The organism is Octadecabacter ascidiaceicola, from assembly GCF_900185015.1.
GTDB classification, from domain to species: Bacteria; Pseudomonadota; Alphaproteobacteria; order Rhodobacterales; family Rhodobacteraceae; genus Octadecabacter; species Octadecabacter ascidiaceicola.
Genome location: NZ_FXYD01000001.1, coordinates 112,538 through 343,223, shown reverse-complemented (window position 1 = coordinate 343,223; position 230,686 = coordinate 112,538). Strand labels below are relative to the sequence as shown.

The following is a 230,686-nucleotide window of genomic DNA, read 5'->3' as shown; positions in this document are numbered from 1 at the left end:
AACCACGCGCTCAACTGTGTCGGTTCCCATTTCATCCATCAATAGACGAGCGCCCGCATATAGCGCGGATTTCGCGAGTTGGATGGCGCGGATATCACCTTGAGTCACTGTTATCAGCGGGCCTCCATCAGCCGTGCCATCGTGGATGACATAGGAATGCGTGCGCCCATCTGGGATGCAGCGCGGTGTTCCGGTTTGCTCGGGCGAGCCGATCAGCCCTTTAGGGTCCAATAGCCCCGCCATGCGCATTTCGGCGACGGCTTCGATGATGCCAGACCCGCAGATACCAGTGACGCCCGTGGTCGCGATCGCTGCGTCAAAGCCTTCATCGTTCGACCAAATGTCAGATCCGATCACTTGGAACCGGGGCTCTTTGGTTGTTGGGTCGATCTCGATCCGTTCAATCGCACCCGGCGCGGCACGTTGGCCGCTAGAAATCTGCGCACCTTCAAAGGCGGGGCCAGTTGGGGACGAACAGGCCAGCACTTGGGTTTTGTTTCCAAGAAGGATTTCGGCGTTGGTGCCCACGTCGACGACCAAGGTTAGCTCGTCCTGATCATAGGGCGCCTCTGACAGGGCAACGGCTGCGGCATCCGCGCCCACATGCCCCGCTATACACGGCAAAATGAACACACGCGCGGCGGGGTTCATGCTGGTGAGATCAAGATCACCCACATGCAGAGACAGGGATTTGGAGGTTGCAAGGGCGAATGGCGCTTGGCCAAGTTCGACCGGATCAATGCCAAGCAACAGGTGGTGCATGACGGGGTTACACACGAAAACGGCTTCCATAATCTGGCTTGGCTGGATCTCAGCTTCGGCAGACAGCGTATCGGTCAGCGCGTTAAGTGCAGTGCGCACCGCGTTAGTCATTTCTATATCACCGCCGGGGTTCATCATGACGTAGGACACGCGGCTCATCAGGTCTTCGCCGAACCGGATTTGCGGGTTCATGATGCCGCTTGATGCAACCACGGCACCATTGCGCAGGTCAGTGAGGTGCGCGGCGATGGTGGTGGACCCAAGGTCAATTGCGAGCCCATAAAGGCGCGTTTCATCAAAGCCCGGGTAGATGTCGAGGATGCGGTGCACCGTTTCCTGATGGCCTTTGTGCAAAACAACAGTACAGGTCCATTTCCCTTTGCGCAAAACTGGCTGAAGTTTGCGCAGCACCGACATGCCGGCTGTGATGTCCTCAATATCCCATTGTTCTTTCAATGCGATCCCAAGGCGTTCCAGATCACCTGTTGGGGTGTGCATATCGGGTTCTGCAACTTCGACGTAATAGGACCGCACCGCAGGGTCCATTATCATCGCGCGCGCACTGGCGGCCTTGCGAACAACCTGACGGTGGACTTGGCTTTCAGGCGGCACATCAATCACGATATCGCCTTGCACTGTGGCTTGGCACCCAAGGCGGCGACCATCGATCAACCCGCGTTTGTCTTTGTAGCGCTGCTCTACCGAGTTCCATTCAGACAAAGCGCCTTCTTTGGCGGTAACGCCGTGTTTGGAAAACTCGCCATAGCTTGGGGTGATTTGACACTTGGAGCAAATGCCACGGCCACCGCACACGGAATCCAGATCGACACCCAACTGTCGGGCCGCCGTGAGGATCGGCGTTCCTGCCGGAAAGTTTCCGCGTTTGCCAGAAGGGGTAAAGACGACGAGGGGATCGTTGCTCATGTTGGGTGGTCCTGCTTAGTTTTGACTATCTTACCCAGCGTGGCCAAAAGAAGCAGCCACTTCGCGCCACCTTAATGTTCAGGAACGTCATGAGGTGTGTTCACGCTCCGCGTTCATAATAGAGGAACCCACCATGCGAAGGAGTGCCCGTACCGGGTGCGATGGAGGGGCAAAAAGCGTCGATGTCGATGGTGATATAGACCTTAGCGCCTTTTGGAATGCGGGTGATAGTTTTGGCCGCGACCAATTCGCGTTGCTGGCGCACAGAAAGAATATCATCCCCCATCTTACGAGCATCTTCATACCGTTCTTTGGCGGTGGAACTGACATTGCGGATGCCGACTTGGGTGAGGCCCGTAACATATGGCTTATCGGCTGCACGGCGCATGCGGTTGCCGTGACCGTTGCGCACACCGTGGCGTTCATCGACGAAGTCCAAATGCGCGTCGATTTTCAGGACGTGGATGTCGCCTTGGTCATCGAACGCATTGATGCAGGGGATGTTGATCAAATGATCGCCACCAATGGTGACGGGCAGGGCGCAGGATGCCAGAGCTGCCCGAACGCCTCGTTCGATATTGGCATGACTTTGCACAGTGTCGGTGTGCACGATATCCGCGTCTCCCATGTCTACGATGCGTATGTCGCCCCTAGATAGGTCGCGTCATCTTCGTGATCGTAAGCCCCTGTATGGTCAAAAGAGAAAAGGGTAGATGCCTCGCGGACAGAGCGCGGCCCGAACCGCGCACCAGAGCGATATTGCGTTCCCGCATCAAAGGGCGCGCCAAGGACCGCGAGCCAGCTTCGATCGTTGACCAGTCGGCCACGTAAGGCCGTTTACCAAAGGTTGCGATACCTACGAAGGGTAAATCTAATCTGCCGCTGTCATATCGCCGCTATCATATCCATGTGCCATAGGGTGAGATTGGTCGTATTGTAACGCTCTTTCAAGCGCAGAAACGCCAGTTGCCCCTTTCCCCCAAGACGTATCCATGCGAAAGGACCATGCCTAACGACGCCATTGCTTTGGAGAGTATGATGGAGATTCGCGAGGCCCTCACGTTTGATGATGTATTGCTGGTTCCGGGGGCGAGTTCTGTCCTGCCGAGCACCGCTGATACGCGCACGCGCGTCACTCAAGCGATAGATTTGAACATCCCACTGTTGTCCTCTGCGATGGACACAGTCACCGAAAGCCGTATGGCGATTGCAATGGCGCAGGCGGGCGGCATGGGGGTTATTCACAAAAACCTCAACGTTGAAGAACAGGCGCGTGAAGTGCGCCGCGTGAAGCGTTTTGAATCGGGCATCGTTTACAACCCCGTAACTCTGCGCCCTGATCAGACGCTAGCCGAAGCCAAAGCGCTGGTTGAACGTTATAACTTCACCGGTTTCCCTGTTGTCGATGACGCAGGGCGTGTGATGGGCATCGTCACGAACCGTGACATGCGGTTTGCCACCTCTGATGACCAACCAATTTCAACGATGATGACGTTTGAAGATCTTGCCGTGCTGCGAGAACCTGCTGACCGCGACGAGGCTATTTCATTGATGAAGTCCCGTCGTATCGAAAAGCTATTGGTTACCGATGACAGTGGTGTATTGACCGGTTTGTTGACCTTGAAAGACACCGAACAAGCCGTGCTGAACCCAACCGCTTGTAAGGATGACCTGGGCCGCCTGCGCGTGGCTGCAGCCACGTCTGTCGGCGATTCAGGGTTTGAACGGACCGAAGCGCTGATTGCCGCTGGCGTTGATATTGTTGTTATTGACACCGCCCACGGGCATTCCGAAGGCGTGATCGAGGCCGTGAAACGCGCCAAGGCGCTGTCGACTGGCGTTCAGATCATTGCAGGTAATGTAGCAACAGGTGAAGCAACGAAAGCGCTTATTGATGCAGGCGCGGATGCCGTAAAGGTTGGTATTGGACCGGGTTCCATTTGTACGACACGTATGGTTGCCGGTGTTGGCGTTCCCCAACTCACCGCGATTTCTGATTGTGCCAAAGCCGCAGGCGATGTGCCGATTATCGCGGACGGTGGCATCAAGTTCTCGGGCGATTTTGCCAAGGCAATCGCAGCCGGCGCATCCTGTGCGATGGTCGGCTCTATGATTGCTGGTACTGATGAATCTCCGGGTGAAGTCATTTTGTATCAAGGCCGTAGTTTCAAAAGCTACCGTGGTATGGGTTCTCTTGGCGCGATGGCGCAGGGGTCAGCTGATCGCTATTTCCAGAAAGACGCAGCAAGCGACAAGTTGGTGCCAGAAGGCATTGAGGGGCAGGTTGCCTACAAGGGGTCCGCGGCCGCAGTTGTTCATCAAATGGTCGGCGGTTTACGTGCCGCGATGGGCTACACAGGCTGTGCGACAGTCGCTGAGATGCGCACCAACTGTAGCTTCGTTAAAATCACCGGCGCAGGGCTGAAAGAAAGCCATGTGCATGATGTTCAGATAACGCGCGAGTCGCCTAACTATCGGGCCATGTGATCCATGACACCCGCCGCAAGAGTTGCCGCCGCCATCGAAGTTCTCGATGAAATCTTTGACGGTGCGACACCCGAAAAGGCTCTTACTGGTTGGGGCCGTAGCCACCGTTTTGCCGGCTCGAAGGATCGTGCGGCCATTCGGGATCACGTGTTTCAGGCCTTGCGCTGTAAAACTTCCTACGGCTGGATCGGTGGTGCTGCTTCAGGGCGCGGTGTGATGCTTGGCGCGATGCGCGTCGCGGGGCAGGTGAATGAGATGTTCTCTGGCGTTGGCCACGCGCCGAACGAAGTCGAAGCGGGCGAAGAAGCGCGCTCAATTTCTGATGCTCCGCGCTGGATACAGTGCGATATGCCCGAATGGATGTTAACGCACTTTGATGCGGCATTGGGCGCGCAAACGGACAAGATTCTGGAAACGCTCAAATCCCGCGCAGGCGTTTTTTTGCGGGTAAACGCCGCCAGGAGCACGACCGCTGAGGTAATCGCGCTGCTCGCGGATGAGAACATCGTTACAGTTCCAGTTGAGGGCATGAACTACGCCCTTCAAGTGGTTGAAAACGAAAGACGTATCGCGTTGTCACGACCGTATGCGGACGGTCTCATTGAGCTTCAGGATACGTCTTCACAACATGCTATTTTGGCTTTGAACCTCACCAAGAGCCAGCGCGTTCTAGACCTGTGTGCCGGTGGTGGGGGGAAGGCCTTGGCGATGGCGGCTCAAGGTGGCGAGGTTACTGCTCATGACATTGACCCCAACCGGATGGTCGACATAGCGCCACGTGCAGATCGGGCTGGGGTGAAAATCAATACCGCGCAAACCAGTGAATTGGCTAAACTTCAACCGTTTGACGTCGTTTTTGTAGATGCACCTTGTTCAGGCAGTGGCACATGGCGCCGCAACCCTGCGGCGAAATGGGAATTGACTGAAGATCGGCTTAAGGAACTGACAACCATTCAGGACAAGGTCCTATTGCAAGGTGCGCAACGTGTGAGAACTGGCGGTACCCTCGTCTATGCTACGTGTTCAGTGTTTGATGTGGAAAATGGTGAGCGCGTTCAGTCATTTATGAAATCTGCGTGCGGATTTTCGCTTCTGAGTCAAACATCTACTGCACCGCATCTTTTAGGCGATGGTTTCTATTTTGCTGAATTCACCAAAGATGCTTAACAACCTTTGATTGCATTATCATTAAAACACCCTAATCTCGCGTTACTGACTTAAGCGGTGGTTAAGGATTTGATCGTTAACTGTTCTGACGAATCGATCCAAGAATGAGACGGGCGTGACAGAAGAGAGTTCCCATATAGAACGCGGGGGTGTTGGCGGACCCACTAAGCAGGTTTTGCTGCACGAAAGCCGTGCTCATTCTGTAACTGCGTTTGCGGTCTTGGGCTTCTGCGCAATGATCGCCTCCTTTCTCGTTATTCAGCCTGAATTGAAACTCGGGCTATTAGCATTTTCCGTTGCGCTTGCGGTATTTGCTGGCGCAGTTTCGTTGATCAAGTTCTTTCAAGCACGAAAGAAATCCTACGCGACGCAAGCTCTCGTTACGCTCGTCGAACATGACGCAACGCCCTGTTTCCTTGCAGATTTCGACGGGAATGTGGCCTACCGAAACGAAGTCGCAGACGACAAATTTCGCGACAGGGCAAGCGATGCACTCGTTCGTATTCTGGCAGAGCTGTTCGCGAACCCTGCGTCGGTCCTGTTTCGTTTGCAAAGCAAAGCACAGGCCTTGGGCAGTGCGCGTGAAGACATTGTAACCCGTAAAGGCCATATCCGGCTCGCAGTGAATGCCGTTGATTGCGATATGTTTATGTGGCGCCTCGAAGATCTGTCTGATCGGGGCGGGGGCGCACGTGCCGCTGATGCATTAAGCTTGCCCATGCTCACCGCCGGACCAACCGGTACGGTCCTCTATATGAATGAGGCTTTTCGTCGTTTGTTAGGTGGGCGGGCGAAGAATTTGAGTGGCGTTTTTTCGGATCTGCCGATTGTTTCTGGCCACGTACACAAGGTGCTTTCGGAATCCGGTGAAATTGACAGTCTCGTCGCTGAGGTTCCAAGCCACGGCGGACGACGGGAAATTTACCTTCTTCCGGGCGATGATTTACCCCAAGGGCCCGATGTCGGCGCAGATTGGGACGCCATTGAAGAGTTACCTGTACCTTTGCTTAAAATTTCAGCAACGGGCGACGTTCTCGCGTCTAACCACGAAGCACGGACATTGTTAGATTCCAGGATCCCAATGGGGTGCCGGGTGAGTGATCTTCTTGAGGGGCTTGGCCGACCTTTGACGGACTGGATTACTGAGACCGTTGAAGGAAAAGGAACCGGTGCGCCTCAGTTTTTGGAGGCTATTCACGAAACCAAGGAAATCCACGTTCAGGTTTCTCTAAATCCTGCTGGCTCAAGTGAAGACACGGCGCATGTTATAGCGGTTTTAAGCGACGTAACCGAGTTCAAGAACCTTGAGCAACAGTTTGTCCAAAGTCAGAAAATGCAGGCAATTGGTCAGTTGGCTGGTGGCGTCGCGCATGACTTTAACAACCTGCTCACAGCGATTTCCGGTCATTGTGACTTATTACTTTTGCGCCACGATCAAGAAGACGGCGACTTTGCAGACCTCGTGCAAATTCACGAGAATGCGAACCGTGCAGCCGCTCTTGTCGGCCAGTTGTTGGCCTATTCACGCAAGCAAAACTTGCAACCCGAAATTATCGATCTTCGAAACACATTGTCTGAAAGCACGCACTTGCTAAACCGTCTTGTTGGAGAGCGTTTAACTTTAACGTTGGATCATGATCCAGATCTCAGACCGATCCGAGCTGACAAGCGGCAACTCGAACAAGTCTTGATGAACCTTGTGGTGAATGCGCGTGACGCTATGCCAAACGGCGGCAATATTAGAATTGAAACCGAGAACTGTGTTCTCGCAGAGCCACTCCATAGAGACAGAGTGACAGTTCCGGCTGGTCATTACGTTGTACTGAGAGTCCATGATACAGGAACGGGCATTCCGGACGACAAACGAAACAAGATATTTGAACCGTTCTGGACAACTAAAAAATCGGGTGATGGAACTGGTCTTGGGCTATCGACAGCGTACGGTATTGTTAAGCAGACGGGCGGATACATCTTCGTGGATTCCGAAGTTGGGGTCGAGACAACCTTTAGCATAATGATCCCAAGCCATGACGCTCCGATCGAACACGTAGAGAAACCGACAACTGCGGGGAACTCGGCCTCTATAAATGGGGACGGGGTTGTGTTGTTGGTCGAAGATGAAGCGCCCGTTCGAGCATTTGCGTCACGCGCGCTGCAGTTGCGCGGGTTTACAGTGCTCGAAGCTGATTGTGCTGAGTCTGCGTTGGCATTGCTTTCCGATCCAACGTTAGAAGTTGACCTATTTCTAACCGATGTGATTATGCCCGGAAAAGACGGCCCCACATGGGTACGCGAAGCACTGGCAGAACGTCCTGATACCAAAGTGATCTTCGTTTCCGGATATGCAGAAGAGTCGTTTGGTGAGGATCAGAAAAGTATCCCTAATTCGGTATTTTTACCGAAACCTTTTTCACTTACCGAACTGACTAAGACTGTGCACGACCAGTTACACTAGATATCATTCAGGTGTTTAATGTGGGACGCAGCGCCCGCAAGGGCTGCAAAATCGTCTTCTATTAGTGAGATTGAAAACTTGGTCATGAAGGGTGCGAACCGGCCTTTGTCTTGAAATGCTTCAACAAACCCAAATTCGGATAGATACGGCGCCATCGCGCGTGAAACGCCGCCGACCAAATAGATGCCTCCAAATGGAAGATGGGTGAGTGATAGGTCACCGCAAACCGCACCAAGTGTGCGAACGAACAAATTGACGGCATCACGCGCACATTCGTCTTCACCGGTCTTGCAGGCACTCATGATGTCCTGTGCAGGTTTTTTGGCCGGGGTTCCCGTTTCTTCGCTCAGGAATGCGTAGACTCGCTCCAAACCACGCCCGGACAAAACATCTTCGACAGCTGGAAAGTCTTGCGAAGAGGACACAAACCGGCCCAAACGGAATTCTTGCTCGGTGCGGGTGGGTAGGCTTGCATGGCCGCTCTCAGAAGGTGGAACGAAACGTCCATTTTCGGTTTCAAAAACTGACACAGCGTTAAAGCCTGTTCCGACCCCAACGATGAGGCGAACCGCGTTTGGCGGTGCGGCGGGCCCTTCGACTATTGATTGAATCGATCCCACGTTTAGATGGCCTAATGCGTGGCCTTGCGCTTGAAGATCGTTCAGTATTGCTACGGTTTGTGCTTTCGTTGCGGCCATCAACGTGTCGCGGTCAATCGTCCAATCTAAGTTGGTCATGGTTGCCACGCCATCATGAACCGGGCCAGCAACAGCAACGCAAGCGGCCTGTGGAACCATATTGCCTTCATCCGCGAGATATCCGCGCAAAACGTCTGCTAACCCTGTGTACTGTGCGTTGGAGTATTTACGAATTGTCTTTGGCAAGACATGGCAACCATTGGCGAGGGCGCAACGCGTATTCGTGCCGCCGATATCCGCGACAAGCGAAAGGGTTTTAGCTGGGTTAGTCATGGTATTAGAGTTCCAAAGCAGACTTTAGTGCGTGATAGGATGCTTTAGGCGTACGCTGCAATGTTTCAAAGTCAACGTGAACCAATCCGAAGCGTTTTTCGTATCCGAGTGCCCATTCGAAGTTGTCCAAAAGGGACCAAACGAAAAAACCTTCTACGGGTACGCCATCAGCGATGGCGCGGCGGACTGCTTCAAAGTGCTGGTTCAAAAAATCAATGCGCTCAGGGTCGTTCACGGTTCCGTTTTGCAGAATGTCCGCGTTTGCCATTCCATTTTCGGTGATAAATAGTGGCAAGTCGCCCGTATATTCGTCTTTGGTTCGCATGAGGAATTTATAAATGCCGTCTGGATAAATCTCCCAGCCCATTTGGGTTTTCGGCAGTGGGCCATCTGGAAAGACATCATGAGATGGCCAGGCATCTGTGTTTGAGCGAACGATACGGCGCGTGTAATAGTTTATGCCGCACCAATCCAATGGTTCTTGAATGGTCGCAAAATCGTCTTGCCAGTTGTTTGGCATGTGGGGGGCGAAGGCGTTCATAATGTTGTCGGGGTACGCGCCTTTGAAAACGCCCCCCAGAAAGAAGCGGTTGTAGTACCCGTCTGAAACCGCCGCGGCGGTCACATCCGTTTCGCTATCTGTTTCAGGAGTTGCCCATTCAAGGTTAAACACGCCACCAAGGTTGGTCATGCCAAGTCCGCGCATCGTCTGGATGGCGGTGCCATGGGCGACAAGAATATGATGCATGGCACGCGCTGTGGCGCGGATGTCACGCAAGCCGGGTGGGTGTCCTCCAAGGAAATGCGACAACCATCCGACGCACCACGGTTCATTGATCGGCGCAACCGAGTGCATGCGATCGCCGATGCGTTCCATGATGCAATGGGTGAAATCACCAAACCATTTGGCGATATCGGGATTTTGCCAGCCACCTTTGTCTGCCAAGGAAGATGGTAGCTCCCAATGATACAAAGTCGCGCAGGGTTTAATCCCACGCTCCAGCATGCCGTCTGTTAGGCGATCGTAAAAATCGAGACCTTCGGGGTTGGGGGTTACGCCATCGGGCATAACACGCGCCCAGCTTGTCGAAAACCGATAGGCGTCAAAGCCTGCATTTTGGATCAGGTCGAGATCTTCTTCCCAGCGGTGGTAGTGGTCACAAGCAATCGCACCTGTTTCGGCACGAACAACATTCCCTGGCGTCTCTGCAAAGGTGTCCCAATGGGTCTGACCTGCGCCACCAAATTTGTGGCCTTCAATCTGATACGCCGATGTCGCGGCCCCAAATTGAAAGCCTTCAGGAAAATCTGAGCGTTTGAACTGCATTTTGAACCTTAGAATGTTTGAGAGTTGCGCGAAGCTACTTGGGGGAAGGGGCAGGGCCAGTGGATTGGCCGACCGTTAGTTCAGCTTCGAGTAATTTGCTCTGTGGGCCGGTTACGTCACCGTTAATTTGGTCAATCAGCATCTGCGATAACAGTTGCCCAGCCTCTCGGACCGAAGATCGCGTTGCGGTGAAGATTGGAACATCGACGCCGTTCGCCAAATACGACAAGCCATCGTCGTATGTGATGATGGATACGTCGCGCCCAACTTCCAGTCCATGGTCCTGCACTGCGCGGCGCACGCCGAACGCGGAGATGATTGAAGACGTTAGAATTGCGGTTGGCGGATTGGGCAAAGACAGAACATCTTGGGTCGCAGCATATCCGTTGCTATCGCTCATTTCTTCGCTACGCATGATCGCAGGATCCAACCTGATGTCTTGCGCTTGAAGCGCTTTTTCATATCCGAGGCGTCTGCGGTGGGCAAAATCCATTCCCTCAAATCCATTAAACAGGGCAATGCGTCGATGGCCTAAATCGATGAGGAACTCCGTCGCACGTTGGAACGCGCGCGTGTTGTTAACGTCCAGCCAGCTGTAGTCAGACGCAATGCCTGACGCGCGACCATGCACCACAAAGGGAAGGCCGAGTTCCTGAAGCAAGCCAATCCGAGTATCATTCATCTTTGGGCCGTGAAGCACGACCCCATCGACCGTGCCGCGCGTTTTTAAGGCCCGATAGGTTTTTTCTTCGTCGGCTTCTTTCACAATGGACAGCGCGATTTCGTAGTTTTCAGCGGAATACACTTCACCGGCACCTGCAATGAAATCTCCGAAAATCGGGTTGATCATCTGGTGTCGATCACCGGTCAGGATCACGTGGCCAATTGTGTTGGTTCGACCCGTTGCGAGGCTTTTGGCGCGTACGTTGGGGCTGTAATTATGCTCTGCTGCTACGGCGAGGATCTTCTTTCGAGTCTTTTCGCTAACCTCGGGGTAGCCGTTCAGAGCACGGCTAACCGTGGTCTGGGACATCCCTAAGATTTGCGACAGGCCTTTAAGATTCATATGAGCTTTCCAAAGCGCTTTGATTCGTGCATTTCAATGAGCTTTGACCCTCGGGCCCGAAAAAATCAACCTCTTTAGTGTCTAAATTATTGAGGGTTTGTTGAATTTTGGGTTTGGATCAGATGTCGTTGACTCTGTTTGTGTGTTGGCACATGGTAGCGCTATCCAAAGCGCTTTGAAAAGTTTGCGCGCGGAAACAAATTTGAGAAAACGGCGCGGCAAATGCGCTGTTAGGGAGGACTACCATGAAGAACTCAATGTACGCTGGTGTGGCGATTGCAGCGCTTGCAGCTGGCATGGCTAATGCGGACGGCCATCAGCCGTTTGCCGTGGGTGAAGGCGATTTCAGTTGGGATAGCTTGGAAGCATATGCAGCCGATGCACCCGATCTGAGCGGTCAGACGGTTACGATATTTGGCCCATGGCTGAGCCCTGAAGCAGAAATCTTCACATCCATGCTGACCTATTTTGAAGAAGCGACAGGTGCGGATGCGACATACACGGGTTCCGACAGCTTCGAGCAACAGATCGTTATTGATGCTGAGGCCGGTTCGCCGCCAAACATCGCGGTATTCCCGCAGCCGGGTCTGGCTGCGAACCTCGCAGAGCAGGGCTTGCTGGCACCACTTGGCGCGGATGCAGCTGCTTGGGTTGGCGAAAACTATGCGGCTGGGTCGTCTTGGGTTGATCTGGGCACATACGGCGACGCAGATGGCGCAGACCAGTTCTACGGCTTCTTCTTCAACGTGAATGTAAAGTCACTCGTTTGGTATGTTCCTGAGAATTTTGAGGACGCAGGCTACGACGTTCCTGAGACCATGGAAGACCTCATCGCGCTGTCCGAACAGATCATTGCAGACGGTGAAACACCTTGGTGCATTGGTCTGGGTTCCGGTGCGGCGACTGGTTGGCCTGCGACTGACTGGGTTGAGGACATGATGCTGCGTACGCAGACACCCGAAACCTATGATATGTGGGTCAGCAACGAAATTCCGTTCAACGATCCTAAGATCATCGAAGCCATCGAAATGTTCGGCACATTTGCCAAGAACGATGACATGGTTGCTGGTGGTGCCGGTGCCGTAGGTACAACTGACTTCCGTGACAGCCCGACTGGCATGTTCTCCAGCCCGCCACAATGCTACATGCACCGTCAGGCATCTTTCGCGCCTGCGTTCTTCCCAGAAGGCACTGAGCTTGGAACAGATGCGGACTTCTTCTACTTTCCATCTTTCGCTGGCAAGGATCTCGGTAATCCGGTTCTCGGTGGCGGCACATTGCTGGCTGTTACAGATGCCAACGATGCGACAATGGAGTTCATGAAGTTCCTGCAAACGCCGATCGCACATGAGATCATGATGGCGCAGACAGGCTTCCTGACACCACACACTGGTGTGAACCTTGCGACATACATGGACGACACGCTGCGCGGACAGGGTGAAATCCTGCAAAACGCAACAACGTTCCGCTTTGACGCATCAGACTTGATGCCTGGTGCAATAGGCGCGGGTACATTCTGGACGGGTATGGTTGACTATGTTGGTGGTGAATCCGCTGATGCAGTTGCGACCAGCATCCAAGACAGCTGGGATGCTTTGAAGTAATCTAAGCGACCTAAAGGCGGCTTTTCTAATTCGAAGGGCCGCCTTTCTCGCCTGTCATGCAGGCACGTATTCTCAGGGGGGACAGGGACCATGCATCCAGCACTGTTAGGTCTGATCACGATTACTGTCGGCGTGAGCGGCTGTATTGGATATTTTTATGGATCCAACCTCTTACTCGATAAAGTTCTGTTGCCGGCTTCTGGCCCAAACGCAGGGCGCAACATCAGTCGCCGCGAATTGATCCGCCCTTGGTTATTCCTCTTTCCCGCAATCCTCGCACTTGGTTTGTATCTGGCATATCCCGTCGTCGCGACGTTGATCCTAAGTTTTCAGGAACGCGGAGCAGGGGGCGTGCGCACCTTTGTCGGGTTTGAAAACTACACACAAATGTTTGCTGAGCCCAAGTTCGCAGAAGCCATGCGCAACAACGTGTTGTGGCTTGTGGTGGTTCCTGCCTCGGCGACCGGATTTGGCCTGTTAGCCGCGCAGCTGACCGATCGTTTGCGCTGGGGCAATATCGCGAAGTCCATCATTTTCATGCCAATGGCAATTTCGTTCGTCGGTGCCGCCGTGATTTTCAAGCTGATCTATGAAGCCCGCCCAGAAGACGTGGCGCAGATTGGTGTGTTGAACCATCTGTATCTGTTGTTTGGCGGCGCTGAGCCGCAACAGTGGCTGACAATTCCTTTCTGGAACAGTTTCTTCCTGATGGCCGTGTTGATCTGGATCCAGACCGGTTTCGCAATGGTTATTTTATCGGCCGCCTTGCGCGGTATCCCCGAAGAAACGATTGAGGCCGCGATCATTGATGGCGCGAATCCGCTACAGATTTTCTTTAAGATCAAAGTTCCGCAGATCATGGGGACGATTGTTGTGGTCTGGACCACAATCACGATTGCCACGCTCAAGGTGTTCGACATCGTGTTCGCGATGACGAATGGGCAGTGGGAAACGCAGGTTCTGGCCAATTACATGTATGACAAACTGTTCCGTGCGAACGACTGGGGTATGGGGTCCGCTGCGGCGATGATCATTATGCTGCTGGTTACGCCGATCCTTGTTTGGAACGTCTACAATGCCCGCAAGGAGATGCGCTGATGGATGGCTTGAGTGGTAAAAAGCCCGCAGTTGTTTGGTTGCTGAATATCTCCGTTGTGGTGCTGGTTGCGCTTTGGTTGTTTCCGACATTGGGGCTGTTTGTAAGCTCGTTTCGGACAAGCGAACAGATTACGTCGTCAGGTTGGTGGGCGTCCTTATTTCCGGCGGAGCAAACATTGCAATTGCGGGCGCTCGACCCAGATGACAACCGGATCGAAACCGGTGCGGGTATGTTCGTTGTCGAAGGCAACGTGCTTGAGGGAGACTACGCCGAGGTCAACATCGATCGCTGGGGAACGTCCTCGCGTGCGCCGAGTGCCTATACCATTGGCGACACCGCTGATCTGGGTGACGGCGAAAGTATGACGCTCAATGCCGATGGTACGTACATTTGGCAGGGTAATGACGACCAGATTTCAGGGCGAGGACAGCGCTTGTTCATCATCGCGACTGTTCCGCCTGAGTTTACGACGGACAACTATAAGAACGTGCTGTTCACCGAAGGCAATTCCGAGGACATGGCCAAGGCGTTCTTTAACACGCTGACTGTCGTGATCCCTGCAACGATCATTCCGATCCTGATTGCGGCGTTTGCGGCCTACGCGTTGGCGTGGATGGATTTCCCGGGGCGGGCGCTGTTGATCGCGACAGTTGTTGGGTTGTTGGTTGTACCACTACAGCTCGCCTTGATCCCGCTGTTGCAGTTCCACAATGCGATTGGGATCGGCAAGGGCTATTTGGGCGTGTGGATGGCGCATACGGGGTTTGGACTGCCGCTCGCAATATATCTCTTGCGAAATTACATGGTCGGTTTGCCGCGCGACATCATTGAGAACGCGCGTGTGGACGGGGCGACTGAGTTTCAGATATTCACTAAGATTATCCTTCCACTGAGCTTTCCAGCACTAGCGTCCTTTGCGATCTTCCAATTCTTGTGGACGTGGAATGACCTGTTGGTGGCACTGGTGTTCCTGATCGACAGCTCAGGTGAAACCACTGTGATGACAAAACAAATCGTAGAACTTTTGGGGACACGAGGCGGCGATTGGGAAATCCTCGCGACATCGGCGTTTATCTCAATCGCGGTGCCTTTACTGGTGTTCTTTATGATGCAGAAATATCTCGTGCGCGGCCTGTTGGCCGGCTCGGTTAAGTAGGACAAATGATGATGAGCAAAATGGAAACTGTATCCAGCAACGTGCACATGGATAAGGATAAAGATTGGTGGAAAGGGGCGGTTATCTATCAGATATATCCGCGCAGCTACCAAGACAGCGATGGTGATGGTGTCGGTGATCTGGCCGGAATTGTTCAACGCCTTCCATATATCGCGTCGCTTGGCGTGGATGCCGTTTGGATTTCACCGTTCTTCACCTCTCCGATGAAGGACTTCGGGTATGATGTGTCAAACTATTGCGACGTCGACCCGATGTTCGGTACATTGGCTGACTTTGATGCGTTGATTGCGACGGCCCACCAGAATGGGCTGAAAGTCATGATCGACCTCGTGTTGTCGCATACGTCTGACCAACATCCGTGGTTTCAAGAGAGCCGCAAGAATGCACAGAACGATAAGTCCAGTTGGTACGTCTGGGCCGACGCAAAAGAAGACGGAACGCCGCCAAACAACTGGCTGTCCATTTTCGGCGGGTCTGCTTGGCAATGGAGCGGCGAGCGCGAGCAGTATTTCTTGCACAACTTCCTAAGCTCGCAGCCTGACCTGAACTTCTGGGAGCCTGATGTTCAACAAGCGTTGTTAGATGTGGCGAAGTTCTGGCTTGAACGTGGAGTGGACGGGTTCCGCCTCGATACGATCAATTTCTATATGCACGACAAGCAGTTGCGCAGTAATCCACCACTACCACGGGATCAGCGTAATTCTACGATTGCCCCATCCGTGAACCCCTATAACCACCAAATCCATCTCTATTCCAAGAACCAGCCAGAGAACCTCGAGTTTCTGCGCAAGCTGCGCGCGGTAATGGAACCATACAATGCGGCGGCAGTTGGTGAAGTTGGTGACGCGCAACGCGGGCTTGAGATTTTGGGCGAATACACGGCGGGCGGCGATCTGATGCAGATGTGTTATGCGTTCGAATTCCTGACAAGCGCGCGCCCCGATGCCGCCGAGATCGCGCGTGTTATGGGTGAGGTCGATAAGCGCGCCGCAGACGGTTGGGCCTGTTGGGCGTTTTCAAACCACGACGTCATTCGACACGCGTCCCGTTGGGACACGTCAGATGCCGCTTTACGCGCGATGACAACGTTGATGATGTGTCTGCGTGGTTCGGCTTGCATTTATCAGGGAGAAGAGCTGGGCCTGCATGAAGCAGACGTAGCCTATGAAGACCTGCAAGACCCGTACGGCATCGAATTTTGGCCGGAATTCAAGGGGAGAGATGGGTGCCGGACTCCAATGGTTTGGGAACCTTCAAATTCCAATGGCGGGTTTAGTACAGCTGACAAACCTTGGCTTCCCGTCAGTTCGGCCCATACCCAGATGAGTGTTGCCGTTCAAGAAGACGACCCAGAAGCACTGATCCATCATTATCGCCGTGCCATTGCGTTGCGGAATGCCAATCCGGCTTTGGCGAAGGGCGAGCATGACGGTGTTAAGGCGGATGGCAGCGTTGTCTATTTCACCCGCAGCTTAGATGGAGAGCGTATTTTCTGTGCGTTCAACTTGGGGGAAGACGCTGCCGGAGTCGCGCTTCCAAGCGGCAGTTGGACTGCAATCGCGCAAGATCTCGGTGGCGCGGATGTGCCGGTGGGAGACACACTTACTCTTGGTCCGTGGCAGGTGTTTGTTGCCACCGCGCCGGCCAGTTGATCAACGGGAGGGACGGACATGGCTGATCTTAAACTGACGAATGTTGCCAAGACCTATGGCGGCAATGTTGACGTTCTCAAGGACATCAATCTCGACATTAAAACCGGCGAGTTGATTGTCTTTGTTGGCCCATCTGGTTGTGGCAAATCTACACTGCTTCGGATGATTGCTGGCCTTGAAAAGATCACAGGCGGCGAGCTTCAGATTGACGGGCAGGTGGTGAACGACGTGCCGCCCGCGCAACGTGGGATTGCGATGGTATTCCAATCTTATGCGCTCTATCCCCATATGACAGTGCGCGACAACATGAGCTTTGCGTTGAAACTGGCAAAGAAACCGAAGGCCGAAATTGACGCAGCGATTGAGAAAGCAGCGCGTATTCTGCAGTTGGATGACTACCTTGATCGCCTGCCCAAAGCCCTGTCGGGCGGTCAACGTCAGCGAGTTGCGATTGGCCGTTCTATTGTGCGTGACCCGAAGGTTTACCTATTTGATGAACCGCTTTCCAACCTTGATGCAGCGCTGCGTGTCGCGACGCGCATTGAGATCGCGCAGCTTAAGGAATCCATGCCGGACTCTACTATGATCTACGTGACCCACGATCAGGTGGAAGCCATGACACTTGCGACACGGATTGTTGTTCTGGCGAACAAAGGCATCGCGCAAGTTGGAACGCCTCTTGAATTGTATGAGCGCCCAGAGAACGAGTTTGTGGCCCAATTTATCGGTTCACCTGCGATGAACCTGTTGTCTGGTGAAATCGTTGAGACGGGCGCGCAGACCAAGGTCAAGTTGGATGGCGGTGGCGTTGTTACGTCCGCTGTGCCAACACAAACGGCTGATAAGGGCATGAAGGTTAACGTTGGGATTCGACCAGAAGATATGGTCGCAACCACCGGCGATGACTATGCCTTTGAAGGTAAGGTTCACATTACGGAGGCCTTGGGCGAGGTGACGTTGCTGTATTTCGACAAAGTCGGAAACAATGACGCGGTGATTGGTAAATTGCCCGGTATTCACGCTGAACTCCGTGGAAAACCTGTACGTATGGCGGCTGCACCAGACAAAGTTCAAATCTTTGCGAACGGGCGGTCCCTTTACTACCGCTAGGACGCGCGGTACTGGATGATATGGCAAAGAAACCCACATCCCGTACCGGCAAAAATGACAGTGGCCGTGGCCAGCGTGACCTGACTGTTAAGGTTAAGTCTGCACGTGGTCGCAAAATGTCGTCCACGTTGTGGCTGCAACGGCAATTGAACGATCCTTATGTCGCGCGCGCAAAGGCCGATGGCTACCGCGGTCGTGCAGCCTATAAGATTTTGGAATTGAACGAGAAATTCAACTTCTTAACGCCCGGGAAACGCATTGTAGATCTCGGTGCCGCACCCGGTGGTTGGGTTCAGGTTGCGGTGCCGCGCGTAAACGCGTTGGGTGAACGCAAGGGAAAGCCAGTTGGCACGATCCTTGGCGTAGATTTGCAAGAGATGGAACCGATCCCAGGGGCCGAGCTTCATGTACTCGATTTCATGGAGGATGATGCAGACATCAAAGTCAAAGACTGGCTAGGTGGCAAAGCGGACGTTGTGATGTCGGACATGGCGGCATCGGCGTCGGGCCACAAACAGACAGATCACAACCGCATCATGGCGCTGTGTGAAACGGCGGCCTATTTCGCCTTTGACGTGCTGGAAGAGGGTGGCACATTTGTCGCCAAGGTTCTGGCCGGTGGTGCAGAAGCTGACTTGCAGCGTATGCTGAAAAAGAATTTCAAGAAAGTACAATACGTTAAGCCGCCATCGTCGCGGTCTGACAGCTCCGAAAAATTTGTCGTCGCAACCGGATTTCGCGGGGGCGATCTAGGAGACAGCGACGCATGACCCATATCCTCGCGATCGATCAAGGCACGACATCCAGTCGTGCGATTTTGTTTGATGAAAACATGGGGGTAGCCCATGTAGCGCAGCAGGAATTCACGCAGATCTACCCGCAATCCGGTTGGGTTGAGCATGATGTGGAAGAGATTTGGGACAGCGTTGTTTCGGTTTGTAACGATGTCGTCGCCAAATCGGATGATATTGCCGCCATCGGCATCACCAACCAGCGCGAAACCACCATTGTCTGGAACCGCGAGACAGGTAAGCCGATCCACAACGCAATTGTTTGGCAGGACCGCCGCACGGCTGCATTCTGTGATGAACTGAAGGCGGAAGGGTTTGAGGCCGAAATCACCCAGCGAACAGGCCTTTTGGCAGACCCGTATTTTAGTGCGACGAAGGTGAGATACATCTTGCAAACCGTTGAAGGTGCGCAAGAAATGGCAGATGCGGGCAAACTAGCGTTTGGAACTGTCGACAGCTTTCTGATTTGGCGGATGAACGGCGGCAAACGCCATGTCACAGACGCCACCAACGCTGCACGAACAATGCTTTACAACATCCGTGATGGCGTTTGGGATGAAACGATTTGCAAGCGGTTCAATATCCCGATGTCCATGCTGCCCGAGGTTTTGGACTGCGCTGCGGACTTTGGCACGACGGATATGTTTGGTCCTGAATTGCCCATCCTCGGGGTTGCGGGGGATCAGCAAGCGGCGACCATTGGACAGGCCTGCTTTGAGCCGGGGATGTTGAAATCCACCTATGGCACGGGCTGTTTTGCGCTGCTGAACACGGGTGATGAGTTGGTAATGAGCAAGAACCGTTTGCTTGGCACGATTGCTTATCAGCTAGACGGTAAGGCGACCTACGCGCTTGAAGGGTCGATATTCATTGCGGGCGCGGTTGTGCAATGGCTTCGCGATGGTCTTGGGATTATTGATGACGCGAAAGATACCCATGCCTTAGCTGAAAAGGCCGATCTATCGGTTGAGCTATATCTTGTGCCGGCTTTCACAGGGCTTGGTGCGCCATATTGGGACGCCGAAGCACGAGGCGCCATTTTCGGGCTTACTCGAAATGCGGGGCCGGCCGAATTTGCACGTGCGGCGTTGGAAAGCGTCGGCTTTCAGACACGCGACTTGCTGGAAGCGATGCATGCGGATTGGTCTGGCGCTGCGAATGGAACATTGCGCGTTGATGGCGGTATGTCCGCATCTGACTGGGCAATGCAATTTCTGGCCGACATTATCGGCGCGCCTGTGGATCGCCCGAAGGTGCTTGAAACAACAGCACTTGGCGCGGCGTGGCTTGCTGGTATGCGGGCAGGGGTCTACCCAACGCAGGACGCGTTCGCAAAGACTTGGGCGCTTGAGCGTAAGTTCAGTCCAGTCATGTCGGCGGCCGATAAAGACCGCCGTTTTGCTGGTTGGAAAGACGCCATCAATCGCACAAAGACTTAAGCGTCTAGCGTACAGATTTCGACACCTTGGGGCAGGGTGGTCAAAACGGCGCCGCGTTTCGTATCGCGTACGTCATAGCCATACCCACGTAGCCGGAATTTCCATTCGCGGTCTGAAACGCAGTTCCACCTGACCAAAGGACTGGATCGCAACAACGAAGAGCGGGAGAACATCATCTTCGAACTTCGCCCTATTGAAGCAAGCTTTATTGACGATCTGATCGAAGATGACCTTTCCGTTGGACAGCTCAGCATTCACTCAAACAACTGCGCGAAAGGGCATTGAATGCGGCTAAGACAAAACCAAGAGATGCCAATCGATCTGTCACCTTGAATGAACGCTCGGTTGTTGTAAGGGATTCCCCATGATCAAAGAAGCGCACCATCATCGGGAATGATCCTCAACAATCGCAGCCAGCTGACGCGTGACCGCCAGCAGAAGCGTGCGGACCGCAATCAGATCAATCGCACACCCAGCCTTTCGGTCGGTGTTAAGCGCATGGGAAATCTGATTGAGGTTGTTCCCTGTGCGCCCAACAGCTGCCAGAAGCGTGGGGTCAACTTCGGGGGGATGCACCCGGCGTCGCATAGGTTCAGAGGACAAAACATGGCGGGTGTAATCCGAGAGGGAACGCTCTTCAGCACGAGCCTTGTCCGCCCAGCTTGCACGTTCTTCTTCGGTGCATCTTACGCGCAGTAGCACAGTGCGAACCGTGCGCGGTTTTGGATCACGTCTCGCCATGACAACCACCTTCAGCGCGCCCAACATTGCGGTTGTCGGCTCATGATCACGAGCGCTTGAAGGACATGGCCGATGGGATGGCGTTGGCTACATTCATTCGAGCCAAGGTGCTGGATGAACAATTGCCGCGCAGGAAACGCCGGTCATCTGCTTCGATTGCGGACAAACTGGAGATTGCGCAAATTCTTGGCCTGCTGGGGCAACGGCATCCTGTGTTCGGCCTGATAGACAGCCACCGCACAGTCACAGCGCGAACCAGCTTGCTTCGCTGCAAGATCCATTCGGCGCTGTTCAGCCTCATGCGCGCGTTGTTCTCGTTGGCTTCGCCATTGCACCGATTGGTTTACGTCCTGCGGCATTGATCATATTGAGGTCATCAGCACAGAACGGGTGCCGCTGCCCATCACTGAGACAGGATATAAGTCACATTTCCTCCACCGTGATCGGATTGCTGAAATTGGTACGGCTGTGGAGTTCGTCATTGCTTGGCTGGATCACGATGCAGAATCTACCGCATGGAAAAAGGCGGAATTTGAGTCACGTCAACTTAGTTTGTTTTGATCAATCTGCCTCGAAAAGCGTTCGGATTTCTTGTCGAAGCGTTTGATGCTTTTCAGGGTTGTTGGCCTTGAGTTTTTCGAGGTTTAACAGCTTCCATTTGACAGCGGGCAGGTTCGCTGCATCTGTATAACCGATTGCGTCAAAATCTGGCACGCCATCGTGGAGTGACAGAAGGAATGTCTTCGCACGCTCATCTAGACGAGCCCTTATGTCCGCAATGAGCTGTTCTCGTGTCGCAATCAAATCGACAAGTGGGACCGCCGTCGCAGTCATCCCCTCAAACTCCCGTGCGTATGGCAGATCAAGATCGATCAGGTTCGGATCTAGCAGTTCGTGCGGTGGACGGCCTGAACTCGCAACGTAGACAAGGAACGTGCGGAACAACGCGTCTGTCAGGCCCTCGTTTTCATACAGCAATTTGACGTCGTAAAGATCACGCGGGTGCTGCCTGTCTAGTGCTGCGTGCAACTTACCTCCGTACAGGTCTTCAAAGGAGACAACTTGCATCTCAGCAAAACCAAATCGGTCTTCGACGGCAGGGCTGACAGTCTTGATCTCAGGCTCATTCACAACGCCGCGCGACACGGGCGAGGTTTCGACCTTCACCTCGACGCCATTGCGCGTGACCAAAATTCGAGTTTCGCCGCCACCGCCACCCGCGATACGATGGGTGACCGCGCCTTCAACGCTGCCTGTAACGTCTGCGGCGATCCGGTCTAACGCGGCATCGATATCGGCGAGGCTTTCTGCACGATCTTTGACCGGCAAATAGGTCAAATCAATATCGACCGACAGACGCGGAAGATCGCGATAGAACAGGTTGATCGCGGTGCCGCCTTTTAGGGCGAAGACGTCTTCCTTTGCCACATAGGGCAAGATGCCAACGAGAAGTTCGACCTGAGCCGCATAGTCATGGGGTTTCATCGGTCGCTCCTTTGGTTTGTGGCATCAAGTCTTCAGGTATCGTGATGCGATATTTTGGATGCAACTTGCCGCCCATAACGAATGCGCGATCCCCAGATCCGAGGTTTATATCATTCTCATCAACGTGCTTTCGCCATGCATGATTGTGGCGATCCGCAAAGACGAAGAACAACCGTTTCACTTGAATGTTGGTGCAAGCTTGAAGCAGTTCAGTAAGGCGGCGGGGCCGTAGATTGACCAAGCCCTGAAACATGACGTCGATAGTATGAAACGTTTCTGTTTCCGGCAGTTCTTTGATGGCTTCAAGGATTGCGCGTTCTGGCGACGACATCTTCAGGGACCAACGCCACGGAGGATGGGCATGCGGCCCGTCTTGAGGCTTCGCACCGTCGTCGAGACCGATATCGGGAGCCGAGAATAGTTTGAGGTTGTTCAGTTCAAGCGTGGCGTTTGTCTGCACCGACTTGAGCCATCCTGGAAGGGAAACACCATATAGAAACACGCGATCATTTTGACCTATTGAGACGTAGTGGCCGTGGCCGCGCCGACGTAAGGCTGTTGAACCGCCCACATGTAGGCTGTAGCCCATCAGGTGCTGCATGGAGAGTAGGAGAACTTCCCAATCAGGTAGTTCGACCGCACTGTCTTCAACAGCTACTGTTGGGCGTCTATATAGACCGTGCCCCGCGCGTTCTAGCCAACCGCTTTTGAGGTACTTCGTTACAAGCTGGCGAGAGATCCCCTGCGCGGTGAGCCATTTTGAATCCACAAAGAAGCCGTTCGGGACGGTTTCCAAGAGTTTCTTTAAGTTTTGCTCTTTCTGTAACTTCATGGTTTGCAAAATAGCACGAACTCAAAGCTCAAGCAAATATTTACTTCAAAATATCTTAATTTTGCAAACCTAAGGTAGGCAAAGTGCGCATCAGATAAAGTCCAAGCTTGAGATCAGCGCCAAGCTTACATCAAAGCACGGACTTGGTCGCCACTTACAGGTTGTCGTCGCCTCTACTCTCGAACCGCCTTATCGCCCGCGTCAGCGTCCAAGGATGGCTTCGTTCTGTGCAACGACGGTAACAACCCGCTCACGGCAAATTGGTCCAAGAGCAAAACGGGCAAGAAACATCCTTATTATCTATGCTTCACCAAGGACTGTAAGAGCCACCGCAAGTCGATCCGCCGAGATGTGCTGGAAGAGGCGTTCAGCGGCTACTTACAAGCGCTACAACCGTCTGAGACCCTGCTGACGTTGACCAAAGCGATGTTCAAGAATGTTTGGGATCAACGGGCCGAGCAAGCCCAAGCTGGAATGGTGTCGCTAAAGCGCGATGTGACCAAGATCGAGAAGCAAATCGACGGACTGCTCGACCGCATTGTTGATACGACAATCCCGTCCGTGGCATCAGCCTATGAAAAGCGCCTCGCGCGACTTGAGCAAGACAAGCTCGTTGCACAGGAAAAACTGGGCAAATCCGCCCAACCAAGCCACAGCTTCGAGCAATTGTTCGAACTCGCTTGTGCGTTCCTCGCAAACCCTCGGAAACTATGGGAATCAGGTCAACTGACCCTCCAACGCACAGTGCTGAAACTAACCTTTGTGGAGCGGATTAGCTATTGCCAGAAAACAGGACTTCGAACCCCAAAAACCACCTTGCCGTTCAAGGTGTTAGAAGGATTCACAGGTCAAAATAGTGAAATGGCGGAGAGACAGGGATTCGAACCCTGGGACCCCGTGAAGGGTCAACGGTTTTCGAGACCGCCACGTTCGACCACTCCGCCACCTCTCCGTGTCGATTGATCGCTGATCTGATAGGCGCGAGGGCGTGATGGTGCAAGTGGTTTTGCTGACAATTGCGTGCGCTGATCAAACGGCCCTTGGAAATGACGCGCTGCGCACCTATTCCTATATCAAAGCAGTAAAGAGGCCCCCTATGTTCATGCGTTTCGCGTCACTGGCAACCGCCATCACTTTCGCCATGCCCGCAGTGGCACAACAAAGTGGGACGGATGAACTGTTCGAGCTTTTGATGTTGCCCGATATCATCGAGATCATGCGCGAAGAAGGTGTGAGCTATGGCGACACGATCGGGCAAGACCTGTTCGCGGGGCCACCGACGGCAGAATGGGCCGCGACTGTTGAACGCATTTATGACTATGAAGTTATGAAAGGAATGGTCCGCGCAGATTTTGAAACCGCGTTGGAAGGTGAAGACCTGACACCTATTCTTGAGTTTTTTGGTTCCGATCAGGGTCAGATGATCATCGGTCTTGAGGTCAGCGCACGCCGTGCGTTGTTGGATGATGCGGTTGAGGAGGCAGCTCAGGATGCGGCTATGATCGCGCTTGCCGATGAAGATCCACGGATGATGCATGTGGTTGCGTTTGTCGAAGCCAACAATTTGATCGAAACCAACGTTGAAGGGGCTCTTAATTCCAACTTGGCGTTCTTTATGGGGTTGCTTGATGGTGGCGCGTTTGCGGGTGCGTTGTCCGAGGAGCAAGTCCTTACGGATGTTTGGAGCCAAGAAGCAGAAATCCGTGACAGCACGACCGAGTGGATCAACTCATTTTTGTTCTTAGCATATCAGCCGCTCGAGGATGGGGACCTGCAGGCCTACATCGCATTTTCCGAAACCGATGCAGGGGCCGTGATTAACCGCACGATGTTTGATAGCTTTGATCGGTTGTTCAACGGGATCAGCCGATCATTGGGGCGCGCTGCAGCCAAAGAAATGACAATGCAGGAACTGTAAGGCCAATTGATTGCTCGGTCACTTTGGTTGACCCAACGTTCATTTGGAACAATGGCTTGTCCTTTCACAGCAAGATGTGTGACGCTACTTAATCCGCGTTTTGTGAAAGGCCAGCCATGACCGATTTCCTCCTCTTAGCCTTTGTATTCTTAATTGCAGGGGTGATTGCAGTTCCAATCGCTTCTCGTCTTGGGCTTGGGTCGGTGTTGGGCTATTTGATCGCCGGCATTGTGATTAGCCCAATCTTGGCGCTGCTCCACGTTGATGTCATTTCGATCCAGCATTTCGCGGAATTTGGCGTAGTAATGATGCTGTTCTTGGTCGGGCTTGAGCTTGAACCAAAACTGCTTTGGTCTATGCGGGCCAAACTATTGGGTCTCGGCGGCGGACAGGTTGGAATAACCGCTTTGGCTGTCATGGCTGTTGCGTTGATATTTGGCATTTCTTGGACTGTTGCGCTTGCGATTGGTCTTGTCATGGCGCTGTCATCGACTGCGATTGTTTTACAGACCTTGGGTGAAAAGGGCCTGATGAAAAGCGATGGCGGCCAGTCAAGTTTCTCTGTGCTGTTATTCCAAGACATCGCCGTTATTCCAATGCTTGCGCTTATCCCTTTGCTTGCTTTGCCCGAACTTACCGAGGCCCTTTCACATGGGCACAGCGACGATGGGCATGGGGCTTCGCTTAGCCTTGTGGATGGTCTTCCTGGTTGGGGCGCGGCCCTTGTTACACTTGGCGCGATTGCGGCGGTGATCGGGGCAGGGTCCTATTTAACTGGCCCAATTTTCCGCTTCATCGCTGCCGCGCAGCTGCGGGAACTGTTTGTTGCGACCGCGTTGATGATGGTGATTGGCATAGCGTTGCTGATGACGCTTGTGGGGCTGTCGCCCGCGCTCGGGACGTTCCTTGCGGGTGTTGTTCTCGCCAACAGTGAATACCGTCATGAGCTGGAAAGCGATATCGACCCGTTTAAGGGGCTGCTGTTGGGTCTGTTTTTCATGACGGTCGGGGCTGGGATTAACTTTGACCTTCTGTTTGAAATGCTTGGGACGATCGTTGGGCTGACACTTGGCCTTATGTTGCTAAAGGTCGCTGTCCTTTACGGTTTGGCCGTCGTGTTCAAAATCGGCGGCGCGGATCGTTGGCTGTTTTCACTTGGCTTGGCGCAGGCGGGTGAGTTTGGGTTTGTCCTGTTGTCCTTCACGGTCGCCAACGGCGTAATCCCAAGCGATCTTGCCGACCGCTTGTTGCTGATCGTTGCGCTTTCGATGTTGCTCACACCTGCTTTGTTCATCCTCTATGACCGTGTCATCGCACCGCGCTTTGTCGGACAAGACGATCGTGAAATGGATACGATTGAAGAACACAGCAAGATTATTGTCGCGGGTCATGGGCGGGTTGGTGGCATCGTAAGTCGCATTTTGACAGCGGGCGATCTGACGCCGACGGTCATTGATTTCTCCTCAAAGCAGTTAGAAATGCTGAAAGCCTTTGGTATCCACGCATATTACGGCGATGCGACACGCCCTGATCTCCTCAGCGCTGCGGGTATTGCAGAGGCGAAACTCTTTGTGATTGCGATTGATGACAAAGAACAGATCACTGAATTGGTGCATTACGTGCACCAAAACTATCCCGACGTGCATATCGTGGCGCGGGCCGTGGATAGAACGCATGTCTATGATCTTTGGCAGGCTGGTTGTCGGGACATCATTCGCGACACCTACGACAGCTCGTTGCGTATGGGGCGTTCCGCGATTGAGGCATTGGGTGTTTCACACGATCAGGCTGATCGCATGGTCAATGCGTTCAATGACATGGACCGCAAGGTCATGATAGCGACAGCGGAACATTACGACCCAAACATTCCGCTTCACGAGAACGACGCGTACATGGAGTCCTTCCGTGAAAGGCGTGACGAATGGGAGGTCGAACTAGCCTCGCAAATGGGCGCAATTATGTCTGAACCCAAAGCATGAGCGACACTAACGAGCAGGCCAAGTTTCTAACGGGCAGTCTAACCAAGCACATCATTTCGATGTCGCTGACGTCAGCAATCGGGTTCTTGGCGCTGTTTGTTGTGGATTTGGTGGATATGTTGTTCATCTCGATGCTCGGGATTGATGAACTCGCAGCAGCCGTGGGGTTTGCGGGCACGATCCTGTTTATGACCACATCGATTAGCATTGGCATGGCGATAGCCGGAGGGGCGATGGTCGCCCGTTCTCTGGGGGAAAACGACGCAGATCGCGCGGCGGAACTATTGACACACGTCCTCGTGGTGGGGGTCGCATTTGCAGTTGGCTTCGCGGGCCTCATCTACGTCAACCTACACACGCTCACTGGCTGGATCGGAGCGACGGGAACCACACAAGAGCTTGCAGTTTCCTACCTAAAGATCCTTATCCCAACGATGCCCATTCTTTTGATCGGTATCGTTGTGTCGGCTGCCTTGCGAAGTCACGGCGCGGCAAAGCTGTCAATGATGGTGACTTTGATCGCTGGCGTTGTGAACGCGGTCCTCGATCCAATCTTCATTTTTGCATTGGATATGGGTTTGGAAGGCGCGGCATGGGCGTCTGTTGCGTCACGTGTGTCTGTGGCGGGCACGGCGATCTATTTTATCGTTACGCGCTATGGCGGTTTCGTCGGGTTCACCATGTCCGCCGTTATCCGTGATTTTCGACCGATCGCAGCAATCGCGATCCCCGCCATGCTCGCCAATATCGCAGCACCAATTGGCGGGGCCTATGTGACACGCGCAGCGGCTGAGTTTGGGGACGCAGCGGTCGCGGGGATGGCAATCATTGGGCGCGTTACACCGATTGCCTTCGCGTTAATCTTTGCAATGTCGGGGAGCATTGGCCCTATCATTGGCCAGAACTTCGGCGCCAAGCAACATGACCGCGTACGCGAAGCCTTTAACAGCAGCATGATTTTGATCGTTGTCTACGTCATTCCGGTCGTCGCTGTTTTGTATTTCCTACGTGGCCCGATCGCAAACATGTTTAACGCGCACGGCGTTGCACGAGACCTCATCTTTCTGTTCTGCGGCCCGTTGTCGTTGGCGTGGATTTTTAACGGGATCATCTTTGTTGGAAATGCCGCGTACAACAATTTGGGCCATCCATTCTATTCGACATGGGTAAATTGGGGGCGCAATACGCTTGGCATTATCCCGTTTGTATATCTGGGGTCGTACTACTGGGGCGCACAGGGCGTTTTGATCGGGCAGATGGCAGGGGGCGTGTTTGTCGCCATTGCGTCGTTCATTCTGGCGGAACGTTTGATGAAAAAGGCCGCACAGGGCCAGATCGCAGAACCTCAGGACGAAAAGTTCTCAGAGCATCAACGATCATTTAACATTCAACACCGCCGGCGTTGATACGATCACTCAGACACGACCATTATCGCGACGATCAGCGCTTCGATATTGTTAGAGTAAAGCGCCAAATCGGATTGGAGTTGCAACGTATGCGGCGCCCGAACAGGTTTAGGGACATTCGCAATTTCAAACGCTTGGGTCAGCATTGGGCCACCGCCGCGCTGGATGTCAGCGACAAGGGCAGGGTGGTTGGATTTAACGAAGACTTCGACCTTCCCGCGTCGTTCATTGTAAACGGCATTCCCAATGCGCGTGCCGAGCGCGTTCAGGGGCATTAACAGCGGATTGCCCAGATGGTTCGCTTCATTGCTACAGGCCGCCACGAGCGTTAAGAAAACAAAGGTGAATTTGCGCATGTGGAACCTGTCCAATTGGGTTGACTTAATACGCAGTTGGACCGATAAGCCGCTATCCGAGCAAGCGATTTGTTCGGGTTAAGCAAAATCTCGCTCCAAGATGGGCGCGCTGTTTACGGGTTGCGAAAGCAATGAACGCCTTAGAAACATGATGTTTTCTTGGGGACCCCAGAGACGCGATTGAAAAGGAAAACGATATGTTTGCGGTTCTCAAAACCGGTGGCAAACAGTACCGAGTCGAATCTGGCGATGTACTGCGTGTCGAAAAAGTCGCTGCGGAAGCTGGCGAAACTGTTCAATTCAACGAAATTCTGATGGTTGGCAACAACGTGGGCGCGCCCCTCGTCAAAGACGCTGGCGTGCAGGCCGAAGTGATCGACCAGATCAAAGGCGAAAAGACGATTAACTTCGTTAAGCGCCGCCGGAAGCACTCTTCCAAGCGTACCAAGGGCCACCGTCAGCAACTGACACTGGTTCGCATCACTGACATCCTTGAAAAGGGTGCAGACAAGTCCGGCGTTAAAGCTGCGCTGAACGGTTCTGGCTTCATGTCTGCTGACATGATCGAACGTGCGGCGAACAAAGGCGCACCAGCGTCCAAGAAAGCCGAAGCCGCTGCTGCACGCGCTTCCCAGCCTAAGAAAGCCGCACCAAAGGCTGCTAAGCCTGCCGCTGAAAAAGCAGCGCCAAAGAAAGCCGCGCCTAAGAAGGCAGCTGCGAAAACTGACGGCGCAGACGACCTGACACGCATCAGCGGTGTTGGTCCGGTTATCGTGGGCAAACTTCACGACCTCGGCGTGACTACATTCGCTCAGATCGCAGCATGGACCCCAGCGGACATCGCTGATATGGACGACAAATTGAACTTCAAAGGTCGCATCGACCGCGATGAGTGGCTGAAGCAAGCCGCTGAATTCGCTAAAGGTTAAGGAGAGACACCAATGGCACATAAAAAAGCAGGCGGCTCATCCCGTAACGGTCGCGACTCAGCTGGTCGCCGCCTTGGCATCAAAAAGTACGGCGGCGAGTCCGTTATCCCAGGCAACATCATTGCACGTCAGCGTGGCAACAAGTGGTGGCCGGGTACTGGCGTTGGCGAAGGCAAAGATCACACAATCTTCGCAACCGTTGAAGGCAACGTGACGTTCCGCAAGGGCTTCAAAGGCCGCACCTTTATTTCTGTTGCACCGCTCGCCGAGGCAGCTGAGTAACCGAACCTTAGGTTTTTAAGAATTTGAAGGGGTCGGTGCAAACCGACCCCTTTTTCCGTTTAGTTTGCCCACTGAGAAGGAGGGTATGATGTATATCACTATCTTGCCCTTCTTGGGTTTTGCCGCATCACAAGTTGGAACACCTGGACCTGCTAACATGGTCCTTCTGGCAACGGGCGCACGGTTTGGGTTGCGTCGCGCGTTGCCATTTGTGGCTGGTGTCGCACTTGGAAAACAGCTGATCATCTGGCCGCTTGGCTTTGGTTTGATGGCGGTGCAGGACGACTACCCGTTGGTATTTGAAGCCTTAAAATGGGTGTCGATTGCCTATGTTTTATGGCTCGCGTACCGCGTGGCGAATTTGCGCCTGAAGGTTGGAGAAGCCGACGGAACACCCCCCGGTTTCTTTGCGGGCTTGATTGTTCACCCTTTGAATCCAAAGGCTTGGGCGATGATCACAACTGGGTTCACAACTTTCGTGATCGCCGGAACGCCCCCCTTGCAAGCCACAGCGACCATCGCCATCTGTTTGTTGGGACTGCAAATGATACTGCATCCGATATGGACCTATGCGGGACAGCGGATCGCGACAAGTTTGGCCGGAACGCCGGGGGAAAAATACCTGATGTGGACGCTTGCGGCACTTACTGTCGTTTCAGTGCTCTACGCACTATTTGCGGGAGAAGACCTATGAATTCCGAAAGTCGGATTTCAGACGATATCCAGACAAATCAGCCGGTGATCCATGCCGCACGCTTCGCATTGCGCCCTTTGGCGGCATCCGACGCGGGTTTGCTTGAACGTTATTTGTCGGACCAACGCGTCGCAACGATGACACGCGTAATCCCGCATCCTTTGCCACCTGAATACATTGCAAACATGCTGGTGCGTGCGAATGACGTCGAGCGCACAGAGGATTTCTGGGCGATTGACGGTTCCGCCAATGAGCATGCTGAGGTGATGGGAGTTATCAAACTGTCACGCCTTGATCGCAACCAATCCGAGCTACGGTATTGGGTGGCGCCGGCGTTTTGGAATACTGGCATTGCGACCGAAGCCGTTGAGGCAATCTTGTCCGCGAACCCGCAAGGGGCCAGTGATATCTATGCTGAGGTATTTCAAGACAACCCCAGTTCAGCCCGCATCCTGACAAACGCCGAATTTGCCTATCTTGGCGACGCCGAGACCTTCTCCGTGGCGCGCAATATGGTGACACCGACGTGGACCTATGCCCGTAAGATGGGCAAGCCTGCTTGAGCGTTGGCTGCGTTTCGCGTATCGCCCTGTTAACCTGTTAGAAAGCCTGAACCGATGAACTTCCTCGACCTGTGTAAAGTCTATATCCGCTCTGGTAGCGGCGGCGGCGGATGTATTTCGTTCCGGCGTGAGAAATACATCGAATACGGCGGTCCGAACGGTGGTGACGGCGGCAAGGGCGGCAGCGTTATCGTCGAGGCCGTTGATAACCTCAACACATTGATCGACTTTCGCTATCAACAGCATTTCTTTGCCAAAAATGGTGAGGCCGGAAAAGGCCAACAGCGTACTGGTGCGGATGGTGATGACATCATCCTAAAGGTTCCGACCGGAACCGAGATCATGGATGAGGACCAAGAAACTGTTATCGTTGATCTTGCGACTACGGGGCAGCGCGTTGTGTTGGCAAAGGGCGGCAATGGTGGTTGGGGTAACCTGCACTTTAAATCCGCGACGAACCAAGCCCCACGTCGCTCAAACCCCGGTCAAGACGGGATTGAGCGCACGATTTGGCTGCGTCTGAAACTTATCGCCGATGCAGGGCTTTTGGGCCTGCCGAACGCGGGAAAATCCACATTCCTTGCTGCGACGTCTAATGCGCGCCCAAAAATCGCGGATTATCCGTTTACAACGCTGGTTCCAAACCTTGGCGTTGTGGGCGTCGATAACAGCGAATTCGTGATCGCCGACATTCCGGGCCTGATTGAAGGCGCGAGTGACGGTAAAGGCCTAGGCCAGCTGTTCTTGGGCCATGTTGAGCGCAATTCAGTGCTGTTGCACTTGATTGACGGGACGTCCGGCGATCCGGTTGGTGATTACAAAACGATCATTTCCGAGCTTGACGCCTATGGGGGTAATCTTGCTGAAAAGCCACGCGTTACGGTTCTGAACAAGATAGATGCCTTGGATGAAGAAGAACGCCAGTTCATCGTCGGTGAAATCAAGGCTGGAACCGGCGTTGATGTAATGATGATGTCCGGTGCGACCGGCGAGGGGACCGTAGAGGTTCTTCGCGCCCTTAAGCTAGAAATTGACGCCGATAAGGAGCGCCAGAATGAACCTGAGGAGCAAGCTCCTTGGCGTCCCTAAACAATGTAAAACGGCTGGTTGTTAAGATCGGGTCTGCGCTACTTGTTGATCAAAAGACAGGGCTGCGGTCTGATTGGCTGCGATCATTAGCAACAGACGTCGCCGCTTTGCGTGCACGTGGAACGGATGTGATTTTGGTCTCGTCTGGGTCGATTGCATTGGGGCGCGGTGTTCTGGGATTGCCGCGTGCTGAGCTCGCGCTTGAGCAATCACAGGCTGCCGCGGCAGTCGGGCAAATTCAACTTGCACGCGCCTATGAAGAAGCCCTTGCGCCTCACGGCATAACGACAGCGCAGGTTCTGGTGACGTTGGAAGACAGCGAAGACCGCCGCCGCTATTTAAATTCCCGCGCTACGATGGAAACATTGCTGAAACTGGGCGTTACGCCGATTGTAAACGAGAACGATACCGTCGCGACAGATGAAATCCGCTATGGCGACAACGACAGGCTCGCGGCACAGGTTGCTGTGACGGCTGGTGCGGATTGTTTGGTACTGCTCAGCGATGTGGATGGGTTCTACTCTGATAATCCACACATTAACAAAAACGCGAAACACTATGATGTAATTGATAAAATTACTCCCGAAGTCGAACAGCAGGCGGGCGATGCTGGCTCTGGTCTTTCGAAGGGAGGGATGAAAACCAAACTGATGGCTGCGAAACTGGCAACTGATGCGGGGTGCCGCATGGTTATTACGTTAGGAACGCCACTCAACCCTTTGAAAACTCTCGACGATGGGGCAAAGAGCACTTGGTTCAATGCACAGACCAACCCACGTGCGGCGCGTAAAGGTTGGATCGCAGCGATGAAACCTCATGGCGAGGTTACGGTTGATACTGGCGCTGGCGCCGCGCTGAAGTCCGGAAAGTCGCTCCTGCCAATTGGCATCGTTTCAAGCAAAGGAAGCTATCAGCGGGGCGATCCAGTTGCGATTTTTTCCACCGATGGACAGCGTTTAGGACTTGGGCTATCGCGCTATTCCAGCGTTGAGGCTTCGGCCATTAAGGGGATGCAGAGCGAAGATATCGCTCAAGCACTCGGTTATGAAGGACGCGGTGTCTTTATCCATCGCGACGATATGGTGATCTAATGACAAACGACATGAACATTCCCACATTGATGGCTGACATCGGGGAGCGTGCGAAAGTTGCCGCTAGAATTCTTGCTAGCGCCACGCCCGAAGCGAAGACAAAGGCGTTAATGGAAGCGGCGGATGCGGTTTGGGCTGCACGTGCGGCTATTATCGATGCCAATGCTAAAGACATGGAATTCGGTCGCGAGAAGGGGCTAAGCCCCGCAATGCTGGACCGTTTGATGTTGGACGAAGACCGTATCGGCGGCATGGTTGAAGGGTTGCGCGCCGTTGCGGCGCAAGACGATCCTGTCGGTGCTGTCATGGAAGAATGGACCCAGCCTACGGGTCTGCACATTCGTCGTGTCCGGACGCCGCTAGGAGTTATTGGCGTCATCTATGAAAGCCGACCCAATGTGACGGCAGACGCTGGCGCGCTTTGCCTGAAGGCCGGGAATGCGGTTATTTTACGCGGAGGCTCCGAGAGCTTCCATAGCTCCGGCGCAATCCATGCAGCGCTGCAAAATGGACTGCGCTCAGCGGGATTGCCAGAGGACGCCGTGCAGCTTGTCCCTACGCGTGACCGCGCCGCGGTGCGCGAAATGCTTACCATGACGGATACAATTGACGTGATTGTACCACGCGGTGGCAAGGGGCTCGTTGGGCTCGTGCAAAAAGAAGCCCGCGTGCCCGTATTTGCACATCTCGAAGGCATTGTTCACGTTTACATCGACAAAGATGCGGATTCTGCAAAAGCACATGCTGTTGTGATGAATGCCAAAACACGTCGCACAGGTATTTGCGGCGCTGCGGAATGCCTATTGGTTCACAAAGATGCCACAGCCCTTGGGCAGGAGATCATTGATAAACTGATGGCTGCGGGCGTTGATGTGCACGCGAAAGGCCTGAATGGCACCAGTCAGGCTACGAACAATGATTGGGGAATGGAATTCCTCGATATGAAGATCGCTGCGAAAGTGGTTGATAATATTGATGAAGCCATTTCTCACATTCAGGATTTCGGGTCCAACCACACTGATTGTATCCTAACAGAGGATGATGAGGCGGCTGAAGAATTCTTTGGACGCCTCGATTCAGCGATCCTTATGCGCAATGCGTCGACCCAGTTTGCAGACGGTGGTGAATTTGGCATGGGTGCTGAGATTGGCATTGCGACGGGCAAGATGCACGCGCGTGGTCCGGTTGGGGCCGCGCAGCTTACGAGCTTTAAGTATCTGGTTGTCGGTGACGGAACGGTTCGCGCTTAGAACTTTATCGCGACCCAGTCGCTGCCATGTGAAAACGCAAGTTTACGGTCAGCCTGATCAGCCATCTGCGGCAAAAGGCCGAAATGAACCTGTGCAGGGGTCAAATTATCGGCGTGATCTCCTTTGCTAAGGGGCGCCCAAAGCGCGGGATCCAAGTTCAATCGGTCGTGTTTGGCGTGGATGGTCCAATCACCTTGATCTTGCGCGATGTAAATGTCGCCTCCTAATGGTAGAGCCGTCTCAACACACATCACGGCGAGGAGGGCGATCCGCACATCAAGGCGTGACTGATCATCAGGAACGGCCCATGAATATGTCACCCGACTGCCGTTTGAAATCGCCTCAAGTACCGAAATGATTTCGCCACGCTGTACCACTTGGTCCGCGTTTGCATCACCGAACGCCAGACGCATGAACCGCACCTTTGCCGATGCATTTTGTACGCTTTCTGTTACCAGTGCCATTTCTGGGCTATCAGCGACCCCCGATAGGCCAAGTAATTCTATGCCGTTGCCGATCGCGCCCAATGGGTTAATGAGGTCATGGCAGATGCGAGAGCCTAAAAGGGCGTTTAAGTTTGACAAAATGGAGCTCCGAGAGATGACAGGGCCGTCGTTATTTGAACCTGGTATGATCGTGAAACATCCGAACCAGCCGGAGTGGGGGTTAGGGCAAGTCCAATCTGCGGTAGGCGGAAAGGTAACCGTTAATTTTCAAGAGGCCGGCAAGGTGGTCGTTGATGAGGCACGCGTTGGGTTGGTGGTTGTGTCTTATGGTTAACGCGCACGCTAAAAGTGTAAATAGCAAAATTGCTGAACTAAATGACCAAATGGTTAATGCTGCGCCGCAATTTGTAACTCGTCTTGCAGAGTCCGCAGACGATATCCGTTGCGCACAGGCGCTACGGTACAAAATTTTCGTTCAGGAAATGGGCGCGGATGGGCCGCTGGTTGATCATGATCAAGGGCTTGAACGTGATGCGTTTGATAAACACGCGGAACAGTTGTTGTTGCTCGACCTTACGCGCGATCCTAGCGATCAAATCGTAGGTGTTTATCGGTTGCTAGATAGCAATGGGGCCCATGCGGCAGGTCAGTTCTATTCTGAAACGGAATTTGATTTATCATCCTTGGTACAATCTGGTCGCGCACTTATGGAGCTCGGACGGTCCTGTTTACACGCTGATTATCGCGGCGGAGCAGGGATGTCGCATCTGTGGCAAGGGCTCGCTGAAATTGTTCGTGAGCGTCAGATCGATGTTCTGTTCGGTGTCGCAAGCTTTCATGGCACGGATTTGGATGCCTTGGCACCGTCTCTGTCGTTGTTGCACGACAAGCACCTTGCCCCGAAAGATATTCGTGTAAGTTCCCGTTCAGATCCACAGATCAGTTATGGTTCAGTTGCCGATCGCGTGGCGGCCATGCGCAATGTGCCGGCGTTAATTAAGGCATATCTGCGATTGGGGGGCTTTATTGGGGATGGCGTGTTCGTTGATAAAGCCTTTAACACGACTGATGTGTGTCTGATCCTTGATTTGGCTCGGATGTCACCGAAGCAGGCTTCAATGTATGGCGGCTCACGATGACGTGGACATCAGATGATTTGCCGCCGACCCATAGAATTACGCCGATGGGCTGGCTGCGCATTCTTGTGCGCGGCACCGCGGTTGGGGTCGTAACCTTTGGTTGCCTATTGTTGTTGTTGCTCGTTCGGCTGGTTGAGCGGCCCTTGTTCGGGCAAGGCCGTCCTGTGACGCCCTACATTACCCAATTTGTTTGCCGTAGTGCGTTTGTTCTGATGGGAATGAAATACAGGCGTGTCGGGGCTCCGATGGTTGGCGCTGGTGCGGTTGTCGCCAACCATTCGTCTTGGCTGGATATCTTTGCGCTGAATGCAGCCAAACGCATCTATTTTGTCAGCAAAGCAGAAGTCGCCGCATGGCCCGGAATTGGCTGGTTGGCGCGGGCAACAGGTACCGTGTTTATCGCGCGGGACCGTTCGCAAGCCAGTGCGCAGGTGAACGTGTTTCGCACGCGCCTTGGGCTCGGTCATAAGCTGTTGTTTTTCCCCGAAGGCACATCGACGGACGGTCAATTGGTTTTGCCGTTTAAGCCCACGTTGTTCGCAGCGTTCTTCGACGATGCATTGCGCGCCACTCTGGCGATCCAACCTGTGTCTGTAATCTACCACGCGCCAAAAGGGGGCGATCCGCGCCACTACGGTTGGTGGGGCGATATGGATTTCGGCACGCATTTGTTGGCCACACTGGCGCAATCACCACAGGGTGGCGTGACTGTTGTCTATCATGATCCCGTTAGGATTTCCGATTTTGAAAACCGAAAAACACTTGCCGCGCACCTCGAAAACGTGGTGCGAACTGGTCATTCAGACCATAGCTGAGGCGAGGATCGCAAGCGTTTCGGCTGGGTTTTCGGTTTTCCAGACTTCATCACTAAGACCAAAGAAGTCTGTGTGTGGTGACAGCGTGCGGATAAGGTCCAGCGAAAGTGCACCTTCGGCAACGACGGGCACTTCGATCATTTCTGACCACCACTGGAAAAGCTCAAGTTCGGCCTTTTCGCTGTTGCCCAAAGCTGTGTCGCCGACGGGACCGAAGCTGATGTAATCCGCGCCGAGTTCGCAAGCGGTCATGCCGTTGTGGCGGGACGCATAGCAATTGGTGCCAATGATCGCGTCATCGCCAAGGTCTTTGCGAACAGTTTTGATTGTTCGGGCTGCATCATCGAGGTGAACTCCGTCCAACCCGTGAGGTTCGACAAGCATCACATGGCTGTCGATGACCAAGGCCACGTCCCGTGCATGGGTGACTTCGCGCAGGGCATCGGCGGCCTTTGCGATACGAAATTCGTCCTTAGAGCCAAGAGAGAGGCGCACACAGCCCACTTCGACCTTGTCCAGACAGGCTGCCAGAACGTCGGGGTAGGTTGAAAGTTCGAATTCAGACGGGGTGATCAGGTAGATCTGTGGCGTCTGTTTTTCTTCGATGATGTCGTCAGTCATACACGTGGCCTCTCATTGGTGGCCTCGCTATAGCGTCCACATTGCGTATTGAATAGGGGTGCGCTACCTCAGCGGCAAATTAGGAGAGACCCATGCCCACCGATACGCCACAACCGAGCTTTGTTTTGATCCGCCCGCAGATGGGCGAGAACATTGGCGCGGCGGCCCGTGCGATGTGGAATTTCGGGTTGGACCGCATGCGCATTGTCGCGCCGCGTGATGGCTGGCCGAACCCTGCGGCGGATGCGATGGCGTCGGGGGCGGGGCGGCTGTTGGACGAGGCTGAGGTGTCTGAAGATGTCGCGGGCGGGATTGCAGACCGAACCTATGTTTATGCCACAACCGCACGGCCACGCGAGCTGACAAAGCCCGTGTTTTCGCCCGAAGCGGCGATGAAGGACGCCGCCGAGCGCATTGCTCGCGGTGAGAAAGTGGCTGTCATGTTCGGGCCTGAACGGTCCGGCATGGAAAACGCCGACATTGCCCATGCCAATGCGATTATCACTGTTCCAGTGAACCCTGAGTTTCCGTCCCTTAACCTTGCGCAATGTGTGTTGTTGGTTGGCTATGAATGGCGACGTGCGGCTGGAGAGATTGAGGATGTGGTCGTGCAAGGGCAGACGACGCAGATTGCTGACCAACGCGACACCGAAGCGCTGGCGCGTCATTATGAGGAGCGCCTTGAGGAAGCAGGGTTCTTTTACCCAGAGCACAAGGCCGAGAACATGAAGGTGAACCTGCGCAACCTGTGGAGCCGGATGCCGATGACGCGGGCGGATGTGCAAATGCTACACGGGGTGTTGCGCCAGTTGTTGCGTGGGAAAAGCTGACGCTTTGGCGCCTGCCGCGGGCGGGGGCGCACCTGCGGTGCGCTAAAGGTGGGGGCCAGCCCCCATCGCTGCGCGATTCCCCCGGGATATTTGAGAAACAAAAGCAAACTGCGCGAATTCGAGGCCAGTCGCGGTGGCTTTGGGTTGCGACGCGCTATGGTGCGGCTTAGGTTTCGGACAAAGTAAGAATTGAGGTTCAAGATGGCCACCAAGCCGCGCAGTATTTTTGAAGAAGTCAGTGATGTGCAAAAACCCGTGGCGGCACCAGGTGGGATTGATGCCGGCGGGAAGGGCGCGCGCGGGCCGATCCGTGTCTGGCTGATGGTGTTGTTTGCGCTTGTCGTGGTGATGATCACCGTTGGCGGGCTGACACGGCTGACGGATTCAGGCTTGTCGATTACGGAATGGGCGCCGCTGTCAGGGTCGGTTCCGCCAATGAGTGTCGAGGCGTGGGAGGCCGAGTTTGAGGCCTATAAGCAGATCCCCGAGTATATCGAACAGAATACGGGTATGAGCCTGTCTGAATTCAAAGCGATTTACTGGTGGGAGTGGGGCCACCGCCAATTGGGTCGGTTTATCGGCATCGTTTGGGCGTTGGGGTTCTTTTACTTTTTGTTGCGAAAGCAAATTCCCGTCGGATGGACGGGGCGTTTGGTTCTAGTCGGCGCCCTTGGCGGGCTGCAGGGCGCGATTGGCTGGTGGATGGTGCATTCGGGCCTACAGGCGGGGATGCTTGATGTAGCGTCGTACCGATTGGCGATCCATCTGGGGCTCGCGTTTGTTATCCTTGGGTTCATCGCGTGGTATGTGTTCTTGCTGGGCCGTCGTGAGGCGGATTTGATGCAGGCGCGGCGCAATGGTGAAGCAAAGTTGTTTTCCATGTCCACTGGGTTGATGCATTTTGCGTTCCTGCAAATCCTGCTTGGAGCGTTGGTTGCGGGGATTGATGCAGGACGCGCGTTCCCGACGTGGCCGTTGATGGGCGATGGATTTTTCCCGCCCGATCCGTTCCAGCTCAGCCCAATTTGGCGCAACTTCTTTGAAGACGCGGGCTTGGTGCAGTTCATTCACCGCATGTCGGGGTATTTGCTGTTTGCCTTTGGCGTTGTCGTTTGGCTGCGCGGGCGAAAGTCGGCCAACGGGCATACTCGGTTCGGGTTTAATGCAGTGTTTGCGGTGCTCGAGTTGCAGATGGTGATTGGCATTTTCACGGCGCTTTACTCCGCACCTGTGCACATTGCGATCGTGCATCAATTCATGGCGGTCCTATTGTGGGTCGCGATCCTACGGGCGCGGTATTTGGCGCGCTATCCCCTGACACAATCCATTCGAGGAACCTAAGCCATGACTGCATATGATGATCTGATGGCGTTCCAGCGCGAAACCGAAGCGTTAGGCCAAGTGGCAGGGCGCTTGGGGTGGGATCAGGAAACCATGATGCCACGTGAGGCTGGCCCCCAACGGGGCGCAGAAATGGCCGCGATGGAAGGTGTGTTGCATGCGCGGCGTACGGATGCGCGGGTCGCAGAATGGTTGGAAGCAGCGGAACCTACCGGCGAAGTTGAAACCGCGCAGCTTCGTCACATCAAGCGTTCCTTTGAGCGGGCAAGCAAGGTGCCAGCGGCCCTCGCGTCCGAGATTGCACGGGTCACATCCGAGGCGCAGGGCAAGTGGGCCGAGGCGCGTGAGGCGGATGATTTCGCGGCCTTTGCGCCCGTGTTGAAAGAGGTTGTAAAGCTCAAGCGCGAAGAAGGTGCGGCGCTGTCGGCGGGTGGTGATGTCTATGACGCGATGCTGGATGACTATGAACCCGGAGCGACGGCGGCTGAGTTAAGCGCGATGTTTGACGCCTTGCGCCCGCGTTTGGTGGCCTTGCGAGAGGCGATACTGGAGGCGCCTGCGCCAGCGGCCTTGCAGGGTAAGTTTGACGAAGGCGCGCAGATGAAGCTGGCGCGTCAGATTGCCAAGACGTTTGGCTATGACATGACCAAAGGACGCGTGGATAAGGCCGTGCACCCGTTTTCAAGCGGTTCGGGACTGGATGTGCGTATCACCACACGAACGTCAGAAACCGACCCATTCAATTGCATCTACTCAACGATCCATGAGGTCGGGCATGCGTGTTATGAACAGAATATCGATCCGGATTATCTTCTGACGCCACTGGGGCAGGGTGTGTCCATGGGCGTGCATGAAAGCCAAAGCCGGATATATGAAAACCAGATCGGACGGGGGCGTGCCTTTACGGGATGGTTATACGGTCACATGCGCGATGCGTTTGGTGATTTTGGCATTGCGGACGAGGATGCGTTTTACGCTACCGTGAACCGCGTTGAGAATGGCTATATCCGCACAGAGGCCGATGAGGTGCAGTATAACCTGCATGTCCTTTTGCGGTTTGATCTGGAACGTGCGCTGGTGTCCGGTGATATCGAGGTTGATGACCTTGAGGCCGCTTGGAATGAACGGTTTGCAGCCGATTTCGGGTTCGCCGTAGACAAGGCGAGCAACGGGGTTTTGCAGGATGTGCATTGGTCTGTCGGTTTGTTCGGCTATTTCCCAACCTATTCATTGGGGAATGTCTATGCGGGCTGTTTGAACGAAGCGATGCGTAAGGGCGTTCCGGATGTGGATGCGGCGTTGGCACGCGGGGATACGTCCCATGCGACCCGTTGGTTGCGTGAGAACCTGCAAACCCACGGCGGGCTTTATGCGCCACGGGATGTGATTGCAAAGGCTTGCGAGTTTGAACCGTCAGAGGCGCCATTGCTGAGCTATCTGGAAGATAAATTCAACGGTATCTACGGGTTGTAAGCGCGAGGGGCGCTGCCCCGTCCTTCGGCCTCCCCGAGGTTTAAGAAACAAAAGAAGTTAGGACCAATCGGGATCGCGTTTTTCCAGGAACGCGTTGATGCCCTCATTGGTGTTTGCGTCCAGCATGTTTTCAACCATGCGCGCGCCTGTGTAGGCATAGGCGTCTGGGGTGTTCATCTGGGCCTGCGTGTAAAAGGCTTGCTTGCCGGTTTTGACGGCAACGGGCAATTTGTTGGCGATGGTTTCGGCCATTTCGCGGGTGGCTTGGGCCAGTTGTTCAGCGGGAACGGATTTGTTGATCAGTCCAAGGGTCTGGGCCTCAGTCGCGTCGATAAATCGGCCTGTAGTAAGCATTTCGAACGCTTGTTTATGCGGGATGTTGCGGGTGAGGGCGACCATTGGGGTTGAACAGAACAGCCCGATGTTCACTCCGTTCACGCCAAATTTGCAGGTATCGGCCGACACAGCCAGATCACAGGTTGCGACCAGCTGACACCCAGCAGCGGTGGCAATTCCGTGGGTTTGCGCGATGACGGGCTGGGGCAGTTTCTGGATCGTTTGCATCATTTTCGCACATCGATCGAACAAATCGCCAAGGGCGGCCACTCCGCCATCCTCCGCCTGACGCGCGGCCTGCATTTCGCGCAGATCATGGCCCGCACAGAATGCTTTTCCGGCCCCAGACAGGATAACCACGCGGGTTTCCGTGTCTTCCATCAACCCATCAAATTCCGCCTGAAGGGCCGCTAGCATTCCATCACTTAGGGCGTTCAAACGTTCTGGCGCGGTCATTTCAATATGGGCCACGCCATTATTGTCGGATCGAGTAAGATGGGGCAACTTGTGTCTCCGTAAAGTGTCAGGCAAGTCTATGGATAAAGGGGGCGTTTGGCTATGGAAATGAAGATGGATTCGGCCGCGTTGCAGGCTTTTTTGGATCGCGATTTCCCACAGGTCTCTAGCGATTTTGAGTTTGAAGAGGTTGCGCCGCCGTTCGTGACAATGGCGCTCGCCGCATCAGAGAAGCATTTACGGCCAGGTGGAACGGTATCTGGTCCAAGTATGTTCGCATTGGCCGATGTTTGCGCCTATTTCTGCATCTTGTCGGTCTTAGGGCCGGTTGGGTTGGCCGTGACGACCAATTGCTCCATTGATTTTATGCGCAAACCGCAACCGGGACGGCTGTTGTGCCGGATGGAATTGCTAAAACTGGGGAAGGCTCTGGCCGTGTGCGAAGGGCGGTTGTTTAGTGAAGGGGCGCCAGACAAACCCGTCGCGCGGGCCTCGCTCACTTATTCCATACCTCCATCTGCTTAGAATTCAGGCGAGGTGCTGGTGTTGGGTTTTTCCGGTTGTATGTCGAAGTTAGGGATATTTACTGGGGTATAATAATACCTAATTCATAATGCATTGTAATCATTAACTTAATACACGGTCGCACCGCTTGACCGAGATATTTAACCGCGTATAACGCCCCAATCGAATGACGGGCCGCTTGCGTGGTCTAAATACTTTAGGAATGACCGATGAAAACCTTCTCTGCTACTCCGGCGGATATTGAGAAGAAATGGATCCTCGTTGACGCTGAAGGCGTTGTACTTGGCCGTCTTGCTTCCATTATCGCCATGCGCTTGCGCGGCAAGCACAAAGCAACGTTCACACCGCACATGGATATGGGCGACAACGTTATTGTCATCAACGCGGACAAGATCCAGTTGACTGGCAACAAGCGTGACAAGCCAAACTACTGGCACACAGGCACCGTTGGCGGCATCAAATCCCGCACAACTGGCGAAATCCTCGAAGGCAAACACCCTGAGCGTGTTGTCATGCAAGCTGTTAAGCGCATGTTGCCTGGCAACCGTCTGTCTCGCGTTCAGATGACACACCTGCGTGTGTTCGCTGGTGCTGAGCACGGCATGGAAGCCCAAAAGCCTGAAGTTCTGGACGTTAAGTCCATGAACAAAAAGAACACGAGGACTGCATAATGGCCGATCAAGTGAACTCCCTCGAAGAGCTGGGCCAAGTTGCCGAAGGCGTAGCACCGGCTGAAGTCGTTGCAGAAGCCATCGCACGTGAGCCTGTAAAAGACGAACTCGGTCGCTCCTACGCGACTGGTAAGCGTAAAGACGCGATCGCGCGCGTTTGGATCAAGCCAGGTTCCGGTAAAGTCATCATCAACGGCCGTGAGCAGGAAACATACTTCGCACGTCCCGTTCTGCGCATGATCCTGCTGCAGCCTTTCGAAGTAACTGCCACCGTTGGTCAGTTCGACGTCATGGCGACAGTCAAGGGCGGCGGTCTGTCTGGTCAAGCTGGTGCGGTTAAGCACGGCATCTCCAAGGCGCTGCAATTGTTTGACCCAACACACCGCGCTGCTCTGAAAGCAGCTGGCTTCATCACACGCGACAGCCGTGTTGTTGAACGTAAGAAGTACGGTAAAGCAAAAGCCCGTAAGAGCTTCCAGTTCTCTAAGCGTTAAGCTTTACGGACATCGCAAAACGAAAAGGGCGCGCCATTCCGGTTGCGCCCTTTTTCATTTTCTTTGGCTCTTAAGTACTCTGGGGAGTCCGAAGGACGGGGCAAAGCCCCGCTGGATCGGATTTGCGAAGCAAATTCGACTACTCGTTGTCAGGGCGCACCAAACCAAGGCCGCGCAGATAAACCCCGATACCTGTTTCCAACAAATCCTCAGGCGGAAACGGCGATTTGGTTCCGGGGGATCCTCGCGCAAACAACTCCACGACCCCGTGGCTCATGGCCCAGATATGGGCACTAAACATCTGCGGGGGTGGGCGCTTTTCCTCTGGAATGTGCATGGACAGTTCTTCAGCGGCCTTTTCCAGCACGCCCATCGCGCGGGTTGCAACATCGTTCAATTTTGGCGTGCGTTGAATTGAAATGCCACTTTCAAACATCGCCACATAGTGACCTGGGTATTTTCGCGCGAAAGCAAGGTAGGCGCGCCCTGTCGCCTCAAACGATGCCAGCGCAGACGGCTGACCTTTGCCGTAAGCGTATTCCATAAGGTCAGCGAAAATCTCGTACCCTTGGCGCGCTGCTTCTGCGATGAGATCTTCGCGACCCTCAAAGTGACGATACACCGCAGCGGGGGTAACGCCTGCTTCGCGGGCTGCCTCGGACAGGGTAAATCCGGTAGGGCCTTTTTCCTCAATCAAACGCAACGCACCATCGACCAATGCGCGCTTAAGGTCACCGTGATGATACCCGCGTTTAGCCACCCAGATGCTCCGGTCCGCCGACGATCTTCGGGTCAACGTCTCCCAATGCCTTGGCGTCTTTTCCGGTGTAATCCAGCTGTTGAAGAACCGCGCGGATCGCACTCACCCGTGCGCGTCGCTTGTCAGCTGATCGCACCACCATCCATGGCGTATCGTCTGTGTGGGTCTTGGCCAGTGTTTCGGTGATTGCCGCGCTGTAGTCGTCCCATTTCTTTAGGCCCTCAACGTCAATCCAGCTGAGTTTCCATTGCTTGAGTGGGTCGCTCTCACGGTCCAGAAACCGCTGCAATTGCGCCGCACGATCAACCGTCAGCCAAATCTTGAAAACTTTGATACCTTCATCAACCAGCATCTGCTCAAACGGGTTTACTTGCTCAAACCATTTGTCGCGCTGTTTGTCGTCACAAAAGCCGAAAACCTTCTCAACGACACCGCGATTGTACCAAGACCGATCGAAAAAGACGATCTCACCCTCGGTGGGCAAGTGTTGGATGTAACGTTGGAAATACCATTGGCCGGCTTCGGCGTCCGTCGGTTTGCTAAGGGCCACAACACGTGCACCCCGTGGGTTCAAGTTTTCGCGGAAACGTTTAATCGTGCCACCTTTGCCTGCCGCATCGCGTCCTTCAAAAACAATCGCAATCCGCTGACCCGTTTCACGCGCCCATGCCTGCATTTTGACCAATTCGATCTGGATCGCGGCGAGGGCATCTTCGTACTCGCTACGCTTCCATTTCTTGTCGTAGGGAAAATCTGTGGCAAGGATTTCGCCCTTTTGCACGCCCTCGATCTCACCGCGCACCCCAGCAGGGGCGTCTTCGCGGAAATAGCGGCTGATTTCGCCGTCAAAGGGCAGGTCTGTCATCGGTTTGGCCTCATCGTTTCTCGTTCGCTTCACGGTTACAGAGGGTTAGCACACTCTGACCACTGCCGCGAAGGCTTATGTGTTAACCTTTAACATAGGTATCATGTGAAAGAACGCAATCGCGACGGCCTGTCGGTGCTTCATTCCGTTGCGTCTGTCGGAGCCCGTAAATCCGTGCTACTCAGCCCAATCTGTTCAATGTCATACGGGGTTGTCAGATAAATCTCGGAAATCCAGTTGCCATACAGCAAGTGCGCGTGACTACGCCATTTGTTCATCGGCGGCTGTGACGGATCGTCATTAGGGAAGTAATCCACCGGAAGTTGGATTTCTGACCCCTCAACCTGATTGCTTTCCAGATCGCGGATGTACTCTTGGTTCAGCGTGTCGCTGTCGTATTCGAAGTGGTTGAACACATAGATCGCACGGTGCGCCGGGTCTTCGACGAGCGCAGGGCCAACCTCATTGGAATCGAGCAATGTCGTCAAACCCGCAGCATCAATCTCGTCGCGCTTCATCTCTGTCCAGCGGCTAACAGGCATCGCCATTTCATCAGAAAATCCTCTGAGATAAGGGCTTTGCGGCGCGTAGTTTATGTGGCGATAGCAACCGAAAAGTTTGGTATCCAATAGGTGTTTCTTGACCCCGTGGAAGTGGTTGATCATGGCCATGCCCCCCCAACACACGCCAAAGGTGGAATGCACGTTGGTTTGGGTCCAGTCCATGATTTCGCACAGCTCATCCCAATAGGTTACGTCCTCGAACTCAAGATGTTCGATCGGTGCGCCTGTAATGATGAGCCCATCAAACTTCTGGTCCTTCACCTCTTGGAAGGTGCGGTAAAACTCTTTCATGTGGTCGGCCGCAGTATTTCGGGCCTCATGTTCGGACATGCGGATCAACGTCAGTTCGATCTGCAACGGTGTCGCGCCAATCAGTCTAGCGAACTGATTTTCCGTCTGAATTTTCTTCGGCATCAGATTGAGGATACCAATGCGCATGGGGCGAATATCTTGGGTGTCCGCCATAGCACGTCCCATCACCATCACACCCTCGCGCGAAAGCACATCGTAAGCGGGTAGGGAACGAGGAAGGCGAATGGGCATATTGGGGCATACTTCTTGAATTATTAACTTTTGTAGCATATTTGCGTCATAATCTTATAGCATGCTACCCTTTAACCTTAGCTTTCTTGGTTTTTTTTGGAGGCCACCAAATGCGTTATCGCACCTCGAAGGAATTCTTAGATGATGACGAAAAATCCGTCTTGGTCTTTGGAATGTCGGGCGTGGGGAAAAGTCACGTCGCTAACCTCCTTACTCAGGCAGGTGACTGGCTGACTCACTCAATCGATAAACGTATCGGAGATTTGCTTCAGAAGCATATTTTGGCTGACTATGCACCTAAAGATTGGGAGAACGTACTTGATTTGCTACGAAACGGCGATCTTTCTCCTATTGTGAAATACTTAGGAAAGCCAGGAAGCCAATCATTGGGTGGCCGGAGTTTTGCCAGTTACCGAAAACGTTTGAAGGTTCACGCGCAAGCCGAGAAGTTTGCCTTGGTCGAGTCACCTAGCGTTTTTGATGTGTTTCAATCAGCAAACCAAACGCAGAGGAACTTCCTGTGTGATACTGGAGGAAGTATCTGTGAAGTTCTTCACATTTTGAAAGACTCGAGTTTGTTAGCGGCGATGTCTCACAGGATGTTGTTTGTCTATATCGAAGCAGAAGAGCACTACGATGATATACTAGTTGACCGATTTGTTCGTGATCCAAAGCCAATGTTCTATAATGATGAATTTCTGGTAGAGAAGTGGAAGCAATATTTAAGCGAAAATGATGTTTCTTCCTCCAAGGTCGATCCGAACGAATTTGCCGTTTGGGGCTTTAATGAACTGGTTAAACATAGGCGCCCACTTTACGAGAGCATTGCTAAAAAGTGGGGCGTAACAGTTTCAGCTTCTGATATTTCTGAAGTCGAAAACTCCAATGACTTTCTTGAACTTGTTTCAAATGCTATCGCAACGAAGAGAAGCCACCCTTATTCAAAAGACTTACAAGTTGGTAGAGTTTTTGCTCAACGTAGGCGGGAGTTGCAAGTTACCAAGAAACGTCTTGCTGAAGTGATTGGAGTACCTGAGTCGGTAATCACAAAAATTGAGAACTCAAAGCTAATTCCAACAGACCGGCTTGAGCAAAGATTATATCAGATCCTGTATGTAAATTCTCTCAAGCCACGCCCTCCTATTTCCGGGAAAACTCGAAAGAGTGCTTCGATGCGGTTAGTTGAAGGGCTACTCGAGCAAAACTGACAATAAGGAAAAAAGCCCCGCCGGAAGGGGCGGGGCTCAATCAATTCACACTGTGAAGCGTCTTAGAAGCTGTAACCGATTTTCAGACCAAGCGCGATTGCATCATTGTCGTTGAAAGCGCCGCCAACTGGGGGATCTGTCACAGCATCGCCGATGTCTACGTAACGCACACCGCCCGATATGGCGACGCCATTGTCCATCGTATACTTTGCTCCAATTTGGTAGCTGATGAAGCCGTCTGTCGGTCCGAGGTTTCCTGTGGTTTCACCAGTGGAGTTTTCATAACCAATTGCAAAAGACGCAGAAAGCTGATCTGTAATCCGACGGCCGACACCGAGGGTATAGGTATAGACGTCATCATCGTATTCTACGATTGGAGTAGGTGTAAGCGGGCTGTCATCAATGAGTTTGAACCCGTCCCACGCGACATAGCGGACAGAACCAAACAACAACGTATCCGCAGCGATTCCTGTTTGGAAATCGACGTTTACAGATTCAGGAATCGTTGTGGTCAAAGCGGTACTACCAAAGCCGCTGCTTCCTAATTCCAGATCAATCTCACTGCTGTAGGTAACAGCAAGACGTAGGGCAATATCTTCACGCTCGTATGCACCACCGATTACGTAGCCAATGCCGCTGTCGCTGGAATAGTCGGACTGATAAGCCGGTACGATGCCAGGAATGGCAGCGCGATTGTACGTACCTTCAACTTGTACGTAACGAAGACCACCGTGGAAGCTGAAATTTGGGTTGATTTCGTAACGCCCTAAAACGGTTACACCATCGGATTCAACTTTTGCGCTCGTCGTAGTCAAAATATAAGTGCTGCCAGTATCATAATCGACTTGTGCACCAAACGGCTGGTCATAAATGATAGCAAGTGATGCCTGATCGGACAGCTGTGTTTTGTATGCCATGCCAAGTTGCATATAATTTGGTGTTACATTGCCCGTAGTGCCACCAATCCCGACACCAGACACGTCCGGCGAAACGGAGCCAAAGCTCAGCTCTGCGTAGTCGCCGTCTTCAAAGATTACGCCAATGCCTTGACCGGAACGGTCCAAACCACCTGCGGTGGCAATGCTTGTCGTCATAAGCAGGGCTGCGCCTGCTGTCATAAACTTTTTCATGTCTCTTTCCCTTATCCCTAGAGTGCATGTATTCTCCCAATTCATACCCTACGGAGGGTGCGGTATTTTGGTCAATTCTTATCCCACCGTTACGCTACGTCCAAAAGTAAGCATACCCAATTGGAGACATTTGCATCACGTTTTCACGTGTTGACCATAGGTAATGTTTAGATAATTCGCCGCAAAAATCACAACAGCCCCCACAAACACCCACGGATCCAGAGCCTCGTTGTACACTTGTGCCGCCACGATCGCGATGACCGGGAGTCGAATGAAGTCGATCGGAATGACGATATTTGCAGGGGCGAGAGAGAGGGCCGTTGTCAGGCAGAAATGCGCGATAAGGCCCGCAAAGCCGATCAGTATGATCCAAGGAAGGGATGAACCGCTTGGGAAGGCGATGTCTCCGTCGTAACCGGCGCAAACAATTCCAAAGATCGCTTGAAGGACTGTTAACCAGAACAGAATGCACGTGATGCTTTGATGACGGGTAAGTTTGCGGGTGAATATTGCCGTCAACGCGAACCCAACCGCAGCTGCGGCAGCGGCAATGGCGCCCGATGAGATCAAGGTGTGGCCCGGTTGGGTCACAATCATCACGCCGGTGAATCCAATTATCGCGGCTAGCATTCCGATCCACGTGATGCGTTCGTTTAACAGCAACGGCGAAAACAAGATGACCCAGATGGGTGTCGTAAATTCTAGCGCAAATACTTGAGCAAGCGGGATCACTGTAAGGGCAAAAAACCAAAGGTTCTGCCCCGTAAAGTGAGCGAGGTTTCGTAAGGTATGCAAACCCAATTGCTGGCGGTTTACTTGGTTCAATGTTCCAGCAAGCGAGCCCACGATCAAAACAATCACGATCCCCGTAAGACTTCGAAACATCATGATTTCAAAGGTATCAAGCTCAAGGCTTACCGCGCGTCCTGCGATTGCCATCGACGTGAAGGACACAATCGCACCAATCATCCAGATTCCGGCACGCGTTGTGTTTGTCATCGTTGTTAGCCCTGCAAGAACAGACAACAGCCTGTCAAAAGCACGGGCGTTTCACCGCGTTGCGTTAGAACACGTGCCGAATAGGGACCAGTTTCGCACGCTGCGGGCTCGACGATCAAAATCGCACTGTCACCGCGACCAATGAGCGTAAAGGCACGTGGCCAGTCAGCACCTTCGGCAGGTGTATCCAGCATGACCGTCATGTCAGACGTACCGCGATAGTCGAAATCTGCTTGGGTGTTGTCCATGGAAAGCGACCATTCCGGTTCATTGCCACTGCACGCAATCGGCGTCGTAACAATCACGGGTTGCTCTTGCGCATTCGCAAGGGAGACAAAACCGGCAAGAAAAACTGATATCAAGAACCGCATAGTGTCGACCCTAAACCGTAAACCTAGTGAAGCAAGCCAATTGGTTTGTTAGTTGAAGCCGAGAACACCAAAGCACGCGCAGCGTTGAACCAGATCGCAAGGCTTTCGCGGGCCAAGACCTCCCACGCGATTGCGTTGTGGGGCTGAAGGCGTCGCACATCTTCTGACATGACGAGGTAGAAATTCTTTGTATTCGGCACCCCCATTTCCCAGCGCGCCCAGTGGAATGAAACCCATGAACGGGGCAGGTGGAAGGCTTCGGTTACGACGATGAAATCTTGGGCGTTAGGCGCAAGTTCCAAGGTGAACAGGGCATTTTGCAAGGTTGAGTGGGCACGCCCTTCGATAATTGTGGCTTCAGCGGGAACACCAAGAGACTGCGCGTATCGTGCCATTTGTCTGCCAGCACTTGGCCCATCCGCGCGCGCGGTTCCGCCCGAAAACACAATCACTGGCGCAAGGTCTGCTTCATATAGCTGGACACATCGGTCGACCCGTGTGAGGGCGGCCAGATCAAGGGTTCCATCAGGTTCCATCCCAGCACCAAGGCAAGCGATCACATCTGCCTGCTTCATTCCGCGAACATCAGGTTCGGGCCAAAGGAAGGTCCACGCGATCATCGCCAATGTCATCAAAGTGAAAGCGGCAATGCCCAGTATGACCAGCCGCCCGAGGAACCGGGCGAAACCCATTATTCCCACTCGATGGTGCCTGGAGGTTTGGACGTGATGTCATAGGTGACGCGATTGATGCCCGCGACTTCGTTGATGATGCGCGTGGCTGTTTCGCCCAAGAATTCATGGCTGAATGGGTAATAGTCCGCCGTCATACCATCGACAGAGGTCACAGCGCGCAACGCACAGGCGAAATCATAAGTGCGCCCATCGCCCATCACGCCAACGGTGCGAACCGGAAGGATCGCGACAAAGGCCTGCCAGATATCGTCATACAGCCCGTGCTTGCGGATTTGATCGATATAAACGGCGTCCGCTTCACGCAGGATGTCCAGTTTTTCGCGGGTGATTTCACCAGGGCAACGGATTGCAAGGCCTGGGCCAGGGAATGGGTGGCGGCCGATAAAGCTGGCGGGCAGGCCAAGTTCATGGCCCAACACGCGCACTTCGTCTTTGAACAGCTCACGCAGAGGTTCGACAAGCTTCAGGCCCATTTTTTCGGGCAGACCACCAACATTGTGGTGGCTTTTGATTGTCACCGACGGGCCACCGGAAAAGGACACGGATTCGATGACATCAGGGTAGAGCGTACCCTGCGCGAGGAACTCGGCGCCCTCAATCTCATTAGCGTATTTCTGGAACACGTCGATGAACAGCTTGCCGATGATCTTACGTTTGGTTTCTGGGTCCGACTGACCTTCGAGTTCGCCCAAGAACAGGTCTGCTTCATCCGCGTGGATGACTTGCAGGTTCATGTTGTCGCGGAACATCGCGATCACGTCCGCGCCTTCGTCTTTGCGCAGCAAACCGTGATCAACAAACACACAGGTCAGCTGATCGCCAATCGCTTCGTGCAATAATGCAGCCGTAACGGATGAATCCACACCACCGGACAAACCACAGATGACCTTTTTGTCGCCGACCTGCTCACGAATTTTTTCAATCGCGATGTCTTTATAGGCGTCCATGGTCCAGTCGCCTTTAAAACCGGCCAGTTTGACGAAGTTTTCATAAAGCTTCGCACCGCGCGGCGTGTGGTGGACTTCTGGGTGGAATTGCACGCCGTAAAAATGGCGGCTTGTGTCGGCCAGCACGGCGTATGGAGCGTTGGGGGAGGTGCCAAAGACCTCAAAACCCGGTGCGATTTTGGACACGTGGTCACCGTGGGACATCCAGACTTGCTCGTCTCCGTCTGTGAACCAACCGTCCAACAGATCAAGCAACCCCTTTGGCGTTACCTTAGCGCGACCAAATTCAGCGGTGCCGCCGCCGCCGGAAATCTTTCCGCCTTCAACAAGACCACCCAATTGCGTCATCATGGTTTGCTGACCGTAGCAAATCCCCAGAACTGGAATGCCCATAGCCCAGAGGCTTTCAGGCGCGCGAGGGCTGCCGTCGCGGGTCACCGAATCCGGTCCGCCTGACAGGATCACTGCTTTGGGCGCGATATCTGCCAAGACTGTATCTGTGACGTTCTGATAGGGGTGAATTTCGCAATAGACATTCTGTTCCCGCAAACGTCGCGCAATCAGCTGCGTCACTTGGGAACCAAAGTCGATGATGAGCAGGGTGTCGTGTGTGATATTATCCATGACGCGTCGTAAATCGGACCGCGCGAGGGTGCAAGGGTGCGCAGTGTGTATGAATGTCGCTTTCGCCTCTTAATGGCCGCTTCTTTTCAAATCAGAGAAGACTGCGCGGTGTAGCTTCCTCAACAACAGGATTCTAATAGGGTGAAAACGATGTCGGACGCAGCACAAAAGGCACCAGCACGACGCGGACGCGGGGGCGGCGGTGCTGCACGGCGCGCAGAACGTTCTGCCGTTAGCTTTGAGACGGCAAAAACAATCGAACGCAAAATTCCAAACCTTGAGATGCTGTCTGAAGAGGCGCTTGATATCATCGAGGCAAATGCAGAAACCGTACTGGAAGAAATCGGCGTTGCCTTTGTCGACAATCCCGAGGCGCTGGAGCGTTGGAAATCCGTTGGCGCAGAGGTAACGGGTGAGCGGGTTCGCATCCCCAAAGGCCTTGCACGCAAGCTTTGTGCCACTGCACCTAGCACGTTTGTTCAGCACGCACGTAATCCAGAGCGCAATGTTACGATTGGTGGCGACAATCTGGTGCTGGCCCCTGTTTACGGACCACCCTTCGTGCGCGACGCAGAAGGTGGCCGCCGTTACGCAACGATCGCGGATTTTGAGAAGTTTGTGAAGCTGGCCTATATGTCCAAGTGGCTACACCATTCAGGCGGCACCGTGTGCGAGCCAACAGATGTGCCCGTTAACAAACGCCACCTTGATATGTTGATGGCGCACATGACCCTGTCGGACAAACCATTCATGGGGTCCGTGACCGAGCCAAGCCGTGCAAAAGACAGCATTGAGATGTGTGAGATCTTGTTCGGCAAGGAATTTGTCGCCGACAACACGGTCATGACGTCGCTGATCAACATAAACTCACCGTTAACCTTTGATCAGACAATGATGGGTGCGCTTGAGGTTTATGCCGCACATAATCAAGCGGCGATTATCTCGCCGTTTATCGTTGGCGGAGCCATGGCGCCTGTGTCTGTCATGGGCACGTTGACGCAAGTTCTGGCCGAAGTCTTGGCCGGCATCGCCTATAGCCAAATCATTCGCCCCGGTGCTCCTGTGATTATGGGCACCTTTGTGACCTCGATCGACATGAACTCTGGCGCGCCAACATTTGGCACACCGGAAGCTGCTCAAATCACCAATGGGGCAGGGCAGTTGGCCCGTCGCCTTGGGGTGCCGTACCGCTCTGCCGGGTCTTTCTGTGGTTCCAAATTGCCTGATGCGCAGGCGGCATATGAAACATCCAATAGCCTGAATATGGGGCTGTTGTCTGGCGTAAACTTCATGCTGCATTCTTGTGGTTGGCTCGAAGGCGGGCTTGTGGCTGACTTTGAAAAATTCGTCTTGGACGCAGACCAGTTAGGCACATTGCACCACATCGCCAAGGGCGTCGAAATCGATGAAAACGCCCAAGCGATGGATGCCATTCGCGAGGTTGGTCCGGGTGGTCACTACCTCGGCTGTGCTCATACGCAAGCGAACTTCAAAACCGCTTTCTGGCGCTCGGAAGTGTTTGATTACAAACCATTTGAGACCTGGGAAGAAGAGGGCGCACGCGATAGCCAAACACTCGCGTCAGGGCGCGTTGCAAAGCTAATCGAGACCTATGTTGCACCCCCTCTTGATCCGGAAATTCGTGCAAAACTCGAAGCGTATGTCGCTGAGAAAAAGGCCGCGGAACCCGACAGCTTTATGTAACGGCAAAGCTGGCGGGGTCGCGTCACTTGCGCCTTACACTTCCTGAAGAACCGCGTAGCCCCGCGCGGTTCTGGACGCTTGGGATGCCTTTAAGATGCGGGCTTCGCACATCAAAGCGACCAGTGCTTCGACATGCTTTGCGACTGAATACTCAGCGCGGTTGTTTAACCGCTGAATGTCCAATTCTCGTTCTACATCCATCAACCTGATGATTGCTTGTGCCGGACCAGGAACGGCTTCCGTTTTAAGTAGCCGGCGCAAGTGCTGAACACGTTTATAGTCTGCCAAACCATGACGCGCTGTGCGTACCAAAAGTGTAGGGCGTTTGAGCCGCGAGATCATTGTCAGAACGTCTTCCATGTCGAGTCTCCCTCATTCAACTTTCGCCAATGTGACACAACTTATAAGGGTGTTGCGTGTGGATATCTCTGAGCGTTCGGTGCGTTTACAATTGGTTACCAAATAGAAACAATCCTATGACCCTGTGAATAATATTAACTTTTCGGAAACAATTAACGGCAACGGTTGAGTTGCCTTTCGGTTTGTCGAACCGGAAAGCTGGGAATTGGGGACAGGAATGACTGAAGCGAAAACCGCCACGCGCGCGGTGCCGTCTTGGGTGCCTAATGAGGTGCGAAATTACGTGTTTCACACGGAGATGGGGCAACCCATTCGGGTGTTGGCACGATCACAATCCTGCCATGCCTCAACGATCATGCGACAGATCCGTAAGGTCGAGACACGGCGCGATGACCCTCTCGTTGATCGCGCAATCAAAGCCTTAGCGGAGGAAAACTCCACAAAGCCTGTTCCGAATGGTCTGGAGATGATGCAAGCCCTACGACATCTCGCGAAGCCAAACGCGATGTTGGCGATTGCTCTGGGGATGGATCAAGGCGTGATCATTCATGACACAGCCAAGGGCGATCCGGACCACGGCACCAAACTGCCTTCTGAAACTGCAATGACCCTTGCCTTGCGGGGCTGGATCGAAGGAGGCCAAACCGTCGGACGCGTCTTACGGTACCGTATAACGCAATCAGGTCGCGTGGCTTTGCGCGAATTGACGGCGGAGACGGAAAATCGTGCCCGTGCGATGGCCGAAGCACCAGCATCTTTTGAAGGTGCGCCGACAGGGACAGGCACGTGGCTTGGGGATAGCGCGGATAAGCCAAATATGGTGCGTCAGCCGTCACAAGAAAGCCCTGTGCAAGCGCTTGCGCGGCGCAAAGACCGAGACGGGAAGCCGTTTCTTACCCGCGTGATGGTACGTGCAGCTGAACGACTGCGTGAGGACTATGAACTCGCTCTTGTGAGCCAAAACCGAGCGAAACGTACCACGTTGGATTGGCGCGGTTTGCTTCATTCGATCGAATCCTATCAACCGGTCGATACAAGCGCGGATAACGCCGTTGGTCAAATGCAGGCTGCATTGGTATTTCTTGGGCCGGGGCTCTCGGAGGTTGCGCTGCGGTGTTGTTGTTTGCTTGAAGGCCTTGAAACCACTGAGAAGCGCATGGGGTGGGCTGCACGGTCGTGTAAGGTCGTGTTACGCATCGCACTGCAACGTCTTGTTTTACATTATGAAGAGCAGGGGAGCTTGGGGCCGCGCATTGGTTAGGCATTGGCGGCCATGCAACCGACGCAATCCCGCAAATCACCCAAGCAAGACACTTGGATCGTCAGGCGTTTTTCCTTAAGTACGACGCAAGAGGAGAAGCCTATGTCACCGCGCGATCTCAAGATTCCGGCCCAACGCCACCCTGAAAAGCAGCGTCGCCCTGATAATCCGCAACCGAAGAAACCGGACTGGATCCGCGTTAAAGCACCGGTTAGCGAAGGCTACAAGGAAACGCGCGACATCATGCGCGAGCACAAACTGACGACAGTGTGCGAAGAGGCTGGGTGCCCAAACGTAGGCGAATGTTGGTCCCAAGGCCATGCAACAATGATGATTATGGGCGAGGTCTGCACGCGGGCCTGTACCTTCTGCAACATCGCTACAGGTAAGCCACCCGAAGCATTGGACGTCTTTGAACCTGGTCGCGTTGCAGATGCGGTCAAGAAATTGGGGCTGAAACACGTGGTGATTACATCCGTGGATCGCGACGATATTGAAGATGGCGGTGCAGAACATTTCGCACAAACCATCCGCGCCATTCGCAAGCAGTCCCCAAGCACGACAATTGAAATCCTGACGCCTGACTTTATTCGATGCGACCCATCTGTGTTAGAGATCGTTGTCCAAGCAAAGCCTGATGTGTTCAACCACAACCTTGAAACGGTGCCGGGTCTATATCCAGAGGTTCGCCCAGGTGCGCGGTACTTCCATTCGCTGCGTCTACTTCAACGCGTTAAGGAACTCGACCCGACAATGTTCACCAAGTCAGGCATCATGGTTGGCCTTGGCGAAGACAAACAAAGCGTGACCCAGGTGATGGAAGACATGCGGGCAGCGGACATCGATTTCTTAACGATCGGCCAGTATCTGCAACCCACGCCGAAGCACCACAAAGTGGATCGGTTTGTGACACCGGAAGAATTCGCGTCCTATGAAAAGACGGCCTTCAACAAGGGCTTCCTGATGGTGTCTTCAACGCCTTTGACGCGGTCCAGCTATCACGCAGGCGATGATTTTGCGAAATTGCGAACCGCACGGATGGCGAAGTTCGGCGCGTGACGCATGCCGCGCCAGAAGGCGAACTCACACTTCAAACTGTTGCCTTTCCCAAAGACACCAATTCCGGTGGTGACATTTTTGGCGGCTGGGTGATCAGTCAGATGGATATCGCGGCGGGAACGACTGCCGCGCAACGCGCCAAAGGTCGGTGCAGCACCGTTGCGATCGAAGCCATGCGGTTTCATGCGCCTATCTTAGTCGGCGATCTGGTGTCTGTTTACACGCAGATCACCAAGACAGGCCGCACATCCATCACCATGCATGTGGAAACTTGGGTACGTCGCCAGCGTACAGGCGAAATCGCGATGGTGACTGAAGGTGATTTCACCTTTGTCGCGATCGAGAAATCAGGTGTTAAGCGGGAATTGCCACCAGAGTAGGCGACCAATCATTTAGGTAAAACGCACCTTGCCAATGAAGGGCAGGTTGCGGTTGCGTTGTGCGTAATCAATGCCGTAGCCGACAACAAATTCATCCGGAATTTCAAAGCCCGTCCAATCCGCCCGCATATCCACTTCGCGGCGCGATGGTTTATCGAGCAAGGCGATGGATCGCAATTTCCGCGGATGGCGCGTGTTCAGCATATCAATGACCTGATGCAGCGTGTGGCCCGTATCAACGATATCTTCAACCACCAGAACATCACGACCTTCGATCTGACCGCGCAAGTCTTTGAGAATGCGCACCTCACGTGAGGATTCCATACCGTCGCCGTAGGAGGACGCTTCAAGAAAATCGACCTCAACAGGCAAATCCAATTCACGCACCAAATCCGCAATGAACACGAAGGACCCGCGCAACAGGCCAACAACAACCAGTTTGTCAGTGTCTTTGAATTCCGTCTGAATGGTTTTGGCCAAGTCTTCGATGCGCGCCGCAATCGATTTGGCTGATATCATCTCGTCGATCACGTAGGGGGCGTGCGTCATTGGGTCCGGACCTTGTGCCAATTGCTTGAATTTCCCCGCGAACCATACGACATGGGGAGAGAGAGTCACGCGCGAAAGTTCGATATGCCCGCCCATTCCGAGACCAGACACCTGCCATACAGCGCTGAGCAAATGTATGCGTTGGTCGCTGACGTTGCGAACTACCCTAAGTTTTTACCTTGGACTGCGGCAGCACGCATTCGATCACGCGATGAAATGGTGGATCATACAGTGATGCTGGCGGATTTGGTTGTCAGTTTCAAAGTGTTTCGGGAAAAATTCGGCAGCCGCGTTGTGCTCTGGCCAGAGCTGCGTAAAATTGAAACAGAATACATCGATGGGCCCTTCAAATATCTGCAAAGCGTTTGGACGTTCACAGATGTTGATGGCGGTTGTGACGTGCATTTTGAGGTCGATTTCGAATTTAAGAACCGTATCCTACAAGGCGCAGCTGGCATGTTCTTCAATCAAGCCATGCAACAAATCGTCCACGCATTCGAGAAACGAGCCGCAACGCTGTACGGATAAGGTGGACGCCGCAACGAATGTCCCCTTTGTCCGCTAACCGGACAATAAACTGAAGCTCCGCATCAGCCGCACGAAAAAGGGCGCCGGTTAGGGCGCCCTTAAAAATACTTAGATTTCTGGCGACGAGTTAACTTGTCATGTCGTAGGCGCGCTCGCCGTGTGATGTAAGGTCGAGACCTGTGTATTCGTCTTCTTCGCCAACACGGATCGGGAAAACTGCTTTGACCACGACGACAATCACAACAGTTGTGACCACCGTCCAAATTCCGACCACAGCAAGGCCACCCAATTGGGCAGTCCAGCTCGCGTGGCCAAAGACCGCCAACATGATGATACCAAAGATACCACCAACACCGTGAACGGCGAACACATCCAATGTGTCGTCGATCTTGAGCTTGTTCTTCACGATCGAACACAGCTCTTGGCACATGATGCCAGCAACGCCACCAATGATCAGCGCTTCAACCGGGCCTACGGAACCGGATGCAGGCGTGATTGATGCGAGGCCCGCGATCGTACCGGTAACCAGACCAACGAGAGAGGATTTACCGTAACGAATACGTTCCCACAAAATCCAAGTGAGGGATGCAGTTGCCGCTGACAGATGCGTAACCGTGATTGCCATTGCCGCACCACCATTCGCCGCCAGTTCAGACCCGCCGTTAAAGCCGAACCAACCAACCCAAAGCATCGCAGCACCTATCATAACCATACCAGGGTTATGGGGCGGCTTGTGCTTGTCACGACGTGGGCCAAGAAAGAACGCTACGATCAGTGCCGCAAGACCCGCCGTTTGGTGCACAACGATACCACCGGCAAAGTCGTTCACGCCATCCGCGAACAGGGACCATTCTGCGCCAGCCAGCAAACCACCGCCCCAAATCCAGTGGGCGACAGGAGCGTAGCAAATCAACATCCAAAGGCCCGAGAACGTCATCACGAAGGCAAATCCGATACGTTCAACATAGGCCCCGACGATCAATGCGGGGGTGATGATGGCAAATGTCATCTGGAAGACGAAGAACAGGATTTCGGGGATCGTTTGTCCGTCAATCACAGAGTCTTCTGTGACACCGTTCAGGAACATCTTACCAAGGCCGCCCCAGTAGGCGTTGCCGTCACCGAATGCGATTGAATAGCCAAACGCGAGCCAAAGGACCGACATCAAACAGGCAATGCTGAAACATTGCATAAAGACGCTGAGCACGTTGCGAGCGCGCACAAGGCCGCCATAAAATAATGCCAACCCGGGGAGGGTCATAAACAACACAAGTGCTGTTGCGACGATAATCCAAGCGGTGTCCGCTCCGTTCATGAGGTGTTCCTTTTCTTAACTGGAAAACCTCAAAGCGCACTTTTTATGGGTTAAAAAGAAGCAAGCGGGCACAGAGCCGCATAAAATGCGAGCATTTTTTGGATGCTGTAAATTCAGGCGTGTGTGGCGCGGAACGCCCAAAAAAGAAGCTAAAGTGAATCGAGTGCGTCGGCGATCAAAGACAGGGCCATATCAACGCTACGCTGACGCACCTGCGCGCGTCCCAAGGGGCCAAACTCATGGGTAACAGTTGAAACGGTTTCGCCAATAGCCAGCCCGAAGCACACGCGACCTTCAGGTTTGTGTTCCGATCCTCCCGGTCCAGCGATGCCCGTGATAGACACTGCAATGTTCGAGCCTGCGGCGTTTGCAGCACCGCGTGCCATTTGCGCGGCGACCTCTTCGCTGACGGCTCCATGTGCCTCCAAGGTGTCGGCCTGAACGGACAACATTTCGACTTTTGCGGCATTGGAATAGGTCACGTACCCGTGCTCAAACATGGCCGAGCTACCAGCGATATCCGTGATCGCAGCGCTTACAAGACCGCCTGTGCAGCTTTCGGCGGTCGTTATAGTAACGTCCTTGGCGATGGCCGCAGTGACAATTTCACTGGCCAGTGTCACTGCATTACCCCGTGCCAAAGCCCGGCGAGAACCACGACCCAAAGTGCCGCAAACAGCCCTGCGATCACATCATCCAGCATCACGCCTGTCGCGTTGTTTTTGCGATCAGCCCAACCGACAGGTCCGGGTTTCATGATGTCGTACAGGCGGAACATCGCGAATGCGACGATCCAACCGGGCCAGAGCGATATTGACGGCATGCCAACATAGGACGCACCGATCATCACAGGCGCAAGAGCGATCCATTGACCGACGACTTCATCAATCACGATCTCGGACGGGTCATGGTTGTCTTTGCCTTCCGTCATGATCTTCGTAGCGATGTAGCCTTTGATATATGCCGCTGGAATTGCGATGACGAACAGCCAGAGGCCGCCAAACTCATACATCAACCACGCGAGGGGCAGGGCCATGAATGACCCCCAAGTCCCCGGTGCGGGCTTTAGATAACCAACGTAGAAATACGTTGCCGTGATCTCTGCCCAGCGGTTCTTCATGCTGTCATTCCTTTAACAAGGGTTACGGTCGCCAGAGCTGCAATGCCTTCGCCGCGCCCTGTGAACCCAAGACGCTCGGACGTTGTGGCCTTGACGCTGACGCGATCTATGTCGAGGCCCATGATCTCGGCCATGCGGGTGCGCATTGATTGTGCCACAGGGCCGATCTTTGGGAACTCGCAAATAAGTGTACAATCCATATGGGTGATTTCGAACCCCATCTCACGGGCTAAATCACAGGCATGTGTGAGGAAAACATGACTTTCAACACCTTTCCATTGCGGATCACTCGGCGGGAAGTGTTGACCGATATCGCCACGACACAACGCACCGTAAATGGCATCGGTAACCGTGTGCATTCCGACATCGGCATCCGAATGCCCTTGCAGGCCGCGGTCGTGCGGAACTTTTACGCCGCACAGTACTACATGGTCGCCGTTTCCGAAACGATGCACGTCAAATCCGTTGCCTGTTCTAATATCCAAAGGTGTCTCCAGTAATTTAGCGGCCCGCGCGAAATCCTCGGGCATGGTAATTTTGATGTTGCGTGCATCGCCTTGAACAATCGCAACATTAAGGCCTGCAAGCCGCGCCACTTCAACGTCGTCGGCGACCGGGTGGGTGTTGTTTTGATGTGCGTTCAGAATCTCTTCGCGATGAAATCCTTGTGGCGTCTGAGCTGCGTACAGCGCCGTTCTATCCTGAACACCGGTTACTTTGCCTTCCGCTCCGGTCCAAAGCGCGTCTGTCACGGGCATAGCAGGCGCCGCGCCTTGATGGTCATCCAGCGCATCGCAAACCCGAGAAATCACTTCACTTGGGCAGCAACATCGCGCCGCATCATGGATCAACACACGATCCGCTTTCGCTGCCATCACGCCGTTCTGCACAGAAATCGAGCGATCCGCGCCTCCGATGGCAATTTCGGCAACACGATCCAGGCCAAGCGCGCGCACCCGATCGTGATCATCCGCGGCAATAACAAGGACAATTTCGTTCACTTGCGGGTTTGCAACAAACAGGTCTAGCGTATGTTCTACAACGGTTTTACCGGCGATCTGTTGCCACTGTTTTGGAACTTCGCCACCCGCACGAAGACCACGTCCGGCTGCGACGATTATTGCGGCGACTGTTGGCTTTGTTTGCATGGGGCGGAAACGTCCTTGTTGGTCGCCCCGTTCTACCCAGCGCAGTGCTTGGGGGGAAGAGGATCAACGTCATTGCACAAATATTAGGCGCTTAATGTTTTGTGCCTTTTAAATAGACGTGATTTCTTGAGTGTATAGTAAAATCAAGTTACTCCAACCACATGCACAGCGAAATTCCACTACCTACGCCAAATAGCCCGGTGGCCCTCGCGCCGCTGGCGGGCATAACGGATTTACCGTTTCGCCAGCTGGTCGCGTCCTTTGGCGCGGGTTGGGTTGTTTCGGAGATGGTCGCCAGCCAAGAAATGGTGCAGGCGAAACCGGGTGTTCGCGAAAAAGCTGAACTTGGCTTCGATCAAGGCAATACAGCCGTGCAGCTGGCGGGGCGCGAAGCCCATTGGATGGCAGAAGCCGCGCGACATGTCGAAGCTAACGGCGCCGCGATGATCGACATCAACATGGGGTGCCCTGCGAAAAAGGTTACAAGTGGGTATTCTGGCTCTGCGTTGCTGCGTGATCTCGATCACGCGTTGACGCTGATCGATGCGGTTGTTTGTGCGGTAGGCATACCTGTAACGCTAAAAACCCGACTTGGTTGGGACGATGCGCTGTTGAATGCCGCTGAGCTGTCGAAACGCGCCGAGAACGCCGGAATTTCGCGGATCGTCATTCATGGTCGTACCCGTTGCCAGTTCTATAAAGGCCGCGCTGATTGGGACGCCATCGCTCCGATCAAGGAAGCGGTTTCAATTCCTGTGATCGCCAATGGCGACATTGTCAGCACCCATACTGCAAAGACAGCTTTAAAGGCGTCTGGCGCTGACGGCGTGATGATCGGGCGCGGTGCACAAGGACGGCCGTGGATATTGCGTGACGTGGCAATGGAACTTTCGGGGCAGGCGGCCCCAGCATCCCCAAAGGGAGCCGATTTTGTTGACATGGCATCAAGCCACTACGACGCGATGCTGTCTTTTTACGGCGACGAACTCGGCGGCAGGGTCGCGCGAAAACATCTGGGTTGGTACATGGATCAATCCCAACCAGACCCTTCCTTACGCAAAGCTGTTTTGACCGAACGATCAAGCACGAAGGTCTTCAAATTGCTTCAAGATGCGCTTGCAAGCGAGGCCCTCACATGAACGCCCTTTGGAATTCTTTGCCGGTCCCCGCATTACTACTGAACCGCGATGATACAATTGCGCAAAGCAACCCCGCTGCTGAGGCATTTCTAAACCTGTCTACCAAAGTATTGGTCGGGGCGAGCGTTTGGGAAAAGGTAATGATCGACGCGCCGCTTGAGGCCGCTTATGCGCGCGCAAGCGAACACCGCACATCCCTGTTTGTGAACGATGTCGACGTAAGCAGCGGTGAGCGCACACCCATGCAATGCAACATCCAATTCGCACCTCTGAACGACCCCGACGCAATGATTGGCGATCAGATGCTAATGATTATTGCGCCACGCGAGATGGCCACGCGGATGAACAACTCAGCGAAGTCCGTCCGCGCAGCAAGGTCTGCAATCGGGATGGCTGAAATGCTGGCCCATGAAATCAAGAACCCGCTGGCTGGCATCACGGGCGCGGCACAACTTTTGTCGATGACCCTATCTAACGAAGACCGCGAATTGACGGATTTAATCGTCGAAGAATCCCGCCGTGTTGTGAAACTGCTCGAACAGGTCGAGCAGTTCGGCAACATGCAGCCGCCCAATCGCCAACCTGTGAATATTCATGACGTATTGGACCGCGCACGGCAGTCGGCCTCTGTCGGATTTGGCGCACATATGATGTTTATTGAGGACTATGACCCATCCCTGCCGCCGACCTTCGCGGACCCTGACCAGTTGTTGCAGGTGTTGTTGAATCTGTTGAAAAACGCATCACAAGCGGGCTCTGCTGGCGGATCGATAAGACTCCATACATTTTATGAACCCTCTCTTCGGATGCAGCGCAAAGATGGGACAGCTGCACGTTTGCCTTTGCAGATTGAGATCATCGATGATGGCCCCGGATTGCCCGAAGACATCGCTGCAGATGTGTTTGAACCCTTTATTTCAGGGCGCGAGAACGGCACGGGCCTTGGCCTTGCCCTCGTGAGTAAATTGATTTCGGACGTTGGCGGCTGGATATCCGTCGACTCCGTTCCTGGGCGATGCGTGTTTCGAGTATCGCTGCCCGTTGTTCCCAAAGAATTTTCAGGAGAGGCATAAATGGATGGCACAGTTCTGGTCGCAGATGACGACCGCACAATCCGCACGGTTCTAACGCAAGCGCTGACGCGGGCAGGGTGCAAGGTTCATGCCACATCGTCGCTCGTGACGCTGATGCGTTGGGTCGCAGAAGGCAAAGGTGATCTGGTCATATCAGATGTGGTCATGCCGGACGGCAACGGATTGGATCAGCTCCCCAAGATTGCGGAATTGCGGCCCAATTTGCCCGTCATCGTCATCTCGGCGCAGAACACCATAATGACGGCTATCAAGGCGGCGGAGGCCGAAGCCTATGACTATCTTCCCAAACCGTTCGACTTACCCGACTTGATGAAACGCGCGGCCCGTGCGCTTGAGATGAAGCCACGCCGCGCAACAACTGCGGCAGATGACAGTCAGAGCGAAGACCTACCGCTCGTTGGCCGCACAGCGGCTATGCAGGCGCTCTATCGTCTGGTCGCGCGTGTTATGAACACATCGCTGTCGGTCCTTGTTACTGGTGAAAGTGGCACAGGCAAAAGCCTGATTGCACGCGCGATCCACGATTTTTCTGATCGACGCTCATTGCCGTTTGTTGTTGCTGCAGCGTCTGACCTTGAAGGAATGGACGGGCCGCAATCGCTATTGTCGCGCGTGAAAGCGGGCAGCCTTGTGTTTGATGAAGTGTCCGATTTGTCGATGGACGCACAGGCACGGATCGTTCGAATGCTGGACGCCTTGGGCGACACAGCGCCGCGCATTATGGCCACGTCGCGCACGGACCTATTGGACGCACTTGAAAAGGGCGCTTTGCGCGAAGATCTTTATTACCGATTGGCTGGCGTGACAGTTGCTGTGCCACCTTTGCGTGACCGCGTGGATGATATTCCCTTATTGGCTGAGCATTTCTTAACCCGCGCCGAACGCGAAGGCGCGCCTGCGCGAAGTTTGGCGAGTGATGCGATTGATATCGTTCGGGCTTACACTTGGCCCGGCAACGTGCGTCAGCTTGAAAACGTGATCCGTCGCCTCGTTGTGACGTCCAGCAATCCGGACATCCACCGCCCGGAAGTCGAACAAGTCCTCGGCTCACAACCGGCTATTGAGCCGCTCAACACTGGGCAGGCGGACAAACTGTCCGGATCTGTGGAACAACACTTGCGCCGCTACTTTGATTTGCATGGCGGTGCTTTACCACCAGCGGGACTTTACCAACGTATTTTACGAGAAGTTGAGGCGCCGTTGATTGAAATCGCCTTAGACGCGACGCTCGGCAACCAAGCTAAATGTGCCGATTTGCTTGGCATCAACCGCAATACCTTGAGAAAAAAGATCACGGAACTGGATATCCGCGTGACACGCCGCCGCAAAATGATGTAAAAGGGCAACAACCGTGGCCCTCTGGCCCCACCTCATCTCGTTTGGTGGAATCAGGGTAGGATCACATCAAACAGGCGGCGGGCATTGTGTGGTTTAACTACGGCACATAAGCCCTTGGTAAACGGGGAAATTCGCGTGCAGCGATCCCATTTGGGTAAAAACATGCTGGCGTTTTCGCGCTGGCGCAGGCGGCGCAGCGTCCAAAACGTGACGACGGCTGTTCTGGTTTTGCTCGGCCCGATCCTAATTATTTTAACGATTTCTGCACTGCGTCCACTGGACCAAACAGGCCGTACGGAAATCCTGCGGCTGATTTTGCTTGCTGACATCATCTATGTGTTGGTGATTGCGGCACTGGTGTCGTCACGCATCGTCAGCATGATCGCCGCACGGCGCGCAAAATCAGCCGGGTCGCGTCTACACCTGCGTCTCACTGGCGTTTTTGGTTTGCTGGCCCTGATCCCGACGGTCGCCGTCGCGGTGTTTGCCGTTTTAACGATTAACATCGGGCTTGAAGGGTGGTTTTCTGAACGTGTACGCGACGTGTTGGGCAACTCATTGTCCGCAGCGCAAGCCTATGAAGAAGAGCACAGAACCGAACTTCAACGCGATGGTAACGCGCTTGCGGGTTATCTGAACACCGAACGTTTGCAGACATTTTTCATGGAGCGAGGCGAAGTCCGCCAAGCCCTTGCGGCCGTCCAACCCCAGATCGAACGGGGCCTAACAGAGGCCTTTGTTCTGGACGGCGATGGTGAAATCTGGGCGCGCGGCGAACGGTCATATGAGTTCTATTTCGAACAGCCAACGCGCGAAGAGCTGGCGGAAGCCAGCGTCACTGGCCTCGTGATTATTGAGGATTGGGCGAACAACGAGTTTCGCGCTTTGATCCCACTGGTTGCGTTCAGAGAGAAGTATTTATACGTCACCCGTGAAGTTGATGGCGGCATCCTCGCGCTTTTAGACGAAACCCAAGAAACCGTTGCGCTGTATGGGCAGTTGGAGAACGAGCGCGGACGCGTGTTGTTTGAATTCGGCCTCATTTATCTTGGTTTTGCTTTGATTTTAATCCTTGCATCCGTCTGGGTTGGTCTTTGGTTTGCGGAACGCTTGTCGCGGCCTGTGGGACGTTTGGTGGGTGCATCTCAGCGTGTTGGAGCCGGTGATCTGAACGTGCGTGTGCGCGAAGAAGAAGGCGAAGATGAAATCGCGCAGCTTGGGCGGTACTTTAACCAGATGACGGCACAACTGCGGGACCAACGAGAAGAATTGCTCGACAACACACGCCAGATCGAACGCCGCCGTCGCCTGTTTGACTCTGTGCTGTCTTCAGTGCCGTCTGGGGTGGTCGGTTTGGACGAAGACGGGCGCGTGATGTTCGTTAACCGCTCTGCAAACCGTCTCCTCGAAGTTGATGGTGGGGAACATAGCGCCCTTGCGGTCGCAGTACCGGAGTTCGCCGCCCTGTTTGATGAGATGACAATGGGTGGGAAACCCGTTGTGCAAGGGCAGGTGAACCTTGTCCGTGGGGGACAGCAAGAAAGTCTATTGGTGCGCATGTCTCACCGCCGTCGTGAGGATGATACTCTTGAAGGCTACGTGGTTGCGTTTGAAGATGTGACCGATCTTGTTTCTGCCCAGCGAATGGCCGCGTGGGGTGATGTTGCCCGACGCATCGCACATGAGATCAAGAACCCTCTGACGCCGATCCAGCTGTCTGCGGAACGGATTAAGCGTAAGTTCAGCCGCGAAGTGGATATTCCTGCTGATCTGGAACAACTGACGGACGTTATTGTACGTCAAACCAATGACTTACGGCGCATTGTTGATGAGTTTTCTAAGTTCGCACGGATGCCGGAACCCGACAGACGCACGTATAACCTTGCCGAGATCCTGCGAGACGCTGTGACGCTACAGGAATCTGGCCAACCGGGTGTTTCATTTGATGTGAATATCCCAGAGGGCAAAGTGCTGTCTGATCTGGATAGCACGATGATGTCTCAAGCGTTTACAAACCTCATTAAGAACGCTGGCGAAGCCATTGAAAGTTTGCAGGAAAATGATCCTGACATCGACGTTAAGCCACAAATTCAAATTCGTCTATCAACAACTGACGAAGTAGCAACGCTAACGATTGCGGACAACGGCATTGGTCTTCCCGAAGACCGCGCGAAGCTGTTCGAACCCTACGTGACCACACGTGAGAAAGGCACCGGCCTTGGCCTGCCGATCGTGAAGAAAATTATCGATGAGCATGGCGGAACGCTGACCCTGACGGACGCGCCCGCTTTTGATGAAACAGGGCGCGTAGGCGCGATGGCTGTCATCACACTTCCAATTCAAGCAGCAACCGAGCTGCCCCAAATAGAAACAGCATGAGGTAACCAATGGGCGATATTCTGATCACCGACGACGAACGCGACATCCGCGAACTGATCTCTGATATCCTCAAGGATGAAGGGTTTTCGACACGACTGGCCGGCACATCTGACGAGTGCATGGCCCAGATCGAGAAGGAAACGCCTGCGTTGATGATCCTTGATATCTGGCTAAAGGACAGTCGAATGGACGGGATCGACATTCTGAAGCAAGTGAAACGCGACCACCCCGAAGTGCCTGTGGTCATCATTTCCGGCCATGGGAACGTCGAAATCGCGGTCGCTGCAATTAAGCAGGGCGCGTATGATTTCATTGAGAAACCGTTTAATATTGATCAGCTAATGGTCGTTATTCGCCGCGCAATGGAAACCAGCCGCCTACGCCGAGAGAACATCGATTTGAAGCGCACAGATGCGGGTCCAACGGAAATGCTTGGTGAAAGTGCGGCGTTCCGAACGCTGATCTCGCAACTCGACAAAGTCACCAAATCCAATGGTCGTGTGATGCTGACGGGCGAAGGTGGTTCTGGCAAGGAAACCGCTGCACGTTACATTCATGTGAATTCCGACCGCGTTGATATGCCGTTTGTCTCGGTCAATTGCGCCTCCATTGAACCGGAGCGCATGGAAGAGGTTCTTTTCGGGCGTGAGACCGAAGGCCGCGGTGTCGAGCGGGGCTTGCTGGAGGAAGCGGACGGGGGTGTCATCTATTTTGATGGTGTCGCTGACATGCCCCTAGGCACACAGTCAAAGCTGCTGCGCGTGCTGGTTGATCAGAAGTTCCAACGTGTTGGTGGCGTCGATAAAGTTCAAGTTGATGTTCGCGTTATTTCAAGCACAAACAAAGACTTAACGGCCGCTATTGAAGCAGAAACCTTTCGTCAGGAACTATACCACCGCCTGAACGTCGTGCCGATCCATGTGCCAAGCTTAGAAGAGCGGCGTGAAGATATTCCGCTCCTCGCAGCCTATTTCATTGAAGAACTGAATGCATCTCAAGGGCTTACGGCGCGTGAATTGTCCGATGAGGCCGGTGCTTTGCTGCAAACGATGCAATGGCCAGGCAATGCACGTCAGTTGAAGAATGTCATGGAACGCGTGCTGATCTTGGGTGATGCGACCGGTCCGATTGAGGCCAAGGAGCTTCCAAGCCAGTCTGAAGGGCCAGCCGACGAGGGGCGTGTGCTCCTGTCAGGTAGCCTTGCTACGCTTCCACTGCGCGAAGCACGCGAGCTGTTTGAACGCGAATATCTTCTGACGCAAATCAACCGTTTTGGCGGCAATATCAGCCGCACCGCAAGCTTTGTCGGCATGGAGCGATCAGCGCTTCACCGCAAGCTCAAGACGCTTGGTGTTGTGACGTCCAACAAGGCGGGCGCACGTGTTGCCCATGTCGAAGAAGACGCGGAAGAGTGAGCCTCGCATGTTGACCGGACTGCACCCATCTGTCACGACATTTGAACTCAAACCACTCAAGGTGCGTTCATGAAGGTCATTATTTGCGGGGCAGGTCAGGTCGGCTGGCAGATTGCCCGCCATCTCGCGTCCGAGCGAAACGATGTTACGGTTGTTGATAAGAACCCTGAACTTGTGCGGCGTGCGACGGATACTTTGGACGTGCAGGGTATTGTCGGCTTTGCGAGCTATCCAGATATTCTTGAGCGGGCAGGTGCCGCGGATGCGGACATGGTTATCGCCGCGACCCATTCAGACGAAGTAAACATGGTAACCTGTCAGGTTGCCCATTCCGTTTTTTCCGTCCAGCGCAAAATCGCGCGTTTGCGGGGCCAAAGCTATCTCAACGCGATTTATTCAGACCTTTATCGTCGGGATCACCTTCCGATCGATGTTGTTATTTCACCGGAAATGGAAGTGGCAGAGGCGGCCTTACAACGATTGGCGGCACCTGCTGCATTTGACACAGAGAGCTTTCTTGAAGGCAACGCCCAGCTTTTGGGTATTCAGATTGATGACGACTGCCCAGTTATCAACACACCGCTTCGTCAGCTGAGCGATTTGTTTTCAACCTTGAAGGCCGTTGTTATGGGGATCCGGCGCAAAGGCGCTTTGTTTGCGCCCAGTGCCGGTGATCAGATTTTCCCCGGTGACGAATGCTACGTCATGACAGAAACCACCGACGTGACGCGCACGCTAGAAATCTTCGGTAAAACCCAAGGCAAACTTGGGCGCGTTGTTGTGATTGGCGGCGGGAACGTTGGCCTTGCAGTCGCGCGTGCGCTTGAAACCCGAACCGAACGTGTGCGCGTGCGTGTCATTGAGCGGAACCGCGAAATCGCAGAGGCCGCAGCTGACCAGCTGGAGCGCACGATTGTTTTAAACGGCGACGGCCTCGATGCGTCGTTGCTCGAAGAGGCCAATATTTCCAACGCCGATGCGGTTTTGGCCGTGACCGATGATGACAAAACAAACCTTCTTGCTGCCGTGCGCGCCAAGGGTTTGGGGTGTCCGATGACGATCTGTCTGACCAACGATCCGACATTGGTTCCATTGATGGGACCGCTTGAGATTGACGCCTACATTAACCCGCGTGCAACAACTGTGAGTTCGATCTTGCGCCACATCCGCCACGGCCGCGTGCGGTCTGTGTACTCGATCGGTGATGCGGAGGCAGAAGTGATCGAAGCGCAGGTGCTCACGACAAGCCCAATGGCCGGTAAGTTGCTGCGCGACGTTGACTTCCCAGAAGGCGTCCTTGTCGGTGGGGTCATGACGGCTGGCAAGATGCACAAGCCTCACGGCAACATGCGTATCGAAGAGGGCGACGTTGTCGCGATCTTTGCGATGGCCAGTCAGGTCGCAGAAGTTGAGGCCTTGCTTCAAGTCTCCATCGACTTTTTCTGATGCATCGGCTGTCGCAACGCCCGTTTTTTGTCCTACTTATGGGGCTAAGCGCGTTGGCGATGGTTTTTCCTGCCATTCATGCATTTGTCGTTGATAACCACGCGGTATCGCGAGCTTTCTTCTATTCTGCGCTGCTTCTTTTTGTTCTGACGATATTTATCGGCTTGGCCACCGCGAGCTACAAAATCGCATTGTCTCGGGGGTACCTCGTTTCGCTGCTGGCGGCGTTTTTGGTTCTTCCTGTTGTGCTTGCAGTGCCGATGTATGAAGCGGTTCCGGCAATGACGTTTCTTGAGGCCTGGTTCGAAAGTGTGTCTTCGTTCACCACCACAGGCGCGACCCTGTTTGACAACACAAGCGACCTACCGAGATCCGTTCATCTATGGCGTGCATTAATGGGCTGGATGGGGGGCTTGCTGATCTGGGTCGCAGCCATTGCAATACTTGCTCCGCTCAATATCGGTGGATTTGAGGTTCGCGCCACTCACGGAGGCAGCGCGAGCGAAAAGACTTTTGCGCAAGTGGGGCGTGTTTCGGACCCATCTGAACGGCTATTTCGATTTGGTTCAAAACTGGTGCCGCTTTATTTCGCGCTTACGGCGCTGTTGTGGTTGGGGCTGACAGCCGCAGGCGAAAATTCGTTTGTGGCCATGTGCCATGCGATGTCCGTCATGGCGACGTCTGGAATTTCACCGATGGATGGGATTTCTCAGTCATCCGCTGGTTTTACGGGCGAATTGATCATTGTGATTTTCTTTGCCTTTGCGCTGTCGCGCGTGACGTTTTCGCGTGGCGTTTCCGGGCAAGAAATCAAACCTTTGCGAAAAGACAGCGAATTCAAACTTGCGCTGATGATGATTGGCGGGTTGGTCGCGGTATTGTTTCTACGCCATGGCATCGTTGCGTTTGAAGATTCCGCCAACAACGACATCGCATCCGCAGCGGCAGCGCTTTGGGGGGCACTGTTCACGATCACCAGTTTCTTGACCACGACGGGCTTTGAGTCCGCTGAATGGTCGTCCGTACGTGAATGGTCGGGGCTTGGCACTCCAGGGTTGATGCTGGTTGGGCTTTCGTTGATTGGCGGGGGCGTCGCCACGACGGCGGGCGGGATCAAGCTTTTACGGGTCTACGCACTTTGGAAACATGGCCAGCGCGAAATCGAGCGCCTCATTCATCCATCCTCAGTCGGCGGAGCAGGGGCAGAGGCCCGCCAGATCAGACGCCAAGGCGCTCAAATAGCGTGGATTTTCTTTATGTTGTTCACGATCTCAATCGCGGCCGTCATGGTGCTTTTGGCGTTCACAGGTGTTCAGTTTGAAACAGCGATGGTGCTGGCTGTGTCCGCGTTATCGACAACCGGCCCGCTGGCATCTGTTGCGGCGGAAACACCCATTTCCTACGCAGGTATTCCTGACTTCGGCAAAGTCGTCCTCGCGCTGGCGATGGTTGTTGGTCGCCTCGAGGCGCTTGCGATCATCGCGCTTCTAAATCCTGAGTTCTGGCGCCAATAAGTCACCCTTATTTTTGCTTTATGTACTCATTTGCTTTTGGGGTGGATATTGCATACCCGCCAAGACATAGTGAACTCTGGATGGATAGTAATTGGCCGCAACGTCGGTCACAATAAGAATAAGGACGGGGAACATGGCCTCAGACAAACAAAACCTTCAGGACGCTTTTCTTAATAACGTTCGTAAAGCCAAGGTTTCAGTAACAATTTTCCTGATCAACGGCGTGAAGCTTCAAGGTGTCATCACTTGGTTTGACAGCTTTTGCGTGCTGTTGCGTCGCGATGGCCAGAGCCAACTTGTCTACAAATCTGCAATCAGCACGATCATGCCAAGCACTCCGATTAGCCTGTACGACGGCGAAGCTGAGTAAATGGGGGAAGAACGGTCCGCCACGCGTGCCTTCGTCCTGCATCCTGAAATAAAGTCGAACCAAATGCGTAGGAACGCTGTTTCCGCGCTTGAGGAAGGCGTGTCTTTGGCGCGGGCTTTGCCCGAGCTTGAAGTTGTGGGCAGCCAGGTTGTAAGCCTGCCCAAAGTTCACGCTGGCAAACTGTTTGGCTCCGGCAAGATTGAGGAAATCGACGGCTGGCTAAAGAATGCCGAGGCGGGCCTCGTGTTGATCGACGGGCACGTCAGCCCCGTTCAGCAACGCAATCTTGAAAAAGAGTGGGGCGTTAAGCTGCTGGACCGCACGGGTCTGATCCTTGAGATTTTCAGCGACCGCGCACGCACCCGCGAAGGTGTATTGCAGGTCGAAATGGCCGCGCTGGCCTATCAACGCACCCGCCTTGTACGCGCATGGACGCACCTTGAACGCCAACGTGGCGGGCTAGGTTTTGTTGGTGGTCCCGGTGAAACGCAAATCGAGGCGGACCGCCGCGCCATTGATGCGCAGCTGAACAGTCTGAAAAAACAGCTGTCGAAAGTCGTCAAAACCCGCGAGCTACATCGCAAGGCCCGCGCGAAGGTTCCGTATCCAATTGTCGCATTGGTCGGTTATACAAACGCGGGCAAATCCACGTTGTTCAACCGTCTTACCGGTGCGGATGTGTTCGCCAAGGACATGTTGTTCGCCACGCTGGACCCGACCATGCGCCGCGTTGAATTGCCATCCGGTGATGATGTGATCATGTCCGATACCGTTGGATTTATCTCTGAGCTGCCAACGCAGCTGGTCGCGTCCTTTCGCGCGACCCTTGAAGAGGTGCTTGAGGCGGACATCATCCTGCACGTGCGCGATGTCAGCCATCCGCAGTCTGCTGAACAGAAGGCAGCCGTGCTCGACACGCTGCGCCAGCTTGATGTGAACCCAGACGTCCCGATGATCGAAGTTCTCAATAAAGTTGATCTGCTCAGCGATGAAGACGCGGGCTACCTAAAGGCGTTGAACAAGGACGATGAAAGCGTGTTCGCGATTTCCGCCGTTACGGGCGAGGGGTTAGACCGGCTTTTGCATACCGTCAGCGAAAACCTTAAGGGGAAGACCCGCGTGCTCACGCTTACGCTGGATTGGGCGCAAGGCGGCGCGCAAAGCTGGCTTACACGTGAGGGCGTAATTGAAAGCGAAGAACAGAGCGAAACCGGCTGGACCATTGACGTGCGCTGGAGCGCACAGCAGCAGGCGCAGTTTGAGAAGCAGTTCCCAGACGCGATACCCGCTGGCGCCGAACAGGTCGAGGAAAAGCCGGAAGAACCGAGTGGGGAATACCACCCGCTCGATTAAGGCTTATTGATGCGGTTCTAGAACAGTAATGCCAACGGCACCACCACGCGCCAGTGCGGGATCAAGTGACATCGGAATGTACTCACCACGACGCCATAGATCACCGAGATCGTCGTAGTAGCGCGACAAGAAGTGGCCTGATTGCCCTGTGGATGTGATGAATACCGAACTGTCAGGGTCCGCGAAGTCATAGACACCACGATAGGCCGCAGCATGGACGTTTAAGAACGGGTCATCGCCTGTGCCGGACGTACGCCCACGCATCAATGTGTTGTCTCCGCCTGATGTAGACTGACGGATGTTCACGAACCAACGTAGCACGGGGGCTTCGCCCAAAACAGGATGATCGTGTGTCGCTTCATGGGCATCGCCCCAGCGCAGGCTTTCAAGTGCTGTGCCGTGGTTGGCTGAAACCCAGATCAATGCGTCATCCAAAGCCATGCGAGCGATGTCTGAGCAGGTTTCTTCAGGGGCAGATTGCAGCACGTCGCACCATGCACCCGCACCGTCCGTGTCGCGGAACACGCGTTCAATAAACAGCGGCTCAACATGAGTGTATTCATGGGCCAACGGGCCAAGTTCATCGCGGATAAGGCGGTCTTGCAAGGCGCGCATCCATGCCGCGTAAAGCAGCGGTTCAGGCAGGTGCTCGTTCATTTCACCGTTCCATTCGGCCAACAATGACAGCGCGTCTTGGCGCAGTTTTTCGGGCGTTCCTTCTGGCGCAGCTTCGCCAGTAAACCAAAGATCCGCACCGATAAGGGGCAGGATCGAACGTGCGGTGTAACTCACCGTGTCACTTTGCGCTTCAATGAAGCTGTCACGGGTGTGGACTTCGCGGGCTTGCATCAGCAAGCGCCAACGGTTCACGCGCTGGCTGTCACCCCACATAAAGCTGATGTTTGCAGGGTAGGGTGCGTTGGTAACCTTGTTATTTGTATTCCCGACGATGCCGCCAACAGGATCGATCCATTCGGGGTTTTCAGCATAGTCACGCCAACCATCCCAGCGGTTTTGCAGTAAATAGCCGAAATGCGGCAGGCGCCCTTGCGTCACGTTTTCAGGGCTACGGTTCGGAACGCGCCCGATCAGCTTTAGCCCGACAGAATTACGATCCGCGAGGGTCAGCATCTGGGATGGCGCAACGTAGTCCTCAGCGGCGGCAATCCCAGCTTCGACGGTGCGGGCCCGCATCAGGTTCATCGCCGCCTGCATGGTTGTGTCTTCGTCCGAAAGCGCCGTCCAGCCCAGCACCGTCACATGCCCAGGAGGGCGGATCGTTGCGAGGTCATATTGATCAGGCGGCAGAACAGGACCGTTCACCGTCCACTGCAATTGTAACGTGATCGATGGTGCATCCTTGATGCGGATGATGCTTTCGCGGGTCTCGAAGTTGGCCCAGCCATTCGGCACGCGGTACTGGTTTGCGTTGGACGGGTTCACTTCTTCGATGTAGACATCTTGGTCGTCTAGATAGGACGAGGTGATGCCCCAACCGAGATCGGCAGACCGCCCAAGCATAACCACCGGAACACCGGGTATGGTGCCGCCGATCACGCCACCTGTCTCAAGTTCAAGCCGTGCGAGGTACCAGATAGACGGAGCCGTCAGGCCAAGGTGCGGATCGTTTGCCAAAAGCGTTGACCCCGTGGCGGACCGCGAAATACCAGCGGCCCACGCGTTGGACGCGCCCGCAAGGGTGCGCGGCACCACCGGCGAAATCGGGTCAAACACCATGCGGTTATTGGGGGCATAGCGCGGAACATTCGGCATAAGAGCGGCATAGCTAGGCAACGCTGCCAAACCTGCACCGGGCGCCTCTGGCAGAATGTCGTTCAGGCGGGTTTCGTCGCTTAGGATCAGGGATGTCCGCGCACGTAGAACCTCTTCTTCCAGATGGCTGGAAAGCTGCAACGACATCAGTTTGACAATCGACACGGAATCAGCAGGTTGCCACGGGGCGATCGCTTGATTGAACACCCACATCTCTGGCGCACCGCGCCCACGTGCGCCTTGGTTCACTTGGTCGATCCAAGCATTCACACCGCTTGAATAGGCCCGCAACGCCGATTGGGTCTCTTCGTCCATTGCCTGAACGGATTTTTGAGACAACGGGTACAGGTCGAGACGACGGATCAGGCTATCGATCGGAAGGGTGCGGGCGCCGAACAGTTCGGACAGGCGCCCTTGGGCCGTGCGGCGCAGCATGGTCATTTGCCACAGGCGATCCTGGGCATGGGCCATACCAAGGGCAAAAAAGACGTCTTCGTCTGTCTCACCGAAAATATGCGGAACATTGGCGTTGTCGCGCACGATTTCTACGGGCGCGGAAATTCCCGCAACCTCAAACGTGCCTTCATAATCTGGCAAGGAGCGGGACGCGAAATAATAGACGAGTGCAATCGTCGCGACAGTCAAAACAATCAGCGCGGAGGCTAGGCGGATTAGCCAGCGAAAAACGAGTGCCATAACAAGTCCCTTGTTGAACAACCCGCCTGAGTGGTTGACGTGCGGCGGGGGTCCGTTACCTATCTCGCAACAGCAATTGTGATGCAAGCGGGAGAAGCATGATGGCGAAGGTGGCATTTTTGGGTTTGGGGGTCATGGGCTACCCAATGGCAGGGCATCTGGTAAAGGCCGGCCATGACGTGACCGTCTATAACCGAACCGCATCCAAATCCGAGGCTTGGGTTGCCCAGTATGGTGGCACAATGGCGGCGACGCCTGCCTTGGCCTCTGATGGTGCAGATTTTGTTATGGCTTGCGTCGGGAACGACGACGATCTTCGTGCGGTTTGCACGGGTGTGGATGGTGCATTTGAAACCATGCCAAAGGGCGCGGTGTTTGTTGATCATACGACCGTTTCTGCATCCGTCACGCGTGAGCTTTACGCCGCGGCGGCTGAAGCTGGGCTGTCCTTTGTGGATGCCCCGATTTCCGGCGGGCAGGCGGGTGCTGAAAACGGAGTGCTGTCGGTCATGTGCGGCGGCGACGCGGATGTATACGCGCGCGCTGAGCCGATCATCGATGCTTACGCACGCGTTTGCCGCCGTATTGGAGACAGCGGTGCTGGCCAGATGACCAAGATGTGCAATCAGATCGCGATCGCGGGATTGGTACAGGGGCTGTCTGAGGCACTGCATTTCGCAGAGAAAGCGGGCCTGGATGGGCGTGCTGTGGTTGAGGTGATCAGCCAAGGCGCTGCAGGGTCTTGGCAAATGCAAAACCGTTACGAGACCATGATTGATGATCAGTTCGAACATGGTTTTGCAGTGGATTGGATGCGCAAAGACCTTGGAATTTGTTTGGATACTGCGAATGAGACAGGCGCGTCATTGCCTGTCACCGCGCTGGTCGATCAGTTTTATAAGGACGTTCAGAATTTGGGCGGCGGTCGTTGGGACACTTCTAGCCTCATCAAACGTTTGCGTGCTCTGGGGTGATGTAATCGAATTTGCTTCGCAAATCCGATCAGGTGGGGGCTAGCCCCCATCGCTACGCGATCCCCCCAGGATATTTGAAAAACAAAGGCAAACAATATGTTGGCGATTGGGGGCAGGGCCGTTTGCTGACCATATTCTTGCGGTTTTTATGGCTCTACGAGGCGGTCACAGCGTCCGGACGCAAAGTGCTCTACAGGAGCATCCTCAGAACCGGATGTTCCCGTTAGGTCGAGTCCACGGCCGCTGAAAATCGTTACTGTTCCGCTGACTTCTCCGCCGTCGCTTTCGAACATGTAACCATCTGGCAATTCCGTCAGAGTTGCACGCGGGTTGAAGCGCGGCAATTCCAAGCGCGGCAAGCTGTCCGCGTGACTTAGGTAGGCAACGAATGGGATCGGGTCCTCGCTGCAGGTCTCGCCTTCGCAGTATTTGGTGATTTGGCAGGCGAAATGCGGGAAATCAGGGTCGCCTTTGATGCCTGGATCATTCGAGCGCCCCGAAAGCATGACGATCAACGCAAGCAATACGATGGTGATCACAACCAAGACCGGCAACATTGTGGAACGTTTCATCAATCAAACCTTTTCGTAACGGTGCCGTAGGGCAAAATACATTAAACAGACAAACGAGCCGCGTGGGCGCCGCGTTCGCGGTAAGGGGTGGTGTCATAATGCGCGCGGTAGCATTTTGAGAAATGGCTTGGCGAGGCGAACCCGCACGCCAGCGCGACATTAATCACGGACATATCTGTTTGCATCAATAAGTTACGGGCCTTTTGCAAACGAAGTTCCATATAGTAGCGCTTTGGCGAACGGTTGAGGTAGCGGCGGAACAGGCGTTCAAGCTGGCGCGTGGACATACCGACATCTTTGGCCAATATGGATGGGCTGATCGGCTCTTCGATATTTTGCTCCATCGCTTGAATAACGCGGCTGAGCTTTGGGTGGCGCACTCCGATACGTGTCGGAATAGACAAACGCTGCGTGTCTTGGTCAGTGCGGATTGCGCTATAGATTTGCTGATCAGCTACTGCATTTGCGAGCTCTTCTCCGTAGTGATCCGCGATGATCTGCAAGAACAAGTCAATTGAAGATGTGCCGCCAGCGGTTGTCCAGCGGTTGCCATCTTTGACGAATACAGACTTCGTCAGTTCGACTTCGAGAAATTCCTCAGAAAAGCTGTCGTGGTTTTCCCAGTGGATCGTGGCGCGTTTGCCGTCCAACAACCCAGCTTTCGCCAGTGAAAACGCTGCAGTGCACAAACCACCCATTACCAATCCGCGGCGCGCTTCGCGGCGCAGCCAGTTCAAAACCTTCTTGGTTGTGGCCGCCTGAACATCACGCCCACCGCATAGCATGACCGTATCATCGCGATGCAATTCATCCAGATCGCCATCAAGCGTAAAAGTCGTCCCCGTTGAGCACGTGCAAGTTTCCCCACCTTCGCCAATGATACGCCAGCTATAGAGTTCTTGGCCCGCCATACGGTTGGCCAAGCGCAAACAATCAATTGCGGCAGCAAAGGACAGAAGCGTAAATTCGTTCAACAAAACGAAGACGAACCGGCGCGGTGAATTGCGGGAGGCTTCGATGTCGACAGTATTGTAGCGTTGCATGGCGTGTTCGCATCCATAAATTCGATACCAAGCCTCACCACCTTTCAGCGCGGCGATCAAGACAATTAAACACCGTTTGCGGTAAAATCAGTCGTCTTTTGCCATTGGACCTTATCCACAGGAAGGTTATATGCAGTGTTGATATCGCTAACGCGCCCATTTCGGGCGCCAAACTCGGAGCAAGAATATGACGGACTGGAAAAAATCTGACTGGCGCAGCAAGCCGCGGGTACAGATGCCGGACTATACCGACGCTGCGGCCTTAGCCGCTGTTGAGGAAAAGCTCAGCTCCTATCCACCGCTCGTGTTTGCGGGCGAAGCGCGCCGTTTGCGTGAACATCTGGCGGCAGTCAGCCGTGGTGAAGCGTTTCTGTTGCAGGGCGGCGATTGCGCCGAGAGCTTTGCGGCGTTCAATGCTGATCAAATCCGCGACACGTTCAAAGTGATGTTGCAGATGGCGATGGTGCTGACATACGGCGCTAAGGTTCCGGTTGTTAAGGTCGGTCGCATGGCGGGGCAGTTTGCCAAGCCACGGTCTGCAAACACGGAAACGGTCGATGGTGTTGAACTGCCAAGCTACCGTGGTGACATCATCAATGACCTGGATTTCACACCAGAAGCCCGCATCCCGAACCCAGAAAAGATGTTGCAAGCCTACACGCAGGCCGCTGGCACGCTGAACCTGCTGCGCGCGTTTTCCACGGGTGGTTATGCAGATGTGCATCAGGTGCACGGTTGGAACCTTGCGTTTACAGCCAAGCCTGAGGCGGAAAAGTATCGCGAAATGGCGGCACGCATTGGTGACACGCTTGACTTCATGAAAGCGGCGGGGCTGTCCACGGACACGAACCACGAGCTTCAGACGGTTGAGTTCTACACCTCCCACGAGGCTTTGCTGCTTGAGTATGAAGAAGCCCTCACACGTTTGGATTCCACATCCGGAAAATGGCTAGCTGGCTCTGGTCACATGGTTTGGATTGGTGACCGGACACGCGCACCTGACGGTGCCCATGTTGAGTTCTGCGCTGGCGTGCAAAACCCGATTGGTTTGAAGTGCGGCCCGACAATGACATCCGGCCACCTTAAGGCGTTGATGGCCAAGCTGAACCCGAACAACGAAGGGGGTCGTTTGTCCCTGATCGCGCGTTTTGGGGCTGGCACTGTGGGTGAACACCTGCCGCGTCTGATCAAAGCCGTGGAAGAAGAGGGTGCCAAGGTCACGTGGGTATGTGATCCAATGCACGGCAACACGATTAAGTCGTCCACGGGTTACAAAACCCGCCCGTTTGAGTCCGTTCTGCGCGAAGTGCGTGAATTCTTCGGCGTCCATAACGCCGAAGGCACGATCCCAGGTGGTGTCCACTTTGAGATGACAGGCGCTGACGTAACCGAATGTACCGGTGGTGTGCGTGCTGTGACCGATGAAGACCTGTCTGATCGTTACCACACAGCCTGTGACCCACGCTTGAACGCGTCCCAATCGCTTGAACTGGCGTTCTTGGTTGGCGAAGAGCTGTCTGCACGTCGCGACAATGTAAAGACTGCGCAGTCGGCCTAAGCCAACGCGCTTAGTCGTTTGAAACAACAAGGCGGAGGGCAGGTTTGTCCTCCGCTTTTTCGTGGAAGGGCACGCGAAACGTCGGACTCTGGGTTTCAGCCTTGCCAGCGGCAACAACGTGCAAACCAACAACTGCGTCGACTCGAACCGCCGTGTCAGGACAAATGCTAAACCGACGTCCGCCAAGCCCACGTCGGCCACTCATAACCAAGACACCCAGAATACGGCTCACGCGGCCATGATCATCGCGCAGGGGGAGCAACAGGATTTTACCGTGCAGTTTCGGCTGACCGACCGCGCGTGGCCCGACGAGGGGGAATTCAACGATGCTGGGGGTCATGAACGCCTGCTCGAGGTATTTTGCAATGTCCGCGCGAGCCTCCGGTAACATGACGGCTGTTAACGGAAGGCCGCGTGGCTCAAGCCCGATAAGTTTAGTGATATTGCGCCCCGCGACGCGAATTCGCGCGACACCCGGCGCGACACGTTCAAGGATAAAACTGTCCTCAAGTAATGAACCCATTGCAATTGGGTCAACATGTTTGCGATGGGGAACACCGTTGCTGCGGGGCAGGGTGGCCCAGTATTTCTCAAGCTCTTTCAAGGCAGTCGGGTTTGTCATGATAACGTCCTGCGCGTCAGAGATCGCATTAGCGGGCACTTTATAAGGGTCAAAAGTCATACTCATACGAAAGGTATCCAATATTTGTTTCCGCCATTTCGGGGCGGAACAGTGTTTTGTTGTTCAACCTTGGTTTGCCACATTGCCGCCACAAATTCTCTAAACAAAGTCTTAACAGGTTAACCGGTTAACGCAGTGGCAGCTGAAATTCGGAGCCGACCATAGGAGGGAGAACCCTTGCTCTGACAGCAAGTTTGGCTTTAGGTGCAACACCATAGCCAATGCGCCGAACTGGGGACGATATCTGTGATACGATCAATGACTGCCTTCGCAACTCAGCAAGGAAATTCCACAAGCGAAGCAGGGGATACCACCTGGGTCTGGGAGGTGCGCAGCGTTAATGGTCGTGGGCTAGATGTAAAAATTCGTTTGCCAGATGGAACACCGGGTCTGGAAACGGCTGTTCGCAAAGCCGCTGCTGAATACGTAAGCCGCGGCAATGTCACAATCGGACTTCGCTTGCAGCGCGCCCAAGCGGACGGAACCCTTGAAATAGACCCTGAGCGCCTGGACTTGATCCTGAAAGCCCTCGACACAGTGCAAGACCGTGCATTCGACATCGGTGTAACACTTGGCCAACCTACAGCAGCGGACGTTCTGGCGCAGCGCGGGGTCTTGGTGAACGGGCAGGTGGTAGATAGTGCTGATCTTCTGGAACCGCTCACTGCTGATCTACATGTGGCGCTTGGCGCCCTCAAAGTGATGCGCGAAGCTGAAGGCGCGGCACTGTTGAAGGTGTTGACTGAGCAAGTTGATCAAATCGAAAAGCTGACAGCGCAATCGGTGAATGCCGCCAAAAACCGTACTGAAGCCGTTAAAACCCAGCTTAAGGATGCGCTAACGCGTGTCATGGACGGCGCGACTGGCGCGGACCCTGATCGCGTCGCGCAAGAACTTGCGCTGCTTTCGGTAAAGTCCGACATCACCGAAGAAATCGACCGTCTTGGAGCGCATATCAAAGCCGCACGCGAATTACTGTCTCAGGGCGGTCCGGTGGGGCGTAAACTCGACTTCCTGACACAAGAATTCAACCGAGAAGCCAATACCCTGTGTTCTAAAGCGCAAGATGTCACGCTTACGCAGATCGGCCTTGCGCTGAAGGCAGTCATCGACCAGATGCGCGAACAAGTACAAAACGTGGAGTGATATGATGCAACGGCGTGGTCTATTGATTATTCTATCTTCGCCATCAGGCGCTGGAAAATCGACACATTCCAAACGGTTACGCGCATGGGATCCGACGATTGAGTTCTCTGTATCCGCCACAACGCGACAGCCTCGCGAAGGTGAAGTTGACGGGCAGGATTACCATTTCCGCACAGAGGACGAATTCCGTCACCTCGTCGCTGATGGCGAAATGCTGGAACACGCCCATGTTTTCGGCAACTTCTATGGCTCCCCAAAGGGACCGGTAAAGGCGTCAATCGATGCGGGATGTGATGTGTTGTTTGATGTGGATTGGCAGGGGGCCGAACAGATCAAGGATTCCTCTCTTGGCCAGCACGTCCTAAGCGTTTTCTTTCTGCCGCCGTCCATCACCGAACTACGCCGCCGTCTGGAATCCCGTGGGCAGGATGACAAAGAAACCATCGACAAACGCATGATGCAAAGCTGGGACGAGATCAGCCATTGGCGGTCATATGACTATGTTTTAATCAACGACGATCTGGACGAAACCGAAGCCCAGTTGCGCACAATCGTAGAAGGTGAACGTCAGCGCCGTGATCAACAGCCCAATTTGGCAGACCACGTAAGATTGTTACATGACGAGTTTACAGACGGCCTAAAGAAGGGCCGATAAGCGGAGATAACAATGCTTTATGAGTTGGATGGCATCGCGCCAGAGGTTCACAGCGGTGCGTGGATTTCACCGGGCACCCATTTGATCGGTAAAATCAGCGTCGCTGATTTGGCCTCTATTTGGTTTGGCTCCACACTGCGCGGCGACAATGAACTTATCAGCGTCGGCACAGGATCAAACGTTCAAGAAAACTGCGTGCTGCATACGGACATGGGGTTTCCGCTGACCATCGGGACCAACTGCACCATCGGCCACAAGGCGATGCTGCACGGCTGCACAATCGGCGACAATTCCCTGATTGGCATGGGGGCTACGGTGCTGAACGGTGCTGTGATCGGCAAGAACTGCCTGATTGGGGCAGGGGCGTTAATTACCGAAGGCAAAGTGATCCCAGATGGCTCGCTCGTGATGGGGATTGGTAAGATCGCGCGTGAGTTGGACAAGGCGGCGATCAACGGCCTCACGCTTTCTGCGCTGAACTATCAACAAAACGCGGCTCGGTTTAGGGCTGGCATGAAGGAAGTACGATCATGAACGACACCCCCAAGGCGCTGTCGCGTCGCCCCGCATGGCCAACATCCGTGTCGCGCCCTGTTGCAACACCGCTTCAGCCATCGGTGGTTTATTCCTCACCAGACCCAAGCGCGCTGGACCAGCAATATGCAGAAGGCAGCGGCTTCACCTATGCCCGCGAAGGGCACCCGAACGCGACAGTGCTGGCCCAAAAGATCGACATGCTGGAAGGCGTGACAGGCGGTATCGTGAACGGGTCCGGCATGGCCGCCGTTTCGGCCGTGTTTCTTGGGTTGTTGAAAGCAGGTGACCATGTGATCGGTGCCGATCAACTATATGGTCGCACGCTGCGGATGATGACGCAGGATTTGCCGCGCTTTGGCGTTGAAACCACGCTAGCAGACCCGACGGATGCCGCATCTTTTGAGGCCGCGATCAAACCCAACACGCGGATGATGATCGTTGAAGTCGTGTCGAACCCGACGATCCGAATTGCTGACATGGAAGGCATCGCCAAACTCGCCAATGACCGCGGTATCCTTCTGGTGGTCGACAACACCTTCACCACACCGCGCAGCTATCGCCCGTTTGAAAATGGCGCGGATATTGTTCTGCACTCGGTCACCAAATTGCTTGCGGGCCATGCGGATGCGACGCTTGGCTATGTTGTCGCCAAAGACCCAGAGTTGATGGAGCAAATCTACACCGCCAACACGACATTCGGCATGACCGCGAGCCCGTTCGACTGCTGGCTAGCCGAACGCGGCTTGCAATCCTTTGATCTGCGCTATGACCGCGCTGAAGCGACAGCCATTGAGCTGTCAGCGGCCTTGGCGGACGTGAAGGGCGTCAAACGCGTCGTTCATCCGAGCCGTTCGGATCATCCAGACCACAACCGTGGCCTTCAAATCCTTGGGGATCGCCCCGGCAACATGATGAGCTTTGAGATTGAAGGCGGGCGGGCCGCTGCAAACGCATTGACCCGCGCGGCACCTGAATTGCCCTTCGCGCCGACTTTGGGAGATGTTGGGACGACCCTTAGCCATCCGGCATCTTCGTCCCACCGCGCCCTAACACCTGAAGCGCGCGCAGACCTTGGTATGAGCGAGGGGTTCTTTCGCGTCTCGGTCGGCTTAGAGGACCCGCAATTGCTGATCGACGAGCTAAGCCACGCGATTGCCGAAAGCCAAAAAGCCTAGCCATGTCAGACGCTAACGCCCTTATCGACACGCTGCCACAGCCCATTTTAATGGTCGGGCAAGATGACCGGATATTGGGCGCGAACGCGGCCGCACGTCAACTGCTTGGCATGGATTGCACCGGGATGCCGTATATCACCGCCCTGCGCCAACCTGCGCTGTTGGACGCGGTCGAGGCGACGTTGAAGGACGGGCACGACCGCACCGTTACCTATCTGGGCAATGACGGCGGGCTTGGCACGACCTTTGAAGTGACGGTTAACAGCACGACGCTTGAGACTGGGACGGTCGTGGTATTGTCGTTCCAAGACCTTACCGCACTTGAACAGGCCGAAGACATGCGCCGTGATTTTGTGGCCAATGTCAGCCATGAAATGCGTACGCCGCTGACCTCGCTTCAGGGATTTATCGAAACCTTACGTGGGCCCGCCAAAAATGACCCAGACGCATCCGATCGTTTTTTGGAGATCATGGAAAGTGAAGCGGGGCGTATGAACCGTTTGGTTGAAGACCTGCTATCGCTCAGCCGCGTTGAAAGCGATATTCGCGTGCGGCCAACATCCCGCGTGTATCTGAACCTGCTTATCAACGAAGTCATCGCAGCCCTTACACCGGTTGCCGCCGCTAAAGACGTCTCGCTTGTGGCGCATATACCCAAGCACGACGTCGAAATCGCAGGGGATCGCGAACAGCTTTGGCAGGTGATTAGCAACCTCATTGAGAACGCCATCAAATATGGCGTTGAGGGTGGTACGGCGACAATTGGCCTGACAGAACCAGAATACGACCCCGCGATTATGCAGGACGGTGTCCAAATCACGTTTAACGATGATGGAATCGGTATCCCGTCCCATGCCATCGCGCGACTCACTGAGCGGTTTTACCGCGTGGATAGTCACAGAAGCCGTGAAATTGGGGGAACGGGACTTGGTTTGGCCATCGTAAAACATATTATTAACCGTCACAGAGGGCGGCTACGTATCTCAAGCACTGTGGGCGAAGGGTCTGAATTTAAAGTAATTCTTCCCGTTGAAAGCACGCCAAAGCAGCAATGACGCGACAGCGGGTCTGCGCTGTCACATTACTTTTACACTACCGTCACAAAAGCTTTGTGAGCTCGCCCTAACTCGTGCTTCAACGCCCCTCGGTTCGCGATGGGCGAGAGATGATGACAAACGTAGGAGTTACAATGTCCGTTCTCAAATTGACTGCCTCGACGCTCGCAATCGCTGCGATTTCCGCAACATCCGCAACAGCACGTGAAAACGTCCAGATCGCTGGATCTTCCACAGTGCTGCCATATGCCTCCATCGTTGCCGAAGCCTTCGGCGACAACACAGATTTCCCAACACCGGTTGTTGAATCCGGCGGTTCTTCTGCTGGCCTCAAGCGCTTCTGCGAAGGCGTTGGCGAAAACACCATCGACATCGCAAACTCTTCCCGCCCGATCCGCGACAGCGACATTGAGCTGTGCTTAGAGAACGGCGTGACAGACATCATCGAAGTCCGCATCGGTTATGACGGCATCGTATTTGCATCTCAAATCGACGGCCCTGCGTTCACAGCTTTCGAACCAGCCGACATCTTCAACGCACTCGGCGCGACAGTTCTGGTAGACGGCGACGTTGTTGCCAACCCGCACACACAGTGGTCCGATTTCAACGCTGATCTGCCAGCGGCTGATATCGTGGCGTTCATTCCGGGCACAAAGCACGGCACACGTGAAGTGTTCGAAGATAAGGTTCTGTTGGCGGGTTGTGAAGAAACTGGCGCGATGGAAGCAATGATCGCGGGCGGCATGTCCGAAGATGACGCAGAAGACGCCTGCATCGAAGTGCGCGGCAACGGTATCACAGTCGACATCGACGGTGACTACACCGAAACACTGGCCCGTATCGATGCGAACCCGAACGGTATCGGCATCTTTGGTCTGGCGTTCTACGAGAACAACACAGACGTTCTGAAAGTTGCGACAATGGGCGGCGTTGAGCCAACCACTGAAACAATCGCAGCAGGCGACTACCCCGTGTCCCGCCCATTGTTTTTCTTCATCAAACAGGCGCACATCGGTGTGATCCCTGGTGTGAAAGAATTCGCTCAGTTCTTTATCGCTGACGAAATTGCCGGCCCTGATGGCCCACTTGCACAGTACGGTCTGGTATCTGATCCAGAGCTTGCTGCGACGCAGGCAACTGTTGAAGCGGAAGAAACACTGGACGTTAACTAAGGCGTCTTTTGCAAACTCAGGTGGCCCACATCAGGCCGCCTGAACAATTATTGGGGCCACATGGCCACGCTTGCTGCTTGGGGGCAGAACCGGAATGACATTAATGCTAACCATCGGTTTGGTTCTTGCTCTGTGTGCCATCGGATACATGATGGGGACACGCCGCGCGCTGAGTTCTGCAAGTGGCGACCAGCGTCTGCTTCATTCCCTAAAAGGATATTACGGTCAGAACGTCGCCCTGAGCATCTTGGTTCCATCTGCGACATTGCTCGTGGTCTGGCTGATCGCGCAGCCGCTTTTAATCAACCAATCCGTCGCCAGCTTGTTTTCCGATCAAGACCTTGCAGAAGGGGCATCGAGTTCCCTTATTATTCAAGACATGCGCCGCGTAGCAAATGGATTGGACGTTGTTGTCGACCAAGGCTTGGTAAGCGATGACGCCATTGCATCCTTGGACGCGGAGAGCACGAATGTACGTGAATTGCTGGCGGATGTTGGCGTCGCTGTTGGATCGGACGTGACCCAGCAAACACTGGACGGCGCAAAACGCTACCGTTCGCTAAGCAAAACCGGAAACTTTTGGCGGGGAATTGCAGTCCTAGCCCTTGCGCTTGCCGGTTTTGTTTTTGCGATGCAGCGCACCGATAAAAACTTCCGCGCACGCAATGTTGTTGAACGCGGCGTTTTGATCCTGCTGTTCGGCGCAGCGACCGTTGCTGTACTGACAACGGTGGGCATTGTCCTCAGCCTGATCTTCAACACCATTAATTTCTTTGACGCCTTTCCGGCGGCAGATTTCTTCTTTGGCACCCGTTGGGAGCCGAGCTTTTCAGGACGCGGTGGTGCATCCGACCTTGGCTTCCTGCCTCTGATTTGGGGCACGATGTATATCTCTATCATCTCGTTGATCGTTGCCGTCCCACTGGGCCTGTTTTCCGCGATCTACCTGTCAGAATACGCGTCTGACCGCGTGCGCGCCGTGGCTAAACCGATGTTGGAAATCCTCGCGGGTATTCCAACAATCGTTTACGGGCTGTTTGCACTGCTAACAGTCGGGCCGCTGTTAGTCAGCGCCTTTGGCAACGGTGGCTTCTTTGGCGTGAACTGGATGTCAGGCGGGACTGCGGCGATCACCGCGGGCTCCGTCATGGGCATCATGTTGATCCCGTTTGTATCATCCCTGTCTGACGACATCATCAACGCGGTGCCACAGGCCATGCGCGATGGGTCTTACGGACTTGGAGCCACGCAATCTGAAACCATCCGCCAAGTGATCTTGCCTGCGGCCTTGCCCGGCATCGTTGGCGCGATCCTTCTGGCCGCCTCCCGCGCGATTGGCGAGACCATGATCGTGGTTCTAGGGGCAGGGGCCGCGGCGAGCCTGTCGCTTAACCCATTTGAGGCCATGACAACCGTAACTGCCAAAATCGTCAGCCAGCTGACAGGTGATGGCGAATTTAACAGCCCAGAAACGATGGTGGCCTTCGCGCTGGGGATGACACTGTTCATCATCACCCTGTGTTTGAACGTCTTCGCGCTTTATATCGTGCGCAAATATCGGGAGCAGTACGACTAATGACTGACACACCCAAATTCACGTCGATGAAGGTGCAAGACCCGCGCACCAAGAAACGCAATGCCGCCGAAAAACGGTTCCGCGCCTATGGGATTGCCGCGATTGCGATTGGCGGGCTTTTCTTGGCCGCGTTGACCTTCACGATCTTGAAGTCCGGCCTTCCAGCCTTCACGCAATACGTGATGAAGCTGGAAGTGACGCTAAGCCAAGAACAATTTGACGACGCCGAAAGCCAGCTTTTGAAGACGGCTGTTTACCGAGACATCTTTATCGATAACTTCTCTGACCAACTAGAAGCCAACGGCATTGACGTAAATTATGATGCTGACGCGTTAGAACGGCTGCTTGGTAAAGTCGGTGGCGATATTCGTGCCCATTACCGCGAAAACCTAAGCGACATCGGCCAACCGACAGTCTTTCAACTTCAGCTGTCTTCACGGGTCGAAGGCTACTTTCGCGGACGTGTAACGCGCGACACTTTGGTCGACAGCCGTTTCTTAGAGAAAACCGACCTCGATATCGTTGACGTGCTGCGCGATGCAGGCCTTATGACAGGGCGCTTTAACTGGGCCTTCCTGACGGGTACAGATTCCGGCGTGGATAACCCGGGTGGAGCTGGGATCGGGGCCTCGGTTATCGGGTCTTTCTTTATGATGCTGGTGGTCTTGTTCCTCAGCCTGCCGATTGGGGTTGCCGCGTCGATCTACCTTGAAGAATTCGCGCCAAAGAACCGTTTCACCGACTTGGTTGAGGTGAACATCTCAAACCTCGCCGCGGTGCCGTCCATTGTGTTTGGTATCTTGGGCTTGTCCGTTTTCATCCAGTTCATGCACCTGCCGCAATCCGCGCCATTGGTTGGCGGCTTGGTTCTGACACTGATGACATTGCCGACGATCATCATTTCCACACGCGCATCTTTGAAATCTGTGCCGCCCTCCATTCGCGATGCGGCACTGGGGATTGGCGCATCCAAGATGCAATCGGTGTTCCACCACGTGTTGCCCCTCTCGATGCCCGGTATCTTGACCGGAACCATCATCGGCCTCGCGCAGGCCTTGGGTGAAACCGCACCGCTGTTGCTGATCGGGATGGTCGGGTTTGTGGCTCGCGAATACCCTGATGGCGTGGTGTCCGGCTTTATGGACCCTAACTCGGCGATGCCGGCACAAATTTACACATGGGCTGCACGCGCTGACGTGGGCTTTTATGAAAAAGCATGGGGTGGGATTATCGTACTGCTGGTGTTCCTCCTTTTGATGAACGCCATCGCCATCTTCTTGCGCAAAAAATTCGAACGTCGCTGGTAGCGAAATGAAGGACACAAGCTTAATGACCGACTATAAAATCTCTGCCAAAGACGTGCAGGTCTATTATGGTGATAACCACGCCATCAAGGACGTGAATGTCGACATCGAAGACAAGACCGTGACGGCCTTCATTGGCCCGTCTGGTTGCGGCAAATCCACGTTCCTGCGTTGCCTGAACCGGATGAACGACACGATCGATATCTGCCGCGTTGAGGGGGACATTCTGCTAGATGGTGAAGACATCTACGATCCGTCCGTCGACCCTGTGCAGCTACGCGCCAAGGTCGGGATGGTGTTCCAGAAACCAAACCCGTTCCCAAAATCCATCTATGATAACGTAGCTTACGGCCCAAAAATCCACGGGCTGGCACGCAACAAAATCGAGCTGGACGAGATCGTTGAAAAATCCTTGCGCAAAGCCGCGCTTTGGACCGAGGCCAAGGATCGGTTGCACGCGCCGGGGACAGGCTTGTCTGGTGGCCAACAACAACGTCTGTGTATCGCGCGCGCGATTGCTACGGCCCCAGAAGTCTTGCTGATGGACGAACCCTGTTCGGCGCTTGACCCAATCGCAACCGCCCAAGTCGAAGAACTGATTGATGAGCTGCGCCAAAGCTTCAGCGTGGTCATCGTGACCCACTCCATGCAGCAAGCCGCCCGTGTCAGCCAGAAAACCGCCTTCTTCCACCTTGGTAATCTGGTAGAATTCGACGAAACGGACAAAATTTTCACCAACCCCGAAGACCCCCGCACAGAGAGCTATATCTCTGGTCGGATCGGGTAAGGAGAGCGACATGAACGAACATATTTCATCTGCATACGACCGCGATCTTGAAGAAATTCAATCGCTTATCATGAAAATGGGCGGCATGGTTGAACATGCAATCCTTGAATGCGCCAAGGCGCTTGAGGTGCGCGATATTGATCGTGCCGAGGTGGTGCGCAAAGGCGATAAAGCGATTGATGCCCTAGAAGAACAGATCAACGAAGCCGCCGCACGCACCATCGCGCTGCGCGCGCCTGTGTCCAAGGATTTGCGCACTTTACTGTCTGTTCTGAAACTGTCCGCATCGCTAGAGCGTGTCGGAGATTACGCTAAGAACATCGCGAAACGCACACCTATCCTTGCTGATATGAAACCGATCAGCGGTGCTGACGCCGCCCTACGTCGGATGTCCAAAGAAGTGCAATCCATGCTGGGCGATGCGCTGGATGCCTATGTGCGCAATGACGTTGAACTGGCTGAAAGCGTGCGTCAGCGCGATCTGGACATTGACCAGATGTATAATGCACTGTTTCGCGAATTCCTAACCTTCATGATGGAAGACCCTCGCAACATTTCCGCCTGTATGCACATGCATTTCATCGCCAAGAATGTTGAACGTATGGGCGACCTGGTCACCAACATGGCCGAACAGATCATCTATATGGTCACGGGTGAAATGCCTGAGGAAGACCGCCCGAAGATGAGCAGCACAATCGCAGCACAAGAAATCTAACCCATGTCTCAACCCCATATCCTCATTATTGAAGACGAGCTCGCCCAGCGTGAAGTCCTCAGTTATAATCTGAGCGCCGAAGGCTACCGCGTCAGCTCAGCATCAGATGGTGAACAGGGGCTGTTGGCTGTGAGCGAAGATGCGCCAGACATGATCGTGCTGGATTGGATGCTGCCACATGTGTCCGGTATCGAGGTCTGCCGACAGCTCAAGTCGCGTACAGAAACCCGCAACATTCCCATCATCATGCTCTCGGCGCGATCAGAAGAGGTCGACAAAGTGCGCGGCCTTGAAACCGGTGCGGATGACTATGTTGCGAAACCCTATACGGTCGCTGAACTTATGGCCCGTGTCCGTACCCAGTTGCGCCGCGTACGCCCGAGTACGGTGGGGCAGGTGCTGACGTTTGAAGACATCACATTGGACGGAGAAACCCATCGGGTTACACGCGATAACGCTGAACTAAAGCTCGGCCCAACAGAATTTCGCCTGCTGGCGATGTTTATGGAGAACCCTGGGCGTGTCTGGAGCCGTGATCTGCTTTTGGATCGCGTTTGGGGGCGCGAGAACTATGTGGATACACGCACTGTGGACGTCCACATCGGACGACTACGCAAAATCCTTAAGAGCAATGGTGGCACGGACCCGGTACGTACCGTGCGCGGCGCCGGTTACGCATTAGGTTAGCTAGAAACGCGCTATTGCTGTTCGGCTTTGCGTTCGTCTGCTTTGGCCTTTATCGCCAAGCTTCGCGAGATGAGCGAAGCCGAGATAACGCCAACCGTCACCAGTAAGATCATGATTGTCGACAGCGCGTTGATTTCTGGCGTCACTCCAAGGCGCACGGCGCTGAATATCTTGATCGGCAGCGTGGTTGAGGAGGGGCCCGAGGTGAACGTTGCGATCACCAGATCATCCAAAGACAGTGTAAACGCCAGCAACCAGCCCGATATCACCGCAGGCATAATGATCGGCAAGGTAACAGAACGGAAGGCGTCAAATGGTGTACACCCAAGGTCCAGCGCGGCTTCTTCCAATGAATTGTCAAAACTGACCAACCGCGATGTCACAACGACTGAAACGTAGCACATTGCAAAGGTCGTGTGGGCCAGCACGATCGTCAAGATTCCGCGGTCAACATCGACAGCGATAAAGAACAGTAACAGCGATAAGCCGGTGATAACTTCGGGCATCACAAGTGGTGCATAGATCATGCCACTAAACAACCCGCGCCCACGGAACCGCCCGGCGCGCACCATGATATAGGCCGCCATTGTGCCAAGGATCGTGGCCAAAGTGGACGACCAGAACGCGACTTTGATCGTGACCCACGCGGCATCAAGAAATGCCTCGTTCTGCATCAACTCGCCGTACCATTTGGTGGAAAAACCCGCCCAAACAGTAACAAGTCGCGACTCGTTGAAGCTGTAGATGATCAGCATCAACATCGGTAGATAGAGAAAGGCGAACCCGAATGTGAGGGACGTGGCGTTGAACCAGGAAAACCGTCTCATTGCTCGGCCTCCTCTTGGTTACGCTGGAACAGCACGATCGGGATGATCAGGATCAACAGTAAGATCACCGCCACAGCCGAAGCCACGGGCCAATCGCGGTTGTTAAAGAACTCTTCCCACAGAACCTTACCGATCATCACGGTGTTGGATCCTCCAAGCAGCGACGGGATAACGAATTCACCAAGCGTCGGAATGAACACAAGGAAACAGCCCGCAATGACGCCCGGTTTGGACAGTGGCGCCGTGACGAGCCAAAAGGCTGAAAGGGTTGTGCAGCCGAGGTCTTCGGCGGCTTCCACAAGGCTGTCGTCCATTTTCTCAAGCGCTGCGTAGATTGGCAGGACCATGAAGGGCAGGTAGGTATAAACAATGCCGATATAGACCGCGACAGGTGTGTTCAGGATTGCCAGCGGCTCACTAATAATGCCGATGCTTAGCAAGAGCTGGTTAAGGTAACCTTCGGTGCTGAGGATGCCGATCCACGCATAAACGCGGATCAGGAATGATGTCCAGAACGGCAGGATCACCAGCATCAACAACGTGGGGCGCCAATGCTCTGCGGCGCGCGCCATTCCGTAGGCAATCGGGTAGCCGATCAGGAGCGTAAGAAACGTCGAGATAATGGCGATTTTCAGGGACGACAGATAGGCCGCGAAGTAGAGGAAATCGGGAATATCAACGAAAGATTTCAGGACCGGAAACAGGAAACTGACGAGTGCGACGATCAACGCCACATTCACCAGCGCGACAGCCAAGGTCGTCAGTGCCGCCGCCGCACTATCAAAAACGCCATATCTGGCGTCCGGAATTAAAGCGCGTCGCACCCTAGGGTAGACAATTTGGAACATCGCGACAGAAATCACCAAAACCGCGAACACAGCGAATACCGCGCCAGCACCGATGAAGGCGTAGTTCTCAAGGTCCAGTCCCGACAGCATTTGCCAGAACCCATCCTTCAACGTTGGCGTATAAGGCGGAATGGCCAGCGCGATGTCAGAGAAGGAAATTTTCAGCACAATCCCGAACGGGATCAGGAAGAAAACCAACAGCCATGTATAGGGTATGGCAACTAAGAGAGTGCGACCGAATTTCATTCGCTCAACACGACACCAGCAGTGTCTGTCCAGCTGAGGTACACTTCGTCTTCCCAAGTGAATGTTCGGCGCGACAGACGCTTCGAATTCGTCGTTTGCGCCTTGAAGATGACACCGGACGCGATCTCAACATGGTAAGTTGAAATGTTACCGAGATAGGCAATATCGAGGATCGTGCCTTTGACAACATTCGCAGCCTTCGGCGTAGTCGCCGAAATCGAAACTTTCTCAGGTCGGATCGCGAAATGGCAGTGTGCGCCGGCGGGCAAGGGTTTATCGGTGGTGATGTGGATCGGGGGCTGATGATCCCCCCAATGGACATCCATGCCACCTTTGGCCGCGGCGGCCTTACCTTCGATCAAGTTCACATCGCCAATGAAGTCGGCGACGTAAGTGGAATTTGGGGCCTCATAGATTTGGTCCGGCGTAGAGACCTGCGCCAGACTTCCATCAACCATAATCGCGACCCGCGACGCCACAGTCATCGCTTCTTCTTGGTCATGTGTCACGATCACGAAGGTGGTGCCGGTGGTTTCCTGAATGTCCATCAATTCAAACTGGGTTTCATTGCGCAATTTCTTGTCCAACGCGCCCAGGGGTTCATCCAGCAGTAACAGCTTTGGCGCCTTGGCCAGTGAACGCGCAAGCGCAACACGCTGACGTTGGCCGCCAGAAATCTGGTGTGGCTTGCGTTTCGCAAACTTGCCCAGCTGTGTCAGCTTTAACATCTTTTCAACACGGTCACCGATCTGGTCTTTGGGCATGTTCGACCGTTTCAGCCCGAACGCGATATTGTCCCAAACAGACAGGTGCGGAAACAGAGCGTAGGACTGGAACATCATGTTCACAGGGCGCTCGTTCGGGGGGACGGGCCCAATATCAACCCCATCGAGAAGAATTTGACCTTCTGTGGGGCTTTCAAACCCGCCGAGCATCCGCATCAGCGTGGTTTTACCACATCCAGACGGACCGAGCAGCGCGAAGAATTCCTGCGGGTAAATATCGAGTGTCAGATTGTCGATGGCTGTGAATTCGCCAAACCGCTTGGTCACATTCTTAAACTGGATAATCGGTTTTGCTGCAGGATCGTCCCAAGGGGCAAAGACCACATTCGTGTTGGGTTGCGCCATCATCTATCCTTTGAAAAAGGGAAGCCCCCGCGCCAGAAAAAGCGCGAGGGTTCAATCACTTACTGGCCGGACTTAATCGTTGTCCAGAGGCGTGTAACAACACGCTGCACACGCGCATCATAGGGGCGCGTTGTGTACAGATTGGCCAAGGTCGCTTCATCTGGATAGACGGCAGGGTAGCCAAGGATTTCAGGATCAATGAATTCCTGTGCGGCTTCGTTGCCGCTGGCATACCAAACATAGTTGGTGGCCGCTGCGGCATTCTGAGCATCAAGGATGAAGTTGATGAACGTGTGGGCCGCTTCAGGGTTTGGCGCGTCGGTCGGGATCGCCATTTGGTCAAACCACATCTGCGCACCTTGTGTTGGAATCGAGTAATCGATCTCGTGTCCGTTTTCAGCCTCGGCCGCGCGAAGTTGCGCAAGGAAAACATCACCAGACCAACCCACTGCGACGCAGATATCACCGTTGGCCAGTGCGTTAATGTATTCAGAGCTGTGGAACTTTTGAATGTAGGGGCGCACGGCGGCAAATACGTCTTCGGCCTTTGCGATCACTTCCGGATCGTGGCTGTCTGGGTCTTCGCCAATATAGTTCAACGCAGCCGGAATCATTTCAGACGGCGCATCGAGGAAATACACGCCACATTCAGCGAGTTTTTCCATGTTGGCCGGATCAAAGACGAGGTCCCAATTGTCAAACGGGGCATCTTCGCCCAAGACTTCGGTAACTTTACCAATGTTATAGCCGATACCTGTGGTGCCCCACATATAGTTAACGGAATAGGCACCATCTGGATCGTATTGATCTGTGCGTTCTTGAATTACGCCCCAAAGGTTGCCGTGGTTTGGCAGCTGTGCAACGTCAAGTGGTTGGAACGCGCCTGCAGAGATCTGGCGCTGCAAGAAGGTCGAGCTTGGCACCACAACGTCATAGCCTGAACCACCAGAAAGCATCTTTGTTTCAAGAACTTCGTTGGAATCAAACACGTCATAGATCAGATCGATGCCGGTTTCTTCTTCGAACTGTGTCAGCAAGTCTTCATCGATATAATCGGACCAGTTATAGACCCGCACTTCTTCAGCAGTAGCCATTCCTGCCACAAGTGCAACAGCCGCAATACCGGAAAGTAGTTTAACGTTTTTCATGTGATTTCCCTGTCGTTTCTTAGCGGGGTTACCCCGTCTCTGACGAACACTATGGTTAGCGGTTTCTGGTTTGGCAATATGGTGTTGCGAAAGTGTGCTGTATGGAAAACAGGGGTAATTGACTTGCCCGATGTTCGGCATAGTGTGCTGGAGAACGCGCAAAGGCCGCGCAAGGACCAATCCACAGGACACCTCAATGAACGTGATCTCAAACCACATGCCGACCGCCGAACTGCAAGCGCTAGACACCGCGCACCACATGCATCCGTTTACCGCTGGTGCTGAGCTGGCAAAGACAGGCGCACGTATCATTACCGGTGCAAATGGCGTGACGCTGACGGACAGCGAAGGGCATCAGATTCTGGATGCGATGGCGGGTCTGTGGTGCGTGAATATTGGGTATGGACGCCATGAGCTGGCTGATGCTGCCGCGCGCCAGATGAAGGAACTGCCGTATTACAACACGTTCTTCCAGACGAGCCACGTGCCCGTTATCGCGCTGTCTGCGAAACTGGCTGAACTTGCACCAAACGATCTGAACCACGTGTTTTACGCAGGCTCTGGGTCTGAGGCCAATGACACCAACATCCGCCTTGTGCGCCACTACTGGGCGATCAAGGGCCAGCCAAACAAGAACATCATCATCAGCCGCAAGAATGCCTATCACGGCTCTACGCTTGGTGGGGGCTCGCTAGGTGGCATGTCCGGCATGCAAAATCAGGGCGTTCCGGTCATTCCGGGCATTCACCACATTGATCAGCCTGACTGGTGGTCTGAGGGTGGCGACAAAACACCTGAGGAATTCGGCCTAGAACGCGCGCGCCAGCTTGAGGCTGCGATCCTTGAACTAGGTGCAGATCGCGTTGGCGCCTTTATCGCGGAACCCGTCCAAGGGGCAGGGGGCGTGATCATCCCGCCATCTACCTATTGGCCAGAAATCCAACGCATTTGCGACGAACACGGCATCTTGCTGATCGCGGATGAGGTCATTTGTGGCTTTGGACGTACGGGCCATTGGTTCGGCACGGATTATTACGGCATACGCCCGCATATCATGGCGATTGCTAAGGGGTTGTCATCCGGTTACGCGCCGATTGGTGGCTCTTTGGTCTGTGATGACGTTGCCGAGACCATCGCGCAGGCGGGTGATTTTAACCACGGATATACCTACTCCGGCCATCCGGTCGCTTGTGCCGTCGCCTTAGAAAACCTGCGTATCATGCAGGAAGAAAAGATCGTGGAAAATGTCGCGCAAGACACCGGCCCATATTTGAAAGCGAAATGGGAATCCCTGACCGCGCATCCGCTTGTGGGGGAAGCCAAGATCGTCGGGATGATGGGCTCAATCGCGCTGACGCCGCATAAAGAAAGCCGCGCAAAGTTTGCAGCTGACGCTGGTACTGTTGGACTGGCCTGCCGCACGCGATGCTTTGCCAATGGCCTTGTAATGCGCCACGTCGGGGACCGCATGGTGATTTCACCGCCGCTGGTTATCACCAAGGCCGAAATTGATACGCTTATTGAACGCGCGCTCCTGTCACTTGATGAAACGTTGGAGCAGATCAAAGCCGAGGGTTTGTACAAAGCCGGCTAGTGCATCCCGTTGGCGGCGATTTCTACTATTCGCGCGAGTTGGTGAAACTGATCCGTCAACGGGGATGTCTTCCGCCAGATCATGCCAATTTTACGTTTCGGTCGTGGTTCGGGAAACTGCGCCACGGACACCGCCGCCGAATGTGTTTCAACAGACATCGCCATTTGCGGGATCAACGTGACACCCAGCCCCGCGGCCACCAGTTGAACCAACGTTGTAAGGGACGATCCGTCCAATCCATCGCGCGGCAAGGCCGAGCGAATATTGCAAAACGAAAGCGCCTGATCGCGAAAGCAATGACCTTCTTCCAGCAGCAAAAGCTTCATGAGCTGCAGGTCCGCCGCACTGGGCACCGGACGCATGGCATCGCTTTCAGGGCGCACGAGAACAAAATCTTCCTCAAAGATTGTCACTTCTTCAAACGCGGGTTCAGACACGGGTAAAGCAACAATCGCTGTGTCGATCTTCCCTTCTGCAAGCTCTGTAATCAGGCGCGGCGTCAGCGTTTCACGAATGTGAACATCCAGCGTCGGGTGTTCTTGTTTTAGATGGCCTATAAAACTGGGCAATAGATAAGGCGCAATCGTCGGGATCACACCAATACGCAAACGCCCCGACATCGTGTGCTGCGCGAGGCGGGCCATGTCTTCCACCTCGCCAACACTGCGCAAGATATCGCGCACCCGCGGCGCGAGGTCTTCGCCAAAGCGCGTCAGACGGACTTGGCGGGCCGCACGTTCAAACAGCGGCACTCCAAGGCTTTCCTCCATCTCTTTGATTTGCATGGACAAGGCGGGCTGTGAAATCCCACTCGCGTCGGCCGCATGGCCAAAGTGTTTATGGTGGATCAACGCCTCAAAATATCGAAGCTGTTTAAGGGTCAGGTTCATCATAAGATCTGCTTATCAAACCTATCAGAAAATACCACTTAAACTAATCAGCACTGCTGGTTAGAGTTGTTCTAAATTCAGCAACAGGAGATTCCCCAATGGACGGTTCACCCAAAGACACAGGCGGCAAATGCCCATTCGATCACGGCAGCTCACAAGAGACTGGTTCTATCGCCAACAATGGCTGGTGGCCGAACTCACTGAACTTGAAGCCGCTTAGCCAAAACGGCCCACAGGGCAACCCGATGGGCGGCGCGTTTGATTACGCGGAGGCGTTTAAAACGCTTGATCTGGATGCGGTTATTGCTGACCTCACGGCGTTGATGACAGACAGCCAAGACTGGTGGCCTGCAGATTACGGTCACTACGGTCCGTTCTTTATTCGTATGGCCTGGCACTCTGCTGGCACCTATCGTGTTGGCGATGGCCGAGGCGGGGCAGGGTCTGGCAGCCAGCGTTTCGCGCCTCTGAACTCATGGCCTGATAACGGCAACCTAGATAAAGCGCGCCGTTTGCTGTGGCCAATCAAAGCAAAATACGGGGCGGCACTTAGCTGGGCTGACTTGATGATCCTGACAGGCAACGTAGCGCTGGAAAGCATGGGCTTTGAAACACACGGATTTGCCGGTGGTCGCGCGGACATCTGGGAGCCAGAGGAAGACATCTATTGGGGCCCTGAAACCGAATGGCTTGGCGATGATTCCGAGCGCTACATGCAAGACAATCGCGAGTTAATTGGTGAACTCGGTGCTGTGCAGATGGGTCTGATCTACGTCAACCCGGAAGGGCCAATGGGCAACCCTGACCCGCTTCTTTCCGCCAATGACGTTCGGGAAACATTCGCCAAAATGGCGATGAACGACGAGGAAACCGTTGCGCTGGTTGCTGGTGGCCACACCTTCGGCAAAGCACATGGTGCGGCTGATCCAGATGCGCACGTCGGTGCGGAACCAGAAGGCGCAACGCTGATCGAAATGGGCCTTGGTTGGACCAGCTCATTCGGGTCCGGCAAAGGTGTTGATACAATCACATCCGGCATCGAAGGCCCGTGGACGCCAACGCCAACCACGTGGGACAATAGCTATTTTGATGTTCTGTTTGACTACGAATGGGAACTGACAAAATCCCCGGCAGGTGCAAACCAGTGGACACCTAAGACTGATGGCGCACATCAGGCGCCACAGGTTGACGGCAACGGTTCAGTTCCGCTGATGATGACGACCGCAGACATGGCGATGCGCATGGATCCGGCTTACGAAAAAATCAGCCGCGACTTCCACGCTAACCCTGACAAGTTCGCCAAGGCGTTCGCGAAGGCGTGGTACAAGCTGACACACCGTGACATGGGCCCGTATGAGCTTGGACTTGGTAAATACGTGCCTTCAACAGCTGAAAGCTGGCAGGACCCAGTACCTGCGGTGGATCACGCATTGATCGAAGGGGCTGACGTTGATGCGCTTAAGGCAGCAATTGCGGCGTCCGGCCTCAGCGCGGCTGAAATGGTATCCACGGCTTGGGCATCTGCAGCGTCCTTCCGCGGCTCTGACAAACGTGGCGGTGCCAATGGTGCGCGTGTTCGTTTGAACCCTGCCAAAGATTGGGAAGTGAACGACCCGAAGGCGCTGGCTACTGTCCTTGCGAAACTGGACGACGTCCGCTCTGCGTTCGGCAAACCTGTTTCCTTGGCCGACACCATTGTTCTTGCGGGCTCTGTTGGTGTTGAGATGGCGGCAAAAGCGGCTGGTAAGGATATCACCGTACCATTCAACGCGGGCCGCACGGATGCCAGCCAAGACGATACAGACGTTGAAAGCTACGCATGGCTTGAACCTAAGGCCGACGGTTTCCGTAACTACATCAAAGCAGGCGCGTCCCGTTCTGCTGCGGAACATCTTGTCAATCGTGCGCAACTTCTGACACTGACAGCGCCTGAGATGACCGTTCTGATTGGTGGCCTTCGTGTGATCGGCGCAAACACAGGTGGTTCAAAGCACGGTGTTCTGACGGACAACCTAGGGACGCTGGATCAGTCATTCTTCACCAACCTGCTCGATATGGACACGGTCTGGACTGAGAACGGCGACATCATGGAAGGCCGCGCACGTAGCGGTGGTGATGTGAAATGGACAGCAACAACTGTTGACCTTGTGTTTGGGTCCAACTCAATCCTGCGTTCATTGGCTGAAGTTTATGCGAGTTCGGATGCGGGTGATAAGTTCGTCAACGACTTCGTGGCAGCATGGGTTAAGGTGATGGAACTTGATCGCTTCGATCTGCACTAATTTAAGAACCAAAATGACAGCGACGCCCCCTCTGGGGCGTCGTTTTGTGTTGTGACGCGGCGAAACGCAGTCGAAACGACTTCAGTTCGCCGTGGACAACCAATTTGCTGCAGGTTAGCACTTTCCCAGCCGCTTTGATGGACAAGCACGGTGTGCGCACGCGCATCTACCGAAAACTTCAAAGCACACGCGACTTTTGGGAGAGGGTGCGGATGTCTGCAAGTGAGGTTGTCCTCAGCGTAGCTGGGTTGGCAAAGAATTTCGGTGGTTTACATGCCGTGCGCGGCGTGGATTTCCACGTCGACAAAGGCGCAATCGTCGGGCTGATCGGTCCGAACGGCGCTGGTAAAACCACAACATTCAACATGATCGCCGGTGAATTGCCGCCATCATCTGGCAAGATCACCCTTTTGGGCGAAGACGTAACAGGGCAGCGCACAGATGTGCTGTACCACAAAGGCCTGATGCGCACATTCCAGCTGTCGCACGAATATGCCCGTATGACGTCGCTTGAAAACCTGATGGTCGCAGCGCCTGATCAAACGGGCGAAAGCATCTGGTCCAGCTGGTTTACCAATGGTCGCGTGAAAAAGCGCGAAGCCGAAGTGATTGAACTGGCCCGCGATACGCTGGAGTTCCTTGGATTGACCCATGTTGGTGAAGAACTGGCGGGCAATCTGTCTGGTGGTCAAAAGAAGCTGCTGGAAATCGGGCGCACCATGATGAACGACTCCAAAGTCGTTCTTTTGGATGAGCCCGGGGCAGGGGTGAACCCCACATTGATGCGCAAAGTTGCTGAAATGATTGAACAATTGAACGAAGAACGCGGCTACACCTTCTGCATTATCGAACACGACATGGACATGATTGCGCGGCTGTGCGGCAAAGTCGTCGTGTTGGCAGAGGGCCAAGTTCTGATGGAAGGTACCATGGACGAAGTGCGCAACGACGAGCGCGTCATTGACGCCTATTTCGGCGGAGAAGTCGTATGACCCAGCCTGTATTGTCGCTAAATAACCTCAAGGCTGGCTACGGCCAAACCGAAATTCTTCATGATCTGTCGATGTTCGTGAACCCGAACGAGATCGTCGCTATCATCGGCCCGAACGGTGCTGGTAAATCCACCGCGATGAAATCCGTGCTAGGGCTTTTGAACATCTCTGAAGGCACGGTTGAGCTGAACGGTGAAAACATCACCGACACACCCGCGCAAAAAGTCATCGAAAAGGGCATTTCCTACGTGCCGCAAACCAACAACGTGTTTGTGAACCTCAGCGTAAAAGAAAACCTCGAGATGGGCGCGTGGACGCGGCCAACCGGTGTCGAGGAACGTCTGGAAGAAATGTACGTGCTGTTTCCCGACCTAGCCGAAAAGCGCAATCAGGCGGCGGGGTCGCTGTCTGGTGGCCAACGCCAGATGGTCGCGATGGCCAAGGCACTGATGGTGGATGCCAAGATTTTGCTGCTGGATGAACCAACGGCTGGGCTATCGCCCAAATACCGTGGTGAAATTTTCGGGACCATTCAAAAAATCAAGGAAACCGGCGTGCCGATCCTGATTGTTGAGCAGAACGCCAAGCAAGCGCTTGGCGTGTCTGATCGTGGCTATGTGCTGGTGGACGGTGCGAACCGTCACACAGGGACGGGGGCAGGGCTTGCCGCTGATCCTGAAATTGCACGCATGTTCTTGGGCGGGGGTCACTGATATGTGGGAATTCGTAAACTACTATTTCATCCCCGGTCTTGTTCTGGGCTGCATCTATGCGCTCGGCGCGATCGGCATCACGCTGACATTCGGCATTTTGCGCTTTTCCAACTTCGCCCACGGCGAAATCATGATGTCGGGTGCGTACCTGACGTGGACCGTGATGGCGGCGTTTACTGCTCTTGGGGCCTACTTTGGCTTTTCGGACTGGGCACTTCATCCGCTGATCGCGATGGTACCTGCCGCCGCCCTCGTTATTTTGATATTCCTCGCGACAGACCGCTTCTTCTATAAGCCATTTCGCAAAGCAGAGACGATCAAGGTCGTCATGGCGTCTTTTGGTATGATGCTGATCATTCGCTCGGCTGTGCAGGTCATCTGGGGTCCAAACCAGATCACATTCGTGCGCGGCATTGCCAAACCTAACGCCACCCTAAGCGAGATCACCTCAAACATGGGGCTGCAAATCCTCATGCCAAACAAGCACTTGTTCATCTTCGCAGGGACAATCATCCTCGTCGTTGCACTCGGCTATTTGTTGAACCGCACACGTATCGGCAAAGCTATGCGTGCTGTGTCTGACAGCCCGGATCTGGCGCACGTCACCGGGATCAACGTTGATAAAGTCATTCGCGCGACGTGGATCGTTGGCGGTATTTGCGCCGCGGCTGCCGGTGTTTTCCTCGTAATGGACACCCAAATGCTTGAGACAACGATGGGCTTCAGAATGCTGCTGCCTATGTTCGCCGCTGCCATTCTTGGCGGGATCGGCAAACCATACGGTGCGGTTGCTGGTGGTTTGATTATCGGCCTCGCAGAAGAATTGAGCGCCTATCCGTGGATCGGCGACACACCGCTTCTATCACCGGGCTATAAAACCGGCGTCGCGTTCGCAATCATGGTCGTCATGCTGATCGTACGTCCGCAAGGGCTGTTCAAGGGGAGGTCGTTCTAATGGAAGCTTATGTTGGATATTTCCTCTATCTTCTGTCGCTCCTGACGGTTGGTGGCATCTACGCGATCTTCGCGCTTGGGCTGAACGTCCAGTGGGGCTTCGCAGGGCTGTTTAACGTCGGTATCGTCGGCTTTGCGGCTGTTGGTGCCTACACTTACGCGCTGCTGACGACGGCTGAGTCCACGTTCCACTTGGGTGGGTTTGGTCTGCCGCTGCCGCTTGGGATGTTTGTGGGCATGATCATGTCCGCCATCGTCGCGGCCTTCATCGGCTTGATTTGTATTCGTCTACGCGCGGACTATCTGGCGATTGCCACAATCGGTATCGCCGAGATCATCAAGCTGGTTCTGAAAAACGAAACCGAGATCACCAACGGCCCGCGCGGCGTAAACAAGATCCCGCGTTTTTGGGAACACTTCAGCGAAGAACGTTTCTATTCCAGCTGGCCGATGAGCTGGTTCGGAACATCAGAAAACTGGGAAGCCTTCTTTGACAAGCTGCCGAACTGGTACTGGCAGCCATTGTTTGCCGCGACGATCCTTTTGATCGTGTACATTATCTACCGCATGCTGGAACGCGCACGCACAGCCCCTTGGGGCCGCATGATGACCGCGATCCGCGAAAACGAGCCAGCGGCACGTGCATCCGGCAAAGACGTCACACGCCGCCGTATTGAAGCATTTGTTATTGGTGCCGCGATCATGGGTTTGGCAGGGGCGTTGTTCGCACAACACCTGCGATTGATTGAACCAACCAACACTTTTGACCCAGCAAAAGTCACGTTCTTGACATGGGTCATGTTGATCCTCGGTGGCTCTGGTAACAACCGTGGTGCGATCCTTGGTGCGTTCCTGATCTGGACCATCTGGTCTGCATCTGAACTGGTCATCACCGGCTCTATCGGGCTGATTTCAAATATCTTCTCGACGCTTGATCCAAGCTTCTTGCAGACACGGGCAGGGTTCTTGCGTATGATGCTGATTGGCATCTTGATGCAAGTTATCTTGCAGCGCTATCCTGAAGGGATACTACCAGAGGTGAGACCCGCATCACCAAAGGCAGACAACAACGACGCGGGTTTAACGGGAGAAACCAAATGAAAACTATGACTTTCGCGACAGCTGCGACACTTCTCGCAACAACCGCAATGGCTGATGTAAACATCGGCAACCCAATGGGTATGACTGGCCCGATTCCTGATCTGGTTGCACCAATGGCTGCTGCTGTTGACCTAGCTGCGCAGAACATCAACGACCAAGGCGGCATGTTCGCTGACGGCCAAGCGTTCAACGTTGTGCGTGCTGACTCCGCATGTGACCCAGTCGCTGCTGTTGATGCGGTAACAAAGCTGATCAACGTAAACGGCGTATCCGCAATCGTTGGCCCAGTTTGTTCCGGTGCTGCAATCGCGCAAGCTGAGTCCGTATCCATCCCAGCAGGTGTTGTAACGCTTTCTGTTTCCGCGTCCTCGCCAGCGATCACAACAATGGAAGACGGCACTGACCTCGTGTTCCGTGCAACTGCTTCTGACGCATACCAAGGTGTTGCACTGGCAGAACTCGCGATAGCACAGGGCATGACCGAGCTGGCTGTTTCCTACGCAAACGACGACTACAACGCGGCAATCGCTGCTGTTTTCGTTGAAGCATACGAAGGCATGGGCGGCACCGTGACTGCGAATGAAGCACACGAGCCAAACAAAGCATCTTACCGTTCTGAAGTCGCGACAATCGGTGCGTCTTCTGAAAACCTCGCGTTGTTCTCATACTACGGTTCCGGCGGCATCACATTGATGCGTAACGCGCTCGAAACTGGTGCGTTCACGAACTTCATCGGCGCTGACGGCATGCTGTCAGACGAAGTGATTGAGCAGATCGGTGCTGAAAACCTTGGAACAACTACGTTCACAACTGCGGCGTCTGATAGCAGCACACCTGCATACGCAGCTTGGCAGGCAATCGCTGACGCAGCTGAAGTTCCAGCATCTGACCCGTTCGTGCCAAACTCCTATGACGCGACATTCATGATGGCGCTCGCAATTGAGCACGCTGGTTCCGCAGACCGTGAAGCAATCGCGGCTTCCTTGCGCGCGATTTCCTCTGCACCAGGTGAAATCATCTTGCCAGGTCAGTGGGCTGAAGCTAAAGCGATCCTCGCAGCTGGTGGCGACATCAACTACGAAGGTGGCGCAGGCAACCAAGACTTCGACGAAAACGGTGACGTTGCTGGCAACTTCTCCAAGTCGACAGTTGTAGACGGCGCTTGGGCTGCTGAACTGATCCAATAAGCAAAACTGCTTAGCTAAGAATAAGATGCCGGGACCCTTGGGTTCCGGCATTTTTCGTATCAGGGTAGGGTGATCAGACCCCATCAAAGGAAACGATATTCCTTGGATCGAAACCATTCCTTACGATGACGCCACTGGTAAGCTCAAAACGCTTTATGACCGCGCTAAGGGTCTCGACAACAACGTCGACAACATCATGATGAAGCACTCGTTGCGCCCACATTCGATGGAAGGGAATATTGCGATCTACAAATATGTGCTTCATCATTCCGGCAATACGATCCCGAAATGGTTTCTCGAAGTACTTGGCGTCTGGATCAGCTCATTGAACGACTGCGGCTACTGCGTCGATCACCATTTCGCCGGAATGAAACGGTTGCTCGCAGACGATGCACGCTCTGATGCGATCCGCACTGCAATCGATGCCCGTACACCAGACGTACGGTTCTCGGGCTTGGGTGCTCAACACAGGGCGACATCATCGGGTTGTCGCTAAACAATTCAGATAGTCCGGATGACTGGAACCACAGCTAGTGGGGTGGGTTATCTTCTGGCCCCGTAAATTCCAATACCCTTTTCTCATAATCAGTATTATGTAAAATATGTATTGAGGTTTAAATTCAAATAGATACCGAGCACGGCTAACACCACCTTCACTACAATAGACCAAAGGTTCAAAAATACTTCGCGCGGCGCTTAAACAGTGATACCCATTAGGAATGTCAGAACTCGTCACATACTTGAATGCCTTAACCAACGCCCCAACCGTCGAGGCGCTCTGGGCGTTGCATTCGAACAGAATGGCCTCTTACGGCTTTGATCGTATCATCTACGGCTTCACGCGTTACCGCAGTGGGCACTCGCTTGGTGATCCGCAAGACTGGGTTCTGCTCACCAATCACGGTGACAGCTACATGGAAGAATTCCTTGGCAAAGGTCACCTCTATCACGCCCCGATGATCCGCTGGGCGCTCGCCAATACTGGTGCGTGCTCTTGGAATTGGATGCGTCAGGTTGAGCTCAGTGCCTCTGAGCAAGCTGTTATGGCCTTCAACGTCGGCCAGAACGTCACCGCAGGCTACACGGTTAGCTTTCTAAGTGTTACAGAGCGCACCAAGGGCGCAACGGCGTTAACGGCAAAGGTCGGCATGACACAAGACGACGTTGAAGAGATTTGGGCGGAGCATGGCGACGAAATCACGATGATAAACAACGTGATGCACCTGAAAATCCAAACCCTGCCCTATTCCCAACGTCAGCTGACAAAGCGACAGCGCGAGGTTCTTCAGTGGGTTGGCGATGGCAAAACAACGCAAGACATCGCCATCTTGTTGGAGCTTACAGCGGCGACGATTGAGAAGCACCTTCGACTGGCGCGCGAAGCTTTGGATGTGGAAACCACAGCGCAAGCCGTTCTAAAGGCTGCATTTTATAACCAGATGTTCGTGATCGAGTCCGAAGCGGCCTAAGGCAATTCTGCGCGATTTGAGCAATTTTTCCCCTTTATTTCCTGCGATTATGCGTCGGTAAGGAATCCCGTACTGTAGTTTCCCTAACGTAAATGCAACTCTAAGGTTGTTCCGTGAGTGGTGGCCTTAGGCCTGGGAACAGTGGTTTCGACCCCTTGGGATTTCAAGGCAAGCTTAGCCACACCGGGAAACCGGACGCTGGTCCGTTTGGGCTAAGCCCAAAAGGGCCAGCACCCTGAGTAGTCGTGTATTGTTTTTCTTATCCCTGTGATGCACGTCAGCGCGGCCTTGCGATCTCCCATTGCAAGGCCGCCAATACCGTCAAAACGCAAAAGACCGCCCAAAAAGGACGGTCTTTCAATAACTTAAATACAGAACTTAATGTTCTAAATTAGCCATTCATTTTGGCAACTTCAGCCGCGAAGTCTTCTTTTTCGACTTCGATGCCTTCGCCAACTTCCAAACGTGCAAACCCTGTGATGGTCGCGCCAGCTTCAGTAGCCGCCTGCCCAACAGTCAGGTCTGGGTTCACAACGAAGGCTTGGTTCAGAAGAGTTGCTTCAGCAACGAACTTCTTCATACGGCCAACGATCATCTTTTCGATCACAGCTTCTGGCTTACCAGATTCACGTGCGATATCCATCTGGACCTGCTTTTCCTTTTCAACGATGGACGCATCCATGTCTGCTTCGGAAAGTGCTGCTGGGTTTACAGCCGCGATGTGCATCGCAACCTGCTTGCCAAGGGCTTCGTCGCCACCAGTCATTGCAACCAGAACGCCGATTTTACCCATGCCAGGTGCAGCCGCGTTGTGAACGTAGGAAACGACTGTGTCGCCGCCGAGTGTTGCCATGCGACGTACGGACATGTTCTCACCGATGATCGCAACAGCGTCAGTCACAGTTTGCTCAACGGACTTGCCGTCCATGTCAGCTGCTTTCAACGCGTCAACATCGTCAACGGACAGCGCAACGCCAGCGATGCCGGAAACCATTTTCTGGAAGTCAGCGTTTTTACCAACGAAGTCAGTTTCAGAGTTCACTTCAACCGCGATGCCTTTGCCGTCTTTAACAGCAACAGCCACGAGGCCCTCAGCAGCCGTACGGCCGGATTTCTTAGCAGCTTTTGCAAGACCCTTGGTGCGCAGCCAATCGACCGCAGCTTCCATGTCGCCGTTTGTTTCTGTCAACGCTTTCTTAGCGTCCATCATGCCCGCGCCTGTGGAGTCACGCAGTTCTTTTACCAATGCAGCTGTAATCGCCATCTTTGGTCTCCTTTGGAATGTGATTGAAGTGGGCGCGAGGCTATCCCCGCACCCAAATTCGTGTCGCGCTTGCGGCCTTATTCGGCAGCAGGTGCTTCAGCGTCTGCTGCGGCGATTTCTTCCTCAACAGAGGCTTCCATCTCACCGATGTCGATACCAGCGGCACCCATCTGTGTTGTCATGCCGTCCAGAGCCGCGCGTGCAGCGAGGTCTGTGTAAAGTGCAATCGCGCGGGCCGCGTCGTCGTTGCCCGGGATGATGTAGTCGATGCCAGCTGGGGAACAGTTGGTGTCGACAACAGCTACAACTGGGATGCCCAGCTTGTTGGCTTCAGCGATGGCCAGGTCTTCTTTGTTGACGTCGATGACGAACAACAGGTCAGGAACGCCGCCCATTTCGCGGATACCGCCAAGGGATGCTTCGAGTTTGCCCTGCTCACGCTCCATGCCAAGACGTTCTTTCTTGGTCAGGCCTTCAAAGCCACGCTCGGATGCTTCGTCGATCGCCTTCAAGCGCTGGATAGACTTGGAAACAGTCTGCCAGTTGGTGAGTGTGCCACCCAACCAACGGTGGTTCATGTAGAACTGCGCGGATTTCTCAGCAGCTTCTTTAATCGGAGCCTGCGCCTGACGCTTGGTACCAACGAACAAAACGCGGCCGCCTTTAGCGACAGTTTTCTGAACGATATCAAGAGCCGCATCCAACATTGGAAGCGTCTGTGTAAGGTCCATGATGTGGATGCCGTTGCGGGCGCCGTAGATGAATTCTTGCATCTTCGGGTTCCAGCGTTGCTTCTGGTGGCCGAAGTGTACGCCTGCTTCAAGCAGTTGGCGCATGGTAAACTCTGGAAGAGCCATGGTCGTTTCCTTTCCGGTTTCATTAGCCTTGGACGGGGGTATCAACCTTTTGGTCAACCGGTGGATGCCTTGGGATTTCTCCCCAATTCACCCGCCCCCGTCTGGGGATTTAGTGAGCGCCGTATAGAACGGGTTTTAAGGTGGCGCAAGCCCTTATCCTGCGGGCCCAAACAAGTTTACAGGAAGACCCGTTCAACGACCCAATACGCACCGATCAGGGCGATCCCGATGCTGGCTGGCATTGTGACCATGTGTCGGTAGCTTTCGAACCGTTCCACCGCACAAGACGCCGCACACAGACCGGACAAAGCCGCAACCATGAACAACAGTGGCAAATAAGCCTCCACCGCTTCTGGTCCCATTGCGGACACAGGAATGATGGCCAAAGGCACAACCAGAATTGCGATTGCCATATAGACCCATGCAGCGGTTTTGTTGGTCTTGCCGTCCTCAGACAGGCGGATCGCGGTGACCACGATGATAAATGCAATCGCAATGCACAGCAGCTGGCCCAGTTCGACACCGATGTTAAAGCCCAGCAACGCGGGCAGAACGGCACCATCCGGCAGGCCATAGGCCGTAAGAACCGACGCGAATCCCAGCCCGTGCAACAAACCGAAACAGAAGATTATTGCAGGCCGCCAAGGGTTCAGACCATCGGTAAAGATGTTCTCGACCGCGACATAAACAATGGACGCCGCGATGATGCTTTCAACGATCCACATGTATTCATCTGGAATGTTCACGACCCCCATCGTCGCCAGTGCCAGCGTCACCGTGTGCGCCGCCGTAAACGCCGTCACCTGCCACAGCAGCGGGCGCATTTTGACGGACAAAAAGAACAGGCCCAGCACAAATAAAATATGGTCCAACCCAAGTGGAACAATGTGTTCAACACCAACAGGGATAAAGCGAACGAACGCCTCGCCACCGGACATTTCACCACCACCGCTGAGCGACACAGGATCCGTCAAACCACCACCGGACAAAATTCCATCCCAGCCAGCCTCAACCCCCATCTGGCGCAGCACGAGCGTTCCGTACTCAGACGGCCATTCAATCTGCATACCTTCCGCGCCGCTTGGAAGCGTGCCTTGGAACACCAATGTAGACTGGCGCACGACCTCGACGTTGCCAACGGTTGGCACATCAAAAGACGTTAGCGACAGCTCAACAGGTTCACCATCAGCCAGAACCGTAATTTCTTGCGCCATCGTCGGCCAATAGGCCTCCATCTCAGCGCCAAAGGCATCAGGCTCAAGCGCACGCAGGCTGTCATAAACGTCTGCCTCAGGTGCGGCTTCGGTGTCTTCCAAACCGTCCAGATCGATACCAGCAACGATGCTTTCAAAGTTCCCTTCAAGGCTGAACGTGATCTGGTCGCCAACGACTTCCATATCGCCAATGGTCGGAAAGACCTCGTGGGCGCTTGCGAATGACGCCAGCGTGATCCAGAGCAGAGCAGCCATTGACACTATCCGCGTGACTGTCACCTTAGCCACAGCCCAAACGGAGTTTCCCATGCGCATTCTCGCCATCCTTCTTACAGCCATTGCCGCCCTACCCGTTCAATCCCACGAATTCTGGATCGAACCGCTGGCATATCAAGTAGATATCGACGGCACAATTAGAGGGGAGCTCACCAATGGGCAAGAGTTCGAGGGATCACAGCTCGCTTTTTTACCCCAGCGGTTTGCACGTTTCTCGGTGGCCGCTGGCATGCGCCAAAGCAACATTCGAAACCGCGTCGGTGCACGTCCCGCGCTGGACATCGCACCATTGGCTGAAGGGCTGAATGTAATTAGCTACCAGTCGCGGATTTCCACGATCAGCTATGCGGAATGGGAAAAGTTTCTGGCCTTTGCGGAACACAAAGATTTCGCCGATATCGAAGCCATCCACGACGCCCGCGGCCTGCCCCGCACCGGCTTTTCTGAAGGCTACTGGCGCTTTGCGAAAACCCTTATTGGTGTTGGCAATGCGATCGGGCGCGACTTTCGCTCCGGACTAGCGATTGAGTTCGTAGCACTCGACAACCCCTACACCGATGACCTCAGCAACGGCCTACGCGTGCAGCTGTACTACCTCGACGATCTACGCCCCGATGCCCAAGTCGAACTGTTTGAAAAGGCACCGGACGGCACCGTTGAGATCACACTGCACCGCACAGACGCAGACGGAATCGCCACCCTGCCCGTCAAAGCGGGCCACAGCTATCTAGTGGACGCCGTGGTCCTGCGCGAACCCAACCCAGAGCTGATCGGCGACACAGACATTCAATGGGAAACCCTGTGGGCTGCGCTGACGTTTGGTGTGCCGGAATGAAGATCTGTCGAAAATGACTCAACGACCGCATTGAACTCTAACAAACCAAAGCTGCACAATAAACGAACGGCTGCTTTCTTCTGGAGTAACGTTGCAGACTTTATTCATTCCTCCGGGAGAATTTCACCACCAGCAACGACGAACGTGTAGAATGTTGCCCCCTTTCCCTCCTCTTGGACGGTAAGTCCGACAAACACTAACTCCGATATATCCAACTCAAAGTCAGGCGTTCTTACCAGATCAAAAGCCATTGAAATAGATGGGTCAGGGCCTCCGGAACCTCCAAAGGTCTCGACGTATAGCTGAACTGAAGATGCTTGAAGGGAAAATGTTTCAACCTGAAATATACATGAGCCGCTTCCACCAAGCATTCTCACCGTTGCTGATTGATCTTTGTCGCGTCCAAATCGTAACCCGCCTATCTCTGCCGGCGCATCAAGAACCGCAGAATCCTCGACCCAAAATGTATATTCATCCATCCAGTTCTCTTCGAAATCAAACTCGATTTCTGAATAAACTTCGGTGCCGGAGCAAGCGTTTAACACCAAGGGAGAAACGATCGAAACCGGAGCCTCAAATGAGGAGCATGAGGACATCAATGTCGCGACCACAACCAGCAATAAATGTGAATTCAGATTGATGAAAAAACCGGGTTGATTGGATGCTTGCATTGTTAAATGTTAGAATAGTTGGTTCACCGCAACAACAAATATAACGCGGAAGTGGACCTTCGATGCAGGTAGCTGAATGGCGGCAAAGCCCGCGAAAGCGGACACTGGCTGACCAGCCGTCACCCGTTCAATAGCCGCTCTAGCTCCGCGTTAAACGCCTCCAGCTCCAAATCTGCGTCGAGCTCAACCGGTTGCAGATCAAGGCTGACGTGGCGACGCCCCTTTTTGCGACCCAGAAAGCTCCAGAACAGATCATATGTGGCGCGCTGGAACTTCCCTAACCCGTCAAGACGCAGCAGCATCACTGGGGTATCCGGTTCGGCCCGCAGGATTTCATGCACGCCAGACAAATAGGGTTTCACAATCTCTTCCGGTTGGCGACGCACCTGCCCCGCAGGAAACAACAGGATCGAGTTTCCATCCCCCAAAAGCGTGTGAATTTTCGCCAGAGTATCAACCTTGCGCTGGGCGCGCTTTTCTTCGGGCCACGCTTTGGGCGAACTCATCGGCACCGCCCCTGCCACATACATCGGAAACCACTGCGCCCAGTTGTGGTATTCGTCATAATGCACCGTCGGGCGCACGCGGGTTGTGGAATATAGCGTCGTGGCAATCAGCGGGCCGTCATGGCGGCTGACGTGTGTTGCCAAGATCAATGTCCCCGGCTGGGCCTGCAACAAATGCTTGCCGGACGCGCTCACATTGTAAAACAACCCGTAGTAGGTGCGCAGCATCACAAAGAAGAAATGGCGCGTCCATTTACCGAGCGTGGCATCAATAAAACGTATCATACAGGTTAACCTTGGCAGAAGAATGAATCGATTGGAAGTTTCAACACTATCCATATGTGAACATTGTTCATAAATACTGAAACACCCCCAATACAGTAAGGTCAGGCATTCCATACCCCACGCACCCCGTTGACCTTACCCAATCGCCGCGCCATGACCGTTTACATGAAACAACCAGACATCCTTTGTATCGGTTCAGTCCTGTGGGACATCATCGGGCGTTCGTCTAGCAGCATGCGGGCGGGATCTGATGTGCCAGGTCGCATCACCCGCATTCCCGGTGGCGTAGCCATGAACATCGCCATGACGCTGGTCAACTTTGGCCTAACCCCTGCTGTGTTGTCTGCCGTCGGGCGCGACCCTGAAGGGGATGAACTCGTCGGTGAGGCCGCACGACTGGGTATTCTTACGGATCACCTTTACCGATCAGAGGACCTGCCAACAGATTCCTACATGGCGATTGAAGGCGCGAACGGATTGATTGCCGCCATCGCCGACGCCCACTCGCTGGAACAAGCGGGCACCAAAATTCTGCGGCCCATGGAAAACGGCACGCTGGGCAGTGACACCGCTCCGTGGTCCGGCCTTGTGGCGCTAGATGGCAACCTGACCCGCGATTTGCTGGCCGACATCGCCCAATCCCCCCTCTTTGCAGCATCTGACCTGCGCGTTGCGCCAGCATCCCCGGGCAAAGCGGAACGCCTGCTCGCGCTTGTGGGGCATCCCTCCGCCACGCTTTACGTGAACCTCGAAGAAGCAGGCCTGCTTTGCCAAACCACATTTCAGACCGCGCAAGATGGCGCAAAGGTCCTAACAGGCCGCGGCGTGCACCGCGCCCTAGTCACTGATGGTGGCAACCCTGCAGCGGAATGCCTGAACGGTGATTTGATAACCGCACAGCCACCCGAAGTCCTCGTGACCCGCGTTACAGGTGCGGGCGACACATTCATGGCCGCCCATATCGCCTCAGAAATCCAAGGCATGCCACGCCAAGCCGCGCTGGAACGCGCCCTGAACGCCGCCGCCACTTACGTTTCCGGAGAAACACCCTCATGACCATCCCTATGACCTTCGCACCAGACGTTGCCACCGCCAAAGACGCCGGCACCCCCATCGTCGCGCTGGAATCCACGATCATCACCCACGGCATGCCCTACCCGCAGAACGTTGAAACCGCGCGACTGGTTGAGGCGGACGTTCGGGAAAACGGCGCTGTTCCCGCCACAATCGCCGTGCTGAACGGCACGCTGCATATCGGTCTAACGGACGAGGAACTCGACACACTCGGCCAAGCCCAAAACGTTGCTAAGCTCAGCCGTGCAGACATTGCCGCCTGCATCGCAACGGGAGGCACAGGTGCGACAACCGTAGCTGCCACCATGATCGCAGCGCATCTGGCAGGTATCAAAGTCTTCGCAACGGGCGGCATTGGCGGCGTCCATAAAGGCGCGGAAACCACGTTCGACATTTCCGCTGACCTGAATGAGCTGGCTCAAACGCCTGTAACGGTCGTTGCCGCTGGCGCGAAAGCCATCCTCGACCTCGATAAAACTTATGAAGTTCTCGAAACCCTCGGCGTTCCTGTCATTGCCTACGGCCAAGACACCCTGCCCGCGTTCTGGTCTGCAACATCACCCCTGCCCGCGCCCCTGCGAATGGACAACGCAAGCGACATTGCCGCGGCCCACAACATGCGCGTAGCAATGGGCCTACCCGGTGGCCAGCTGATCGCGAACCCGATCCCGAGCGACGCACAAATCCCCGCAGAAACCCTTGCCCCGATCATCGCCCAAGCTTTGAGCGAAGCAGACGACCAAGGCATCAGCGCCAAAGGGGTCACTCCCTTCCTGCTGGGCCGCATCTTTGAACTCACTGACGGCGCATCCCTGACGGCCAATATTGCACTGGTTCGAAACAATGCCCGCCTTGCCGCCCAAATTGCAGGCAGTTTGGCCGACTAAGGGCGCTTCAACCCCACCAGACATTGTGGAAGCGTCAACCATCCCCTACATAACAACGGCCCGCACATTCGCGGGGCATGAATCCAAGGCTGCGCTTAAGTGAAAACGATCAAAGACCCGACAACGCAACGTCGCTCGCTTATCAGCGGCATGCGCACCAACTTTCTGGCCGGCCTTGTGGTCATCGCGCCAATCGGCCTGACGCTTTGGCTGATCTGGACCGTTGTCGGCTGGGTCGACAGCTTTGTTTGGCCCTTCGTGCCAAACGCTTACCATCCAGAAGAGCTGGTAAACTGGGCGCTGGGCCGCAGCGTTGCCGACGACAATTGGATCACCGTCAACGTGCGCGGCATCGGCGTTGTTGTGTTCCTGTTGTTCACGATGCTTGTGGGCTGGATGGGCAAAGGCCTGCTTGGGCGCAGTTTCTTACGTTGGGGCGAAGGCCTTGTGGCGCGTATGCCTGTGGTGCGCTCCATCTATAACGGCGTAAAACAGATCGCTGAGACGGTTTTCGCACAGACAGAAACCAGCTTTGATAAGGCCTGCCTGATCGAATACCCGCGCAAAGGGATTTGGGCGATCGGCTTCATTTCGACCTCAACCAAGGGTGAACTTCTTGAAAAGGCCGACACTGGACCGATGACATCCGTGTTCCTGCCAACAACGCCTAACCCGACGTCTGGTTTCTTACTCTTTTTCCCAACGCGCGACATTCTTGAATTGGATATGAGCGTGGAAGACGCGGCCAAACTGGTGATCTCGGCCGGTCTTGTCTATCCGGGCGAAAAAGAAGGCCAGCTGTCAGAGTCCTACACGGACCTCGCTGATAAAATCGCGCATACGAACAAATCTGATACTGACGCGGCTGATTAAACCGCGCCATAAACGCGGCCTAAAGCGCGGTCCAACCCCCATCGACGCTGATGGTTGTTCCCGTGATCTGTGCTGCAGCATCAGATGCAAGGAACACAGCCGTGCCGCCCAGTTGTTCAACGGTCGCAAATTCCTTGGATGGTTGGCGCGTCAACATAACATTCTTGATAACGTCCTCGCGGCTCATGTCGTATTCTTTCATCGTGTCGGGAATTTGCGCCTCAACCAGGGGCGTCAGCACGTAGCCCGGGCAAATCGCATTACAGGTGATCGGTTCTTGCGCGGTTTCCAAGGCGACGGTTTTAGACATCCCGACGATCCCGTGTTTGGCCGCGATATAGGCAGATTTGAACGGCGATGCTGTCAAACCATGGGCCGAGGCAATATTAATCACCCGCCCCCAACCTGCCGCCCGCATCATCGGCAGAGCCACCGCCGTTGTATGGAACGCGGAACTCAGGTTAATCGCAATAATCGCGTCCCATTTCTCAGTCGGGAACTCGTCAATCGGGGCGACGTGCTGAATGCCCGCATTGTTAATCAGGATGTCACATGTCCCAGCATCCGTGATCAAACGACGACAATCCTCCGCCTTGGACATATCCGCCGCAATATACGTCACCTTAACACTAAATTCCTTAGCCATTTCAGCAGCTAACGCATGATCCTCTTCGCGATCCGTGAAGGAATTCAGAACCACATCCGCACCAGCCTTCGCCACCTCACGCGCCACACCAAGCCCGATACCCGAGTTTGATCCGGTGATGACGGCGGTTTTACCTGAAAGGGGTCCGTTGGCTGACATGGTTCTTCTCCTGCAATGTGTTTGCCACCTTATATGCTGCATCTGCACAATGCGCGAGTGCCCTCAAACCAGCTTAATATGAACCAAAACTGCCCTGCCCTTGCCCCGATTTGTCCACAAACCACGCGTAAAACACTGCCAACCAGACAACTGTTTCGGATTTGACGCTAAAATGGATACGATGATCTCAAATACAGGCAAGACGCGCTTTTTGTTCGGCACCTTCACGAATGTTGACACCGCACCTGTATTTCACGGCGCCGTCGTTTATGGCACTGACCTGCGCTATGATCCTGAAACCAATCTACCCATTGCTGGCACCGTCGCCCGTATCGAGGTCCAGTCCCGCTCCACGACCTCAGTTCTAACCACCCACGCCACCTACCCTGACATCAACACGCCAGTCACCGACCTGAACGCCGCCTTTGCGGATGCTCAGGCCCCTTGGTTTGATGCAACAGAGGTTCTGCCGTCGGTTGTCATCGACGACACCGCACCGCTTGATCTGAACGTCGAACTCGACCCTGCGGAACTGGAAGAACTGGTGTCCGGCAAGAATCCTCTGCACCTGAAAACTGGCGAAGTCTTCAGCGCACATGAACTCAGCGGAATTTTTGCGGATGACGCAGCTAAATCCCAGAAAAGACAGCGCGCCCGTACCAAAAAGCGAAACGCACGGCGCAAAGCGCGCACTACAAACGTCCACGTCTTGAACGCGACATTTGAAAACGCCGCGACGTCCAACTTCAGCGATCTGGACATTGAAGCCTTGGAAAACGAACTGCGGGTCGGCGCAGTTTAATCCATTCCCCAAACATTCTATCGCCCTGTGTCGTTAAGCATTCTTAACGCCCGATTCTGGTGATTCCCGCACGCCATTCGCGCGGCGTGAAATCATAATTCTGAAAACGCCGCTCGCCCTTAAAAAATGGGCAGAAAAAAACCCCAGCCGAAGCTGGGGTTAAGTTATTGAGGCAGGTTTCATACAGGCAAGAAACCTATCGAGCAGTGCCCTTCTTATAAGCAATTGCCCGCCCGCGTCCAAGCTAAAAGTTTGAAAAGGTTTGTTTCCACCTCTAACGTGACCCCAAGAACAGATTCATTGAACCGGGGAGCGGGACCAAAATGACCACAGGATTATTCACAAGGCTGGGTGCCACATTGCGCACAACCGCGCTTGCAATGGCGACCACCGCACTTGCGACCTTCGCCAGCGCCGAGGCCACACATGGCATAGCTATGTATGGGGACCCTGCTCTACCCCTAGATTTTGCGCATTTGCCCTATGCCAACCCTGACGCGCCAACCGGCGGTGCAATCATCACAGCCAACGTCGGATCCTTTGACAGCCTCAATCCGTTCATCGTCAAAGGCTCGGTTCATTGGCAGCTTCGTTTCTTAATGGGCGAAAGTCTGATGGGCCGCTCATTGGACGAGCCTTTTTCGCTTTACGGCCTTCTCGCCGAATCGGTTGAGACCGCTGAAGACCGCTCATGGGTCGAATTTACCCTCCGCCCAGAGGCCCGATTCTCTGACGGCTCTCCCGTGACGGTCGAAGACGTGATCTGGTCTTATGAAACCCTCGGCACCGTTGGCCACCCACGCTACCACGGCTTCTTTAACAAAGTGGACAGCATCGAAGCAGTCGGCGAACGCGGTGTGCGGTTCAATTTCAACGAAGAAGACCGCGAATTGGCGCTTCTGGCGGGGCTGCGCCCAATTTTGCAGAAATCCCAATGGGAAGGCCTCGACTTCGCTGAATCCGGCCTCGATGTGATCCCCGTCACGTCGTCGCCGTACATCATCACCGACTTTGAAGCCGGTCGTCATATCGAGATGACCCGCAACCCCGACTATTGGGGCGCGGACGTCGTGCCGTTTGTGAACGGGCTTTATAACCTCGACACGATCCGTATGGAGTTCTTTGGCGACGAAACCGCTGCGTTTGAGGCGTTCAAAGTGGGCGAAATCAATTCAAACCGTGAATTCAACGTCGCCAAATGGGACAGCCAGTATGATTTCGCGCTGATGCAGTCCGGCGACTTTGTGCGCTCTATCCTGCCGCACTCGCGCCCATCTGGGATCACAGGCTTCGTGATGAACACCCGTTTGCCGCAGTTTGAAGACATCCGCGTGCGCGATGCGATGATCCACGCGTTTAACTTTGAATTCATCAACGACACGATGACAGGCGGCGCGCAGCCCCGCATCACGTCGTATTTCTCAAACTCGCCACTGGCGATGCAAGAAGGCCCCGCCACGGGCCGCGTGTTGGAAATGCTTGAACCTTTCGCGGATCAAATCCCTGCCGATGCCATTACCGGCTACGCCCTGCCCGTTTCTGACGGATCCGAGCGCAACCGCGCCAACATCGGCGCTGCCCTCGATCTGATGGAACAGGCGGGCTACACCGTTCAGAACGGCGTGATGGCGAATGCTGACGGCGAAGCGTTTACCTTTGAAATCCTGCTCAAATCGGGCTCAAGCGAAAACCAGTCCATAGTGGATATGTTTGTCGAAAGCCTTAGCCGCCTTGGCATCACGCCGACGATCACCGTCGTCGACAACGCGCAATATTCCGAACGCACGGATGTCTATGATTTCGGCATGACCTACTACCGCCGCGGTCTGTCCCTGTCCCCGGGTAACGAGCAATACCTCTACTGGGGCATTGAAGGGGCTGACGTCGAAGGCGGTCGTAATCTGATGGGCGTTAAGTCCGAAGCGATTGACGCAATGATCGACCACTTGCTGACATCCCCCAGCCAAGACGACTTCCTCGCGGCAACTCGCGGCCTCGACCGTTTACTGACCTCAGGGCGCTACGTGATCCCGATCTATCAGTGGAACATCAGCCGCATCGCCCATGACAAAAACCTGCACTACCCCGAAACCATGCCGATCTTCGGCGATTGGCCCGGTTGGCAGCCAGATGTCTGGTGGTATGACGAAGGATAAGGGGCCCTATCCCTCAGTTCGATAACTATGCCGGCCCCAATTGGAGCCGGCATTTTACTTCAAATTCGCGGGCCGGAATGGGTACCAGAGAAACATTTCTAATTCGCAATTACCCCACTTAACCTGAGACCCAACATCTTAGTTTTACACCCAATGTGGCCATACTCTGATACTCCACTCCCTTGTCACACGGCTGTTACATTTTCCACCTAACGAGGCCCCATGAATATACTCGTCCTCTGCACCGGTAACTCGGCTCGCTCGATCCTTTTGGAATCCATCTTTAACCGCGACAGCAACGGGCGCTTTACGGCCTATTCTGCAGGCTCGACCCCGTCAGGAAAAGTGCACCCGCAATCGCTGAAACTACTGGCTGAAAAGGGCTACCCGATTGATGGGCTGTCTTCGCAAAGCTGGGATGATTTCGCAGGCCCAGATGCGCCGCAGATGGATATCGTGATTACAGTCTGTGACAGTGCCGCCGCCGAAACCTGCCCGCTGTGGCCGCGCACAGGGAATAACCCGCCCGTGCAGGCCCATTGGGGCATTCCCGACCCCGCCGCAGCCGCAGAACCCGATTGGACCGAGGCTTTTGAGACAGCCTACAAAGCGCTGTCCGCAAAAGCCGCTGCATTGATGGCCCTAACGATTGAAGATATGGATCGTGCAGACCTACAAACCGCACTGAACAAGATTGCAGACGTATGACCGCCCAAAAACTCGTTGCTGAAGGCCTCGGCACTGCGCTCCTTTTGATTGGTGTTGTTGGCTCCGGCATCATGGCGCAATCCTTAACGGATGACATTGCGCTTGCGCTGTTGGCGAACGCCATTGCGACGGGTTGTACGCTGTATTTCATCATCACGATCCTTGGCCCCGTATCCGGTGCGCATTTCAACCCAATCGTCACGCTGGCCTTTGCGTTGAAGGGCGAACACCCTTGGCGGCTGGTCGCGGGCTACATCCCCGTGCAAATCATCAGTGGCATCGCAGGTGTTTGGCTGTGCCACATTATGTTTGACCTGTCCTTTATCCAGACGTCCTCAACGGCGCGTACGGGGGCAAACCAATGGGTGTCTGAAATCTTCGCGACCTTCGGTTTGTTACTGGTCATTTTTGGCGGATTGCGCAGCCGACCGGACACGGTGCCAACCCTCGTGGCGATCTATATTACGGGTGCGTATTGGTTCACGTCTTCAACCAGCTTCGCCAACCCTGCGGTTACAGTCGCGCGGGCCTTTACGGACACGTTTGCGGGTATCAATCCGGCGCATGTTGCGGCGTTTATCGTGGCGCAATTCATTGGCCTTGCTATTGCGCTGCCGATGATCCGCTTGCTGTTTTCGCACAACGAAGACGACCAGACTTAATAACTCCTCAACCTTAATACGCTTTGGTGTGACCACACCCGAAACGTCATTGAGAGGTATTTCATGTCTTGGACCCAAGCGCGCGCGCTTTGGCCGCAGCTGTCAGCATCGCTTTGCCAACGCTTTCGCCATTTGAACCCGACAGCCATGGCCCGTTTTCGCGGGGATCGTGCCAAGTTGAACCTGTATCTTGCACAAACCCATGACCTAACCCTCGCTGAGGCAGCACAGGCCCTCGATGATTGGTTGGCGTTTTCGATTGCGACACCGGATTTGCAAGCCGCCGCATAGGCCGGAGATTACGCCGCTTGCGCCTGCCCATGTGACTAAGATACCGCTTGGACATGACGCACGATCCTGTTCCTTCCCCCTTCAATATGGCCGCCCATGTTCTGACGCGTGCGGCGGATGATCCGACCAAAACCGCACTCTCCATCCTAGGGCCTGACACCACCCAAGACTGGAGCTACGGGCAAATCGAATCCGCCATTCGTGGTGCAGCAACGGGGCTGTTGGAAACAGGATTGAATGAAGGCGACCGCGTCTTGCTGCGCCTTGGGAATACGCCTGACTTTCCAATCGCATTTCTGGCCTGCATCGCGGTGGGTCTGATCCCTGTGCCGACGTCATCCCAACTTACCGTGGCCGAAATCACGGCGATGGCAGCGGGCCTATCCCCAAAAGCAATCATCGCAGGCGATGCCATCACCCTGCCCGATCACGCCGCCCCCGTGATCGACACTGCGACGTTTGAAAGCTTCTACACGCGACCCGCGGCACAATTCGTGATAGGTGACCCAAACCGCGTGGCCTACATCATCTACACGTCCGGCACATCTGGCACGCCGCGCGGCGTGGTCCATGCGCACCGTGCGATCTGGGCGCGTCGGATGATGCATGACGGTTGGTACGGGCTCACACGTGATGACCGCGTACTGCACGCGGGCGCTTTCAACTGGACCTACACGCTCGGCACAGGCTTGATGGACCCGTGGACCGTGGGCGCAACGGCCCTGATCCCTGAGGTTGGCACAGCCGCGCGCGATCTTCTAACGCTCATGCACAAACACAAAGCAACAATTTTTGCCGCCGCCCCAGGCGTTTACCGCCAACTCCTAAAGTCACCGATCGCCCCAATCCCGACCCTGCGGCACGGGTTGTCTGCTGGCGAAAAGCTCCCCGATACCACACGCGATGCTTGGACAACCGCCACAAGCACGCCGATCTATGAAGCCTTCGGCATGTCCGAATGCTCAACCTTTATCTCAGGTTGCCCAAGCACCCCCGCTGACGCAGGATCGCTCGGGCAACCGCAACCCGGCCGGCGCATAGCTTTGCTTGCTAAGGACGGGATATTGGGCGACCAAGGCCAAATCGCCGTGCACAACGCCGACCCCGGCCTTATGCTGGGGTACTTTAACGCGCCTAAAGACACCGCAAACCGTTTCAGTGGTGACTGGTTCCTCACTGGCGATATTGGCCAACGCCTGCCATCCGGCGCGATCCGCTATGAAGGGCGTGTGGATGATATGATGAATGCAGGCGGCTACCGTGTTTCCCCGATCGAGGTCGAAACCGCCCTCGCCCTACACCCTGACGTAAACGAAGTCGCCGCCGTTGCCTTACCGATCAAAAAAGATGTCACTGTCATTGCCGCCTTTTACACCAGCGCGGATGTGATAGACGAAGATGAACTGGCTGCGCACTGCGCCAAACACCTCGCCCGCTACAAAGCTCCGCGCCTATTCGTGCGCAAAGACACCTTACCGCGTGGTGCCAACAATAAACTCCTGCGCCGCGCGCTCAGGTCGCAATGGGAGACCGAAAATGGTCAAACTTGATATCATGTCCGATCCGATTTGCCCGTGGTGCTACATCGGTAAATCCAATCTGGATCGCGCGCTGGAACAGGTTCCGGACCACCCGTTCACAATCGAATGGCACCCGTTTCAGCTGAACCCGGCCATGCCACCCGAAGGCATGGACCGTCGAGCCTACCTTGAAGGCAAATTTGGCGGCAAAGACGGCGCGGTTCAGGCCTATGCGCCTGTCGTTCAGGCAGCCGAAGCTGCTGGTCTGAAGATCGACTTTGAAGGCATGAAGCGCACGCCAAACACGATGAATGCACACCGCCTCATCCACTGGGCGGGCATTGAACAGCGTCAGGCCTTCGTGGTGCAACGCCTGTTTGAAGCCTACTTTCGCGACGCACGCGACATTGGCGATGTTGAGGTCCTCGCGGATATTGCCGACAGCTGTGAAATGGATGCGGGTATTGTCGCGAAACTCCTCGCATCAGACGCGGACCTTGATGATTTGCAAAAACGCGATCAGCACTCACGCGAAATGGGGGTCACTTCGGTCCCGACATTCATCATCGCCAACCAGCATGCGGTTCCGGGCGCCCAACCAACTGAAATGTGGCTGAAAGTTATGGGCGAAATCATGGAGCAGATTGAGGCTAGCACATGAGCCGCGAAATCATCTTATACTTGTTTGGAACGCTCGTGACGATCGTCGCTGGCGGCACAGTCTTCTTTCACTTTGTTGAGGGTTGGAGCTGGCTCGACTCGTATTTCTTTACCGTCGTCACCCTTTCAACCGTTGGCTACGGATCACTGGTTCCGGTCACGGCGGTGGGGAAAATCGGCACAACCGTGCTGATCTTCTTTGGCCTCATCGTTGTCGCCGCTGTCATTCAACAGATCGGGAGCTTTACGCTGAAAAATCGCATCAAAGCCCGCGAAGCTTTGCTTGAGGCACGCCACCGCGCCGCAGAAGCCGAAAAACGCGCGAATGCCGCCCTTGAAAAAGGGCCCGACGCATGACCTCTGCCCCAAAGGCGCGGCGAACCGCGCCAACCAAAGCACTTGGCCAAGTTGAATTTGTGGCCCTCATCGCGATGCTGACAGCCAGCATCGCGTTTTCGATTGATGCGATGTTGCCCGCCCTTCCCGATATCGGCGAGGATCTTTCGCCTGACAACCTCAACCGTGCGCAGCTGATCATCACCAGCTTTGTCCTCGGAATGGGAATCGGGACGTTTTTCACGGGCCCGCTGGCTGACCGGTTCGGGCGCAAAAATGTAATTGCGTGGGGTGCTGTGATCTATGTCGGCGCCACGATCATTGGATACTTCACATCCTCCCTTGAAACTATGCTTGCAGCTCGACTGCTCATGGGGCTTGGGGCGGCGGCACCGCGCGTGGCGGCTGTCGCAATTATGCGCGATCTTTACTCTGGGCGTGAAATGGCGCGCATCATGTCCTTTGTGATGCTGGTGTTTTCCCTCGTTCCCGCCCTCGCGCCGACCTTGGGTGCCGGTATCATCGCGCTGTCGAACTGGCGGGTTTTGTTTTTGGCCTTCGCCATTTTCATGAGCCTCATGACCCTTTGGATGATGCTGCGCCAACCTGAAACCCTTGATCCAGAAAACCGTCGCCCGCTCAGCCTTGCAAACCTGATATCCGCCGCCGTTGAAGTGTTTTCGCACCCGACTGTGCGTCTCGCGACGTTCGTGCAAACCCTCAGCATGGCGATGCTGTTTTCATTGCTCAGCACCACCCAGCAAGTGTTTGATCTAACATATGGACAGGGCGAAACGTTCCACTACTGGTTCGGCGGCATCGCCATTCTCGCGTCATCTGCATCCTTGGTGAATGCGCGGTTGGTCGGCCGTTTGGGGATGCGCCCGATCATCAAAGCAATGTTCATCGCACAAATTCTGATCTCGCTTGCGATGCTTGCCGTAATGTCCCTCGGCCTGCCAAACCAAATCGAATTACTGTTTTACGCGTTTTGGAACGTGTCGGTATTCTTTCAAGCTGGCCTGACGTTGGGCAATCTGAACGCGCTCGCACTTGAACCGATGGGCCATATCGCAGGCTCGGCGGCCTCTATCATCACAGCCATCGCCACTGTCGGAGCTGTGATCGTCGCGATTCCCATTGGCCTGAGCTTCAACGGAACAGCCCTGCCCCTCACCCTTGGCGTCTTGATTTGCGCCAGCCTCGCACTTTGGCTGACGACAATGATCCGTCGCGATAGCGATTAAGGGAATGCGCCTGCGGCGGGCGGGGGGCGCACCTTCGGTGCGCTAAAAGTGGGGCGCTGCCCCCGGCACTACGCGCCTCCCCCGGGATATTTATGAAACAGAGGCAAGGGCTTAGGTCTTTGCCTTTGCTGCCTTCACCTTTGCGGCCAGATCACGAGCGATGTTGAACGCGCCTTGGATTTTTTCGCGGTCTGACTTCCAGTCGCGTTGCAGAACGATCTTGTTGTCCTTCACCTTGGCTGTTCCACGTTCATCCTCGATAAATTCAACGAGACCCTTGGGTGACGCGAATTTGTCATTGTGGAACCGCAGCACGGCACCTTTTGGCCCGGCATCCAGCTGGCTAATCCCTGCCCGCTTACACATCGCCTTGATCCGCACGACCAGCATCAGCGTGTTGACCTCTTTGGGCAGCTTACCAAAACGGTCGATCAGTTCGGCGGCGAAGCCTTCCAATTCGACCTTCGTGGTGAGTTCAGACAGGCGACGATACAGTCCAAGGCGCACATCCAAATCAGGCACGTAGTCTTCGGGGATCAGCACCGGCACGCCAAGGTTAATCTGCGGTGCCCATTGGCCATCGTCTACCAGCGTGACTTCGCCGGACTTAATCTTGGCGATCTGTTCTTCCAACATGGACTGATACAGTTCATAACCAACTTCGCGCATTTGGCCGGACTGTTCTTCACCCAACAGGTTCCCCGCCCCGCGAATGTCCAAGTCCTGCGACGCCAGCGTAAACCCTGCCCCGAGGCTGTCGATTGACCCAAGCACACGCAAACGTTTCTCCGCCTGCGGCGTCAGCTTTTGGCGTGGTTTATAGGTCAAATACGCATAGGCACGGGTTTTAGACCGCCCGACCCGGCCGCGAATTTGATAGAGCTGCGCAAGGCCGAACATGTCCGCACGGTGCACGATCATCGTGTTCGCCGTCGGAATATCGAGGCCGGATTCCACAATCGTCGTCGCCAGCAACACGTCATATTTACCGTCATAAAACGCGTTCATGCGGTCGTCTAGCTCACCCGCCGCCATCTGCCCGCTTGCCGTGACATAGCGCACCTCCGGCACTTCGCGTTTCAGGAAATCCTCAATCTCAGCGAGATCAGTAATGCGCGGCACCACAAAAAACGACTGCCCACCACGATAATGTTCGCGCAGCAACGCTTCTCGGATGGTGACGGTGTCGAATTCACTGACGTAGGTGCGAATGGCAAGGCGGTCCACTGGCGGCGTGCCGATAATGCTCAGCTCCCGCACACCGGACAGCGACAATTGCAACGTTCGCGGGATCGGCGTGGCCGTCAGCGTCAGCACGTGAATATCCGTGCGCATCTGTTTTAGGCGTTCTTTATGCTGCACGCCAAAATGCTGTTCCTCGTCGATCACCAACAACCCGAGGTTCTTGAACCGAATGGATTTCGCCAACAACGCATGGGTGCCGATAACGATATCGACTGTGCCCTTGGTGATGCCATCACGCGTAAGCGCGGCTTCTTTTGCACTCACAAAGCGCGATAAGGTCCTGACGTTAATCGGAAAACCTCGGAAACGTTCGGCGAATCCTTTGTAATGCTGTCGCGCCAACAATGTGGTCGGCGCAACGATTGCCACCTGAACACCAGACATCGCCGCAACAAATGCCGCGCGGATTGCAACTTCGGTCTTACCAAAGCCCACGTCGCCGCACACCAAACGATCCATCGGCAAGCCGGACCCGAGGTCTTCCAACACGTCCTCGATCGCCTGCAATTGATCGTCGGTTTCCGCATAGGGGAACCGCGCAAGGAACTGATCCCACATACCATCGGGCGGTGTTAGCGCAGGTGCAGTGCGCAACGCACGTTCGGCTGCCACGCGGATCAGACGCTCCGCCATCTCGCGGATACGTTCCTTCAGCTTGGCCTTTTTCGCCTGCCACGCGCCGCCACCCAGCTTGTCGAGCAAGCCAACTTCATGGCCATAACGCGACAACAGTTCGATGTTTTCAACCGGTAGGTAAAGCTTTGAATTTTCAGCGTATTCCAAAAGCAGGCATTCGTGCGCCGCCCCTGCTGCCGTGACAACCTCAAGCCCCAGATAGCGCCCGACACCGTGGTCCACGTGGACCACCAGATCATTCGGGCTCAGGCTTTGGGTTTCCGTCAGGAAGTTCTCAGCGCGGCGCTTCTTTTTGGTTTGGCGAATCAGACGGTCGCCCAGAACGTCCTGTTCAGACACCACTGTCAGGCCTTTGGCCTCAAACCCGTGTTCAAGCGCCCAGACGGCCAGATGAAGGCCCGTTTTACCAACGCGAGAGAAATCAGTCACAGGGATCGTTTCGGCAATCCCCTCGTCCTCAATCAGGCCCATAAGTCGTTCGCGCGCGCCCTCGGAATAGGAGGCAACGACGACAGGGCCTTCTTGTAATTTTGCTTTAAGATGTTGCGCCAAAGCACCGAAAAGACTTACACTTTCCTGCTGGCGTTCGGGTGAAAAATTGCGCCCGATGCGCCCGCCCGCGTCGATAACATTGGGGCCGGACGGCAACGGCAGCGCGCCGAATTGCAGCACGCGAAATCCAGCCAATGCTGCGTCCCACGCAGGGCCGTCCAGATACAATCCATCCGGCTTGGCAGGCTTATAGACGGAATCCATCCGCCCCTTAGCCTGCATCGCCTCGCGCCGTGCATCGTATTGGTCGTCAATTGACTCCCACCGCGCTGTGCGCATGGCGGCGTTTTGTTCATCCAGCGTGATCGTCGCGCCCTGCACATAGTCAAAAAGCGTGTCGAGCTTCTCATGAAAGAACCCCATCCAGTGTTCAACGCCGGCATGTTTCTTGCCCGCGGACACCGCTTCATACAGCGGGTCATCAGACCCAGCCGCGCCAAATTCCAAACGGTACGTCTGCCTGAACCGCGTTATCGCAGCTTCGTCCAGAATAACTTCAGACACGGGCGCGAGCTCAACCACATCCAGTTTTTCGGTGGTGCGTTGTGTCGCCGGATCAAAACGTCGCGCGCCGTCCAGATCGTCGCCAAACAGGTCTAGACGCACAGGGCCAACCTGCCCGGGTGGGTAGATATCAATGATGCCGCCACGAACCGCATAATCACCCGGTTCCATCACCGTCGGGCTTTGCACAAACCCCATGCGCACCAAAAACGCCTTCAACGCCGGTTCATCAATGCGCGAGCCAACCCGCGCAGTGAACGCAGCTTCGCGCAGAACGGATCGTGCAGGCACCTTTTGCGTCGCTGCGTTCAGGGTGGTCAGCAAGATAAAGCGTTCCGGCATCCCATGGGCCAAGCCCGCCAGCACCGCCATACGCGCGGCCGACACATCAGCGTTGGGCGACACGCGGTCATAGGGCAAACAATCCCAGCCTGGAAACACGATCACAGGCATATCTGGCGCAAAGAACGCCAGCGCCGCGCGGGTCGCTTCAAGGCGTTTGTCATCACGACAAACATGCACAACCGCGCCCTTCTCGGCCTCGGCCAAGATCAAACGGGCGTCAAAGCCTTCCGGTGCGCCAGAAACAGTAATGTGGGATGAATTTGTCATAGCGTGCGACCTATCGCGCGGGCTGCCCAAGTCAACCGCTTAGAATCCGGGACCAACTGCCAAGTTCTGATACATGCCAAACATCGCGGTGATGAAGATCGAAATCATGCCGATGAACTGCGTAATTACGCGATGTTTTGAAAGCCGTGCATAAAGCGCCTCACCTTCGGGCTGCTGTTCCGCGATCACCTTGGCGGTGGACAGGCTAAACGCGCCGACCAACGTCATCGGGAAGGCAAGCAAGAACACCGCCTGCGCGAATTCCACATCATAGAAAAACGCCATAATGCCCAGTGACGTTAGGAAAAATGACAAGAACGCCAACAGAACCAACCCCGACACCTGCCCGATATAAAGCAAGCGATTCACATTGATCCGCACCATGTCGTGCAAGTCCACCTCAGCCTGCCCGCCAATCTTGCGGGCCTTCTGGATCATGTCGAACGGCACGCCCAACACCCAATGGCTAACAGACGACCAGACAACAGCCAGCGCAATCCAGAACCAAAGGTTGCTGAACGAACGCATGTCGATCACTTCAAAAAGGGTATTTGTCCAGTTCACGGGGTTTGGCAGCCTCTCTATTTCGTCGCAACCTAGCCGCGTGATGCGACAATGCCTAGCCTTGTGATGCGGTGAATTTCATGGCACCCAAATGGTGTGACCTGAAAGGCCCTGTTATGACGCAACCTCCCTTCCCAAACACCCGCCTGCGTCGCCTACGTGCGACCCCAGCTTTGCGCTCCATGGTGCGTGAAAACGCGCTATCGCCAAGCGATTTCATCTGGCCGGTGTTCGTTATGGACGGAACCGACGCCAGTGAACCCGTGGCCTCTATGCCTGGTGTGATGCGCCACACGGTTGATCGCATCGGTGCCGCCGCGAAAGAGGCCTACGCCCTCGGCATTCCCGCGATCTGCGTTTTTCCCTATACTGGGATGGAGCAACGCACCGAAGATTGTGCCCTTGCGTGGTCCCCCGACAACGTCGCCAATCGCGCCATTCGCGCCATCAAAGACGCCGTGCCAGACATAGCCGTGATGACGGACATTGCGCTGGACCCCTATAATATCAACGGCCATGACGGGTTTGTTGAGAACGGCCAAATCATCAACGACCGTACCGTTGAGGCGCTGGTTAAAATGGCGCTGACGCAGGCAGACTGCGGTGCTGATATCCTCGGCCCGTCTGACATGATGGACGGTCGCGTTGGCGCGATCCGCACTGCGCTCGAATCCGCAAAGCATCAGAATGTCACGATCCTCAGCTATACCGCGAAATACGCCTCGGCGTTTTATGGCCCATTCCGTGATGCGGTTGGCGCGTCTTCTGCGCTGACGGGGGACAAGAACACCTATCAAATGGACCCTGCCAATTCGGACGAAGCCATGCGCCTTGTCGCGCGTGACCTGTCCGAGGGCGCGGATATGATCATGGTCAAACCGGGCATGCCCTACCTTGATATCGTCCGCCGCGTGAAAACTGAATTCGGCGTTCCGACATTTGCTTACCAAGTGTCCGGCGAATACGCGATGATCCAAGCGGCCGCGCAAAACGGATGGCTTGATCATGATGCAGTGATGATGGAATCGCTGATGGGCTTCAAACGCGCAGGCTGCGACGGGGTGCTGACCTACTTCGCCCCAGCTGCGGCCAAACTGCTAAACGGCTAATTCTCGCCACCCCAAATCTAGCTGCTGACAGGGCGCGAATTACCGCCTATAGTTTGCCCCATAACGGGGACAAACCCCGATCCTATAGGCACGAGGCAGTTATGACCCTACTCACAAGACGCAATTTTGCGCTTTCCGCGCTTGCATCAACAACGTTGTCCGCATGTGGCAATGGTATTGGCGGCAATGGCGCCGCTGTTATCGACAGTCGCGTCGATAGCACGCTGGCATTTATGTATAACAACTATTCTGGAACACGTGACCTCGCCAACAAGGCCAGTGGCATGTTGGTGATGCCAGTCGTTACCGAAGCCGGGCTTGGGCTTGGCGGGTCCTTCGGACGTGGTGCCCTGCGCATTGGCAATTCAACGGTAGATTACTACTCCGCAACATCAGCGAGTGCGGGTCTGCAAATTGGCGGCCAACAGTATTCGACTGTTCTGTTCTTCATGACGCAGGACGCGCTTGTCGATTTCCGCCGCGCGAACGGTTGGGCCGCTGGCGCAGATATCGAATACGCGCTGCAAGATACGGGCGAATCCATTCGTGCAGAAACCACGACTTCCCTCGCCCCTGTGATTGCTGTGGTGTTTGCACAGGCGGGTTTCCGTGCTGGTGCAACGATTGAAGGCACCAAATACACGCGCATCATCCCATAAAAGACCCATACGGAACCCATACCAGACCCATACGGGTTCCATACGCTTGTTTTAGCGTCTGAGCCGCTCGCCTTTCGGATCAAACGGCGGCTCAGCCAGCACCACACCGCGGTGTGATTTTCCAAGGATCATCACATCCACCTTCGTTCCTGCGGGGGTGTCTTTCAGGTATCCAAGCGCCAAACTCATATCGACTGAATAGCCATACGTGCCAGACGTGACCCGACCAACAGGCGTGCCATCCGGCAAGAAAATCGGCTCGCCTCCGGTCGCATCCGCCGTTGTGACATCTTGCACATGGATCAACGCCAGAACTTCACGTGATAGGTTATCTTTGACTTTCAAATAACTGTTTTTGTGTAGAAATTCCTTATCAAGCTTGATCAGCCTATCAAGCCCAACCTCTTGCGGCCAATACTCTGGTGAGTACTCACGCCCCCAAGACCCATAGCCCTTTTCAACCCGCAACGACATCAATGCACGGCTACCAACCGGCCCGCCATCCTCCTGATTTGCGGCAGATAAAAGCGCCATGTAAACAGCCGCTTGGTCCTCAGCCTTACAGTGAATTTCCCAACCCAAATCCCCCGTAAATGACACCCGCAACGCAAGACAAGTCGCGCCTGCGATCTCTAGCCACTTTGAACGCATGAACGGAAACTCAGCCGTCTCAAGAGACATATTCGTAAGTGTTTGCAATGCCTTACGCGACGATGGTCCCGCAATGTTAAAGCCACACCAAGCATCCGTTTTGCTCTCAAACGTAACATCGTCAGGCATCGGAACCATTTTCCAGAACCGCTGATGATAGCGTTCTGCCATTCCCGACCCGATGATCCAGAATTCGTCCTCAGCCATGCGCGTGACGGTAAAGTCCCCCGCGATCCCGCCATTCACCCCGATCAACGGTGTGAGGCACGATCGACCAACCGATTTTGGCATGTTGTTGGCGAAGACAGCATTCAGCCAACGTTCAGCCCCAGCACCCGCGACGCGGTACTTGGCGAAGTTGGAAATATCAATGATACCAACGGACTGGCGTAACATCTTCGCCTCGCGCCCGACGTTGTCAAACCACGGCTGGCGGGTGAATCCGGCACTCTCTGGGGTGTCCGCATCAAAGTACAGCGGATGCTCCCAGCCGTAGTTCAGGCCGAACACTGCGCCCATGTCCTTTTGCTGTTCATAGACCGACCGCACCCGAACAGGGCGCCCTGCGTCACGTTCCTCATTTGGAAAATGGATCTTGAAGCGATGCGCATATTGGTCCCCGACCCGCGCCTTAGTGAATTTCGCATCCGCCCATTTGCCAAACCGCGCCACGTCCCACGCGAACATGTCATAGGTGCTTTCGCCTTTGGTGATCCATTCGGCGGCCATCAGCCCCATGCCACCAGACTGCGAAAACCCAGGAATAATCCCGTTACAACAGAAGTAGTTAGACAAGTCTGGATGTGGGCCAAACAGCACATTGGAATCCGGCGACCAGATCATCGGACCATTGATCACCCGTTTGATCCCCGCCTCACCGACTGCGGGCACACGATCAATCGCACGCATCATGTTATCTTCGATACGTTCCAGATCATCGGCAAACAGCTCATGCCCGAACCCTTGTGGTGTGCCGTCTTCTGCCCAGAATTGTACGTTCTTTTCATAGGCCCCGACGAGCAACCCTTGCCCCTCTTGGCGCAAATAGTACTCCCCATCGCGGTCCGCGACGGACGGTAAACGACGGTCCATCGCTGCAATCTCTGCGATGGTTTCTGTGACGAAATACTGGTGTTCCGTCGGCAGCAGCGGCAGTTCGATGCCCGCCAGTTTCCCAACTTCGCGTCCCCACAAACCAGCCGCGTTAATCACCCATTCCGTCGCGATGTTGCCCTTTGGTGTCTCAACAATCCACGTTCCGTCAGGCTGCTGCACCGTCGCAGTTACAGGGCAAAAGCGGATGATCTCGGCCCCACGTTGACGCGCGCCGACGGCATAGGCGTTGGTCACACCGCTTGGGTCGACGTTGCCGCCATCGGGTTCAAACATGATGCAACGAATACCGTCATAGTTGACCATCGGGTGCAGTTCTTCCGCTTCAGCGCGGCTGACCTCGTGGAAATTCATCCCGTAAAACTTCGCCTTAGCCGCCTGAAGTCGCAGCTGGTGTTCGCGTTCTTCTGTCTGCGCGAGATAGAGAGATCCGGGTTGGAACACACCGCAAGACTGGCCGGTCTCTGCCTCAAGTTCATTATAGAGGTTCATCGTATAGTGCTGAATCCGTGAGATATTTGTGCTGTCATGCAGCCCGTGAATGTTCGCGGCAGCGTGCCATGTGGACCCTGACGTCAGCTCATCGCGTTCCAACAGAACAACGTCGGTCCAGCCCAATTTCGCCAAATGGTATAGGATGGAGCAGCCGATAACGCCGCCCCCGATGACGACTGCTTGGGCGTGTGTTCTCATTATCTTTCCTCAAACTCTGCGATATCGCTGACCTTGATCAGGTCAAAATTTGCATGGGCGCGCATTCCGAATTGGCAGGCAAACCCGTTGTCGTGGTCTTCAATCGACAGCGCCGCTTCTTCGAACGTGAAGACCAAACGGCAGGGTTCATCGCTGCCCTCAAGAACTGCATCATGAATGTAAGTCGTCTCGTCACTTTGGCGGGCAAATCCTTCAAAAAACGCGAAATGATAGGTCGGCCCAACGATAAACTCGAACCGAACGTAAATGAGGTCGGACGAAACCCGAACGACGTTGACGTCACCGCCATTGAACGCGACCTCATAATTCGGCGCCCACATCGTATTGACCCAATGACTGCCAACAAAATACTGCCCCGTCACCGATGAGTTAACCTGCGGCACTGTTACAGGGTCGAGCAATGAAGCGACTGAGGCGCTTGACGATGAAAGCTGAGCGGCGAACTCTGTGGTTTCATTCACCCAATAGCCTTCAAGCTGCTCGCCTTCGACCTCAAGGAAAAACGTTCCCGTCGTTTCGCCGTCCACCTGTTCGCTGAGCGTCATAACCTCTTGGGCAAACACCTCGCCTGCCAGCTCCAACCACGTATCGCGCCCTGCGTACCGGTAGCGCCCAACCAAACCGTCCGCATCGCGTGTAAGCTCGGCTTCTATATCATAGGGTCCGATACGACCGTCAAAGGTGACTGGATCAGCCTGCGCTGTGGCCCCCCAAAGGGTGGTGAATGCTGTGAGTAGAACACGTCTCATCAATGTCTCCTGCGCTAACTGTGTAACCCCACCCTAACGATCATTTGCCGTAAGGCGACACATCCTGTCGCGAACGGACTTCCAATACATAACGATCGAAAATACGCTGACCCTAGCGAAGGAGCTTCACATGAAAACCACCACCCGCGTTGTTGTCATCGGCGGAGGCGTTGTTGGCGCGTCTGTTTTGTACCACCTGACCAAGCTGGGGTGGTCTGATGTGATGCTGCTAGAACGCTCAGAATTGACGTCGGGGTCCACGTGGCATGCCGCGGGCGGGTTTCACACGCTGAACGGCGATACCAACATGGCGGCGCTGCAGGGCTACACCATCAAGCTTTACAAAGAGTTAGAAGAGATCACGGGGATGTCCTGTGGGCTGCACCACGTGGGTGGTGTGACGCTGGCGGATAACCAAGACCGCTTTGACATGCTCGTCGCCGAACGCGCTAAGCATCGTTATATGGGGCTTGAGACTGAGATCATCGGCCCTGAAGAAATCGCCAAGATCGCGCCGATCACCAATCTGGATGGTATCATTGGCGGGCTGTATGATCCGTTGGACGGGCACCTTGACCCAAGCGGTACGACGCACGCTTACGCCAAGGCGGCGCGTATGGGCGGGGCTGATATCGTTACACACTGTATGGTTACCGCCACAACCCAACGCGCCGATGGCACCTGGGATGTGGTTACCGACAAAGGTACGATCCATACCGACAACATCGTGAACGCTGGTGGTCTTTGGGCGCGCGAGGTCGCCGCGATGGCGGGCATTTACGCGCCGCTGCAGCCAATGGAACACCAATATATCGTCACCGATGACGTTTCTGAAATCGTTGAACGTGACAGCGAGCATCCCCATGTGATGGACCCAGCTGGCGAAAGCTATCTTCGCCAAGAAGGTAAGGGTTTGTGTATCGGTTTTTATGAACAGCCCTGCCGCCCATGGGCCGTGAATGGCACCCCTTGGGATTTCGGGCATGAGCTTTTGCCTGATGACTTTGACAAGATCACCGACAGCATTGAATTCGCCTACAAAAGGTTCCCTGCCCTTGAACGCGCTGGCGTGAAATCAGTTGTGCACGGGCCGTTTACCTTTGCGCCTGACGGCAACCCGCTCGTTGGGCCCATTCCGGTCTTGCAGGGCTATTGGTCTGCTTGTGGCGTTATGGCTGGGTTTTCGCAGGGTGGCGGTGTGGGTCTTATGCTGGCGCAGTGGATGGTCGAGGGCGAATGCGAACGCGATGTCACGGCCATGGATGTGGCGCGTTTCGGGGATTGGATCACACCGGGCTACACGCGCCCTAAGGTCATCGAGAACTATCAGAAACGGTTTTCAATCGCCTACCCGAACGAAGAACTTCCAGCCGCCCGCCCACATCGCATGACCCCCATGTATGACATTTTCTCAGGCCACGGCGCGGTTTGGGGGCATCAATTTGGGCTAGAGGTTCCGAACTACTTCGCCCAAGGGGATGAGCCGACGTTTGAGGACCCGTCCTTCCGCCGCTCCAACGCGTTTGAGGCCGTCGCACGTGAAGTCAAATCGCTGCGCGCAAACGTTGGAATTACCGAAGTGCATAACTTCGGAAAGTACCGCGTCCAAGGTGCCAATGCGCGGGCGTGGCTGGACCGCATTATGGCGGGCCGTATCCCCAAGGTGGGCCGCATTTCTTTGACCCCGATGCTGTCGCCAAAGGGCAAACTTTTGGGCGATTTCACTGTGTCTTGTTTGAATAAAACCACCTTCATTTTGACGGCCTCCTATGGTGCGCAGGCCCAGCACATGCGCTGGTTTCTGCAACATCAAGAAAACGGCGCAAGTGTCGAAAATATAAGTGATAAGATGAATGGTTTCTCGATTGCAGGGCCAAATGCACGTGAGCTTTTGAAGCTGTGCTCTCGCGATGATGCGGACATGAAGTTCCTCGATGTGCGCCAAATGACAATCGGACAGGTCGCCTGCACCGTGAACCGTGTGTCCTACACCGGTGATTTGGGCTACGAAATCTACTGTAACCCAATGGATCAACGCACCCTGTGGACAACTTTGTGGACCGCTGGCCAGCCCATGGGACTGTCATTGTTCGGAATGCGGGCCATCATGTCGCTTCGTTTGGATCGGTTCTTTGGCTCTTGGATGCGCGAGTTTTCACCAGATTATTCCGCCGCTGAAACTGGCATGGGCCGCTTTATCAAATGGGACAAGGACTTTATCGGTAAAGCTGCCGCCGAGGCTGAAACCCCTGCCCGCCAGCTCGTGACGTTTGAGGTCGACGCGAAGGATGCCGATGTCACGGCCTACGAGCCTATCTTCATTAATGGTGAGGTTTTGGGCTTTTGCACGTCGGGCGGTTTCAGCCACCACACGGGCAAATCCATCGCCTTCGGTTTGATCCCGAAAGAACACGCGAAAGAAGGTCTAAAGGTAGAAATCGAGATCCTTGGCGATCTGCGCCCTGCAACATTGATCACCGAACCGATCTTTGATGCTGATGGATCACGGTTGCGCGGATGATACCAGTACTACTTCTCGCGGCTGGAAAGTCGTCCCGCATGGGAAGCCGCGATAAATTGCTTGAAGAAATAGATGGCGTTCCACTTTTGGCTTTGCTCGCGGAACGCGCGCTTCAATGCGGGCCGACCTATGTAACTCTCCCAAGCGCAGATCACCCGCGTAGGGCGATTTTGTCCAAGGCCGTGACAGTAATCCCAGTTGCTGGTGAAATGAGCAATAGCATCAAAACGGGGATCGCCGCCTTGCCCGCTGAGGCTAAAGGCGTGCTTCTTATGCCCGCCGACATGCCAGACATAACGGCCAATGACATTGGCAAAGTTATTGCGGCTGTTCAAGAATCTGACGCGCTGATTGTTCGCGCTTGCACGGCTAACGGCACGCCGGGCCACCCGGTTTATTTTGACAAAATTCTTTTCCCAGAGTTCGAAAACTTGGACGGGGATCGCGGCGCGTTCCACATCGCCAAGGCGCTAAAGGATAAAACACACCTCGTGCCGCTTGAGGGTAATCGCGCACGCCTTGATCTGGATACGCCTGAAGACTGGGATCGCTACCGCAATCGTTTCAGCTAGTTAGAAGCTGGGCTTCGTGTTTTTTCAACACCTTACGCGCTGAAGGCCAGCCTGCGCCGTTCGTGTAATTTTCAAGTTCAGGGAACAAGCCAATGATTTCATTGCGTTGATCGTCGCCAATCCCACGCAGTGAATAATCGGCAGGCTGGAAACTTTCAGACCATGCACCGTTGGACAGGATCACCTCATGGCGATCAAACATGATGTGGAAATAGCTAACGGTCGCTTGATCCGCCCAATCCACACCATCCATCCCTGTCAGATGTTTGGCCGCGACGAGAACCTCGTTTTCGCCAAAGAACAAGGACGCCTGCTCGCCACAAATCAGAACGCGGTGGTTTGGAGACAAAAGCAAATTTGCCTCCGGCACGTTCGGACCAACGGAACCGGCACGTACCATGATTGGCCGCCATTCTGGCGAAATAAGCGTTTCGGCAGCATTTACGTCACGGCGCCCTACCCATCGAACAGGTTGCAGCCCGTTGTCCCGTGTCATCACAAGGTCGCCAACTTCCAGTTCTTCCACCAGCTCTTCACCGCGATTGGTCGCGATCCGCGTACCTGCCGTGAAACAAGGAACCAAATCAGCCGCCTGTCGATCCGCCACCAAGTTATAGGCCTGACCCGGATTGTTGTTGGCATAGATCGGTGAGATCAACTGAATAGATTGGATTGGCTGAGCTTCAATCGCGGCTTGATCCGCATTGGCGGAGAATTCAGGCATCAAATAGGTATCGCCATTGGTCGCTTGTGAAACGACGGCGGTGATGTTCGCCGTGGTGCCATCAAAATACGTGATCGTAGCGTTGTAGATCATCGTGGCGTCGTGAGTTTGCTGAACCCCGTCCACGGTAAACGTGTCATTTGACGTGTTATTGTTCAAATCATAGTTCGTGGCTTGGCCGCCTGAAAAGCTGGCGGGTGCCCAGTCCATAACGTTGTCGGTAGATGCCAAAGGGTCCGCCGCGGAACCATATATGCCAAGCCAGCTGTTTACCGCTGTTTGATCAACAAATTGATCGCCTTCAGTCGTATCGATGAGCGGCAAATTACCGAGATAAAGAACTTCAAATGACGTTGGCATATGATCCCCCACGGATATCAATGAACTTTGTAGCAGTACTTACATAGGTGCGCAGCCCCATCATTTTATGGGGAAAAAATCTAAAACAAACCCTTATCGCGACTTTGGCCCGCCTCTGGCGTGGCAAAACGATCGATTAAGTTCCTCTTACATAGAAAACTATTGCTTTGAAACTGAAACGGGGGGCAATTGCCCCCCGCTCCGTTTGTCCCCAACGATCAATCGCTGGGAACAAGCTGCATATTTGTTTAGCGAACCAACAGTTTGGCTTCGTGCTTCTTAAGTGCGCGACGTGCAGACTGGTATCCTTCCAGACCCTGTTTTTCCTGAAGCTCTGGGAAGAGCTCAAAGATTTCGTTGCGCTGGCTGTTGCCGATACCCTTGAGGGAGTAATCGCCAGGCTGGAAACTTTCTGTCCATGCGCCGTTCGACAGAACCACTTCGTGGCGATCGAACATGAAGTGAATGTAGGCAGTGCCCATCACATCAACAGCGTGGATGCCGTCTGAACCAACGAGGTGCTTAGCGGCCGCAAGAACTTCACGCTCTTCGAAGTAGAGCTGAGTTTTCTCGGATGCGACCAGCATACGGTGGTTTGGAGACACCAACATGTCACGCTCTGGCAAGCCGTTCCCGAGGGAACCAGCGCGAACCAGAATTGGCTTGAGGTGCGGATTGGCGACAAGCGCTTTACCAGACATCTCTTTGCGGCCAACCCAACGGATCTCTTGGATACCGTTGTCACGTGTGATGATACGATCACCCTCGCGAAGCTCTTCGACCAGACGTTCCCCTTTCGGTGTCGCGATTGTGGTGCCAGGCGTGAAGCATGGGATCACATTCTCGATCTCGGAGAAGGTCATTGTGGAACCGTCGAGGAACGTCACTGTACCGCTTTCGCCAACACCGTTGGCAAAGGTCGGGTCGGCTTCATCATATGTGACGAAGTCCACGTTGGAACCAGTCAGGTCGAGCACATCCACATCATCGGAGTTACCGTCGCCATCTGCGTCTGGGTCTTCGCCACCAACAACCACGTCACCGCCGTTGCCACCAAGGAAGATGTCGTTGCCGAGGCCACCAGACTGATCGTCGTTGCCCTGACCACCGACGATAGTGTCATCGCCATCACCGCCTTCGATGCTGTCGTCGTCAACGCCGCCATCTAGGTAGTCATTACCAGTGCCACCGTACAATGTGTCGTCATCGTCCGCACCGTAGATGGTGTCATCGCCAGCACCACCGAACAACGTGTCGTTGTTGTTGTCGGTCACCAGATCTTCGCCTGGATCATTGCTGTCGCCGTCACCGTCCAGATCGTCAGGCAAGTTCAGCGCATCTGCAGGTCCAGGCGTAACCAGACCACCATAGATGATGTCGTCGCCGTCGTTGCCGTAGATTTCGTCATTACCTTCGGAACCGATGACAGTGTCGTCGCCATCGCCTGCTTCGACATAGTCGTCGTCGATACCAGCATCGATGTTATCGTTGCCAGTGCCACCAAAGATGGTGTCATCGTCATCGCCAGTTGTGATGCTGTCGTTGCCAGCGCCACCAAAGACAGTGTCGAGGTCGTCATTCGGGTCGAGATCCGCAGGATAGACGCCTGGGTAACCTTGATCCGGCAGGTTCTGACCTGTCAGCGGGCTTTCGTCGTTGCCAGTGTCAATGATGTCGTCACCGTCACCACCTTCGACAATATCATTGCCTTCAGCTGTGCTGATAGTGTCGTCGCCGATACCGCCGTCAACGCTGTCATCACCGGACGCACCCCAAAGATCGTCGTTGCCTTCGCCACCGATGATCGTGTCATCGCCAGAGCCAGCTTCGATCTTATCGTCGCCGCCGCCACCGTCGAGTTCATCATCGCCGGCACCGCCGAAGATCATGTCATCGCCGGCGTCACCGTCGATCGTGTCATCGTCACGGCCACCACCGAGAACGTCGTCACCTTCGCCGCCGAGGATGCTGTCGTCGCCAGTACCGCCTTCAATGCTGTCGTCACCATTGCCACCGTCGATGGTGTCGTCACCTGTGCCGCCATAGACTTCGTCGTCGCCTTCGCCAGCAAGGATGCTGTCGTCGCCGCCAAAGCCGTAGATCAGGTCATCGTCACCAACATCACCAGGCAGGATTGCGTCGTTGTTATCAACAAGGTCGCCATCCGGATCGCCAAGGTAGTTGCCGTCGATCAAGTCATCGCCTGCAGTACCTTCGACAGTTCCGTCCAGAATGCCAGCTTCCACAGTGATGACGTGAACGGCGCTATCTGTCAGACCTTCTTCGTCTTCGATTGTGTAGCTGATCGTCGCTTCACCAATAAAGCCGAGTGCTGGTGTGAACGTTACAGTGCCATCGCCATTGTCGGCCAAAGTACCTTGATCGGCTGGAACCGTTGCGCTGATAACCGTCAGATCAGCACCATCAACGTCTGTGTCGTTGGCCAGAAGGTCAACAGTTACAGGTGTATTGAAGTCTGTGACGTCCGCATCATCAACCGCGTCAGGTGCGTCGTTTACTGGTGTGACGTTGAACGTAACTGTCGCTGTGCTGGTTTCACCGGATGGATCCGAGATGGTGTATGTGACGGAATCCGGGCCGTTGTAATCAGGATCAGGCGTGTAGGTGTATGTGCCGTCGCCATTGTCGTTGAGTGTACCGTGAGCTGGATCGCTTGCGCCATCCAAGGTCAGAGTGTCACCGTCAGGATCGCTGTCGTTGAGCAGCGGGTTGAAGGTGACAGAGCCATCTTCTTCCACGTCGTAGGCATCATCATTTGCAATAGGCGCTTTGTTTTGCGGATCAGTAATGATCTGCTCGATACCTTCAAATGTCAGTACGGAACCGTCATTGAATGTAACTGTACCAGCTGTCGCGCCGTCATCGTTTGCGTCGGCTGCATCGTTGATCACAACGTCGCCTGCACCAGTCAGGTCCAGAACATCGCGGTCTGTTGTCTGATCCGGTCCGTTGCCGCCGTCGATGACGTCGCCAGCACCTTCCGACGCGCTGGATACAACGAAGGTATCGTCGCCGCCCTGACCGAACATGACATCGCTGCCTTCGCCACCAGTGATTACATCGTCACCACCTTCGCCATTTCCGCCAGCAGCGATCGTGTCGAATGTTACGTCAGTCACGTGGATGATTTGTGACGTCAGGCCACCGTTATCGTAGTCGATTTCGATGTAGGAAACCGGACCAGCGATATTCACGAGCACGGAACCTATTTGGCTTTCAGGTGTTACGCCCGCGTTGTGCTCAACTGTACCGGTTACCGTGTTACCATTGACAGTCTGGCCGTTCAGTTCCGGCGTAAGGTCAACATCAAGAAGGTTGCCGTTTTCATCATACGCACGGATCGTCACGCGGTCGATGTGTGTGTCGCCGTTGTTTGTGGACAGATCAACATCGTCGAGACGGAACTTGACGTTCTGAACTTCGCCAGCGTAAGCTGCGTTAGTAGAAGAGAAGTCGAGTTTCGTCGTAGACGTGTTGTCAAATCCACCTTCTCCGCCGTTGCCGCTCAGCAGGAGGCTGGAGTCGCTGTCCAGACCTTCGCCAGCTTCAACATAGACTGTGCTGTTGGAAATCTGGCCATATGCGCCGTTATCCTGACCAGCGAAGCCGATCTCAACGTTGATACCACCAACATCGTGATTCGTTGAGCCGCCAAGATTGGTGCCGTCAGCCGCAACATCGTCCCAAACGAGGGTCTTGCCGTCGGTTGAACCCGTAGACCCGTTTGGAGAGTCACCGTAAATTGTGTCGTTGCCAGTGCCGCCGTTCAAAACGTCGTCGCCAGCGTTACCTTCGATGTAGTCATCGCCAGCGCCGCCAGAAATGACGTCGTTGCCATCCATGTTATCTGGGTTGATGGAGTACGTCAGGTTGTCGATCGCGCCGGACCCACCAAGGATCACTTCGATAGACGCAACGTTGTGCAGGTTCGTGTTCACGACATGCTGACCACCATTGGCAGTCGTCACATCAACTTGCTGCAGCAGGTTGCCGTTCATATCGTAGTACTTGATCCAGGCACCTTCGTCCGCATCCAGCAACGTCAAAGAAGTCACGTCTGCCGGGTTTTCGAAGTTGATGTTGAATGTACCGCCGGATGCGTTGTCATCTGGGTCACCGCCGTCACGATCCTCTGAAAGGATCAGAACAGTGCCGAGGTTGTTTGTCGCAAGGTCGTTGTCACCACCCGTTGGGTTGTCGGTGTCAAATGCCATAACAGGGTGACGTGGATCAGCAGATGTGATTGTCACGCCTTCTGCAATGTATTGGCCATCAACAAGTTCGCCCGCAGACAGGTCATTGAAGTCCTGTGTGCCGTCGTAAGACATGTTGCCGCCGATGAGCGTGTCATTGCCGGCGCCACCAAGGATGCTGTCTGCGCCAACGCCGCCGTATGCAACGTCATTTCCTGTACCCATGTTAAGAAGGTCGGCGCCTTTGCCGCCGGACGCGACATCGTCGCCGGAGCCACCGTACATTTTGTCGTCACCAGCGCCACCAGACATTACGTCTGTACCTGCGTCACCGTAAACAGTGTCGTTACCATCGCCCGCGATAAGAACGTCGTTGTTGTTCATACCTTCGAGGGTATCATTGCCTTCGCCGCCATAGATAACATCGTCACCGTCTTGGCCACAAAGCGTATCATCGCCTTCGCCGCCATAGATTTCGTCGTTTCCGTCATTCGCCATAACGAGGTCGTTCCCGGCGCCGGCCAGAACGATATCGTCCTGTGCCGCTTCGCCTGGAAGCAACGCATCGTTGTTGTCGATCTGGTCGCCATCCGGGTCGCCAGTGTAGGCCACGTCGATCGTGTCGTTGCCAGCAGTACCTTCTACATAACCGTCTTCCTGCTCGGCGATGTTGAATGTGATGTCGCTAACCGCAACAGTACCGGAAAAGTTACGCTCTGGGCCATCATCCAGAACGATCCAGAATGTCATAACAGGTCCAGGAATGCAGATTTCGATGTCTTGTGCATTGTTATTTGCACCCGGGCCAGGTGCGTTCGTCTGCGTTCCAGTCACAGTGTTACCATTGACCGAGTGCACGCCAGTTGCTTCGAACTGCACTTCAACAGGATTGCCGTTAGCATCCTTGGTCATGATTGTGATCTCGTCCAGACGGTCAACGTCTAGGAGTGTGAACTTAACGTCAGTTACCGCTTCGGAGAACGTGATGTCCGCTGAACTGTCAGTTGTAACATCCCAGTTCTTCAGCATTCCGTTCTCAACGAACCACTGTTGACCCTGAGCATTTTGCGGCGTCGCAACGCTGACGTTAATGTTCCCGTCTGGGCCCGCAATCGTATTGCTGCCGTCTACGTTCGTATTTGACCAGTCAATTGTATAATCTGACATCGTACTTCCTATCTTCCCCTAGAAGCGGCCAACCCAGGCCTCTCCATTGATGACACGCATGTAATTGTCTGGGTTTTGGGCCACAGCATTACACATGCGCTGGCCGCAAACTGCGACCAAACTCTAATCCGCTTTGTCATAGGGTAAGCCCCAATCACGCAGACACCACTCATTCATCAAGACCTAAATCTTGACCCGACTTCCCCAGTCAGTCGGAATGCCCCCCAGTTGGGCTCGTTTTGAATACAGGCAGATTTGCGTCTAAAAAAGCGAAAAATGGCGCGATTATGGTTAACGCCGTAGCAACCGCTGCCGCGGCACTCGAAAAGGTTGCGTCTTACGTTACGTCAACGAAACGCTTTGTTTCCAATCTGGAAACCTACAGCGATAAAAATCGCCTAAATCGAAGGATTATGTGACCAATCACCCAGTTTTCGCTCTATTGAACCCAATTGTTGAACAATTCGTGAATGGGGAGATAGGCTGTGATTTTTCCCAAACTGAGACCTAACTTTAGTACAGGCTCGCCTCTAAGGCTGTTCACGAACGGTAACAAATCTCGTGAAAGTCTCGGCTTTGTTAACGTTTCACCAACACTGTTGATTCGAGAATTTGAAGATTTTCAGGAAAGTGTCGCGCGCATCACCACTTTAAGTGGTACCGGTGGCCGGACTCGAACCGGCACGATGTCACCATCGGGGGATTTTGAATCCCCTGCGTCTACCATTCCGCCACACCGGCACACGCGACAAGGGGGCGAATACCCCTCGTCTCGCGCGACGTCAACGGCGATAAATCAAGTTTTAGAGGTTATTGGTCTCAAACGTATTGCAAGCGGCCAATTGCATGGTTTCATAACCAGTCCGGAACCAGCGCTGGCGCTGTTCTGATGTCCCATGGGTAAAGGTGTGCGGCCGCACAGTCCGGCCCGCATTTCGCTGTAAGGTGTCATCCCCAATTTGCGCCGCTGCATTCATGGCTTCAGCAATGTCACCGCGTTCAAGAGAATTGAATTTTTCTTGCGCTAGACGGGCCCAAATGCCGGAAAAACAATCCGCTTGAAGTTCAATGCGAACCGAAATTGCGTTGCTTTCCCGTTCACTAACTTGCGCTCTGATACGGTTCGCCTGCCCTAAGATACCCAGCTCGTTCTGAACATGATGGGCGACTTCATGGGCCACAACGTAAGCCGCGGCAAAGTCCCCACCTGCCCCAAGACGATTTTCCAGCGTCACGAAAAATTCCGTATCAAGGTAAGCTTTTTCATCACCCGGACAATAAAACGGACCAGAGGCACCAGTGGCACCGCCACAAGGCGACTGTGTCGCGCCTTTGAACAACACCAAGGTTGGCGGCGCGTAACGCGCCCCGACCTGAGTTTCGAAAATTTCAGCCCAAACCTCTTCCGTGTCCGCCAACGTAACAGACACGAACTGCGCCATACGTTCATCTGCCTCGGTGATTTCACCACCGCTCACTTGTTGCTCTGTGCCACCAAGATCAACAAAGCCCGATGTGTCGAAGCCAAAATACAAACCTGCAAGCAAGATCAATAGGCCTGCGATACCACCAATCCCACCGGCCTTGCGTGCACCGCCACCGCTGCGGCGGCGATCTTCGATATTGCTGCTACCACGTCTACCTTGCCACTTCATCTGCACATCCTCTGCATATAGTTGCTGTTGACCATACAGCCTGTCTCTGGCCTAAGAAACCAAACAAATAAGAGCAGCCTCAAAAGGTCATCTATGATCCGTCATCTTTGTTACCGGCCCCAACCCTACACCAACCAAACCCCGGCTTTTGAAGGGCGACACCTATGACGGCCTCAACCCATACTGATCTGGCGATCTCTCAACAGCTCGCCCAACTGGCGGCGGACGCAACCGAAGAAACAGTAACGCTCGATTGGGTTCTCCATCATCTGAACGAACGCGCGTTTGGGCTGTTTCTGCTGGTTCTGGCTTTGCCCTGCTGCATTCCCTTTCTTTATGGCATCCCTCAGGTCGTGGCCCTGCCGCTGATGCTTGTATCGGTTCAAATCTTGTTTGGACGAAGACTCCCGTGGCTTCCCCAAAAACTGGGCGCGCGCACGGTCACCAAAAATGGGCTTCAGAACCTGTCGGACCGCGCGAGCCCATGGCTGCGCAAAATCGAGGCCGTGAGCCGCCCAAGGCTAACAGCCTTGTCCCGCCCACCTTTGGACCGTCTGGTTGGGCTCGGGCTTGTCCTCTTCAGTGCTTCCATTCTCGTACCCCTACCGGGCACCAATTCCGTTCCTGGTGTGGCTGTCGTCATCATTTCTATGGGTCTTTTGCAGCGGGATGGCGTTTTGATCCTGCTAGGGCTACTCCTTGGCACAGCATGGATCGCGACGCTGATTTTTGCTGGGGCCACATTGGCCACTCTTTTGCGCGGATGGCTCGGAATCTAATGCTTCGATATCGCCCGTTTCCCACCCTGTCTTGCCCCATTGGCAGTGAAGGACTTTGACAAAATGACAAAATCCCAATTTATCCTCATCGCAGCATTCGGCAGCTTTGCTCTGCTTGCTGGCGCTTTCCTCTTTCAATTCTCTGGCTATGCGCCGTGCCAGATGTGTTTGTGGCAACGCTATCCGCACGCGGTCGCAGTCGTCATCGGTCTGCTTGCTCTCATCCTCACGCGCTTTCAAACGCAACTGGCGATCCTCGGCGCGCTCGCAGCGCTAACAACCGGTGCCATTGGCGTTTACCATACAGGTGTGGAGCGTGATTGGTGGGAAGGCCCGTCAAGCTGCACAGGTGGCGGTGGGTTAAACCTGACAGACCCTCTCAGCACAGACATTGCGCCCATAGTAATGTGTGACGATGTCGTTTGGTCGCTCTTGGGGCTTTCTATGGCGTCCTACAACGCGTTGATCTCACTCGTATTGGCAGGTCTTTGGATCAAAGCGGCGCTCCGCTAACCCCTTTTCCATATTGTCTTTGTCTCAAAAATATCTCGCGGTCCTAGGGGCTGGCCCCTAGCCCGCCCTTACCGCCCTGCGCGACGTGTCGAAAGCAGAAGACTCGTCTCAGACCGCGTCACGCCGTCCATCCGACGAATGCGAAACAACACCGCATCCAAGGCATCTAGCGAACCCGTGCCGATTTCCACGATCAAGTCCCACGTTCCGTTGGTGGAATGCACAGCTTGCACCTCAACCATCCCCAACAACGCGCGCATCACTTTCTCGGTCCCACGCCCTTCAATACCGAGCATCATCAACCCACGCACACTATGAGACGCGACATCACTGCGCGTCTGCACAGTAAACCCGGCAATCTCACCGCTGGTCCGCAACCGATCCATCCGCGCCTTAACGGTGGCTCGTGTCACACCTAAGTCTGCACTCAGGTCAGAAACAGCCGCGCGCCCATCCCGCTTAAGCGCCTGCACCAGCTTACTATCCAATTCGTCCATCAATGTTGCTCATTTTGATAATTTATCGCCCAAATTGGACAATGCGCTTTCTTCCGTAATGCGTCAATTCCCATGAAGATACTTCAAATCATTCAGGAGCCTTCCATGATCCCGCAAAACATCCTCCTCATTGGCGCACCCGTGGATAGCGGCAAAGACCGCAAAGGCTGCATCATGGGGCCCGACGCCTACCGCACTGCGCTGCTTTCAGAAACGCTGGTCGAACTGGGTCACAACGTGTCTGACTTGGGCAACCTTGCACCCGAAGAAACTGACCTCCCAGAGCACGACCACCTCGTCGCCCTGCCCCAAACCGTCGGCTGGACGCGCACTCTTCAAAAGGCCGCGAAAGACGCGGCACCTAAGGGTCTGCCCATCTTCTTGGGTGGTGACCATTCCCTCGCCCTCGGCACAGTAACAGGCATCGCCGATCATGCCGCATCCGTTGGTCGGCCGCTGTTTGTGCTTTGGCTCGATGCACACAGCGATTTCCACACACCCGAGACGACAACCTCCGGCAATCTTCACGGAACGCCAACTGCCTATCTTTCTGGGCAGAAAGGCTTTGACGATTTTCCACCTGTCGCAAATCCCGTGCCAACCGAAAACATCTGCATGATCGGCCTACGCTCCGTTGACCCTGCCGAGCACGCGGCCCTCGCTGAAACGTACGTCGAGATCGCCGACATGCGTGCAATCGACGAAGGCGGCATCCGCGCGCCCTTGGCGGAATTCCTTACCAAAGTTGAAGCCGCCAATGGCCTGCTGCATGTCTCCCTTGATGTCGACTTCCTCGACCCCGACATCGCACCCGCTGTTGGCACGACCGTTCCCGGTGGCGCGACCCTGCGTGAAGCCCATCTGGCGATGGAAATGCTGCACGACTCTGCTCGTGTGACTTCCCTCGATCTGGTCGAACTCAACCCCTTCATGGACGAACGCGGCAAGACCGCCTCGCTTATGGTTGACCTCACAGCCTCTCTTATGGGGCGCCGCGTCTTTGATCGCCCAACCCGCTCGTTTGGATGAACAATGACGCTCACAAACACACTTCAAGCACCTCGCGCTGTCGTCATGGTACGCCCGCACGCATTCCACCCGAATGCTGAAACAGCCAAGGACAACTCATATCAAACTGTCGTAACCGCGGCCCCCGATACCGTCGCGGCCCACGCATTGGCGGAACACGACACTGCGGTTTGTACGCTGAGAAAGGTAGGCATCGACGTACATGTCTTTGATGACGACGGCAGCCACGACACACCCGACAGTGTCTTTCCAAACAACTGGTTTTCGACCCATCCTGGTGGTGTCGTGGGCGTTTATCCGATGTATCCCGTCAGCCGAAGACGTGAACGCCGCACGGATGTGTTGGCCTTTCTGAAGCGAGACTACCGCGTTGAAACTGTTTACGATTACTCCGGCTTAGAGCAAGATAACCTGTTCCTCGAAGGGACTGGCGCTATGGTGCTTGACCATATTGGGCGCATCGCAATGGTCGCCCGTTCCAATCGTGCTGACCCGATTGTTTTGGAACGTTTTTGTACCCATTTCGGATATGAACCAGTCGTCTTTGACGCATTCGATCCATCCGGCGTTCCCGTTTATCACACCAACGTTTTGATGTGCATCGGAACGGATTTTGCTCTAATCGGGCTGGACTTGATCCCCGATGAGGCGCGCCGCGCGACCGTTCATCGTCGGCTCGCAGAAACTGGGCGCGACGTGATCGCACTTAGCGCCGAACAAATCGCCAACTTCGCAGGCAACGCTATTGAGCTGACAGGCACCACGGGCCGCTATCTCGCCCTCTCCGCACGCGCTGCAAATGCCCTTACGCCCGAACAAACCGAGCGGATCACGGCCTCTGCGACCCTGCTTCCTCTTTCCCTTCCAACAATCGAATGCGCTGGTGGCTCTGCCCGCTGCATGATCGCTGGTGTCCACCTAACCAAACGCCCAAAGGTTTCCCAATGAACGCTCCCTCAAAACTCGCCCTCGTTCCTTTCGTATCCGTTGAAAACATGATGCGCCTAGTGCATCACAACGGGCTGGATGCGATGCTCATCCGCATTGCAGATGCGATCGAACAAGACTTTCTACGTTGGGACCAGTTCGACAAAACCCCGCGCGTAGCATCCCATTCTGATGTGGGTGTGATCGAACTTATGCCCACATCGGATGGCGAGATGTATGGCTTCAAATACGTCAACGGCCACCCCAAGAACACGGCCGAAGGCCTGCAAACGGTCACCGCCTTCGGCCTGCTTGCGGACGTACACTCTGGTTATCCGGTCCTACTCTCCGAAATGACCCTTCTCACGGCGCTGCGTACTGCTGCAATGTCCGCGCTTGCCGCCAAGCACCTCGCACCGAAGGGCGCCACAACAATGGCCATGATCGGAAACGGCGCGCAGTCCGAATTCCAATGCCGCGCCTTTCAGGCGATCTGCGGCATCACCCATGTACGCCTTTTCGACACCGACGCGGCAGCCACACAGAAATGCGCAAAAAACCTTGAAAACAGTGGCTTACACGTGGCGACCTGCAAAACCGCCGAGGACGCCGTGACAGGCGCGCAGATCATCACGACCTGCACCGCCGACAAACAAAACGCCACCGTTCTGACCGACAACATGGTTGGCGCGGGCGTTCATATCAACGCAATCGGCGGCGACTGCCCGGGCAAAACCGAACTGCACAGCGATATCCTGCACCGCTCATCAATCTTCGTGGAATACCCACCCCAAACCCGCGTCGAGGGCGAAATCCAAGCCCTCGCAGAGGATCACCCTGTCATTGAGCTCCACGAGGTATTCTCTGGCAAAACCACAGGACGCACAGACGACAAACAGATCACCCTGTTTGATTCAGTCGGCTTCGCAATCGAAGATTTCTCCGCCCTGCGCTGCATCAAAGACGCGATCAAAGGTACCGATTTCTACATCGACCTCGACATGCTCGCAGACCCTGATGACCCGCGCGACCTTTACGGCATGCTCAACCGCGCCAAGTAACGCCTTTGTAGTTTTCTTTGGCTCAAAAATACTCATGGGACTGGGGGCGATTGCCCCCAGCGGATCAGATTTGCGCAACAATCAATCGCCAATACTCAAGCGTATTGGACGGTAAATTCGACCGACAGGCGTTGCACCACCCCTAGGCTCTGATATAGGTTGAACCAACAATATATAGAGGGACCGAGTCAGCTCGGTCAGGCAGGCGGACGACATGAACGACACACCAGAAACTCCTGAAAACGAAGAAGAAAACTCTGGCGAGGTTATGCCCGTTCGCATGCCCCATGACGGCCCGTCCATTTCCATCACCTCGGAGATGAAAACCTCATACCTCGATTACGCCATGTCGGTGATCGTTTCGCGTGCGATTCCAGACCTTCGTGACGGTCTAAAACCCGTTCACCGCCGTATTCTTTATGCGATGCATGAAGGCGGAAACACGCACGATAAACCCTACCGCAAATCCGCCCGTGCAGTCGGCGATGTTATGGGTAAATACCACCCGCACGGCGACAGCGCGATCTATGACGCCTTGGTGCGCATGGCGCAGGATTTCTCGATGTCGCTGCCGCTTTTGGACGGTCAGGGCAACTTTGGCTCCATGGACGGCGATAACCCTGCCGCGATGCGTTATACCGAAGTCCGCATGGACAAGCCGGCGGCCTATCTGCTGGCCGACATCGACAAAGATACCGTCGATTTCCAAGACAACTATGACGGCAAAGACCGCGAACCAACGGTTCTTCCGGCCCGCTACCCCAACATGCTTGTCAATGGTGCGGGTGGTATCGCCGTGGGTATGGCCACCAATATTCCGCCCCACAATTTGGGCGAAGTCGTCGATGCGACCATGGCTTTGATTGAAAACCCTGATCTGACCTCTGAAGAGCTGATCGAATACGTCCCTGGCCCTGATTTCCCGACGGGTGGCATCATGCTGGGCCGTTCCGGTGCGCGTAAAGCCTACCTTGAAGGCCGTGGATCAGTTGTGACCCGCGCCAAAACCAAGGTTGAAGAAATCCGTAAGGACCGTTTCGCCATCGTGATCGAAGAAATCCCCTATCAGGTGAACAAATCCACCATGGTGGAACGCATCGCCGAAGCCGCGCGGGACAAAAAGATCGAGGGCATCGCCCACGTTCAGGATGAATCTGATCGCAACGGTGTGCGCGTCGTGGTCGAGCTTAAGCGCGATGCCACAGCCGAAGTCGTGCTGAACCAGTTGTTCCGCTTCACCCCGATGCAAACAAGCTTTGGCTGCAACATGTTGGCGCTGAACGGTGGCCGCCCTGAAACCCTGACGCTGCGCCGTTTTCTGACATCTTTCTTGGAGTTCCGCGAAGACGTCGTCATCCGCCGCACCGCGTTTGAACTAAACAAAGCCCGCGATCGCGCTCACGTCTTGTGTGGTCTGGCTGTGGCGGTTTCCAACGTTGACGAAGTCGTCGCAACGATCCGCGCATCCGCCGATGCGCCCGCCGCCCGCCAAGCCTTGATGACACGCGCGTGGCCGGCTGAGGAAATCCTGCCCTTCATCGCATTGATCGACGATCCGACCCATACGGCCAACGATGATGGCACATATAACCTGTCCGAAATCCAAGCCCGCGCGATCCTTGAATTGCGTCTGCAACGCCTGACACAGATCGGCGTTAAAGAAGTCACTGACGAGCTCGAAGAGCTCGCAGGTAAGATCAAAGAATACCTCGCGATCCTCGGCTCCCGCGAACGTATCCTCGGGATTATCCGTGACGAGCTACAAGAATGCCGCGATCTGTTTGCCGTGCCACGTCGCACGGAAATCGTCGACTGGTCTGGCGACATGGAAGACGAAGACCTGATCGAAAGTCAGGACATGGTCGTGACGGTCACGGAATCCGGCTACATCAAACGCACCGTTCTTAGCGACTTCCGCGCGCAAAAACGTGGCGGCAAAGGCGTATCTGGCAGTGGTCTGAAAGAAGACGATGTCGTCACGCAGCTGTTCGTTGCCAACACCCACACGCAACTGTTGTTCTTCACGACGGACGGCATGGTCTACAAGCTCAAGACATGGCGCCTGCCCCAAGGGTCGCGCACGTCCAAGGGTAAGGCCATCGTCAACATCCTGCCGATCCCGACAGGTGTGTCGATTGCGGCCATCATGCCAGTTGATCGCGACGAAAAAGACTGGGACGACCTGCAAATCGTCTTCGCGACCTCGGCGGGCACCGTGCGCCGCAACAAGCTGTCCGATTTCACCAACGTTATGCGCAACGGCAAGATCGCGATGAAGTTTGAGGGCGAAAACGAAGGCGTGTCCCTGATCAACGCCCGCATCTGTTCTGATGATGATGATGTGATGCTTGTGACCAACTCTGGTCGCGCGATCCGCTTCCCATGTACGGATGTGCGTGTGTTTAACTCACGTGCGTCGCTTGGTGTACGCGGGATTAAGCTCAAGGGCGATGATGAAATCGTCTCAATGTCCGTGATCCGTCACTTTGACGCTGAAGCGTCTGAGCGTACGGCCTACCTCAAGATGCGCCGCGCGATGGCGGGCCTCGCGGATGATGCCGAGGTCGAGGACGAAGAAGAACCAGCAGGTGACATCACCACAGAACGCTATGCGGAAATGTCGGCATCCGAAAACCTGATCCTGACGATTACCGCCGGTGGTTCTGGTAAGCTGTCCTCTAGCCACGATTATCCTGTTCGCGGGCGTGGTGGCATGGGCGTTACGGCGATGGACAAGGCCATGCGTGGTGGCGACATCGTGGCCTCCTTCCCTGTGGAAATGGATGACCAGATCATGCTGGCCACGTCAAAAGGCCAATCCATCCGCGTGCCAATCGAAGGCATTTCCTTCCGCAGCCGTTCCGCTGGTGGCGTGAAGGTGTTCAACACTGGCAAGAACGAAGTCGTTGTTTCCGTGGCCTATATCGCGGATCAGGCGGATGACGAAGACGGTGAAGATGGTGACGCACCCGAGGCTTAAGCCTCGGGTCGTTAACCAATATCACGTTAACCCTCTGTTATCATTTATATTTAATTAACCATACGGGTTCGTTACGACTCTTGGAATGGCACTCATGCCGCTATTCGGAGTCTTCAACATGTTCACCCGCCTCCTCTCAATCGTTCTACCAATCGCATTCGCCGCCGGCTCGGCTTACGCGCAAGACAGTCTTGGTATTCAAGGGCTACAAGCAAGCCTGAGCTACGGGATGGCCGACGATGGCCAAACAGTTGGCTCGGGCCAAGTGAAACTGGATGTGGACATCACGCAGGTGCATGGTTTGCAATTGGACCTCGGTTTAATTGACGGCGGCAAGGCGCTAACAGGGCAACTGGGTGCGCATCTTTATATGCGGCCCGTGCAGAACCAAAAATACGGTTTCTTCGCGTCGATCTCGGACATGGATGGCGAGGCGATTCAATACTTGTCTGTTGGCGGCGAAGGGCGGATCGGGCTGTCTGACCAACTGGCGCTCGACCTTCATCTTGGCATTGGCGGCACAACCGGGATGGGTGGCACATCTGCGAATCAATGGGACTATGTCTTCGCTGGCGGCGGCCTTCTTTTTGCCAAGAGCGATGCCACCACTTTGGAGGCACGCGTAGATATCGCCGAGTTTGATGAGCTGACCTTTCGTGCAATCGGCGTTGATAGCAGCCTGCGCGTTTCCCACCGCTTGAACGCATCCAACTTCGCTGTGTTTGGCGAAGCGCGTCACAGCGCGTTATACGGAACCGATGCGCAGTCCCCGATCACGACTTTCCAGATTGGTGTCACGATGGACCTCGGACGGTCTTCGCAAACGCTCATGGATCGCCCGTTTGAAACACCAAACCCGTTTGAGCAACTTGTCCAACGCGGGATTGTTATGTCGTTCTGACGTGTATCACCCAATCATCAACCGCTAGGGCGAAAACGGACCTTTTCATTGGCCTGCTGACGCCCTATCTCCCCCGTTATGACAGATACATTACACATCATCGGCGGCGGGATGGCCGGATCTGAAGCAGCTTGGCAGGCGGCCAACCTCGGCCAAAAGGTCGTCATCCATGAGATGCGCCCAAAGGTTGAAACATTCGCCCACCGTACGGGCAATCTGGCTGAAATGGTGTGTTCGAATTCATTCCGATCAGATGATGATGAACAAAACGCCGTCGGGCTGCTGCACTGGGAAATGCGCGCAGCTGGCGGGATCATCATGACCACCGCAGATCAACACAAACTGCCTGCTGGTGGTGCCTTGGCGGTCGACCGTGATCCTTTCGCGGAAACGGTGACAGCGACATTAACGTCTCACCCTAACATATCGGTTTCATACGAAGAAGTTTATGAGCTACCTGATGACGGCCAGTGGATTATCGCTACTGGGCCACTGACATCGGGCAAGCTGGCGGATGCAATTGCCGCCGAAACTGGCGCCGAGGCCTTGGCGTTTTTCGATGCCATCGCGCCGATCATTCACCACGACAGCATCGACATGAGCAAAGCGTGGATGCAATCGCGCTATGACAAGGGTGAGACCGAGGAAGAACGCACAGCCTACCTCAATTGTCCGATGTCAAAGGAAGACTACGAAGGCTTCATTGACGCCCTTCTCGCAGCAGACAAAACCGAATTTAAAGAAGGCGAAACAGCGGGTTACTTCGATGGCTGCCTTCCGATCGAGGTCATGGCGGAACGCGGACGTGAGACCCTGCGTTTTGGCCCGATGAAACCCGTCGGCCTGACCAATGAGCACGATCCACAAAACAAGGCCTATGCTGTTGTACAGCTGCGCCGTGACAACGCCTTGGGTACGCTTTACAATATTGTCGGCTTCCAAACCAAGATGAAGTACGGCGCGCAAGTTGATGTTTTCAAACGCATTCCTGGACTTGAAAACGCGAACTTCGCACGCCTTGGCGGCATCCACCGCAACACGTTTCTGAACTCTCCAACATTGCTGGATGACCAGATGCGCCTGAAATCCAAGCCCAATATCCGGTTCGCCGGCCAGATCACAGGTGTTGAAGGCTATGTCGAAAGTGCCGCGATGGGTCTTTTGGCTGGTCGTCTGGCCGCTGCTGAAATGCGCGGTGAAACATTGGACACAGTTCCGAACACAACGGCTACCGGCGCGCTTGTGACCCATATCACGGGCGGCGCTGACGCGAAGACGTTCCAACCCATGAACGTCAATTTCGGGTTGTTCCCGCCTGTCGAGGGTCTCAAATCCGGCCGCCGTGGACGCAAAGACCGCTACAAAGCCTACACTGACCGCGCCAAACTCGACTGGCAGGCGTGGCTTGACTAATCCACGCTGGACGCACCCTAGTGGGCGCGATTAGGCTGACCTCATGGTTGATGATAACTCGAAAGCGAAGATTTGGGCACCTCGCAGTGTTGGCGAAACGCGCGCGCTTTACGCGGATTGGGCTGACACCTACGAGGACGACATCACAGCAATGGCCTACGCCACGCTTGACCGGATTGCCGAAGCGCTGCTTACCCTGGCCCCAGACTTAACCCAGCCTGTTCTTGATTTCGGTTGCGGGACTGGACTGTCTGGTATCGCCTTGAAGAAAAAAGGGTTTTCCACAATCGACGGCACCGAAATTTCCCCCGAGATGCTTGTACATGCCAAAGAGAAAGCTGGGCCAGACGGGCCGTTATATCGAAAACTATGGCTTGGTACGGTGGGCGAAATCGACGTCGCCCCCGGGGACTACGGGATAATTGTCGCGACGGGGGTAATTTCGCTGGGCGCTGCACCACCCGATATACTGCCGGTGCTTGCCCAAGCTCTCGCGCCCGGCGGCCTTCTGGCGTTTAGCTACAATGATCCGACGCTACTGGATGAAAACTACATGAGTGCCTTTAATGGTCTGCTGTCAGATGGAACTGCGTCACAAGTGTTCCGTGAAAATGGCCCGCATCTGAATGAAGCAGTCACTGGCTCTGACGTGATCGTCCTTCACCGCACATGATTACACGTTTCGCACCGTCACCGACCGGACCTTTGCACCTTGGCCATGCCTATTCTGCGCTACTCGCCCACGATATGGCGTTGGAAAGAGGTGGTGAGTTTTTGCTGCGGATTGAGGACATCGACAAAAGCCGTGCACGCCCTGAATGGGAAGCGCAGATTTATGATGATTTAAAATGGCTTGGCCTGTGGTGGCCCAGCCCCGTTATCCGCCAGTCGGATCATTTGGACGTTTACCGCAACAAACTGCGTTGGCTTTGGAACCACGGGTACGCCTTTTCCTGTGATTGTAGCCGCCGTGACATCCAAGACGCCATGTCGGCCCCTCAGGAAGGTATGGCCCCCGCAACTGGCCCCGACGGGCTTATTTACCCTGGGACCTGCCGTGCGAATACCAACCAGTCCGGCACGGTTAATATGCCCGAAGACACAGCAATTCGCCTGTTGATGGACACTGTGGCGCGTAAACACGGGAGTGAACTCACCGGCGGGAACGTCCTGTCATTCCATGAAACAGGCCAAGGCCCAAACGGTGAAACAGGGCTGATAGAATTCAGCACGCAAGAGGCCATAGACACCATTGGCGACATCGTTCTGGCACGCCGTGATATGGGTACATCTTATCATTTGTCGGTGGTTCTGGATGATGCGGCGCAAGGCATTACACATGTAGTGCGCGGCCAAGACCTGTTCGAAGCCACCAAGATACACGTTATTTTACAACGGGTTCTGAAATTGCCGACCCCCGTTTACCATCACCACTCATTGATCCGCGATAATGCTGGTAAACGCCTTGCCAAACGCGATGACGCCCGCGCGATTTCAAAGTTTCGCGAAGAAGGTGCCACGCCGGAAGATATCCGCGCGATGGTCGGTTTTTAGCTCATCGGTGCCATCAGTTCGACTTCTTCGCCGTCAATAACAGACGTGTAAAAGCAACTGCGGCGATTGGTGTGACACGCCGCCCCCGTCTGACGAACCACAGCCAACAGGCAATCGCTGTCGCAATCCACGCGCAAATCTACCAGTTCCTGCGTATGGCCCGACGTCTCGCCTTTGATCCAAAACGACTGACGCGAGCGCGACCAATAGGTGACGCGCTTGGTCTCAAGCGTCTTTGCAACGGCCTCCACGTTCATCCACGCCATCATCAGCACCTCTCCGGTGCCGTCTTGCTGCGCGATACAGGGGATCAAACCATTGGAATCGTAGATCAATGTTGATGGGTCGAAAGACATGACTGGTTTTCCTTTGGCAACTTGGCTACGCGGGCCTATCTATTAAGAACACAGCGCGAAAGTAAACCTATGTCCGCCGACACTGACCTGATTAAACTGTATTCCACCCGTATCCTCGGGCTGGCTGCGGATATTCCACATCGCACGCGATTGGATGCCCCGGACGGCACTGCCAAGCGGCGCTCGCCTTTGTGTGGGTCCACCGTAACCGTGGACATAAAACTTAACGACGGTCAGATCGTGGGTTTCGGACAAGACGTGAAAGCCTGTGCTTTGGGCCAAGCGTCCGCCGCCGTTGTTGGCAGGAACATCATTGGCCGCACGCAGTCAGAGGTTCAGCTTGGGCGCGATCAGCTGTTTGCGATGCTGAAATCAGATGGCCCAACACCGGATGCGCCCTTTGACGGCCTCGAAGTGCTTGGCCCCGCGTCTGAATACAAAAACCGCCATGCGTCGATCCTGCTGGCGTTTGATGCCACTTTGGATGCCTTTGCCGACGCAATTTCGACCTAACTCCCCTTCCCCAAAAGAAAAAACCGCCACTTTCCGGGACAGCGGAAAGTGGCGGCAGATATGCGTTTCGTGTGGGACCGGTGTGGCAACGAGAAAGGCAGGCTCTCGGTTGGTCGATGACAGGCAGTGTCGGACTAAAACAGATCGTTAGTTGGGACAGAAGATCTGGAAAACCGGCACGAAACGCGAAGGTAGACAGACAGGTTAGATAACGTTTGGAAGGCTCAGGGCAGCGAAAAGCATCACAACAAGGGCCGCCATGCCAATCGCATCGGCGATGATCGTGTCAGAAGACCGAACGAATGCGCTTTTGATTTCCTTGGCCATGGTGTTGCTCCTAAATGACGTTCTCTTTGTTGCCTCTTTGTTCTCATTAACCAATTCGCAATGCAAGAACTTTTTGAGAACAAAAGTGAACAAAATGTTCTGAAAGAGCCTAACCCACTGAAATCAAACGAATAGCGCGATCCTGTTCCATGAGCCATAAAAGCGTCCGCGCGGCTGTTCCACGCTCAGATTCCAGTTTTGGGTCATCCAAAAGCAGTTTTCGGGCGTCTGATTGGGCCAAGGCCATCAGCGCCGTTTGCCGTTCGAGGTCAGCAATCCGGAACCGTGGCAGCCCCGATTGCGCAGTGCCAATGACATCACCCGCCCCCCGCATCGCGAGGTCTTCTTCAGAAATGCGGAACCCGTCCTCGGTTTCGCGCATGATCTCTAGCCGTTGACGACCGCCTTCAGACAGTGGTGCCTGATACATCAGCAAACAGGTGGACTTGGCAGCGCCCCGCCCGACCCGTCCACGCAGCTGGTGCAGCTGCGCAAGGCCGAAACTTTCAGCGCGTTCAATAACCATGATGGAGGCGTTGGGCACGTTCACCCCAACCTCGATCACTGTTGTCGCAACCAGAACCTTGGTTTTCCCGTCCACGAAGTCACGCATAGCCGCGTCTTTGTCGCTGGGTGGCATCTGGCCATGCACCAACCCCACAACGCCCTCTCCCAAAGCTGCCCGCAGACGTTTAAATCGTTCTTCGGCCGCAGTTTTGTCGCTCACTTCGGATTCTTCAACCAGTGGGCAAACCCAATAGCACTGCCGCCCCTCGGCTACGGCGGCGCGCAGGCGTTCCACCACAGCATCCATCTTGGACGTCGCGACAAGCGCGGTGGTCACAGGGCTACGGCCCGGTGGTTTTTCGTCCAACACGCTGACGTCCATGTCCCCGTATTGCGCCAGCGCAAGCGAGCGCGGGATCGGCGTGGCCGTCATCACCAACACATCAACCGCAGCCCCCTTGGCCCCGAGTTCCATGCGTTGTGCCACACCGAAACGGTGCTGTTCATCAATGATCGCAAGGCGCAGGTCCGCAAACTCTACGTCCTTTTGGAACACCGCATGGGTGCCAACCAGAATGTGAATATCACCCGCTTTCAGTGCGGCCAGCTTCGCCTTACGCTCCGCCCCTTTGTCGCGCCCCGTCAGAAGTTCCAGCACAACACCAGCCTCAGCCGCGAGCGGTTGCAACCCTTCAAGGTGTTGACGCGCAAGGATTTCTGTCGGGGCCATCATCACGCCCTGCCCGCCAGCTTCGACCGCATTCAATAACGCCAACAGCGCGACCAATGTTTTACCGGACCCCACATCGCCCTGAAGCAAACGGTTCATCCGGTTAGGTCTGCCCATGTCTACGGCAATTTCGGCGGTCGCGCGGGTCTGCGCTCCAGTCGGCGCGAACCCGAGCGACGCCAACACCTTACGCTGTTTCCCTCCATCCCCGACCGTCACGCGACCCTTCCCACGTCGCTGCACCGCTCGCGCGAGTGCGAGCGTCAGCTGATGTGCAAAGACCTCGTCATAGGCAAGGCGTTGACGCGCAGCAGCCGTGGCAGCCAATTCAGCAGAAGACATCGGACGGTGCGCCTGCGCCAGTGCATGGTCCCATTCAGGCCACCCCTCACGGGCACGCAGCGCAGGATCGATCCATTCAGGTAAATCCGGCGCGTTGTCCAAAACGTCAGCCGTGGCTTTAAACATCGCCTTCTGCGTGACGGTCCCAGTAAGCGGATAAACAGGTTCAAAAAGCGGGATATGTACGGACTCGTCCGGCGTCAGGATATGGTCGGGATGTACCATTTGGCCGACGCCATCAAAGTGCTCCACCTTGCCAGACACCACACGCCTTTGTCCCGTAGGTAGTTGTTTTCGCAGGTATTCCCCGTGGCTTCGAAAGAATACCAACTGGAACGTTGTCTGTGCATCCTCAACCATCACGCGGTACGGACGCCCCCTTTGGGGTTGCGCGTTGTGCTGACCGACGGTGACTTCCACTGTGCAAACGGCAGGTGGTTGCACTTCCAGAATGGACGCACGGCGACGACGATCAACGCCGGAATGTGGCAACGTGAACAGCAAGTCACGCGGTTTTTCGATATGCGCGGCGATCAATGCCTGAGCGGATTTCGGGCCGATCCCATCAAGGCTTTCAAGGCTGCCAAACAGCGGCCAAAGAACCTCTGGTCTGCCGGTTTGCGCGCTCATGCGTTTTCGGTCAGCGCCAGCCAGCCGTCCTCATCAATGGTTTCAATGCCTAGATCTGCAGCCTTCTTCGCTTTCGATCCGGCCCCTGGTCCTGCGACCAGAAGGTCAGTCTTTGCACTCACTGATCCGCTCACCTTCGCGCCCAACATTTCGGCCCGTGCCTTTGCTTCAGCGCGGGTCATTTTCTCAAGCGTTCCGGTGAAGACCACTGTTTTGCCAGCAACGGGGCTGCTTGTGTCACGGGCTTCGGGTGGTTGGATGTCAACCAGTGCGTCAATCAAACGGTCAATCGCAGCACGTTCATCTGGGTTCGCCAATGCATCAGAAACCGACAAAGCTACTGTCGCGCCGATCCCATCCGCATCGATCAAAAACGACCATGCACGCGCCGCATCAAATGGCACATTCGCCGCTTCAATCGCGGTTTTCCGCGCATCTGTAAGCCGCACTCTTCGACCACCACGGGCCGCCTCAAACCGTTCAGTTTCTTCTGCCAGATCCGCTGCGCGATGTGCCAACGCGGCAGGCCTTGCTTTGGTTATATTTCCCGCGAAAGCATCCCAATCACCATAATGACGCGCAAGGTCCTGCGCCGTCACTTCACCGACATGGCGGATACCGAGACCAAAGATCAAACGCGCCAAAGGGATTGTTCGTTTTTCATCAATGGCTTGCCAAAGCTTAGCCGCGCTGGTTTCGCCCCAGCCGTCACGGTTGGCGAGTTTGGTGAAGTTTTCCGTGTCTCTAGCTTGTAGCGTGAAAATATCAGCAGGTTCTTTAACGGGGAGTTGGTCGTCTTCATAGAACGCTTCGATCTGCTTTGCTCCCAAACCTTCGATATCAAACGCCGCCCGTGAAACAAAATGCTTCAGTTTTTCAACAGCTTGCGCGGCGCAGATCAGGCCGCCCGTACAGCGGCGCACCGCATCCCCATCGTCGCGCACTGCGGGGGATCCGCAAATTGGACAAGTGGTTGGAAACACGTACGGTTTGCTGTTCGCAGATCGTTTATTCAGATCGACATCAGCGACTTTCGGGATCACGTCGCCTGCGCGGTATACCTGCACCCAATCCCCGACACGGATATCTTTGCCAGCGCGAATAACTTCGCCCTTATTGCCGCGGCCTTCAACGTAATCCTCGTTATGAAGCGTCGCGTTGGACACAACAACGCCACCAACCGTAACTGGTTTCAGGCGCGCCACCGGACTAAGCGCACCAGTGCGCCCGACCTGAATGTCGATCGCTTCGAGGGTTGTCCATGCCAATTCAGCAGGAAATTTATGGGCAATCGCCCAACGCGGCGTCGTGGACCGAAACCCGAGCCGCGCCTGCAATGCAAGGTCATCAACCTTATATACGACGCCGTCGATGTCATAGCCTAGGGTCGCGCGTTGGGCTTCAATTTCGCGGTAGTGCGCAATCATCGCACTCGGGCCAGCGCAAGTTCGCGTTAGCGGATTGGTTTGAAATCCAAGGGCGTGCAGCCGTTCAATAGCTTCTGATTGAGTTTCGGCAATCGGTTCAGACAATGCACCCCATGCATAGGCGAAAAATTTGAGAGGGCGGGATTTGGTGATTCTGGCGTCCAACTGACGGAGCGATCCAGCGGCAGCATTACGCGGGTTCGCAAAGGTTTTTGCCCCCGCTTCGGTCTGGCGCAAGTTAAGCGTATCGAAATCCTCATGGGACATGTAAACTTCCCCACGCACCTCTAGAATTTTGGGCGCATCGGTAAGTGTATGGGGGATGTCGGCGATCATGAGCGCGTTCGCGGTTACGTTTTCTCCTGTGCTTCCATCGCCACGCGTTGCGGCCTGAACGAGTGTGCCGTTTTCATACCGCAAAGACAGAGAAAGCCCATCGATTTTGGGTTCTGCGGTGTATAACAAAGCCCCTTTTTCCAAGCCGAGAAACTTGCGAACCGACTGGTTGAACTCAGCCACGTCCTCGTCTTCAAAAGCATTGCCGAGTGACAACATCCGAACAACATGCTGAACTTTACCGAAACCATCGGACGGAGCTGCGCCGACTTTCTCAGTCGGGCTATCGGATTGCTTCAGGTCTGGGAACCGCATTTCGATTGCTGCCAAACGCCGCTTAAGCGCATCATACTCGGCATCCGAAATCCGCGGCGCATCCGCTTGGTGGTAATCTTCGTTCGCCTGCGCCAAAAGCGGAGCAAGCCGCGCAAGTTCTTGCGCGGCTTCGGATTGGGTCAGAATTTTCACCGATATCTTTGCGGTCACACCCTACCCCCATATTTGCTAAAGCGGTTAACCTTTAGCCTAGTGATAGGTCTGCGGCGGAGACAGGTCCAGCCCTGACCCGCTCCGTTAGTCTCGGCATTCCGTGAGCGATTTGCCGACAACAATTCCTGAGCTACGCGCCGATGGCAATTTTCTCAGGGTCTTGCATGCTCATCGGCTCAGGATCGCGCAGAACATAGCCACGTCCCCAAACCGTTTCGATATGATTGTCTCCGCCTGTGGCCTCGGACAGCTTTTTGCGAAGTTTACAAATGAATACGTCTATAATCTTCAATTCCGGCTCGTCCATGCCGCCATAAAGATGGTTCAAGAACATCTCTTTGGTCAACGTTGTCCCTTTGCGCAGACTTAACAATTCCAGCATCTGGTATTCTTTACCCGTCAGATGTACGGGGCTGCCGTCTGCTTCGACTGTTTTGGCGTCCAAATTTACAGCAATTGAACCCGTCTTAATGATAGATTGCGCATGGCCTTTGGAGCGACGGATAATTGCGTGAATACGCGCAACCAATTCTTCACGGTGGAATGGTTTGGTCATGTAGTCATCGGCGCCAAACCCAAAGCCCTTAAGCTTGCTTTCGGTGCCATCTTCACCTGAAAGGATCAGAATTGGCGTTTCAATCCGACTAAGGCGAAGTTGGCGCAATACCTCATGCCCATTCATATCAGGCAAATTGATATCAAGAAGGATCAAATCGTAATCATACAGTTTCGCGAGATCGATCCCCTCTTCCCCTAGATCCGTCGTATAGACGTTCAAGTTAGCATGGCTCAGCATCAATTCGATGCTTTTGGCCGTGGATGGGTCGTCTTCTACCAGCAATACGCGCATTTAGCCTTCTCCGCTTCTTCGGTGTCTGTATGGACCCTAGAGTCATAATGGTTAACCACACGTTACCGGACGCAAAGAACTTTGCAACTCCACTTAAAGTTGTCTGTATTTTTGTAATGCTGTTGCCTTTAATGCAACTTCACCATGGTCGCGCACAGCGGACTCCCATTCGGTCAATTCATCCGCGGAAAGCCCGTACATATCTTGGGCTTCTTCATGCGATAACAACCCAAACGCCACCGCCCGAACAACGCAAGCCTTGCGCGATGCAACCCAACGGCGGGTTTCCGGCACAGGAAGATCAGCCCGCGTCATAATGGACCCATCTGGCAGCTTTACGGACCGCGGCCCGTCAATTTTTCGTAAATACATCTCTCACACCCCTATGTGGTCTTTCATGGGATGCTTTTTGCAGCTAACGGCCTAATGAGTGGTAAAGCTGCCCCTTGAGAGTGATTACACTTTTCCTATATTCCAACTGATATTCCCGCTAGGACGCCCTATGCCTCTTGATCATCCGCTTAATTCTCTTGGCTTTGCTAAGCCCCCGTCCGAAACCCGTGTCGTTGTTGCGATGTCGGGTGGCGTGGACAGTTCCGTTGTCGCGGCGATGCTGGCTGAGGAAGGCTACGACGTGGTTGGCGTAACGCTGCAGCTTTATGATCACGGTGCGGCCTTAGCCAAAAAGGGTGCGTGCTGTGCGGGACGCGACATTCATGATGCGCGGCGCGTGGCGGAGGAAATGAATTTCCCCCATTACGTTCTGGACTACGAAAATACCTTCAAAGAAGCGGTGATTGACGAGTTCGCCGACAGCTATCTTGCGGGCGCGACGCCTGTGCCGTGTATTCGCTGTAATGAACGGGTGAAGTTCAAGGACCTGTTGGAAACGGCCAAAGATTTGGATGCCGACTGCATGGCGACGGGGCATTATATTCAACGGATGATGGGTGACGCTGGGGCCGAGCTGCATTCAGCGGCGGATGCGTCCAAAGATCAAAGCTATTTCCTGTTTTCCACGACGCCGGAACAGCTGGATTATCTGCGGTTCCCATTGGGGCATCATGCCTCAAAGGAGCAAACCCGCGAATTAGCGCGCAAGTATGGGTTGGCATTGGCGGACAAGCCGGACAGCCAAGACATTTGTTTTGTTCCCAACGGCAACTATGCCTCGGTGATCGAAAAACTGCGCCCTGGTGCGGCGGAACCGGGTGATATTGTCGATGTGGATGGCAACGTGCTGGCACAACATAATGGTGTCATTCACTATACCATCGGCCAACGCCGTGGCCTTGGTATCGGCGGTTTGGCGACCCCGCTTTATGTGGTGAAACTGGATGTCGACAAAAAGCACGTTATCGTTGGGCCGAAAGAACTGCTGACCACACGCACGGTTCCTGTGCGCGAAATCAACTGGCTGGGGGATGGCGCGTTTGACGATGTTGCCGAACGCCATATCGCTGTGAAGGTGCGTTCAACCAAGCCCCCGATGGAAGCTGTCGTGCGACCGCTGTCCGCTACAACTGCGGAAGTCGAGCTGCTGACCCCTGAAGAAGGCGTCGCACCGGGTCAGGCGTGTGTGTTCTATGACAATGACAGCTCGCGCATCTTTGGCGGCGGCTGGATTTGGCGCGGATATTGACCGCAGTTTGCGCATTAGCCCTTTCGCGTTAAGCTACTTTGCAAAGCAAGGAGGGCATCATGGCCAGCAAGACCTACGATGGCACGGACATATCTATAGATTTCGACATGAAGCGCTGCATCCATGCGCGAAATTGTTTTTTGAAATTGCCAAAGGTGTTCGACCCGTCACAGCGACCTTGGGTACAACCCGATAATGCCCCCGCCGAAGAAATTGCGGCTATGGTGCGGACATGTCCGTCCGGTGCTTTGAAATTCACAATGAAAGCGGGCGCGGCAGAGGCGCCACCGCAGATAAACCGCATCGCAGTTCTTGAAAACGGGCCACTGGCACTGGCGGGCGACTTGGAGGGCGACACCCGTCTGACATTGTGCCGGTGTGGTTTGTCCAAAAACAAACCCTACTGCGATTACAGCCATGTGGACGAGGGATTTACCGCCACTGGCGAACCCGCCACCAAATCGCCCGCGGAGACAGAGGATCATGGAGGCCCGATCACCCTGACGCCTGTCCCCGATGGTCCACTTAAGATTGCAGGAAAAGTAGAGCTTACCACGGGCACAGGCCGCAAGATCGCCAAACTTGACGGTGCATTTTTGTGCCGTTGTGGGGCCTCCAAGAACAAGCCCTACTGTGATGGCAGCCACAAAGGGGCTGGTTTCACTGATGCATCCTGATCTGTGCGTTTGGGGCATAGCCGCCCTGCGCAAATGCATTATTGTTACAACATAACACGCTACCTATCTCTGCGTCATGACTGAAACACGCACAGTGAGACAGGACGCCTTGCCAGAAGACATGCGCATCCTGCTTCGGGATTATCCGCGCGACGCTTGGCCGGATCACCCGAACTTCGCCGCGTCTATCCAAAAATGGATGGGAGCACATGAAATGTTCCGCAAGCTTGGTAAAGTGATGCGGTTGAATACAGAAGGCTATCTCGACAAAACGATCGAGAGCGATACCTACGCTGCGCGACTATCGCATTACGGCAATCTACTGGTGCGTAATCTACACGGACATCATGGCTGGGAAGATCACATATTCTTCCCTGAGCTGTCCGCAGCCGATGCGCGCTTTGACACCGGCCTCGACACTTTGGAAAGCGACCACCTGGTGCTTGATGATGTACTGGATCGTTTCACCATAGGCGCAAACCGCGTTGTGAAGCTTATTCAGTTGGACGAGGGTCAAGCCCGCAATGAAGCAGGCGGGTTGCATGATGTCGCGACAGAAATCGAGGGGTTTTTAGCGCGCCATCTTGTCGATGAAGAAGACCTCGTCGTGCCGATCCTGCTGCACCACAAAATGCGTGGCTGAAACAAAATACGCCCGATCATTGGGATCGGGCGTATTCATATTTCTATTCGTTTGAGGCGCGGTTTACCCGCGACGACGCCCACCTTTGCGCCCTGCCCGACCGCGACCTTCTTGACCGGCTTTCGGGGCTTCGCGGTTCATGGTGATCCAAGCCGCGCCACCATCGTCATTATTGGTTAGGAAGTTGGCCGCGCGAATGGCTTCCATTTCTTTACCCGCGCGTGGCTTGGTTGAACCCATGCCAAACAGCGTCACGAAGGTTTCATCATCAATTCCCTCTGGCAGGATAATGCCAGCGGCCTCGATTTCGGCTTTCTTTTCGCTGATCTTTTTGGGGCCAATCGGCAGCGCCACTGGGTTCATAATCGCGGATGTCATGCCAGCGGCCATAGCCATGGGAAGGAACGCGTTGTTGATGCCGTGGCGGTTTGGCAGTCCAAAGCTGATGTTGGATGCCCCACAGGTGGTGTTCACTCCGAGTTCTTCACGAAGGCGGCGCACAAGTGTGAACACCTGCAAACCCGCCGTTCCCATAGCGCCGATTGGCATCACCAGTGGGTCAACCACGATGTCATGTGCCGGAATGCCGAAATCTGCGGCGCGTTCGACGATCTTCTTGGCAACAGCAAAGCGCACGTCAGGATCTTCGGAAATGCCTGTGTCATCATTGGAAATTGCGACAACTGGCACGTTATATTTCTTCACCAGCGGGAGAACCAATTCTAGGCGTTCTTCTTCGCCAGTCACGGAGTTCAGCAACGGACGGCCCTCTGCGGCAGCCAGCCCGTTTTCCAACGCACCCGGAACAGAACTGTCGATACACAGCGGCGTGTCCACGATTGCCTGAACGCGCTTTACCAGTTCTTCCATCAAGGCAGGCTCAACGAAATTATTGTCCGCATACCGCGGGTCTTCGGCCATTTTGTTGGAGAACACAGCGCCAGAGTTAATGTCGAGCACAGTTGCACCCGCCATTGTCTGCGCAATCGCATCCGCTTCAACACGGCTGAAATCACCCGCTTCAAGTTCTTCATTCAGGATTTTGCGACCCGTCGGGTTAATGCGCTCTCCAATCACGCAGAACGGCTCATCAAAGCCCATAACGGCGGTCTTGGTTTTAGATTCGATAACAGTGCGGGTCATGTATTGCTCTCCGAAGGCGCGTGTTTCTCCGTGACCTTAGCGTGCAGGCACAGGTCTTACGGCGTGCAAACGACATAGACGGACACAGGGGCGACGTCACCAAAGATTATGTTCATGAAGATGATGAGGCGGTGCCGACACCAACCAACAGTCGCATCGTGAATCGTTGAATTGCCTTATTGAACAGGCGGACGAATGAACCGAATGCCACCCGTTTCTTGCGCAGTCGCGCCTTCGTCAGAGGCTATGGCCGCAGGATGCGATGTGATCTCGCGTAGCAAACTGCGATGCTGGACCGGATTTGAAAACGCAAGCACCCCGTCTGTCTCAATCGCGGCGATTGTCACCGGATTATTGGCATGGCGTTCCAGTTGCGAAATCTCGCGTGAGAAGCTCATCAGTTTGGTCAACGCCCCCATGCCGACACCAATGTCTTGCGCCATAGATTCACCAAGGCCGCTTTCCACCATCGCGGAAAATGCGTTGAGTTGTGCCGTCAGTGCCTCAAGCTCTTGGGTTGCGGCATCATCTGCACCCGATACCTGCGCGTCAGCACGTGCCTGCGCGAGCGCGGCTTCAGCCCGTTCGCTTAACGCGTTCGACTTGATGTCTTCGAGCGTCGCAGTTTCATCTATCCGCATAATAGCCGCAATTGATGCAAGTTGATCCGCCGAATAGTAGTGCATCATGAGTTCAAGTGGGACCGCCCGCATTTGGTCTTCGTAGGGCGCAACTTCCTCATTGGGGATCAGCGCGGCGAAGGCCTCACCATCGGCAATACGGACGCTACGATCGGAAATAGGCCCAAAGTAGGCTTGCACGAATGCGGCCCTTAACGTCTGTTCGACCAATGTGTCCCATTCCGCACCAGTTGAACGTTGGATAATCAATTGCGCATCAGCGTAGGGGGCCGCAAAGGCCGTTTGCATGCTCGGTAAAAACACCGCCAGAATAAACGCTCTGCAAAGACTGCTCATCGGGCCATATCCTACAAGTAACCCACAAATGAGAGGTCACAGTTACTGCAGGATCTTGGCAAATATTTGACCAGAAACCGGCTTTTCGCCCAACGCTGGTTGGCGCGGTTTGGCTGCGGTTAGCTCTCAGTCGCAGGTCTTGCAGACGCCCCGCCATGTTCAATCGCCCAATTGGCGTTGGTTTTGATGCCGCCAAGGGGGAAGAAGTGGACGCGTTCGATGTTGCTGTCTGGGTTCGCCGATTTGTGCGCCGCGAGGTCTGTCAGCACTTGTGTCGGTTCAAATGGCAGCAGCAATTTGGTCACATCTTTGGCGCGCTTCTGCAGCACTTTCAGGGATGGGCCAACGCCACAGGCAATCGCGAATTTAATCATGGTTTGCAGCTTGGCTGGGCCCGCGATGCCGATGTGGATCGGAATAGTGATCCCTGCTTCTTTTAGGCTTTCGGCCCATTCAATGATCGGACCCGCTTCAAACGCGAACTGTGTTGCCAGCGCCATATCGGCATCGGTTGTTTCAGAGAACTTCTGTTTCCAACGCAAGGCTTCGTCTACCATGGCAGTGCCGCCGTTGGGATCGATGTCTTTGTTGCCTTCCGGGTGGCCTGCGACGTGCAAACGTTTGAACCCTGCACGATCAAACGCGCCGTTTTCCAGCAGTTGCATTGAGGAATGGAAATCACCGTGTGGAGTTGTCACACCGCCTGCAAGCAGCAACGCCTGATCAACACCCGCCTCGCCCTGATACATGGCGATCCAGTTTTCCAGTGTGGCCGCGTCTTTGATAATGCGTGCCGGAAAATGCGGCATGACGGGGTAGCCGTCCTCAGAAAGGCGTTTGGCGGTCGCGACCATGTCTTCAATCGGGGTGCCTTCGATATGGGCGATGTAAACGCGGGTACCCTTAGGCAGAAGCGCTGTGAAGTCTTCAACCTTTTCAGCCGTACGCGGCATGACCTCGATCGAATAGCCATCAAGGAAGGCTTCAAGCTGCGGGTTCTCACCTGCTGGTTCGTCAACTTTTTTACGGAAATTCAATAGCGACATGACAGCCTCCCAGACGTTTGTTTTTGGCCTGCTCACGCACGACCGTCGTTGTTGATAAGAACCATGAGACGGTCTTTGTCGTATTCAGCCTCAAGTCGTGCAGCTTCCGCCTTGGCGACATCCGCGTCCGCGCCTTCAACGGGATACGGGTCTGCCTTGCGCCAATCCGCGAGGTAATCATCCGTGCCCGCAGCACCAGATTTCATCGCGGCGCGATCAATCGCTTGCTCAAACCGTTCGGTAAGTTGCACCTTGGTGCCCCGACGCCCCTTGCCGACGATGACCTGTGCCGGAATATCCCGCCAATAAACGATTGTGACATCTGCCATGCGAATCTCATGCCTCTCATATGCGTTGATCAACACCTAGCTTGGGTGCCAGTTTCTACGACGCCTATTTTCGACATGGCGGGCGCATTTGGCGACCCCTTTTAGGTCGCATTATTCTCATCTTAGGTATGAGCAGCTTAACAAGTTCCATCTCTGGGCTTGCGCGACATCACGCGCGCGCTTACCTTTAGGGTAACTCGAAATGGAGGGCGTTAAAATGACGCCCAAGCGTCCCGATGGTGCGGGCGCGTTCCCGAAACCGGTTGAGCACGCCGTGCCAAAACCGCCCGATCCGTCACAGCTCTATGCTGCGTTGGATTTGGGCACGAACAGTTGCCGTATGCTGATTGCCCAACCCAAGGGCAGCCAGTTTCATGTGGTCGACAGCTTTTCCAAATCCGTCCAGCTTGGGCAGGGTTTGGAGCAGACTGACAAATTGTCCCGCGCTTCTATGGCGCGAACGATCAACGCTATGCGCGTTTGCCGTCAAAAATTGCAACGCCACAACGTCAGTCACATGCGCCTTGTCGCGACAGAAGCCTGCCGGCGTGCGCGAAATTCCCAGCATTTCATTTCATCCGTGAAACGTGAGACGGGCTTGACGCTGGAAATTATCCAGCCGGAAGAAGAAGCGCGTCTTGCGGTTATTTCTTGCGCGCCGCTCGTATCAACGAAAACCGAGCAATTGCTGGTCGTTGATATTGGTGGTGGGTCGACCGAATTGGTCTGGATAGACCTGACAAACGTTCCCAAACGAGAGCGCCCCCGCGCGATCATGCGTTTGCATTCGGGCTTTCGCCAAGACCCCGGCCCGTTTGCCGCCGCCAAGGTCGTCGATTGGATTTCGGTACCGTTGGGTGTGGCGACGTTGCGCGACCAATTCGCCGATGTTGAGGACGATTCCGCGCGGTTTGCTTTGATGTCTTGGTTCTTTGAGGAAAACCTAGAGAAATTCGCACCGTCTTTGGAAGAGCAGAGTCGTGAAGGGTTTCAGATTGTCGGCACATCTGGGACTGTGACCACGGTTGCGGCCAGCCACCTTGGATTGCGGCGGTACGACCGGATGAAGGTGGATGGGTTGCGTATGACCACCGATCAAATTGATGCGGTGATCCACGGGTATCTGAAACTTGGCGAAGCGGGTCGCAAAGCGGATCCTCGTATCGGCAAAGATCGCCAAGCCTTGATCATGTCGGGTGCTGCCATTCTACAAACGCTGATGCGGCTGTGGCCAACAGACCGATTGTCCGTTGCGGATCGCGGATTGCGTGAAGGGCTTTTGTATCAACAGATGTCGGCAAATGGTGTGTTGGAAGATGCGCCTTACTGATCCGGGGATGATCTGACGATCTGCGCCTGCGGCGGGCGGGGAGCGCCCCTGCGGGGCGCAAGATTGAGTATTTGAGAGCCGAAGAAAGCTAGGGCGCTTTTGAAGCGAGGGTGCGCAGTGCGGATTGCAGGGCAAAGCTATCTGCGCCCAAGCCTAGGAAAGTTACACCTTTGTCGATTTGGACTGGGAAGTCGGCGTCGTCGAATACCACGGTTCCGATGGTTTTGCCTGCGGCCTTCGTGCGGGCGTAGACGTGATCGATTGCTGCGAGGACCTCTGGGGCGTCCGTTTGACCAACGAACCCCATATCTGCGCTGAGGTCAGCGGGGCCGACGAAAATACCATCAACCCCGGGTGTGGCTACGATTGCGTCTACGTTTTCAACGGCCTGCCTGCTTTCGATTTGTACGAATAGGAAGATTTGTTCGTTGGCTGAGCTCATGTAGTCGACGATCTCTCCGTAGCCGGAGGCGCGGGCCAGTGTTGCGCCCATTCCGCGTGACCCCTGCCCTGGGTAGCGAACAGCAGCAGCGACCTGCGCGGCCTGTTCGGGGGTGTTGACCATTGGGACAACGACAGTTTGCACGCCAAGGTCCAAGACCTGTTTGAGGATCCAATCTTCGCCACTTGGCACACGCACGACAGGGTGCGCCGGCGTTCCGGCCAAGGCTTGCAACTGCGTTTGGATTGTCGTGAGCGTGTTTGGCCCGTGTTCTGCATCAATCAGGCACCAGTCAAACCCCGCCTTCCCTGCAATTTCGGCAACGGCACCACTGGCCAATGTCAGCCAAAGGCCGCTTTGCGTTTCGCCGTGTTCTAGGGCTGTTTTGAGGGCGTTTTCTGGGGCGGGCATTTGCGTCTCCTAGTTCGGGTAGCTTCACGTATAGGTTACAGACGCGCAAGCACTGCGCGGGCGGCACGCAGACCAGGGGCATCGCCACCGCGTCCAAGGCGCTCCATTGTAACATCAAGCGCGTTGAGCTGTTCCGTCGGACTTGCTTGAACGTAGATAAGAGCTTCGGCGATTGGGTCTGGCGTGCAATTAGCACCGATAAATTCAGGGACGACACGGGTTTCACTGACGAGGTTCACCAAGGTTACGGTGTCTGTCAGGAGCATGCGGTTGATGATCTGGCGGCTGAGCCAGTTCATATCATAGGCGATGACCATCGGTGTGCGCATGGCAGCAAGTTCAAGCGACACGGTGCCAGAGGCGGCCAAAGCGACATCTGCACATGCCATCGCAACGAGGCGCTCTCGCGCTGCGGCTTCGGGGGAAAGGCCTTCGCCAGATACGATGCATTTGGCGGTGTTCTTGAGTGGCAACGCAGTTTTCACGGCTTCGGCCAGATGTGGCAGGGTCGGCACAATAACCGCATTGAAGGCCCCGTCTGTCTGAGTGAATGCGGCGTCGAACGTTTCCGCGAGGCGGGAAATTTCGGAATGGCGCGAACCGGGCAAAATGGTGAGGATGGGAGATTGGGATATCCCATGGCGGGTCTTGAACGCATCGATTTCATCGACCGTTACTTGCGCTTCGGCTGCGACCGGATGCCCGACGAAATCACAAGCCATACCAGCGGCTTCCATAAAGGGTGGTTCAAATGGGAAAAGCGCGAGGACATGATCGATGACCTGCGCCATTTTTTCAGCGCGTTTTGGGCGCCATGCCCAAACGGTTGGAGCCACGTAGTGCACTGTTCGGATGTTTGAGCCGGCCTTCACAAGCCGCGCAACACGCAGGCAAAAATCGGGGCTGTCGATGGTGATTAGAACATCCGGCTTGGCAGCGATCACCGCCTCGGCGGTTTGGCGGATACGGCGTTTGAGGTGACGGTATTTGGGCAGGATTTCCGCGATTCCCATGAGGGACAGTTCTTCCATCGGGAACAGGCTGTTCACGCCGAGGTTTTGCATCAACGCGCCGCCGATCCCCTCAAACGTGACATCTGGGACCTCATGGATCAACCCATCCATCATGGCCGCGCCGAGTTTGTCGCCAGAGGGTTCCCCTGCGATCACAAAGACCTTCATGACACCACCTGCAGAAACATGCCTTGAGCATTCAGGATCGCGACGACCTGCGGCAAATCCAAAACCATGACGCGGCTCTGCGGGATCACGATGCCCGCAAGCCCCGCCTCTGCGGCCTGCATGGCGGTGTCTGGCCCAATCAGTGGCATATCCGCCTTTAAGATTTGATCGGGTTTCGGAGCCTTATAGAGGATCGCGCCTTTGGCGTTTGGGGCGATCACTGGCTGATCCGTCATCCACCCTGCCGCGTCTCGGATCATATCAATCGCGCCGTCGATGATCTCGACGAGCGGATCGCCCGATGACGTGCCACGCTCATCGAGCGGTTCGCAATAGTCGCGCAACAGGGCTTCGGTGCCACGCGCGTCTTCGCAGGCCATCACGGCCCCATCGCGCAAAAGCATCGCCTGCCCCTGATCTGCTTGCCCCATCTCGGCCAAGGCCACCTTAGCCGCCGCGAGCGTCTCGGTTAGGTTTGGAGCGGCGGCTTTCGTGTGCTGGCCAGTGATTGGCAACAAGTCCGGTGCGACCTCGTGGGCGCCGACAATCGTGAAACCGTGCTCCTCAAAGATCGAAATAATCTCACGCAGGGTTCCATCATCGCCCTTGGCCATTGCCGCCATTAGACGCGGCACGAGGGGCGCTGTAGCCGGATCGATTGCACTTGGGTCAACATCGGGGCGTTGCACGGCCCCTGCCATGCAGACTTCGGTCACGCCCAAGGATTTCAGCGTTTCTAGCAGTGTCCCAAGCGTTTCAATGCGAAAGGCAACGCGCTCAAGCTCGCCTTTAATCTCTGATGGAAACCCGCGCATCTCGCAGATGATCGGAGAGCTGCCTTGCACCATAAGGCTACCCGCCAAATGGGGTGGCAAACCGCCCGTGCCTGCGATCAGCGCGGTGCTCATCTTGGGGTCAGGAAATGGCGATCTGTATCGGCGAGGATGAAATCGATCATTTCAGAAACATAGGCACTTTCAGATTCATCCCCCAATCGGCGGGCGCGATCCATGAAGGATCCATCCCCGTCCTTGAGGGTTTGGAATGCAACCCGAAGCGCCGAAATGTCTTTGCGATCCACACCGCGTCGCTTCAACCCGACAAGGTTCAGCCCATCCAGTTCCCCGCGTGGGCCCTGCACCAGACCGTGTGGGATGACGTCATTTGTGACCATCGACAGCGCCCCGATAATCGCGCCTTTGCCAATGCGCACGAACTGGTGGATGCCGCACAGCCCGCCGATGATTACATCGTCTTCAATGATGCAATGCCCGGCCACGGCGGATTGGTTCACGATAATCACCCGATCCCCGACGATTGCGTCATGGGCCACATGGCAGCCCGCAAGGAAGAACCCGTCGTCGCCGACTTTGGTGATTCCTCCACCGCCCTCAGTGCCGGGGTTCATGGTGACATGTTCGCGGATCCGGTTGCGCTCACCAATCACCAGCTTGGCAGCCTCACCATGAAATTTCACATCCTGCGGGATTTCACCGATGCAGCAGAACGGGAATATCGACGTATCCGCGCCAATTTGCGTGTCACCTGTCACCACCACGTGGGACTTTAGTTCAACCCGATCTCCAAGAACGACCTTTGGGCCAACGATGCAAAACGGTCCGATTGAAACATCCGCACCGATCTGTGCGCCGTCCTCAATAATGGCGGAGGGGTGAATGGCCATGTTTAGCTCTGCATGTCCATCATTGCGGTGAACTCCGCTTCTGCGGCGAGTTCGCCGTCAACCGTTGCCACACCTTTGAATTTCCAAACCTTGCCACCCGGCTTGCCGCGCGTTGTTTCGACCTTCATCGTCAGCACGTCACCAGGGACAACTTTGCGGCGGAACTTGCAGCCATCGATGCCCATGAAATAGATCAGCATGTTCTTGTCCATCAGGCCCATCGTCGCCCCGACCATTACCGCAGAAGTCTGCGCCATAGCTTCAATTATTGTGACACCTGGCATAATTGGAGTGCCCGGAAAATGGCCCTGAAAATGCGGCTCGTTCATCGTCACGTTCTTGATGCCAGTCGCGGACGTCGTGCCATCGATGTCGATGACTTTGTCCACCAGCAGGAACGGATAGCGATGCGGGATAATCCGTTGGATCAATTGGATATCTGCGGATGTGATCGGGTTTGACATGTGGTTCTCCCTGTGGACGTTGGCCGCCCGAAATTATCGTTTCATATGACTAGCAAGACCGCTTAGGCGCGGCAAGACGCACTAGTTCTCTGGGATGTCTTCTGTGGTCGTATCGGGTGTCAGCTGTGAACCGTCCCCGATCGTTGCATCAATCCGCGCTATCGCGGCATCCGTTACATCAATGCTTCCAAGCGACAGCAAAACGGAACGGCGATCAAGAATAGCAACGGCACCGCGTTCAACCATCAACTCGCCTAAGATTGGTCGTGTGGCGCTGAGGAATTGGTCGCGGCCAAGCGACAGTGTCTCTTCTAGTGCACGTTCTTTCGCATCTTGGGCCCGTCGGATCGCTTGTGCTTTTTCATCAAATGCGAGCGCTTCTTCGCGAAACACCGCCACATCCATTTCACTGCGCTGTGCCGCGAGCGCGAGTTCTTCTTCCCGAAGCGCCTGCGCAATTCGCCCATTCTCGGTCGCGAGTTCCTCGCGCCCATGAGTATAGGATTGACCGATGCGCTGCCCAAACTGCGACTGGGTAAACATCTGATCGATATCGACGGTCAGAAACGTCGGGGCGACCTGCCCCGCCGGAACCTCGAACAACGTCGGATCGACAGCCTGTTGTGCAGTCGCGCCGCCCGAAAGAAGCGCGAATGCAAGTCCTGCTAGCAAACGAGAAACCGAACTGGTCACCCTAAACCGCATCAGAAGTCCGTTGAAATCGTCACGTCAAAGTTCTTGGTCTCGTCATTAGCCTGCACATCAAGCGGTTCAGTGTAGTTAAACCGCAATGGGCCGATTGGCGTGTCCCAGAAGAGCGAAACACCCGCAACGGTACGTGGCGTGAAATCGTTGTAAAGCGTATTGGTCGCGTTCGCGCCATTGCCCACATCCCAAACAGAACCGTAATCAAGGAACAAGCCACCAGAAATCCCGTATTCTTCTGGCAAGCCAAGTGGGAATTCAGCCTCAAGGCGCGCAACGGCAAATGCATTACCACCCAATGCGTCATCAGTCGCAGCATCCCGCGGACCAATACCACCGGGCTGGAACCCGCGCATGGTCCGGCTGGACAAGAAGTAGCGGTCCGTAATCCGGCTATCACCATCCGAATAGCTGAGGTATCCACCTTCGAGCGTCGCGCGCAGTGTTACTTCTTCTGAGAAAACAAGCGTTTGCGCGGTAATTTCAGCGGTCGTTTCGATGTAAGTGGCGTCACCAACACCAAATTCCTGCCCAAAGCGGAACAGCACACCTGCATTTGGGTTCAGCCCCGTGCGGCGCGTGTCATAGCTGTAGTTATAACCAAGGGAATTTGTAGCAATCCCACCCAGCGCGGCATCAGCGACAATGAAAGTCGACTTCGTAGAGACGTCCGTGATGTCGGTGTAGTCATATGCATAGTACAGAACCACACGACCATTTTCGCTTACCGGAAATCCGATACGCGGGCTGAAACGGCCGGTTGTCGTATCATACAAAGCGTTCTGGTTGTCGGTCGACTGGTAGCTTGCATTCAGGCCAAAAGTTAAATCGCGCCCCAAAAGACGTGGCTCCGTAAACCCGAAACTAAGCAGCTGACTTTCTTTGCCGCCTTGGAAGTTGAAGTTAAGCGACTGGCCACGACCCAAGAAGTTACGCTGGCTAAACTTCGCCAACAGACTAAAGCCGTTGTCGGTTGAAAAGTTACCACCAAATGACAAAGACCCAGTTGGCGCCTCGGTTACATCCACATCAATCACAACTCGATCTGGGCTAGAACCCTCACGCGCATCTACGTCGGCGTCTCCGAAAAAGCCTAGTGCCCGGATACGTTCCGCACTTTCACGGATCTGGCGCGGGTTGAACGGGTCCCCTTCTACCACATCAAAACGCGACCGAATAACGCGGTCCAGCGTGGTGTTGTTGCCTTCAATATCGATACGCTCAACAAAGACACGCGGGCCGTTCACAAGGACGAATTCAACATCCAATGTCAACGTACGGTCATTGCGTGTGATGCGTGGGTCAACACGCACAAAGTTAAGACCTTGCTGGATCGCAAGACGCTCAAGGCGGGCAATGTCGCGCTCAATCAAATCTGGAGAATAGGTTACACCCGTGCGAAGACGCAGCGCGTTTTCATAATCGATGGGGTCTGCATCTGTGACTTCGGACGAAACGGACACATTGCCGAATTCAAACTGCTGACCTTCCTGAACGTTAAACGTAATGAGGTAAGCGTCACGTTCGCGTGTCAGCGACACATCAACATTCTGAACCTGAAAATCTACGTAGCCGCGTGACTGGTAGAAATCCGTAAGAACCTGCTGATCAAAGGCCACACGGTCTGCAATGTAGGTATCACGACCGATGACGGCCCGCAGTATGCCGGCTTGCTTGGTCTCTAGAACGCGGCGCAAACGGCTCTCGCCATATGCACGGTTGCCAACAAAGCTGATACGCTCAACTTCGGTCAAACCGCCCTCGAAGACTTCAAACACCAGATCAACGCGGTTGTCTGAACGTTCGATGATGCGTGGCGAAACGGTTGCGTTGATGCGGCCTTGGTCGGCATAGACTTGCGTAATTGCCGCTGTGTCAGCTTCCGCTTGGTTTGGGCTGTAAACGCGGCGTGGCTGGCTTTGCACAACGGCGCCGAGTTCAGCATCCCGTACACGGCTGTTGCCTTCAAATGTGATGCGGTTGATGGTTGGGAATTCCTCAACACGAATAACCAATGTGCGCCCTTGGGGAACGACGTCGACAGTTTCGAACAGGCCCGTTGCGCGAATCCGTTGCGCCGCATCATTGAGCGCGCCCGCAGTCACCGCTTCGCCTTGGCCAAAACCCAAATAGGTCAAGATGGTCGAAGTTTCGATCCGCTGGTTCCCTTCAACGGAAACGTTGGAAAAATTGAAGTTTTGGGCTGTTACAGGGGTGGCAATGGCCATCATCCCAGAAACGAGCATGAGGGCGACAGTCGCCCCAACCCGGATACGTCCCAAAATCGCAGTTACAGCTTGCAGCGCATTGTTCATATTTTTTGCTCGTTTAGACATCCCAAGTAGGTCCGGTCTACCCGTGCTACGTAAGGTTGTCAAAAGCAACAAACGCGTCACACAGAACCAACTGCGAGACGCGCTAAATAATGCCGATTGTTCGGAAAATCCTAGGTGACGTTAACCAACGGAACCAGCCGCTATTGCAGCGACCCAACCCAAGCACCCATACCGAGTGCCGCAACGATCGTGCCAAGATAGATCAAGCGATCCCAGTTCAGGTTCACAAGAAGGCTAAGGCCTTGGTATCCAGCTGTAATCGTCTGCATTGAACTATCCTCATTGGATTAACTTGCGAACAATATGACGACCAAATGTGGCAACTTCTGGGCAGCGCCATGACAACTGTAAGGTAATTCCCACCTGCCCTTATGGGCAGAACAGCAGATCGTTACCAATCGCGAACAGCATTAAGGTACCGATCAACGCTAGTCCGACAGCCATCAAAATTCGCAGTGCACCATCGCTCGGCATCTTACCTGTGACCGCCTCATAGGCATGAAAAACAAGGTGCCCTCCATCAAGAATTGGAATCGGGAACAGGTTCAACAGGCCAACAGCCGTGGACAAAACAGCGATAAAGCTGATGAAGCTCAGCGTGCCTTGGCTGGCCATGGAACCGGAGGTTTCCGCGATCCCGACGGGGCCGCTCAGATTGCAGGTATTTATGTTGCCGATGATCATCTGCTTCAGCCCGTTGATGGACTGCTTGATGATGAACCACACTTGCTGGATTGCGAGCTTCATTGCTTCGCCAATCCCCACGGCGCCGGTTGCAGGTTCAAAGAACAAACCACCCGTTCCAATACCAAGCTTTGGCTCGTCACGCATGGACCCGTCCGCTTGCGGGATCGCAGTCAAGCGTGGTGTTAGGGTGCTTTCAAACGTCTCACCATCGCGCCAAACCACCAGTGAAATAGGTTGTTCACGCGTTTCATTGACGAATTCAATCATGTCATTGAACTGGTAAACCGGTGTGCCATTCATGCTGACGATGACATCGCCAATCTTCAGATCGGCATCGTCCGCTGCGGATCGCGGGGTGATTGCCTGAACGAATGCAGGCTGTGGCTGCGGGCCAAGCACCGTCATTTGCTCGCCATTACGTTCAATCGTGTACTCGACAGAGGGTTTGGACTCCACATCCGCCACCGCAGCACTAAAACCTTCGGGGTAATTCAACGCAACGCCTTCGACCTCAAGCACGCGGTCCCCTGCCTCAAGCTGCTGTTCAATCATGTCAGGAAAACCAGGCAAAGCCGAGACTGTCAGCGGGGTCGTAGGCTGTCCTTGGAACATCAAGACACCCGCAAACACAAGGAACGACAGGATAAAATTGAAAACGGGGCCCGCGGCAACCGTCGCAGAGCGCGCCCAAAGCGGAGCGCCGAGCATGGTGTTTCGTTCTGTCAAAGCCTCAGTGTGGGCAATCGCCTCAGCGGACAAATTCGAGCGATTCTCGATGTAATCCTCCAGCTTCGCACCCTCTTCTCCGGAGTCGCGACCACCAACGGAGGCTGCATTCGCGTCGCCTAGAAACTTGACGTAACCACCAAATGGCAATGCTGCGATCTGCCAAAGGGTGCCGCGTTTATCACGACGGCTCCACAGTACTTTGCCAAACCCGATCGAAAAGACCTCAGCATGGATGCCAGACCAGCGCCCGACGATGTAGTGACCGTATTCGTGAATCGCCACGATGATCGACAATGCGATCACAAAGAACAACATCGTAAAGGCGATGTTCCCGAAGGACGGGATCAGGTTTGTCATGAAATCCAAGGTCTAACTCTCAATCTTCGCAATTTCTTCGCAAGCAAGCGCACGCGCCATGCTGTCGGCTTGGTTAACGCTATCTAGGGTGATCGTGGCATTTTGCAGCCCCTCGCGGGACAACATCACGTCAACGACACCGTTTACGACACGCGCCATATCGGTGAAACGGCAATCGCCAGCAAGGAACCCGTCCAGCGCCTGTTCTTTTGCGGCATTGAAGACGGCCCCAGTCAAGCCACCCTCCTCCATCACCTTTTGGGCAATGGCGAGTGCGGGATAACGGGCCGCTTCGGGTGCGCGGAAATTCAGCTGGCCAATGGCGGCAAGGTCAAGGCGTTCCACGGGAACATGTTTGCGATCCGGCCAGTTCAGCGCGTACCCGATGGCGTGGCGCATGTCTGGCGGGCCAACATGGGCCATCAGCGCGCCGTCATTGAACCCGACAAGCGCATGGATCAGGCTTTCGGGGTGGACAATCGTTTCAATCTTGTTCGCATCAATTCCGAAAAACTCTTTTGTTTCAATAAGCTCCATGGCCTTATTAAACATAGACGAACTGTCGATTGTGATGCGTTGCCCCATATCCCAATTAGGGTGGTTTGAGGCTTCGGCCACGGTAACACGGTCCAAGGCGTCAAGCGGACGATCACGAAACGCACCGCCGCTAGCCGTAATGATGATGCGCTCAACTGCGGAGATGTCTTCACCGATCAGGGCCTGAAAAACGGCCGAATGTTCGGAATCCACAGGCAGAACAGTTGCCCCTAACCGCTTGGCCTCAGACATCAAAAGCGTCCCAGCGGTGACAAGGGATTCTTTGTTCGCCAGCGCCAAGGTGGTTCCGTGCTTCAACGCCTCCAACCCCGGCGCAAGGCCAGCAGCCCCTACAATCGCCGACATAACCCAGTCAGCGGGACGCGCTGCGGCCTCAATCAAGGCGGCGTCGCCAGCGGCGGCCTCAATCCCAGTTCCAGCCAAGCCATCGCGTAACTCGTCCAGCCTTGAAGGATCGGAAGTCACAGCAACTTCGGCACGTAATGCTTTGGCATCTTTGATTAATTGTGAAATGTTCTGCGCACCAGTCAACGCCACGACGTCATATACTTCGGGGTCACGCGCGATCAGATCAATCGTGCTTTGCCCGATAGAGCCGGTCGCCCCAAGGATCGAAACGCGCCGCATGCCCACCTCTAGACCGAGACCTGAATGACCAAAGACAACGCCAACAAAAAGATCACAGCGCCAGAAATCGCATCAAAACGATCTAACACTCCACCGTGACCCGGAATGAGATTTGAGCTGTCTTTCACGCCTGTCTTGCGCTTCAATGCGCTCTCCACAATGTCGCCCATTTGCCCAGCAAACGCCACAAGGACCGACAACAAGATCAAGCCCAAAGGTGAACCGTTCCAGATCACGAACCCTAGCCCGACCAATGCCGCGCCGATCCAGCCTACAGCGGTGCCGGACCATGTTTTCTTGGGACTAATAGAGGGCCAGAACTTCGGTCCGCCAAAGGTCTTCCCCGCAAAATAGCCCATCACATCAGAGGCGATCACCACAAGGATAAGCCAGAGGAGCATATCCAGCCCCTGCTCTTCGCGGAACGCGACCAACCCAAAGCCGACCCAGAACACCGCAAACAGAACCAGGGCCCCATAAATTCGCTCTTTCGTAAGCGCGAAACCACAACCAACTACCAAAACGACCGATGCCAATACCGCCAGCCAAGAAATGGTACCAGCGCTGAAAAGACACAGGAAAAGAACACAAGACACGGCAACCGGCATAGAAACGCGGCCCCGTTCTGGCTGCATCTCACACATTTCGAAAATTTCCCAAGCCATCAGCGCCGTAACAATCAACACCAGCCCAAGGAAAATGTTGCCGCCCAGCCAGATCGCACCGATCCCAAGCACTGACATGACTGCTGCAGAGCCAACGCGCGGGCCTAGGTCGGACCAGTTCGCCATGTCAGACTTTCACCCCACCAAAGCGGCGTTCCCGAGACTTAAAACCCAACAAAACATGGGAAAACACGTCAGGGGTAAAGTCTGGCCATAGCGTATCGATGAATTCGTACTCAGCGTAGGCAGATTGCCAAAGTAAGAAGTTCGAAATCCGCGCTTCACCGCTTGTTCGGATCACCAGATCAGGATCTGGTAAGAAACACGTATCCAGATACTTCGGAAGCGTTTCATCGTTCACGTCATTCGGGGCGAGCTTCCCTGCCGCCACGTCATGGGCCAAACGACGTGTAGCGCGTGCCACCTCGTCTCGACCGCCATAGTTAATGGCGACAGTCAAATGAACGCGGTCATTCCCTGCGGTCAGCAACTCCAGCTCGTCCATTAGGTCCACGAGCTTGTCATCAAGGCGCACACGGTCACCAATGAAACGAACCCGCACGCCATTGGCCAACAAGTCTCGCGCTTCGCGTTGGATGTAACGGCGGAACAACTTCATCAAACCAGCGACTTCGGTTTGCGTGCGCTTCCAATTTTCTGTCGAAAATGCAAATATTGTCAGATACTTAACGCCAAATTTCGGGCAAGACTCAACAATTTCGCGCACACGCTTTGCACCAGCATGGTGCCCGAATAGGCGCGGTCGCCCACGCATCTGCGCCCAGCGTCCATTGCCATCCATAATTATGGCCACGTGGTTTGGGCCGTTCTCGATATCTTTGGCCATATGAGTGGCCCCCGCTCTACTCGTCTACCTCTCATCCGCGAACGCGGATCAGACTTGCATAATCTCGTCTTGTTTCGTTTCAAGCTGCTCATCAATGCGTTTGATGAAATCGTTGGTCATGTCCTGAACTTCAGCTTCCCAAAGCTTTTGGTCATCTTCAGACATGCCGTCGTTCTTGCCTTTTTTGATCTGATCCATCCCGTCACGACGAACGTTGCGAACACTGACCCGCGCGTTTTCCGCATATGTACCGGCAACCTTGGTCAGATCACGGCGTCGCTCTTCGTTGAGCTCGGGGATCGGCAGCATGATGATCGTGCCGTTCGTTTGTGGGTTAATACCAAGGCCGCTTTCGCGAATGGCTTTTTCGACCTTACCAACAAGGCCTTTGTCCCAAACATTTACCGTGACCATGCGTGGCTCTGGAACGTTAACAGTACCAACTTGGTTGATTGGCGTCATGGAACCATAGGCATCCACCATCACGGGTTCAAGAATTGATGCCGACGCGCGACCTGTCCGCAGGGAAGCGAACTCGACCCGCAAATTGGCAATCGCACCGTCCATACGGCGGCTCAAATCATCGGTATCTAGAATAAAGTCATCTGACATAGTGCTGCTCTTCTCACGTTATTTCGGTTGATATACAGTTAATGCGCTGGGTTTGTATAGAAGGTGTGCGCAGAAGTTGTGCAGATCAGCGGGTTCAGAGCAATTTTAGCCTAACCTCGTCGACGCCTTACCTTTCGAAGCGCTAGGATTCCGGGCACATATGCTGCAGCCAGAAGAAGTGCAGCCATTGATCCAAAGAATGGCAAAACATCGCGCGATAGCGACCAACGGGGCAATTCACAAGTCGCCGTACACCTCGGCATGAACGCAAAGGCAATCGGGACGATACAGGCCAACCCGATAAGGATCACCAATGACCAGATCACAACATAACGCTTTGTTCGCGCAGGATAAGCCAATTCCCCCAGCTTAGCTGACGAAACATAAGTTTCAGCTTCAATCGAAAGTGCAACGCTGCCCAAAGTGTCAACCTGCTCGCGTACATTATAACGTAATAGCAGTTGATCTGCTTTAGGGCTGAATGCCGCAAGATTTTGAAGGCTCGTCATAGTCCATTCAGACGCACCAAGTGTGTAAATAGGCATTGAGTTGACAACCTTAGACAGATTTTTACCTGTACGCTCGCATGTTTGCGCGAAAATCGATTGATATTCGTAAGTGTCAACGTCGAGGTCATAAAAGGTTGTCTCGGGGGTCAGGGTAGATCGATCACACCCGAGCGTTTCGTTCACCACATCAAGCAGGACATCAAAGTAGTCTGGCTGGGGCGCACTTAAATCAGTCATAACCCACTTTTCAAAGAACGAGGCGGCGAAAATAAGGCTGGATCACGACAAACTTCGCAAAAAACTTCAATCGCTAACAACCGTGGATGTTCCGGTTCCATCAAGGATCCCTTTGAACCCTCCATCTGCGTCAAGGCTGAACACCACAATCGGCAGGCTGTTTTCACGTGCCAACGCGATGGCGGATGCATCCATCACGCCAAGGTGCTGGGCCAGAACCTCGTCATATGTGATCTTGTCGTAGCGTTTAGCGTCGTCATGTTTGGCCGGGTCTTTGTCATAGACGCCATCAACCTTGGTGCCCTTAAAGATCGCTTCGCAGGCCATTTCAGAAGCCCGCAATGTGGCTGCAGTATCTGTGGTGAAATACGGGTTGCCCGTACCGGCCGCGAAAATACAAATGCGTTTCTTTTCAAGGTGACGCACGGCGCGGCGGCGAATGTAGGGTTCGGCCACTTCGTTCATGGTGATCGCGGAAATCACGCGGGTGTGGATGCCGAGGCCCTCAAGGGCGGATTGCATCGCCAGCGCGTTCATCACGGTTGCGAGCATGCCCATATAGTCCGCCGTGGTGCGTTCCATCCCTTGCGCTGAGCCCTGAAGCCCGCGGAAGATATTGCCGCCGCCGATGACCATGCATATCTCAACACCCATTTCCTGAACGCTTTGCACTTCGCGCGCGATCCGTTCGACGGTGGGCGGATGCAGGCCAAAGCCCTGATCGCCCATTAACGCCTCACCTGAAATCTTGAGCATGACACGATTATAGGCGGTTTTTTCTGTCTCAGACATGGGCGCTCCGGTGCTGCTTTCAGTTCGCGTTAAAATGTCGCAAAAGGAGGGGGGACGCAATGGGACATCGCATGATTGATCTAACCAAAATTGACGCCAATAAGCCCGTCTTGATTTATGGGCCAACGGCATCGGGCAAGTCGGGTTTGGCTCTGCAAATCGCCGAGGCCCAAGGCGGCGTTATTATCAACGGCGATGCCTTGCAGGTCTATCAGGGCTGGCCGATTTTGACGGCACAACCACCAGCAGAAGACTTAGTCCGTGCACCGCATCACCTTTATAGTCACCTCGCGTATGATGCGCCCTATTCCGTTGGCGATTGGTTGCGTGATGTGAAACCCTTTATGAACAGTGTGCGCCCGATTATCGTTGGCGGTACGGGGTTGTATTTCAGCGCCCTGACCGAGGGGCTTGCCGAGATCCCCCCAACGCCACCCGCGGTTCGGGCGCAAGCGGATGCCATCCCTCTGCCCGACCTTATCGCCGCGCTGGACGATGCGACCGCCACAGGGCTTGACTTGAACAACCGCGCCCGTGTCCAACGCGCCTATGAAGTGCAGGCTTCCACTGGACGCAGCATTCGCGACTGGCAGGCGGATACGCCGCCACCACTTGTTCCTCTGAAAAGCTGTACTGCCCTTGCCCTGATGCCGGATGTGGACTGGCTCAACGCGCGGATTGCGGAACGCTTTGATATGATGATGGACGCTGGTGCCTTGGATGAGGCCGAAAAGATGCGGCCCATCTGGGACGAAACAGCGCCGTCGTCCAAGGCAATCGGGGCCCATGAAATGATCCAATTGTTGAACGGCGACATCACCCCCGATTCGGCGCGTGAGGCGATAATCGTGGCCACGCGCCAATACGCCAAACGCCAGCGTACTTGGTTGCGTTCCCGTATGAAGCGTTGGCAGATCGTGCCGCTACCAGATGTGGGCGATCTCAAATAGTCCACATAAAGGTCTTTGAATTACACACATTTACGGTGAAAATTGTCCTATTCGAACATGTTCTAGGGATAGCCGCTGATGATGACCGACCCGCAAAACCGCCTCGCTTTGACTGCAATCGCACAGAATGCTGGCCAAGGGCGTTGGCGTACAGAAGCGATGCGCAGCCATACATCACCGCGACTTATCTTCGTGGCGCGCGGTCAAGGCCGCATCACTATTGCGGGGCTCACCAGCGGGTTTGGTGCCAATAACCTGATCTATATTCCAGCAGGAACCATGTACGGATTTGAGGTTGGCCCAACCGTGTTCGGGCAAATGCTGACAATCCCATCTGCTATGGCGGACGAATGGCCAATTGAACCAGTTCACCTTCGCTTGCGTGACGTAATCGCGCAAAAAGAACTCGCTGTGCATCTCGACGCGCTTGAGCGTGAATTGCAGTCAGACCAAACAGGTGGCCAGCGGGCAGCCCATTACAACCTTGGTCTTCTGGCTATCTATTTTGAACGTCAGCTGGAAATCAGATCTGAGGACAGCAAGGACGCACGCAAAGATACCGCGGCAGCGCGGCTCGTCGCGGCCTACACCGACCTGATCGAGCGCGATTTTCATGAACACAATGGCGTGGCAGATTACGCCGCGAAGCTTGGGGTTACGCCGACCCATCTGGCACGTGTTTGCAAGCAAACCAGCGGAAAATCTGCGCTATCGTTGTTGAACGATCGCATTCTATTTGAGGCGCGAATGCTGCTTCGCGACACCAAATTCCCTGTCCGCCAGATCGCGGGCGATCTCGGTTTTGGGTCAGCCGCGTACTTCACACGGGCGTTTCAGTCCCAGACCGGACTAACGCCATCCCAGTTCCGCAAAAAAGGGCCGCTTGCGCAGGCTTAAACGGTTCATTTTCCTTAATTTAATGCTGCATCGCAGCATCCCCCCGCTTTCGCCTTGCGGCCCATTTACGACCATGCAAACGTCGCAAGTGCCGATTGCAGCCGTTGACGGCGGGTCAAAAACCCCGCCCAATGCAGTTTCCAAGGGGGGGACGAAAACTAAGACGCGCGAACCGGTGCGAGTTGTCCGTTCCAAAAACCCTGCAAAACAAAAACGTGTCATCAGGGAGAACACGCATGACCAATAAAACCCTTACGGGCGCTCCACTGCATTCAGCAGTCGACGTGTATGTAAAAGACGAGATGGCTGGGAAGCTTGACCGTCGCGAATTCATGGCGCGCACAACCGCACTTGGCGTCACATCCGCTGGCGCGTACGGCCTTCTCGGCCTGACCCAGCCGGCGCTAGCTGCTGGCCACGCCCAACAGGGCGGCACAATGCGCATGCAGATGGAAGTTCGTGCGCTAAAGGACATCCGTGCAACGGACTGGACGCAGATGGCGTTCGTTTATGCTGGCTGGCTTGAGTATCTCGTCGAGTACAACTCCGATGGTACGTTCACACCTGCCCTCCTCACGAGCTGGGAAGTCAACGAAGACGCGACACAGTACATTCTAAACGTTCGTGAAGGCGTAAAGTGGAACAACGGCGACGACTTCACCGCTGAAGACGTTGCGCGTGTGATCACAGATTGGTGTGACAAGGACGCTGAAGGCAACTCCATGGCGGGCCGTATGTCCGTCATCGTTGATGCGGACACAAATAAAGCCATCGAAGGCGCAATCGAAGTCACTGGCACGCATCAGGTTTCTCTAAACCTGCCAGCATCTGACATCTCGCTGATTGCGGGCATGGCTGACTACCCAGCCGCGATTTACCACAACACGCTTGATCGCGATAACCCGATCAATACACCTGTTGGCACTGGCCCATACCTGCCAGAGAGCCACGAAGTTGGGGTTAAGTCCGTTCTGGTTCGCAACGAAGACCACGAATGGTGGGGCTACGCCGAAGGCGCAGGCGCTTACCTCGATCGCATCGAATATATCGACTACGGCACTGACCCGTCTGCATGGGTTGCAGCAGCCGCCGCCGACGAAATCGACATGACATACGAAACTGTTGGCGACTTCGTCGAAGTGTTCGAGTCAATCGGCTATGAGCGTTCTGAAATCGCATCTGCTGCGACGATCGTTATTCGTCCAAACCAAGCCGCAGAAGTTGACGGCATGACACCATACGCCGACGTCCGCGTCCGTAAGGCGATCCAGATGGCGGTTGACCCAGCTGTTTGCCTTGAGCTTGGCTATGCCAACCAAGGTAGCACAGCGCGCAACCACCACGTTGGTCCGATGCACCCTGAATGGGCTGATGTTGCGGCCACTGAGTACGACCCAGAAGGCGCGCTTGCCCTGCTTACAGAAGCTGGCATGGCTGACTTCGAGATGGAAATCTCTTCCATCGACGATGACTGGCGCAAGAACACAACTGATGCGGTTGCAGCACAGTTGCGTGACGCTGGCTTCAACGTGAAGCGGACAATCATCCCGGGTTCCACGTTCCGGAACGACTGGTCGAAGTACCCGTTCTCTTCCACCAACTGGAACCACCGTCCACTGGGCACGCAGGTACTTGGCCTTGCGTACCGTTCTGGTGAAGCATGGAACGAATTTGCATTCTCGAATGCGGAATTCGATGCTCTGCTTGACGAAGCGAACGCATTGGCTGACGCAGATGCACGTCGCGAAGTGATGGCGAAGATCCAGCAGATCCTCACGGACGAAGCGGTCACGATCCAGCCTTACTGGCGTTCCCTGTACCGCCATTCAAAGCCGGGCTTTGTTGGCTGGGATATGCACATCGCGTACCTGCCACAGATCTACAAGATCGCTGTTGCAGCCTAACTGACGCGACAATCGGGCCGCCCTTAACTCGGGGCGGCCCTTTTTTCACGCGACACGTCGACTAAAAAAGATCGCGCCAATAATGCGTGCGGCAAACCCAACAGGGGTACACTATGGGACTGTGTATTCTGCGCCGCTAAGGGGTCATGCTCCTTACGGCTCTCTGCCTGACGTTTATCGTTTTCTGGCTCACCAATCTTTATCCAAAGCTTGAAGTGCTGGCGAAAACACAGGGCAACTTCCGCATGTCTGATGAGGCTGTCGTCAGCTTTCTCGACAACCGCGGCTACACACAGTCCCTGCCTATAAAATACGGACAATGGCTCGGCGTTTTGCCTGGCTATGTCATTGACGGATCAGACGGTGAAATCCGCGCGAAATGCGAAGGCAATTCTGTACCAACTGACAGCACCCCGCGCTTTTGTGGCATTATTCAAGGCAACTGGGGGTTTTCCACCGTTGCAAAGGAAAACGTCTCTGACGTTCTGCCCACGCGCTGATTGCCCCCTTTACGGTGATTATGTTGCAAATCCCGTGGCTGTTGAACGGCGTTGTTATCGTTGAGACCCTGTTCACCTACCAAGGCTTCGGCTGGGAACTCGTGCGCGCGGCCTCAAACAACGACATCGAAATGCTGCTTGGCGTTTCGGTTATCTCCGTCGTCGTGGTGCTGACGACGCAGCTGATTTCAGACATCGGCTATGTCTTCCTCAACCCACGCATTCGCATTTCTTAAGGAGCCAGAACAATGGAACCACTTTCCTGGACCGGCTCCTTCGGGAGCACCCTCACCCCCGCCCTTGTCATCGCCGCAAGCGTATTTTTGGCGGGCGTCATTTTGCAACTCATCGTGGGCTTCTTCGCGCCCGAGGTGAAACTGCAAGCCAACGCCGACGGCACAATACAATCGCGTGGCGGGCTTCTTGGGCAACTGGAACGCCTGAACGGCCAGATATTCATGTTGATCGTGCTGATCTTTGCGGCAATCATCGTTGTGTCTTGGTTCATGCCTTATGGCAAAGCAGGCATTGTCGGCGAAATCAGCAAGCGTTTCATCCCCGTGTGGATCGCACTGATCGTGACCTTTACTTTGTCGATCACCTTCAAACGCAAATTGGGCCTTTACGGAAAACTGTTTGATTCCACCGTCGGCATGATTGGTTTTGCGCTGGTGATGTTCTGGGTCTTCACGTCGATCTTCGTGGGCGTGTTCGACATGATCGCAACCCACGATCCGTTGCAGCAAATCTCGGGGCTCAAGATCAAAGTACCGGGCATTCCGGTTCCTGATGGCCAAGACGCTGACTTTTTCCCGCATTACCTTTTGGGCGGTGACAATCTAGCGCGCGATATTTTTAGCCGCGTGGTTCATGGGTCCGTAATTGTTATGATCATTGCGCCAGTCGCGACCGTGTTTGCCTTTATGCTCGGCATTACGCTGGGCCTGCCTGCGGGCTACTACGGCGGCAAACTGGACACGATCCTGAGCTTCGTTGCCAACCTCATCCTCGCGTTTCCAGTCATCTTGTTGTTCTTCTTGCTGGTGACGCCGGAACTCATTGATCTTGGCGTTCCAAACTACATGGCCGCGGTCTTGTTTCTGTTTCCGCTGATCTTCTTTGGCGTCCTGATCAACTCGCGCTATCATACACAACCGAGCAAGAATGCCCTGTATCTGGCGTTTGTCCTTATTCCAGTAGGCTACGCCTATGTCGCTGGGATCTCGGAAAAAGACACCGTGTTGTACTTCCTGCCAGAGGCGCTTGATAAGTTCACACTGCCCAAAGAAATTCTCGTGGTTTTTGTGTCCGTGGTCTTCGTGAACTCGCCGACCGTGTTTCGTATCGTGCGCGGCCTCGCGCTTGATATCAAAACACGCGACTACGTGGCAGCCGCGCAAACGCGCGGTGAAGGCACTTGGTACATCATGCTATGGGAAATCCTGCCAAACGCACGCGGCCCCCTGATCGTCGATTTTTGCCTACGGATCGGTTACACCACGATCCTTTTGGGAACATTGGGCTTCTTTGGCCTTGGTTTGGCGTCAGAAAGCCCTGACTGGGGCTCAACGATCAACGCGGGCCGAAAGTTGTTGTTGTTCGCGCAGCACCTTGCATTGCCACCTGCGATTGCACTCCTGTCACTCGTACTCGGCCTCAACCTTCTCGCGGATGGTCTGCGTGAAGAAAGCCTGAAGGATTAAGCCCATGGACAAGCAACCCTACAACGGCCCCATCCTTGAAATCGACCGTTTGTCGATCAGCTTCTTCACACGGCTGCGGGAAATCCCTGCGGTGATGAACTTCTCTGCCTCCCTGCAACCGGGCGAAGCGCTTGGTATTGTGGGGGAATCCGGTTGCGGCAAGTCCACCGTGGCGCTTGGCGTCATGCAGGACCTCGGCGTAAACGGACGCATCGTTGGTGGTTCGATCAAGTTCAAGGGCCGCGAGATGAACACCATGACGCGCGAGGAATTGCGCGACATTCGCGGGTCCGAAATCGCGATGATCTATCAGGAACCCATGGCGTCGCTTAACCCCGCCATGCGCATCGGCAAGCAGCTGATGGAAGTGCCGATGATCCACGAAGGTGTGTCAAAGGAAGAGGCTTACGCCCGCGCGCTGGAAGTTGTGACAGACGTTAAGCTGCCTGACCCAAAACGCATGTTGAACTCGTTTCCGCATCAGCTTTCAGGCGGCCAACAGCAACGCATCGTGATCGCCATGGCGTTGATGTCCAAGCCATCCTTGTTGATCTTGGACGAACCGACAACCGCGCTTGATGTGACCGTCGAAGCGGCTGTCGTTGAACTAGTGAAGGACCTTGGCAAAAAATACGGCACTTCAATGCTGTTCATCAGCCACAACCTTGGCCTCGTGCTGGAAACCTGTGACCGCATCTGCGTGATGTATTCCGGCGAAGCGGTCGAACGTGGCACCATTGAGGGCGTGTTCGACAACATGCAGCACCCCTATACACAGGCACTGTTCCGTTCGATCCCCCTGCCCGGAGCCGACAAAAACGAGCACCCCTTGGTGGCCATTCCGGGCAACTTCCCCCTGCCCCATGAGCGACCGAACGGTTGTAACTTCGGCCCACGCTGCGACTACTTTGAGGCAGGGCGTTGTGACAGCGGCCCCATCTCGATGGAAAACGCTGACATCGACCATGAAACACGGTGCCTGCGGTATCGCGAGATCGACTGGAACGCCCCGCTTGTGGCTGGAGCGCAAACCGAAAAACCTGAACCGGGCCGTGTTGTTCTGAAAATGGACAACCTCAAGAAATACTACGAGGTTGCCGCGTCCGCGCTGTTTGGCGGCGGATCAAAGAAGGTCGTCAAAGCCAACGAAACGCTGTCCTTTGAGGCCCGCGAATCCGAAACCCTTGCGATCGTTGGGGAATCCGGCTGCGGTAAATCCACGTTTGCCAAGGTGTTGATGGGGCTGGAAACCGCCACAGACGGTGAAATCCTGCTCGACAACAAACGCATCGGTAACATCCCGATTGAAGAGCGCGACACCAACACCATCGCAGATGTGCAAATGGTGTTCCAAAACCCATTTGATACGCTGAACCCATCGATGACCGTCGGGCGGCAAATCATGCGCGCGCTTGAGATTTTCAAGATCGGCAAGAACGACAACGAGCGCCGTGAACGTATGCTCGACCTGCTTGATTTAGTAAAGCTGCCCCGCGCCTTTGCAGACCGAATGCCGCGCCAGTTGTCTGGTGGGCAAAAGCAGCGTGTCGGTATTGCGCGCGCCTTTGCCGGTGATGCGCGGATTGTGGTGGCCGATGAACCTGTGTCCGCATTGGACGTGTCGGTTCAGGCGGCTGTAACCGACCTGTTGATGGAAATCCAGCGCGAGCATAAAACCACGCTTCTGTTCATCTCGCATGACCTTAGCATCGTGCGCTATCTGTCTGATCGCGTTATGGTAATGTACCTTGGGCATGTGGTGGAAATGGGGTCTACGGATCAGGTCTTCGCACCTCCGTACCACCCATATACCGAGGCGCTTTTGTCCGCCGTTCCGATTGCGGACACCAAGATCAAGAAGAAGCACATCGTTCTTGATGGTGACATTCCATCGGCCATGAACCCGCCTACCGGTTGCCCGTTCCAAACGCGCTGCAACTGGAAGGACAAGGCTGGAAAGTCGCTGTGCGAAAGCGAAGTGCCACCAGTTCGGATGCTCGCAGATGGTCATCAGGTGAAATGCCACCTGTCTGATGCTGATCTGGCCGAAATGGAGCCTGTTATCGAAATGGCCGCTGAGTAATATTTCAATGATATCAAAGCAAAAGGCGCCGCAGTTGATGTGACGCCTTTTCTAAATCTGAATGCTTAACGCTATCAGCTGCCCCAGATAACACGTACATAGTTGCGTGTTTCACGGTATGGCGGGACACCGCCATGCTGCTGCACTGCACCCGGACCTGCGTTATAGGCCGCAAGTGCCAAACGCCATGAGCCGAATGTGTCATATTGTTCACGCAAGTACCGCGCTCCGCCATCCAAGTTTTGATAAGGATCACGGGGGTTAACGCGCAAATACTGTGCTGTGCCGGGCATAAGCTGCGCAAGCCCAATCGCCCCGGCATGGGACACTGCATTGGGGTTAAACGCGCTTTCCTGCTGCACCAAACGCAGGAACAGATCTTCAGGAACACGGTTGCGCCGCGCAGCTGACTTGGCCATGTCCAAGAACTGTCCGCGATAATTGCCGTTGTATTGAGGGCCGGTGTTGGTCGCCGATGGCACCACAACACGCGGAGGCTGCAAGCGCACGGAATTTGCATATTGCGATGACGCGCGGCCATCCAAAACGTCCAACTGAGAGCTGAAAAGCGTCGTGCGGTTGCGCGTCGACAGGCTGTCAGCCGTGACAGGCACCGCTGATACCGCTGTGGCGAACGCCGCCAAAATACAAACTACACGCATAAATCGCCCCCACGTTTCCGCACATATAGCCCACTAACAGGGTAGTTTCCACACTTTACGGTGCAATTCGCCAATGGACAGCTCTTCCTAGGGTTCTATTAACCAGTTTCTAACCCGTTGGCGGTGATGTATCACGAGCCAGATAGTTTTAGATTCGAAAATACCACGGGGAGTCCAGAAATGGCCGGTTCACTTAACAAAGTCATGCTTATCGGTAATCTGGGCCGCGATCCAGAAGTGCGGAGCTTCCAGAACGGCGGCAAAGTGTGCAACCTGCGCATTGCGACGTCCGAGACTTGGAAGGACAAAAACACTGGTGAACGCCGCGAAAAGACAGAATGGCATTCTGTTGCGATCTTCCAAGAAGGTCTGGTTCGTATCGCCGAGCAATACCTAAAAAAAGGGTCCACGGTTTACATCGAGGGCAAATTGCAAACACGTAAATGGCAGGACCAGTCTGGTCAGGACCGTTATTCCACCGAAGTTGTGCTGCAAGGTTTTGACGGCGTGATGACCATGCTGGGTGGTCGCGGTGACGGCGGCAATGGTGGCGGCGGTGGCGGTTACGGCGGTGGCGACCAAGGTGGTGGCTATGGCGGTGGTGGTGACCAAGGCGGTGGCTTTGGTGGCGGTGACCAAGGCGGCGGCGGCGACATGGACGACGAAATCCCGTTCTAAGCCCGGCCAACAATCAGAATACAGAAACCCGCGTGGTACATGCCATCGCGGGTTTTCTTTTAGCGGGCTGCCAGACCGTCATTCAGCACGGACAGCACCACATCTGCGGGCACATCGCCCGTTACGAACGCATCGCCAATGGCGCGCGCGAGGATGAATCGCAGCTGACCGTCGACAACCTTTTTGTCCTGTCCCATTAGCGCAAGCAGGCCATCGGCATCGGGCAAATCGCCTTCAATATCTGCCAGATCTGTCTTCATGCCCATGGCTTTCAGGTGTTCGCGCACGCGGCTTGGGCTTTCTTGGCTACACAGGCCCATGCGCGCGGATACTTCGAACGCCATCGCGCAACCAATCGCTACGCCTTCGCCGTGTAGCAGGCGATCGCTGTATCCGGTGGCGGCTTCAAGTGCGTGACAGAAGGTGTGTCCAAGGTTCAAAAGCGCACGGTCCCCCTGCTCTGTCTCGTCGCGTTCTACGATGCGGGCTTTCATTTCGACGGATCGTTTTACGGCTTTCACACGCGCATCCATATCACCAGCGGCCAGCGCCGGACCCTGCGCCTCTAACCAGTCAAAGAAATCCGCATCACCCAACAGCCCGTATTTCACGACCTCGCCGTAACCGGACAGAAAATCGCGCGGCGTTAACGTGCCAAGCAATTCTGTATCCGCAAGCACCAGCGTTGGCTGGTGAAACGCGCCAATTAGGTTTTTACCAGCAGGCGAATTGATCCCCGTTTTGCCGCCAACAGAGCTGTCGACCTGCGCCAACAGTGATGTCGGGATCTGCACAAACCGAACGCCACGGCGCAAAATAGCAGCAGCAAACCCGACCAAATCGCCAATCACACCGCCGCCAAAGGCCACAACGATGTCGCCGCGCTCAACCTTTTGGGCGAGCAACCATTCGACGGTTTGCTCAAGAAACGGCCAGCTTTTGGTGCTTTCTCCAGCGGGCAAGACCAACGCCTCTGACGCGATGCCGGATGCCTCAAGGCCAGCCTGAAGTGACATCAAATGTAGGGCAGCCACGTTTTCCTCGGATACGATAACCACGCGTGGGCGGCGCAAGAACGGCGCGATGCGTGCGCCAGCGTCGGCCATCAGCCCCGGCCCGATCACCACATCATATTCGCGACCAGGCAGGTTAACGTGGACGGTCTCAATCATTCTTGTTCTCCAGAACGTCGGGGCGCACGGCCAATACCTGCAGCACCTCATCCGTCATCTCATAAATGGAAAATTCCGGTTTTGCCTCGGCGCGCATATCGGCCAAGGCGTAAATGGGCGCGCGTTGCTCAAAAATTTCGCTCAGCGTTTTCTTCGGGTCCGGCGTGCGCAGCAAAGGCCGAGTGTCTTTGTGGCGCACGCGTTCCCATAGCAACTCAAGGTCTGCATCCAGCCAAACAGCGACGCCATGCTCGGATATCGCCGCGCGATTGCGCTGCGCGAGGTATGCACCGCCCCCCGTCGACAACACACAGGGTTCAGACTGCAACAACCGCGCAATTACTTCTGCTTCACGGTCACGAAAAAACGGCTCACCGGAGCGTTCGAAAATCTCAGCGATCGTTGCGTTTGCGGCGGCTTCGATCTCAGCATCAGAATCGACATAAGGCACGTTCAATCGATAGGCCAGCTCTCGTCCGATCGCCGTTTTTCCCGATCCCATCATGCCAACAAGCACAACCGTGCGGCGCAAAATTTGCTCCGATCTTGGTGATTGTTTGCTTTCTTGGTCGTTCATTGCCCCAATCGTCCCCTTTTAAACAACAATTTGCCGATCAATATCGGCTGTGCGCCGCCGGTTTGAAAAAATTAACGAAGCGGTGGCGTGATCTTGCTGAAAAGGACATATATAACCTTAGGCAAAGCAGCAACTGAGGCTGCGCATTTGGTTCGCGAATTCGAACCATCGAGTGGACATGAAACAGGCGGAGCAAAACCCATGTGGCGATTGATCAAATTCTTGTTCTTTCTGGTCGTTCTTGCGGCAGTTGCCTTCATTGCATTTGCCTATCTGGGGCCGATTTTCATGCCCGCAGATTTTGCAGCGCCCGTTGAAGAAGTTGTTCTGCCTGTAACACTAGGTGGCAGTTAATGGTTTCGCGTTCGGCAATCTTGTGTGTGTTCATGTCTTGCGCGACCCCCCTTTGGGCCCAAACCGACGACAATGCACCATTGTCAGCCATTGATTGGCTGTCTGAAAGCGTCGAGCAACCCGAAGTCCTCGCCGCAGCACCCGTTCTTGGAACACAGGCGACCCGTACACCGGACGCAAACGAAGCGCCTGTTGCCAATTCAGCCGCGACCCCAAGTGTATCGGTGCAAACATTGGGCGGACCAGCACCGCGTGCGCTGGGACTGTTGCCGCCTAGCGCAACCGGACTGCCAGCTGATCTGTGGGGGCAAAGCGACGCCACGACATTGATTGCATTACTTCAGGCCGAACAGATCGACACCCTTCCCGCGATACAGGAATTGCTGAAAACCCTGACATTAGCGGAAGCCAATCCGCCAATGGAAGCCGCTACGCCCGGCGCGTTCTTTCTGGCGCGCGTGGATAAGCTACTAGATTTCGGCGCGCTGGAACCTGCCCAAGCGATGCTTGAAAGCGCGAGTGCTGACAAGCCAGAACTGTTCCGCCGTTGGTTTGATGTTTCGCTTCTGACTGGCACAGAAGATGGCGCATGTCGCGCCTTGCATGATCAACCCGATATCGCACCAACACCGTCTGCGCGGATATTCTGTTTGGCGCGCTCAGGCGATTGGTCTGCTGCCGCGTTGACGTTGAACACAGGTTTGGCGCTAGGCGATATTGATGCACCAACTGGCGCCCTGCTGGCGCGGTTCCTTGATCCGGACCTTTATGAGGGCGAACCGGAGCTTGACCAACCGGATCGCACGACACCGCTGACCTTCCGCATGTTTGAAGCAATCGGTTCGTCCCTTACCACCGTCGGATTGCCACGCGCATTTGCACATGCGGATTTGCGGGCGAATGTTGGCTGGAAGGGTCAGCTTGAGGCGGCAGAACGCCTCGCCCGTGCAGGCGCGATTTCTGACAACGCGTTGATTGGGCTTTATACCGCACGTGTCCCTGCTGCGTCTGGTGGCGTTTGGGAACGCGCGAAAGCGGTTTCGCGCGTCAGAGCAGCCCTTGTTGATGGGAACGGCGATGACATGCTTTTCGCACTCAATAACCTTTGGGACGAAGCGCAAGCAGTTGGCGTGGCAGTACCTCTCGCGCGGCATTTCGCCCCTGACCTAATGGCATCCACAGTAGCGGACCAGCGCGCCGATGCGATATTGTTTAAGCTTTTGCTTTTGTCGGATCAGTATGAACAAGCAGCATTGATTGACGCATTTGCCCAAACTGACCCTTTCCTTGCCGCCGTAGCGAAGGGTGATCCATCGCAGGCCCATGCTGGCCGTGGGCAGTACCCACTGATCCGCGATGCATTTGCCGCAGAACCGGACGCGACCCTTGTTGAGATGGCTGCAAACGGGCGCACTGGCGAAGCGATCTTGCGCAGTATCGCAACATTGCAGCAAGGCATCGACGGTGACCAGCTCGCCTTTAAGGAAGGGTTCGCAACCCTTCGCGCCCTTGGGTTGGAAGACGTCGCGCGCCGCACCGCACTACAGTACCTGCTGCTAGAATGAGCGCATCGAGCCGCCCCAATGCCTATTGGATACAAGCGTTTCTAGAAGCACAGGCCGCGGAACTAGACGCAGCGACCAACACCCAGTTGGCCTACGCGCGCGATCTTGCGGACTTTTCCGACTGGTTGAACGGCATGCATTTTGCACAGGTTACCCAAGACCACGTAGAGAAATACTTAATCTGGTGTGACGGCCAAGGCCTTGCAAAATCCACGCGGGCACGCCGTCTGTCCGCCGCCAAACAGCTGTTCCGTTTTGCGTTTGAAGAAGGCTGGCGCGAGGACAATCCCGCGATCCAAATCTCTGGCCCCGGGCGCGACAAGCGCCTTCCCAAAACCTTAAGCCACGAAGAAGTCGATGCACTGCTGCAGGCCGCCCGCAGCGCCAAGAAAGACCCATTGCGCACGACCTGTTTAATGGAACTCTTGTACGCCACGGGCATGCGCGTGACCGAATTGGTGTCGCTGCCAGTGTCCGCCGCGCGGGGTGATCCCCGTATGTTGCTGGTGCGCGGTAAAGGCGACAAGGAACGCATGGTGCCGCTGTCACCCCCTGCCCGCGCCGCCACAACCGTCTGGTTGAAAACCCGCGACGAGGCCGAAGACGCCGCATTCAAAGACGGCACACCGCGCAGCAAATTCCTGTTTCCGTCCCGTGGCAAACTCGGCCATCTCACGCGGCAAAGCTTCTTTAACCTCATCAAAGACCTTGCCGTTGCTGGTGGTGTTTCCCCAGCAAAGGTCACGCCTCACACGTTGCGCCACGCCTTTGCGACCCATCTATTGGCGGGCGGTGCGGACCTGCGGTCTATCCAGACGTTGCTGGGCCATGCGGACGTAGCGACCACTGAAATCTACACCCATGTGCTGGATGAACGCCTAAAAGAACTGGTGCTGGATCACCACCCGCTGGCGAAAGACGACTGACACCCACTTGAAAACGCCCACAAGCCCCTACATACAAAGGGCAAATGACAAAAGTGACCCCCCATGCTTGATGCTGCTTTTTGGACCACCGCCGGTGCGATCCTGTTTCTTCTTGTGCTTTCCGGCTTCTTTTCCGGTTCTGAGACCGCACTGACGGCCGCCTCGCGTGGCAAGCTGCGTAGCAATGCCGACAAAGGGAACAAGGGCGCTGAAAAAGCGTTTGAGGTGACTGAGGACCGTGAAAAGCTGATTGGCTCGGTTCTGTTGGGCAATAACCTTGTGAATATCCTCGCGACCTCGCTTGCGACGACGATGTTTCTGCGCGCCTTTGGCGAAAACGGTGTGGTAATTGCGACGACCGTGATGACCGTACTGGTTCTGATCTTCGCGGAAGTCCTACCCAAGACCTACGCCATTACAAACCCAGAACGTGCGGCAAGCATTTCTGCACGGCCGATCGCGATTGTGGTGACGGTTTTTTCGCCCTTCGTGAAAGCAGTTCGTTGGCTGGTGCGCGGTGTGTTGGGCGTCTTTGGAGTTCAAACCGACCCTGACAGCAACATCCTTGCCGTCCGTGAAGAAATCGCTGGAGCGCTACAGTTGGGCCATTCCGAAGGTGTTGTGGAAAAAGAAGACCGCGACCGGATTTTGGGCGCGCTTGATCTGGCTGAACGTACGGTGGAAGAAATTATGCTTCACCGCAAAGAGATTGAGATGATCGACGTGGCCCTGCCCGTCCCCGAAATCCTGCGCCTCTGTCTGGAAAGCAACCACACGCGCCTGCCGCTTTACCGTGACGACCCTGAAAACATTATCGGCACACTGCACGCCAAGGACCTGCTGCGCGCGTTGCATAAGATGCTAGGCGACGGCCGGATCGAGCCGCAGGAAATGGCTGATTTTGATATTATGGCCGTGGCTATGACGCCCTACTTTGTTCCTGAAACCACAACGCTGGACGACCAGATGCGCCAGTTCTTGGCGCGTCGCGCACATTTCGCGCTTGTGGTGGATGAATACGGCACGCTTCAGGGCCTCATCACGCTTGAAGATATTCTCGAAGAGATCGTCGGAGAAATCACCGACGAATTCGATACAGACGAAGAAAACGAAGTCACCCAAGCCGAAGATGGCAGCTATATCGTGGACGGTACAATGACGATCCGCGACGTGAACCGTGCAACCGATTGGACATTACCAGACGATGAAGCCAACACAGTTGCAGGTCTGGTCATCCACGAAGCGCAGATGATCCCCGTTGTGGGCCAAGTCTTCAGCTTCCACGGTTTCAGGTTTGAAGTCATGGGCAAAGACGAGAACCGGATATCGGAGCTCAAGATCTCGCCACTGAACTAGGTTCTTAGGACGACGGTTAGGCCGCCGCCCTCAGCCCAATTCATCTGCCTTTGAACAGCCCGCCCAAGATGCCGCGCACGATGCGCCGACCTGTTGTGCCCTTTAGTTCCTTGGCGACGACGGTTGCAATCGCACCACCCCAGCTTTCGGACTTGGATGATCGACGGCTGGTCGAACGTTCACCGTCGTTTCCAGTGTAACGGCGTCCTTGCTTGTGCTCGCGCTCCTCTGCCTCGAGCTTTTCTTCGGCGGCCTCTGCCTTTTCAGCTTCTTCAGCAGCGGCGTCAGCACGCTTCGCCAGCATTTCAGCGGCGGAATTGCGATCTAGGCGTTCGTCGTATTTCCCCGACATCGGTGATGCAGCCATAACATCGGCGCGCTCGGCCTTGGTGATCGGGCCAAGTTGTGATGACGGCGGGCGGATCAAGGTGCGCTCAACGATTCCTGGAACCCCCTTGTCGATCAGCATAGACGTCACCGCCTCACCTGTGCCGACTTCGCGGATAGCCTCGGCGGTGTCGAAAGCAGGGTTCGGGCGGTAGGTGTCCGCCGCTTGCTTCAATTCCTTCTGGTCGTTGGCTGTAAACGCCCGCAAAGCGTGCTGCACGCGGTTGCCAAGCTGGCCGAGGATGTCCTCGGGCACGTCAGCTGGGTTCTGCGTGATAAAGTATACACCCACCCCTTTGGACCGGATCAAACGCGCGACTTGTTCGACCTTGTCAACCAACGCCTTGGGCGCGTCATCAAACAGCAGGTGCGCTTCGTCAAAGAAGAACACGAGCTTGGGTTTGTCAGGGTTGCCAACCTCCGGAAGTTCCTCAAACAGCTCGGACAGCAGCCACAACAGGAAGGTCGCATATAGCTTTGGCGATGCCATCAGCTTATCTGACGCAAGGATGTTGATGCGCCCGCGCCCATCATCCTCGGTCGCCATGATGTCACGCAGATCAAGGGCAGGTTCGCCAAACAGCCCTGCACCACCTTGGTTTTCAAGCACTAACAACTGACGCTGGATCGCACCAACAGAAGACGTCGCCACGTTACCGTAGCGCAAAGACAATTCCTTGGCGTTCTGCCCGACCCAAACCAGAAGCGCCTGTAGGTCTTCCAAATCAAGCAGCGGCAGGCCTTCTTCGTCGGACACACGGAAGGCAACGTTCAGCACGCCTTCTTGCGCTTCGGTCAGCCCCATGAGGGTGGACAACAACAGCGGGCCCATTTCTGCGACTGTGGTGCGGATCGGGTGTCCCTGCTCGCCCAAGAGATCCCAGAAGGTCACAGGGAACTTGTCATATTGCAGATCAAGTCCAATGGTTTCGGCGCGTTTCATGAAGGGTTCATGCAGTTTGAAGTCCGCACTGCCGGATTTTGCCAATCCAGACAGATCGCCCTTAACGTCAGACAGGAACACCGGAACGCCAACCGCAGAGAACCCTTCCGCGAGAATTTGCAGCGTGACGGTCTTACCCGTGCCCGTTGCACCCGCGATCAGACCGTGGCGGTTTGCATACTTCAACAGCAGGTTTTGCGCCTCACGATAGTCATTGCCGCCACCACCTAAGAAAATTCCGTCACTCATTGCCTGTTCCCTATTTCCAATGGCCTCGATTCAAACTGGCCGCATAAACGTTTGCGCCAAAATACATCCTTAACCTTTATGGGCCAGTATATTCGTAACAGCACAGTTCATGTCCTCCTACGGTGCTGTTGACTTCCTCCTTGTTAGACTTGCCGCGCACTCAGTTTTTACTGGGGCGCGGCCTTTTTGCCGGAAACGCCCAAATATTTTCAAATCAAACAAAAAAGAGAATTTTAACTTACAGAACAATAGCCTGTTGACGGGTGGCCTTTGGTTACGTAACGTCTGCGCAATAAATCGGCCAAGTCCGATAGGGAGAAGACGGGAAAGGGCCTTTTGGGGGCCCTTTTTCTATTTTGGGTCCGCTTTTTCACCCATTTATCTGCCCAACGATTTTGGCCGTCGGCTGTATCGGCAAAGCCCTGCCGAAACCCGTTTTTGCCCTGACACGCCCAGCGTCCCATGCTAAGCCTCGCGCAACGACAGACCATATTGGACGAACCTATGACCTTTTTCACTTCTAGCATTTCTAAAACACTTACCGTGGCGGCACTGGCCTGCACACTTGGCGCACCATCGTTCGCACAAGAAACAACCGAAGAAGCCCCTGCTGAGACAGCACCTGCGGAAGCAGCAACCGAAGCGCCTTCGTCAACGACAGAAGAGCAGCCTGAAAGCGTTTTCAACATGGGCGAGGAAGTCGACGAAAATGGTGACCCCACCGCTTCTGAGCCACAGGAACCTCAGCCGGGCCAACAATACCTCGCCGAAGTCCACGGTGATTGGGCGTTACGTTGCCTGAAAGTTGAAGAAGGCAAAGACCCGTGCCAGATGTACCAGCTTTTGAACGATGCTGATGGTAACTCTGTTGCTGAAATCGCCATCGTCGTTTTGCCAAACGGAGGCCAAGCCGCCGCAGGCGCGACGATTGTTGCACCACTTGAGACACTGCTGACGGAGCAATTGACGATGCGAGTTGACGGAGGCCAAGCACGCCGTTTCCCATTCAATTTCTGTAATGTTGGCGGCTGCGTCACCCGTCTTGGCCTAACAGAACAGGACGTTGCATTGTTCCGCCGCGGTGCTGCGGCGACTTTGCGTATGGTTCCGGCTGCCGCACCAGATCAGGAAGTGACCGTTACCATGTCATTGGCTGGCTTCACTGCAGCCTACAACGCAGCTTCGGAGTAAACAGTTTCGCTACTGAGTATTTAAGAGCCAAAGAAATAAAGCGCCGCGCCTGTCTTAGGTGCGGCGCTTTTCGTTTAGCCAGACTTTAGCGCGATGACGGCGTTTAGGCCGCCAAAGGCAAAAGCGTTAGAGAGCACAGCGCTGACCTTCGCCTCACGCGCCTCGTTTGGAACAACGTCGAGCGCGCATTCAGGGTCCGCTTCTTCATAGCCGATTGTCGGTGCGATGATGCCGTCACGCACTGCCATAATACAGGCCAAAAGCTCAACCGCGCCGGTACCGCCAATCAGGTGGCCGTGCATTGACTTGGTGCTGGACATCATCAGCTTGTCGGCATGGGCACCAAAAACATCTGCAACGGCCGCGCATTCGGTTTTGTCATTGGCGGCCGTACCGGTTCCATGGGCGTTGATATAGCCTACGTCTTCGCGGTTCAGTTTTGCGTCTTTCAACGCGCCCGCGATGGCGCGCGCGGCGCCCTGTTTGGACGGTGTGACAATATCGGAGGCATCCGATGACATCGCGAAGCCCGCAACTTCGGCAAGGATCGTGGCGCCACGTTTGACCGCATGATCATACTCTTCAAAGACGAATACCCCCGCGCCCTCGCCCTGTACCATGCCGTTGCGCGTCGCAGAAAACGGGCGGCAGGCGTCTTTCGACATCACACGCAGGCCTTCCCATGCTTTGACCCCGCCAAAGCACAGCATGGATTCAGACCCGCCAGTGACCATTACATCTGCCATGCCAGAGCGGATCATCATAAAGGCTTGGCCCATGGCGTGATTGCTAGACGCGCAGGCGGTGGCCACCGTAAAGGACGGGCCGCGCAGGTTGTATTGCATGGACACGTGGCTGGCGGCGGCGTTGTTCATCAACTTGGGCACAATGAACGGATGCACGCGATTTTTGCCTTCTTCATAGACAGCGCGGTAGTTTTCGTCCTGCGTGTTCAACCCGCCGCCGGACGTGCCAAGAACCACGCCGGAGCGATCTGCGAGTTCACCCGAAAACGAAATCCCAGCCTCATCAATCGCCTGTTTCGCCGCCAATAACGTAAATTGGGTGAACCGGTCATAAAGGCTGATTTGTTGGCGGTTGAAATGCGTCTGTTCGTCGTAGTCACGCACCTGCCCGCCGATTTTTACGGCCAGACGGTCGACATCACGAATATCAAGCGAGCCGATACCACAGCGTCCTTCGCGCATGGCCGCCAGCGTGGTTGGCACATCATTGCCCAAAGGGTTGATGGTGCCGGATCCGGTGATGACAACGCGCCTCACGCTTGGCCCTTCACCAATGCATCCACGGCTTTGATGATCGAACCGACTGTGGAGATATCAAAATCCCCCTCGGTTGGGTCATTGGCATTAAACGGGACGGAAATATCAAAGGCCTCTTCAATCGCAAAAATGCTCTCAACCAAGCCAAGGCTGTCAATACCGAGGTCCTCTAGCGTTGACGCCTCGGTCACGTCGCTTGGCTCAAGCAAGGCTTGCTGGGCAATTATTTCAATAACTTGCGGTGCGATGCTCATGTGAAAATATCCGTCGTGTCCTCATCCTGTCTTTGATTTAAAGCGAAGGGCGCGGATATGGAACCTTTATTGCTGTGTCAGGCGTTTCAGGGCCTTTTGCCCTGCGCGGTGTTCATGGGTTGGCTGTGCGGGATGGCCAGAGACAAATACGCCGTCCGCGACATTGCCCAGAACGATTGCACCGCCCCCAACCACAACGTCACGCCCGATTGTCAGATTGTCCGCAACGCCGGATTTACCACCAAGAATTACGCGATCCCCAAGAACGGCAGAACCCGCCACCGCGGCTTGCGCACACAGCAGGCAATCTGCGCCTAGAACCACGTTGTGCCCGACCTGAACGAGGTTATCGATCTTGCAGCCATCCGAAACACGGGTCGCGCGTATGGTGCCTGCATCAATGGTGGAGTTGGCGCCAACCTCGACGTTGTCCCCGATCACAACGCCACCCAGTGAATGAATGCGGTGCCATGTACCATCCATTGGATCGAGCGGTTCGCCACGTGCGCGTACAGCACGTTCTACGTTTGATGGGGTTTCGGTCGTGAATGAAAACCCATCCCCGCCAATCGCCGCGCCCATCTGTACAATGCATCTATGCCCGATAACTACATTGGGCCCGATCCGGACACCGGAATGCAGCACAGCATCCGCGCCGATCTCGACGTCGCGGCTGATACTAACATGGGAACCGATCCGCGCGTTGGCACCGATGTGAACCTCTGCTGCAATCACAACAAACGGGCCGATAATAGCGCCCGCGCCAATCTTGGCAGATGGATCAATCACGGCGCTAGGGTGGATACCCGCCTGCCCTCCAAAGGCCAAATCACGATCCATCTGTTGGGTTAGCCCCGCCATCGCCAAGCGCCCCCGTGGTGCCACGATTGCCCCATCAAGCCCAAGCTCGGTCAGGTTCGCCCCCGGCCAAACCACGGCGGCGCGGGCTCCTGACGCTTTTAGGTGCGCGGCAAATTTCGGGGCCACTGCGAGTGCAAGGTCCCCTTCGCGGGCCTCTAGCGGTTCCGCCAAACGGTCTACCGAAATAGATGCGTCGCCAAGGGTTTCGGCCCCAAGCGACGCAGCAAGTTCTTTCAAAGTCTGTGGCATTTACGTCCCCTATTCGGGACCAGATTTACCCGCCAATCGCGCGGACAGCCACCCCTTCGTTTGCCAATGCATTCCAGATGCGGCTGTCACGGTTATAGACATCGCCGCGGAAGTTCAGTTGGCCTGTCGTGTGGGTGAACGCTGTGCGGTAAACCAGATGCACCGGAACCGGATTATCAAGGTTCACGCGTGCTTCACGGCCTGTGCGCAGCTGCGACTGGAAATACCCTTCAGGATCTGCTTCTTGAACGGCCAACAATGCATAGGCGAAGTCAAACGGGTCATTCAGGCGAATGCAACCATGTGAAAACGCACGTACTTCGCGGCCAAACAAGGACTTCGCCGGCGTGTCATGCAGGTAGATGTTGTACTGGTTCGGGAAGATGAACTTCACCAGACCCAACGCATTACCACGGCTCGGAGGCTGGCGCATGGAGTACGGGAATGTGCTGGCGTTGAACTGGCTGAAGTTCACATTGCTGCGGTTGATCGCGCGACCACGGCTGTCTGTAATTTCAATGTGGCTCACCGCGTTGCGGTTACGTTGCAGCGCTGGCAGGTATTCGTTCACGATGATGGAACGTGGCACATACCAGCTTGGGTTGATGACCATGTATTCCATAACATCTGAGAATTCAGGGCTTTGGCGGTCGCTAGCAGTGGCTCCAATAACGGAACGCGTTTGGTATGTTACGCGGTCATTATCCATGATTGCCGCTGTAAAATCGACAAGGTTCACCCAAACATGGCGCTCACCGCGTGGGCGGTTCATCCAACGTTCACGCTCCATTGCAACGATAACTTGCTGCAAACGGGACGCGACGGGTACGTTCAGCTCACGCAGCGTCCCTGCTCCGGCTTCGCCGTCTGCTGTCAGGCCGTGGGCCTGTTGGAACCGCTGAACTGCTGCCTGAATAGTTGCGTCATATGTCTGCGTGGCTGAGCGTTCCATGTAGCCCATCGCGACCAGACGATCGCGCAACGCAACAACGCCTGCGCCAGATGCACCCGGTGCAAGGCCGCCACCAGTTACAGTCGCGCCCCAGCCACCGTTCGCCAACAGGCGCTCAAGGTTCAGCTTTTCACGCAAAAGACGCGCGTACTCTGGGGAGCTTGGCGGCAATGATGCGAGGTAGGATGCGGGTGAGGACTCAACGAACCCTTGAATGTAGCCAAGGCGCGACCGCAGCGGAACTTCGCGGCGAATTTCGGAAACCACACGACTTGGCGTCAGGATACCGGTTTGAATGTCGCGGGCGTATGACAAGAACAAACGCGACATCTCGACTTCCATCGCGCCTTTCTCTGCTGGGGTGTTGGCGGCCTGTAGGCGCGCCATCAAGGCGTTCGGGTCATATTGCACAGCAGGAAGACCGTGGTCCCCTGCGCTGGCAAAAGCGGCCAAAAGTGCATTGCGGCGGGCACGGTCCCGTCCCGTCGCCCCTGTCCAGATGCCTTCAAACTCGCGGCCGCGATAAAATTCGGCCAAAACTTCATCTTGCGATGCGCCTTCAGCGACCGCCTGGCGGAATGCTGTGGTCTGCGCGCTAGCGTCATGCGCTGGCACAGCAAAGGCGATTACAAACGCCAAAAGCGCAAACTTGCGCAATAACAATTGGTTAAACGTCGTCATTTGGTCCCCCCAGGAACATACAGGCCCACTTTTAAAGCGGGTAGGTTATTAGCTTTGATCCGTGAATCAGGCAGCGAGCCTTTTAAGTCTATTCACAATCCCGCTATGACGCGAGTTGGTTTATTGCTGTCGCTGCACTGCCGCAGGCCGTTCTTGCACAAATGCAACAAGTCGTAGAATGCACACAATCTGCGCAAAATACCGCCTATTTCCCCCTTGATACGTATTCTCATCCCTTAAAGGGCTTGGTCCACGAATCATTTTGTGGCATAGAGTGCGGGCATCTGGGGACAAGAATGCAGAAACACCCGTAAAATTACGGGTTTACAGGTAAGCGACGGGACAGCGCTAACATGACTATGAAAACAACTTCGAGCATTTCTCGGCGTGGATTGCTGAGAGCATTTGCAGCGACCGCTGTCGTTGCCGCCCCAACATATTCAAATGCAGCAGGATTTTTGCGCGGTGGTGGCGATATTCGCCGCTTGAAAATGTATTCTGGCCGCACTGGCGAAAGCCTCGACACGATCTACTGGATCGAAGGTAACTACATTGCCGAGGCGATGACCGAAGTGAACCGCTTCTTCCGCGATTGGCGCAATGGCCAGACACACCAGATCGACACCCGTACGATCGATATTGTGGCCGCGACTCAGAACCTTCTGGATAATGACCAGCCCTACACGCTGATTTCCGGTTACCGTTCACCACAAACCAACGCGATGCTGCGTGCAAACTCGTCCGGTGTTGCGCGCAATTCACTGCACCTGCAAGGCAAGGCGTCCGACTTGCGCATGCAAGGCCGTTCCGTGAACCAAATGGCCCGTGCCGCTGCAAGCTGTAACGCTGGTGGTGTTGGACGTTATTCCGGTTCCAACTTTGTCCACATTGATTGCGGTGCTGTTCGCAGCTGGGGCAGCTAAGCCCCACGCCACAATTCAGAAAACAATCAAAAGGCCCGGACATAACTGTTCGGGCTTTGTGCATAATACACCATATTTCCTCAATTAATTTGTCAAAACCTTAACGACTCCCTAATAATCACGCGGGGGCGAGTTGAAGGTGGTCTGATGGCAAATAGCTGTCCTTTTCTTGCGAATATCGAAGCACAAGAACGTCTTACCGAGGCGCGCTATGATGATGGCATTTCGGAAACGTTCAGCGGTGGCGCTGATCTAGTGGACGTGTCGATGGTTGTGTTTGACCAAGACGGCGACGCACCCAACAGCGCTGGCCTATCCACGCTTTTTACCACCTTTGGCCAGTTCCTAGACCACGATCTGGTTCTCACACCCGAAGACCACGACGAAGGTGTGCTTGATCTGGTGGGTATGCCCCATGACATCGCACGCTCGGCAGTCGCCGATGAAATCGCCGATGGCGAAACGATTGCACCAACAAACGTCGTGACATGGCAGATTGACGGGTCACAGATTTATGGCTCCACCGAAGCGCGTATGGATGATCTGCGCAGCTTTGAGGGCGGCAAGCTGCGGATGCAGGACGACACGACCTCAGCTAGTGAAATGCTGCCCGATGCCCACGAAGACAGCTTCATGGCGGGCGACATCACGAGCGAGGACCCCGTTTACCTAGCTGGCGACGTACGCGCCAACGAAAACCCTAACCTGTTGTCTTTGCACACGATGTTTGCACGCGAGCACAACCATTGGGCTGAAAAACTTGCGCAAGAACACCCTGATTGGGATGATGAGCAGCTTTATGATGCCGCCCGATCCATCGTCGAATTCGAACTTCAACAGATTACGTATAACGAGTGGCTGCCTCATTTGGTTGGCGATGCTGTTGGCGAAGACACTGGATTTGATGCGGGTGTGTCAGGCGAAGTTTCCGTTGAATTCTCAACGGCCGCGTTCCGGTTTGGTCACACATTGGTTTCGTCCACAATTGATCGTGTCGCTGAAGACGGCACCGACGAAGGCTCATTGGCGTTGATGGACAGCTACTTCAACCATTCTCCGGTTGAAGATGGAGGTATCGAGGCAATCATTCGTGGCCAGCTTAGCGAAACGGCGCAAGAGCTCGACACGGAAATCGTCGATGACCTCAACTTTTTCCTCGAAACACCTGCTGGTGTTTCGGGTTTCTCGCTCGCCGCGATCAATATGGCGCGCGGGTTAGATCACGGGTTAGACAGCTACATCAATGTGCGCGCGCAGCTGATTGGGGATGTCGACCCTGACACTCTGGACCCAACCGATTTTTCCATCATCACCAGTGACGAAGACGTTCAGGACCGCCTTGCCGCGGTCTACACGGATGTGTTCCAAGTTGATCTTTGGGTTGGCGGTTTGGCCGAGGACGCCATCACCGGCACGCAAATGGGGCCCCTCTTTACCCAAATCATTGCGGACCAGTTCGCCCGCACCCGCGCAGCGGATGAAACCTTTGGCGACCTCGATCCTGCCTTAGGTGAAGTGATCATCGCCGAAGTTCAGGCCAGCACGTTCGCAACCATTATAGAACGCAATACCGACGTCGATATGGTGCAAGACGATGTTTTCATTGCCGAAGATCGCAGCCTGACAGATGCGGGCCCGATCGAAACCACTTGGCAGGCCGATATCATCACCCTCGCCGCAAAGACGGTAAACGGGTCGATCTACACCCAAGGGGGCGACGACGTTGTATCGCTTTCTGGTGGCACGATGATCACGGGTGATGTTCACACGGGCGACGGCAACGATACATTCGCCATGACCAGCGGAACAGTTGTTGGCAAGCTCTCCACTGGCGCGGGCGATGATACGGTTTCGCTCAGCGGCACAGCGGATATCCTTGGCGATATCTGCACAAATGAGGGCGAAGACAGTGTCGCGCTTTCGGATATGGCGCATGTGGCTGGCAATGTCAGGACCGGCGAAGACAACGACACAGTCACCCTGTCAGATCAGGCACGCATTGACGGCACGCTGTGCACGGGCGGCGGTGACGACGAAGTAACCATCGGCGCACGAACATCCGTCGATACAGTGAACTTGGTTTATGGTGATGACGTCATCAACCTCGAGGCCGGTGCTGACGTCGGCGAAATTCACGGTGGTAAAGGCTTTGATACCCTGAAGCTAACTGGGAACACCCGCGTTGAATATGACGGCAACCCCGCGAACGGCACCGTTTTCTATTTGGACGATGATGGGGATGACACGGGCGAAAGCGTTAAGTTTCATTCAATCGAGAGCATCACTTGTTTCACCATCGGCACGATGATCATTTCCGAGCGCGGAAAAATCGCGATTGAAACGCTTCAGATCGGCGACCGTGTTTGGACGCTGGACAACGGGTTGCAACCAATCGCATGGATTGGCCAAGCGACTGTTCCGGCAAAAGGCGATCTTGCGCCAATCCTGATCCGAAAAGGCGCGATGGACAACGCGCGTGATCTGCTGGTGTCCCCGCAACACCGGATGATGCTCGATGGATGGCGCGTTGAAATGCACTGCGGCGCAGATGAGGTTTTGGCCCCTGCCAAAGCCCTTACCAACGACGGATCAATCCGCCGTGTTGAAGGCGGTGACGTGACCTACATCCACATCGCGTTTAACACTCATGAGATCGTCATGGCCGAAGGCATCCCTTCAGAAAGTTTCTTCCCGGGCGCCGAAGCCCTAAATGCACTCGATAGAGCTGCGCGTGACGAAATCTTAACGCTGTTCCCTGAGTGGCGTTGCCCACATCTGCGCCCGCATGCCGCGCGCCGCGTTGTAACGACGCGCGAGGCCAAAGCGCTTCTTTGAAGTGTGGCTGATTGTTGCGCGGGTGAATGGCGGTCCCTAGAGGATTCGAACCTCTGGCCTCTGCCTTCGGAGGGCAGCGCTCTATCCAGCTGAGCTAAGGGACCTTCTGTGTCGCTATAGCCGTGGTCTTGGCCTTACGCAAACAACTTGTGGCACAACTCAAGCGCATCGACCAAGGCATCGACATCATCGGTTGTGTTGTACATCGCAAAGGACGCGCGGCACGTGGCCGCCAGACCAAGGTGATCCATCAATGGGCCAGTGCAATGTTGGCCAGCACGAACGGCCACGCCCTTTTTGTCCAAGACCGTTGAGATATCATGCGCATGGGCAGCCCCATCCAGTGTGAAGCTGAAGATCGCTGCTTTGTTCGCGCTGGTGCCTTGCACGTTTAGCCAATTCAGCCCGTCAAGTTTGGATCGCGCATAGTCACGAATGACGCGTTCATGGGCCGCGACATTCTCCATGCCAAGGTCCATCAAGTATTCAAGTGCAACGCCAAGGCCGATGGTTTGAACGATGCCCGGTGTGCCGGCTTCAAACTTCATCGGGGCGTCGTTGTAGATTACGTTGTCTTTGTGGACTTCGCGGATCATATCGCCGCCCCCGAGGAAGGGGCGCATTTCGGCCATACGTTCGGCGCGGATATAGATCGCACCGGATCCAGACGGGCCGTAGAGCTTATGTCCGGTGATCGGGTAAAAATCACAACCCAAGTCTTCGACGTCGACCGGCATATGCACGGCCCCTTGTGAGCCATCTATCAGTGTCGCGATCCCCTGTTCGCGGGCCGCGTGGCAGATGGTTTTTACGTCAACAACAGTACCAAGCACGTTGGACAACTGCGTCACCGCAATCAGCTTGGTGCGCGGCGTCACCGCATCAAGAACCTTTTGCGGATCCAGATCGCCATTGGCGTCCACATCCACCCAAACCAGTTTCACACCCATGCGCTCGCGCAGGAAATGCCACGGCACAATATTGGCGTGGTGTTCCATGACGGACAGGATAATCTCATCCCCCGCTTGCATGTTTTCCATCGCCCAGCCGTAGGCCACCGTGTTGATGCCCTCAGTGGTGCCGGAATTCAGGACGATCGTGTTCTCGTTCGTTGCACCAAGGAACTTCGCGATTGTGCCGCGCACGCCCTCGTATTTTTCCGTCGCCAAGTTAGACAAGTAATGCAGCCCGCGATGCACGTTCGCATACTCGGACGCATAGGCCGTGTTGATCGCGTCAATAACGACTTGCGGTTTTTGCGCAGAGGCCCCGCTATCAAGGTAAACCAGCGGCTTGCCGTTCACTTCGCGTGACAAAATCGGGAAATCCGCACGAACGGCGGTGACATCAAAACTCATAGCTCATTTCCAATCGGCAATGGCACAATGGTGCCCTCTGGTGCCAAGCCTAAGGCGGTGGCTACGAAGACAAGCACAAAAAACAGGCCAACCGTCGCAAGGACCGCTACCAATGCGGACCGGCCAAGACTGTTAAACTCATGGCCGACGTTCACAGCATGGCCAAGCCCGCGCAGCGATACGTAAAACGCCACCAGCAGTAAACCAAAGGCAAAGATCGGCAGGACAATATCCATCAGATAAACGCCGACGAACAACACCGTAACAACCATCTGCAAAACAGCAGTGACCGAGAAAATATCAGCCAGATCGCCCTGCCCGCCCATGCGCTTCCCGACCCAGAACAGCGCAAGACTGCCGCAAATTCCTGTGACCACAGCAATGGCGCCTTGCGCAAACGGGCCAGCGCGCTCCAATTGTAATCCTTGGGTTTCAGAGATCGGCAAGATGATGTCAGGCGACCCGATCAGGATGTAATGCGCACCCGCCGCTACCGCAGATACGACACCCGCTAGCACGATCATCAAGATCGAGACTTCGAGCGGCAGTTTGGCGGATTTGACCAGCTCAAACGCCAGACGCGGGTTACGCACGGTCAGCTTGGTCCACTCCATGAGGCTGGCAAATGAAAGCTCCATCAGCGCGCCCTACTCGTCTCAATCAACCCACAAACCCAGAACCAGACCAACACGACAAGCCACAGCCCGCCGATCATGATCGTGCCCGGATGATCCGCCCCGTTGAACCCAACGAGAAGCCCGTAGAACAAGGCCAATGGCGTGGCCGCAAGCCAGCCCCAAAACACCGAAAGCCGCGCGCCATAAGAAGTCGCGCTTTTGCGGAATGCATAGGTCACAGCAAATGCCGCAAAAGACAGCGCGTAAAAGCCAAGCGGCCAAACCAAAAGCCAAGAGACAAACGCATAAACCATGTCCCGCTGGAAATTTCCGCCCTCAAAGACCGCATTGCGTTGCAGCGCGGGCAAATAGGACACGAACACAATGAAGCAGCCGATCATCAACCAGGCAATCGCGCGGTCTTCCCGTTGGCCCATTGCATACAACTCCCCCGCCACTTGGCGAGGGTTGCGGTACATCCGTACGATATCGCGACTAACAGGCATCAGCTCGCGCGGCGCGCCAGCCAACCTTCAAGGCGTTCAAGAATGCCCTCGGCCAGCGTTTCGTCTTCGATTTCTTCCAGTGCTTCGGCAAGGAAGGCCAGAACCAACAAATCCGTTGCCTCGGCTTCTGGAACACCACGAGATCGCAAATAAAACATCGCGTCTTCGTCGATCGCGCCCGTCGTGGACCCGTGCGAACAAATGACGTCATCTGCGTAAATCTCAAGCTCAGGCTTGGCGAGGAACTGGCTGTCGTCATCCAGCAGCAACGACTGGCTGATCTGATAGCCATCCGTCTTTTGTGCATCCTTTTTCACAAGGATCTTACCCTGAAAAACGCCCGTTGCACCGTTGCGCAGTACCTTTTTGAACACCTGACGGCTTTCGCAATTCACCGCATCATGGGTGATGAACACCGTGTCGTCATGGTGGAAATCCTTCCCGTCGCCAACGCACGCCCCCGCCACATGGGCAATTGCGTCGTCGCCGGTGAGTTCAATCACGCACTCGTTGCGCGTCAGCACGCCGTTCATGGTCAGCGTAAAGGATTTGAACGCAGACTCGGAGCCAAGACGGGCAAAGCACCCTGTCACGGCGCGGCGTTCATGGTCACGACCCTGCACACGGACGTGGTTGAATTTCGCAGTGTCAGCGACGTCAACTTCCAACAACTTGTTAAACCGTGCAGCGGCTGGTCCTGTTTCCAGAAGGGTCATTTCAGCCCCTTCATCCAGCTTGATGCAGTGGTGCAGGATCGCATCGGAAGTGTCTGATTTATGAAGATAAACCAAATTTACGGGTTTGCTCACCTTGCCGGTGACGTGAATGAACACACCATCAGTTGCAAGCGCGGTGTTCACCGCTGCAAGCGGGCGTTGTACCGCATCTTGGCCGCGTGTTTCCAGAACTCCATAGAGGTCTTTGACCCAATGAATATCCTTGCCAGCCACATCCGCCAGACGTTCGATCTCAAGGCCTTCAAGCGCGAAATCATCTGATGCGTCCGCGTCAAATACGCCGTCAACGAAGACAATTTTCAGGCTTTCGACATCTGCCCAAAGCGGGGCTTCGTCGTATTGGAACACAGCTGCTTTGGGGGCATCCGCGTGTACCAAGCTGTCCGGCTTGGTGAATTTCCAATACTCGTCCCGCCCATGAGGAAGGCCCATTTCACGCAAGCGCCCAAGCGCATCTGCGCGGGCATCATTGGCCCATGCAGCGCCCGTTGGCACGGCGCGATCCGCCAGAAACGCTTCTGTCGCGTCCTGCTTTACTTGCAACATTTTGCTCGACTGGGCCATTAGGCCACCTCTGCCAGAATGTCGGCGTAGCCGTTGTTTTCAACTTCCAGCGCAAGCTCAGGTCCGCCTGTTTTCACGATACGACCGTCGGCCATGATGTGCACAACGTCCGGCTTGATGTGGTCCAGAAGGCGTTGGTAGTGCGTGATAACTAGGAACCCACGGCCCTCGTCACGCAGGGCGTTCACACCTTCGGACACCAGCTTCATGGCGTCCACGTCTAAACCGGAATCTGTTTCGTCCAAGATACACATCTTTGGCTCAAGCATGGCCATTTGCAGGATCTCGTTACGTTTCTTTTCGCCGCCAGAGAATCCAACGTTCACGGGGCGCTTCAACATGTCCGCGTCGATCTTCAGCGTCTTGGCCTTGGCGCGGATCACCTTCAGGAATTCGCCCGCTGACATTTCTTCTTCGCCGCGTGCTTTGCGCTGAGCGTTCACAGCGGTGCGCAGGAAGGTCATGTTACCAACGCCCGGGATTTCCACGGGGTACTGGAACGCAAGGAACAGACCAGCGGCGGCGCGCTCTTCGGCTTCCATGTCCAGCAATTCATCGCCGTCCAAAGACGCGGAACCACCTGTGACTTCGTAGCCGCCCTTTCCGGACAGAACATAGGACAGTGTCGATTTACCGGACCCGTTCGGCCCCATGATCGCATGCACCTTGCCTGGTTCAACCGTCAGGTTAACACCCTTAAGGATCTGCTTATCTTCTTCTTCAAGTTTGACGTGCAAGTCTTTGATTTCTAGCATCTTATTGTGTTCCCATAGCATTAGAGAGGGCTCGCGTTACCGCGGCCCTCTGCATTAGTTTAGTTGTAAATTTCGGTGTTAGGTCAGCAGGCTTGCGGTTGCCATCATATCGGCAATCCAGCTCTGCGGATAAAAACGTGCGTAGACTTCTGGCGCTAGTGCAACCAGTTCTCCCTCGAACAATACTGCCCCAATGAAGCCTGCCATCTGTAACGGTACCGTTTGTTTGGAACGCAGGCCCAGAACGAACATCGCTACTACGCTGATGATCACAGCCAAGGTCAGCGATGTTGGAACGTTGCCGATCAAGGCTGCGGCGTCCACGCCCTTTGCGGCGGCAAATGCCATCGCGGTGTCCAGATAGGTGAAGTCGATCCAACGCGCTGCGATCACGCTGACCGCGCCCACAGCCAAGGCCGCGACGTACATCAGTGGATTGCGTTTCTTTTGCGTGGATTTCTTCACGGCTTTCACAGAAGACTTGCGTAGGAAGCTGCGTTCGTCGCGTACGGTAGCCAAGCCTTGTCCGGGCACGGTCCACGACGTGGTCTTGCCTGAATTGATCTTGTCCATGCGTTGCGCAAATGTTGTCGTACTGACTGCCATTTTGATCGCTCCCGTTTTGCTCTAGACGAAAATCTAGTTTACGGGTGCGTTCAAATTGGGGCGAAACGCGGTCAGCCAAGAGGCTTTTCCAAGTTACATCACGTTGAGATATCGGCTGAATGCAGGTCATCTTAATCATCCACATCCACGTCGATACGCATTTCTGCATCCAAAGCGTTCAGATATGACGCGGTGATTGTCTTGGGCAAAAGCCCCCGCTCCACCAAGATATCCAAGCAGAACAGACACAAATCGGGTGCGGACAACACGACATCTGCGGCCAAAGCAAATTTTTGCAACTGAAGGTCAGTCAGATCCGATGGGTTTTCAAGCGACCGTATATAGGCCGCGTCCCCATCCAGTAATTGCGTCCTCGCCTTTTTGGAAAGCTTTTTCCGCTGGGAGTTCGGAAGTGGTACGCGCTTTTGATGTTGAAACGAATGTAAGACAAATCCCTGCTTGCGCATTTCAATGTCCAATTCCGCCCAAGACGGTTCACCTTCGTACATTTGGTAAAACCGCACTTCAGGAATAATCACCAAAGCGTCCGATAGCGTTTTGGTACCACCCTTCATGACATCTAGTTCAGCGCCTTGGATATCCATCTTAAGGATATCCAGCTTTGGCATGTCGTCCAAGTCATCCAAGGACACCAGGTCAATTGGGAACTCTTCTACTGGGCGACGTACCCAAAACATCTTCCCTAAATACTTTGCGGCCTTCGGCGCGATTTTGAAAACAGAAGAAAGCGAACCGATTGTGTGGGAATAAAACGTTGCCGGCCCAGGTTTGCCGACAGCCGATTGAATATATCTCGTGTTCGGTTCAGCATTCGCTTTAAGCACGGCGAAAGCTTCTGGTTCCGGCTCAAAACCAATCAGTTCAGCCACATCCAAGCCCAATAAGGGCTGATAGACCGGAGGCTTTTTCATTTTCCGCGCACCGATATCAGCGATCTGAATGCGCTCAGAAATACCGAGCGCGGACGCGAGTAAACGCGCTCGCTTTCGAGCATTTCTGTTCCGATTCATCTATTCGCCCCGATCCGGTTACACATTTAGCCAACCGACCCTTCAAGCGAGATCGCGACCAATGCCTGTGCTTCCATGGCGAATTCCATTGGCAGCGCTTGCAACACTTCCTTAGCAAAACCATTCACGATCAAAGCAACCGCTTCTTCCTCGTCCATACCGCGGGATTGGCAGTAGAACATTTGATCATCGTCGATCTTGGATGTTGTGGCTTCGTGTTCCACACGGGATGAGTTATTCTTCACCTCAATGTATGGCACCGTATGCGCCCCGCATTTGTCGCCGATCAACAGGCTGTCACACTGGGTGTAATTCCGGCTGTCTTTGGCTTTCGGGTGCATAGATACAAGCCCGCGATAGGTGTTCTGCGCCTTACCGGCCGAGATCCCCTTAGACACGATGCGCGACTTGGTGCGCTTGCCAAGGTGGACCATCTTAGTACCTGTGTCTGCCTGCTGCATGTTGTTGGCAATAGCGATGGAGTAGAACTCGCCTTGGCTGTCGTCGCCGCGCAGGATGCAGCTTGGGTATTTCCATGTCACGGCGGAACCTGTCTCAACCTGCGTCCACATCACTTTGGAACGGTGCCCACGGCAATCGGCGCGCTTAGTCACGAAGTTATAGATGCCACCCTTGCCGTCTTCATCCCCAGGGTACCAGTTTTGAACGGTGGAATACTTCACCTCAGCGTCGTCCATGATCACGATCTCAACGACCGCAGCGTGCAGCTGTGCTACATCGCGTTTAGGTGCCGTGCAGCCCTCAAGGTAGGACACATAGGCGCCCTCGTCACAGATGATCAGCGTGCGTTCAAACTGGCCTGTGTTTTCAGCATTGATCCGGAAGTACGTAGACAATTCCATCGGGCATTTGGTGCCTTTGGGGATATAAACAAACGAGCCATCCGAGAACACGGCGCTGTTCAGCGTCGCATAGAAGTTATCCTGCACAGGCACCACGGACCCAAGGTACTTCTTCACCAGCTCAGGGTGATCTTTGATCGCCTCGGAGATGGAACAAAAGATGACGCCCGCCTTGGCCAGCTCATCCTTAAAGGTCGTTCCAACAGACACAGAGTCAAACACCGCATCCACAGCAACCTTGCGTGGTGCGTCTGTCAGTTCTTCAGCGCCTTCAACGCCGGCCAAGATCGCCTGTTCCTTCAATGGTATGCCAAGCTTGTCGTATGTCGCCAACAACTTCGGGTCGACCTCATCCAATGACTTTGGCTTCACTTCCATACTCTTTGGACGGGCATAGTAGTACTGATCCTGAAAATCGATCTTTGGGTAATCAACCATCGCCCACTCGGGCTCTTCCATTTGCAGCCAGCGCTGATACGCGGCCAGACGCCACTCCAGCATCCATTCGGGTTCGTCGTTCTTGGCAGAAATCAAACGCACGATATCCTCAGACAGACCGAGCGGCGCATATTCCATCTCGATGTCCGTGTCCCAGCCGTACTTATACGTGCCAGACAGCGCCTGAACTGCGTCAACGGTTTCCTGATCCACACCGTCTTTAACGTCTACTTGGTCAATCGTGTCCATTTGCTTCATCCCTACTTCAAGCCGCCCCTGCCGCAGAACGGGCACAGTGCTTGTTTAATTTATCAGTCCAGACATCCACGAAACGCGTGACGTCTTCCTCAGTGTTCTCTGGCCCCAGCGACACACGTATCGCGCTCGCTGCATCGGCCTCGTTGTATCCCATCGCCATCAGCACACGGCTGGCTTTCACCTTACCGCTGCTACAGGCAGACCCTGCAGAAACAGCAAAACCCGCCAAATCCATCGCCACTACTTGCGTTTCACCTTTCCAGCCAGGTGTCAGCAAGCACGACGTATTGGGAATCCGCGCTTCATCTTTCCCGACTAAAATAGTCTCCTTTGACGCAGCCTCAACCCCAGTTTCTAGAATATTTCTAAGTTTCTCGACTTGGTCCCAAACACCGCTCTCAAGGTCTCGCATCGCGGCCTCGATAGCAGCGCCCATACCTGCAATGCCAATGACGTTTTCAGTCCCGGATCGACGTCCCATTTCTTGGCCGCCCCCAACAGACAAAGGATCGGTATCAAGGTTATCACGAATAATGAGCGCCCCGACCCCCTTGGGTCCACCAAACTTATGTCCCGTCAAAATCGCCATGTCCGCCCCAGACCATGAAAACGCAAACGGAATGCGCCCTACGGCTTGGGTGATATCCAGTAACAGCCAATCCGCGGCAGCCCGTCCGACGGGCCATTGCTCATCTACCTTTTCAGGCGGGCGCGTGATGACACCTGTCTCAGAATTCGCCAAGCCCATCGCCAGCGTATGCCCCGGCCCGTTTGGCTTCATCTCCCAGTGATACATGGAACTCTGCGCCCAAAGCGCATCATGGGCAGACTGATCCACCAAAACATCAGCACCCGTCTTCGGGTTTCCTAAAACACTCGCCGCTTCTGTCGCCCCACTGGTAAAGACCACCTCAGCCGGATTGCACCCGACAGCTGCCGCCACCTGCGCACGGGCACGCTCAACCATTGCCTTGGCCGCACGCCCCTCGCTATGCACGGAACTCGGATTGCCAACGACATCCATCGCTTCAATCATCGCGGTACGCGCCTCAGCCCGCAAAGGCGCTGTCGCATTATGATCCAAATAGACCCGCTTCACTCCGCGCCTCTTTCCATTGTCTTTGTTTCAAAAATATCCCGGGGGAGTCCAAAGGACGGGGGCAGAGCCCCTTCTTTCTTTTTGCGCACCGCAGGTGCGCCCCCGCCCGCCGCAGGCGCAAACCCGTTCATTCGTCCACAACCTCAAACAAGGACGGAACCGCCGGACATGGTGCCAGCTCGTTTTGCACAACGTCGCTCAGGCGGGTCTGGTGCAAAAATACGTAAACATGTGCACTCAACCCCTCCCACAACCGATTGGTCATAGACTGCGCACGGCTGCCAGATGATCCACCAGACGCGCCCGCCCCTTGATGCATTGCACTTACGGTTTCATCCACAGCTGACAAAATCTCGACAACGCGAATGTCTGACGCATGACGCGCCAGCTTATATCCGCCCCCCGGGCCACGCACGCTTTCCACCAGCCCCGCTCGACGGAGCTTTACGAAAAGTTGTTCTAAATACGGCAAAGACACATCTTGACGCTTGGACAATTCGCCAAGACTAACCAGTGTCCCCTCGGGTTGAAGGGCAATGTCGGTCAACGCCACCATTGCATACCGGCCTTTTGTACTTAATTTCATAGACCTTTCCCCATTTCGTTTCGTGCTTATACGTTGACGTGGCCCCACGCTGCGATTAACTCAAGCTAACCGCAAAGGATCAAACGGGTCCCGCGCGCGAATTAGAATCTTTCTAAGGTGACTGAGCGTTTTTGTCAACTATTGCGCAGCGCACCCATGAACAACAGCAGACGAGAAACGGACAACATGCCCGAAGTCATTTTCCCAGGACCCGAAGGTCGCCTCGAAGGCCGCTACCACCCACAAAAAGAACGTGACGCGCCAATCGCGATCGTCTTGCATCCGCACCCGCAATTTGGCGGAACGATGAACAACAAGGTGGTCTACAACCTGCACTATGCTTTCTATCAGATGGGCTTTACGGTTTTGCGCTTCAACTTCCGTGGCGTTGGTCGTTCTCAGGGTGAATATGATCAAGGCATTGGCGAATTGTCCGATGCGGCATCCGCACTGGATTACCTGCAGTCGATGAACAACAACTCCAAGCATTGCTGGGTTGCTGGTTTCTCGTTCGGTGCATGGATCGGTATGCAACTTCTGATGCGCCGCCCTGAAATCACTGGCTTCATCTCGGTGTCGCCCCCCGCCAATATGTATGATTTCAGCTTCTTGGCCCCTTGCCCAAGCTCCGGTCTGATCATCAACGGCGCAGCGGACCGCGTGGCACCTCCGGCGGATACCGTGAACCTTGTGAACAAACTGCACGAGCAAAAGGGCATCACCATCACCCACGAAGAAACTCCGGGTGCAGGCCACTTCTTTGAAGATCCACACATGGATCCGATGATTGATACGGTGCAAACCTACGTCAAACGGCGCCTGACAGAGAACACGCGCTAATGTCTGAAAGCCTGACCAAACTGGCCGCGAAATTGGCCGAAGATGTACTTGAGATTCAAAAGGCCACGGGCGAAGACCGCTTGTTTATCGAACTCGGTCACATTGTCGGCGCGGCATCCCAGACGCTGGAAGAGGCATTCTTAACCGAATGCCGCATCCGCCTCGCCGAACAAGGCGCGCGCAAGTTCCTTGATAACAAGATCGCGGAACTGGCGGCAAAGGCCGAAGCGCAGGCAAAATCCAAAGGCTAGGATGCGAGAAGCCGACCATATCCTGATCCCGCTTTTGGATGAAACCTTCGCCTTGGCACAGGTGGCGAGGATCGAATGGGGCCGCACCCGTATCATGATCCTCATCTCTGATCGGTCAAGCGCGCGCACTACAAAAGCCAAGGCAATACCAGCTGATGCAATCGTTGCCGCAGCGATTGTCTCGTCGGATGCAGTCCAGCCCGAGCAATGGCCGGTCATCGGTTACGACGCCGTACCCCGCATCGCCGGTTACCACGATCTGTACCTAGCCGGTGAAGACCCAATAGCCCCTGCCATCGTCGAAGCCTTCGCAACCGCCCTTCACGGCCTCTACCCTTGGGACGGCTTTCCTGATCCGGATTTCTTTACCAATATGTTACGCGATCCCGAAGTATTACCTGCCAAGGCCCGTATGACGTCTGATTTTCCAAAACCCGAAAGCCCGTGATGCAAGACCGGATAACTGCGCAGCTCGCGTTTTTGATTGAAACTGACAAGCTCAAATCCGTCACCCGCGCAAATGTGCTGTCAGATGGGTCACGGTTTGAAAACACGGCGGAACACTCATGGCATGTCTGCCTTTGGGCGCTGATCTTTGCGGATCACTCAGGCGGTGCAAATATCCCCCGCGTCATTCAAATGCTCTTGGTGCACGACATCGTTGAAATTGACGCCGGCGATCACCCAATTCATCTTGATCACGACATGGACGAAGTGCGCCGTCTTGAAGCAGACGCCGCAACTCGCATTTTTGGCCTGCTCCCCGTAGATCAAGGCATCAATTACCGCCTTTTGTGGGAAGAATTCGAAGACGGCAAAACCGCCGACGCCCGCTACGCCAACATGATCGACAAAGCTTCACCAATGTTTCAAGAGCTTTCCAATCCGGTGCAGACCCAAGACGAACACGACATACTGCGCGGCATCTTGGAGACTGGCCGCTTCAGCGATCTGCATGATGACTGGCCCGAAATCCACCAACACGCGTCGAACTTGCTGAACAAACGCCACCTTGCGCTGCTTGAACCTTTGGCGTCGCAACTACGGTTCATCATGGAAGCCGACCAACTCAAATCCGTGCTGCGCGGCACAACTCTTTGTGACGGATCACGGCACGAAAACTCGGGCGAGCACAGTTGGCACATCATGCTTTGGGCGATGACACTCCACGAACACAGCCACGCACCAGCGCAACTGGATGTCGTTCTTATGATGCTTCTTTTGCACGACATTGTTGAGATCGACGCTGGCGACAACCCAATCCATGGATCGTTTGATGTCGCCGCAGTTGAGGCCGCAGAACAAGCCGCCGCGGATCGCCTCTTTGGGATGCTGCCCCCTGCACAACGCGACGGTTTACGCGCGACCTGGGAAGAATTTGAAGCGGCAGCCTCCGTCGATGCCATCTTCGCTAAATCTCTCGACCGTGCGCAGCCGCTCATCTGCAATCTTGAATCCGGTGGCGGTTCATGGCGCGAATATAACGTCACGCGTGATCAACTCGACGCCCGCGTCGGCCATAAGGTCAAACGCGGTGCCCCTGCCCTTTGGGACGCCCTTGTACCCGACCTTGACGCATGGTTCGCAGCAAACACCTAACTCCTGTTTGTCTTTGTTTCTCAAATATCCTCGCCGAAGGCAGCAAAATTTTTTAAAATTTTGCCCCCCGCCCGCCGCAGGCGCTAATGAAATGTTGGGAAAGCCAAGCTAAGAGACAACAAAACCATACTCAGATTTCTGCATACAATTGTATGCAGTCTTTCCAACACGCCTCAGATGGGCTATCTGAACGCCAATTCACATGCACATAAGGATATCCCCCGATGGATAAGATCAAAGTACAAAATCCGATCGTCGAGATGGATGGCGATGAAATGACCCGCATCATTTGGGCGTTCATCAAAGACAAGCTGATCCTGCCCTATTTAGATATAGATCTGCTCTACTATGATCTCGGCATGGAAAGCCGCGATGCAACGGATGACCAGATTACCATAGATGCCGCTGAAAAGACCAAAGAAGTTGGCGTCGCCGTCAAATGTGCGACCATCACACCGGATGAAGCACGGGTTGAGGAATTCGGCCTCAAGAAGATGTGGAAATCCCCGAATGGCACGATCCGCAACATTCTTGGCGGTACGATTTTCCGCGAGCCGATCATCTGTTCCAACGTGCCGCGCCTTGTTCCGGGGTGGACGCAGCCGATCGTGATTGGCCGCCATGCTTATGGTGACCAATACAAAGCCACTGATATGAAATTCCCAGGGCCGGGCAAGCTCAGCATGAAGTTCGTCGGCGAAGACGGCACCGTTGTCGAAGAAGAGGTATTTGACGCACCATCGTCCGGTGTCTACATGGGCATGTATAACCTTGACGCTAGCATCGAAGATTTCGCCCGTGCGTCGTTCGAATACGGCCTCAAGCGCAACTTCCCTGTTTACCTATCAACCAAAAACACAATCCTGAAACAGTATGACGGCCAGTTCATGCTGACTTTCCAACGGATTTTCGACGCGGAATACAAAGACAAGTTTGACGAAGCCGGCCTTGAATATCAGCACCGTCTGATTGACGACATGGTTGCGTCGGCAATGAAATGGTCTGGCGGTTATGTCTGGGCCTGCAAAAACTATGATGGTGATGTACAGTCAGACACCGTCGCGCAGGGCTTTGGCTCGCTGGGCCTGATGACCTCCCAGTTGATGACACCCGATGGCAAGATCGTCGAATCCGAGGCCGCCCACGGCACCGTGACGCGCCACTACCGCCAGCACCAAAAGGGCGAAGCGACCTCAACCAACTCTATCGCGTCTATCTTTGCGTGGACGGGTGGCTTGCGTCACCGCGCCAAGCTGGATGACAACGCCAAGCTGACAAAGTTTGCTGAAACGTTGGAAAAGGTCATCGTGGATACGGTTGAATCCGGCTTCATGACAAAAGACCTCGCGCTACTCGTTGGGCCAAACCAATCTTGGCTCACAACGGAAGGGTTCCTCGAAAAAATCGACGAAAACCTGAACGCGGCTCTCGGTTAATCCCCCACTACAGCACGCTACAATCAAAGGGCTGCCCTCACGGGTAGCCCTTATTTGCTGGACACCCCCCAATTCGGCAAATACCTCTGCTTCATGTCTGATAAAGCCCTGATCCCACCCAAAAACCGCCCTCGCCGCCATACTGTGCTGGAAGACGCACAAGGCCTCGTCACGGGGGCCGGTATGGCCGCGTCAGCCCTTGTTATCCTGACCCATCTTGGTCTGGTGACCGGGCAAACTGCGGGTCTTGCGTTACTGCTGTCATACGCAACAGGCTATTCATTTGCGTTTATGTTCTTCTTGGTGAACCTGCCGTTCTATTGGCTGGGGTACAAACGTATCGGCCCGCGCTTTGTTTTGAAAACGGTCATCGCTGTCGTCCTCGTTTCCGTGTTCTCGATCTGGTTTCCGACCTTAATGAGCTTTGAAGCACTAGATCCGTTTTATGGTGTGGCCCTATTTGGCGCACTGAATGGCGCAGGCTTGCTGGCGATCTTTCGTCATGGTGCCTCACTTGGTGGGGTCGGCATCCTTGCGCTTTATATTCAAGAAAACACTGGCTTTCGCGCGGGCTTCACGCAGCTGGTGTTCGACGCCTGCATCTTTGCTGCAGCCTTCTTCATCATTGATGCGCGTGCTGTGTTGTTTTCAATGCTAGGCGCGTTCATCGTCAATATGATCATCACATTCAACCACCGCAAAGACTGGTACGTAGCCACGTAAAGGACGCGAAACATGCCGACGCATTTCATCACGCTTTTTGTCGCCGTTATTTTTGAAACCATCGGCACGACCGCGCTGCAAGCCAGTCAACAGTTCACGAAACTTGGGCCCTCGATCATTGTCGTCGTCGCCTACAGCCTTGCTTTTTACTTACTGGCACTGACGCTCAAGTCGATGCCGGTTGGCATTATGTATGCAATTTGGTCAGGCTCTGGAATCGTTCTGATTGCCCTCATTGGTTGGGTCGTTTTCCGCCAAACACTGGATTGGCCTGCAATCCTTGGAATGGCGCTGATCCTTATCGGAATTGCCATCATTCTGTTGTTATCCAAAACCGCTGTGCACTAAGCGGCGTTAGATAACCCTAGCCTTTCTGCCAAAGGCGCGGTAAAGCCCGCGCAACGTCATTCACGGGCCCGCTTTTGCGCCCGTTCTAATGCTTTCTTAAGGACATCCAATGGAACTGCGTAACATCGCTATCATCGCCCACGTTGACCACGGCAAAACCACACTTGTGGACGAGCTTCTGAAGCAATCAGGCACCTACCGTGAAAACCAAGCGACAACAGAACGCGCTATGGATTCCAACGATCTGGAACGTGAGCGCGGCATTACAATTTTCGCCAAGCCAACATCCGTTGAATGGCAAGGTCACCGCATCAACATCGTTGATACACCGGGTCACGCTGACTTCGGCGGCGAAGTTGAACGCATCCTCTCCATGGTTGATGGTGTTGTCCTGCTGGTTGACGCTGCTGAAGGTCCGATGCCACAGACCAAATTCGTGACGTCCAAGGCGCTGAAGCTGGGCCTAAAGCCGATTGTTGTGATCAACAAAGTCGACAAGCCGGACGGCGAGCCCGACCGTGCGCTGGATGAATGTTTTGACTTGTTCGCCAGCCTTGATGCGACCGACGAACAGCTTGATTTCCCACACATGTATGCGTCTGGCCGTTCCGGCTGGGCGGACATGGAACTCGACGGGCCGCGCAAAGATTTGCAAGCTATGTTTGAGCTGATCACAACCCACGTCCCTGCCCCTGCGCAGATCCAAAACGTAGACAAGCCATTTACAATGCTGGCAACGACACTGGGTGGTGACCCGTTCTTGGGCCGCTTGCTGACAGGCCGCGTTGAAACCGGCACTCTGAAGGCTGGCCAGACGATCAAGGCGATGTCACGCGATGGCACATTGATCGAAAACTTCCGCGCCACGAAAATTCTGGCGTTCCGCGGGCTTGAGCAGACTGCGATTGAAACAGCCGAAGCTGGTGACATCGTGTCCATCGCGGGCATGTCCAAAGCAACCGTTGCCGACACGCTGGCAGATACGTCTGTCGAAGAGGCCATTCCTGCACAGCCGATTGACCCGCCGACCATCACCGTAACCTTTGGCATCAACGACTCTCCACTTGCGGGTCGTGACGGCAAAAAGGTTCAGTCCCGCGTTATCCGCGACCGTCTGATGAAAGAAGCCGAGTCCAACGTGGCGATTAAGGTGACTGACACGCCCGGTGGCGATGCGTTCGAAGTAGCTGGCCGTGGCGAATTGCAGATGGGTGTTTTGATCGAAAACATGCGCCGCGAAGGTTTTGAGCTGTCGATCTCTCGCCCACAGGTGTTGTTCAAAGACATCGACGGCGTGCGCCACGAGCCGATTGAGGAAGCAACAATCGACGTGGATGACGAATACTCTGGCGCGGTTATCGAAAAAATCACCGGTACGCGCAAAGGTGAGTTGGTTGAGATGAAACCAGCCGGTGCAGGCAAGACGCGCATCATCGCACACGTCCCGTCCCGTGGTCTTATCGGCTATCACGGCGAATTTCTGACCGATACACGCGGCACAGGCGTTATCAACCGCGTGTTCCATGACTGGGCACCACACAAAGGCAAGATCCCGGGCCGTCGCGCGGGCGTTCTGATCTCCATGGAAAACGGTTCAACCGTTTCCTTCGCGCTGTGGAAGCTTGAAGACCGCGGTAAGTTCTTCATCGGTGCGCAGGTTGAAGTGTATCAGGGTATGATCATTGGCGAACACAGCCGTGAAAACGATCTTGAAGTGAACCCGCTGAAGGGCAAGCAGCTGACCAACGTTCGGGCCTCCGGTACGGATGAAGCGGTTCGATTGACGACACCAGTTACACTGTCCTTGGAAGAAGCGATTGCCTACATCGACGATGATGAGCTGGTTGAGGTTACGCCAAGCTCTGTTCGGTTGCGCAAGCGCTACCTTGACCCGCATGAGCGCAAGCGCCACGCGAAGGCTGAGTGACAACTCGCTGAATAGATTAGCAAAAGGGCCGCGCTTCATATGAAGGCACGGCCCTTTTTGTTTGACGTTGTAGGGGCGCTGCCCCCGCTACGCTCCCCCGGGATATTTCTAAAACAAAAGCAAAGTTAAGAGGAGATTACAGCCTCGGCTGCGGCGATAGCTGCATCAGCGTTCCCTGCGTCCTTGCCACCACCCTGCGCCATATCTGGGCGTCCACCGCCACCTTTGCCGCCAAGTTCAGCCACTGCGGCGCGTACAAGATCCACGGCGCTGACTTTGTCGGTCAGGTCCGCTGTAACGCCCGCTGCTACGGCCGCTTTGCCGTCTGAAGCTGCGATCAACAGGACAGCACCGCTGCCCATTGCCGCTTTCATCTCGTCAATCATGGCGGGCAAATCGCGACCTGTGACGCCTTTCATCACTTGAGCTTTGAACGCTACGCCGTTGATTTCTTTCGCTTCTGCTGCGTCGGACTTCGCGCCACCACCCATCGCAACTTCGCGACGCAACTGTGCAACCTCGTTGGCGAGCGCTTTGCGTTCATCCATCAGCGCTTTGACGCGTGTTGAAACATCAGCAGCAGCCGCTTTGAGGAGTGCGGCCGTTTCGGACAGGCGTTGATCTTGGGTGAGCAAAGCATCCAATGCAGCCTGACCTGTCAGCGCTTCAATCCGGCGCACACCAGCGGAAGATGCTGAATCGCCCAAGGTGACGAAGGCCCCGATGTCACCGGTTTGGCGCACGTGTGTACCGCCGCAAAGTTCTAACGACCATGTTTGGCCATCAGCACCCTTGCCTGTGTCAGCGCGACCCATAGAAACCACTCGGACTTCGTCACCGTATTTTTCGCCAAACAACGCCTGCGCGCCGATCGCACGGGCGTCGTCGGGTGTCATGATGCGTGTATCGACAGATGTGTTTTGGCGGATCATTTCATTCACACGGGTTTCGACTTGGCGGATTTGATCCTGCGTCATCGCGTCGTTATGGCTGAAATCAAACCGCAAACGATCCGGCGCGTTGAGAGAGCCCTTCTGCGCAACATGGTCGCCCAAAGCTTCGCGAAGGGCTTCGTGCAGTAAGTGCGTTGCGGAGTGGTTGGCGCGGATGGTACTGCGGCGGGTGTGATCCACCGTTAGCTCGGTGCCCTGCCCTTTGGTCAGCGTACCGTCCGTGACCTCGGCCATGTGCAGGAACAATCCGGCGACCTTTTTGGTATCCGTAATTCGTGCTGCACCCGTTTCGGTTTTCAACACGCCTTCGTCGCCAACCTGACCACCGCTTTCAGCGTAGAAAGGCGTTTGGTTGAAGATCAGCGCGACGGTGTCGCCCTTTTTGGCGCTATCAACAGCGTCGGTATCGGCGACAATTGCCAAAAGCTGACCTTCGGCGGTTTCGGTTTCATAACCCAAGAATTCGGTGACGCCGTGCCGATCCGCCAAGTCAAACCAGATCGCAGCGTCTGCCGCGGCACCCGTGCCAGACCACGCCGCGCGCGCTTTGGCCTTCTGTTCAGCCATAGCAGCATCAAAACCGTCTACATCTACGCCGTGTCCCTTTTCACGCAAGGCATCTTGGGTCAAATCAAGCGGGAAGCCGTAGGTGTCATAAAGTTTAAACGCAGTTTCACCTGGCAAATCGGCGCCTTCATCCACGTCAACCAATGCGTCATCCAGCAGCTTCAAGCCGCGATCCAGCGTTGTTTTGAAACGTATTTCTTCGTTCAAGAACGTATCTTCGATCAAGGTTTGACCTTGACCCAGTTCGGGGTAAGCCGCGCCCATTTGTTGCACCAAAGCTGGAACCAGCTTGTGCATGACGGGGTCTTGTGCGCCCAACAGGTGCGCGTGGCGCATGGCGCGGCGCATGATGCGGCGCAGCACGTAGCCGCGGCCCTCATTGGACGGCAGAACGCCTTCTGCAATCAAAAAAGATGTAGAACGCAGGTGGTCTGCAATCACGCGGTGATGCACGTTCTGATCGCCAAACGGATCGGTCGACGTTGCATGGGCAGACGCCTCGATCAGGGCCTTGAACAGGTCTGTCTCGTAGTTGTCATGACCGCCTTGAAGCAACGCGCCGATCCGTTCCAGCCCCATGCCAGTATCGATGGATTGCATGTCGAGCGGCTTCATTGTGCCGTCTTCGAACTGTTCGTTCTGCATGAAAACGACGTTCCATATCTCAATAAAGCGGTCGCCGTCTTCGTCAGCTGATCCCGGAGGGCCGCCCCAGATGTGATCGCCGTGATCATAGAAAATCTCGGTACATGGGCCGCACGGACCAGTCGGCCCCATGCGCCAGAAGTTGTCGTCCGTGGCGATGCGAATAATACGATCTTCCGGCACGCCGATCTTTTTCCACAACTCGAACGCCTCGTCGTCGGTGTGATAGACGGTGGTCAGCAGTTTGGATTTGTCGATGCCGAAGTCCTTGGTCAGCAATTCCCACGCGAACGGGACCGCCTCTTTTTTGAAATAGTCGCCGAACGAGAAATTCCCGAGCATTTC

The 230,686-nt window shown here is 54.9% G+C and carries 212 protein-coding genes, 3 tRNA genes and 4 pseudogenes (2 of these 219 cut by a window edge); 123 read left to right on the top strand and 96 right to left on the bottom strand.

Annotated elements, in window-relative coordinates; translation table 11 throughout:
• Window positions 1-1,686, bottom strand: partial view of an ASKHA domain-containing protein gene (locus tag OCA8868_RS01685; protein ID WP_093994816.1) — the 5' portion only. 354 nt of this gene lie to the left of the window's left edge; the window shows 1,686 of its 2,040 coding nt (coding positions 1-1,686); the start codon lies at window positions 1,684-1,686; the stop codon falls past the left edge of the window.
• A 112-nt stretch (window positions 1,687-1,798) separates the two neighbouring features.
• Window positions 1,799-2,540: pseudogene (locus OCA8868_RS01680) on the bottom strand (arginase family protein); the annotation flags it as partial.
• A 184-nt stretch (window positions 2,541-2,724) separates the two neighbouring features.
• Between OCA8868_RS01680 and guaB the strand changes: the two are divergent.
• The 3 genes from guaB (at window position 2,725) to OCA8868_RS01665 (ending at window position 7,795) form a co-directional block, all read left to right on the top strand.
• Window positions 2,725-4,173 (top strand): IMP dehydrogenase, encoded by a 1,449-nt coding sequence (guaB, locus tag OCA8868_RS01675; protein ID WP_093994815.1) that lies wholly within the window; start codon window positions 2,725-2,727, stop codon window positions 4,171-4,173.
• 3 nt (window positions 4,174-4,176) lie between these two features.
• Complete coding sequence (locus tag OCA8868_RS01670) at window positions 4,177-5,340, top strand: RsmB/NOP family class I SAM-dependent RNA methyltransferase (protein ID WP_093994814.1); 1,164 nt, start codon at window positions 4,177-4,179, stop codon at window positions 5,338-5,340.
• A gap of 235 nt (window positions 5,341-5,575) precedes the next feature.
• Window positions 5,576-7,795: a hybrid sensor histidine kinase/response regulator gene (locus tag OCA8868_RS01665; protein ID WP_093994813.1), complete on the top strand. Its 2,220-nt coding sequence runs from the start codon at window positions 5,576-5,578 to the stop codon at window positions 7,793-7,795.
• Here OCA8868_RS01665 and OCA8868_RS01660 read toward each other — a convergent pair.
• From OCA8868_RS01660 to OCA8868_RS01650, 3 genes are read right to left on the bottom strand one after another with little or no spacing between them, the layout of a single operon-like run.
• Window positions 7,792-8,766, bottom strand: a complete 975-nt coding sequence (locus tag OCA8868_RS01660) for a glucokinase (RefSeq protein ID WP_093994812.1) — start codon at window positions 8,764-8,766, stop codon at window positions 7,792-7,794. The two genes, OCA8868_RS01665 and OCA8868_RS01660, sit on opposite strands and share 4 nt — an antisense overlap.
• Before the next feature lie 4 nt (window positions 8,767-8,770).
• Window positions 8,771-10,093, bottom strand: a complete 1,323-nt coding sequence (locus tag OCA8868_RS01655) for a GH1 family beta-glucosidase (RefSeq protein WP_093994811.1) — start codon at window positions 10,091-10,093, stop codon at window positions 8,771-8,773.
• Window positions 10,094-10,127: 34 nt separating this feature from the next.
• Window positions 10,128-11,159: a substrate-binding domain-containing protein gene (locus tag OCA8868_RS01650; RefSeq protein WP_093994810.1), complete on the bottom strand. Its 1,032-nt coding sequence runs from the start codon at window positions 11,157-11,159 to the stop codon at window positions 10,128-10,130.
• Window positions 11,160-11,404: 245 nt separating this feature from the next.
• Here OCA8868_RS01650 and OCA8868_RS01645 point away from each other — a divergent pair, with 245 nt between their 5' ends.
• The 7 genes from OCA8868_RS01645 to glpK all read left to right on the top strand — a co-directional run bounded on the left by OCA8868_RS01645 (window position 11,405) and on the right by glpK (window position 20,031).
• The gene (locus OCA8868_RS01645) at window positions 11,405-12,763 is read left to right on the top strand and encodes an ABC transporter substrate-binding protein (RefSeq protein WP_093994809.1); all 1,359 of its coding nucleotides are present in this window, start codon (window positions 11,405-11,407) and stop codon (window positions 12,761-12,763) included.
• 90 nt (window positions 12,764-12,853) lie between these two features.
• Window positions 12,854-13,861, top strand: a complete 1,008-nt coding sequence (locus OCA8868_RS01640; RefSeq protein WP_093994808.1) for a carbohydrate ABC transporter permease — start codon at window positions 12,854-12,856, stop codon at window positions 13,859-13,861.
• Entirely contained in the window at window positions 13,861-15,018 is a 1,158-nt protein-coding gene (locus OCA8868_RS01635) for a carbohydrate ABC transporter permease (RefSeq protein ID WP_093994807.1), read from the top strand. The genes OCA8868_RS01640 and OCA8868_RS01635 overlap by 1 nt, the downstream gene beginning before the upstream one ends.
• Window positions 15,019-15,029: 11 nt before the next feature.
• Window positions 15,030-16,691, top strand: a complete 1,662-nt coding sequence (locus tag OCA8868_RS01630; RefSeq protein ID WP_245848049.1) for an alpha-amylase family glycosyl hydrolase — start codon at window positions 15,030-15,032, stop codon at window positions 16,689-16,691.
• Window positions 16,692-16,709: 18 nt separating this feature from the next.
• A complete protein-coding gene (locus OCA8868_RS01625; protein WP_093994806.1) occupies window positions 16,710-17,801 on the top strand; it encodes an ABC transporter ATP-binding protein in 1,092 nt (363 codons plus the stop codon).
• A gap of 20 nt (window positions 17,802-17,821) precedes the next feature.
• Complete coding sequence (locus OCA8868_RS01620) at window positions 17,822-18,571, top strand: RlmE family RNA methyltransferase (RefSeq protein ID WP_093994805.1); 750 nt, start codon at window positions 17,822-17,824, stop codon at window positions 18,569-18,571.
• Window positions 18,568-20,031 carry a glycerol kinase GlpK gene (gene glpK, locus OCA8868_RS01615; protein WP_093994804.1) on the top strand — a complete coding sequence of 488 codons (1,464 nt, stop codon included), beginning with the start codon at window positions 18,568-18,570 and terminating at the stop codon, window positions 20,029-20,031. Before OCA8868_RS01620 ends, glpK begins: the two co-directional genes overlap by 4 nt.
• Before the next feature lie 384 nt (window positions 20,032-20,415).
• Here glpK and OCA8868_RS01605 read toward each other — a convergent pair whose 3' ends face one another.
• Window positions 20,416-20,772, bottom strand: a complete 357-nt coding sequence (locus OCA8868_RS01605) for a plasmid mobilization protein (protein WP_179214744.1) — start codon at window positions 20,770-20,772, stop codon at window positions 20,416-20,418.
• Between the two features lie 65 nt (window positions 20,773-20,837).
• On the opposite strand from OCA8868_RS01605, the gene OCA8868_RS01600 reads away from it, so the two are divergent.
• Both OCA8868_RS01600 and OCA8868_RS17095 read left to right on the top strand, forming a co-directional pair.
• Entirely contained in the window at window positions 20,838-21,134 is a 297-nt protein-coding gene (locus OCA8868_RS01600; protein WP_093994801.1) for a hypothetical protein, read from the top strand.
• A complete protein-coding gene (locus tag OCA8868_RS17095; RefSeq protein WP_503121331.1) occupies window positions 21,052-21,333 on the top strand; it encodes a hypothetical protein in 282 nt (93 codons plus the stop codon). Before OCA8868_RS01600 ends, OCA8868_RS17095 begins: the two co-directional genes overlap by 83 nt.
• Here OCA8868_RS17095 and OCA8868_RS01595 read toward each other — a convergent pair whose 3' ends face one another.
• Both OCA8868_RS01595 and OCA8868_RS01590 read right to left on the bottom strand, forming a co-directional pair.
• Window positions 21,334-22,257 carry a nucleotidyl transferase AbiEii/AbiGii toxin family protein gene (locus OCA8868_RS01595; protein ID WP_093994800.1) on the bottom strand — a complete coding sequence of 308 codons (924 nt, stop codon included), beginning with the start codon at window positions 22,255-22,257 and terminating at the stop codon, window positions 21,334-21,336. It lies immediately after the preceding gene.
• The gene (locus tag OCA8868_RS01590) at window positions 22,244-23,089 is read right to left on the bottom strand and encodes a type IV toxin-antitoxin system AbiEi family antitoxin (RefSeq protein WP_093994799.1); all 846 of its coding nucleotides are present in this window, start codon (window positions 23,087-23,089) and stop codon (window positions 22,244-22,246) included. Before OCA8868_RS01590 ends, OCA8868_RS01595 begins: the two co-directional genes overlap by 14 nt.
• Window positions 23,090-23,218: 129 nt before the next feature.
• Here OCA8868_RS01590 and OCA8868_RS16980 point away from each other — a divergent pair.
• Window positions 23,219-23,458 (top strand): annotated as a pseudogene (locus OCA8868_RS16980) (recombinase zinc beta ribbon domain-containing protein); the annotation flags it as partial.
• Window positions 23,459-23,951: 493 nt separating this feature from the next.
• Here the strand turns inward: OCA8868_RS16980 and OCA8868_RS01585 are convergent.
• Window positions 23,952-24,041: transfer RNA gene (locus OCA8868_RS01585), tRNA-Ser, on the bottom strand.
• A 144-nt stretch (window positions 24,042-24,185) separates the two neighbouring features.
• Here OCA8868_RS01585 and OCA8868_RS01580 point away from each other — a divergent pair.
• The 3 genes from OCA8868_RS01580 (at window position 24,186) to OCA8868_RS01570 (ending at window position 28,392) form a co-directional block, all read left to right on the top strand.
• Window positions 24,186-25,007: a DUF2059 domain-containing protein gene (locus OCA8868_RS01580; RefSeq protein WP_093995476.1), complete on the top strand. Its 822-nt coding sequence runs from the start codon at window positions 24,186-24,188 to the stop codon at window positions 25,005-25,007.
• A 116-nt stretch (window positions 25,008-25,123) separates the two neighbouring features.
• Window positions 25,124-26,986, top strand: a complete 1,863-nt coding sequence (locus tag OCA8868_RS01575; protein WP_093994798.1) for a cation:proton antiporter domain-containing protein — start codon at window positions 25,124-25,126, stop codon at window positions 26,984-26,986.
• Window positions 26,983-28,392, top strand: coding sequence for an MATE family efflux transporter (locus tag OCA8868_RS01570; protein ID WP_093994797.1), 1,410 nt, complete (start codon window positions 26,983-26,985; stop codon window positions 28,390-28,392). The genes OCA8868_RS01575 and OCA8868_RS01570 overlap by 4 nt, the downstream gene beginning before the upstream one ends.
• A 5-nt stretch (window positions 28,393-28,397) precedes the next feature.
• Here the strand turns inward: OCA8868_RS01570 and OCA8868_RS01565 are convergent, their stop codons facing one another.
• Entirely contained in the window at window positions 28,398-28,748 is a 351-nt protein-coding gene (locus OCA8868_RS01565; RefSeq protein ID WP_093994796.1) for a hypothetical protein, read from the bottom strand.
• Between the two features lie 197 nt (window positions 28,749-28,945).
• Here OCA8868_RS01565 and rplU point away from each other — a divergent pair, with 197 nt between their 5' ends.
• The 7 genes from rplU to OCA8868_RS01530 all read left to right on the top strand — a co-directional run bounded on the left by rplU (window position 28,946) and on the right by OCA8868_RS01530 (window position 34,646).
• Window positions 28,946-29,677, top strand: a complete 732-nt coding sequence (gene rplU, locus OCA8868_RS01560; RefSeq protein ID WP_093994795.1) for a 50S ribosomal protein L21 — start codon at window positions 28,946-28,948, stop codon at window positions 29,675-29,677.
• 12 nt (window positions 29,678-29,689) lie between these two features.
• Window positions 29,690-29,959: a 50S ribosomal protein L27 gene (rpmA, locus tag OCA8868_RS01555; RefSeq protein ID WP_093994794.1), complete on the top strand. Its 270-nt coding sequence runs from the start codon at window positions 29,690-29,692 to the stop codon at window positions 29,957-29,959.
• Between the two features lie 88 nt (window positions 29,960-30,047).
• Window positions 30,048-30,653 (top strand): LysE family translocator, encoded by a 606-nt coding sequence (locus OCA8868_RS01550; RefSeq protein ID WP_093994793.1) that lies wholly within the window; start codon window positions 30,048-30,050, stop codon window positions 30,651-30,653.
• Entirely contained in the window at window positions 30,650-31,216 is a 567-nt protein-coding gene (locus OCA8868_RS01545) for a GNAT family N-acetyltransferase (RefSeq protein ID WP_093994792.1), read from the top strand. Before OCA8868_RS01550 ends, OCA8868_RS01545 begins: the two co-directional genes overlap by 4 nt.
• A 54-nt stretch (window positions 31,217-31,270) precedes the next feature.
• Window positions 31,271-32,305 carry a GTPase ObgE gene (gene obgE, locus OCA8868_RS01540; RefSeq protein ID WP_093994791.1) on the top strand — a complete coding sequence of 345 codons (1,035 nt, stop codon included), beginning with the start codon at window positions 31,271-31,273 and terminating at the stop codon, window positions 32,303-32,305.
• Window positions 32,293-33,396 carry a glutamate 5-kinase gene (gene proB, locus OCA8868_RS01535; protein ID WP_093994790.1) on the top strand — a complete coding sequence of 368 codons (1,104 nt, stop codon included), beginning with the start codon at window positions 32,293-32,295 and terminating at the stop codon, window positions 33,394-33,396. Before obgE ends, proB begins: the two co-directional genes overlap by 13 nt.
• Window positions 33,396-34,646, top strand: coding sequence for a glutamate-5-semialdehyde dehydrogenase (locus OCA8868_RS01530; RefSeq protein ID WP_093994789.1), 1,251 nt, complete (start codon window positions 33,396-33,398; stop codon window positions 34,644-34,646). The genes proB and OCA8868_RS01530 overlap by 1 nt, the downstream gene beginning before the upstream one ends.
• Here the strand turns inward: OCA8868_RS01530 and OCA8868_RS01525 are convergent.
• Window positions 34,643-35,230: a histidine phosphotransferase family protein gene (locus tag OCA8868_RS01525; RefSeq protein WP_245847982.1), complete on the bottom strand. Its 588-nt coding sequence runs from the start codon at window positions 35,228-35,230 to the stop codon at window positions 34,643-34,645. The two genes, OCA8868_RS01530 and OCA8868_RS01525, sit on opposite strands and share 4 nt — an antisense overlap.
• A gap of 16 nt (window positions 35,231-35,246) precedes the next feature.
• Between OCA8868_RS01525 and OCA8868_RS01520 the strand changes: the two genes are divergently transcribed.
• Genes OCA8868_RS01520 through olsA form a run of 3 tightly spaced genes read left to right on the top strand, consistent with a single transcriptional unit; the run spans window position 35,247 to window position 37,046 of the window.
• Window positions 35,247-35,426, top strand: coding sequence for a DUF3553 domain-containing protein (locus tag OCA8868_RS01520; protein ID WP_245847980.1), 180 nt, complete (start codon window positions 35,247-35,249; stop codon window positions 35,424-35,426).
• Window positions 35,386-36,231: an L-ornithine N(alpha)-acyltransferase gene (gene olsB / locus OCA8868_RS01515; RefSeq protein ID WP_306456095.1), complete on the top strand. Its 846-nt coding sequence runs from the start codon at window positions 35,386-35,388 to the stop codon at window positions 36,229-36,231. The genes OCA8868_RS01520 and olsB overlap by 41 nt, the downstream gene beginning before the upstream one ends.
• Complete coding sequence (gene olsA, locus OCA8868_RS01510; protein WP_093994787.1) at window positions 36,228-37,046, top strand: lyso-ornithine lipid O-acyltransferase; 819 nt, start codon at window positions 36,228-36,230, stop codon at window positions 37,044-37,046. Before olsB ends, olsA begins: the two co-directional genes overlap by 4 nt.
• On the opposite strand, the gene OCA8868_RS01505 is transcribed toward olsA, so the two are convergent.
• Window positions 37,032-37,667, bottom strand: a complete 636-nt coding sequence (locus OCA8868_RS01505; protein ID WP_093994786.1) for a thiamine phosphate synthase — start codon at window positions 37,665-37,667, stop codon at window positions 37,032-37,034. The two genes, olsA and OCA8868_RS01505, sit on opposite strands and share 15 nt — an antisense overlap.
• Before the next feature lie 92 nt (window positions 37,668-37,759).
• Between OCA8868_RS01505 and OCA8868_RS01500 the strand changes: the two genes are divergently transcribed.
• The 3 genes from OCA8868_RS01500 (at window position 37,760) to OCA8868_RS01490 (ending at window position 41,311) form a co-directional block, all read left to right on the top strand.
• A complete protein-coding gene (locus tag OCA8868_RS01500; protein WP_093994785.1) occupies window positions 37,760-38,497 on the top strand; it encodes an RNA methyltransferase in 738 nt (245 codons plus the stop codon).
• Between the two features lie 201 nt (window positions 38,498-38,698).
• Window positions 38,699-39,838, top strand: a complete 1,140-nt coding sequence (ctaA, locus tag OCA8868_RS01495; protein WP_093994784.1) for a heme A synthase — start codon at window positions 38,699-38,701, stop codon at window positions 39,836-39,838.
• Window positions 39,839-39,841: 3 nt separating this feature from the next.
• Complete coding sequence (locus OCA8868_RS01490; protein WP_093994783.1) at window positions 39,842-41,311, top strand: carboxypeptidase M32; 1,470 nt, start codon at window positions 39,842-39,844, stop codon at window positions 41,309-41,311.
• Between the two features lie 57 nt (window positions 41,312-41,368).
• On the opposite strand, the gene OCA8868_RS01485 is transcribed toward OCA8868_RS01490, so the two are convergent.
• The gene (locus OCA8868_RS01485; protein WP_093994782.1) at window positions 41,369-42,151 is read right to left on the bottom strand and encodes an enoyl-CoA hydratase; all 783 of its coding nucleotides are present in this window, start codon (window positions 42,149-42,151) and stop codon (window positions 41,369-41,371) included.
• 54 nt (window positions 42,152-42,205) lie between these two features.
• On the opposite strand from OCA8868_RS01485, the gene OCA8868_RS01480 reads away from it, so the two are divergent.
• The 3 genes from OCA8868_RS01480 to rpsI all read left to right on the top strand — a co-directional run bounded on the left by OCA8868_RS01480 (window position 42,206) and on the right by rpsI (window position 43,793).
• Window positions 42,206-42,628 carry a PaaI family thioesterase gene (locus OCA8868_RS01480; RefSeq protein ID WP_093994781.1) on the top strand — a complete coding sequence of 141 codons (423 nt, stop codon included), beginning with the start codon at window positions 42,206-42,208 and terminating at the stop codon, window positions 42,626-42,628.
• A 209-nt stretch (window positions 42,629-42,837) separates the two neighbouring features.
• The gene (rplM, locus tag OCA8868_RS01475) at window positions 42,838-43,299 is read left to right on the top strand and encodes a 50S ribosomal protein L13 (protein WP_093994780.1); all 462 of its coding nucleotides are present in this window, start codon (window positions 42,838-42,840) and stop codon (window positions 43,297-43,299) included.
• Window positions 43,299-43,793: a 30S ribosomal protein S9 gene (gene rpsI, locus OCA8868_RS01470; protein ID WP_093994779.1), complete on the top strand. Its 495-nt coding sequence runs from the start codon at window positions 43,299-43,301 to the stop codon at window positions 43,791-43,793. Before rplM ends, rpsI begins: the two co-directional genes overlap by 1 nt.
• 139 nt (window positions 43,794-43,932) lie before the next feature.
• On the opposite strand, the gene OCA8868_RS01465 is transcribed toward rpsI, so the two are convergent.
• The 3 genes from OCA8868_RS01465 to OCA8868_RS01455 all read right to left on the bottom strand — a co-directional run bounded on the left by OCA8868_RS01465 (window position 43,933) and on the right by OCA8868_RS01455 (window position 46,524).
• Window positions 43,933-44,553: a TetR/AcrR family transcriptional regulator gene (locus tag OCA8868_RS01465; RefSeq protein WP_093994778.1), complete on the bottom strand. Its 621-nt coding sequence runs from the start codon at window positions 44,551-44,553 to the stop codon at window positions 43,933-43,935.
• Window positions 44,546-45,418, bottom strand: coding sequence for a polyphosphate kinase 2 (ppk2, locus tag OCA8868_RS01460; protein WP_093994777.1), 873 nt, complete (start codon window positions 45,416-45,418; stop codon window positions 44,546-44,548). The genes OCA8868_RS01465 and ppk2 overlap by 8 nt, the downstream gene beginning before the upstream one ends.
• A 140-nt stretch (window positions 45,419-45,558) precedes the next feature.
• On the bottom strand, window positions 45,559-46,524 hold the full coding sequence (locus OCA8868_RS01455) for a homoserine O-succinyltransferase (RefSeq protein ID WP_093994776.1): 966 nt from the start codon (window positions 46,522-46,524) through the stop codon (window positions 45,559-45,561).
• 110 nt (window positions 46,525-46,634) lie between these two features.
• Here OCA8868_RS01455 and OCA8868_RS01450 point away from each other — a divergent pair, with 110 nt between their 5' ends.
• Window positions 46,635-47,732: a helix-turn-helix domain-containing protein gene (locus OCA8868_RS01450; protein WP_093994775.1), complete on the top strand. Its 1,098-nt coding sequence runs from the start codon at window positions 46,635-46,637 to the stop codon at window positions 47,730-47,732.
• Window positions 47,733-47,794: 62 nt separating this feature from the next.
• Here the strand turns inward: OCA8868_RS01450 and OCA8868_RS01445 are convergent, their stop codons facing one another.
• From OCA8868_RS01445 to guaA, 5 genes are all read right to left on the bottom strand, one after another.
• Complete coding sequence (locus OCA8868_RS01445) at window positions 47,795-48,862, bottom strand: OmpP1/FadL family transporter (protein ID WP_179214743.1); 1,068 nt, start codon at window positions 48,860-48,862, stop codon at window positions 47,795-47,797.
• 135 nt (window positions 48,863-48,997) lie between these two features.
• Entirely contained in the window at window positions 48,998-49,861 is an 864-nt protein-coding gene (locus OCA8868_RS01440) for a DMT family transporter (protein WP_093994774.1), read from the bottom strand.
• A gap of 5 nt (window positions 49,862-49,866) precedes the next feature.
• Window positions 49,867-50,232 carry a hypothetical protein gene (locus OCA8868_RS01435; protein ID WP_093994773.1) on the bottom strand — a complete coding sequence of 122 codons (366 nt, stop codon included), beginning with the start codon at window positions 50,230-50,232 and terminating at the stop codon, window positions 49,867-49,869.
• Between the two features lie 23 nt (window positions 50,233-50,255).
• Window positions 50,256-50,924, bottom strand: coding sequence for a YdcF family protein (locus tag OCA8868_RS01430; protein ID WP_245847978.1), 669 nt, complete (start codon window positions 50,922-50,924; stop codon window positions 50,256-50,258).
• Window positions 50,924-52,498, bottom strand: coding sequence for a glutamine-hydrolyzing GMP synthase (guaA, locus tag OCA8868_RS01425; protein WP_093994771.1), 1,575 nt, complete (start codon window positions 52,496-52,498; stop codon window positions 50,924-50,926). The genes OCA8868_RS01430 and guaA overlap by 1 nt, the downstream gene beginning before the upstream one ends.
• A 150-nt stretch (window positions 52,499-52,648) precedes the next feature.
• Between guaA and OCA8868_RS01420 the strand changes: the two genes are divergently transcribed.
• Window positions 52,649-54,202, top strand: coding sequence for a trimethylamine methyltransferase family protein (locus OCA8868_RS01420; RefSeq protein ID WP_093994770.1), 1,554 nt, complete (start codon window positions 52,649-52,651; stop codon window positions 54,200-54,202).
• A 33-nt stretch (window positions 54,203-54,235) separates the two neighbouring features.
• Here the strand turns inward: OCA8868_RS01420 and OCA8868_RS01415 are convergent, their stop codons facing one another.
• Window positions 54,236-54,562, bottom strand: a complete 327-nt coding sequence (locus OCA8868_RS01415) for a DUF6477 family protein (RefSeq protein ID WP_093994769.1) — start codon at window positions 54,560-54,562, stop codon at window positions 54,236-54,238.
• Between the two features lie 217 nt (window positions 54,563-54,779).
• Here OCA8868_RS01415 and OCA8868_RS01410 point away from each other — a divergent pair, with 217 nt between their 5' ends.
• From OCA8868_RS01410 to OCA8868_RS01400, 3 genes are all read left to right on the top strand, one after another.
• Entirely contained in the window at window positions 54,780-55,823 is a 1,044-nt protein-coding gene (locus OCA8868_RS01410) for a DUF6456 domain-containing protein (protein ID WP_093994768.1), read from the top strand.
• Window positions 55,824-55,925: 102 nt separating this feature from the next.
• Window positions 55,926-56,882, top strand: coding sequence for a lipoyl synthase (gene lipA, locus OCA8868_RS01405; RefSeq protein ID WP_093994767.1), 957 nt, complete (start codon window positions 55,926-55,928; stop codon window positions 56,880-56,882).
• A complete protein-coding gene (locus OCA8868_RS01400) occupies window positions 56,879-57,262 on the top strand; it encodes an acyl-CoA thioesterase (RefSeq protein WP_093994766.1) in 384 nt (127 codons plus the stop codon). The genes lipA and OCA8868_RS01400 overlap by 4 nt, the downstream gene beginning before the upstream one ends.
• A 12-nt stretch (window positions 57,263-57,274) precedes the next feature.
• Here the strand turns inward: OCA8868_RS01400 and hpt are convergent, their stop codons facing one another.
• Window positions 57,275-57,811 (bottom strand): hypoxanthine phosphoribosyltransferase, encoded by a 537-nt coding sequence (gene hpt / locus OCA8868_RS01395; protein ID WP_093995472.1) that lies wholly within the window; start codon window positions 57,809-57,811, stop codon window positions 57,275-57,277.
• An 84-nt stretch (window positions 57,812-57,895) separates the two neighbouring features.
• Here hpt and OCA8868_RS01390 point away from each other — a divergent pair, with 84 nt between their 5' ends.
• The gene (locus OCA8868_RS01390) at window positions 57,896-58,339 is read left to right on the top strand and encodes a type II toxin-antitoxin system RatA family toxin (protein WP_093994765.1); all 444 of its coding nucleotides are present in this window, start codon (window positions 57,896-57,898) and stop codon (window positions 58,337-58,339) included.
• 127 nt (window positions 58,340-58,466) lie between these two features.
• Here the strand turns inward: OCA8868_RS01390 and OCA8868_RS01385 are convergent, their stop codons facing one another.
• The 4 genes from OCA8868_RS01385 to OCA8868_RS01370 form a co-directional block, all read right to left on the bottom strand.
• Window positions 58,467-59,654 carry an ammonium transporter gene (locus tag OCA8868_RS01385; RefSeq protein WP_093994764.1) on the bottom strand — a complete coding sequence of 396 codons (1,188 nt, stop codon included), beginning with the start codon at window positions 59,652-59,654 and terminating at the stop codon, window positions 58,467-58,469.
• Between the two features lie 149 nt (window positions 59,655-59,803).
• Complete coding sequence (locus OCA8868_RS01380; protein WP_093994763.1) at window positions 59,804-60,277, bottom strand: CinA family protein; 474 nt, start codon at window positions 60,275-60,277, stop codon at window positions 59,804-59,806.
• A complete protein-coding gene (locus tag OCA8868_RS01375) occupies window positions 60,274-60,774 on the bottom strand; it encodes a phosphatidylglycerophosphatase A family protein (protein ID WP_093994762.1) in 501 nt (166 codons plus the stop codon). Before OCA8868_RS01375 ends, OCA8868_RS01380 begins: the two co-directional genes overlap by 4 nt.
• Window positions 60,771-61,922, bottom strand: coding sequence for a bifunctional 2-C-methyl-D-erythritol 4-phosphate cytidylyltransferase/2-C-methyl-D-erythritol 2,4-cyclodiphosphate synthase (locus OCA8868_RS01370; RefSeq protein ID WP_093994761.1), 1,152 nt, complete (start codon window positions 61,920-61,922; stop codon window positions 60,771-60,773). The genes OCA8868_RS01375 and OCA8868_RS01370 overlap by 4 nt, the downstream gene beginning before the upstream one ends.
• 161 nt (window positions 61,923-62,083) lie before the next feature.
• Here OCA8868_RS01370 and dusB point away from each other — a divergent pair, with 161 nt between their 5' ends.
• The 9 genes from dusB (at window position 62,084) to hflX (ending at window position 73,970) form a co-directional block, all read left to right on the top strand.
• Window positions 62,084-63,061 (top strand): tRNA dihydrouridine synthase DusB, encoded by a 978-nt coding sequence (gene dusB / locus OCA8868_RS01365; RefSeq protein ID WP_093994760.1) that lies wholly within the window; start codon window positions 62,084-62,086, stop codon window positions 63,059-63,061.
• Window positions 63,058-64,134: a two-component system sensor histidine kinase NtrB gene (locus tag OCA8868_RS01360; RefSeq protein ID WP_093994759.1), complete on the top strand. Its 1,077-nt coding sequence runs from the start codon at window positions 63,058-63,060 to the stop codon at window positions 64,132-64,134. Before dusB ends, OCA8868_RS01360 begins: the two co-directional genes overlap by 4 nt.
• Complete coding sequence (locus tag OCA8868_RS01355; RefSeq protein WP_093994758.1) at window positions 64,135-65,493, top strand: response regulator; 1,359 nt, start codon at window positions 64,135-64,137, stop codon at window positions 65,491-65,493.
• Between the two features lie 162 nt (window positions 65,494-65,655).
• Entirely contained in the window at window positions 65,656-67,872 is a 2,217-nt protein-coding gene (locus OCA8868_RS01350; protein WP_093994757.1) for a sensor histidine kinase NtrY-like, read from the top strand.
• An 8-nt stretch (window positions 67,873-67,880) separates the two neighbouring features.
• Window positions 67,881-69,287 carry a nitrogen assimilation response regulator NtrX gene (gene ntrX / locus OCA8868_RS01345; RefSeq protein ID WP_093994756.1) on the top strand — a complete coding sequence of 469 codons (1,407 nt, stop codon included), beginning with the start codon at window positions 67,881-67,883 and terminating at the stop codon, window positions 69,285-69,287.
• Between the two features lie 69 nt (window positions 69,288-69,356).
• Window positions 69,357-70,733, top strand: a complete 1,377-nt coding sequence (gene trkA, locus OCA8868_RS01340) for a Trk system potassium transporter TrkA (RefSeq protein ID WP_093994755.1) — start codon at window positions 69,357-69,359, stop codon at window positions 70,731-70,733.
• A complete protein-coding gene (locus OCA8868_RS01335) occupies window positions 70,733-72,247 on the top strand; it encodes a TrkH family potassium uptake protein (protein WP_093994754.1) in 1,515 nt (504 codons plus the stop codon). The genes trkA and OCA8868_RS01335 overlap by 1 nt, the downstream gene beginning before the upstream one ends.
• A gap of 133 nt (window positions 72,248-72,380) precedes the next feature.
• On the top strand, window positions 72,381-72,617 hold the full coding sequence (gene hfq, locus OCA8868_RS01330) for an RNA chaperone Hfq (RefSeq protein ID WP_093994753.1): 237 nt from the start codon (window positions 72,381-72,383) through the stop codon (window positions 72,615-72,617).
• Window positions 72,618-73,970 carry a GTPase HflX gene (gene hflX / locus OCA8868_RS01325; RefSeq protein WP_093994752.1) on the top strand — a complete coding sequence of 451 codons (1,353 nt, stop codon included), beginning with the start codon at window positions 72,618-72,620 and terminating at the stop codon, window positions 73,968-73,970.
• A gap of 3 nt (window positions 73,971-73,973) precedes the next feature.
• On the opposite strand, the gene OCA8868_RS01320 is transcribed toward hflX, so the two are convergent.
• On the bottom strand, window positions 73,974-76,439 hold the full coding sequence (locus OCA8868_RS01320) for a penicillin acylase family protein (RefSeq protein ID WP_093994751.1): 2,466 nt from the start codon (window positions 76,437-76,439) through the stop codon (window positions 73,974-73,976).
• Window positions 76,440-76,540: 101 nt separating this feature from the next.
• On the opposite strand from OCA8868_RS01320, the gene OCA8868_RS01315 reads away from it, so the two are divergent.
• Complete coding sequence (locus tag OCA8868_RS01315) at window positions 76,541-77,413, top strand: NAD(P)-dependent oxidoreductase (protein WP_093995471.1); 873 nt, start codon at window positions 76,541-76,543, stop codon at window positions 77,411-77,413.
• A gap of 146 nt (window positions 77,414-77,559) precedes the next feature.
• Here the strand turns inward: OCA8868_RS01315 and OCA8868_RS01310 are convergent, their stop codons facing one another.
• Together OCA8868_RS01310 and OCA8868_RS01305 are read right to left on the bottom strand one after the other, a co-directional pair.
• Complete coding sequence (locus OCA8868_RS01310) at window positions 77,560-77,985, bottom strand: hypothetical protein (RefSeq protein ID WP_093994750.1); 426 nt, start codon at window positions 77,983-77,985, stop codon at window positions 77,560-77,562.
• 41 nt (window positions 77,986-78,026) lie between these two features.
• A complete protein-coding gene (locus OCA8868_RS01305) occupies window positions 78,027-79,028 on the bottom strand; it encodes a GlxA family transcriptional regulator (RefSeq protein WP_093995470.1) in 1,002 nt (333 codons plus the stop codon).
• Between the two features lie 187 nt (window positions 79,029-79,215).
• Between OCA8868_RS01305 and OCA8868_RS01300 the strand changes: the two genes are divergently transcribed.
• Window positions 79,216-80,586 (top strand): class II 3-deoxy-7-phosphoheptulonate synthase, encoded by a 1,371-nt coding sequence (locus OCA8868_RS01300; RefSeq protein WP_093994749.1) that lies wholly within the window; start codon window positions 79,216-79,218, stop codon window positions 80,584-80,586.
• Window positions 80,587-80,596: 10 nt separating this feature from the next.
• Here OCA8868_RS01300 and OCA8868_RS01295 read toward each other — a convergent pair whose 3' ends face one another.
• Complete coding sequence (locus tag OCA8868_RS01295) at window positions 80,597-81,208, bottom strand: PAS domain-containing protein (RefSeq protein WP_245847976.1); 612 nt, start codon at window positions 81,206-81,208, stop codon at window positions 80,597-80,599.
• 318 nt (window positions 81,209-81,526) lie between these two features.
• On the opposite strand from OCA8868_RS01295, the gene OCA8868_RS01290 reads away from it, so the two are divergent.
• The 11 genes from OCA8868_RS01290 to phoB all read left to right on the top strand — a co-directional run bounded on the left by OCA8868_RS01290 (window position 81,527) and on the right by phoB (window position 92,077).
• On the top strand, window positions 81,527-82,414 hold the full coding sequence (locus OCA8868_RS01290) for a YicC/YloC family endoribonuclease (RefSeq protein WP_093994747.1): 888 nt from the start codon (window positions 81,527-81,529) through the stop codon (window positions 82,412-82,414).
• Window position 82,415: 1 nt separating this feature from the next.
• Entirely contained in the window at window positions 82,416-83,069 is a 654-nt protein-coding gene (gene gmk / locus OCA8868_RS01285) for a guanylate kinase (RefSeq protein ID WP_093994746.1), read from the top strand.
• 12 nt (window positions 83,070-83,081) lie between these two features.
• Complete coding sequence (locus OCA8868_RS01280) at window positions 83,082-83,603, top strand: gamma carbonic anhydrase family protein (RefSeq protein ID WP_093994745.1); 522 nt, start codon at window positions 83,082-83,084, stop codon at window positions 83,601-83,603.
• Window positions 83,600-84,781, top strand: coding sequence for a trans-sulfuration enzyme family protein (locus OCA8868_RS01275; protein WP_093994744.1), 1,182 nt, complete (start codon window positions 83,600-83,602; stop codon window positions 84,779-84,781). The genes OCA8868_RS01280 and OCA8868_RS01275 overlap by 4 nt, the downstream gene beginning before the upstream one ends.
• Window positions 84,782-84,783: 2 nt before the next feature.
• Window positions 84,784-85,836, top strand: a complete 1,053-nt coding sequence (locus tag OCA8868_RS01270) for an ATP-binding protein (protein ID WP_093994743.1) — start codon at window positions 84,784-84,786, stop codon at window positions 85,834-85,836.
• A gap of 134 nt (window positions 85,837-85,970) precedes the next feature.
• Window positions 85,971-87,008: a PstS family phosphate ABC transporter substrate-binding protein gene (locus OCA8868_RS01265; protein WP_093994742.1), complete on the top strand. Its 1,038-nt coding sequence runs from the start codon at window positions 85,971-85,973 to the stop codon at window positions 87,006-87,008.
• A gap of 94 nt (window positions 87,009-87,102) precedes the next feature.
• Complete coding sequence (gene pstC, locus OCA8868_RS01260; RefSeq protein ID WP_093994741.1) at window positions 87,103-88,584, top strand: phosphate ABC transporter permease subunit PstC; 1,482 nt, start codon at window positions 87,103-87,105, stop codon at window positions 88,582-88,584.
• Window positions 88,584-89,891: a phosphate ABC transporter permease PstA gene (pstA, locus tag OCA8868_RS01255; protein WP_093994740.1), complete on the top strand. Its 1,308-nt coding sequence runs from the start codon at window positions 88,584-88,586 to the stop codon at window positions 89,889-89,891. The genes pstC and pstA overlap by 1 nt, the downstream gene beginning before the upstream one ends.
• Window positions 89,892-89,913: 22 nt before the next feature.
• On the top strand, window positions 89,914-90,675 hold the full coding sequence (gene pstB / locus OCA8868_RS01250; RefSeq protein WP_218822664.1) for a phosphate ABC transporter ATP-binding protein PstB: 762 nt from the start codon (window positions 89,914-89,916) through the stop codon (window positions 90,673-90,675).
• A gap of 10 nt (window positions 90,676-90,685) precedes the next feature.
• Entirely contained in the window at window positions 90,686-91,390 is a 705-nt protein-coding gene (gene phoU, locus OCA8868_RS01245; RefSeq protein ID WP_093994738.1) for a phosphate signaling complex protein PhoU, read from the top strand.
• A gap of 3 nt (window positions 91,391-91,393) precedes the next feature.
• Window positions 91,394-92,077, top strand: coding sequence for a phosphate regulon transcriptional regulator PhoB (phoB, locus tag OCA8868_RS01240; RefSeq protein WP_093994737.1), 684 nt, complete (start codon window positions 91,394-91,396; stop codon window positions 92,075-92,077).
• 11 nt (window positions 92,078-92,088) lie between these two features.
• On the opposite strand, the gene OCA8868_RS01235 is transcribed toward phoB, so the two are convergent.
• From OCA8868_RS01235 to OCA8868_RS01220, 4 genes are read right to left on the bottom strand one after another with little or no spacing between them, the layout of a single operon-like run.
• On the bottom strand, window positions 92,089-92,904 hold the full coding sequence (locus tag OCA8868_RS01235) for an ABC transporter permease (RefSeq protein WP_093994736.1): 816 nt from the start codon (window positions 92,902-92,904) through the stop codon (window positions 92,089-92,091).
• A complete protein-coding gene (locus OCA8868_RS01230; protein WP_245847974.1) occupies window positions 92,901-93,998 on the bottom strand; it encodes an ABC transporter permease subunit in 1,098 nt (365 codons plus the stop codon). The genes OCA8868_RS01235 and OCA8868_RS01230 overlap by 4 nt, the downstream gene beginning before the upstream one ends.
• Window positions 93,995-95,128: an ABC transporter ATP-binding protein gene (locus OCA8868_RS01225; protein WP_093995468.1), complete on the bottom strand. Its 1,134-nt coding sequence runs from the start codon at window positions 95,126-95,128 to the stop codon at window positions 93,995-93,997. The genes OCA8868_RS01230 and OCA8868_RS01225 overlap by 4 nt, the downstream gene beginning before the upstream one ends.
• Window positions 95,129-95,187: 59 nt before the next feature.
• On the bottom strand, window positions 95,188-96,276 hold the full coding sequence (locus OCA8868_RS01220) for a polyamine ABC transporter substrate-binding protein (RefSeq protein ID WP_093994735.1): 1,089 nt from the start codon (window positions 96,274-96,276) through the stop codon (window positions 95,188-95,190).
• Window positions 96,277-96,472: 196 nt separating this feature from the next.
• Between OCA8868_RS01220 and OCA8868_RS01215 the strand changes: the two genes are divergently transcribed.
• Window positions 96,473-97,870, top strand: coding sequence for an aspartate aminotransferase family protein (locus OCA8868_RS01215; protein WP_093994734.1), 1,398 nt, complete (start codon window positions 96,473-96,475; stop codon window positions 97,868-97,870).
• Here OCA8868_RS01215 and OCA8868_RS01210 read toward each other — a convergent pair.
• Window positions 97,867-98,763 carry a hydrogen peroxide-inducible genes activator gene (locus OCA8868_RS01210; RefSeq protein WP_093994733.1) on the bottom strand — a complete coding sequence of 299 codons (897 nt, stop codon included), beginning with the start codon at window positions 98,761-98,763 and terminating at the stop codon, window positions 97,867-97,869. The two genes, OCA8868_RS01215 and OCA8868_RS01210, sit on opposite strands and share 4 nt — an antisense overlap.
• A 95-nt stretch (window positions 98,764-98,858) precedes the next feature.
• On the opposite strand from OCA8868_RS01210, the gene katG reads away from it, so the two are divergent.
• The 8 genes and pseudogenes from katG to OCA8868_RS01170 all read left to right on the top strand — a co-directional run bounded on the left by katG (window position 98,859) and on the right by OCA8868_RS01170 (window position 107,458).
• A complete protein-coding gene (gene katG / locus OCA8868_RS01205) occupies window positions 98,859-101,042 on the top strand; it encodes a catalase/peroxidase HPI (protein WP_093994732.1) in 2,184 nt (727 codons plus the stop codon).
• Window positions 101,043-101,254: 212 nt separating this feature from the next.
• Window positions 101,255-102,034 carry an ABC transporter ATP-binding protein gene (locus OCA8868_RS01200; protein ID WP_093995467.1) on the top strand — a complete coding sequence of 260 codons (780 nt, stop codon included), beginning with the start codon at window positions 101,255-101,257 and terminating at the stop codon, window positions 102,032-102,034.
• Complete coding sequence (locus tag OCA8868_RS01195) at window positions 102,031-102,747, top strand: ABC transporter ATP-binding protein (protein ID WP_093994731.1); 717 nt, start codon at window positions 102,031-102,033, stop codon at window positions 102,745-102,747. Before OCA8868_RS01200 ends, OCA8868_RS01195 begins: the two co-directional genes overlap by 4 nt.
• A 1-nt stretch (window position 102,748) precedes the next feature.
• The gene (locus OCA8868_RS01190) at window positions 102,749-103,702 is read left to right on the top strand and encodes a branched-chain amino acid ABC transporter permease (RefSeq protein ID WP_093994730.1); all 954 of its coding nucleotides are present in this window, start codon (window positions 102,749-102,751) and stop codon (window positions 103,700-103,702) included.
• Window positions 103,702-104,802: a branched-chain amino acid ABC transporter permease gene (locus tag OCA8868_RS01185; protein ID WP_093994729.1), complete on the top strand. Its 1,101-nt coding sequence runs from the start codon at window positions 103,702-103,704 to the stop codon at window positions 104,800-104,802. Before OCA8868_RS01190 ends, OCA8868_RS01185 begins: the two co-directional genes overlap by 1 nt.
• A complete protein-coding gene (locus OCA8868_RS01180) occupies window positions 104,799-105,989 on the top strand; it encodes an ABC transporter substrate-binding protein (protein ID WP_093994728.1) in 1,191 nt (396 codons plus the stop codon). Before OCA8868_RS01185 ends, OCA8868_RS01180 begins: the two co-directional genes overlap by 4 nt.
• 97 nt (window positions 105,990-106,086) lie before the next feature.
• Window positions 106,087-106,523: pseudogene (locus OCA8868_RS01175) on the top strand (carboxymuconolactone decarboxylase family protein).
• A gap of 185 nt (window positions 106,524-106,708) precedes the next feature.
• Window positions 106,709-107,458, top strand: a complete 750-nt coding sequence (locus tag OCA8868_RS01170) for an autoinducer binding domain-containing protein (protein WP_093994727.1) — start codon at window positions 106,709-106,711, stop codon at window positions 107,456-107,458.
• A 391-nt stretch (window positions 107,459-107,849) separates the two neighbouring features.
• Here OCA8868_RS01170 and tsf read toward each other — a convergent pair whose 3' ends face one another.
• From tsf to OCA8868_RS01155, 3 genes are all read right to left on the bottom strand, one after another.
• Window positions 107,850-108,722 (bottom strand): translation elongation factor Ts, encoded by an 873-nt coding sequence (gene tsf, locus OCA8868_RS01165; RefSeq protein ID WP_093994726.1) that lies wholly within the window; start codon window positions 108,720-108,722, stop codon window positions 107,850-107,852.
• Between the two features lie 77 nt (window positions 108,723-108,799).
• On the bottom strand, window positions 108,800-109,579 hold the full coding sequence (gene rpsB, locus OCA8868_RS01160; RefSeq protein ID WP_093994725.1) for a 30S ribosomal protein S2: 780 nt from the start codon (window positions 109,577-109,579) through the stop codon (window positions 108,800-108,802).
• Between the two features lie 176 nt (window positions 109,580-109,755).
• Window positions 109,756-111,108, bottom strand: a complete 1,353-nt coding sequence (locus tag OCA8868_RS01155; RefSeq protein WP_306456094.1) for a HupE/UreJ family protein — start codon at window positions 111,106-111,108, stop codon at window positions 109,756-109,758.
• Here OCA8868_RS01155 and OCA8868_RS01150 point away from each other — a divergent pair.
• Window positions 111,101-111,904, top strand: a complete 804-nt coding sequence (locus OCA8868_RS01150) for a DUF4198 domain-containing protein (RefSeq protein ID WP_093994723.1) — start codon at window positions 111,101-111,103, stop codon at window positions 111,902-111,904. The genes OCA8868_RS01155 and OCA8868_RS01150 overlap by 8 nt on opposite strands.
• A gap of 104 nt (window positions 111,905-112,008) precedes the next feature.
• On the opposite strand, the gene OCA8868_RS01145 is transcribed toward OCA8868_RS01150, so the two are convergent.
• Together OCA8868_RS01145 and OCA8868_RS01140 are read right to left on the bottom strand one after the other, a co-directional pair.
• Entirely contained in the window at window positions 112,009-112,575 is a 567-nt protein-coding gene (locus OCA8868_RS01145) for a hypothetical protein (protein ID WP_093994722.1), read from the bottom strand.
• Between the two features lie 119 nt (window positions 112,576-112,694).
• The gene (locus tag OCA8868_RS01140; RefSeq protein WP_179214741.1) at window positions 112,695-113,366 is read right to left on the bottom strand and encodes a 1-acyl-sn-glycerol-3-phosphate acyltransferase; all 672 of its coding nucleotides are present in this window, start codon (window positions 113,364-113,366) and stop codon (window positions 112,695-112,697) included.
• A 165-nt stretch (window positions 113,367-113,531) separates the two neighbouring features.
• Here OCA8868_RS01140 and OCA8868_RS01135 point away from each other — a divergent pair, with 165 nt between their 5' ends.
• From OCA8868_RS01135 to OCA8868_RS01125, 3 genes are all read left to right on the top strand, one after another.
• Window positions 113,532-114,422: a PfkB family carbohydrate kinase gene (locus OCA8868_RS01135; protein WP_093995466.1), complete on the top strand. Its 891-nt coding sequence runs from the start codon at window positions 113,532-113,534 to the stop codon at window positions 114,420-114,422.
• A complete protein-coding gene (locus tag OCA8868_RS01130; RefSeq protein ID WP_093994720.1) occupies window positions 114,419-115,327 on the top strand; it encodes a pseudouridine-5'-phosphate glycosidase in 909 nt (302 codons plus the stop codon). Before OCA8868_RS01135 ends, OCA8868_RS01130 begins: the two co-directional genes overlap by 4 nt.
• Window positions 115,328-115,477: 150 nt before the next feature.
• Complete coding sequence (locus OCA8868_RS01125) at window positions 115,478-116,200, top strand: DUF502 domain-containing protein (RefSeq protein WP_093995465.1); 723 nt, start codon at window positions 115,478-115,480, stop codon at window positions 116,198-116,200.
• Between the two features lie 19 nt (window positions 116,201-116,219).
• On the opposite strand, the gene OCA8868_RS01120 is transcribed toward OCA8868_RS01125, so the two are convergent.
• Window positions 116,220-117,005 carry a 3-hydroxybutyrate dehydrogenase gene (locus tag OCA8868_RS01120; protein WP_093994719.1) on the bottom strand — a complete coding sequence of 262 codons (786 nt, stop codon included), beginning with the start codon at window positions 117,003-117,005 and terminating at the stop codon, window positions 116,220-116,222.
• Between the two features lie 172 nt (window positions 117,006-117,177).
• Here OCA8868_RS01120 and OCA8868_RS01115 point away from each other — a divergent pair, with 172 nt between their 5' ends.
• The 9 genes from OCA8868_RS01115 (at window position 117,178) to OCA8868_RS01075 (ending at window position 125,387) form a co-directional block, all read left to right on the top strand.
• Window positions 117,178-117,807: a hypothetical protein gene (locus OCA8868_RS01115; RefSeq protein WP_093994718.1), complete on the top strand. Its 630-nt coding sequence runs from the start codon at window positions 117,178-117,180 to the stop codon at window positions 117,805-117,807.
• 323 nt (window positions 117,808-118,130) lie between these two features.
• Window positions 118,131-119,963, top strand: coding sequence for an extracellular solute-binding protein (locus OCA8868_RS01110; protein WP_093994717.1), 1,833 nt, complete (start codon window positions 118,131-118,133; stop codon window positions 119,961-119,963).
• 222 nt (window positions 119,964-120,185) lie between these two features.
• Window positions 120,186-120,671 (top strand): arsenate reductase ArsC, encoded by a 486-nt coding sequence (locus OCA8868_RS01105; protein ID WP_093994716.1) that lies wholly within the window; start codon window positions 120,186-120,188, stop codon window positions 120,669-120,671.
• Window positions 120,668-121,333: an aquaporin gene (locus OCA8868_RS01100; RefSeq protein ID WP_093994715.1), complete on the top strand. Its 666-nt coding sequence runs from the start codon at window positions 120,668-120,670 to the stop codon at window positions 121,331-121,333. The genes OCA8868_RS01105 and OCA8868_RS01100 overlap by 4 nt, the downstream gene beginning before the upstream one ends.
• A 63-nt stretch (window positions 121,334-121,396) precedes the next feature.
• A complete protein-coding gene (locus tag OCA8868_RS01095) occupies window positions 121,397-121,624 on the top strand; it encodes a hypothetical protein (protein ID WP_093994714.1) in 228 nt (75 codons plus the stop codon).
• Between the two features lie 53 nt (window positions 121,625-121,677).
• The gene (locus OCA8868_RS01090; RefSeq protein ID WP_093994713.1) at window positions 121,678-123,174 is read left to right on the top strand and encodes a class I adenylate-forming enzyme family protein; all 1,497 of its coding nucleotides are present in this window, start codon (window positions 121,678-121,680) and stop codon (window positions 123,172-123,174) included.
• Window positions 123,161-123,805: a DsbA family oxidoreductase gene (locus OCA8868_RS01085; RefSeq protein WP_093994712.1), complete on the top strand. Its 645-nt coding sequence runs from the start codon at window positions 123,161-123,163 to the stop codon at window positions 123,803-123,805. The genes OCA8868_RS01090 and OCA8868_RS01085 overlap by 14 nt, the downstream gene beginning before the upstream one ends.
• Window positions 123,802-124,161, top strand: coding sequence for a potassium channel family protein (locus tag OCA8868_RS01080; RefSeq protein WP_093994711.1), 360 nt, complete (start codon window positions 123,802-123,804; stop codon window positions 124,159-124,161). Before OCA8868_RS01085 ends, OCA8868_RS01080 begins: the two co-directional genes overlap by 4 nt.
• A complete protein-coding gene (locus OCA8868_RS01075) occupies window positions 124,158-125,387 on the top strand; it encodes a multidrug effflux MFS transporter (protein ID WP_093994710.1) in 1,230 nt (409 codons plus the stop codon). The genes OCA8868_RS01080 and OCA8868_RS01075 overlap by 4 nt, the downstream gene beginning before the upstream one ends.
• Before the next feature lie 111 nt (window positions 125,388-125,498).
• Here OCA8868_RS01075 and mfd read toward each other — a convergent pair whose 3' ends face one another.
• Complete coding sequence (mfd, locus tag OCA8868_RS01070) at window positions 125,499-128,936, bottom strand: transcription-repair coupling factor (RefSeq protein WP_093994709.1); 3,438 nt, start codon at window positions 128,934-128,936, stop codon at window positions 125,499-125,501.
• A 39-nt stretch (window positions 128,937-128,975) separates the two neighbouring features.
• Window positions 128,976-129,500 (bottom strand): component of SufBCD complex, encoded by a 525-nt coding sequence (locus OCA8868_RS01065; protein ID WP_179214740.1) that lies wholly within the window; start codon window positions 129,498-129,500, stop codon window positions 128,976-128,978.
• Window positions 129,501-129,616: 116 nt separating this feature from the next.
• On the opposite strand from OCA8868_RS01065, the gene hemB reads away from it, so the two are divergent.
• Window positions 129,617-130,609 carry a porphobilinogen synthase gene (hemB, locus tag OCA8868_RS01060; RefSeq protein ID WP_093995463.1) on the top strand — a complete coding sequence of 331 codons (993 nt, stop codon included), beginning with the start codon at window positions 129,617-129,619 and terminating at the stop codon, window positions 130,607-130,609.
• Between the two features lie 101 nt (window positions 130,610-130,710).
• Window positions 130,711-131,268: a lipid-binding SYLF domain-containing protein gene (locus tag OCA8868_RS01055; RefSeq protein WP_093994708.1), complete on the top strand. Its 558-nt coding sequence runs from the start codon at window positions 130,711-130,713 to the stop codon at window positions 131,266-131,268.
• A 51-nt stretch (window positions 131,269-131,319) separates the two neighbouring features.
• Here the strand turns inward: OCA8868_RS01055 and OCA8868_RS01050 are convergent, their stop codons facing one another.
• Window positions 131,320-133,725, bottom strand: a complete 2,406-nt coding sequence (locus OCA8868_RS01050) for a GcvT family protein (RefSeq protein ID WP_093994707.1) — start codon at window positions 133,723-133,725, stop codon at window positions 131,320-131,322.
• On the bottom strand, window positions 133,725-134,495 hold the full coding sequence (locus OCA8868_RS01045) for a hypothetical protein (RefSeq protein ID WP_093994706.1): 771 nt from the start codon (window positions 134,493-134,495) through the stop codon (window positions 133,725-133,727). Before OCA8868_RS01045 ends, OCA8868_RS01050 begins: the two co-directional genes overlap by 1 nt.
• Window positions 134,496-134,625: 130 nt before the next feature.
• Here OCA8868_RS01045 and OCA8868_RS01040 point away from each other — a divergent pair, with 130 nt between their 5' ends.
• A complete protein-coding gene (locus tag OCA8868_RS01040) occupies window positions 134,626-137,016 on the top strand; it encodes a GcvT family protein (RefSeq protein WP_093994705.1) in 2,391 nt (796 codons plus the stop codon).
• Window positions 137,013-137,588: a nucleotidyltransferase family protein gene (locus tag OCA8868_RS01035; RefSeq protein WP_093994704.1), complete on the top strand. Its 576-nt coding sequence runs from the start codon at window positions 137,013-137,015 to the stop codon at window positions 137,586-137,588. Before OCA8868_RS01040 ends, OCA8868_RS01035 begins: the two co-directional genes overlap by 4 nt.
• Here the strand turns inward: OCA8868_RS01035 and OCA8868_RS01030 are convergent.
• From OCA8868_RS01030 to ypfJ, 4 genes are all read right to left on the bottom strand, one after another.
• Window positions 137,581-138,672, bottom strand: coding sequence for a Hint domain-containing protein (locus tag OCA8868_RS01030; RefSeq protein WP_093994703.1), 1,092 nt, complete (start codon window positions 138,670-138,672; stop codon window positions 137,581-137,583). The two genes, OCA8868_RS01035 and OCA8868_RS01030, sit on opposite strands and share 8 nt — an antisense overlap.
• 248 nt (window positions 138,673-138,920) lie before the next feature.
• Complete coding sequence (locus OCA8868_RS01025) at window positions 138,921-144,053, bottom strand: Hint domain-containing protein (protein ID WP_093994702.1); 5,133 nt, start codon at window positions 144,051-144,053, stop codon at window positions 138,921-138,923.
• A gap of 655 nt (window positions 144,054-144,708) precedes the next feature.
• A tRNA-Leu gene (locus tag OCA8868_RS01020) sits at window positions 144,709-144,794 on the bottom strand.
• Between the two features lie 62 nt (window positions 144,795-144,856).
• Window positions 144,857-145,708, bottom strand: coding sequence for a KPN_02809 family neutral zinc metallopeptidase (ypfJ, locus tag OCA8868_RS01015; RefSeq protein WP_093994701.1), 852 nt, complete (start codon window positions 145,706-145,708; stop codon window positions 144,857-144,859).
• Window positions 145,709-145,872: 164 nt separating this feature from the next.
• Between ypfJ and OCA8868_RS01010 the strand changes: the two genes are divergently transcribed.
• On the top strand, window positions 145,873-146,487 hold the full coding sequence (locus tag OCA8868_RS01010) for an exopolysaccharide biosynthesis protein (RefSeq protein ID WP_093994700.1): 615 nt from the start codon (window positions 145,873-145,875) through the stop codon (window positions 146,485-146,487).
• Window positions 146,488-146,550: 63 nt separating this feature from the next.
• Window positions 146,551-147,000, top strand: a complete 450-nt coding sequence (locus OCA8868_RS01005; protein WP_093995462.1) for a disulfide bond formation protein B — start codon at window positions 146,551-146,553, stop codon at window positions 146,998-147,000.
• A gap of 68 nt (window positions 147,001-147,068) precedes the next feature.
• Here the strand turns inward: OCA8868_RS01005 and OCA8868_RS01000 are convergent, their stop codons facing one another.
• Entirely contained in the window at window positions 147,069-147,497 is a 429-nt protein-coding gene (locus tag OCA8868_RS01000) for an Lrp/AsnC family transcriptional regulator (RefSeq protein ID WP_093994699.1), read from the bottom strand.
• Window positions 147,498-147,602: 105 nt separating this feature from the next.
• On the opposite strand from OCA8868_RS01000, the gene rocF reads away from it, so the two are divergent.
• From rocF to gluQRS, 8 genes are all read left to right on the top strand, one after another.
• Entirely contained in the window at window positions 147,603-148,526 is a 924-nt protein-coding gene (gene rocF / locus OCA8868_RS00995; protein ID WP_093995461.1) for an arginase, read from the top strand.
• 3 nt (window positions 148,527-148,529) lie between these two features.
• Window positions 148,530-149,474 (top strand): citrulline utilization hydrolase CtlX, encoded by a 945-nt coding sequence (gene ctlX, locus OCA8868_RS00990; RefSeq protein ID WP_093994698.1) that lies wholly within the window; start codon window positions 148,530-148,532, stop codon window positions 149,472-149,474.
• On the top strand, window positions 149,471-150,514 hold the full coding sequence (gene ocd / locus OCA8868_RS00985) for an ornithine cyclodeaminase (protein ID WP_093994697.1): 1,044 nt from the start codon (window positions 149,471-149,473) through the stop codon (window positions 150,512-150,514). Before ctlX ends, ocd begins: the two co-directional genes overlap by 4 nt.
• Window positions 150,515-150,728: 214 nt before the next feature.
• On the top strand, window positions 150,729-153,494 hold the full coding sequence (gyrA, locus tag OCA8868_RS00980; protein WP_093994696.1) for a DNA gyrase subunit A: 2,766 nt from the start codon (window positions 150,729-150,731) through the stop codon (window positions 153,492-153,494).
• Window positions 153,495-153,612: 118 nt separating this feature from the next.
• Window positions 153,613-154,395, top strand: coding sequence for a hypothetical protein (locus OCA8868_RS00975; protein WP_143849473.1), 783 nt, complete (start codon window positions 153,613-153,615; stop codon window positions 154,393-154,395).
• A gap of 78 nt (window positions 154,396-154,473) precedes the next feature.
• A complete protein-coding gene (gene trmFO, locus OCA8868_RS00970) occupies window positions 154,474-155,808 on the top strand; it encodes a methylenetetrahydrofolate--tRNA-(uracil(54)-C(5))-methyltransferase (FADH(2)-oxidizing) TrmFO (RefSeq protein WP_093994694.1) in 1,335 nt (444 codons plus the stop codon).
• A 43-nt stretch (window positions 155,809-155,851) separates the two neighbouring features.
• The gene (locus OCA8868_RS00965; protein WP_093994693.1) at window positions 155,852-156,481 is read left to right on the top strand and encodes a class I SAM-dependent DNA methyltransferase; all 630 of its coding nucleotides are present in this window, start codon (window positions 155,852-155,854) and stop codon (window positions 156,479-156,481) included.
• On the top strand, window positions 156,478-157,362 hold the full coding sequence (gene gluQRS / locus OCA8868_RS00960) for a tRNA glutamyl-Q(34) synthetase GluQRS (protein ID WP_093994692.1): 885 nt from the start codon (window positions 156,478-156,480) through the stop codon (window positions 157,360-157,362). Before OCA8868_RS00965 ends, gluQRS begins: the two co-directional genes overlap by 4 nt.
• On the opposite strand, the gene hisI is transcribed toward gluQRS, so the two are convergent.
• A complete protein-coding gene (hisI, locus tag OCA8868_RS00955; RefSeq protein ID WP_093994691.1) occupies window positions 157,359-157,718 on the bottom strand; it encodes a phosphoribosyl-AMP cyclohydrolase in 360 nt (119 codons plus the stop codon). The two genes, gluQRS and hisI, sit on opposite strands and share 4 nt — an antisense overlap.
• Window positions 157,719-157,787: 69 nt before the next feature.
• Between hisI and OCA8868_RS00950 the strand changes: the two genes are divergently transcribed.
• Window positions 157,788-158,231, top strand: a complete 444-nt coding sequence (locus tag OCA8868_RS00950) for an iron-sulfur cluster assembly scaffold protein (RefSeq protein ID WP_093994690.1) — start codon at window positions 157,788-157,790, stop codon at window positions 158,229-158,231.
• A 204-nt stretch (window positions 158,232-158,435) separates the two neighbouring features.
• On the opposite strand, the gene OCA8868_RS16830 is transcribed toward OCA8868_RS00950, so the two are convergent.
• From OCA8868_RS16830 to sciP, 5 genes are all read right to left on the bottom strand, one after another.
• Window positions 158,436-158,558, bottom strand: coding sequence for a hypothetical protein (locus OCA8868_RS16830; RefSeq protein ID WP_281253577.1), 123 nt, complete (start codon window positions 158,556-158,558; stop codon window positions 158,436-158,438).
• 109 nt (window positions 158,559-158,667) lie between these two features.
• Window positions 158,668-160,767: an ATP-dependent DNA helicase RecG gene (gene recG / locus OCA8868_RS00945; RefSeq protein WP_093994689.1), complete on the bottom strand. Its 2,100-nt coding sequence runs from the start codon at window positions 160,765-160,767 to the stop codon at window positions 158,668-158,670.
• Complete coding sequence (ligA, locus tag OCA8868_RS00940) at window positions 160,764-163,016, bottom strand: NAD-dependent DNA ligase LigA (protein ID WP_093994688.1); 2,253 nt, start codon at window positions 163,014-163,016, stop codon at window positions 160,764-160,766. The genes recG and ligA overlap by 4 nt, the downstream gene beginning before the upstream one ends.
• 133 nt (window positions 163,017-163,149) lie before the next feature.
• Entirely contained in the window at window positions 163,150-163,869 is a 720-nt protein-coding gene (gene ctrA, locus OCA8868_RS00935) for a response regulator transcription factor CtrA (protein ID WP_093994687.1), read from the bottom strand.
• A gap of 93 nt (window positions 163,870-163,962) precedes the next feature.
• Window positions 163,963-164,241 carry a CtrA inhibitor SciP gene (sciP, locus tag OCA8868_RS00930; protein ID WP_093994686.1) on the bottom strand — a complete coding sequence of 93 codons (279 nt, stop codon included), beginning with the start codon at window positions 164,239-164,241 and terminating at the stop codon, window positions 163,963-163,965.
• A 130-nt stretch (window positions 164,242-164,371) separates the two neighbouring features.
• Between sciP and mnmA the strand changes: the two genes are divergently transcribed.
• From mnmA to OCA8868_RS00915, 3 genes are all read left to right on the top strand, one after another.
• Window positions 164,372-165,511, top strand: coding sequence for a tRNA 2-thiouridine(34) synthase MnmA (gene mnmA / locus OCA8868_RS00925; protein WP_093994685.1), 1,140 nt, complete (start codon window positions 164,372-164,374; stop codon window positions 165,509-165,511).
• Window positions 165,512-165,570: 59 nt separating this feature from the next.
• Window positions 165,571-166,188 carry a CDGSH iron-sulfur domain-containing protein gene (locus OCA8868_RS00920; RefSeq protein WP_093994684.1) on the top strand — a complete coding sequence of 206 codons (618 nt, stop codon included), beginning with the start codon at window positions 165,571-165,573 and terminating at the stop codon, window positions 166,186-166,188.
• A 76-nt stretch (window positions 166,189-166,264) separates the two neighbouring features.
• Window positions 166,265-166,831, top strand: a complete 567-nt coding sequence (locus tag OCA8868_RS00915; protein WP_245847973.1) for a hemerythrin domain-containing protein — start codon at window positions 166,265-166,267, stop codon at window positions 166,829-166,831.
• A 63-nt stretch (window positions 166,832-166,894) separates the two neighbouring features.
• Here the strand turns inward: OCA8868_RS00915 and OCA8868_RS00910 are convergent, their stop codons facing one another.
• From OCA8868_RS00910 to OCA8868_RS00895, 4 genes are all read right to left on the bottom strand, one after another.
• Entirely contained in the window at window positions 166,895-167,974 is a 1,080-nt protein-coding gene (locus tag OCA8868_RS00910) for a methyltetrahydrofolate cobalamin methyltransferase (protein WP_093994683.1), read from the bottom strand.
• Window positions 167,975-168,150: 176 nt separating this feature from the next.
• Complete coding sequence (locus tag OCA8868_RS00905; protein ID WP_143849470.1) at window positions 168,151-168,951, bottom strand: hypothetical protein; 801 nt, start codon at window positions 168,949-168,951, stop codon at window positions 168,151-168,153.
• A 119-nt stretch (window positions 168,952-169,070) separates the two neighbouring features.
• A complete protein-coding gene (locus tag OCA8868_RS00900) occupies window positions 169,071-169,997 on the bottom strand; it encodes a methylenetetrahydrofolate reductase (RefSeq protein WP_093994681.1) in 927 nt (308 codons plus the stop codon).
• Between the two features lie 32 nt (window positions 169,998-170,029).
• Entirely contained in the window at window positions 170,030-170,326 is a 297-nt protein-coding gene (locus tag OCA8868_RS00895; RefSeq protein ID WP_093994680.1) for a virulence factor, read from the bottom strand.
• 217 nt (window positions 170,327-170,543) lie between these two features.
• Here OCA8868_RS00895 and OCA8868_RS00890 point away from each other — a divergent pair, with 217 nt between their 5' ends.
• Window positions 170,544-171,656 (top strand): Ppx/GppA phosphatase family protein, encoded by a 1,113-nt coding sequence (locus tag OCA8868_RS00890; protein WP_093995459.1) that lies wholly within the window; start codon window positions 170,544-170,546, stop codon window positions 171,654-171,656.
• Between the two features lie 88 nt (window positions 171,657-171,744).
• On the opposite strand, the gene OCA8868_RS00885 is transcribed toward OCA8868_RS00890, so the two are convergent.
• The 15 genes from OCA8868_RS00885 to pyrH all read right to left on the bottom strand — a co-directional run bounded on the left by OCA8868_RS00885 (window position 171,745) and on the right by pyrH (window position 185,499).
• Window positions 171,745-172,509, bottom strand: coding sequence for an HpcH/HpaI aldolase family protein (locus tag OCA8868_RS00885; RefSeq protein WP_093994679.1), 765 nt, complete (start codon window positions 172,507-172,509; stop codon window positions 171,745-171,747).
• Between the two features lie 35 nt (window positions 172,510-172,544).
• Window positions 172,545-173,690 carry a lipid-A-disaccharide synthase gene (lpxB, locus tag OCA8868_RS00880; protein ID WP_093994678.1) on the bottom strand — a complete coding sequence of 382 codons (1,146 nt, stop codon included), beginning with the start codon at window positions 173,688-173,690 and terminating at the stop codon, window positions 172,545-172,547.
• Window positions 173,687-174,598 carry an LpxI family protein gene (locus OCA8868_RS00875; protein WP_093994677.1) on the bottom strand — a complete coding sequence of 304 codons (912 nt, stop codon included), beginning with the start codon at window positions 174,596-174,598 and terminating at the stop codon, window positions 173,687-173,689. Before OCA8868_RS00875 ends, lpxB begins: the two co-directional genes overlap by 4 nt.
• The gene (lpxA, locus tag OCA8868_RS00870) at window positions 174,595-175,374 is read right to left on the bottom strand and encodes an acyl-ACP--UDP-N-acetylglucosamine O-acyltransferase (RefSeq protein ID WP_093994676.1); all 780 of its coding nucleotides are present in this window, start codon (window positions 175,372-175,374) and stop codon (window positions 174,595-174,597) included. The genes OCA8868_RS00875 and lpxA overlap by 4 nt, the downstream gene beginning before the upstream one ends.
• A 2-nt stretch (window positions 175,375-175,376) precedes the next feature.
• Entirely contained in the window at window positions 175,377-175,838 is a 462-nt protein-coding gene (gene fabZ, locus OCA8868_RS00865) for a 3-hydroxyacyl-ACP dehydratase FabZ (protein WP_093994675.1), read from the bottom strand.
• Window positions 175,839-175,919: 81 nt separating this feature from the next.
• Window positions 175,920-176,543 carry an OmpH/Skp family outer membrane protein gene (locus OCA8868_RS00860; protein ID WP_245847971.1) on the bottom strand — a complete coding sequence of 208 codons (624 nt, stop codon included), beginning with the start codon at window positions 176,541-176,543 and terminating at the stop codon, window positions 175,920-175,922.
• Complete coding sequence (bamA, locus tag OCA8868_RS00855) at window positions 176,543-178,858, bottom strand: outer membrane protein assembly factor BamA (RefSeq protein ID WP_093994674.1); 2,316 nt, start codon at window positions 178,856-178,858, stop codon at window positions 176,543-176,545. The genes OCA8868_RS00860 and bamA overlap by 1 nt, the downstream gene beginning before the upstream one ends.
• A gap of 161 nt (window positions 178,859-179,019) precedes the next feature.
• Window positions 179,020-179,148 (bottom strand): hypothetical protein, encoded by a 129-nt coding sequence (locus tag OCA8868_RS16825; RefSeq protein ID WP_281253576.1) that lies wholly within the window; start codon window positions 179,146-179,148, stop codon window positions 179,020-179,022.
• 100 nt (window positions 179,149-179,248) lie between these two features.
• Window positions 179,249-180,652, bottom strand: a complete 1,404-nt coding sequence (gene rseP / locus OCA8868_RS00850; RefSeq protein ID WP_093994673.1) for an RIP metalloprotease RseP — start codon at window positions 180,650-180,652, stop codon at window positions 179,249-179,251.
• Between the two features lie 12 nt (window positions 180,653-180,664).
• A complete protein-coding gene (gene dxr / locus OCA8868_RS00845) occupies window positions 180,665-181,837 on the bottom strand; it encodes a 1-deoxy-D-xylulose-5-phosphate reductoisomerase (protein WP_093994672.1) in 1,173 nt (390 codons plus the stop codon).
• An 8-nt stretch (window positions 181,838-181,845) separates the two neighbouring features.
• Window positions 181,846-182,628 (bottom strand): phosphatidate cytidylyltransferase, encoded by a 783-nt coding sequence (locus OCA8868_RS00840; protein ID WP_093994671.1) that lies wholly within the window; start codon window positions 182,626-182,628, stop codon window positions 181,846-181,848.
• A 1-nt stretch (window position 182,629) separates the two neighbouring features.
• Window positions 182,630-183,349, bottom strand: coding sequence for a polyprenyl diphosphate synthase (uppS, locus tag OCA8868_RS00835; RefSeq protein WP_093994670.1), 720 nt, complete (start codon window positions 183,347-183,349; stop codon window positions 182,630-182,632).
• A 48-nt stretch (window positions 183,350-183,397) separates the two neighbouring features.
• Complete coding sequence (frr, locus tag OCA8868_RS00830) at window positions 183,398-183,961, bottom strand: ribosome recycling factor (RefSeq protein ID WP_093994669.1); 564 nt, start codon at window positions 183,959-183,961, stop codon at window positions 183,398-183,400.
• Between the two features lie 110 nt (window positions 183,962-184,071).
• Entirely contained in the window at window positions 184,072-184,707 is a 636-nt protein-coding gene (locus tag OCA8868_RS00825; RefSeq protein WP_093994668.1) for a hypothetical protein, read from the bottom strand.
• Window positions 184,708-184,773: 66 nt separating this feature from the next.
• Complete coding sequence (gene pyrH, locus OCA8868_RS00820; RefSeq protein WP_093994667.1) at window positions 184,774-185,499, bottom strand: UMP kinase; 726 nt, start codon at window positions 185,497-185,499, stop codon at window positions 184,774-184,776.
• A gap of 59 nt (window positions 185,500-185,558) precedes the next feature.
• Here pyrH and miaA point away from each other — a divergent pair, with 59 nt between their 5' ends.
• From miaA to OCA8868_RS00785, 6 genes and pseudogenes are all read left to right on the top strand, one after another.
• Window positions 185,559-186,449 (top strand): tRNA (adenosine(37)-N6)-dimethylallyltransferase MiaA, encoded by an 891-nt coding sequence (gene miaA, locus OCA8868_RS00815; protein ID WP_245847969.1) that lies wholly within the window; start codon window positions 185,559-185,561, stop codon window positions 186,447-186,449.
• Between the two features lie 78 nt (window positions 186,450-186,527).
• Complete coding sequence (locus OCA8868_RS00810; RefSeq protein WP_093994665.1) at window positions 186,528-187,346, top strand: helix-turn-helix domain-containing protein; 819 nt, start codon at window positions 186,528-186,530, stop codon at window positions 187,344-187,346.
• 236 nt (window positions 187,347-187,582) lie between these two features.
• The gene (locus OCA8868_RS00800) at window positions 187,583-189,250 is read left to right on the top strand and encodes an ABC transporter substrate-binding protein (protein WP_093994663.1); all 1,668 of its coding nucleotides are present in this window, start codon (window positions 187,583-187,585) and stop codon (window positions 189,248-189,250) included.
• A 146-nt stretch (window positions 189,251-189,396) separates the two neighbouring features.
• Window positions 189,397-189,986, top strand: a pseudogene (locus OCA8868_RS00795) (ABC transporter permease subunit).
• A 12-nt stretch (window positions 189,987-189,998) separates the two neighbouring features.
• A complete protein-coding gene (locus tag OCA8868_RS00790; RefSeq protein WP_093994662.1) occupies window positions 189,999-191,453 on the top strand; it encodes an ABC transporter permease in 1,455 nt (484 codons plus the stop codon).
• A gap of 4 nt (window positions 191,454-191,457) precedes the next feature.
• On the top strand, window positions 191,458-193,536 hold the full coding sequence (locus tag OCA8868_RS00785; protein ID WP_093994661.1) for a dipeptide ABC transporter ATP-binding protein: 2,079 nt from the start codon (window positions 191,458-191,460) through the stop codon (window positions 193,534-193,536).
• A gap of 74 nt (window positions 193,537-193,610) precedes the next feature.
• Here the strand turns inward: OCA8868_RS00785 and OCA8868_RS00780 are convergent, their stop codons facing one another.
• Window positions 193,611-194,198, bottom strand: coding sequence for a lytic transglycosylase domain-containing protein (locus OCA8868_RS00780; protein WP_093994660.1), 588 nt, complete (start codon window positions 194,196-194,198; stop codon window positions 193,611-193,613).
• Window positions 194,199-194,378: 180 nt separating this feature from the next.
• On the opposite strand from OCA8868_RS00780, the gene ssb reads away from it, so the two are divergent.
• Window positions 194,379-194,876: a single-stranded DNA-binding protein gene (ssb, locus tag OCA8868_RS00775; protein WP_093994659.1), complete on the top strand. Its 498-nt coding sequence runs from the start codon at window positions 194,379-194,381 to the stop codon at window positions 194,874-194,876.
• A 59-nt stretch (window positions 194,877-194,935) separates the two neighbouring features.
• On the opposite strand, the gene aroB is transcribed toward ssb, so the two are convergent.
• Complete coding sequence (gene aroB / locus OCA8868_RS00770; protein WP_093994658.1) at window positions 194,936-196,048, bottom strand: 3-dehydroquinate synthase; 1,113 nt, start codon at window positions 196,046-196,048, stop codon at window positions 194,936-194,938.
• Window positions 196,041-196,625 (bottom strand): shikimate kinase, encoded by a 585-nt coding sequence (locus tag OCA8868_RS00765; RefSeq protein ID WP_093994657.1) that lies wholly within the window; start codon window positions 196,623-196,625, stop codon window positions 196,041-196,043. The genes aroB and OCA8868_RS00765 overlap by 8 nt, the downstream gene beginning before the upstream one ends.
• Window positions 196,626-196,826: 201 nt before the next feature.
• Here OCA8868_RS00765 and OCA8868_RS16570 point away from each other — a divergent pair, with 201 nt between their 5' ends.
• The 4 genes from OCA8868_RS16570 to OCA8868_RS00745 all read left to right on the top strand — a co-directional run bounded on the left by OCA8868_RS16570 (window position 196,827) and on the right by OCA8868_RS00745 (window position 200,826).
• On the top strand, window positions 196,827-196,979 hold the full coding sequence (locus OCA8868_RS16570; RefSeq protein ID WP_093995457.1) for a hypothetical protein: 153 nt from the start codon (window positions 196,827-196,829) through the stop codon (window positions 196,977-196,979).
• Window positions 196,979-198,544: a hypothetical protein gene (locus tag OCA8868_RS00755; protein WP_093994656.1), complete on the top strand. Its 1,566-nt coding sequence runs from the start codon at window positions 196,979-196,981 to the stop codon at window positions 198,542-198,544. The genes OCA8868_RS16570 and OCA8868_RS00755 overlap by 1 nt, the downstream gene beginning before the upstream one ends.
• Window positions 198,541-199,470, top strand: coding sequence for a site-specific tyrosine recombinase XerD (locus OCA8868_RS00750; protein ID WP_093994655.1), 930 nt, complete (start codon window positions 198,541-198,543; stop codon window positions 199,468-199,470). Before OCA8868_RS00755 ends, OCA8868_RS00750 begins: the two co-directional genes overlap by 4 nt.
• Before the next feature lie 63 nt (window positions 199,471-199,533).
• Window positions 199,534-200,826, top strand: coding sequence for an HlyC/CorC family transporter (locus OCA8868_RS00745; protein WP_093994654.1), 1,293 nt, complete (start codon window positions 199,534-199,536; stop codon window positions 200,824-200,826).
• Between the two features lie 40 nt (window positions 200,827-200,866).
• On the opposite strand, the gene OCA8868_RS00740 is transcribed toward OCA8868_RS00745, so the two are convergent.
• Complete coding sequence (locus OCA8868_RS00740) at window positions 200,867-202,405, bottom strand: helicase HerA-like domain-containing protein (RefSeq protein ID WP_093994653.1); 1,539 nt, start codon at window positions 202,403-202,405, stop codon at window positions 200,867-200,869.
• A gap of 504 nt (window positions 202,406-202,909) precedes the next feature.
• Here OCA8868_RS00740 and OCA8868_RS00735 point away from each other — a divergent pair.
• Entirely contained in the window at window positions 202,910-203,596 is a 687-nt protein-coding gene (locus OCA8868_RS00735) for an invasion associated locus B family protein (RefSeq protein WP_093994652.1), read from the top strand.
• Between the two features lie 74 nt (window positions 203,597-203,670).
• On the opposite strand, the gene OCA8868_RS00730 is transcribed toward OCA8868_RS00735, so the two are convergent.
• From OCA8868_RS00730 to OCA8868_RS00715, 4 genes are all read right to left on the bottom strand, one after another.
• Entirely contained in the window at window positions 203,671-204,879 is a 1,209-nt protein-coding gene (locus OCA8868_RS00730; RefSeq protein WP_093994651.1) for a beta-ketoacyl-[acyl-carrier-protein] synthase family protein, read from the bottom strand.
• Window positions 204,876-205,133: an acyl carrier protein gene (locus OCA8868_RS00725; protein ID WP_093994650.1), complete on the bottom strand. Its 258-nt coding sequence runs from the start codon at window positions 205,131-205,133 to the stop codon at window positions 204,876-204,878. Before OCA8868_RS00725 ends, OCA8868_RS00730 begins: the two co-directional genes overlap by 4 nt.
• A gap of 66 nt (window positions 205,134-205,199) precedes the next feature.
• Window positions 205,200-206,243, bottom strand: a complete 1,044-nt coding sequence (locus OCA8868_RS00720) for a UDP-3-O-(3-hydroxymyristoyl)glucosamine N-acyltransferase (RefSeq protein WP_093994649.1) — start codon at window positions 206,241-206,243, stop codon at window positions 205,200-205,202.
• Window positions 206,244-206,268: 25 nt separating this feature from the next.
• On the bottom strand, window positions 206,269-207,876 hold the full coding sequence (locus tag OCA8868_RS00715; RefSeq protein WP_093994648.1) for a L,D-transpeptidase family protein: 1,608 nt from the start codon (window positions 207,874-207,876) through the stop codon (window positions 206,269-206,271).
• 353 nt (window positions 207,877-208,229) lie between these two features.
• On the opposite strand from OCA8868_RS00715, the gene mepK reads away from it, so the two are divergent.
• Window positions 208,230-208,799: a peptidoglycan L,D-endopeptidase MepK gene (gene mepK / locus OCA8868_RS00710; RefSeq protein ID WP_093994647.1), complete on the top strand. Its 570-nt coding sequence runs from the start codon at window positions 208,230-208,232 to the stop codon at window positions 208,797-208,799.
• Between the two features lie 147 nt (window positions 208,800-208,946).
• On the top strand, window positions 208,947-211,634 hold the full coding sequence (locus OCA8868_RS00705) for a peroxidase family protein (protein ID WP_093994646.1): 2,688 nt from the start codon (window positions 208,947-208,949) through the stop codon (window positions 211,632-211,634).
• A 27-nt stretch (window positions 211,635-211,661) separates the two neighbouring features.
• Here OCA8868_RS00705 and OCA8868_RS00700 read toward each other — a convergent pair.
• From OCA8868_RS00700 to iscR, 11 genes are all read right to left on the bottom strand, one after another.
• A tRNA-Arg gene (locus tag OCA8868_RS00700) sits at window positions 211,662-211,738 on the bottom strand.
• A gap of 30 nt (window positions 211,739-211,768) precedes the next feature.
• Complete coding sequence (locus tag OCA8868_RS00695) at window positions 211,769-212,992, bottom strand: cysteine desulfurase (protein WP_093994645.1); 1,224 nt, start codon at window positions 212,990-212,992, stop codon at window positions 211,769-211,771.
• Complete coding sequence (locus OCA8868_RS00690) at window positions 212,989-213,630, bottom strand: YIP1 family protein (protein WP_093994644.1); 642 nt, start codon at window positions 213,628-213,630, stop codon at window positions 212,989-212,991. Before OCA8868_RS00690 ends, OCA8868_RS00695 begins: the two co-directional genes overlap by 4 nt.
• Window positions 213,630-214,115 carry a hypothetical protein gene (locus tag OCA8868_RS00685; protein ID WP_093995456.1) on the bottom strand — a complete coding sequence of 162 codons (486 nt, stop codon included), beginning with the start codon at window positions 214,113-214,115 and terminating at the stop codon, window positions 213,630-213,632. Before OCA8868_RS00685 ends, OCA8868_RS00690 begins: the two co-directional genes overlap by 1 nt.
• On the bottom strand, window positions 214,115-215,416 hold the full coding sequence (sufD, locus tag OCA8868_RS00680) for a Fe-S cluster assembly protein SufD (RefSeq protein WP_093994643.1): 1,302 nt from the start codon (window positions 215,414-215,416) through the stop codon (window positions 214,115-214,117). Before sufD ends, OCA8868_RS00685 begins: the two co-directional genes overlap by 1 nt.
• On the bottom strand, window positions 215,416-216,171 hold the full coding sequence (sufC, locus tag OCA8868_RS00675; protein WP_093995455.1) for a Fe-S cluster assembly ATPase SufC: 756 nt from the start codon (window positions 216,169-216,171) through the stop codon (window positions 215,416-215,418). The genes sufD and sufC overlap by 1 nt, the downstream gene beginning before the upstream one ends.
• 78 nt (window positions 216,172-216,249) lie before the next feature.
• Window positions 216,250-216,777 (bottom strand): hypothetical protein, encoded by a 528-nt coding sequence (locus OCA8868_RS00670; protein WP_093994642.1) that lies wholly within the window; start codon window positions 216,775-216,777, stop codon window positions 216,250-216,252.
• A gap of 131 nt (window positions 216,778-216,908) precedes the next feature.
• Window positions 216,909-217,808, bottom strand: a complete 900-nt coding sequence (locus OCA8868_RS00665; RefSeq protein WP_093994641.1) for an FkbM family methyltransferase — start codon at window positions 217,806-217,808, stop codon at window positions 216,909-216,911.
• Window positions 217,809-217,834: 26 nt separating this feature from the next.
• A complete protein-coding gene (gene sufB, locus OCA8868_RS00660) occupies window positions 217,835-219,358 on the bottom strand; it encodes a Fe-S cluster assembly protein SufB (protein ID WP_093995454.1) in 1,524 nt (507 codons plus the stop codon).
• 16 nt (window positions 219,359-219,374) lie between these two features.
• On the bottom strand, window positions 219,375-220,466 hold the full coding sequence (locus OCA8868_RS00655) for a cysteine desulfurase family protein (protein WP_093994640.1): 1,092 nt from the start codon (window positions 220,464-220,466) through the stop codon (window positions 219,375-219,377).
• Between the two features lie 127 nt (window positions 220,467-220,593).
• Window positions 220,594-221,052 (bottom strand): Fe-S cluster assembly transcriptional regulator IscR, encoded by a 459-nt coding sequence (iscR, locus tag OCA8868_RS00650; RefSeq protein ID WP_093994639.1) that lies wholly within the window; start codon window positions 221,050-221,052, stop codon window positions 220,594-220,596.
• Window positions 221,053-221,238: 186 nt separating this feature from the next.
• Here iscR and OCA8868_RS00645 point away from each other — a divergent pair, with 186 nt between their 5' ends.
• The 8 genes from OCA8868_RS00645 (at window position 221,239) to typA (ending at window position 228,176) form a co-directional block, all read left to right on the top strand.
• Window positions 221,239-221,892: an alpha/beta hydrolase gene (locus tag OCA8868_RS00645; RefSeq protein WP_093995453.1), complete on the top strand. Its 654-nt coding sequence runs from the start codon at window positions 221,239-221,241 to the stop codon at window positions 221,890-221,892.
• Entirely contained in the window at window positions 221,892-222,143 is a 252-nt protein-coding gene (locus tag OCA8868_RS00640; RefSeq protein ID WP_093994638.1) for a hypothetical protein, read from the top strand. Before OCA8868_RS00645 ends, OCA8868_RS00640 begins: the two co-directional genes overlap by 1 nt.
• Before the next feature lies 1 nt (window position 222,144).
• On the top strand, window positions 222,145-222,591 hold the full coding sequence (locus tag OCA8868_RS00635; protein WP_093994637.1) for a hypothetical protein: 447 nt from the start codon (window positions 222,145-222,147) through the stop codon (window positions 222,589-222,591).
• Window positions 222,591-223,742: an HD domain-containing protein gene (locus OCA8868_RS00630; protein ID WP_093994636.1), complete on the top strand. Its 1,152-nt coding sequence runs from the start codon at window positions 222,591-222,593 to the stop codon at window positions 223,740-223,742. Before OCA8868_RS00635 ends, OCA8868_RS00630 begins: the two co-directional genes overlap by 1 nt.
• Before the next feature lie 224 nt (window positions 223,743-223,966).
• On the top strand, window positions 223,967-225,178 hold the full coding sequence (locus OCA8868_RS00625; RefSeq protein WP_093994635.1) for an NADP-dependent isocitrate dehydrogenase: 1,212 nt from the start codon (window positions 223,967-223,969) through the stop codon (window positions 225,176-225,178).
• A 93-nt stretch (window positions 225,179-225,271) separates the two neighbouring features.
• A complete protein-coding gene (locus OCA8868_RS00620; protein WP_093994634.1) occupies window positions 225,272-225,901 on the top strand; it encodes a YitT family protein in 630 nt (209 codons plus the stop codon).
• Window positions 225,902-225,913: 12 nt separating this feature from the next.
• Window positions 225,914-226,249 (top strand): DMT family transporter, encoded by a 336-nt coding sequence (locus tag OCA8868_RS00615; RefSeq protein WP_093994633.1) that lies wholly within the window; start codon window positions 225,914-225,916, stop codon window positions 226,247-226,249.
• Between the two features lie 109 nt (window positions 226,250-226,358).
• Window positions 226,359-228,176 (top strand): translational GTPase TypA, encoded by a 1,818-nt coding sequence (gene typA, locus OCA8868_RS00610; RefSeq protein WP_093994632.1) that lies wholly within the window; start codon window positions 226,359-226,361, stop codon window positions 228,174-228,176.
• Window positions 228,177-228,301: 125 nt separating this feature from the next.
• Here typA and alaS read toward each other — a convergent pair whose 3' ends face one another.
• Window positions 228,302-230,686: the 3' portion of an alanine--tRNA ligase gene (alaS, locus tag OCA8868_RS00605; RefSeq protein ID WP_093994631.1), read on the bottom strand. Its footprint extends 270 nt past the window's final position; 2,385 of the gene's 2,655 nt are visible here — the last part of the coding sequence; its start codon lies off the right edge, out of view; its stop codon occupies window positions 228,302-228,304.

Bases quoted from the DNA above. Each gene is read 5' to 3' on its own strand.
- guaB (WP_093994815.1), top strand. From the start codon at position 2,725: ATGGAGATTCGCGAGGCCCTCACGTTTGATGATGTATTGCTGGTTCCG.
- OCA8868_RS01670 (WP_093994814.1), top strand. From the start codon at position 4,177: ATGACACCCGCCGCAAGAGTTGCCGCCGCCATCGAAGTTCTCGATGAA.
- OCA8868_RS01665 (WP_093994813.1), top strand. From the start codon at position 5,576: ATGATCGCCTCCTTTCTCGTTATTCAGCCTGAATTGAAACTCGGGCTA.
- OCA8868_RS01660 (WP_093994812.1), bottom strand. From the start codon at position 8,766: ATGACTAACCCAGCTAAAACCCTTTCGCTTGTCGCGGATATCGGCGGC.
- OCA8868_RS01655 (WP_093994811.1), bottom strand. From the start codon at position 10,093: ATGCAGTTCAAACGCTCAGATTTTCCTGAAGGCTTTCAATTTGGGGCC.
- OCA8868_RS01650 (WP_093994810.1), bottom strand. From the start codon at position 11,159: ATGAATCTTAAAGGCCTGTCGCAAATCTTAGGGATGTCCCAGACCACG.
- OCA8868_RS01645 (WP_093994809.1), top strand. From the start codon at position 11,405: ATGAAGAACTCAATGTACGCTGGTGTGGCGATTGCAGCGCTTGCAGCT.
- OCA8868_RS01640 (WP_093994808.1), top strand. From the start codon at position 12,854: ATGCATCCAGCACTGTTAGGTCTGATCACGATTACTGTCGGCGTGAGC.
- OCA8868_RS01635 (WP_093994807.1), top strand. From the start codon at position 13,861: ATGGATGGCTTGAGTGGTAAAAAGCCCGCAGTTGTTTGGTTGCTGAAT.
- OCA8868_RS01630 (WP_245848049.1), top strand. From the start codon at position 15,030: ATGAGCAAAATGGAAACTGTATCCAGCAACGTGCACATGGATAAGGAT.
- OCA8868_RS01625 (WP_093994806.1), top strand. From the start codon at position 16,710: ATGGCTGATCTTAAACTGACGAATGTTGCCAAGACCTATGGCGGCAAT.
- OCA8868_RS01620 (WP_093994805.1), top strand. From the start codon at position 17,822: ATGGCAAAGAAACCCACATCCCGTACCGGCAAAAATGACAGTGGCCGT.
- glpK (WP_093994804.1), top strand. From the start codon at position 18,568: ATGACCCATATCCTCGCGATCGATCAAGGCACGACATCCAGTCGTGCG.
- OCA8868_RS01605 (WP_179214744.1), bottom strand. From the start codon at position 20,772: ATGGCGAGACGTGATCCAAAACCGCGCACGGTTCGCACTGTGCTACTG.
- OCA8868_RS01600 (WP_093994801.1), top strand. From the start codon at position 20,838: ATGGCCGATGGGATGGCGTTGGCTACATTCATTCGAGCCAAGGTGCTG.
- OCA8868_RS01595 (WP_093994800.1), bottom strand. From the start codon at position 22,257: ATGAAACCCCATGACTATGCGGCTCAGGTCGAACTTCTCGTTGGCATC.
- OCA8868_RS01590 (WP_093994799.1), bottom strand. From the start codon at position 23,089: ATGAAGTTACAGAAAGAGCAAAACTTAAAGAAACTCTTGGAAACCGTC.
- OCA8868_RS01580 (WP_093995476.1), top strand. From the start codon at position 24,186: ATGTTCATGCGTTTCGCGTCACTGGCAACCGCCATCACTTTCGCCATG.
- OCA8868_RS01575 (WP_093994798.1), top strand. From the start codon at position 25,124: ATGACCGATTTCCTCCTCTTAGCCTTTGTATTCTTAATTGCAGGGGTG.
- OCA8868_RS01570 (WP_093994797.1), top strand. From the start codon at position 26,983: ATGAGCGACACTAACGAGCAGGCCAAGTTTCTAACGGGCAGTCTAACC.
- OCA8868_RS01565 (WP_093994796.1), bottom strand. From the start codon at position 28,748: ATGCGCAAATTCACCTTTGTTTTCTTAACGCTCGTGGCGGCCTGTAGC.
- rplU (WP_093994795.1), top strand. From the start codon at position 28,946: ATGTTTGCGGTTCTCAAAACCGGTGGCAAACAGTACCGAGTCGAATCT.
- rpmA (WP_093994794.1), top strand. From the start codon at position 29,690: ATGGCACATAAAAAAGCAGGCGGCTCATCCCGTAACGGTCGCGACTCA.
- OCA8868_RS01550 (WP_093994793.1), top strand. From the start codon at position 30,048: ATGTATATCACTATCTTGCCCTTCTTGGGTTTTGCCGCATCACAAGTT.
- OCA8868_RS01545 (WP_093994792.1), top strand. From the start codon at position 30,650: ATGAATTCCGAAAGTCGGATTTCAGACGATATCCAGACAAATCAGCCG.
- obgE (WP_093994791.1), top strand. From the start codon at position 31,271: ATGAACTTCCTCGACCTGTGTAAAGTCTATATCCGCTCTGGTAGCGGC.
- OCA8868_RS01530 (WP_093994789.1), top strand. From the start codon at position 33,396: ATGACAAACGACATGAACATTCCCACATTGATGGCTGACATCGGGGAG.
- OCA8868_RS01520 (WP_245847980.1), top strand. From the start codon at position 35,247: ATGACAGGGCCGTCGTTATTTGAACCTGGTATGATCGTGAAACATCCG.
- olsB (WP_306456095.1), top strand. From the start codon at position 35,386: ATGAGGCACGCGTTGGGTTGGTGGTTGTGTCTTATGGTTAACGCGCAC.
- olsA (WP_093994787.1), top strand. From the start codon at position 36,228: ATGACGTGGACATCAGATGATTTGCCGCCGACCCATAGAATTACGCCG.
- OCA8868_RS01505 (WP_093994786.1), bottom strand. From the start codon at position 37,667: ATGACTGACGACATCATCGAAGAAAAACAGACGCCACAGATCTACCTG.
- OCA8868_RS01500 (WP_093994785.1), top strand. From the start codon at position 37,760: ATGCCCACCGATACGCCACAACCGAGCTTTGTTTTGATCCGCCCGCAG.
- ctaA (WP_093994784.1), top strand. From the start codon at position 38,699: ATGGCCACCAAGCCGCGCAGTATTTTTGAAGAAGTCAGTGATGTGCAA.
- OCA8868_RS01490 (WP_093994783.1), top strand. From the start codon at position 39,842: ATGACTGCATATGATGATCTGATGGCGTTCCAGCGCGAAACCGAAGCG.
- OCA8868_RS01480 (WP_093994781.1), top strand. From the start codon at position 42,206: ATGGAAATGAAGATGGATTCGGCCGCGTTGCAGGCTTTTTTGGATCGC.
- rplM (WP_093994780.1), top strand. From the start codon at position 42,838: ATGAAAACCTTCTCTGCTACTCCGGCGGATATTGAGAAGAAATGGATC.
- rpsI (WP_093994779.1), top strand. From the start codon at position 43,299: ATGGCCGATCAAGTGAACTCCCTCGAAGAGCTGGGCCAAGTTGCCGAA.
- ppk2 (WP_093994777.1), bottom strand. From the start codon at position 45,418: ATGACAGACCTGCCCTTTGACGGCGAAATCAGCCGCTATTTCCGCGAA.
- OCA8868_RS01455 (WP_093994776.1), bottom strand. From the start codon at position 46,524: ATGCCCATTCGCCTTCCTCGTTCCCTACCCGCTTACGATGTGCTTTCG.
- OCA8868_RS01450 (WP_093994775.1), top strand. From the start codon at position 46,635: ATGCGTTATCGCACCTCGAAGGAATTCTTAGATGATGACGAAAAATCC.
- OCA8868_RS01445 (WP_179214743.1), bottom strand. From the start codon at position 48,862: ATGAAAAAGTTTATGACAGCAGGCGCAGCCCTGCTTATGACGACAAGC.
- OCA8868_RS01440 (WP_093994774.1), bottom strand. From the start codon at position 49,861: ATGACAAACACAACGCGTGCCGGAATCTGGATGATTGGTGCGATTGTG.
- OCA8868_RS01435 (WP_093994773.1), bottom strand. From the start codon at position 50,232: ATGCGGTTCTTGATATCAGTTTTTCTTGCCGGTTTTGTCTCCCTTGCG.
- OCA8868_RS01430 (WP_245847978.1), bottom strand. From the start codon at position 50,924: ATGGGTTTCGCCCGGTTCCTCGGGCGGCTGGTCATACTGGGCATTGCC.
- guaA (WP_093994771.1), bottom strand. From the start codon at position 52,498: ATGGATAATATCACACACGACACCCTGCTCATCATCGACTTTGGTTCC.
- OCA8868_RS01420 (WP_093994770.1), top strand. From the start codon at position 52,649: ATGTCGGACGCAGCACAAAAGGCACCAGCACGACGCGGACGCGGGGGC.
- OCA8868_RS01415 (WP_093994769.1), bottom strand. From the start codon at position 54,562: ATGGAAGACGTTCTGACAATGATCTCGCGGCTCAAACGCCCTACACTT.
- OCA8868_RS01410 (WP_093994768.1), top strand. From the start codon at position 54,780: ATGACTGAAGCGAAAACCGCCACGCGCGCGGTGCCGTCTTGGGTGCCT.
- lipA (WP_093994767.1), top strand. From the start codon at position 55,926: ATGTCACCGCGCGATCTCAAGATTCCGGCCCAACGCCACCCTGAAAAG.
- hpt (WP_093995472.1), bottom strand. From the start codon at position 57,811: ATGACGCACGCCCCCTACGTGATCGACGAGATGATATCAGCCAAATCG.
- OCA8868_RS01390 (WP_093994765.1), top strand. From the start codon at position 57,896: ATGCCCGCCCATTCCGAGACCAGACACCTGCCATACAGCGCTGAGCAA.
- OCA8868_RS01385 (WP_093994764.1), bottom strand. From the start codon at position 59,654: ATGAACGGAGCGGACACCGCTTGGATTATCGTCGCAACAGCACTTGTG.
- OCA8868_RS01375 (WP_093994762.1), bottom strand. From the start codon at position 60,774: ATGAAGAACCGCTGGGCAGAGATCACGGCAACGTATTTCTACGTTGGT.
- OCA8868_RS01370 (WP_093994761.1), bottom strand. From the start codon at position 61,922: ATGCAAACAAAGCCAACAGTCGCCGCAATAATCGTCGCAGCCGGACGT.
- dusB (WP_093994760.1), top strand. From the start codon at position 62,084: ATGCACAGCGAAATTCCACTACCTACGCCAAATAGCCCGGTGGCCCTC.
- OCA8868_RS01360 (WP_093994759.1), top strand. From the start codon at position 63,058: ATGAACGCCCTTTGGAATTCTTTGCCGGTCCCCGCATTACTACTGAAC.
- OCA8868_RS01355 (WP_093994758.1), top strand. From the start codon at position 64,135: ATGGATGGCACAGTTCTGGTCGCAGATGACGACCGCACAATCCGCACG.
- OCA8868_RS01350 (WP_093994757.1), top strand. From the start codon at position 65,656: ATGCTGGCGTTTTCGCGCTGGCGCAGGCGGCGCAGCGTCCAAAACGTG.
- ntrX (WP_093994756.1), top strand. From the start codon at position 67,881: ATGGGCGATATTCTGATCACCGACGACGAACGCGACATCCGCGAACTG.
- trkA (WP_093994755.1), top strand. From the start codon at position 69,357: ATGAAGGTCATTATTTGCGGGGCAGGTCAGGTCGGCTGGCAGATTGCC.
- OCA8868_RS01335 (WP_093994754.1), top strand. From the start codon at position 70,733: ATGCATCGGCTGTCGCAACGCCCGTTTTTTGTCCTACTTATGGGGCTA.
- hfq (WP_093994753.1), top strand. From the start codon at position 72,381: ATGGCCTCAGACAAACAAAACCTTCAGGACGCTTTTCTTAATAACGTT.
- hflX (WP_093994752.1), top strand. From the start codon at position 72,618: ATGGGGGAAGAACGGTCCGCCACGCGTGCCTTCGTCCTGCATCCTGAA.
- OCA8868_RS01320 (WP_093994751.1), bottom strand. From the start codon at position 76,439: ATGGCACTCGTTTTTCGCTGGCTAATCCGCCTAGCCTCCGCGCTGATT.
- OCA8868_RS01315 (WP_093995471.1), top strand. From the start codon at position 76,541: ATGGCGAAGGTGGCATTTTTGGGTTTGGGGGTCATGGGCTACCCAATG.
- OCA8868_RS01310 (WP_093994750.1), bottom strand. From the start codon at position 77,985: ATGAAACGTTCCACAATGTTGCCGGTCTTGGTTGTGATCACCATCGTA.
- OCA8868_RS01305 (WP_093995470.1), bottom strand. From the start codon at position 79,028: ATGCAACGCTACAATACTGTCGACATCGAAGCCTCCCGCAATTCACCG.
- OCA8868_RS01300 (WP_093994749.1), top strand. From the start codon at position 79,216: ATGACGGACTGGAAAAAATCTGACTGGCGCAGCAAGCCGCGGGTACAG.
- OCA8868_RS01295 (WP_245847976.1), bottom strand. From the start codon at position 81,208: ATGACAAACCCGACTGCCTTGAAAGAGCTTGAGAAATACTGGGCCACC.
- OCA8868_RS01290 (WP_093994747.1), top strand. From the start codon at position 81,527: ATGACTGCCTTCGCAACTCAGCAAGGAAATTCCACAAGCGAAGCAGGG.
- gmk (WP_093994746.1), top strand. From the start codon at position 82,416: ATGATGCAACGGCGTGGTCTATTGATTATTCTATCTTCGCCATCAGGC.
- OCA8868_RS01280 (WP_093994745.1), top strand. From the start codon at position 83,082: ATGCTTTATGAGTTGGATGGCATCGCGCCAGAGGTTCACAGCGGTGCG.
- OCA8868_RS01275 (WP_093994744.1), top strand. From the start codon at position 83,600: ATGAACGACACCCCCAAGGCGCTGTCGCGTCGCCCCGCATGGCCAACA.
- OCA8868_RS01270 (WP_093994743.1), top strand. From the start codon at position 84,784: ATGTCAGACGCTAACGCCCTTATCGACACGCTGCCACAGCCCATTTTA.
- OCA8868_RS01265 (WP_093994742.1), top strand. From the start codon at position 85,971: ATGTCCGTTCTCAAATTGACTGCCTCGACGCTCGCAATCGCTGCGATT.
- pstC (WP_093994741.1), top strand. From the start codon at position 87,103: ATGACATTAATGCTAACCATCGGTTTGGTTCTTGCTCTGTGTGCCATC.
- pstA (WP_093994740.1), top strand. From the start codon at position 88,584: ATGACTGACACACCCAAATTCACGTCGATGAAGGTGCAAGACCCGCGC.
- pstB (WP_218822664.1), top strand. From the start codon at position 89,914: ATGACCGACTATAAAATCTCTGCCAAAGACGTGCAGGTCTATTATGGT.
- phoU (WP_093994738.1), top strand. From the start codon at position 90,686: ATGAACGAACATATTTCATCTGCATACGACCGCGATCTTGAAGAAATT.
- phoB (WP_093994737.1), top strand. From the start codon at position 91,394: ATGTCTCAACCCCATATCCTCATTATTGAAGACGAGCTCGCCCAGCGT.
- OCA8868_RS01235 (WP_093994736.1), bottom strand. From the start codon at position 92,904: ATGAGACGGTTTTCCTGGTTCAACGCCACGTCCCTCACATTCGGGTTC.
- OCA8868_RS01230 (WP_245847974.1), bottom strand. From the start codon at position 93,998: ATGAAATTCGGTCGCACTCTCTTAGTTGCCATACCCTATACATGGCTG.
- OCA8868_RS01225 (WP_093995468.1), bottom strand. From the start codon at position 95,128: ATGGCGCAACCCAACACGAATGTGGTCTTTGCCCCTTGGGACGATCCT.
- OCA8868_RS01220 (WP_093994735.1), bottom strand. From the start codon at position 96,276: ATGAAAAACGTTAAACTACTTTCCGGTATTGCGGCTGTTGCACTTGTG.
- OCA8868_RS01215 (WP_093994734.1), top strand. From the start codon at position 96,473: ATGAACGTGATCTCAAACCACATGCCGACCGCCGAACTGCAAGCGCTA.
- OCA8868_RS01210 (WP_093994733.1), bottom strand. From the start codon at position 98,763: ATGATGAACCTGACCCTTAAACAGCTTCGATATTTTGAGGCGTTGATC.
- katG (WP_093994732.1), top strand. From the start codon at position 98,859: ATGGACGGTTCACCCAAAGACACAGGCGGCAAATGCCCATTCGATCAC.
- OCA8868_RS01200 (WP_093995467.1), top strand. From the start codon at position 101,255: ATGTCTGCAAGTGAGGTTGTCCTCAGCGTAGCTGGGTTGGCAAAGAAT.
- OCA8868_RS01195 (WP_093994731.1), top strand. From the start codon at position 102,031: ATGACCCAGCCTGTATTGTCGCTAAATAACCTCAAGGCTGGCTACGGC.
- OCA8868_RS01190 (WP_093994730.1), top strand. From the start codon at position 102,749: ATGTGGGAATTCGTAAACTACTATTTCATCCCCGGTCTTGTTCTGGGC.
- OCA8868_RS01185 (WP_093994729.1), top strand. From the start codon at position 103,702: ATGGAAGCTTATGTTGGATATTTCCTCTATCTTCTGTCGCTCCTGACG.
- OCA8868_RS01180 (WP_093994728.1), top strand. From the start codon at position 104,799: ATGAAAACTATGACTTTCGCGACAGCTGCGACACTTCTCGCAACAACC.
- OCA8868_RS01170 (WP_093994727.1), top strand. From the start codon at position 106,709: ATGTCAGAACTCGTCACATACTTGAATGCCTTAACCAACGCCCCAACC.
- tsf (WP_093994726.1), bottom strand. From the start codon at position 108,722: ATGGCGATTACAGCTGCATTGGTAAAAGAACTGCGTGACTCCACAGGC.
- rpsB (WP_093994725.1), bottom strand. From the start codon at position 109,579: ATGGCTCTTCCAGAGTTTACCATGCGCCAACTGCTTGAAGCAGGCGTA.
- OCA8868_RS01150 (WP_093994723.1), top strand. From the start codon at position 111,101: ATGCGCATTCTCGCCATCCTTCTTACAGCCATTGCCGCCCTACCCGTT.
- OCA8868_RS01155 (WP_306456094.1), bottom strand. From the start codon at position 111,108: ATGCGCATGGGAAACTCCGTTTGGGCTGTGGCTAAGGTGACAGTCACG.
- OCA8868_RS01145 (WP_093994722.1), bottom strand. From the start codon at position 112,575: ATGCAAGCATCCAATCAACCCGGTTTTTTCATCAATCTGAATTCACAT.
- OCA8868_RS01140 (WP_179214741.1), bottom strand. From the start codon at position 113,366: ATGATACGTTTTATTGATGCCACGCTCGGTAAATGGACGCGCCATTTC.
- OCA8868_RS01135 (WP_093995466.1), top strand. From the start codon at position 113,532: ATGAAACAACCAGACATCCTTTGTATCGGTTCAGTCCTGTGGGACATC.
- OCA8868_RS01130 (WP_093994720.1), top strand. From the start codon at position 114,419: ATGACCATCCCTATGACCTTCGCACCAGACGTTGCCACCGCCAAAGAC.
- OCA8868_RS01125 (WP_093995465.1), top strand. From the start codon at position 115,478: ATGCGCACCAACTTTCTGGCCGGCCTTGTGGTCATCGCGCCAATCGGC.
- OCA8868_RS01120 (WP_093994719.1), bottom strand. From the start codon at position 117,005: ATGTCAGCCAACGGACCCCTTTCAGGTAAAACCGCCGTCATCACCGGA.
- OCA8868_RS01115 (WP_093994718.1), top strand. From the start codon at position 117,178: ATGGATACGATGATCTCAAATACAGGCAAGACGCGCTTTTTGTTCGGC.
- OCA8868_RS01110 (WP_093994717.1), top strand. From the start codon at position 118,131: ATGACCACAGGATTATTCACAAGGCTGGGTGCCACATTGCGCACAACC.
- OCA8868_RS01105 (WP_093994716.1), top strand. From the start codon at position 120,186: ATGAATATACTCGTCCTCTGCACCGGTAACTCGGCTCGCTCGATCCTT.
- OCA8868_RS01100 (WP_093994715.1), top strand. From the start codon at position 120,668: ATGACCGCCCAAAAACTCGTTGCTGAAGGCCTCGGCACTGCGCTCCTT.
- OCA8868_RS01095 (WP_093994714.1), top strand. From the start codon at position 121,397: ATGTCTTGGACCCAAGCGCGCGCGCTTTGGCCGCAGCTGTCAGCATCG.
- OCA8868_RS01090 (WP_093994713.1), top strand. From the start codon at position 121,678: ATGACGCACGATCCTGTTCCTTCCCCCTTCAATATGGCCGCCCATGTT.
- OCA8868_RS01085 (WP_093994712.1), top strand. From the start codon at position 123,161: ATGGTCAAACTTGATATCATGTCCGATCCGATTTGCCCGTGGTGCTAC.
- OCA8868_RS01080 (WP_093994711.1), top strand. From the start codon at position 123,802: ATGAGCCGCGAAATCATCTTATACTTGTTTGGAACGCTCGTGACGATC.
- OCA8868_RS01075 (WP_093994710.1), top strand. From the start codon at position 124,158: ATGACCTCTGCCCCAAAGGCGCGGCGAACCGCGCCAACCAAAGCACTT.
- mfd (WP_093994709.1), bottom strand. From the start codon at position 128,936: ATGACAAATTCATCCCACATTACTGTTTCTGGCGCACCGGAAGGCTTT.
- hemB (WP_093995463.1), top strand. From the start codon at position 129,617: ATGACGCAACCTCCCTTCCCAAACACCCGCCTGCGTCGCCTACGTGCG.
- OCA8868_RS01055 (WP_093994708.1), top strand. From the start codon at position 130,711: ATGACCCTACTCACAAGACGCAATTTTGCGCTTTCCGCGCTTGCATCA.
- OCA8868_RS01050 (WP_093994707.1), bottom strand. From the start codon at position 133,725: ATGAGAACACACGCCCAAGCAGTCGTCATCGGGGGCGGCGTTATCGGC.
- OCA8868_RS01045 (WP_093994706.1), bottom strand. From the start codon at position 134,495: ATGAGACGTGTTCTACTCACAGCATTCACCACCCTTTGGGGGGCCACA.
- OCA8868_RS01040 (WP_093994705.1), top strand. From the start codon at position 134,626: ATGAAAACCACCACCCGCGTTGTTGTCATCGGCGGAGGCGTTGTTGGC.
- OCA8868_RS01035 (WP_093994704.1), top strand. From the start codon at position 137,013: ATGATACCAGTACTACTTCTCGCGGCTGGAAAGTCGTCCCGCATGGGA.
- OCA8868_RS01030 (WP_093994703.1), bottom strand. From the start codon at position 138,672: ATGCCAACGTCATTTGAAGTTCTTTATCTCGGTAATTTGCCGCTCATC.
- OCA8868_RS01025 (WP_093994702.1), bottom strand. From the start codon at position 144,053: ATGTCAGATTATACAATTGACTGGTCAAATACGAACGTAGACGGCAGC.
- ypfJ (WP_093994701.1), bottom strand. From the start codon at position 145,708: ATGAAGTGGCAAGGTAGACGTGGTAGCAGCAATATCGAAGATCGCCGC.
- OCA8868_RS01010 (WP_093994700.1), top strand. From the start codon at position 145,873: ATGACGGCCTCAACCCATACTGATCTGGCGATCTCTCAACAGCTCGCC.
- OCA8868_RS01005 (WP_093995462.1), top strand. From the start codon at position 146,551: ATGACAAAATCCCAATTTATCCTCATCGCAGCATTCGGCAGCTTTGCT.
- OCA8868_RS01000 (WP_093994699.1), bottom strand. From the start codon at position 147,497: ATGGACGAATTGGATAGTAAGCTGGTGCAGGCGCTTAAGCGGGATGGG.
- rocF (WP_093995461.1), top strand. From the start codon at position 147,603: ATGATCCCGCAAAACATCCTCCTCATTGGCGCACCCGTGGATAGCGGC.
- ctlX (WP_093994698.1), top strand. From the start codon at position 148,530: ATGACGCTCACAAACACACTTCAAGCACCTCGCGCTGTCGTCATGGTA.
- ocd (WP_093994697.1), top strand. From the start codon at position 149,471: ATGAACGCTCCCTCAAAACTCGCCCTCGTTCCTTTCGTATCCGTTGAA.
- gyrA (WP_093994696.1), top strand. From the start codon at position 150,729: ATGAACGACACACCAGAAACTCCTGAAAACGAAGAAGAAAACTCTGGC.
- OCA8868_RS00975 (WP_143849473.1), top strand. From the start codon at position 153,613: ATGTTCACCCGCCTCCTCTCAATCGTTCTACCAATCGCATTCGCCGCC.
- trmFO (WP_093994694.1), top strand. From the start codon at position 154,474: ATGACAGATACATTACACATCATCGGCGGCGGGATGGCCGGATCTGAA.
- OCA8868_RS00965 (WP_093994693.1), top strand. From the start codon at position 155,852: ATGGTTGATGATAACTCGAAAGCGAAGATTTGGGCACCTCGCAGTGTT.
- gluQRS (WP_093994692.1), top strand. From the start codon at position 156,478: ATGATTACACGTTTCGCACCGTCACCGACCGGACCTTTGCACCTTGGC.
- hisI (WP_093994691.1), bottom strand. From the start codon at position 157,718: ATGTCTTTCGACCCATCAACATTGATCTACGATTCCAATGGTTTGATC.
- OCA8868_RS00950 (WP_093994690.1), top strand. From the start codon at position 157,788: ATGTCCGCCGACACTGACCTGATTAAACTGTATTCCACCCGTATCCTC.
- OCA8868_RS16830 (WP_281253577.1), bottom strand. From the start codon at position 158,558: ATGGCCAAGGAAATCAAAAGCGCATTCGTTCGGTCTTCTGACACGATC.
- recG (WP_093994689.1), bottom strand. From the start codon at position 160,767: ATGAGCGCGCAAACCGGCAGACCAGAGGTTCTTTGGCCGCTGTTTGGC.
- ctrA (WP_093994687.1), bottom strand. From the start codon at position 163,869: ATGCGCGTATTGCTGGTAGAAGACGACCCATCCACGGCCAAAAGCATC.
- sciP (WP_093994686.1), bottom strand. From the start codon at position 164,241: ATGTATTTACGAAAAATTGACGGGCCGCGGTCCGTAAAGCTGCCAGAT.
- mnmA (WP_093994685.1), top strand. From the start codon at position 164,372: ATGCCTCTTGATCATCCGCTTAATTCTCTTGGCTTTGCTAAGCCCCCG.
- OCA8868_RS00920 (WP_093994684.1), top strand. From the start codon at position 165,571: ATGGCCAGCAAGACCTACGATGGCACGGACATATCTATAGATTTCGAC.
- OCA8868_RS00915 (WP_245847973.1), top strand. From the start codon at position 166,265: ATGACTGAAACACGCACAGTGAGACAGGACGCCTTGCCAGAAGACATG.
- OCA8868_RS00910 (WP_093994683.1), bottom strand. From the start codon at position 167,974: ATGACCCGCACTGTTATCGAATCTAAAACCAAGACCGCCGTTATGGGC.
- OCA8868_RS00905 (WP_143849470.1), bottom strand. From the start codon at position 168,951: ATGAGCAGTCTTTGCAGAGCGTTTATTCTGGCGGTGTTTTTACCGAGC.
- OCA8868_RS00900 (WP_093994681.1), bottom strand. From the start codon at position 169,997: ATGTCGCTATTGAATTTCCGTAAAAAAGTTGACGAACCAGCAGGTGAG.
- OCA8868_RS00895 (WP_093994680.1), bottom strand. From the start codon at position 170,326: ATGGCAGATGTCACAATCGTTTATTGGCGGGATATTCCGGCACAGGTC.
- OCA8868_RS00890 (WP_093995459.1), top strand. From the start codon at position 170,544: ATGACGCCCAAGCGTCCCGATGGTGCGGGCGCGTTCCCGAAACCGGTT.
- OCA8868_RS00885 (WP_093994679.1), bottom strand. From the start codon at position 172,509: ATGCCCGCCCCAGAAAACGCCCTCAAAACAGCCCTAGAACACGGCGAA.
- lpxB (WP_093994678.1), bottom strand. From the start codon at position 173,690: ATGAAGGTCTTTGTGATCGCAGGGGAACCCTCTGGCGACAAACTCGGC.
- OCA8868_RS00875 (WP_093994677.1), bottom strand. From the start codon at position 174,598: ATGAGCACCGCGCTGATCGCAGGCACGGGCGGTTTGCCACCCCATTTG.
- lpxA (WP_093994676.1), bottom strand. From the start codon at position 175,374: ATGGCCATTCACCCCTCCGCCATTATTGAGGACGGCGCACAGATCGGT.
- fabZ (WP_093994675.1), bottom strand. From the start codon at position 175,838: ATGTCAAACCCGATCACATCCGCAGATATCCAATTGATCCAACGGATT.
- OCA8868_RS00860 (WP_245847971.1), bottom strand. From the start codon at position 176,543: ATGCGGTTTAGGGTGACCAGTTCGGTTTCTCGTTTGCTAGCAGGACTT.
- bamA (WP_093994674.1), bottom strand. From the start codon at position 178,858: ATGAACAATGCGCTGCAAGCTGTAACTGCGATTTTGGGACGTATCCGG.
- OCA8868_RS16825 (WP_281253576.1), bottom strand. From the start codon at position 179,148: ATGCAGACGATTACAGCTGGATACCAAGGCCTTAGCCTTCTTGTGAAC.
- rseP (WP_093994673.1), bottom strand. From the start codon at position 180,652: ATGACAAACCTGATCCCGTCCTTCGGGAACATCGCCTTTACGATGTTG.
- dxr (WP_093994672.1), bottom strand. From the start codon at position 181,837: ATGCGGCGCGTTTCGATCCTTGGGGCGACCGGCTCTATCGGGCAAAGC.
- OCA8868_RS00840 (WP_093994671.1), bottom strand. From the start codon at position 182,628: ATGGCGAACTGGTCCGACCTAGGCCCGCGCGTTGGCTCTGCAGCAGTC.
- uppS (WP_093994670.1), bottom strand. From the start codon at position 183,349: ATGGCCAAAGATATCGAGAACGGCCCAAACCACGTGGCCATAATTATG.
- frr (WP_093994669.1), bottom strand. From the start codon at position 183,961: ATGTCAGATGACTTTATTCTAGATACCGATGATTTGAGCCGCCGTATG.
- OCA8868_RS00825 (WP_093994668.1), bottom strand. From the start codon at position 184,707: ATGACTGATTTAAGTGCGCCCCAGCCAGACTACTTTGATGTCCTGCTT.
- pyrH (WP_093994667.1), bottom strand. From the start codon at position 185,499: ATGTCTGAGACAGAAAAAACCGCCTATAATCGTGTCATGCTCAAGATT.
- miaA (WP_245847969.1), top strand. From the start codon at position 185,559: ATGGGACATCGCATGATTGATCTAACCAAAATTGACGCCAATAAGCCC.
- OCA8868_RS00810 (WP_093994665.1), top strand. From the start codon at position 186,528: ATGATGACCGACCCGCAAAACCGCCTCGCTTTGACTGCAATCGCACAG.
- OCA8868_RS00800 (WP_093994663.1), top strand. From the start codon at position 187,583: ATGACCAATAAAACCCTTACGGGCGCTCCACTGCATTCAGCAGTCGAC.
- OCA8868_RS00790 (WP_093994662.1), top strand. From the start codon at position 189,999: ATGGAACCACTTTCCTGGACCGGCTCCTTCGGGAGCACCCTCACCCCC.
- OCA8868_RS00785 (WP_093994661.1), top strand. From the start codon at position 191,458: ATGGACAAGCAACCCTACAACGGCCCCATCCTTGAAATCGACCGTTTG.
- OCA8868_RS00780 (WP_093994660.1), bottom strand. From the start codon at position 194,198: ATGCGTGTAGTTTGTATTTTGGCGGCGTTCGCCACAGCGGTATCAGCG.
- ssb (WP_093994659.1), top strand. From the start codon at position 194,379: ATGGCCGGTTCACTTAACAAAGTCATGCTTATCGGTAATCTGGGCCGC.
- aroB (WP_093994658.1), bottom strand. From the start codon at position 196,048: ATGATTGAGACCGTCCACGTTAACCTGCCTGGTCGCGAATATGATGTG.
- OCA8868_RS00765 (WP_093994657.1), bottom strand. From the start codon at position 196,625: ATGAACGACCAAGAAAGCAAACAATCACCAAGATCGGAGCAAATTTTG.
- OCA8868_RS16570 (WP_093995457.1), top strand. From the start codon at position 196,827: ATGTGGCGATTGATCAAATTCTTGTTCTTTCTGGTCGTTCTTGCGGCA.
- OCA8868_RS00755 (WP_093994656.1), top strand. From the start codon at position 196,979: ATGGTTTCGCGTTCGGCAATCTTGTGTGTGTTCATGTCTTGCGCGACC.
- OCA8868_RS00750 (WP_093994655.1), top strand. From the start codon at position 198,541: ATGAGCGCATCGAGCCGCCCCAATGCCTATTGGATACAAGCGTTTCTA.
- OCA8868_RS00745 (WP_093994654.1), top strand. From the start codon at position 199,534: ATGCTTGATGCTGCTTTTTGGACCACCGCCGGTGCGATCCTGTTTCTT.
- OCA8868_RS00740 (WP_093994653.1), bottom strand. From the start codon at position 202,405: ATGAGTGACGGAATTTTCTTAGGTGGTGGCGGCAATGACTATCGTGAG.
- OCA8868_RS00735 (WP_093994652.1), top strand. From the start codon at position 202,910: ATGACCTTTTTCACTTCTAGCATTTCTAAAACACTTACCGTGGCGGCA.
- OCA8868_RS00725 (WP_093994650.1), bottom strand. From the start codon at position 205,133: ATGAGCATCGCACCGCAAGTTATTGAAATAATTGCCCAGCAAGCCTTG.
- OCA8868_RS00720 (WP_093994649.1), bottom strand. From the start codon at position 206,243: ATGCCACAGACTTTGAAAGAACTTGCTGCGTCGCTTGGGGCCGAAACC.
- OCA8868_RS00715 (WP_093994648.1), bottom strand. From the start codon at position 207,876: ATGACGACGTTTAACCAATTGTTATTGCGCAAGTTTGCGCTTTTGGCG.
- mepK (WP_093994647.1), top strand. From the start codon at position 208,230: ATGACTATGAAAACAACTTCGAGCATTTCTCGGCGTGGATTGCTGAGA.
- OCA8868_RS00705 (WP_093994646.1), top strand. From the start codon at position 208,947: ATGGCAAATAGCTGTCCTTTTCTTGCGAATATCGAAGCACAAGAACGT.
- OCA8868_RS00695 (WP_093994645.1), bottom strand. From the start codon at position 212,992: ATGAGTTTTGATGTCACCGCCGTTCGTGCGGATTTCCCGATTTTGTCA.
- OCA8868_RS00690 (WP_093994644.1), bottom strand. From the start codon at position 213,630: ATGGAGCTTTCATTTGCCAGCCTCATGGAGTGGACCAAGCTGACCGTG.
- OCA8868_RS00685 (WP_093995456.1), bottom strand. From the start codon at position 214,115: ATGCCTGTTAGTCGCGATATCGTACGGATGTACCGCAACCCTCGCCAA.
- sufD (WP_093994643.1), bottom strand. From the start codon at position 215,416: ATGGCCCAGTCGAGCAAAATGTTGCAAGTAAAGCAGGACGCGACAGAA.
- sufC (WP_093995455.1), bottom strand. From the start codon at position 216,171: ATGCTAGAAATCAAAGACTTGCACGTCAAACTTGAAGAAGAAGATAAG.
- OCA8868_RS00670 (WP_093994642.1), bottom strand. From the start codon at position 216,777: ATGGCAGTCAGTACGACAACATTTGCGCAACGCATGGACAAGATCAAT.
- OCA8868_RS00665 (WP_093994641.1), bottom strand. From the start codon at position 217,808: ATGAATCGGAACAGAAATGCTCGAAAGCGAGCGCGTTTACTCGCGTCC.
- sufB (WP_093995454.1), bottom strand. From the start codon at position 219,358: ATGGACACGATTGACCAAGTAGACGTTAAAGACGGTGTGGATCAGGAA.
- iscR (WP_093994639.1), bottom strand. From the start codon at position 221,052: ATGAAATTAAGTACAAAAGGCCGGTATGCAATGGTGGCGTTGACCGAC.
- OCA8868_RS00645 (WP_093995453.1), top strand. From the start codon at position 221,239: ATGCCCGAAGTCATTTTCCCAGGACCCGAAGGTCGCCTCGAAGGCCGC.
- OCA8868_RS00640 (WP_093994638.1), top strand. From the start codon at position 221,892: ATGTCTGAAAGCCTGACCAAACTGGCCGCGAAATTGGCCGAAGATGTA.
- OCA8868_RS00635 (WP_093994637.1), top strand. From the start codon at position 222,145: ATGCGAGAAGCCGACCATATCCTGATCCCGCTTTTGGATGAAACCTTC.
- OCA8868_RS00630 (WP_093994636.1), top strand. From the start codon at position 222,591: ATGCAAGACCGGATAACTGCGCAGCTCGCGTTTTTGATTGAAACTGAC.
- OCA8868_RS00625 (WP_093994635.1), top strand. From the start codon at position 223,967: ATGGATAAGATCAAAGTACAAAATCCGATCGTCGAGATGGATGGCGAT.
- OCA8868_RS00620 (WP_093994634.1), top strand. From the start codon at position 225,272: ATGTCTGATAAAGCCCTGATCCCACCCAAAAACCGCCCTCGCCGCCAT.
- OCA8868_RS00615 (WP_093994633.1), top strand. From the start codon at position 225,914: ATGCCGACGCATTTCATCACGCTTTTTGTCGCCGTTATTTTTGAAACC.
- typA (WP_093994632.1), top strand. From the start codon at position 226,359: ATGGAACTGCGTAACATCGCTATCATCGCCCACGTTGACCACGGCAAA.